A 196,075-nucleotide genomic window follows, 5' to 3' on the forward strand; every position below is an offset into this window, starting at 1 on the left:
CACGCCTTCGAGCCGGAGCCATCGAGTTTCAGAAGCCACCCCCTGGGGCCCGACTCACCTCGCGTCCAGCCTGCGAGGACGTAGCCGTCCCCGTCGTGTTCTATCCCGTAGAATGCGCCGACGCCGGGCGTTCGTTCGTTCTGCGTCGAACCATCTCGACCCAGTTCGAGCACCCATCCCCTCGCCTGTCCGTCCCGGTCGGTTCGCCCGGCGACCACGTACCCATCGTCGGTCGTGACGACCGAGTACAGCCTGTCGGTTCCTTGCCCAGTGATGGATCGCTCCCACTCCGTTTCGCCATCTGCACCGATCTTCACGACCCAGGCGTCGATTCCGGTGCCGGAACGTTCCGTCTCCCCGGCGAGGACGTAGCCACCGTCGTCGGTTCGGGCGATGTCGGCGAAGATATCGTCACCGGAACCGCCGTAGGTTCGGTTCCAACGCTCGGTCGGTTCCGGGTCTGCTTGTGCGTCTATCGCGCCGGTGGGCAAGGTCACGACCCCCGCACAGGCAGTGAGGAGGACGAAGAACACGAGTGTCGCGGTGCGTGCCATAGCGCGGTGGTCGGGAACGACCGAGTTTGTTATGCCGCGACTACGCATCGGGTAGGCCGTGTCTGCGCGCCGGTAGCCGCCATCTGTAATCCCGTTGCTGTGGTCAACTTGGCCGGAATCAAAATCCATTCTTCCGTGCGGTGTCTCTCCCTACGCATGGTTCGGACTGCCGTGTTCTTCGCGCTGATCGGAATGGTCTCGTGGGGTGCGTGGGCGCTGTTCGCCGACGCTTCGACCCGCACACTCGCACCGGAGGTGTCGATGGCCGTCTCCTACGCAGTCGGCGTCGGCGTCGCGGTCGCGTACATCGCCAACCAGTCAGGGTCGGTGTCGCTGGCCGGGTCGGGCGTCGCGTTCGCGATCGCTGGCGGGTTGTTCTCCGGAATCGGCTCCATCAGCTACTACGTCGCGCTCCAGCGCGGCAACACCGCAATCGCAACCACGGTCACCGGTCTCTACTTCGTCGTCGCCGCCATCTTGGGTGTCGTCTTCCTCGGCGAGACGGTCGATCTGCGCGACGTGGCGGGAATCGGACTGGCGATCTGTGCGGTCGGGCTGCTGGCGACGTGAGGCGGATCTGACTTTGTAAATCGCATATCGCTATATACTTCCCGACTCACTCGTCAACGGTTCTTCCTACTTCGTTCCGTACAGCAGCTCACTCCCCGATTCCCTTCTGCAGGTACCGGAGCGCGTGATGCCAGGCGTCAGCCGAAGCGTGCGCGTTGGCCTCGTTCGTTCCACCGAACCGATGTTCGCCGTCAGACGAATCATCCTCGCCGAACCGGTAGGGGACACGGACCGTATGGCCTGCGTCAGGGTATTCACGGTGCTCGAATGACCAGGGATGGTCGTGTCGCTCCAGTCGGTCGATGACGCGGTTCGAAAGCTCGGTCGATGGCCACACCGTGTCCCGTCCGCCGGGAACGAGCAACACCGGCCCATCGATATTTTCGACTTCGATCGTCGCCCGCTCCTTCTCTTCCGCCGTCGAGCGCTCTAACGCTAGTGTCGATGGATTCGGTGGCTTTTCGCCCAGCGACTCTTCGATCCCATCTTCCTCGTAGACGTATTTATCGACCGGGAGGAACGCGACCGGTTCACCGTTTAGCGTCCACGATGCACATCCTTCGTCGACGCCGTCCATCCACGACGGTGCAGGGAATGCGTAGCAGCTCGGAACGTACGAGATGACGACACCGATGGAGTCGAAATGTGTTCCGACGAGCAGGGACGCCTCCCCACCTCTAGAGAAGCCGAGCGCACCGACTCGATCACCGGCAACTTCCGGTTGGTCGAGTAGCCATTCGGCAGCGTCTCCGAAGTAGGAGAGTGGAATCTCGTGGAGAACGTCGGACACGCCGGGAGCGGCGAAGTATTCGACGCAGAGTGCTGTGTACCCGTGCTCGGCCAGTCGTGCAGCGTACGCTCGTTCGTATCCACCAGCACCCCCGCCACCGTGGAGCACCAGGACACCGGGATGCGGCCCCGAACCGAGCCCAGGGTACAGCCGACCAGTCAGATCATCGGTGCGGATCGGGCGACCCGACACGAACTCGTCGTACATATCTCTACGTGTCAACCGGTGGGTGATAAACGATGCTTTCGCCGCTTACGATACTAGGGTGGGATAGAGAGGGTCGCAGTTTATCATGTCCCTGGAGAATTTTCTTTCACTCGCCGATCGAATTTTCGAAGTGGGCGAGCGGTTCGAGTTTTGTCAACTCGTCGGTGAGTGTCCGCTCCATCACTCGCGTGTGTTCGGCATCGATGGGGTACTCTGACTCTTCGACGGCCTCTTTTGCGTGATTCATATCTGCCGCTTCCATGTAGTAGTAGATGTAATCGACGTCAGCCGTTGACTCGAAGAAGACCGATTCCGTGTATACGCCTTCGTTCGCCAGCGTTTCGAGCACCTCGTCCTCGCGCTGGGTGAGTTCGTCGAACCATTCTCGAAGTTCCTGTGTCTTTCCCGGTCGTATCTCACGGCGGACGAGGACGATATCGTTCATCGGTGGCGATTCGAGAACGACCGATATCAGAATTACTTTCCAGTGACATGTCTTCTCGGTCGGGGTGATCGATCACCACGAAAAGGGGTCCGAGTCCACCACGACCGGTGTCATTTCCGAAGAAGGTGAGACCGCGCTACGATTCGTCGTCCGTCTCGTCGTCTCGCATCTCGCTGAGCCGACCGATGAGTTCGTCGCTCGACGCGCCGCTATCGAACTCGATATCGCCGTCGTGAGTGTTCTCGTGAACGTTGACCGCGCTCGATTCGTCCATGTTCGAATCTTGCTCACGGTTCTGCTGCTCGGATTCATCGTAGCTTCCAAAACCCATGAACTGCAGTTTCGACCGCACTCACTAAAGTAGTGTGATGTGCTGATTCGTGAAGTTCGGTTTCATAACCGTTCTGCGGCCGTCGAACAGCGGAAACGGTGGGGTGTCGGATGCGGACGCTGGTCTCTCCAGCCGAGTTTTATCGAACCAGTGGCGCGACTTCGTCGCCGAGGCGTTCGACACATTCGACCATCGCGTCGGTGCCGATGCCGGGGTGGTACGTGCGGAAGATGAAGTGGATATCGTCGCCCAGCGTGTCGCGGTAATCCTGTAGCTCCTCGGCGACCTGTTTGGGCGTGCCGAAGATGGCCTGCTCTTTCAGTTCTGCTTTGCGCTCGGCGTCGAGTTCGTCCACCGACTCGCCGGAGAAGATCTCGGCGTACCGGCGTTGGATGTAGAAGTAGCCGGGTTTCATCGCTTTCCACGCCTCCTCGCGAGAGTCGGCGACGAACCCGTGCTGGAGGACGTACACCTCGAAGTCACCCTCGATGCCTTCGTTCTCTCGAACGCGCTCGATGTCCTCCTTGCGCTTTCGGACGCCCTCGATGGAGAGCGACGAGGGAGCACACCACGCGTCCGCGACGCGGGCCGCCCGCCGGACTGCAGGTTTGACCGCTCCGCCGAACATGATGGGAACCTTCGATTCGGGTTTCGGCGTCACGCTCACGTCGGGCGATACGTCGTGGAAGTCGGCGTCGTAGTCGAGCGAACCGTCGGACCACGACGCGCGCAGGAGGTTCGTCGTGTCGGTCAGTCGCTCGACGCGCTCCTCTCGGGGGACGCCGAACGACTCGAACTCGCGGGGATTCGAGCCGATGGCCAGACCGAGAGTGAGTCGTCCGTCGGAGAGCAGGGAGACGGTCGCAGCGTCTTCGGCGAGTCGAACGCCGTCGTACAGGGGTGCGAGCGCGATGCAAGTGCCGAGTTCGACGTTCTCGGTTCGGGCGGCCAGCGCCCCCAGAGACGGCATCGTCGCCGGGAGGTAGCCGTCGTCGGCGAAGTGGTGTTCCGATACCCACGCACTGTCGAGTCCCGCGGCGTCGATCGCTTCGCCGAGTTCCAGCATTTCGTCGTAGATCTCGGTCATCGAGCGGTCGTCGTCGGGGCGTCGCTGGCAGGTGAACAACCCTGTCCCGAGTTTCATACTCGGAAATCGAAGGGCGGCGTCTTAATCGTTTATAAAGACTGATGGGTAACATCTGTCTCCGGATTCTGACAATTTATACACAAGACATATATCGATGGTCGATGGGGTCGAAAGTATGGATGGACCGCTGACGAGTTCCGGCCCGAAGAAGCCCGAGAGTTCGATCCTCGATGCGTTCAAACCAGTGGCGGTGTTGCTCCTCTTGCTGGTGTTGCTCTTCGCCGCGTTGTACTTCCTCGGCTGACTTCGGCTACGGCTATCTGGATTCGGTCGTCTCCACCTGATTCTCACCCGTTCGTCTTCGGCCTTTTAGCTCACTTCGATCAGCCAGATAATCCTTTTCCGGTTATGTCTCGAAGTGAACCCATGGCTCACCGTAGACGAATCGCCGACCATTCCTTCCCGCTTCCGGCGTGGACACGAACCCCGTTCGTCGTCGTCGGGCTCGCGATACTCGCGCTCGGGTGGCGATACCTCGACGGTCTGCTCGCGGTGCAGTTCGAGTCGCAGGGTCGGCTCTCGCTCACGGCGATCTTCCTCTTCGTGGTCGTCGCCGTCACGACGCTCGTGGGCGTGGCCTTCGTCTCGACCGGGTTGGTGATTCCGGGTGCGTCGCGGTTTCCGGGCGTCCCCGCATTCGGTTTCTCCCGCCGTCAGCGGCGGTTCGTCGCCCGTGGTGCGTTACTGTCAGTGATCGGCCCGTTCGTTGGCGTCGTCGTCAGTCTCCTCTTCAGCCCGCTTCCGGGGGATTCGGTGTTCTCCCCGCTCGTGACGTTTCCGGTGATGCTCGGCTGGACGCTCGTCTGCTTCGGCCTTCTCGGGCATCTCGCCCAGGAACTCTATCTCCATCGGCTGGTTCCTCCCGCCTTCGCCGAATCGCTCGCGTCGATCTCGGGCGCGGTCGGTTCAAATCGCACGGCGACGGTTCGAACCCTCCTCGTGGTCGGCGGTGCTCCCGTCGTGCTCGCCGGGATGGTTCCCGTATTCATCGAGTGGCGGTCACCCATCGCCATCGGTTCGGTCGAGTTCGCGGTCGCCAGTGCTGTCTTCCACCTCGGACTGGTGCTCCCCGACTCGGGGCCGCGATACGCTGCGCTCTCACTGGTTCGGTCGCCGTCCCAGGACGACCTGACGTTTCTCGGCGGCCTCATTGCCGCCGCGAGTCCGCTCTTACTCTCGGCTCTGGTGGCACTCGTTCCGGTCTCGGCGCTCGTCTTCGCCCGGTCGGAGTTCGTCCTCCTCGGCTGGGCATTGGTGTTGCTCGGCTCGAACGAGCGATTTGGGGAGTCGCTGGACGTCGTCCGAGTGAAATCCGGTAGCTGACAGGGATTTTCGTTCGACTCGACTCTATTCTGTAGGGATAGCCAGGGTTTCCGAACCTTCTGACGAGCCCTCGTGAGCGATGCGAACGAGGACACCAGGACGAGGAACGGACGGGCTAGCGCGTTCATATGACTGACTGGTGTGGACTCAGCAGCCTGTCGGCCATGCGTGCGGTGGCGCGTGAAGGCACGCCCTGTGGGCGTGCCCGTGCGAGGGAAGAGCGACCGGGGCTTTCGACAATCCCGTCGCTGCGGAGACTCACCGACCAGAACAAGATCGATCTCGAGTCGAATGGTCGGGTTTCTTTGTTCGTGCAGTAAATTTCAGTACAAAAATCGATTCCAAATTCACCCTCGTCAACACCGCCGAACTCTTACTCGCGGTCACGGAGGTAGTGCACCATCACGAACACGACCATTCCTGCGATTACCCCTGCCGGAATGCCGACGATCAGGGAGGGCCAGATTCGCTCACGGAGCACTTCCGTGACGAGTGTGCCGACCACGAGAAACGAGAGCACTGCGATTCCGACTTCGACGAGGACATCTCGGACGTTCACGAGCGTGGCCACTCACCGGGAGGGGGTAAGATTTCCGGCGCACGCGAAGAAAATAGTCGAACGAACTGAACGTCGTCGACCGATCATCTGCCGACTATTCGACTATCCAGCTGATCGATTGCTCGACTACCCGATTACAAGACCATCCGGAGGCCTTTCTGGCCGTCGTCTTGCTGCTGGTCGTCGGTGTTGGTCGCGTTCGATTCGGCGACCTGCACGTTCTCGTTGACCTGCTCTGCGTTGGCGGTTCCGCCGTTCTCGGCGTACGCGACCGCGCTGTACTGTTCGTTGACGTTCAACTGCTGGACGTACTGTACCTGCGTGATGTCGGCGGCGGCGTGCTGTTCGTTGACCTGCTCGTCACCGTCGTCGTAGCTGACCGCCCACGAACTGTCACCCTTCACGTCCGTTCCGTCCATCACTGCAGTGGCTTTGTAGCTACCATCTTCGACGTTCACGGCGTTCGCCTCCGCGACCTGTGCGTTGAAGTTCGCCTGGTAGCTGACCTGCGTGGCCGTCGCTTCGCTGCAATCGACTGCGATGGCGACTGCCGGTTCTGCATGTTGATGTTCTGCTGGCTGACGTTCTGGAACTGGTTGACGTTCGCCGACGCACTCTGTGAGTTCGACTGTGCGCCGTCGCTGTTCGTTCGCTTCACGTCCGAGTCCGAGAAGTCACCCTGCATGTCGGCGGACGCCGTGACCTCCTCGACCGACTGCGGGTCGAAGTTGATCGCGGTGGCCTTGCCGACCTGGCGGTTCACGCTGTACTGACAGCTGATCTGCCACGCTTTGGCGACGCTGCCTTCACCGACCGCGATGGCGACTGCGACGCCCTGTTCGTTGACGTTCAACTGGGAGACGTTCTGGTACTGCCAGACGCTCGAATCGGCGTTCTGGGAATCGCCATCGCCGACGTTCGCTGCGGTAGCTTCGCCGTGCTGGATGTTCTGGTTCGACTGATAGCTACGCTGGTAGGCCCGAGCGTAGCTCCCGCCTTCCGCGATGGCGATCGCCGTACTCTGGCTGTTGTAGTTCAGCTGGTCGACGTCCTGATACTGGTCGACGTGCGCGTCAGCGGACTGCTCGCTCTCGTGGGAGTCGTCGCTGACGACCCAGCCGGAGAATTCACGCGAACTGGTCTCGCCCGCGAAGATGACGTAGACGTTCTTCACGTCTTTGAACGTCTTCTTCTTCGTCGCTTTCTTCGCGTTCACGGATTGGGCAACACCCGTCTGGGTGTTCGTGTTATCCTGGTAGGTGCGCTGGATCGCCTCAGCCTTCCCTCCGTCGATGGAGATGGCGACTGCGCTCCCCTGCTGGTTGATGTTCAACTGCTGGACGTCCTGGTACTGTATCACCTGTGAAGACGATTCTTGCGAGCTCGTCCCCACTTGATTCTGGTACTCATCGACCCACGTTTCGAGGTCGGTCGAGGACGTATCGGCACCGAAGACGACGTACACGTCGTCGCCGTTCGCGTGAACGACGCTGTCGTCTTGCCCTGCTGACGCGTCTCCGAGGGCGGCTACGTTTACCATCCCGATACTCATCGTCGAAACGACGAGCAACACTGCGAGTATCACACTGCGTCTCGTCTTTGATTTCCATACCATTCTTTCACCGGGTTCGTACCTTCGTTACGTTCTGGATCATCGTTTGATACTCAGGCATATCGCCGCAACTTGGTCTAAACCCGGTATTTACCTTTTTTATTGACAGTTTGAAAAACGGTAGACTGGGGCTATCAAGATGGTAGACGTCGTCTACCCATCGAATGACTGTCAACCCCGTTGAACGAGGGATATCACACTAGACGTTCTCAAACCGTAGACCATCGCCATCTGATGAACTGACTCCTGTGAAAAGTATGCTTCCGGATAGTTCTGCCCTGGCTTAGTAAAGTTTACTGATATGTTGGTAGAGACACGTCGAACGAGGAATACTAGCTTAACTGGGGGTTCTGTGACGGATTATTGATAAAATAGCCGAAAAGGGGAGCGAGAGGGGCGGTGTGTGCTGATACGACCGTAGCGACTCCGACCACCGGCATCGACTGTCTCCCGACAGTCACCGCGGATCGAAAGCTGGCGAACGACGACTCGCTGGGCACAACCCCCGATGGAAAGCCGAGACGTGGATGTACAACCGAATCCCGGATGTGTCGCCGAAAACGGTTGAATTACGACAGTGGCCGAAGTGAAAACAGTGGTCGTGTTACGACGACGGTGCGAACGTCCGAGTGGAACGACAACGCTGGTCGGTTACAGCGGTGCCCACGGTGGCTCACCGATCTGGTCGATTTGCTCACCTTCCGGATAGCGGATGAACTTCTCTTGACATCCTGTCCCGTATCGTTCGATGTGCCAGACGAGGGCATCGCCTGTGTCCGGCGTGCAGTCGGTCGCCGCGACACCGACGGCGGTGCCTGCCGACGTTCCCAAGAGCAGTCCCGAGACCGCTCCGACTGATACCGAAACCAGCAGGAGCGCCACGGCGACCCGATTCTCGTATCGTTTGGTTCCTCTTTTCCCCGACCCGCTTTCTCTGTCTCCCGATCTGTCGCCTCTATCTCCCGGTCGGTCGTCTTCCCCCATCATGGTCGCTCGAAACGAGTGATGCGCCACTCGACCTTTGTTATTCGGCGGTCGGTCGAGTCGTAATCGCTATTACCGATTCCGACCCGAAGATTCGCCGTGGGAACTCGCCAACTTCCGAAACGCCGTTCCGGTATGTCGTCATTACGAGTCGCTAGTGGGTGTGCAGATCGATGCTATGGTCGTTACGAGACCGTCAGTGACGGTCGCTTCCTCGGTGACGGACACCGTCTCATCTCTTGATGTGGAACAGTATCTCGAAGGGCAGTGGAACGACCTCAGTCGAGAAGCGCCACGAGGTCGGCGACGTCATGCTGTTCGAGTTGGAGCACCGTTTCGACGATCTCCGCCCGTCGTCTCTCGTCGTATCGGTCTTCGGCTATCCGATGGAACTTCGCTTCGATCTGTTCCCAGGACATCGAGTTGTTCGGATGTCCCTCGAAATCGTCTTTCTCGACGTGGTACGTCGTCCCGTCGGCCATCGTCACGTCGATGCTGGCAGGCATCTCACCCGACTCGAAGCGGTCGGTCAACGCCTCGTCTTCTTCCACTTCGACGGTTCGGAGGAGTTCCTGCACGTCGTCCCGCCGGATTCGCTCGGGCTCGTACTGTGCGTTTGTCATCTCCCGGTCGATGAGCGCGGCGGCGAGCATGTACGGCAGGGAGTGGTCGGCTTGTGCCTTCGTCTCGACTTCGTAGCGCGACCCCTCGCCGCCGCCGATGATGAGTTTCGCTCCTGCGAACGTGTCGAGATGGATCGACTCCACGTCGTCGGGGTCGATATCCTCGCGCTCCGCCAACTCGATGATCCCCTCAACCGCGGATTGGGCGTACGTCTCCGCGACGAACTTCTTCGTCATCACGTCGTGGACGTGCTCGCCCGGCGAGTAGTCCACGTCGAACTCGCCGGAGACGATGTGTTTCCACCCTTTCTGTCCCTCGAAGAGGTTCGTCGGGCCTTCGACGCCGTTCTTCGCCAACATCGCTGAGTAGACCGCGTTCCGGGCCGCGTTCGCGGACGCCAACCCCTTCCACTCAGAGATTCCCTCGGTTCGGGTCACACGGAGGGCATTGTGCGCGGTACCAGCGATTCCGACCGCCGACCGCGTGGCTTCGTGCTCCAGACCGAGCATCTTCGCGGCTCCCGCAGCCGACGAGACGATGGTGTGCGTGACGTGATCCCACCCTCTGTCGCGAACCGGCGCGTTCCACGCGAGTTCTCCCTGAACTTCGTACGCGATTCCGACGCCAGCCAGCAGGTCTTCCCCGGAGCGGTCGGCGTACTCCCCACACGCGATCACCGCCGCGATGTTGTCGCTCGGGTGCGGCGTCTCACCGGGTGCGAGAAACGAGTCCATGTAGTCGAGGTACCGGACGTATGCCGTGTTCAGCATCGTCGCGTCCGGTGGCGTAGCGGTTCCGGTCCCCCAGAGTGTGCAGTCACCCTCGCCCAGTTCTTCGACCGTCGCGCGAACGTCTTCGACCGGCTTCTCACCCATCGCACCGATAGCGATCCCCAGCGAGTCGAGGATTCGCTTTTTCAGTTCGTCTACAGTGTCCGCGGAAAATTCGTCGAACTCCGTCTCCGTGACGAAATCGGCTATCTCGGTCGTGGTCGTCATGCAACCGCATGCAACGTGGACGACCAAAAGCACCGACGGGCGTTCATCGGGTTCCGGCTGGGAAACTCCGCCTTACCAGCAGACCGGAGATCACCCCGGCGACCAGAGTATCTCGGCTTCGCCCCATCCGTTCTCGGTCCCGTGGCCTCCTTCTTCGTCGCTTCCATCCTCGTGGTCGTCCAGCCACGCGAACGCGAACAGGCGTCGCGCAGGGAGGCGCGTCAGCTCGCGTCCGTCATCGCTTTCGCCTCTCGCACCGTGCCAGCGAGTTCCGCCGCCTTCGAAATACGACCCTTCGACGTGTTCGAACTCGAACCCCGGATTCTCGAAGGCGTGGATTCCCTCTGCAGTGAAGACCGCGACGTCCGTCTCGCCGACCGTCGCCGTGACGACCTTTCCGGCATCCTCGACGCGAGCGAGTGGAAAGCCGAGCACGTCTCCGTCGGATTCGAGTCCGAGGACGACCGCCTTGGGGTCGATGTCCTCACGATGCCATTCGCGGGAGCCACCGCCACGGTGGGCGGACAGGCCGAACCCGTCGCGCTCGAAGTACGCCTGATACGGTTCGTCGTCGTAGTCTATCGGTTCCGGCTCGTCACCCGGCCCACTCGCCTCGCTATCGCCGCCTAGCGGCTGAAGGACGACACCGTCCGGATGGCGTTCGCGGAACTGCTCCCACGGAAGGAGTGCGCCGGGCAGTACGTCGAGCGATTCGCCGCGAAGTTCGCCCGAAATCGCTTCGCCACTCGATTGTTTCCACTCGGTTTCGGTCTCGCGGTCGTACATCACGAGGTCGTCGTCTGCGAGTTTACCCGACACACCGAAGGTGAGGGTGTTCCCACCGACTTCGCGCGAGTAGACGACTGCACTGCCACAGAGCGGACACCACGTCACTGCGATGGGTTCGTCCACCTCGTCGTTCACGATCTCGTGGTAGTGTAGAAAGCGAATCGGATAGGCCCGCGCAGCCCCTGTCTCGGTTTCGAATGCGACGACGCGGTCGTCGGGGTCGCCATCGTATCCGTCCCCGAATTCGGGGTCGTCTACGCTCGGGATAGCGTCAGGTGGAATGACCTGTCTGACGTTCATCATCGGTTCTTTCGCGTGAACGGATAAAAAATCGAGGGAGACGAGGGTTTCGGGCGGTTATCTCACAGTCGACATCGAGGTGGATATCTCACTTCGGATATCGAACGTACGGGCCGGGGAGCAACGCACGGAGCGAGAACGACCGACGCACTGGCTCGTCGTCTTGGCACATCTCGTCGGTACGTGCCGTCTCGGGTGTGGTCGCCTCTTCCGTTTTCGTTCCTGTGCCTATCATACCACGAATAAAACATCTAGACTTCCATTATTATGAGCCAGATAACACGACGACAAGGGAGGCATGAACTGAAATAGCGAGATGACTAATCGGTTAGCATGAACGTGCGAGAAGGGTATCGGCGGTTGGCAGTCGTCGCCGCGCTCTTCGCTATCATCGGTGTTGGAGTTCGTCGGCTTCGAGGAGTAGCCACGCGCACACGCGAAATTCCACTCAGTCCCCTCGTCGCACGAGGGCGCGTCGGTGCCGATTATCTTCGACGACACGACATTACGCAAGGGCAACTCCTGCCGGGTGAGATGGACGACATGGAGGAGTACGCTCGACCGGACTTCGACCCGGCAACGATCCATCCCGCAGTCCGGCGGTTCTACGAACACACTGCCGACTACGACCTCTCCTATTGCGTGAGGTGGCATCGTGGATTCCGATTGGGTGCTGCCCTCGCCGCCCGACTGACGAGTCGAATCGAACAGCTCAACCTCCCTGGGCCGTGGGAGTCTGCGACAGGGACGCTAACGAGTCGAATCGTCGCCATCGATGCGGACGACGACCCCCGCGACGGAGCGCGTGCGTGGATTCGAACCGACGAGTCGGGAACCGCCGTCTTCGTCGCCATCTACGCCAGCCACCTCAGGAACGGTTCGCGGTACGTCAACATCGCGGCTCCCCTTCCGTGGTCGAACCTGAGTACGGTGTTGTCCGTCCGGCCTCTCGACCGCGGTGACGGCCCGGCAGGGATCGAACTGACGACGAAGACGGCGACGAGCGACGAAGGGCTGTACTTCGTCACACTGCTCGGTGCCATCGCTCTCCCACTTCAGCAGACGTTTCGCGTGTGGGTCGACGACGAAGACGGAATTCGAGCACGTCACGAGATGTGGGTATTCGGCACGCGGTTCCTCACCGTCGATTACGAGGCTTCCGACCCATCCACCAACACGTATATTTAAATCGGGTAAGATTTTCGGATATGAAATTCAGCGACGCGAGTTCGTCGGTTCGGTCGGTACTCCTCGCCCGACCGGCCACGGTATTGCCGATGTTCCTCGCTGGAACAAGCGTCGGATTGGTGGCCCAGACGATCCCCATCGTCGGTGTCGCGCTCGCCTTCGCACTCCTTTTCGGAACGGGACGAATCGAAACCGCCGTCACCACGATAGAACAGATAGACGTCACCGGGTCGGAACTGACCGCGACGGAGATCGACAGACTCGGTGGGGTGATAGAGGGATTGTTCACGCTCGAAACAGTCGTCATCCTCCTCGTCTCCGTGGCTCTCGGAGTTGTCGTCCTGTTCGTCGCCCGTGCAATCGTCGGTGCAGCACAGGTTAATACGGTGACGGCGGCGCTCCGAGAAGTGCCTGCTATCCCGTCCGGCGTCGTCGGTGCGACCGAGGACTGGTGGACGTTCCTCGTGTTGGGTATCGTCCGCGCCCTCTCGTTTCTGCTGATATCTGCCCCGGTCGTCGTGTTCGGTGGTATCGCCGCGACCGAGAATCCCGTCGCCGTCCTCCTGGTCGTTCTCGCGGTTCTCGTCTGGTTCCCGTTGGCGTTCGTCGTCTATCTCCTCTTCTTGTTCGTCCCGCAGGCTATCGTCATCGACGGCGTCGGGGTGTGGGGTGGAATTCGTCGAAGTGGCGGGTTCATCCGACGGAATCCGTTCAGAGTCGCCGCCTACTTCGTCGTCGTCATCGGTCTCGTGGGGTTGTTCGGCTTCGTAACCGTCGTGTTCTCGCAGCTCGGAATCAGTCGCCTTCTCGGCATCGTCGTCGCGTTCGGTCTCACGCCGACGCTCGGCGTACTGAAGACGGCGCTGTATCTCGACGAACCGCCGGTCGAGTCCCGCAGTCGAGGATCGGTTCGGGGCGCATTCGGTCGTGGCCTCCGCGAACTCCGCTCGTTCGTCGTCTCGCTTCCAGGTTTCGTCGTCGTCGCGTTCAATCTGTTCCTCGTCGGGAGTTTGGTTGGCTGGTACGCTACTCGTTCGTTCGCCATCGACGGTGGGAGTTCGGGCATCTCGGAAAACATGTTCGGAGCGATTCCGCTCGACGTGTTCGTCACGCTGACGGCCAACAACTGGCTGGTCGCCATCTCGGCCGCTTATGCAGGACTTGGATTCGGCATTCCTACCGTCGTCGCCCTCCTGTTCAACGGTGTCATCGGTGGCGGTGTCGTCGGTCTGTTACCCGATACGACCCTCGCTCTCGCGCTCATCGTTCCACACGGAATAATCGAGATTCCTGCGCTGGCCATCGCAGGTGCACTCGGGCTTCATCTCGGTCGTACTGCGTGGTCGTTCGTCCGTGGCAGTGCCTCGGTAGACGACCTCGCGGTGGAACTTGTCAGGGCGTACTACGTCCTGCTCGGTCTCCTGCCGGTATTCGTCCTCGCAGCGTTCATCGAGGCGTTCGTGACGTGGTGGGTGGCCTCGCTTCTGATCTGAGTGCTCGTACACCGAACCGTCACTGGGCAATCTCTGCGAACTCGTTCGTATCCTCGTCGGTTCCGGCGATGACGAGTTGGTCGTCCCTCTGAATCACGAAGTCCGGGCCGAGGTCGGTGATGACCTCACCGTTCCGCTCGACTGCGATGACGGTACAGCCGGTTCGTGACCGAACGTCGGCATCTTCCAGGGTCTGTCCCGTGAGCTGTGGGGCGGTCGTCCGGACGATCTCTATCTGCTTGTCCGGCGAGATGATCTCTTCGCCTTCGAGGATGGTGGACGCGAGCATCCGTCCACTGACCGTTTCCAGTGCGAGCACGTAGTCCGCGCCTGCACTGTATAGCTTCCCGATGTTGTCGGTCTCGTTCGCTCGGGCGACGATCTCGACTCCCGGTGCGAGTTCACGGGCGACCAGCGTGGCGAAGATGGTCGTCGTGTCATCCGCGAGTGCGAGGATGAGTGCGTTCGCGTGTTCGATGCCAGCATCCCGTAAGGTGGTTTCGTCGGTCACGTCACCGACGACATCGATGTTCGGTTTGTCTTCGATATCGACGACGACGGTTCGCATCGCGGTCGATTGCATCGTCTCTTGAACCGTCGAGCCGACTTCCCCGTATCCGGCGACGATAACCGTCCCACGAGTCGGCGCTCGGTCACCTGAGAGCGTCATCTCCTTCAGTCGTTCGAGCTGGGTCTCCTGTCCAGCGACGACGAGGATGGTGCTCTCGTCCAACTCCGTATCGGGGGCCGGTGAACTCTGGAACTCGCCACGTCGCCACAGGCCGATGATGCTCGCGCCGGTTCGCTCGCGAATGTTGCTCTCCGCGAGTTTCGTCCCGCACACTTCACTCCCGTCCTGGATCGATAGCTCCACGATCTCGAAATCTTCGCCGATGATGACCGTCTCGCCGAGGTCGGTCGTCACCGACGCGGTCACCTTCTCCGCGAGGCTTTGCCCGAGGAGATGGCGCGGGGAGAACACCTGGTCTGCTCCGGCGTAGTGCAGATAGTTGGTCAGGTCGGGGTTCTCCACGAGGCTGATGACGCGCACTTCGTCGGAGACCTCCCGCACCGCGAGTGCGATACTGGCGTTCTGTTCGTCGGACGCATCCGCGATGACTGTATCTGCCTGCTCGACGTGTGCCCTCCTGAGCACTTCCGCGGATTCCGGGTCACCGTGGACGATGGAGATGTTCTGCTCGTACAGGTCGAGGGCTTCGTCGCGGTCTCTGACGATGACGACGAACTCCCGATCCCACGACCGAAGTTCGTCGATGAGCGTCTCCGCACGCGGCGAGTATCCACAGATGACGATGTGGCCTTCCAGTTTGTCGATGGTAGTCGGCGGACTCACGCGAAGCGCCTCCTGGATCCACGGCGCAACGAACAGCGGCAGGGCCATGAAGATGAGGAACACGCCCGTCATCTGCATCATGACCATCAGCAGCGTCATCCCGACCGAATCCCATTTGGCGGCGTCTTCACCGTATCCCGTCGTCGTGAACGTCTCGATGACGATGCTAAACGATTGGAGGAGGCTCCTGTCGATGCCCTCGAAGACCGCCATCCCCCACGAGTAGGCAAACGAGTACGCGACGAGTACCGTCATGAACGCACCAACATAGAGGAATACTCGTCGTCGCCGCTGTCGGTTCATTCTCGTCTTCGCAGTGTCATCGGGGAGACTTTACTCTGCCGTCCGACATCGACTTATCCGTCCCGCCCCGAGCATCTCTCATGTACACCGGGAAGACGGAACAGCCGTGCTGTCTCTGTGACGACCCGGACGCCCCCGTTCGAATCGACCTCCCACCGAGTGCAGTACCGGAGATGAAATACGGCGACCCCATCGCGTGGCGCGACATCGTCGGTGAGGTATCGATCCACTTCTGTGAGAGCGACTGGAACGTCGTTCGTGACCTCGTGTTAGATCTCGAGATGAGTCCTCTTCCCCGGTGTAACGTCGCCCGTGCATCGTTCGACCTCCGTGAGGACTTCGAAGCCTTGCTCGACAGCACCCGCGACGAACCAGACCAGAGTCGTGTCGAATCACGACTTCGAGAGAAGAGCGAGCGCGTCGTCGCGGAGTTCGGCGACGACTCCCTCCACAGCGACCGCGACCTCGTAGAAGCGCGGATCGTCCTGGGGACACTCGACGAGAAACGGGCGTAGATTCATATATTAGAACGGAACCAGACTCGGCGAGATGTCCCGCTGCGCAGTCACGTTTGTGATACTCGTCGCCTTGCATCCGTTCAGTTCAGTTCGTCTAGTCGGGAACTTGAACATCCTCGGGTGCATCATACCGCCTGATGACTTCCTATCGAGGCGCGGTTCTGGACGTAGATGGAACGCTCGTTCGCGGGAACGACCCCTTGCCGGGTGTGAGGGAGGGTGTAACCACCTTGCGCGAGGCAGGGATCGACCTCCTCCTCTTCTCGAACAATCCGACACAGCCACCCGAGCACTACGTCGACCGGCTCGGTACTCACAACGTCGCTATCGACGCCAACCAGGTGCTCACTTCGGCACTCGTCACGGCGGAGTTCCTCGAAACCGAACACGCCGAATGCGACCTGTTCGTCGTCGGCGAGACGTATCTCTGTGATCTCCTCAAGGAGCGTGGCTTCACTCTTCGGAACACCCCCGACGCCGCCGACGTCGTCGTCGCCTCGATCGACCGCGAGTTCGACTACGAGACGCTCACCGAGGCGTTCTGGGCGCTGGAAGACGGTGCCACGTTCGTCGGGACCGACCCGGACGTGACGATCCCCGCGTCGAAGCGGTTCGTCCCCGGAACGGGTGCCATCCTCAACGCTATCTCGGGAGTCGCAGATCGGGAGCCTGACCACGTGCTCGGAAAACCCTCCCGCGAAGCAGGAGCAGCAGCACTCGACCATCTCGGCATCCCAGCGGAGGACTGCCTCCTCGTCGGCGACCGACTCGACACCGACATCGCGCTCGGTGACCGCCTCGGAATGACGACGGTGCTCGTCCACTCGGGAGTGACGTCCTCGGACGACCTCGCGGGCGCAGGGGTGCAGCCGGACTACGTCATCGATTCCTTCGGGGAGATCGACGAGGTGCTCGGTGACCGGGCGTAGCAATCGGCTCTGAAGAAACGATTCCGTAGCAAATGACTCCCCGTCTCGAAGTCTTAGAGATCACCCTCTCTCGCCTGCTCTCGAATCTCCGATGCACGGTCGCGCATCGCTTCAACCTCGTTTTCTTCTTTCCCGTCGAGGTTGCTGTACACGAGCGCCATCCGGTAGTTGTCGCGGAGGTCGTCTTCGTTCGCGGCGAGAAAGTCCCAGTACAGTGCGTTGAAGGGGCAAGCGTCTTTGCCTTCCGTCTCCCCGACATCGTATCGACAGTGACGACAGAAATCGCTCATCCGGTCGATATACCGACCGCTTGCGGCGTATGGTTTGGTCGCTACTGCGTCCGTGCCGAAGACGCCCATCCCGACCACGTTCGGTGTCGTCACCCAGTGGTAGGCGTCGACGAATCCGAAGTGGAACCACCGATCGAGCTCCTGCGGGGTGACCGCGTAGAGAAGTGCGAAGTTCGAAAGCACCATCAGTCGCTCGATGTGGTGGCCGTAGCCGCGCTCCCGCACACGCTCGACCGCGTGATGGAGACAGTTCATCTCTGTCTCGCCAGTGTAATACAGCTCTGGCAGCCCTCTCCTCGCATCGAGCCGATTCGCGGACGCCATCTCGGGCATCCGCCTACGGTAGACGTGCCGCATGAACTCGCGCCACCCGAGCACCTGACGGACGAACCCCTCGACGCTGTTGATGGGTGCGCTGTCGGCGACCCCAGCTTCGGAAGCGTCGATCGCCGCCTCGATGACTTCACGCGGATGGAGGAGTCCGATATTGAGCGACGAGGAGAGCAGGGAGTGGTTCAGCGCCCACTCGGAATCGAGCATCGCGTCTTGATACGGCCCGAAGTCGGCGAGGTGGTACTGGAGGAAATGGTCGAGCGCGTCGAGCGCCTGCCCGCGCGTGACGGGCCACCGAAATCCATCGGGATTGCCCCACGTCTCGAACTCCCGTTCGACCCACGCCTGCACCTCGCGGGTCGTCTCGTCCGGTTCGAACGATGGTGTGTCTGGAAACTCGTGATCCGACGGTGGTGTCTCACGATTCTGCTCGTCGTAGTTCCACTTACCGCCGACAGGGTCGCCATCGTCCATCAGATAACCTGTCTGCTTTCGCGCCCAGCGATAGAACTGCTCGTGGCGAATCCGTTCGCTGTCGCCCGCCCAGTCGTCGAACTCCGCCAGTGAGACCAGAAACAGGTCGTTGGCCACGAGTTCGAGCTGTCCACCTGCGTCGGAGACCAGTTCCGCGAGTCGTTCGCCAGCACCGTGACTCGCGGGGGTCATCATCCGCAGTTCGTCGTCGGGAAACTCCTCGAAATGTGCTTCCAGTGCCTCGGAAAACGTCTCGGCCTGCCGGTAGACGACCTCTCGACCGACTTCTCGAAGCTCATCTCGAAAGTGACGCATCGCGCTATAGACCAGCATCAATTTCTGGGGATGGTACGGCATCCGGCGGGCGAAGTCGTGTGCCTCCACCAGCAGAACCCGTTCGTCCGCCCGGTCTGTAATCGGGCCGACCTGCGTGGTCAACTGGTCGCCAAGTACCCACACGGTCATAGGTCGGAGACGACTTCGAGTAGCAAAAGCGTACACCCCGACCAGCCGTGTCTCGTCCCTATTCGGTCACTTCGGGGGATTCCTCTGATACGATTGTACTGGACTGTACTGAAATATACTGAGCACCGTGACGAGCAGTCCGCCACGAGTCGGTCACACCCGATAGTTAACTCCGCTCCCGCCGTCCCTTTCTCCATGACTCTCTACGAGGCGGTCACCGACCTTCCGGTCGAGATCGAGACCTGTGAGTTCGAAACCCACGAACGCGAGACTTCCAGTGAGTTCACGCGCGTCACGACCGAGATCGTCCTTCGCGGTGGCGGTGAGACGGGTCGCGGCGAGGACGTAACCTACGAGGAAGACGACCAGCGCGCACTGGCCAACGCCTCGTTCGATGGGTCGGGCGAGCAAGGAGTCGATGTCACGGGTGGGTACACTTTCGACGAGTTCTCGACGCGACTGGCCGACCTCGATCTGTTCCCCCGCGGCCCGTCGCGTGCGGATTTCCGGCACTACCGACGGTGGGCATTCGAGAGCGCGGCGCTGGATTTGGCGCTCCGACAGGCAGATACCGACCTCCCGACCGTCCTCGATCGCACCGCGTTACCGATTCGGTTCGTCGTGAGCACGCGCCTGGGTGACCCACCGAGTGCGGAGCGCGTACGGCGGTGGCTCGACATCGACCCCGGACTCGCGTTCAAACTCGACGCCACGCCGGAGTGGTCTGCCGAACTCGTCTCGGAACTGGCGGAGACGGGCCGGATTCGAATCGTGGATCTGAAAGCACAGTACGAAGACACCGAAGTCGGCCAGTCGCCCGACCCCGACCTCTATCGTCGTGTGCGGGACGGACTGCCCGACGTGGTCATCGAGGACCCGGCGTACACCGACGAGACCGCGTCTATCCTCGACGCCGCCCGCGATAGGATTTCCTGGGATGTGCCGATTACGGGCGTCGAGAGCGTGGAATCGCTCTCGTTCGAACCGCACTGGCTGAACATCAAACCCTCGCGGTTCGGAAGCGTCGAATCGCTGTTCGCCACGCTCGAACGCTGTGAACGGCACGATATCCGGCTGTACGGCGGGGGCCAGTTCGAGTTGAGCATCGGGCGGGGTCAGATCCAACTGCTGGCGTCGCTGTTCTACCCGGACGCACCGAACGATGTCGCTCCGCGTGGTTACAACGACCCCGACCCCACCGCCGGCCTTCCGTCGAGTCCGCTCGAATCCCCGACCATCGAAGGATTCCGGTCGGTGTAGTCACTCCCGACGGATCTCGAAACAGGCTCCTCCATCGCGACCCTCACAGACCGAGACGGACCAACCGTGTGCCTCTGCGATTCCGTCCACGATCGACAGTCCCAATCCAGACCCGTTCTTTGCTGTCGTGTGTCCGTATTCGAACACCGATTCGCGCTCTTCCGGTGGGATTCCGGGACCGTCGTCCTCGACGTAGAAACCACTGACGAACTCGTCCGTCGAGCCGTTCATCTCCTTGTTTCCGGATGCGTCGTCGAGTTTCCCGACGTGAACTGTCGTCGTACTCCCTGCATGTTCGATGGCGTTTCGAAAGAGGTTCTCGAACAGTTCCTGGAGTCTTCCTCTGTCGGCCCTCACCGTTCCAAGCGAATCCACGATCAGGGTGCTCTCCTGTGTATCGGCGTTCGTCCACGCCTGTCGAACTACCGTCGTCAGTTCGACCGGCTCCGTATCGCTGACGACCAACCCTTGTCGTGCGAGCGTCAACAGGTCGCCGATGAGACTTCCCATCCGTCCGAGGGCGTTCCTCGTCTTGTCGAAGTGGTGTTCGTCGCCCCGCTCTCTGGCGAGTTCGAGGTGGCCCTGTGCGACGTTGAGTGGGTTACGAAGGTCGTGTGAGACGACGCTGGCGAACTCTTCGAGGCGCTCGTTCTGCCGTTTGAGTTCCTGTTTTCGCTGTTTTCGCTCCGTCACGTCACGCGCAGAGCCGAGTTGTGCCATCTCGCCCTCGTAGCTGATGATACGCACGTTGAACTCCACGTGTCGAACGTCACCACCCTTCGTCACGACACGCGCTTCGTAGTGTGGCGAGTCGCCGTTACGCATTCGTTCACTTGCGATCTCCTTGACCCGTTCTCGGTCGTCGGGGTGCAAGAGCTCCCATATCTTCATCTCCCCGAGCTCGTCTCGGGAGTACCCGCTGAGGTCACACACGCGCTGGTTGACGAACACGAACTGATCGTCTCGATAGATGTAGATCGCGTCGTGACTCTGTTCGACCAACGTTCGATATTTCTCTTCACTTTCGCGGAGGGCGGTCTGTGAATGGATGCGCCGAAGTGCTTCGGACGTATGTGAGAGGAGTAACTCTGCCAGCTCGGCGTCCTCCTGGTCGAATGCGCCGACCTCCCGTGACCCGGCCTGGAATATCCCTTCCTCGCCGATCGGGGCACTCAGAAGTGACCGATATTCGTCCTGTGCTGGAACGGCGTCCGCAACTCCGTGCAGGTCGTCGAAGATGAGCGTCTCGTGGTTCTGGTACGTCTGTCCGGCGATCCCCTCGTCGACGCGAAGCTGGTTGTACCCGTCGTCGGTCATCCCCGTCGAGATGGCTTTCGGGATGAAGTAGCCATCTTCGACGAGGTCGACGCCACTGATGTCGAATTCGAGGATGCTCTCTGCGGCGTCGATGGTCAACTCGCATATCTCATCCGCCGTCTGACAGGCCTCCATCTCCGAGGCGACTTCGTGGAGTTCTTCGATCTTCTGTTTCTCGTTGCGGAGTGCCGCCTTGATGCGCTCGTGCTCTGCGATGCTCCTCAGCACGCCGACGGTTCCGAGAAACTCGTCGCCGTGTGTGAGCAGGCCGATACGAGTTTCACACGGGACTGATCGCCCATCTTCCGTGTGGAGTGTCATCTGGAGCTTCCCGACGTCCTTTTTCCCCTGAAGGAGGTCACGGATGACTCGGTCGCCTCTAGCCACGTCGGTATCGTCCAACAGGATGGAAACGTGTTCTCCGACGAGCGTGTCCCGGTCGTATCCGGATATCTCCGTCAGGGTGTCGTTGACTGCGGTTATCTCACCCTCCGTATCCAGGGTGTAGACGCCGTCACCCATCGCCTGTACGATGGATTTGTACCGATCGGATCGCTCTTTCGCCCGACGGGCGTCTGTGACCGCTCGTTCGACCGCGTCGACGAGTACGGCGACTCGTGTCTCGTCCGTTTCGGCGGGGACGTACTCTGAAACGCCTGCCATGATGGCCTTCCACGCGACACCTTCGTCGCCGGTCGTCGTACAGAGCACGAAGGGGAAATTCGGGTTTCGGTCACGAACTTGCTCTAACAGGGAGATGCCGTTTCCCGCTGGAAGCTCGTACCCACTGACGATGCAGTCGACACTTTCGTCCGATACAGCATCGAGGATCGCTTGCTCGTCGTCTGCAGTGTGAAATGATAGCTCTGATGAACTTTCTAATTCACCTACTTGTATACCTGTGTCGGCGGTGGGACCGAGGTACAGCACCCGAATATCGGTTTGCATACTATTGTTTCTTAGTCAGACATAGAACTACTCCCCTGAAAATCAATACTATTTTCAGACGTCATTATTAGCTAATCAAATCGAATTGTTTGAATCTCTCTATAACCGTCCGATAAGGTTCTCTTTGCAAATGGCCATCCTGTGAGGTGTGGTCATTGTATGTTAAGTAAATAATGATTTTGGCTATAATCCTTTTACTTATATATTTAATAACAAACTTTACTGTTACGCAGGTTGAGTTTTCAACGTTACTCAATGAAGTCCATCTCATACTTAGAATCAAGAGACGAGACCCGATTATATGTCTTCTAGGTGTTTTACAATCCTCTCTTCGAGTTCATAATCGGCTCTATTGACCGGTAGTTGTCCCCATAAGAATCTAAAAACAGACCTAGGAACCCCCGCCATACACAGCCTCACCAATTCCCGAACCGACCGAATCCAACGAGTAAACGCGCAGTAGAGACCATCCTTCTCTGTCTTTCCTGTGATGAAATGGCGTCCACCGTCACAACGAAACTCTTCATAATCGGCTCTCGTCTATCGATTTTGTCCAGTTATGAAATCCGACGAGCCGCATACCTTCCAGAATAAATATCACTAGCCGTCGCGATGAAGACTAACCCGACACGTTCTGTTGACGAGGCCCTCTTCGTTCTCTCCCCCACTGTCTACTCATCGTTGAAATTCGACCCGCGTCATACCTCCCCTTTGCGGGAGAGACGGTCGATAATGAACAACAGAGGGATGGCACTCCTTCCACGAGCAAGGGAGTCGACTCCTGTCCCCACGAAATCGATCATGAATCGTGGCCGTCGAGTCGATCGCGCAACCACCCAACTGGATATATGGCTGTCATTCCTGGCGTGTCGATACGGAACTGCTGGGGCGGCGTCGTCTCCGCATACGTCTTTTCGACACGTGGCGTTCCCTCGAGCGGGTCGTTCAACGCCGCAAGCACCTTGTGGCCAGCAGCCTGTTTTGGCACGACCCAAATTGCCTCCTCGACATCGCTGTCAGCCATTTTATCGAAATCCTCGGGAACAGCCCGTCGGATGTCATGGTTAACGCGCTCAACTTCACCTGCAACGACGATTTCACCATCGGCATCGAGGCCAGCAACGTCGAGACGACGCTGCTCGTCGATCTCATAGTAGGGGACGACGTCGACGACAGCTGACTTCGCGTTCTGTACATATTCGTGGTCGAGATACTGCCGCAGGACTTCAACTGCAAAGACGTGCTCGGTGGATTCTTCGAGGTCACCGCGCCCATGGCCATAATCAACATCTTGCCGATAACTCTCACCAATCACGGCTCGCCCATCGGACGTGACCGTATACAACCGGTGTGGGTGATCGGTATCGTGCCTCAGCAGATCAGCATCGAGCAGTGCTCGCACCGCATCAGAGCCGATACCAACGTACTCCTGCAGACGGAGCATCGAATCTGTGAGTAGATCGTACTCCAACGGGTCGTAGCGCAACTGCTGGGCATTATACACCGCCTGTAAGAACAATAACTGTTTCACCGACCACTCTGAAGCGTCGATTTCTACAGGTGCCAGCTTGAGATTGAACTCACAGATAGGAATGTCGTCGCGGTCGACGGTATCGAGTGAGTGACAGCACTCGATGGCACGGAGCATTCCTTCGGTCGATGGATCATACCGGTTCTCACATCGGAGACATCGAAGGGAGTGTGTATCCTCGTCGTAGGCCACACACGTCGGAATCCGCTCCGTATGTGGAAAGAGAGTATCGACTCGGACAGTCGACTGCGTGGCCGATTCGTCAGTCGCATCCGAATCCGCGTCTGTGTCGGTCTCACCCATCTCCCCCCTGTTCGTCATTGCCTCAACCTGCGCGAGCCCTGCGTCCAGGAAGGTCTGTGATTTGAGCCGGTAGAACGCAGCCTCGAACAATAGTTTATCAGTCCCTGAAAGCGGTTGGTCACTCGCAGGATGGCCCGGCAGTGCGGGCAGCGATTTCGCGAGAAACGGCCGCACCGTGGGGGTATCGAACCCAGACCCCGGACGGACGAGCCACTCACCACTCGGCATCGCAGCGAGCCGACGCTTGAGCGCGTGTGGCGGCATGTCGGGCGTGGCCAAGGCCTCTGCAAGCTGCTCTGCAAGAGAGACGTTGCCAGCGACGACCGTCGCGATCTCGTTGAGTGCTTCTTCGTACGTGTTACTGTCTGGATCAGCGGAGTCAAGTTGGGCAGGAAACTGCACCCCAAGTGCGATAGAGAGACCGAACGACCGCCCCTGTGAAAGCAGTGTGTCCATCAGCTTCGTGTCGGCCACATCAGCCGCTTCGTCGAAATAACAATTCACTTGGGGCGAATTCGCTGCTGCCTGTAGATTTTCGGCACGGGCTTTGAGTGCCGTCCAGAGATTTGAGAGCAAGACAAGGGTGAGCGTGCGCTTGACGCTGGCTTCCATCCCCCCGAAATCGAAGACGATGACCGTGTCCTCGTCGATCTCCTCTGAGAAATCGAAGTGTGGGTCGTGACCCCCCGATTCTTCACCGCCGATGTGCTCGCTCCGCTCATGGGCTGCAACGTGGTCGAACAGCGGGGCAAGCCGTCCATCCGTGGCGACCGTCTCGACACGGCCGGTCGCCCCACCCATGATACCTTTGAACATATCGCGGTCACGCTCGCCAAGTCCGGTAAAGTAGCGTGCGAGCGCGTCTTCGGAGACCGAGGGCAGTGTCTCTTGCTTTTCGATGGCCTGGAGTTCTCTATAGAGGTCGGCATGCGCGAAGGCATCAGCACCGTGAATCGGGTCGAATAACGCCCGAATGGTATTTCGAATCGCCTTCCGTGACTCGGGTGCGCGACTGTACTGTTTGCCACCCATGACGCCCGCGAGAATTTCTTCGTAATGGCCCGCCTTGCGCGAGCGTGCTTCCTCGCGTGACACGCCAGCTTCGAGAAGCGGTCTGATATCGAAAAACGAGAGCGCTGGCAGCACCTCCGTCAGGTCGAAATACAGGATCTCTCGCTCGTCGTCCAACCGACCGTACGTTCCATGATACATCTGGAGTAACTCCGTCGCCGTCCCTGCTTTATGAAAGAAGAAGATATCGGGCCCATCGGTCGCGTCGAGATTCGTCAGCGCGGCCATCATCATCAGGATGCTTTTGCCACTGCCGGTATCACCGACGATGAACGCGTGCCGACGTTGGTCTTCGGGACGGATACAGAGGGCATGACCGTATGGATGGCGGTCGTGGGTGAGAGGCATTCCGATTGCTTGCCCGGGCGGGACATATCGTGCCAGCTCCTGTGGCGAGGGGAGGACCAGTCCCGTGCGTTCTGCATACCGTGTTGCTAACGCGCGCTTGCCACTCGGCGTGAGTGCGCCACCGTCGAGGAGACAGAAACCCGGTAGTTCGGCCGGCGTGACGATCAATCCCGTGCTCGTATTGCTGGTGAATGGAAACGCACTTTTCGTCGTTTCGTAGGTTGGGTCGTCGACTGTCCGTTCACAGAGGGCATCGTAAATCTGTGTTCCCTCCGGTGTCTCACCGTACGTCCGCCCCGCACTGTCTGTCGCGACACGTCCCGTAATCGTATGGTCACTACCACCGAGATGGCCGAGTGTGCTTGCGAGACGACGAGCGACCTGGTCGGCCTGATCCGGGGTGTGACGCGTGAGTGCAACAGCACATGCCGAGACGGTGAGCGTTCGCCGCAGGTCTCGGTCTCTGATGGCTTCCAGTCGGTCGCGGTACATCTGCGGTGGGTCGGCGTCGTCGGATGCAGCTTCGGGAAATAGTTCGTTCCAGATTCGGTCGCCGATGGTGACCGTTCCTTGTTCGAGATTCGTGCAGTGAACCTCGGCCGACGTGTGGTCGTCGCCACGCAATCGACAGACGACTTGATAGACGACGGGTACCTCAGCAGTGCTGATTGCTTCGATGAGCGTCGCTAATGGAATCCGTGCAGACTGGGTCTGTACATTCGATCGCTTCGTTCGAGATGTGGTTGTGTGATTCCTTTTTGCGCTCATTGTCCCCTGTGTTCGCTCATAGAGCGCGGTGAGTGGCAACTGCCAATCCTGGCGCATCGTGGCATTGCCTTCGTATTCCACACCGGCGGCGTATGGCTTGGCTAATCGGTGAGGATCGACGGTTTGCGTGTCGGTCGTCTCTGTTGTTTCACGTGCTGTTGCTGAAGTCGTCGGTGTGCTATGGCCATCCTGTGCGACGAGCGGAAGGTGGTCTTCGACGAATCGGGGGTGGAACTCCACCTCGCTGAATTCGTAGGTCTGTGGAAAACATGTTCGGAGGACGCCCTCGAGGTCAACGAGCAGCTCATCGTCAGTACTGCCGACGAGATAGCGAACGCTTGAATCTGGCCGGCCATCGGCGACGAGCAACCACTCGATGCGAGGAACGTGTGTCGAACGGGTGAGTGCGTGTCGAAGTCCCGTCTTCGTACGCTCATTCAAGAGGGAGTACAACACGTCCATCGCTTGGACGACGTCGGTCGGATTGAGCTGGGTTTCCGTGGGACGGATTTCAAGATACGTGCGCGGTGTGGGTGGGTCTGGTGCTGGTGGGAGGTCGTCTGGTTCGATATCAACCGGGACTGGCAGTGGGTCTGTCGTTAGGGTGTCGAGCGAGTCGGTGGTGTCGGTGGCAGGTGTGGTTTCATCGAGTGCCATAACTGTGCGGGCTGTGGGCTGGTGCGGCTGACTGGTGTGTTCGTGCGTCAGCGGGTGTGACAATCGATGACGCGCACGCCGTATTCTTAAATTCCTATTCTGACGGTGTGAACTGTTCGTTTCGGAGATGAGTGTTTGGTGTTCGGAAAGAGTGATCGGGACTGTCACCGTCCAGCGTGCTCGTCGGTGTCGTCAGTCATCGCAAGGGGATAGGCGTATCCTGACCATCCTCTTTTGCCAGCGATCCTCACCCGACAAACTTCTCCGGGTGTGACATCCGCAACTTCCAGTGTTCGTCCGTCAGCCGTCTCTGCTTTCTGAAGGTCGCTCTTGTTTGGCGGCTCGGAACGAACGGTAACTTGATGCACTTCACCTGGCGAGAAGACGTTCGGACTGCGTCGCTTCCACACATTCTTTCCCATCAGGACGAGTTCGATACCGAGATTATGGCCGGCATTGACGGCAACTGCGAGTAATCCCAGACCGTGGATCCAGAGGTAGACCGCCATGAGTCCGCTGATGAAATGCCCTAGCATATGATGATTTCGCTCGATTCGTCGGAATCCGGTCGTCCGAACAGATACAATAACCAAGCAACGATTACTGACGAGCGATACGCACGGGGGTCTGGAAGCGCGTCTATAGGATGCTGCATATCGGGTCGCTTGGATTGTCGAGTCGCTTTCGGTTGATGTGGACACGTCGCATAATTCTTTCATGAACCGTCCCAACGAGGTCATTCGCTTCAAGGATATTGATGGCTTCGCGTGTCGCTCGCTAAGCGGAACGACCTTCGAGAGTTGCCGGATATGGACGTTGCTGTCGTGGTTATCGCTTAAGAATTTGAGGATACACGTTGTGACTCCATGCTCAAAGCGTTCAGAATCTCGAACGGGATGAGCAAGTCCAATACCTCTCCCGTGCGATGGGTCGGTGTCATTGTTCAGTTTTTCTCCCACACTATTATGCCGTATGCGGCATCACAGTGCGACCTTTTGTTTATACTTTTTATACTTCCTCTCAGACTGGATAGACCGCGCATTCACGTCATCACCCCTACTCGTCAGCCAAGTTCTACCTAACTACAAGATTCCGTTCTTTGAACATGCAGAGATGAAGACGACCACGGAATTTCCAGTGGATCAACTCATTCGAACTGCGTAAAGTTGGTTAGTTTCCGTAGCCTAGGTAAATGCTGGCGAGTATTTCCATCCATGGGCAGTCAACGTATCCAGAACGGCGCATCACTTGATTTGCCGATTCTTTTGCCTTCCATTGGCTCTTTTCAGCCACAAATGCACCGGTGATATTCTTGCTTTACTTGTCGAAAATCCGCATACGGCATTTGGAATTCGGGATTTGCGTCGGGCGACGAACCACCCTCACAGAAGTATCTCGTCGGCGATCAGAATCAGCGAAATCGTTATGTGTGGTGTAAACAATTACATCTAGTGTAACGATATGCGCGTCGAACTACGACTCCCGCTCCCGAACGAACAAATATTCCGGTACGAGGCAATGGATGATATCCTCGAAATTACGGCACAGAACCCGACAGATGAGTTCTCGAATCGTCACCTGCAGACCCTCACCGGATTCGGCGGTCCGAGTGTCTCGAACGCCCTCTCGCTCCTCACAGAATTAGGACTTGTCATCCGACGCGACGTCGGTCGAAAGACCCTCTACCGCATCAACGAGGGCAGACTCAGCGAGGCCGGCGATCCCTTGCTTGAGATCCCGCAACCAGAGTTCCGAAAGCCTCTACGTGCGTTTATCGATACTGTTACTGATGAGCTATCGGTTATCGGCGGAATCGTCTGTTTCGGCAGCGTGGCACGTGGCGAGGCCGACCGTGCAAGTGACATCGATATTTTCGTCCTCGTCGATGAGAACGACGAATTAGTGCAATCGAGGCGAACCATCGCGGACATCAAGCGAGACCTTGAAGACCAGACATTCGATGGGCAGCGATACGAATTCGAGCTATTCACTGAGTCTGTTGAAAGTGCCTGCAAACGCGGTGATGATCTTCGACCGATCTTCCAAGAAGGAATTATACTACACTCCACCCAGGCACTCGCCCAAGTGAAGCAGTCTGTGTTTGGCGGTGAAACGGAATGACTTCGAACGACATGGAAGCGGCGCTTGAGAGTGCAGAGGATGCATTCCAGCGCACACCTGAAAATCCGGAGATTGGGCTCGAACACGTTACTGACTCCTCGATTCTCCAATTGCGGAAGGCATGTCGTCTCATCGACGCTGCACGCTTTCTCCTCGAACGAAATGGACACTATACGGTGATTATCGAAGCCTCGTTCGTCGCGATCGAACGCTCGATCCAATTTTATGTCGAGGAGAAAGGGTACGATGTGGCTGGGCAGCGACATACTGAAGTGTACGAGTTAGGTGTCCGAGCAGGGCTGTTCTCTCAGGACACCGCTGAGCGACTTGAAGAACTCTGGCGTGAAAATCGATCAGAGTCCTACTATCGAACGGGGATTGCCGGAGAGTATCGTGCGAGGACACTCTCTCGCCTTGCTGTCACCCTCCACACGGAAATCGTTCAGTTAACTCGTAGCCAAGACTGTCTTTGTAAATGAAAACTGAGCTGGGTGCGACCGATAATCGTCATGCAAACGATACACCTAAGAAATTTGTACTGAAAGCCCTCGGCGGCTCGACTCCCGCGCCTCGCTGCGCGCTTTGCTCCCGCTGGTCGCTCCAGTGCTTATCGAGCGAGAGCGTTGCTCTCGCTGACTCTCGTTCACGTTCGTTCACGAGAACGTCGTCGGGGTTCGTCGAGCCGCCGACCCCTTTCAACCCCACCCTGTAGATTGTGGCGGTTGCTACTGGTGTTAGTTGGTGTTCGCTACCGGTTCGTCCGCTCGCCGTCCCCCTCGGCCGGGCCTTGGTTCGCACCTTCCCGGAACGCCAGCGGGTTAGTCGGTCGGTTCCTGCACAGCGGATCACGGACAGATACACCGACCTCACCGTCTGAAGCGTGTCGGGCGGAGTAGTTTACGGCGGATTCTCAACTTCATTAATCTCTTCGAACGTTTCGCGGTCGTACGCTCGCCGCCACAACGCGTGAACTCCTCGCGCAACGAGTTCGACCTCGGTGACTCCGATGCAAGATTCTGCCACGTTCTGTGGGTCGTTCGAGGCGGTCGGCGGTGGATGGAAATGCCGGTCATCCGCTGGCCGCGGATAGTCGTGTGGATGAATATCCCACCTGAGGTTGCGACCTGCTGAATCGGTATAATGAATATTGTAGTCGTTGCGTGTCGTCCACTTCACGTCCAGTCGGGCGTCGGTGGCCGTGCCGACACCATCGGTCAGCGTTAGGTGCAGTACCATCGGATTCACGACATCATCTGGGGCACCCGTTGCCAACGGCTCTAGTCGCTCGAATTCATCTCGAAAATCGAAGAGACTGGGTCCATCGATCGGCCCACGCGTTGCACGTGACTCCTCGGCTGTGTCGAGACTGCCGTCTGATGTCGGCATCACGGCACCTGCGTCGACTGGAGGTCTTGTTCTGCAGTACTCACGGCGAGCGCGACTTTAGCGAAGCCAAGGTTTCGACGCGCTGTTTGCCATTCTTGAAGTGTTGCACGGTCGATCTCGGCATCCGATACCACCGCATCTGCAGGCGAGTCCGAGTCATACTCCTCGCGGTACGACCGCACCGTCTCTTGCATCTCCGCGACGCGAGTGACCAGCGTAGAAGAATCGACCTCGGACAGAATGCGATTTGCCTGGTCGAGGACGAGCGACTCGTTTGACCGCTTGTACAGTGCCCCACTGGTCTCGGGGGCTGCGGTTTCGACCACGTATCCATCCTCTGCGAGGTGGCGCAGGTGCTTGCGCGCCGTGTTCTCGCTCGTTCGGGCACGTTCAGCGATTGTCCGTACGGGTTGTGGGTCATAGGTTCGTTTCATCACACTCCGCACGCGCTCAAATGGTGTCGTCTCGTCAACCCATTCAGCTTCCACCTGCTCGTTTACGTCAGGCGGGATATCGTCGGTCATCGTTTGTTCATTAGGTAGCGAAATATATTACGCTTTGGGAACCTATATTGACCCGCCTGTTTACACGGCTCGCTCTGCAGGACTCCCGCGTGTGCCTCTCTCGCCGTTCGGTATGCGATGCATCTTGACTTGAGGGGAACCGAGACGCTAGCATCACTCACTCTCGGCCCGTGGTGTGTGAACTGAGACAGCAGTCTGCTCAACTGATGTTCGACGGCCCGACCGCTCGCCGCGTGCCGCCCTCCGCATCGCTCGCGACCGACCAGTCCGGGCGTGCGGCCTGCGGCCGTTCCGGGCATCTGGTTTCGACGCCAGCACCAAGCGCACTTTCGGTTGCGTCTCCCGCTGGTCGACGGACACGAAACCGGCTTGTATGCTGGCCGCTCGCGTCGGCCGGTCAGCGCGCGGACTGGTTTGTGTGACTGCCGATCGCGCGCGCTCGCTTCGCGCCTTCGCGAGCGCCCCTGGGCGCGAGCGAGCGCGCGCAGGAGATGGCCAGTCGTGATAGCGATTGTTGGCGGCGTTAGATGACAAGTTGGATGCGCGGACTGTGTTGGCATTCGCACGGCTGGGTGAGCACCTTCTCGAGGTGGCCGACACGGTACCAGTCGGGCCAGGGACGTCACGAGTCGCCATTGCGGGTGCGGCCGTCTACGCGGCGGATCGAATAACGGACGGCAAGACGGTGACTCAAGCGCAAGTTGCGGAGGCAGTGAGCGGGATGTGTCCACCGTCGAAAAGCGTGATCGCACGCTACTCTCAAGCGTTGTACGACGCCTACGAAGAGCGGCACGGACGGGCTGAGCCGCACATCGTGTTAACAAGTGAGCGCGAGGTGAGAAGGGTCGGATAGCGAAACGGGCGGGTCGTTCTTTTTTCGATTCCAGCCACCCACGCCCACCGCCCCACCCACCGCTCCCGGCCTTCGGCCGGCAGCCACGACCGAGATGCAAAGTAAAAAACGAATCAGTTCCCTTTGTCTGCTGGTTGTTGAGCGAAGATATCGATAGTATTCACCATCCACTTATTCTGGTGTACTCAATAATTCGTTCTCTGTCGGCGACAGTACACGCTCCGCGTCGACTCACGATGTTCCGAATGGGTTCCGAGGATGATTTTAACTCTTCTAGCGTCGAGTCCCTGGCGCACCGTCGTAGATCCAGATGACGAAGACGAAACCAAAGATGAGCAGTTCGGTTTTCGCCACGCCCGAGAGTTCGAACGCCAAAAGGTGGGCGAGGATGCCTGGTTCGAATCCATAGTCCGGTGCGGGAACGACCGGCCAGAGCAGGAATGCGAGGTACTCATACTCACCCGAGACGAACGGGGCCAGCCCATCAGCGGGTAGGTGCAAGAGATATCCGATAGCGAACGCCTGCCCCAACAGCGGTCTGCCGACACGCCGCGAAACGCTGCGTACCACCGCGATGACGAGTATCATCGTGAAAAGCGAATGGGCGAACGAACGTCCGGACGGGAGGATATTCCACGTCCACGCGAGCGGTTTGTCGATGAGATCGGGAAACTGGGTGCCGATGGCGAGGAGAAGCGTTTCGGAACCGGTCGGGGCGCGACGGTGGCGGACGTGGATGTAGAGCGAATACGCGAGATACCCCACCGCGAGATGTCCCCATGGCCACATCGATATCTCTGTCGTGTGCCTGCTGTTTACCGGCTTTGGCCCGCCATAGTGACCGGTTTCGTTCGGCTCAGTGAACTTCTCAGTCCCAGGTCAGCCCTTCGTAGGTCAGCCCTGTCCGGCGTTCGACGACGTGTCGCCCATCGACGACGACCGGTTTGGCCATCACGTCGAACTCTTCGTCGAGGTCGGCGAACTCGGCCCAATCCGTCATCACGAGTGTGCCGGAAGCCCCGTCAAGTGCGTCCACGGCGGAGTCTGCGAACGTGATCTCGGGTTCGCGCGTGCGCATCTGCTCGACCGCGACCGGGTCGTACGCGATGACTTCCGCATCACGGTTCCGGAGTCCTTCGATGACGGGAGTCGCCCGAGAATTACGAACGTCGTCGGTGCCCGATTTGAATGCCAGTCCAAGAACTGCCACGCGCTTTCCAGCGATATCGACGTGGTCTTCGAGCAAGTCGAGCATCCGTCGTGGTTGTGCGTCGTTGACGCGCACTGCGGCCGACAGGAGCTCTGGCTCGTAGTCGCGCTCACGAGCGGCAGCGATGAGCGCGGCTATATCCTTCGGAAAGCAGGAGCCACCCTATCCGACACCGCTTCCGAGAAATCGCGAGCCGATACGGTCGTCCAATCCGATGGCGTCTGCAACCTCGTAGGCATCCACATCGTACGCTTTACAGATGTTCCCGATCTCGTTGATGAGACTCACCTTCGCGGCGAGAAACGCGTTGTTCGCGTACTTGATCATCTCGGCTTCCCGAAGTCCCGTTTCGACGATGGGGGTGTCAGTTCGCTCGACCAGTGGTTCGAATACGGACTTCACCGTCTCTCGCGCGGTCTGCGTTCGTGCGCCGAACACCACTTTGTCGGGGTCGAGAAAATCCGATACCGCGCTCCCCTCGCGGAGGAACTCCGGGTTCACGGCGACGTGGAGCTCTTCGTCCGGCGATTTTCCGGACGCCGCGACGACCTGTGGCTCGATCACTTCCTCGGTCGTTCCGGGGACGACGGTGCTTTTCGTCACGATCACATGCGACCCATCTTTCGTCGCTAGTTCTTCTCCCACTTGCTCAGCCCCAGCCTCCACGTACGAGGTGTCGATGCTCCCGTCGTCGTTCGATGGCGTCGGGAGAGCGAGAAACGTAACGTCGGTGTCTCGGACAGCACCGTAATCGGTCGTGGCGGCGAGTCGATCGCCCGCATGTGTTGCGACGAGTTCGTCGAGACCGGGTTCGTAGATCGGTGGCGTCCCCTCGTTGATGGCATCGACGACATCGGTGTCGATATCGACGTTCGTCACGGAATGACCCAACTCGGCAAGACAGGCGGCGATCGTCGTGCCGACGTAGCCGCTTCCGACGATACTGATGTTCATCGTTCGATCATCGACGTCTACCCCTTTCAGGTTATGTGGCCGTCGTGCTTTTCTGGGAACTACGAAGGTATCCGGCGAAGAATAGGAAACGTCTCACGGAGTGGAAAAATGGATCACGTCACCGATGTTTATTCTCCGCTATTGATTCGGTATTTTGACCGTTACAGCCGCAGTACTATTGGTTACCGTCGTCGCTCTTCGACACTTTATCTTGCAAGAAGTGGATAACAAAGTAACTGCTCGGTGCGTGGTGTTGCTGGAGGAAAGACGATGAAACAGACACGACGACAGTTCATCCGAGCTGGCGCAGCAGCAGGCGGTATCGTTGGTATGAGCGGGATGTCGCTTGCCGGGTGTAAGGACCACGACTGCAACAAATTCGGGTCGAGAGAGGAACAACCCGGCCAAAATATAGGTGAAGCGAAGGGCCACGATAAGGACGAAAACGACCCCGGTGGAGACGCCCACGACAAAGACGAGGAAATGCCGGAGAAACCGGGCGAGCGTGTCGGCCACTGCAAATACGATTAAGCAATTTCTATTTGCGACCGTGAGCGATCCATCCGTCTTCAGTTGAGTACTCGCCGAATTCGTTTTCGTCAGTCCTTCGCTTCGATTACCGATAGTATTACGATAGTTCGTCAACGGCCTGTAACCGGCTGAACCCCAACAGTTAGAATCGTTAACGGAGTTTTTCACAAATGGAAAGTCACCACCTAGACGACCGACAGTCAGAGATTCCGAAACCTGTACTAACTCACGATGGAAGTACTGCACGTCACTAAGTTCTCCTCCCTATTAATTTCTAGTTTGAGCTCGTTCGAACCTCTGAACCGAGACTCGGGTGTCGTCCACGCCTTCACGCCGACCCTTCGGAAAACGTGGGGAACGCCGTTGATGACTCATTCCCATCACTGGGACGACCCACAGACCATCAGAGAAAGACTGTGCTTACCGACGACGAATCTCCTGTAGAAACGTGCCTATGCGAATTCGAATCGCGTCATCGCAGTCTCGGACTTCGCTGCAAACGACATCGTTGACCGAGGAGTCGAGTGCGAGTAGACGAGATCGGTCTACAACGGCGCCGATGTCGACGTATTCAATCCGGGATACGATATCCACAAACTGGATTGGAGCTACGAGAACACCATCCTCTTCGTCGGGACGGTCAGTTCGTGGTTCAACTGTCGTCTCGCCTTGCTGCTGTTGATTCGCTTCACGTCGGTGGTCATCTCCTCTTTCTCCTCGTATGTGACCAGCGAACCGTCCATGTCGAGGTGATCCAGGATCAGATCCGATAGCTCCCGGATGTCGATCTCCCGGTCGGGATTCCCACCGAGATTGTACACCTCTCCCGAATAAAAGTTATCCACGATGTTCGCCAGTGTTGTCGCAGTATCGCCTACGTAATCGAATATTCGTCAGTGGCCTTGATAGACAGTGTTTGGTTCTTCGTCCAGGGCCTTCCAGATGAAGATCGGCACGACACTTTGGTATTCGCTGTAGTGTTCGTGCGGCCCGTAGCAGTCGACCGGTCGGACGATGACCGACACGTGTCTCACGAGATGGTTTTCACGCTCCCGGGATGGAGCCTCTCAGTATTGCCATATCTACCAATCTTTAAGTTCGCCACATAAAAATTGGAAAAAGGAAAATATATCCACGATTGACATATAAATATACGTTCTAAGAATCATCGAATGTAGTGTTTATCTGTTATTCTATCCAATATATTGTATTTGTAGGGGGTTTAGAACTGTTATTCCTGAATAAAATAGCGATATAATTTCTTATTCGAACTTTATCTATATTTGAAAATTCTAAACTTTTGGAAGCGAAATATACTTCCCGATCTTCAGTAATTGATAAGCACGCGGTGCGCTTTAATAGTGCGTCGACAGTACTGGCCAACCGTTCATCTCATCCCTGTCTAAAGGACTCGTGTATGATTTTTGTCAATCGAGATGACCATCCCAATATCCGGGATACGATCGTTTTCTTTCCAGTTCAGGCATCATTGGCTTTCTCGCCGGACTCCGTTTTCAGCGGACACACGGCGATAACATATATAATATTTATTATACTAAGCAGGTCTCATTGGCCGCGGGCGTCCTTAAAAGCAGTGGTGACAGAGTCAAGTGATACTGCCTTCCATTACAAGCCTATATCTGTAATCATCTGCCCATCTAGATTTTGATAACTAGGATGATGTATTGGCTTGTTACTCGAAACGACAGAGTTTCAACTAGATATTACCGATCGAGCGTGAGCGATTAGAAAGTGGTATCCGTAACTTACCGGATTATTACCGTTTCCTCCGGGGAACAGAGCAACGTTAAGCCTCTTTGAACCGAGTGGAGAAGGACAGTTGGTCGCCTCTACACCCGCAATAGAAGGATATCCAAATGGCCGAACTATGGCCGAATGTTGCCCTCGCTGTGTAGTACCCGACGCTCAAGATTGGTTGCTGATTTACCAGTGATCGTATCCTCATCGGTATCTTCGATAGGTGGTTCGAGGAGTGTTCGCGTTTCACAAGAGGGCCGTTTCACGGTGGGGAGTCAGGTAGGGGAGAAGTCGGTTGTGTCTTCCTTCGACGACTCATCCTCCTCCCGATTGAGCGACTTTGCGATGCTGACGGCTTCTGTCGCCTCGTCTTTGGGAACCGATTCTGCCGCGAACGCGGCTCGTTCGTACGTTTTGGTCAGTCGTTTAACTCGCTCGAGTTGCTCGTCTGAAAGGTCGCCATTTCGATAATCCGCGAAAAGTTCCCAGTGTGTGGGATGAGTTCCTGAATCCCCATGGTAGAGTCGGCGACGAATTGCTGCATACGCAGTCACAACAGCAGCGTCGAACTGTTCGTTGGAGAGGAACGCAGTCGCCGAATTGAGTAGGGTGTCGTATGGGCGACCGGACGTGTCGGTGATATCGCTCGCCGACCGCGTCTTATCGTCATCGTTATCCGAGCTTTCGAGCGATTCGTCGCTCGCAAATAACCGCCAGACGAATGTGCCGAGCACTGCGACGCCGAGTGCACCAGCGATGCCACGTTGAACTCGTTCGGGGAAGAACTTCGTGTCGCCCGACGAGAACGTCAGGGCTGCATCCGACCGTGCAGATTCGAGATTCCCCTTGGACGAGTGCGCTGCGACGATATGAACGGTCGAGTCACTGTTCTGGAGTCCTGGTGGGACGGCCACGATCGTGGCGTATCCTCCAGTCTCGTTCGTCGTTGTACTCCCGACGACCGTTCCATTGATCCGAAGTTGGATCGTCTGATTCGCCAACGGTACCCCATCGCCTGTCGTGAGCCGACCGGAAACGAACGCAGTTTCGTTGAACACCCTCGTATCTGATATCGACACCGAGGTTTGGGTCGCTTCGACGCGGACTCGTGTCGAAGCGTTCGTTGATCCGAGCGCTCGGTCTGACAGTGCCACACGTACACGGACACGCTGGGGGCCATTCGAGACGTTCGCGGGGAACCGTGTCGCTAATCCGAACGACCCATTCGACCCGGTCTTCGTTCGACCGACTGGTTTTCCATCGACCGTTACAGTGAGTGGAATGTTCGATGCACCGACTCCATCAGCCCCGACGGTTCCATTGACAACGAGCGTCTCATTGTATCCCACGTGCGCGGTTCGGTTTGTTATCGTTACGTTCGGAGTTGCCTGCTGAACTGTGAATCCGACGGTCGCATTCGCACTCGAATAGACCGACGTGTTCGCAGGCTGAAATTGGATTGAACCGTGATGTTTGCCGACCGAAAGAAGCGTCGGACGGTATTCAACATTGAACTCCCCATAGAAATCGGTTCTCGTCCGGAGAGTCTGGTTGTTGATTCGCAACGTTACGTTCCGATGCGAGATGGCCATGCCATTGTCGGTTTCCAATCGACCGCCGAGCTGTACGGGTTCGGTGAACGACCCGTTCGACCCAACGGTCCAAACCGTCAGCGAAGTCGGGACGAATGTACGGTTCCTGACGGTCGATTGGGTTTCGATGACGTTGGCTCGCATCTGGCCGATGTCTCGCGTAGAATTGTCCAATTTTGCCTGTTCCGCTGACGAGAGGTTCGTGTAACTATCGTTGAATCGGACTGCAGTCCGATTGATTTCGTCTGCATGACGTTCGAGTTCGTGCCCATATCGTCGAGCTTGTAGCGTCGCGTTCCGATTCCGCGCGTGGCGATACTTTCGAAGCGTTTGTCGATACTGTTGCACGTCGGCGAAGAATTTCTGCTGGAGTTCCCCAACGGCTAAAAGCCGATCCGATGGTTGATTCTCGCTATCGTTACCGGTTTCGATGGCGTCTGCGGTGTACAGATCGGCAAGTTCCGCGTACTTAGGGTTGTTATCGAGAAATCTCCGCGCGAGTTCACGGTCCGACTGACTCACGTTGACGCGCTTCGAATATCTCCCGGCGGCCTCTCTGGCGAGCCACACTTGCCACTCGCTCAGTTCCTCCTCCTTTCGAATCTCGTTCGGGTTCTTGTGACGAACTGTCGTGTTGTTTTGGGATGGGAGCGATTCGGCAACCTCGTCGTTGGCACTTCGATCGTCGACCGTACCGTCGAGGCCTGATGCGTCGACGACCACCGACGTACTCGCCGTCACCGTGAGTATGATAACGACGACTACCAGTGTACCGCCCCCCGTTCCCCCATTCACACAACGTGATACTCTTGCCTCCGTAATACGTCTGATGGATGCGTGAGTTCGATGTTTGGAGCCACCAATAGCTTGAACTATCGAAGCACCGTTTCCCTCCCTATGGAGGTAACGCGACGCTATTGGGGAGAGACCGGACTCCTCGTGACCCTGACCGGACTTGCCGTCTTCTTCTCCCGCCCGTTCTTGCTGATTGGGGCCGCTGGAATCGGCGGTTGGCTGGTCGCCCGCCAGTACGCTTTCGTTCGGTCGGTCTCGGGCGTCTCCGCTGATCTCTCGATAGTCCAGTCGCCGGATCGAGATGTAGTTCACGTCGAAGACGATGTGAAAATCGTCCTGACGGTCGAGTTACCACGCGCGTCTCCCGTGGCACTCGACATACGGGCGAAACCACCGGTCGGTGTCAAAACGGAGGGGAGTCGACGAGTCTCGTTGGGTGTCGGCGACCGCACTGCGAGTGAAACCTTCACGGTTCGGTGTCCGCTGGCTGGCGAGTTCGAATTCGACTCATCGACGGTGATCGCGACCGACGAGACGGGGCGCTTTCGAACGACGTTTTCTATCGGTTCGGAAACAAGCATAACCGTGAACCCACGGGGGCTGAGGAACATCCACGTGGGTGGTGAGCCATTGGTCACGGCCTATAGCGATCATGTCGTCGACGAGCGCGGTTCCGGTATCGATTTGGCGGATATTCGTCCGTACATCCCCGGCGACCCAGTGCGTCGAATCGACTGGAACGCGACCGCGCGATTCGACCAACCACACGTCCGGGAGTTCGAGACCCAAACAGATCACCGAACCGTCCTCCTCCTGGATTGTCGTCCCTCGATGGCGGTCGGATCCAGCGGTGAAACGATGTTCGACTACGCGCGACATGTCGCACTCGACGTCGTCCGACACATCCGAAATCGGGGTGAACCCATCGGCGTTTACACGGTAGGTGAAGAAGGCCTTCTCCTCCACCAACCACTCGCTGCCAGCGACGACGTATACGAATCGATTGAGCGTCGAATCCGGGAGCTATCCGTGCAAGATGCCCGAGAGGGCGACGAGACGTTCGAGACCGCACGCTCGCCTGCGGACGTTCGAAGACACTCACGCCGTCTTCGTGACGATGGCTCGGCTTTCGCCACCCGACTGCACCCGTTCTTGGCACAAGCCGACCCGTACGTCGAACAAATCACCGGCGACCCGCTTTACGGCGTCGTCCGGTCGTACCTCAGCCAGTTAGGCGGTGTGGAAACGACCGTGGTGATCACCGACGACACGAACCCTACCAAGACCCGTGAGACGGTGAAATTCGCGCGACAGTACGCCGATCACGTACTGGTGTTTCTGACGCCAACGGCCTTGTTCGAGCTCGACGCGACCGACTTCGACGTCGCCTACGAGCGGTACACCGAATTCGAGCGATTCCGACGCGAGCTCGCACGTATCGACCGCGTCTCGGCAATAGCGATCGAACCGGGCGACCGACTAGAGGCGGTGCTATCGACAAACAGTGCCCAACGAGAGGCGGAGGAGGCGGGTTAATGTGATTGCGACGAACGATTCTGAGGTGAAGCGGGCCGTCGACGCTGCTCCAGAGCGCACCCGACTCGGCGGAGTAGAAACACTGCTTGCGTCTGGTGCACTCATCGCATTTGCGGGCGCACCCGGAATCGTCGCGGCTGCCCTCATCGTAACCGCGTGGTACATGCTCTCGTCGACGTACGCATTCGCACTCGGGCAGGTAGCACTCGTCGCGTTGTTGTCTGGTGCCGACCTCGTTCAAATCGCCGTGGTCGAGGCCAGTTTGGTGGGCGTCCTGTTCGCCCCCGTAATCGCGTACGACAATCCCGTGAACCCGATACCAGTTACCCTCGGAGGGATACTCTTCGGCAGCTCGATCGCGTGGATGAGTGGCAGTTCGATTCTCGGATTTCAGACGACAGCGACGCGAATCGGACTTCCAACTGCCGCCGTTCTGTTGATCGTCACGTTCGTGATCATCGCCTACGGCTTGCATCGCTACCAACTCGTTACACTCGAACTCGGAAGCGACGTCCGTAAACGGGGTGATGGCACGTGAGCCGTGATGGCGTCGAGCGGACAGACATTTCCCGAGCCACTGAGACGAGTCGGAAGGAAGCTTCGAATACGATGGCCAATGCGGATCTCGCCGCGCAGATAGAACTGCTCGCCGAGGAGAACCGCCGACTCCGCGAGGAGTACGTCCGCGCCCGACAGACCACCCATCGTCGAACCGCGATCGGGCTGCTCGCGGTCGGCGTTTTGGCTGTACTTGGTGCGTTCGCACTTCCCGGTTCTCGAACCGTCCTCCTCGCTCTCGGCGGTACCGGCTTGTTCGGTGGCATCCTGACTTTTTACCTCACCCCCGAACGGTATGTGTCTGCGGGGACTGGCGAGCGAATTTACGCTGCCTTCGCAGAGACTGGAGACCGACTTGTCTCCGATCTCGGCCTCCAGGACGATCGCGTATACGCCCCGGCGCAGACGACCGACGATGCGTCCTCGGGCGTCCGCCTATTCGTTCCCCAGCACTCGGAGTACGTCGTGCCCAATCCCAAACGGTTAGCTGCCCTGTTCGTCGTCGCCGAAAACGAGTTCGAGCGCGGCGTCTCCCTACCGCCGACCGGTGACGGCCTTCACCGAGAATTCGAAGCTTCGATGGTTGACGAAGTCGCCGAGCATCCGGCCGTTCTCGCGACGCAGTTGGCCGACGCGCTCGTCGAAAGCTTCGAACTCGCCGAAAGCGCGACGACGGACGCCGACCCGGACGGCGGGCGCGTTACGGTTGCCGTCGCGGGGAGCGTCTACGGATCGGTCGACCGTTTCGATCACCCGATTGTGTCGTTCCTCGCGGTTGGAATGGCGGCGGAACTCGATTCCCCCGTAACGACCGAGGTGACGACGGATTCCGATGATCGTGCCGATGTGTTAGTCACCTGCGAGTGGGATTCGGACGCGACCGAAGAAACCGAGGACTAACTGTACTTCGGAGGGACTATCTGCGATTTAGAGGGGTTGGCTGTGGTTTGCGGGTTACGTCCGTCACTCACTGGTCACGTCTTTCACCGTCGTCTCGTCTCCCTCCTCCCGAGCCACCGCATCAATTCCATCCGGCAGCTCCACGTCGTCGAGGATTTCGTCCACCACGTTACCGGCGGTCACGTCACTCAATCCGGCCTCGGTACTCGTGACCAACCGATGGGTGAGAACCGGCCGGGCTAACTCCTTCAAGTCGTCGGGAATTACGTACTCCCGACCTCGAATCGCTGCGCGAGCTTTGGTCGCTTCTAAAAACGATAGCATTGCCCGGGGCGACCCACCGTGTTCGACGTTGGAATTGTTCCGCGTCGCATTCACGATCTCCCAGAGGTACTGCTTTACTTCCCGGTCGACGTGGACGTCCTCAACGACCTCCCGTGCGGCGAAGATCTCCTCTCTGGTAACGACCTGCGAGACGTGTTCGGAGCCGATCGTGGGTCGGTCGTCGAAGCGATCAATCAGAGCTAGCTCATCGTCCTTTTTGGGCGTATTGACGGTGAGTTTAAACTGAAATCGGTCGCGTTGCGCGATGGGAAGTTTGTACGTTCCTTCCATCTCTAACGGGTTCTGGGTCGCCACGACGATGAAGGGGGTCGGGAGCGAGAGGGTTTCACCCTCGATGGTGACGGTTTTCTCCTGCATTGCCTCCAGCAGCGCCGATTGGGTCTTCGGGGTGGCTCGATTGATTTCGTCGGCGAGGACCAAGTTGGCGAACACCGGGCCGCGCTGGAGTTCGAACTCGCCGGTCTGTTCTCGATAAACGTGGGTGCCCGTGATGTCGGCCGGGAGGACGTCGGGCGTCATCTGGATTCGATTCGCGTCTAACCCCGTCGCCTCGGCGAACAACCGGGCGATGGTGGTCTTTGCGACGCCCGGAACGCCCTCCATGAGGACGTGTCCTCTCGTCAACAGAGCAATCGTAAGGATTTCGACGACATCCTCGTTTCCGACCAAGACGGTCTGTATCTCCTCACGAAGGTCGTTGTAGATAGCAGCCGGTTCAGTCATCGTCGACTGTGACCACCCGAAGCCGGTTAACTCGAATGGTTAGTTCCGCGGAGTTCATTTGGATTACTTCGGGGCTACAGCTATCGTTGGCGGCGCTTGACAGCCGAAACGACCCGATCGATTCGCTCGTCGTCCCAGTCGGGATGGCGCCGTTTAAGATACGCGGTTAATTCCGCCTTGGATGCGCGGACGTTTGATGGAGAATCGTCCCCACGGAACCGCTGAAGTAGCGATTCGCGGGCCTTGGGAATGAGGTTGGAAGGACGCGACCACTGCCCGAGGATGGCGATAGCCAGCACACCGAGTCCAAGCTGGAGGAGGCCTGACTCCCGAACGACGAGTACGGCGAACACCAGCGGTGGGAGTCCGGCGGCGTGCGAGAAGTCGAGGAGAAGCGTGTCATGGGGGGCGAGGAGGGCTCGGGTGAATTGGCGGTTCCCCTCACGTTCCAGCATCGTGTTGATGAATACGCTCGGATCGCTAACGACGATGACCTGTCCGTCGCCGATGGATTCTACGGTCGCAACGGAGCGCTCTCCGAGTGATTCGTTACCACTGAGTTGGCCGTTTCGATCCGTGTCGAGGTAAGCGTTTTCCGAGGTGTTCACGAGTACTGCAGCCTCGTGCGGTTCGACTGCAGTCCCGTAGTTGAGCGTGAGCGAATCAACCCCGGCGACGAGCGACCGATTTGCGACGTCGTTCGCGACCGGCAATGCCGATGATCGGTAGTTCGATTGGACGTCGCGTAGAGGGTGGCCGTTTATGCGGGCCGAGACGTCCAGTGTGCCCAGCAACTCGTTGGAGGGTGTCGGTGATTGGGTGGCAACGACGAGCGTGCCACCCTTTCGGACGAACTCGGTGAGACGAGCGAAGTCCGTCGAACCGTACGCCGAGTCAGGCGAGAGGACGAACGCAACGGTTTTTTCGGGCGAGTGGTTGCTGTATCCGGCCGTATCGTGGATGGTCGTCGTCCGTACATCACTTCCACCGCCGATGACACGGAGGTCGCTCGTTCCGTCCCAATCGGTATTGTACGCGCTGAACGCGTGCGATGACGTGCTCCCAGCGATGACTATCGTGACGACGAGGAGGATCACCATGGTAGCGAACGCCAGTTCCGGAATCGCCTCGGGCAGTCGCTTCATCGCCACACCGACCCCGACGGAGTCGTCCTCGGGCGCTCCCCGCAGGCTCCGGGATCCGAATGCGAGGCCGTGAACGATTTCGGAACGCTCCCTCCACGTGGATATCGACGGGTCAACCCTCCCATGCTGACCCTCCTACACCGCTCAGCACATAGAACGTTGGCGTTGGCTCGCGGGCGGAGTTGCGATAGATTTTCGCGCTCGGAATTGGAATTACGGTTCTACAGCCGATAGCTACTACAGTGGGAGCCTCGAATGGGAAAGAGATGACGACCCGGGGACAGGCGCGCTTCGTCCGTGCACAGGTAGTGTGGATGCTCGCAGTAGCCTACACGCTCGCACTGCTCGGTGCACTGTCGATGCAGCTATTCTTCGCGGCGTCGTTTCTCGGGTTCCTCGTCTTGGTCGAACTGACGGCACCGGTCAACGTCGCTCCACGGTGGCGCAGACGCCTGAAGTGGGTCCTCCTATTGGGGGTTGTCGTCACCGTCTACTTCGTCAGTCGACGAGTCCTCGAAATCCTCCCTGAAGGTGCGTTCTGAGAGGCTCGAACTGCGACCGTTCGGCGTTCAATTATCGGGGAGAGCTATCAGAGTTGTTCTATACATACACCTTTTTTACCAAGAACGGAATATGATTGGTCGTCATGGATCTGCGAACGGTCTGGTCGATGCTGCCACGCTCCGTCCGCCGTTTCCCCCCTGATTTGGCGATGATACTGGGAGTCGTGGCGCTGACCGTCCTCCTCAGAGCAGTCCCAGTCGTGCCCGAGACGCCGCTCCGGGTCGTCCTCGGCACGCTTTTCGTCCTCTTCGCTCCCGGTTACACGTTCGTCGCTGCCCTCTTTCCGGAGAACGCGGCCACGAGCGAAGGCGTGATCGAGGAGCAAAGTGAGAGCGGAACTGGCAACTTCGATGGGAGGAGCATCGACGGCGTTGAACGAGTCGCACTCTCCGTGGCGTTGAGCGTCGTTCTCGTCGCACTCGTCGGCCTGTTCCTCAATTTCACGTTCGGGGTTCGTTTCGCCACCGTCGTTACCGTGACGAGCGTCCTGACAGTCACACTGGCCGTCTTCGCGGCAGTTCGACGACAGCGACTCCCACCGTCCGAGCGATTTCGGGTGCCCTACGAGCGGTGGTTCGTCTCGGCCCGTTCGGGTCTCTCGAATCCCGGCAGTCGAAAGAAGAAGCTACTGAACGTCCTCCTCATCGTCTCTGTGCTCGCCGCGACTGCGAGCGTCGTCTACGCGCTATCCGTCCCGAAGCAGGATCCGGCATTCACGGAGTTCTACCTGCTGTCGAGGGGCGACTCCGGCGAACTTCTCGCGGACGACTATCCGACGGAGTATGTGAGTGGCGAAGGCAAGAACCTGACGGTCGGAATCGGCAACTATGAACAGCGACGGACGGCCTACACGGTGGTCGTCCGACTGCGGCAAGTGGAGACGGCGAACGGTTCCACTCGAGTGCTCGACCAGCGAACCCTCCATCGGTTTCGACCGGTGCTCGAACACGGGGAGACGTGGCACCGTAGCCACAGAATAGTCCCGACGACAACGGGCGAGAACCTCCAACTGCAATATCTTCTCTTTCGAGGTGACCCGCCACAGAACATCAGTGCAGAAAGTGCGTACAGAGAGACGCATCTCTGGGTAAACGTCTCTGCACCCAATCGGTGAGGCGACGATTGCCAAAACGCGCGAACCTCGGACGACGCCAGTAGGCCACAGATTGACCGATAGTAACGGAGTATGACGGGATTCAATCGAGCGTATCGAGTGAACCCCAACTTGAACGATAGCCGTAGTTTAAATACTGGATAGCGAATTGCAGGCAGGGTTGGTGAGGTCATCGTGGGAAATGCAATCCGAGCGTCCAACAGTGAGCACGACACATCACCAGAACGAAGCAACGCGGAGGAAACGGCTGTCGCGGTGATTCCGGCGTACAACGAGGGGGAATACGTCGACATGGTCGTGACTGACATCTTCGAGACAAACCTCGTCGAATGCGTCGTCGTCGTGGACGACGCATCGGAAGACGATACCGCAGAACGTGCCAAGGCTGCGGGTGCGTTGATCCTGCAGAACGACGAGACCCAGCAGAGCGGCGGAGCCATCAAACGAGGGTACACGAAAGCTATCGAACTCGGTGCCGATATCGTTTATCGACTCGACGCCGACGGACAGCACAGTCCGGAATACCTCGGGAAGTTCCGCGACGCTCTCATCGAGTCGAACTCCCAGTACGTCATCGGCAACCGGTTCGCCGACCCCAATTACCGCAACGTGATGCCACTCGACAGGCATTTCGGCAACCGAGTCGTCTCGCTGGCGATTAGTCTCAGAACGCGAAATTGGATCTCCGACCCAACGTGTGGATTCAGAGCCGTGGACACCTCGTTACTCCGAAAATTACCGTTCACGCAGTTCTCGGACGACTTCTGTATGGACATCGAGGAGATACTGTTTGCTCAGAAGTTCGGCGCGGCACCGACACAAGTTCCGGTCGATTGCATTTACGGCGACGAGGATTCGTCGTTAAGCTACGTCGATGGACTGCGGGTGCTGTTGTCTACGTTGAACGACGTGGGATGGTCGCGTATTGAGGCGATGACGGAATGGGACGAATGAGCGAACGGACAGCGGGTCACGTCGGTTCGGAATCCAGCCACGTACTCGGACTCACCAACATGCGCGTTGAGGAGATGAAAGCTCCCTTCAACGCGATGGGGTCGCGCGGAACTTTGCTGACCGTCGACCCGAGTGAGGGGGTTCGGGCCTACCTCACCGCCTTCGTCCGAGGTAGACGACTACTCTCGAAACGAGACTCCGACGCCGTTCTCGTCTACAGTGGAGCGGGACTGCTCGGAGTGCTCGGCGTTCTGCTGAGTCAATGGGCCGACGTCCCCCTCCTCGTGCGACAGAATGGCGACGTCGTCAGGCAACACGACGAGTCGCTCCGGGAGTACTGGTACGACCGGGACTGGTGGTCGCTGGTAGTGCAGGCACTGTTCGCGTCTCTTACCCGGATTACATTTCGGCTCGCAGATGGGTATGTCCCCGTCTCGGCGGCACTCGCGGCCGTCGTCCAGCGCCAGACCGAGACACCGTCAGAGCGAATCGTTCCCGTCCCGAACCCGGTGGAGGTAGACGAGTACGACGGACCAGAGCGTGGGATTCCGTTCGAACGGACGACGAACGGAGACCTGCTCCTGACGGTCACTAATCTCGACTTCCATGGCAAGTACGAGGGCGTCACCGAAATCGTCGCCGCGATGCTCCCGATTCTCAGACAGCGGCCCGACGTGGAGTACATCGTCGCTGGCGACGGGCGGTACTACGAACCGCTAAAGCGGTTCCTCGACGAGCACATCAGCGACCCGACCGTCAGACGACGCGTCCACGCGCCGGGCTTCGTGGACGACATCGCCGCGGCGTACGCCGCCGCCGACCTATTTCTGTATGCGTCGTACATCGACGGGTACCCAAACGTCGTCTTAGAAGCGCAAGCGGCGGGACTCCCCATCGTGACGAATCCTGCGTACGGGATCGTTGAACAGATAGATGACGGCGAGTCCGGACTGCTCGTCAAAGCGCGCGACGGCGAGGCGTTCGCACGTCGGGTTAGGTCCCTACTGGACGACCCCGAAGAACGAGCGCGGCTCGGACGGAACGCCCAGCGACGAGTGCAGGTCGAGAACTCCGCGAAAGCAATCGGTGAACAGTTGAGTGACGCCGTCGAGGCAATAGTCGCGATACAGACGGACGGAAACGACCGCAGTCGCCCTCCGAGCGAGTTGCGTAGTCGAGGTGATGTCGGAGAATGAGATACGACCCAAACATCCTCCACCTCTACCGACGGTCCTTGCATCCACCGTCGGACGGTGGGCAGAACCGAACGTGGGAGACGGCGAAGAAACTAACGGAGTTCGGAACCGTTTGGCTCGCACACCCCTGTTCGACCGAGTACGAGTCTCCAGCGAACCTCAGAACCGTCCCGCTCGAAAACCCGTTCATGGAGTCCAAACTAGGCCGAACCTACGCGTGGTACAGCCTCCTCGGACTGTCCGAAGACAACCCAGTGGAGTTGCTACAGACGCGCCTGACTACCAAGTTCGTCGAACGCCTTGGCGTCGAGTTCGACCTTATCTGCTGTGAGTCGCCGCAGTTGCTCCGTGCGAGCCATCAATTGACCGAGTGCTTCGACGCGAGGTTGCTCCTCAACGTGCACAATGCGACGTTTGACCTATTGGATCAACAGCTCGGGGGGAGACCGATTCCCGAATCGATTCGCGAGCGCGCTGTCGCAAATCTGAAACGGTTCGAGCAGCGGTGGATATCGGAAGCGGACGCCGTCGTGTTCCAGTCCGAGCAGGACTGCTCGAAGTTCGAACAGCCAGCCGATACCATCGTCGAGACGATTCCGAACGGAACCCACTATGAGCAGTACTCCGACGAAGGAGACTCCGAACGTCTGCGAAATAAACTTGGACTCCGCGAGGATGCGACGGTCTGTCTGTTCGTCGGGGCGTACGACTACGAACCGAACGCGGACGCTGCCGAGAAAATCGTCCGCGAACTCGCGCCGGCGTTGCCGGACATAGAGTTCCTCCTCGTCGGTCGGAATCCGCCGAACAACGACCGAGCGAACGTTCACACGCCCGGGTTCGTTGAACACCTACCGGACGCACTCTCGCTCGCGGACGTTGCCATCTGTCCGCTCACCCTCGGATCCGGGACGAAATTGAAGATGATGGATTATCTCGCGGCAGGCCTGCCAATCGTCACGACACACGTCGGAGCACAGGGAATCAAACTGGAAGACAGCGAGTCGGCATTGATACGCGACTCTCGGTCGGGGTTCGTCGACGGGATACAGACGCTTAGAGACGACCCAGCACTTCGCCGTTCGTTGGGCGAGAACGCGCAGGAACTCGGTCGAAAGTACGATTGGAGCGTCCTAATGGATGGGTACGAACCAATCGTTGAAACGCTGTTGGGCGAGCGCTAATCGAGTTTCGCTTCCAATCGCTCGCTCAGACGCATCGCAATCACGGCACGCTCGTAGTTGTCGAGGACGAATCGTCGTCCGTTCTCGCCCATCCGACCTCGTCTCTCTCGGTCAGATAGCAGTCGCTCCATCGCCGTCGCGATTCGATCCGGGTCGCTCTCGACTGCGACGCCACTCCCCGTCTCATCAAGAATCCGCTCTACCTCACCGGTACCAGTCACTAACACCGGCAATTCGCAGGCCATGTACTCGTACACCTTGGTCGGAATAGCGTAGCTGAGCGCGTCGTCGTCCTTCAGCGGCGCGATACCGATAGCAGCGCGGTCGAGGAGTTTCGGAACTTCCTCGCGGTCGACCAATCCGCGGAACGTGACCACATCTTCGACGCCGAGACGCTCTGTGAGACGCTGTAGCTCTGCTTTTGCGTCGCCGTCGCCGACGATTAGCAGTTCGACGTCGTCACGGTCAAGTCTGGTCATGGCCCGGAGGCATGCGTGGATGTCCTGTGCGTGCCCTACGTTGCCAGTGTACAGTATCAACGGATCGTCGCTGTCGCTCGACGGCGAGAACATCTCGGCGTCCACCCCGTTCGGGACGAGGGTCATCTTCTCGTGAGGGACGTCGTATCGGCCCGCGAGTCGGTCTGCCAGCGTCTCCGTAGTGACAGTCACCTCATCGGCGACAGTGACGACGAGTCGCTCGAAGAGACGACTCGCGCGCTCGGCGACCGATCCCGAAGCGAGGAACCCCAAACTGACCGAGGCGTCTATCCAGAGATCCCGAACGTCCACGACCCACGGGACGCGATGGACAAGTCGTGTGACAAGTCCACATAGTCCGGTAAAAATCGGCGGTGAAGAGGTGAACGCCATGTCGTATCGGCCACCGTGAACGAGCAACCACAGGGCCGCGTGGAGGGCAAATCCAAGATAGTAGCCGAGGCGGCTGGCGAAGCCAGGGTCGTCGGTCGTCGGCGTCCACGCCCACAGTTCGTGGACGGTGACTTCGTCGCGCTCGGTGGTTCGCTTCCGGGTCTTCGACCGGTCGAATCGACCGTGCGGGAACGCTGGGTGTGGCGTGAGGACGGTCACGTCCCATCCCTCGGTGACGAGGTTCTTCGCGGTGTCCGCCATCCGCGAGGCGTTACCGGAGTTGTCTGGCGGATAGTGTTGTGTCACTATCAGTAGCTCGGACGCCGACCCCTCTGGGATCCGCTCTGTCGCTCCATCTGCGCCTGTTCTCTCGTCTGCGGACTGCTCCGGCGCGTCTGCCGAGGAGTGGGCTAACCCGGTCATAGTCGAATGAGTTCGAATCCCGCACGTTCCCACGACGTCGGGTCGAGGATACTCTTCGTGTCGAGAACAAACGGGCGACGGACGAGCGATCGAACCTCCGCTGGGTCGAGACGGGCGTACTCGTCGTGGTCTGTCGCGAGTACCGTCGCGTCGGCGTCGGCGAGCGTCCGGTCGAGCGACTGGAGTTCGACCTGGTTCATCTCGACATATGGGTCGTGACAGAGAACGTCGATTGGCGCGGACCCCGTCCCCGACGAGTCGTCGGCCGCCCGCCGTTGGAGCGTCTCGCGTAATCGCAATCCCGGACTGTTCCGCACGTCCGTGACGTTGCCCTTGTACGCGACGCCGAGGATGGCGATTCGAGCGTTTGCGAGACCGTCGAGGTCGGTTTCTAGTAGTTCGGCCACATACTCGACCATCGACTGATTGACGCTCCTCGCATGGGCGACGAGATCGAGATGCTCGGATTCCTGACCGAGGAACCACGGATCAACCGGTAGACAGTGACCTCCGACGCCGAGCCCCGGTTGATGCAATTCCACGCGGGGATGCTCGTTCGCCAACGCGATGGCTCGCCGCGAGTCGATGCCGTAATCGCGAGCGAGTTTCGAGATTTCGTTCGCCAATGCGATGTTGGTGTCACGATACGTGTTCTGAATCAGTTTGACGAACTCGGCGGTCGTTGTGTCGGTGACCGTGCGTATCTCACCAGTCGGAATAGAGCGGTAGAGATCTCGGGCCGCAGCGACGGACGATTCGTCGATGCCACCGATGACCCTGTCGTTCCGACGGAGTTCTGCGACGACGGCCCCCGGCAGGATGGTCTCGGGACAGTAGGCCAATTGGAACCAGGGTCTCTCAGGGTGCGTTGCCGCCTCCAGTATTGGACGCACGACGTTCTCGGTAGTTCCCGGCGGAATGGTTGATTCGACGACGACGGTGTCACCGGGGCGGAGCGCGTCGCCGACGGTTTCGGACGCCCGCCGTACGTAGGTCAGGTCCGCTCGCTTGTTCGTCTCGTCGAACGGTGTCGGTACCGCGACGACGTGGTAGTCCGCAGTCGTGACGGTGGAACTGAGTTTGAGTGCGCCCGACTCACGTGCATCCCTGAACAGTCGCCGGAGTTCTGGTTCGTCCATCGACAGCACGCCCTGCTCGAGTTCTTCCAGATACTGTTCGTTCGTGTCGTAGCCGATGACGCGGTGTCCGGCGTTGGCGAACATGACCGCCATCGGCAGTCCGACGTAGCCGAGACCGTGGAGACAGATGGTACTCACGCGACTACCTCTCTCGGGTCGGTCACGACGTCGTATATTTGTTCGGCGGCCGTGCCGTCTCCGAAGGGATTCTCCCACGCGTTCGGTCGCCGTAGCATGGTCTCTACGCCCTCAGAGATAGCCTCCGCCGAGACGCCCGCGAGGTAGTTCGCCCCGACCGTCAGCGTCTCTGGTCGCTCCGTGTGTTCTCGCATCGTCACACAGGGGACGCCCAAAACGCACGCTTCCTCCTGAACGCCACCGGAGTCGGTGAGGATGATTTCGGCGTGGCGCTCTAACTGCAGGAAGTCCAAGTAGTCGAGTGGGTCCATGAGTCGGACTTCCGGCGGCAGTTCGACCGCCATCCGCTCGTACTGCTTTTCGGCGCGCGGGTGAATCGGATAGAGAACCGGTAGCCCGAACTCGTCCGCGACTCGGACCGCCCCATCGAGTAGTTTGGCGAACCGGTCGGGGTCGTCCACGTTTTCGGCCCGGTGGGCAGTCATGACCGCGTACCCCGTGTCCGTAACGTCTAAGTCTGCCAGGACGGTGCTCTTTTCTGCTGCTATCTCGATGTGCTGGCGAATCCCGTCTACGACGGTGTTGCCGGTCACGAAGATTCGGTCCTCGGGAACGCCCTCACGCCTGAGGTTCTGTTTCGCCCGAGTCGTCGGTGCGAACAGATAGTCGGCGACGTGGTCTGTCACACGCCGATTGGTCTCTTCGGGGATGTCCTCGTAGCTCCGTAGGCCCGCTTCAACGTGCCCAAGTTCCACGTCGAGTTTACTCGTCGCGATGGCACTGCCGAGGACTGAGTTCGTGTCTCCTTGGACGAGGACTAGGTCTGGAGCGCGGCTCACAAGGAGGTCCTCGATATTAGCGAGTATATCTGCGGTCTGTTGGCCGTGTGAATTCGATCCAACGCGGAGATTGTGGTCAGGACGAGGTATGTCTAGTTGGTTGAAGAAGACATCGTTCATCTCGTCCGAATAGTGCTGTCCGGTGTGGACGACTTCGTACAGTACGTCACTTTCGTCGAACCTTCGAATGACGGAGGAGAGTTTGATTATCTCTGGCCGGGTGCCCAAAACTATCATTACTTCCATCATAATTAGTCATTGAGCCTCCGAAAGTCGTGTCGCCGACCGGCGTCTCCGAAACATGATCCCTCAGACCGACGCTTCCTCTCCAGAGCTATCGCCACTCGTCTCGTAGCGCGTGTCTTTCCCCTCAAATTTCCCCCTCCGATTATTCACGCGGTGACACAGCACGGATTTCGCCTTTGTTATTTGCAGGTTTCTTACAAGCACAGACTAATTCTCCACTTCCACGGCGTGTTTCCGGGCGTACAGACCTGCTAAGTCAGCTGTAACTGGTTCGAACTCACTATGGGAAAATTCGCGATCACAACATTCGATTTGACCGGCGAACATGATCTCGCGGTCACGTTAGGGTTCGGTCGCTGCTTCGGCGAACATGACCTGATGTACGTTCATCGGCCAAACTTCCAGTGGATCTTTCGACCCCTGCTCGGTAAACGGTTCTTCGAAGAGTCGGTGACGTTCGACCGCTTCGAAGCCGCGTTCAGAGAGCATCTCCGGTATGCGTGGCCGGGGATACAGTCCGTCGTAGTCATCCAAGAGGTCCCGCACGTAGACGCCTTTCGCGGTGACGCGACTCACTTCGTCGAGGATCGCTTCGACAGCCTCCTCGTCAAGGATTTCCAGCAGACCGGTCATCACCGTGTAGTCGAAGAAGTCGTCGCCGAACCGCAACTGTTCGGTCGCGTCACCTTGTTCGAAGGCGAGAGTAATCTTCTCGTGGGGCGACTCGGCGAGTTTGCGTGCGTTTCGGACTCTTGACTCGTTGAGGTCCACGCCTACGAGTTCCATCGGTGACCCGTCGTGTCCGGCCTGCGTCCAGCGCCCGGCGACGAACTCCGCGACGCGCTCGAGCACGTCGCCGTCACCACACCCGAGATCGAGGATGCGAGCGGTCTCCGGGGCCGCGAACCGATTCCAACCGACCGGCGGGTGAAACCACGCTTTTCTCCGCTTCAGAAACTCCCACTTCCGGCGGTCGATAGGTCGGTCGAGCGACCGGTAGTACGACTGTGAGTCCCCGACGAACGCTGGAGGCGTATGCTCGATAGTCTCCCGATGTACCCGACAGTGACGAACGTTCTTCCACCGACGCTGTTCTCGCTCGGCTGAGTAGTCTTCGATAGCCTCAAAAGGATTCTCGACCAGCCCCCACGTTTCGAGTTCCGCGAAGTCCTCCATCGTCGGTAGACGCATGGCATGCAGTTCGATCTGCACCTGTTTCTAGGTTGGGGGCCGAGCACATCTAGTAGCGCTTACCCCTCAGAAATTAGACTATTGGCCAAGAGATTATACACGGAAACGGCGAACAGTAGTCACCATGGGTACCTTTCGAGACGCTGTCGCCGATCCCGAGTCGGTGTACTTTGTCGCGGAGGCGGGTGTAAACCACAACGGAGACGTCGAAATCGCAGAGCGACTAATCGATGTCGCCGCAGCGAGCGGTGCCGACGCCGTAAAGTTCCAGACCTTCGCCACCGACAGACTCGTGACCGAAGGCGCACCGAAGACCAAGTATCAGGAGGAGACGACCGGAGACGACTCGCAGTACGAGATGTTGCAAAACTACGAGTTGTCGCGGGCGAACCACGAGCGTCTGCAAGCGTACTGCGACGAGCGAGGTATCACGTTCCTCTCGACACCCTTCGACACTCAGAGTGCTGATCTCCTCGTAGAACTCGGCGTCCCGGTCGTCAAAATCGGATCCGGAGAACTCGACAACGTTCCGCTTCTCGAACACATCGCTGCACTCAATACGCCAATGATAGTAAGCACAGGGATGGCGACGATGGCGGAAGTTCATACTGCGTTTGACGCGATCCGGTCCGCGAATCCGGACGTGCCGCTCGTGTTTCTCCACTGCACGTCGGCGTACCCGACCAAGTTGGCGGACGCGAACCTCCGGGCAATGCAGACGATGGCCGACGAATTGCCCGTGCCTATCGGCTACTCGGATCACACTACCGCCCCCGAGATGCCCGGGTTTGCCGTCGCCGCAGGGGCCACGGTCGTCGAGAAGCACTTCACGTTGAGCAATCGCCTACCTGGGCCGGACCACCGCGCCTCGCTTGAATCCGACGAGCTACAAACGGCCGTCCGTGTCGCTCGTGACGCCGCCACCGCGCTCGGAAGCCCTGAGAAGCGACCGACCAAGGAGGAGCGTGAAAATCGAGCGGTCGTCCGCAAGAGCCTCCACGCGACCGAACGCCTCGAAGCGGGCGAGAGGCTGACCGAAGCGAACGTCGCCGTCACTCGGCCAGCGGACGGTCTCTCGCCCAAGAATTACGAGACGGCACTCGGTGCGCGAGTCACCGAACCGCTCGACTGTGGCGACGCGGTTACGAGCGGAGATCTGGATGCCGAGGTGGAAGAGTAGATGAGTTCGAATCGCACCGTACTCGCCGTCGCCGCCCACCCCGATGACGAAGTACTCGGCGCTGGCGGAACCCTATCGAAACACGCCGAGGCGGGCGACGAAGTCCATGTCCTCATCGTGACCGAAGGCGCGACACAACAGTACGATGACCTGGAGCTAATCGAGCAGAAGCGCCGAGAAGCCGAGGCATGTGCCCGGCGACTGGGCGTCTCCGACGTTCGTTTTGGTGACTTCCCGGACATGCGACTCGACGACGCTCCACACGTCGAAATAAATGCGGTTCTCGAAGACTCCGTCGAGGAGTTGCGGCCAGACATCGTCTACACCCACTCAGACCACGAGGTCAATGAAGACCACCGTGCGCTGTACGACTCGACGCTCGTTGCGACGCGTCCTGGTTCGGGCGTGGAACGAGTTCTCGCATACGAGGTTCCCTCTTCGACCGATTGGATTGGGGGCGACCAAATGCAGTTCACGCCGAACGTCTACGTGGACATCGCGGATCAGTTGGAGACCAAAGTTCAAGCGTTCGCCGAGTACGATTCTGAGACTCGCGAGTTCCCGCACCCACGCTCTGCGGAGAGTCTGCGCGCTCGCGCCAAGACGCGCGGTGCAGCTGCGGGAGTGCACGCTGCGGAGGCATTCAGCCTCGTCAGGGAGGTTCGGAAGACGCTATGAGCGACGGTGATCGCAGTTCGGAGGCCGACGATAAGCGAGTCGTCGCCGTCATCACCGGTACGCGAGCGGAGTACGGACTTCTGAAGTCTTCGATGGAGGAGATTCGCCGTACGCCGGGGCTGGCATTGCGAACCATCGCAACGGGTATGCACCTTTCGCCAGAGCACGGCAACACGGTCGAGGACATCCGAGCGGACGGATTTGACGTGACCGAGACGGTCCACATGCTCGTCGCTGGCGACAGCGGCCTCTCGATGGCGAAGTCACTCGGACTCGGCACTGAAGGAATCGCGGAGTCGCTACAGAGCATCGCCCCCGACATCGTTCTCGTCCTCGGCGACCGGGATGAGGCGCTGGCGGGCGGACTCGCGGCGGCGCACATGAACATTCCCGTCGCGCACGTCCACGGCGGCGATTCAATGCACGGCGCGATAATCGACGACAGCATCAGACACGCGCTGACGAAGTTCTCCCACCTTCACTTTCCGGTGTCGGCGCGCAGTGCCGAACGAGTCCGAAAACTCGGAGAAGAGGAGTGGCGAATCACCACCGTCGGTGCACCCGGACTCGACGCCGTGCTCGACGGGGCGTACGCCGAACCTACGGAAGTCGTCTCGAAGTACGACCTCGACGGGCCGGGTTCACTCGCTCTGGTCGTCCAGCACCCGGTGACGACGAGACCCGACGCGGCGGGCGAGCAGATGCGGGCGACCTTGGACGCCGTTCTCGACGCGGACGTTCGACCGGTCGTCGTCTATCCGAACTCGGACGCTGGCGGGAGACGGATGATACGCGTCATCGACGAATATGCTACTGATGGCCTCGTGGAGACGTTCGACAGTCTCCCGCGTGCCGAGTACCTTGGTCTGCTGGACGCCGCCGCCGTGATGGTCGGCAACTCTAGCAGTGGCATCATTGAAGCGCCCTCGTTCGACCTCCCGGTCGTGGACGTGGGTTCACGACAAGAGGGCCGGGAGCGGGCCGAAAATACGCTCTCGGTGACCCACGAGCGCTACGAAATTGGCGACGCAATAGAGCGTGCGTTGGAGGACGACGCCGTCCGGCGGCGGGCCAGCGAGTGCGAGAACCCCTACGACTACGGGGGTGCCGGTCGCCGCATCGCCGAGCGACTGACTTCTGTCGAACTGGATTCGGATCTCCTTCGAAAGCGACTGACGTACTGAATCCACGGGACATCTGACCAACTTCGGCCAGTGCGAGTCGGGTCAGCGAAAGAGAGCATACTAATCGGGTAGCAGTAAGTGTCTCCCTGTCAAAAAGTGGAGACAACCAGCACGTTTTTACGGGAGTTCGTAGAAGTCAGAATATTCCGCCCAGAGCTCTCAAACACACTGTGTGGTATCGAGTTTCGGAGGGTTTTGGGTGGGCAATGTACACCGAAGGGGGGGATCTAATGAGTAACTTACGACAGAATGCAACTCGACTGGTAGAGATAGCGAACGAGGACGGAATCGGCGAAATACCGCCCGCAGTAAGCCGGTGGTGGACGGAACACGCTTACCCGGAACTGCGCGATAAGCTGCACTACGAATATGTAAAGCTAAAATCAGATTCGAACTACGTCGTCCGCGAATTCGACGGGTATCAGATGTACCTCTCGCTCGGCGACCCCGGTCTCTCGAAGCAACTAATACTCGACGGCAGTCGAGAAGAAACGGCGATGGCCCTGTTCAAGTCCGAACTAAAAGAGGGGATGACCGTCGTAGACGTGGGAGCGAATCTGGGCTACTACGCGCTGATGGAGGCCGCCACAGTCGGTTCTTCGGGGGCAGTCTACGCTTTCGAACCAGTTCCCAGAAACGTCGAAATACTCCGCGGGAGCACCGAACTGAACGGATTCGACAACCTCGAAGTGTTCGAGACGGCCGTCTCCGATAGCTCCGGGGTTGCGACGATGTCGATAACGAATGAATCGAACTGGGGGAGTCTCACCGACGACGAACCGAAGCGAAAGCTCTCGGATTACTATCGGAACCGACGCGAAAAGATCACCGTCGGAACGCAGGACGTGAGCACGATTCGACTCGACGACTTCTTGCCGGAGCGAGGCGTCACCGATATCGACGCGGTTCGCATGGACGTCGAGGGGCACGAAATCGAGGTACTTGACGGAATGGCGGAGTTACTGCAGAAGGCGTCGTCTCCGTGTAAGGTGATGGTCGAGTTCCACAACATCATCTTTGACGACGCAAAAGCGACGATAGGGAACAGCGTACAAGACCTTCTGGATCTTGGGTTCGAACCAATGGCGCTGATCGATGGCGGTGAACACGTTCCGTTCGATCGAGAAGAGTTCGTAGAGACGCTCTGTTCGTACGATTCCTGCCCGCACGTGCTGATAAAAAAATGACCAGTTCGGGAAGCGAGGTGTCCACACGGGTGGTGTTCGTCACGCACAACGACCTCGGGCGGGCCTGCTTGGAGGAACTCGACGCGCTCGGTGCTGACATTCGCGCCATCTTCACCCGACCGAAGCGCGACGACATCGCCGACCAGGCGGAGTTAGAGTCGTTCGCAGTCGCTCGAGACGTGCCACTCCACGAGACCGAGTCGGTCAACGACGACACTGTTCGAGCACAGATTGCGGACTACGACCCGGACCTTTTGTTCGTCGTGGGGTGGTCGCGCCTCGTGACGCAGGAGGTCCTCGACATTCCCGAGGTGGCCGCGCTCGGGATGCATCCAGCGCCGCTCCCTCGGGGTCGCGGGCGAGCACCCATCGCATGGGGCCTCATCAAAGGGCTGGACGAGACGGCGCTCTCATTATTCCACCTGGTCGAGGAAGCCGATGCTGGAGATTTAGTTGGGCAACGTTCCATCGACATCGAGCGGACAGATGACGCGGCGTCACTGTACCAGAAGGTCGTAGAAGCTGGACGCGATCTGATTCGGACCCACTATCCGCGATTCGCGGACGGACAAGTCCCCCGAACGCCCCAAGACGACAATGCGGCGACGTGGTGGCCCAAGCGAACGCCGAATCATGGGGTCGTAGACTGGATCCAGTCTCCTGAAGCAGTGTACGACTGGATACGGGGACAGAGTCACCCGTACCCCGGAGCCTTCTCGTTCGTGAACGGGCATCGGGTCACGTTCTGGGCCGCGAATCCGCCGTCCGGCGACCAGCGTTTCTGCCGACCGGGCGAGATTCTGTACCGGGACGGGGACGCCCTCGGCGTCGGCGCGTGGGAAGGAAGCCTCGAACTCACCCGCGTTCAGGTCGCGGACGGCGAGGAGACTCCGGCGGGAGAGTTAGTCGAGCGATTCGACGTGGAAGTCGGCGACCGCTTCGAGAACGCCCGCGACCGACTCGTGGACTAACCGCTCCGTTCGCTGCTCAGTAGGACGACAGTGTCCCAAAATCGCTCTCCTCGTCGGTGTCGTCCTCGTGTCGCACGTCCACATCCACGAAGTACGTCTCGCCATCGACTTCGATGTGGGCGTTGTCGAACGGCGGAAACGTCAGCGCGCGGAGTACGTCAAGGAGTTCTTTTACTGTGTACTCCTCGTCGGCGTCGATTTCACAGAGTTCTATGAAGTCTTGTTTTCGGTGGGTCGTCGCCGCTGTGTCGTCCTGTGGTACTGCTTGGACGCTCCCGGTCTCTACGTCTGGCCACGTCTCGATGAACAACTCGAAACACGCTTCCTCTAGACGCTCGTAGAGGTCCCGACCGGTGTCGTCGAATCGCGTCTCGACGCACTTTCGCGCGATCACGTCGCCGGTATCGACGCCGTCGTCCATGTAGTGGAGCGTCGCCCCGGCAGGGTGGCCCTCCACGATGCTCCAGACGTTCGGGTTGAACCCTCGCGTCTCCGGCAACAGACCAGGATGGAGGTTGAGACACCCCTGCTCGGGAATCTCGAGAATTTCTGACGGCACGATGTGACGAAAGCCCACTGCGACCACGACATCGGGGTTGAGGTCGGCAATAAGCGATAACTGGTCGGCCTCCGTTAGCATCGCCCGAACCACAACGGACTCGCGGTTGCAGAGCCAGTCGTACACCCTGCGACCGACGTTATTCGTCCCGAGGAAGACCACCTCCGTGACCGTCTCGTCGGCTTCAGCGTCGAACTCTGTTTCGGTTGAGTCGGTGGTCATACGTCGAATTCGTCCAGTAAGACGCGTCTGTATTCGCTGTGGGCAACTTTCCCCGCAACGAGGGTTCGAATCACGTCCAGCGTCTTCTCGGGAGCGAGTGCCGGTTCGCCCGTTCGAATCGACCGGACGAATCGCCAGAGCGTCCGCCGAAACGCCGTGAAGTTGTCCCGGAGGTCGTAGCGACAGGTTTGGTCAGTTCCGTAGAGGTCCACCGAGAACGTCATCGGAACGTCGCCAAGCGTATCGACCTGTACGAGCGTCCCGCCGTCCATCCGAACCGCAACTGAAGTGTGGTCGGCGTCGTTCGTCTCAACGGCGACCGGTCGCTGGTCGAGGACGCCGAATATCGCGTCGAGCATGTGGGCACCGTACTTCGGCCAGTCTTTGATGACCGTCCCCCGAACGAGTTTCACCTCGCCGAACTGCTCCTTGTGCGCTCGCGGTTCGTCAAGTGCCTGCGCAAATCGCATTCCGGAACAGGACATCAGTTGGCCGTCTTCGAGGTATGGTTCGAACGCCGCCAACTCGTCGAGGTCCATAGTCAGCGGTTTGTCGAGGAACACCGGCAGTCCCCGTTCCAAGAACGGCACGGCAATCTCGGCGTGTGTCTCGTAGTCGTCACGAGCGATTATTACTGCGTCTACTGCGTCGGCTAATGCCCCATGGTCGTCCACCGCGTTCGGAATCCGGGCGGCCTCACACAGTCGCTCGGTCTCTGTTGGGTCTTGAGTCCATGCGTGGGTGACGCTGACGCCTTCGAAACCGAACTCCGAGGGATCTTTCTCGCGGAGGTAGTCATGGATGACATCCCAGTCTGCTCGTTCGAAACCCGCGTCCGAGTAGCCGTTGATTATGGACGCGAACGAGTAGGGATGGCCGTTGCCCGGACTGACGCCGATGATTCCAAAGTCGATGTTTTCTACTGCACGATCAACTTCCTCTACCACACCGTCCACCCCCCGTCGAGAACGACGTTCTGGCCGGTCATCCACTTGCTCGCGTCGGAGGCGAGGTAGACGACGATACCCTTCATGTCGGTGTCGTCGCCCATGCGACCGAGTGGCGTCCGATGCTCGTAGTTCGGGACGAAAACCTCCTCGTAGTCCTCCACGTCCTCCATCTCCTCGCTGTAGAAGCCACCGGGACTGATAGAGTTGACCCGAATCCCTTCATCCGCGAGGTAGGAGGCGAGCCAGCGACTGAACTGGATCACTCCGGCCTTCGCCGACCCGTACGTGGGCGGATTGTTGATGTTGCTGTCGCCGTAGACGCGATGGTCCGGCGCGATGACGCCGTAATGGCTCCCGATGTTGATTATCGTGCCTGCGTCGCTTTCGCGGATGGCCGGGAGTGCCGCCTGTGAGCAAAAGAACGTCTGCGTGAGGACCCCTTCCAGGGTCTCTTCCCATTCATCTCTGGTCAATTCCTCGAACGGGACGCCATACCCGCTTGCGTTGTACGCATTGTTGACGAGTACATCGACTTTGCCGAAGCGATCCACGACCTCGTCGACCATCCTCTCGACGGCATCCTCATTGGTCACATCAACCGACACTGCCATTGCCTCGTTGTATCGATCCGAGAGGTCGTCAGCCTTCTCCTGGCAGTCCTCGTAGGTTCGCGAGGCGACGACGACGTTCGCGCCCGCCTCCGCCAGCGCGTCGCACATCTGCGAACCGAGTTTCCCCGGACCACCCGTTACCACTGCGACCCGTCCAGTCAGGTCGAACAACTCCCAAACCGTCGTGCGTTCAGATTCGATCATGGATTCCCTCCTCGATGAGAAGTTCCGCGAGTTCGAAGTCGAACTCCGTGTCGATGTCTACGGCGCGCTCTCTTGGCATCGTGACCGCGCCCGACTCGCCGAACAGCAGCGATGTTCCCTCGGCGGGGAGACTGTCGAGTTCGAACGCGTACACCGCGCCCGTCAGTTCGTAGGCGTCCGGTTGTGCCTGTCGTGGGAGCCACGGATTCGCCCCCTCAACGTACGGTTCCGGTCGCCCGTCTTCGACGCTCCAGAGTCGATGCGGACTCGGTTCCGTCTCCGCGAACGTCGCCACGGAGTCGTAGTCCTCGTCCGGGTCCGCGAGCAGTTCCAAACAGTTCCGCACGTCCTCGCCAGTTCGGAGCGGGCACGTCGGTTCCAACATCACCAAATAATCGGCATCCTCGCCCTCCTCACGAAGTTCGGAGCGGAGGTGGCGGAGCGCATCGATGACCAACGAGTCGTTTGCGGCCAGCGACTCGGGTCGCTCGACGACTTCGGCTCCCCAGTCGCGCGCCGCCGCCGCTATCGACTCACTGTCGGTTGTCACTATCGTTCGGTCTATCTCCGGTGTCTCCGCCGCGACGACGATTGGCCACGCGACGAGCGGCTTCCCGGCGAGCTGTCGGAGATTCTTGTTCGGTACTGTCTTGCTTCCCCCACGTGCGGGGACTGCTGCGACTACCCGCTTGTCGGCTATCATCTGACCCCCGCTCTCCTTTCAATAGCGTTTCGTATAACTGTTCAGGCTGGTCAATTGGCCTCTGAGTAGCGTATTCATCGTGGAGAAGTATTAAGGAGGGTCAGAATCACCCGCTTTCCGTTGTCGGGATCTATCTCGGTTCGACTACGACGTCTAATGGAGCGACGAACAGGAATTATAACTGCCCATTCCTTGCTTTTACCCGCTATTATATGACATACGGCAAAATACTTAAACTACTTCCCATGTTCCTATCGGACTCGATGCAAGCATCAATACAAAAACACGACCACCTAATTGAACTCGTCCGCGACGAGGGTCTCGACACGTACAAATACTCTGACAGATTGAACCAGTTTACCGAACTCCTCCCCGACGACGTTTCAGAAGATTGGACCGTTCTCGAAGTCGGAACCGGAACTGGGTACTTTAGTATCTACCTCTTACTAGAACACGGCTGCGACACGTACGGCGTGGACCTTCCCAACGACGAGTCACTGGAAAACCAAAACGCACAACAGCGGTGGATTGCACGCATGGAAGACGTGGGCATCGAGTTCCAGTATTGTGATATCGTAAACGAACCACTTCCGTTCGACGACGATACATTCGACCTGCTCGTATTCACAGAAGTCCTCGAACACCTCGTCACTGCTCACCCACCGGTTGAGGTGTTCGAGGAGTTCCACCGCGTGCTAACAGATTCTGGAACCTTGATTCTCTCGACTCCAAATCTCGCATCCATTGACAAGCGAATCAAACTGCTTCTAGGCTACCCACCCATTACAATCGGATTCGGGAAAGAAGAGACGTATCAACGACACCAACGAGAGTACACTCGTCGCGAACTAGAACGGATGCTGGATTGGGCGGGGTTCACGAACGAGACGTTCCTGTTCGGTGAACAGCGTCCTGAACCGGAGCTGTTCTTCGACCCGAATAGCGTGTTAGATTACGTCTCGCTTAAAATTGCAGGCTTCTACCCGCCGTTCCGGAACACGGTTCACGTAAAAGCAACGGCGTGAATGCGAGTATCTCTCCTCGTGCTCGAACGGTCGAATTACTTGTAATCGAATCCTGTCAAACGCCGGTCAGAGACAGTTCGGACATCAACAGATGGTCCAGCCCCCATCGATCACGAGGTTCTGACCGGTGACGTAGCGCGATGCATCAGATGCGAGATAGACGACTGCTCCCTGAAAGTCCTCAGGCGTCGCCATGCGGTTTAGTGGGGTTCGCTCTTCGTATCGCTCGACGAACTGCGGATGCTGGTCATCGAAGACGCCGCCGGGGCTGACGGCGTTGACCCGGACGCCTCGTTCGCCAAGATACGACGCCATGTAGCGCGTTAGATTGAGGATACCGCCTTTAATCGCGGAGTACTCGACCGGACTCGTCATTTCGATCCCTTCGTACACGGAGAAGTCGGGTGCCTGTACACCGTACGTCGAGCCGAAGTTGATGATGCTGCCACCCTGCTCTTGCTCCATCATCACCTCCGAAATCGTGTGTGCCGCCACGAAGTAACTGTTGAGGTGCATATCGATGTTCTCGCGCCAGTCCTCAATTGTCACGTCCTCGTACTGGCGACCGTAGTTCTCGTTGCGCGGGTACGAGCAGTTGACGAATGCATCGATTCGGCTATGCCGGTCGAGGATGGTCTCGACCAGTTGCTCTATCGACTGCTCATCGGTCACATCCACTTGAAGGAACTCCGAGTCGTCTCCGAGTTCCGTCGCGAGTCGTTCCCCCCGTTCCTTCGCTGCGTCGGCCGCGACGACAGTCGCCGACTGTTCGGCGAGGCCCTCGCACAGCGCAGTTCCGATGAGTCCCGCTCCCCCGGCGACCACTACGATTCGGTCCGTTAAGTCGAACAGTCCACCCATGGTCGGTTCTCACCGTATCTTTCCAAAATAGTTCGGGCAGACAGACTCGTCGATGCGCTGTCACGAAAGCGTCACTGACGCGCTGCCACCGACACCATGTAGTCGCTCTCGGCGTCGTCGTCGACGACCTGTTGGAACTCCGTGAGATTCTCCATGAGATACGAGTAGAGGTCCGACTGCTGGAACCCATCTATCTCCAGACAGAGTTGCGTGAGGAGTTCGTAGAAGTCGAGACCGAAGTACCACATCGATCGCCCCGAGAAACCCGCGCGTTCGAACGCGGTTTCGAGCGACTCTCTCGTGAACTGGTTGAGGCCGACGGGCGGAATCGAGTGACGAAGCGCGCGGTTCGGAATCGCGCGGTGGACGCGCGAGGATAGCGAGTCGGCGTTCATCACACCGACTCCGAGGTGACCGTCCGGGTCGAGCACGTCGTGGGCCAACTGGAGGTCGCGCATCGGGTGTGAAACCATCTCGAGGTACCCGAAGAATGTCACCACGTCGAACGTCTTGTTCGGGTTCTTTTTGACGTACTCATCGATGGGCGTCGGTTCGAGTTCGATCCCGAACACATCATGGGCGACGGAGACGCACTCGTCGCTTATTTCGAGACCGACAGCGTCCCAGCCCTCCGATTGAAGATACTCGATTGACGCTCCGACCCCGCAACCGACGTCTAACCACCGACCTGCGTCATTGTCGATGTGATTCAGCACGAAATCAATCTTCGGTTTGGTAATGTTCTTTAATCGGTACTGAAGTTGTTCCTCGTCGGTGTAGATGCTGGCGAAGTCCGAGTCCGTCTGGTAGTACTCGTTGAGAACGTCGCGTGGAAGTCTTCGCGCTTGGTAGACGTGGTTACAACGGTTGCATCGCTTGTACTCGTAGCCGAACATTTCGCGCGTCGTGTCGGCGTCGGTGGACCCACAAACGTAGCACTCCTCGACTTCGATGTCGGCCTGTGGTCGGAACTCGCGAGCCCGCTGGCGCTTCTTCTCGACTCGTCCCTGCAAATCCGAGAGGTCTCGATGCTTGAACTCGGCCGGGTCGATTGGCTTCCCGTGGAACGTCTTCACTCGAAACTCCCCCGCTGACCTGTTGCAGTCTGAATTCGTCCGGAAGGAATGCGATTCATCGACATCGAAGACACGACGAGGACATACTTATAAACGGGAGTCAATTTGAGTATTCTCGACAAAACCCCGCGAACCCCCCTCATGGGTCCAGATCGAACGTCGCTCCGCCGTGCGGAAATTCATTGCAATCAATTCGCGGGAGCGCCAACCGTTTGTTTCGAAATTGGTTCTCCGAGACGAGACCGGAGACCGTCGTGAACGCCGCGTCGTAGCCAAGCGAATCGAGGTGAGCTTTCGTTTCGTCGGTGAACGTCTGCTCGCTTCCGTACGGGTAAGCGAACAGTTTGGCCGGGCGTTCGCCGACAATATCGGTCACGGTCTCGGTCGATTCGGTAATCTGCACTCGCTGTTCGGACGAGGAGAGTCGCGAGAGGTCGGGATGTGAGACCGTGTGCGTTCCGATCACCATGCCAGCGTCGTGCAGTTCTCGAAGCTCATCCTGCGAGAGGTAGTACTCGCTGGCGCGAGGTGAACTCCTGAACTTCGATTCGAGGGCTGTTAGCACGTCGTCGAGGTATTCGTACGGGACTGCGAAGTTGAGCACCCGTTTGAATGTCCTGAGTGCGTCGTCAGTCTGCCGGTCTGCGTAGGGGTCGTCAACTGCGTTTCCATCCGACTCGGCGAACTCGTACCGCTCAAGTTCGCCGAAAAGCGCGTCATGGAGAGCCGTCGAACTGTACTGTCCTGCGAGCGAGTGGACGCGATGAACCGGGAGGACGCCGTCGCTGACCAACGGTTCCGTCGGCACGAAGAACACGCCGAATAGATTCCGAGACCTGAGTTCCGGCAGTACCCACTTGTAATGGTCGGCCAGTCCGTCGTCAAAGGTCAGTAAGACCGCGTCGTCGGGGGGTGAGTGGTCTTTTTCTATCCACCGCAGAAGCGCCGACCTGTCCAGAACTTCGTACTCCGATTCGAGGTGGTCCAACTGTCGCCGGAAGTCCCCGACGTCGAGGTGATAGTAGCCGAACGGCGGTCGCTCGACCGACGGGCGGACGTAGTGATACGTGACGACCCGCATCGTCAGTTCGTCACCATGGACTGGTACGTCGCCGTCTCCTCTATCATGTCGATGAGTTCGGCCTTCGAGAGCGGTTCGACGTCCGCAGACGTGTACTCGGCTTCCAGCGAGTTTCGATGATCGTAGTCAGGGGGGTCGGACTCACAGTCAGCCACGAGAGACCTGATGACGAACATCTCGTCGAGTTCCACCGCCTGTCGGATCTCGTCTTTGGAGATGAGTTTCTCGTGGATTCGCTCCCCGGGGCGTCTACCGATTTGCTGGATCTCAATCGCAGAGGGTTCGTATCCAAATTTGGGCGCGAACTCGGTTCGCATCGCCTCGGCGAGGTCGATGAGTCTGAACACCGGCATCTTGAGGACGAACGTCTCGCCGCCCTCCAAGCGTTCATACGCGTTCAGCACCAACGCGATGGCCTCCTCTATTGGCATTATGAACCGCGTCATCTCCACATTGGTGACGGTCATCGGTCCCCCCTCGCGTATCTGGTCGAGGAACAGCGGCACGACCGATCCACTGGACCCGAAGACGTTGCCGAAGCGGACGCAACCGAACTTGGTCTTCTGCTCTCCCTTGTACGTGTTCGCCGCGATTGTCAGTCGTTCTGAGAGCAGTTTCGTCGCACCCATCACGGAGGTCGGATTAGACGCCTTGTCGGTGCTTATTGTGACGAACGCTTCGACGTTCTCTTCAATTGCGGTTCGAATGAGATTCTGTGTCCCCAACGCGTTCGTCTGGACGGTCTCGAACGGATTGTACTCGTTCAAGCCGACGTGTTTGAGTGCAGCAGCGTGGAAAACCACGTCGATGTCCTCCAGGGCCATCTTCAAGCGGCTACGGTCGCGGACGTCACCCAGTAGGAAGCGCACTCGTTCGTTAGACTCGAGCTCGGTTTTCAATTCGTACAGGCCCCCCTCGTCATTATCGAAGACGCGTAGGACCGCCGGCTCCTCGTGGTCGAGTATCCGCGCGACCAGCTCGGAACCTATCGACCCGCACCCCCCGGTTACGAGTACTTGTTTGTTCTCTAAGGCCGTCATCGGCACCGTTGTACAACAAAGTATATAATAAATTGCAGGGGGGGTTCGGAGCCGTCACGACCGATTTCTTTACGTTATCGTTCGCTGACTGCGTCCTCAACAGCACCGACGATACGGTCGGTTTCCTCCCGAGTTAGCAATGGGTGCATCGGGAGTGAGAGGACGCGAGCGGAAACGGCTTCGGTGACTGGTAGCTCCGACCCCTGTTCGTCGCCCGCGTTGCACTGGCGATAATACGCGGTCTGGTGAACGGGCGGGTCCCAGTAAACCTTAGATGCGATATTGCGGTCGGCTAAATGCTCGATTACCGCGTCCCGGTCGATAGACTGTCCGAGCGTAACCGTGTACAGTTGATAGACGTGCTCGTTGCCGTCGGTCAGAGTCGAGTGTGGTTCCACGCCGTCCACGTCCTCGAACCCGTCGTCGAGTCGTCGCGCTGCCTGCTGTCTCCCCTCGATGAGTTTCCCGACTTTGTCCAGTTGCGCACAACCGATGGCCGCGACCAAGTCCGACATGCGGTAGTTCGTCCCCACGGAGACGTATCGACCGCTGTCCGACGAACCGAAGTAGTCGCTCGAAGCACGTCCGTGCGAGCGGTACAGTCGGATCGTCTCCGCGAAGTCGTCGTCGTCGGTCACGACGGCACCGCCTTCGCCCGTCGCGACGACTTTGTTTTGACAGAAGCTCAGTGCCGCGATATCCCCGAACGAACCGAGCATCCGACCGTCGGCGTGCGCGCCGAAGGTTTCCGCTGCGTCCTCGACAACGGCGATGTTCTCGCTCCGAGCGACGTCGCAGATGGCCCCGATGTCGCACGCAGTGCCGTACGGATGGACTGGTACGACGGCTTTCGTCGCCGGAGAGATGGCTTCGTGGACGGCGTCGGGGTCGAGACCGTACGTTTCGGATTCGATATCCGCGAACACGGGTGTCCCACCGACGAGTTCGACCGCGTTCGCCGTCGCGATGAACGTGAACGATGGGATGACGACTTCGTCACCAGAACCGACGCCACAGGCTTTCAGTGCGCAGACGAGTGCCGTCGTCCCAGAATTAACCGTGATGACGTGTTCGACTCCGAGGAACTCCTCGATTCGTTCCTCGAACTCGGAGATGTACGGTCCCTTGGCCCAGTGACTCCCGCGCGTGATAGACGAAACCACGTTGCCGACCTCGCGTCCGTCCCACGGAACTTCGAAGAGTGGTATCTCCCCCATCATCGAACCAACGGAGTAACGACGCACGTGCGTTTAATTGTTTGCGGCGACAGACTTCAGAGCGTTCGGCGGGAAGAGACGCACTACCCCACTACTTTTATGAAATTCGCTGTAGTATTGGCCTCAGTTCGCTCCGCAACAGTATGAGATCCGATACAGTCGTCTTTCTCTCCAGCAAATCGCAGGCGCGCCGACTCGAAGACCGACAACCATCGTCCATCGGAAACGTAGTCGCGTTGGAAGAGACAGTCGTCCAGTACTGCAACGCGTCGTCTGATATGGACGAGCTGGACGTCACGCCGTACTGGAACCTCGTCGACACGAGCGGCCTCTGGAAAGAGTGTCTACGAGACGCCCACGAGCTTTTCGAGTCGGTTCACGATACCGAAATCGACGGTGAGCGCGTCTTCTACGAGACGCTCGGCTACGAGGGAACGTCGCTGTGTCGACTCGATGGGCTTCGATATTTGTCGTCCCACTCGCACGTGCTCGCAGACACGCTGCAGAAGATAGCGATACTGGATGCAGTTCGTGATCGAATCGCGTTCGACACCGCCGAACTGTTGTCTCCGCAGACAGCGTGGGAACGTGCCGCGAAGGAAGTCTTCGCGGGTTCGAGTGTCGATTTGGAATCCGACGAATCGATTCGACAGCGTCTCGATTCAACGCTCAACGACCGGTGTCTACAGTTCGAGCAGAACGCGCTCGGGTTCTCGATTCCACTCGCCGTACCGTACAGGGTCGTGCCAGCGATGAAAAGAGGTTTGAACTACTCGAACGCGGATATGTCGTACCGACGCTTCGTGTTCGACGACACGCCGGGGAGTGCCCTCGATTCGCCAGTGAGTTTCGGCGGTTTGCACTCGAGTGCAGTCGAAGACTATCGACATGAGATACTGTACTTCCTGTTGAATTCGAAGTATCTTGATGTGGTGGTGCCGCTCTACGACGCCATCCGGAGCGAGGGTCGATTCCGACAACTCGTCTTGGTTCCCAGAGAGTTCGACGGCGTGGAATCACTCGACAAGCGTGGCGTGCGATACGACTTCGTAGACAACTACGTGACTCACGAAATCGTGCAGACGGCGAACCGACGCTACGCCGAGGTCGTCGACGGATTCAGAGAACTGAGCGACGACCCGAACTTTCGGCGCGCGTTCACCTACCGAGGTGTGAACCTGTACGAAATCCTCTTAAATCTGCTTCGCCAGACTATCTTCGTCTCGTCCATCGCCAGTATCATGAACGCCCTCACGATGAAGCGACTCCTTCAGTCGAGCGGGACAGAAATACTGGTGGCGCCCCACATCAGCCAAAGCGAAGTCAAGTCGTTCTCGCACGCGTGTGAGGAGGTGGGCGTTCCCCACGTCGGAATCTACAGAGGCTTCGAAATCTTCGACCCAGAACTCAGTTTGTTCGACGGAACACACCTGCTCGTCGGGGGCGAGAAGACGAAATCGGCATTCGTCGAGTGGGGAGTAGACGAACGACGAATTTCCGTCACGGGACTCCCGATATTCGACGAGTTGCTCGATAGAATGAACACGCCACAGCGAGCGCCGTCGGAGGACGAACAGTGGTTGGAGAATGAACAGTGGCCAGAAAACGAGGACGACAGACCCGTCGTCACCTATCTTACGCAGAGTCAGTCGCCTCGATTCGGCATCGAAGAAAAGAAAGAAGAGATACGGACGGTGTTCGAGACAGTCGCAGAGATGGACGATGTCCGCCTCGTCGTAAAGTTGCATCCGACCGAAACGGAGACAGACGTGTACGAGACGATTGCCGAGCGAGTCCGCGTTGGAGCGTATCGAATCGTTCGAAATCAGCAGTCGTTGGAAGATATCCTGTTGGCCTCCGACGTGGCGATAACGAAGAACTCGATAACGGGGTTCGACACGCTGATAGCGGGATGTCAGTTGCTCACCGTGGACTTCAATCGAAAGGAGTTTCATAACAATCCGTTCGCAGACGCAGGCGTTGCTCGGACCGCAACGACCAAGACGGAGTTCCGGAACGCGCTCGAAGAAGCACTTGCAACCGCAGGCGAACAGCAGACCCCACGGCCGCAGAAAATAACGGAGTTCGTTCGAGAACACTACGACGTTCTGGACGGAGCAGCCACCCACCGGATGAAACGGGAGGTGTACGCGGCAATGCGCTGAACGAGTGGCGATGGTCGGAACGGGCAGCGGTCAGAGCGAGCGACAGTCGAAACGAACTGGTAGTAATCCTAAAGTAACTCCCCGTCTCATCAAACGAAGAATGTGGGGAACACTCGGCCGTTCGGGGGCGGGGGAGATCGATGAGTAACCGACCGTCGCAGTTGACCTTCTGTAAGAAGGTTGCTAGACGCGGTTTGTCGATGAAGTCCGAGTACGTGGCGCATCCAGTTCGATTCCTGCGGGACGTAAACAGAGCGTACCATCTCGTACGGAATCGAACGGCGTTCAATGACGCCGGAATGGACGTCGCCGGCGCGGACTGGGACCACCTTCTCGTCCTCGACGCGTGTCGGTTCGACATGTTCCGAGAGTGCTCCGAACTCGAAGGAGATCTACAGGCGAGACAGTCGCGCGCATCAATGACAGAAGAATGGTTGGAGGCGAACTTCGATGGTCGCGACCTGACGGACACGGTGTACGTCACCGCGAATCCGATGTACACGCGGACGCGAGACGAGGTCCGATTCGAGTTCCACGACATCGTCGATGTGTGGTCCGACAGTTGGGACGAAGTCGGAACCGTTCGGCCGGAACGGGTGAGAGATGCCGCCATAGACGCAGCCGAGCAGTACCCGGACAAACGGTTGTTGGTTCACTTCCTCCAACCCCACTACCCGTTCCTCACGACGGATACCACGTTCGACAAGAACCGGTTCGACGATTCGGGCAGCGACCCGTGGACGGACGTGTTACTGGGCACCGTAGACGTCTCGCAAGAGGAACTCTGGAACGGTTATCGGGAGAATCTCGAAGTCGTCCTCCCGGAGGTCGAAGTGCTGTGTGAGAAACTGGACGGGAGAAAGGTCGTGACCGCCGACCACGGCAACATGGTCGGCGAGCGGTCAAGGCCGATTCCGCACATCGAGTACGGTCATCCACGAGGACTGTACACGTCACAGTTGGTGACCGTTCCGTGGTTGGTCGTCGACGGCGAAGCGAGGAAACAGGTACGGAAGTCAGGAAATCCAGTGGACACGACCGCGAACTCCGAAGAGACGGAGGCACGACTGCGGGACTTGGGCTATCTCGCATAATCGGCGCGCCTATCGAACGTCTAGTATCCCGGTTCACGTTGGATCAGCTGAACTACTCGGCGTCGTACTACTCGTTATTGCCAAAATACTCAAGAGAGTTTGGAGTGAACACTTGCTATCCGCTTTCGGGAGAGAGCACGGCGTGGGGAATCGGCGTGTCGTCGTTTCGGAGATGCATCTATCGATCCCCGGCCGCGTACGATGAGTTCAAAAGATGACTACGGAAACTTCGAACAGTGAGAAAGTACAGGCCCTTTGGGTCGTTGCGACGTACCGCCCAGTGCTTACTGCGGGCGTGATCACGCTGAGTCTCGTCGCTGCGATACTCGAAGGCGTCGGTCTCAGTTTCATCGTCCCGATTATCGAACAGACGAAGTCGGGAGGACCGCCAGCCTCGGAGGCTGATGGATTGCTGGGCCTGTTCGCCCGAAGTTACGAGTTCCTCGGCGTCCCCTTCGAACTGGAGTACGTCCTGCTCGGCGTCATCGCTGTGATGACGATCAGGTTCACGGCCAGTTTCACCGTCGCGTTTCTCCGTTCTGTGTTGCAAACGGACTACATTCGGCACCTTCAGACCCGACTGTTCGAGAACTCACTCGACGCTCGCATCGGCTACTTCGACCGGCGAGGATCCGACGAGATACTCAACGCCATCGTCACCCAGACTACCTACGCAGGCAACTCAATATCTATCATCGTCAAAATCGTCCAAGAAGGACTGATAAGCTTAGTGTACTTTTCGGTCGCGATGTACCTCGCGCCGGTCCTCACCGTAGTGAGTGGGGTGGTTCTGGGCGGTGCGGTCTACTTGATTCGTGGTGGCTTGGAATCCGGCTACGACGTCGGTGACCGCGTCGCAGAGGCCAATCAGCGAGTGCAGGAGATAGTCCAGTCGGGCGTGCAGGGCATAAGAGACGTGAAGCTGTTCGGACTCGACGAGGAACTCACCGATGACTTCAGAGACGCAGTCGATATGTACGCCGACTCGACCATCACGCTCAGGCGCAATGAGGCCGCCATCAGTAATTTCTATCAGTTGATCATCGCAGTGACCGTGTTCTCGCTCATCTACTTCGCGGTCAGTTTCGCCTCGCTCTCGCTCGGCGGACTGGGTGTGTTCCTCTTCGCGATGTTTCGGTTGGGACCGCGACTGAGTACGCTCAACGACTACTTCTACAGCGCCGAAGGGAAACTCCCCCATCTGGTTCGAACCCAAGAGTACATAGCGGAACTCGAAGCGAACGAAGAGCCCGATTCATCGGCTGAGACGCTTCCCGAAACGGTGGACTGCGTTCGATTCGACGACGTCGATTTCACCTACCAGCAGGGCGAGCAGGTCATCGACGGCCTCTCGTTTTCGGTCGAACGCGGCGAGTTCATCGCGTTCGTCGGGCCCTCTGGTGTCGGTAAGTCGACAATCGTCTCGCTGCTGACGCGGATGTACGACCCCGAATCGGGAAGAATAACCGCCGACCGCGTTCCCATCTCACAGGTAGCCATCGGTGAGTGGCGTTCGCGCGTCTCTGTCGTTCGGCAGAACCCATACATATTTGACGACACCCTCCGATACAACGTCACGATAGGGAATCGAAACGTCTCCGAGGCGGAACTCAAACGCGCTTGTGAGATAGCACAGGTAAGCGAGTTCTTGGACAAACTCCCAAAGGGGTACGACACGGAGTTGGGGGACGACGGCGTCAGACTCTCCGGCGGGCAGCGACAGCGAATCGCCATCGCGCGCGCACTCGTCGAGGACGCCGACCTGATCGTGTTGGACGAAGCGACGAGCGACCTTGACACGACCCTCGAAGAGCGAGTCCACGCCGGCATCGAGGGAATGGAACGCGACTACGCGATGATAGTCATCGCCCACCGTCTCTCGACGGTGACGAATGCCAACCGGATATACACGATGGAGAAGGGGCAAGTCGTCGAACGAGGAACCCACGAACAGCTACTCGAAAACGACGGCCATTACGCGTCTCTCTACGCGGTCCAGACGTAGCGTCGGTCTCGGCGGTAGCGACGCGTTTCACGCGAGACCGTCCCATACCCCTCCCAAACGCGAACTCTCGCCGAGAGCGCCGTAATCTTCTTAACTGAATCGGTAGTCCTGTGGCTATCGTGGCCTCGAAGAGTACGTTGAAGGCAGTCTGCAGCTGCCAGTTATTCGCTCTCGCGGCGGCTGCCCTCACGATTGGGAGTTCTCAGCCGCCAACCGGATACGAGCTGTCGCTGTACGCGGCCTATCCGTGGCACGTGTGGGTACTGCTCGGTGGCGTGGTCGTGGCTGCGGGGGTCGTCTCGGTGATGGCGGAGTTCGAAGACGGATCCAAACACAACTGGTTGTACGTCTGGGCACCGGCACTCTTGGCGATGCTACTCGTGTTTTGGTTGCCGCTCCTCCGTGGCTATCAGGCATACGGTCGAGGCGACACACTCACACACATAGGATACGCTAGAGACGTGCTCCTGACCGGGCACGTCGATGAGTCGAACGGCTATCCCGCACTGCATCTTCTGGCCGTAGTCTACTACATGGCGACGGGGCTTAAGCTACCCACCGTGATGATGGTTCTTCCGGGAATCTTCGCGTTGCTGTACGTGATTTGGGTCCAGCGGCTCGCGGCGGAGGTATTCCGTTCGAAACCCCCGATGCTGTTTGCGACCATCCTCGCCCTAATGTTCACGTTCGAACGTGTACAGCAGTTCTCGCCGTTCAACGGCTCTATCTTCGTCCCACCGCTTTTCTTGGTGCTGTACTATAGGTCACGTAACGACCTATCGCTCGCCTACTCGATAGTGTTCGTCGTTCTCGTCGTCGCCCTCCCGACCGTACACATCTTCGTCATCTCTGCACTCATCATCTTGCTCGGTTGCTTAGTCGTCGCGGACAGAGCCTACCGGGCAGCGGTCAAAGGGCGGTATGAGAGTATCTCGAGCGTCCACGAGCGGAAGACGTTTCTACCGGCGATACTGCTAATGGCAGTCTTGACAGCGTTCTGGGGGATAGAACGATATGACGCTCGTGTCAGTTGGTCTATCTTCTCGGTGGTCTCACTGCTCGTCGAGACTGGCGTCAAAAGCCCGTTCAGGGAGGGACCAAGCATCCTCTTGGCCGTGACCTCCACGCTGGGGAAAGCGAACCTCTCGGCGTTCGAATACACCTACCTCTTGTGGTTTCGAAGTCGATGGCTCTACTTTTTCGTATCTCCCATGTTTCTGGTTCCAGCGGTTCTACTACTCCACCGGTTCGGACACCTGTCGCTCAGCGAGCGGACGAGGAGACGGTCGGTTCAGTTCCTGCTGGTGTACCTCGTGTTCGCGTTCCTCTCGGCGGTCAGCTTGCTATCCAGTTTCATCTTCAGTTACGGTCGGATACTTCGGTACGCCGTACTCGCCTCCATCATCATCAACTGTTTAGCGTTCTGGAAGTTGCGCGAGTACGTCGATCTCAAAGGGGGGGATACCGCCCGACGGGCATTCTCGATGGCCGTCTCGTTGTTCGTAGTCGTCATGCTTATCTCGTCGCTCTTCACTATCCACTGGTCGCCGATTAGTCTCACGCGGAACAGTCAAGTCACACCACAGGAGTTCGAGAGTAGCGAGTGGTGGTACGAGTATCACTCGCCGGTCGAACAGCGGTTCGGTCTCGTGGCGAGTCTCTACAGTCCCCGTCGATTGGATCACGCACGAACGGGGACGATTCGGCGAGTTCCAACGGATACATACCAAAATGCTCCGATACCTGATGCGTTCGGGTACGAAGGCAACGAGACGATTCGCGCGTCGATCCCGAACACGGAGCGGACGGGCCCTCACGCGTACATGATTTTCTCTGAGGTCGATAGACTCTCTTACCAGAGACTCTTCAAAAGTGTCTGGCCGGTCGCCCACAGGTGGCAAACGAGATACGTAGAGCGGTTACACGCCGACCCGACGGCGAATAAGGTGTACACGAACGAGGAGGTAACAGTCTGGCTGATACCGCTGAACGCCACCGCGAACAAGTCGTCGAACTCGATACACAAGCGCGAGTTCCTGCGCACCGACAGGGCCAGAAAGCATTAGTGACAAATCGGTGTTCATCTCTTCAATCATGAACGTACTCGTCTTCACGCCGAACTGTCCCGTCCCTTTAGAGGACGGGAGTGCGGTACACATCTATAACGTTTGTGACTTCTTGACGAAGCGAGGCCACGATGTCTATCTAGCTCACTTCGACCAACAGTCCGAGCGAGATGAGCAGGATGCGGAGCGAATAGCCCAAGCGATACGCAAACGAGTAGCGATAGACCACCCCGATAGATACAGTAACCACGTTAGAAGGATGAATCGAGTCGCCACTGCGGCAGGTATCGTCTCTCGATGGAAACTCGCGTGGTCGGGACTCCGACGCGTGCGGAATGAAGTGGAGCGGTTCGCCATCCGCAACGACGTCGACGTATTGCACGTCCATTCTCCGAAAGCGTCGGCACTCTCGATGCTGCAATCCGACGTTGCACCTAAAGTGCTGGACTTGACTGATTCGTTCAGTCTTTACTACGCACGCGAAGCCGCTCGTGAAGAGAAGTTGCTCGACAGCCTGAAAAACCGGGTCAACAGCCACTTCTATCGTGGATTAGAGCGGACACTTCTCCAACATTACGACGTAACGACCGTGGTATCGGAGGCGGATCGGAACGCACTTCGTTCGATACAAAGCGACGCGAGAGTCGAGGTCGTGACCAACGGCGTCGACACCGAGTACTTTTCGAAGCGAGGCGAACCCTCGGCCGACGAACCGACGCTTGTCTTCCACGGAACGATGGATTTCTCGCCGAATGTTCGAACCGCGCGATACATTGCCGAATCCGTGTTTCCGAAGGTTCGAATGCAGTTCCCCAACTCGTCGCTCTGGTTGGTCGGGAAGAACCCCGCCGAAGCGGTCAAGGAACTCGATGAGCAGAAGGGAGTCCACGTCACGGGGTACGTAGACGACGTTCGAGAGTATCTCGAGCGAGCGAGCGTGTATCTGGCACCTATGCAGTCCGGAAGCGGTCTCAAGAACAAGATACTCGAAGCTATGGCGATGGGGAAACCGGTGGTGACGAACTCACTTGGTGCCGAAGCGTTCGGCGAGACGATCACCACAACGCTCGAAATCGCCGAAGACCCGGAAGCGCTGGCTGCGGCCACGCTCTCGTTGCTCGACGACGAGGAAGAACGAGCGCAGCGCGGGGGCCTGTCCAGAAGGGCAGTCGTCCGGGAACATTCGTGGGAGAGCGTGGCCGCGTCGTACGCCGACGTGTACGAGAGCCTCCTGACTGAGCAGGCTCTGAGACGACCGGTCTCGTCGTAGTGGTTGGATTGCTAGCTCGAAAAGGGTCGTTTCGATCGAGTATTTCGGGTCATGAACACGAACGAGTCGTTGAACTCTCGCTCAAAGGCGTTCGGGGCGACTGACCCAGGATCAACGACGAACGTTATGGTTTCGAAACAATACAGCGGAATTTCGGTGTGCATAAAGACGACCGAGATAGTGACAGTCGTCATATGACATAATTTTATATTCAATTCATAGGGTAAACTATTTAGAGACTTTAAACTAATATATTGAAACATAATATATGGCATCTTTATAAATTATATGTCACATTACCAAAGGCTAAACCGGAGGGTACTTAAACCTGTTATACTGCATTGAAGACTGCATGGCACGCAATGAAAAGGCACGCGATTCCAAATGCGAGACGTATAAATTTAGCCGCCGGAGCTATCTTCGGCTTGCTGGAAGCGCTGCGGCGACGGTCATTGGCGTCGCAGGTAGTAGCACGGCAAGTTCGAACAATGGTCTCTTATTGGAAGAGAACTTCGAGGATAACGACTACCAACAGATATTCACCGATACCTCATATCGAAACGCGGACAACGAGAGTCTTGTGTCGTCGGTCGCAAAAAATGGGTCGAATAGTCTCAAAGTCGATATCGAAGAAAACACTCATCAGGGGACATGGGCGAAGTACGACCCCGTAGAAGCTGGCGACTCCAGCGAGGAACTCACCGAGATGTACCTGAGCTACTGGGTAATGTTTCCGTCCGACTTCCAAGCGGGACGCGGTGGGAAGCTACCGGGAATCGTCCACATTGGGCCAAACGGAGGAGGCGTCGGTGGAGATCCCGCGATGGGGACGAACGGCTGGTCATGTCGTATCACCTACGAGGGAGCGGGAGGCGACGAAATAAAAATTGGCCCCTACGTATATCACATGGATCAGTCGGGAACGTACGGAGACCCACATAGGAACACCGTCATCCAACGCGGCAAGTGGGTGAAGATTACAGAGTACGTCAAACTCAACACGGTCAGCGGCGGGAGTGCGAACAACGACGGCGAACTGAAGATGTGGGTCGATGGGAATCTAGAGTACGAGCGAACTAACTTCAGGTTCGTCACAGATCGCTCGCTCGGCTGTAACTGCCTCTGGCAGATATACTTCGGTGGCAACTGGACCTCGCCGAAAGATCAGGCCGTCTTCATCGACAGTTTAGCTATCAGCGAGAGTACAAAACCAAAAAAACTCGCCGGGTGATGGCTCAGAGGGGTTTCCGACGACCCGTCGGGGACGGTCCTCGAACTCGTCTCCGGAGACGACACGTCGGGCGTCACGTACGAGTTCACGGTCGATGGGTCAGTGAGCAAGCGGACGAGCGCCGAAGACAACTCCGCCGAGGGCAACGACAGCGTCACGAACAGCGGTGACGGAACGACGACCGTCTCCGGACTCGCTGGCAATGGCTACGGCGACTCTTATCTCGTCGATGGTACCTTCACGTCGATGACGCTCGACGAGAGCAAGTGGACGCTCCGCTACGGCGGGAAGGAAGTGACGGTCGCAGACCTCACGGGAGAGAGTGATTCCCCATCGAAGACCATCGTCATCGACGGTGAGTCCGCGTCCAAACTTCGGGAGTAGCAACTCCTTCACCTATTCCGGAGCGATTACATATCTTACCATCAAGGGGCAATAGGACTGTCAAGGTCGATGGCGGGTCCTCAGGCGACGGGTCGCTGTCGAAGTCCCTCGTCGTGGACGGCAGCGAGTATCCCAGTGCATCCACGGACTATGTGATTAGCGTCAGCGGTGACGTCAAGAAAGCGACAAACGCAACTCGATTCAGTCGAGCGAAACGGTCGACGCTGGCGACCTGACCGGTGTGGTCTGGGGTGGCAAGGACGGGTCCTGCTACTCCGGGGCACTAACCAGTATGACGCTCAACGGTCCGGCGACCGTCCGCATCAAGAAAGACTCGTAAGCGCACAAGTCTTCGCCGAGACCTCTCAGCGCAGATATGACTTCAAGAGCAGTTCTATCCAGTCAATCGCGGTATCGAGATGGGAACCCTCCGTCCCGGAATCAACGCTCGTGTCGTTCGTCTCGGCGGCGACGTGACCTGCCCTCGGCGTCGTCGCAGTGAGGTTTGCCCACTCGGGGTCGGCGAAGTTGCGTAGGTCGAGCACCCAGACGAGTCGCTCGTCGTCGTCCTCCGGTTGCCATTCGACGGTGAACGTGTGCGTTCCGGGATAGAACTCGCGGGGCGGAGACCGATTCGTGCGGTCCGCGATAGACGTGCGAGTGGTCGAGCAGTTATCGTCGTATCGGGATTCGAAGAACGATAGCGCCTTGACTTGGAACGGTGGGGCCGCAGTGAGCGTGAAGTCATTCGGATTCTCGTAGCCGAACGTCACATGGTACGTGTCTTTAGAGACGGCCCTCACGTCGACGAGAGTGACGTTTATTTTCTCCGGAAGGAACGCTTGATGGCACCGTTCTTTGAACGGGTTGACGTAGACTTTCTTCCCGCCGTCTTCATCGATTACTTTCAACAACGTCACATACCCGCGTTCGGTTCCAACGAGTTCGTCCGAATGTTCGGCGTCCTCTGCCTCGGTGGGTGGTCGAAGTATCGTGGACTCGTTTACCGAACGTTCGACGATGCCGTAATTGTGACCGTACTGGAAGAAGCCGACCCATCGCATCCGAATCGTGGCGGTGCCCTCGACTCTCACCGCAGTGCAGTTGAGGAACTCGACCGTTGGCTCGTCGCCCGCAGTCATCCGGCGGTCGGTGAGAGCAGTATCTCTCTTCCCATCGACGCTCTGATCGACCTCTGCACCGATATCTGTACCGACTCCCGCACCAACAGTCGTCGGAATGCCAAGGAGAACCACTCCCAACAGGACGACTACGTTCAACAAGTGGGTCGCGTACGACCGGCGAGAGACTAATCGCCAACGACGACTCTCAGCGTCGCTTCCGACGGAGTCTCCGCTGGCCCGGCACTGACGACTGCCACACCATTGATGAGCATCCTCGTCCGTCGCTGTCGAACGGTTCTCCGAATCGTCTCCTTCTGCGTCGGTATCGAGCGGCACAGTTTCCCCCGCTATTATTCGACCCGCGGGATAATGAGCGTACCCGCTAGTCCAGTTAGCGACAGTTCGCTTCGATTGTCAAGGTTCGATTCTAATTTCTCCGTGCGGAGTACTATAATCTCATCTGCGCGTCATCCTTCGATGTACGGTAACGCCACCACGAGGTGACACAATTGTTCAAATAGGAGAACGCAGTAGTAGAGTCTCACGTTTGCTCATTGCCCGCTGGTACATAACCGACGGCGAGAATGCTGACGAAGCGGCATCGGACGTCTGTAAGCGTGCCGGACTGACACCGTCTGGGTCGGAGTCGGGACGCGAGTACTCGATCCAAGCCTACGAGAAGTGAGTGATCCCCACGACGAATTTCGTCCTGGTCGATGCTGATGATTGAATCTGTTCTGCGGGCACCGTGATTGCCGCTGGCGAGTTGGGAGCACCTGTCCTCCGGCGTCTCTATCAGGAGTTCACGGACCGTGACAATGACGCGGCCAGAGCGAGCGTCATCGGCCACTACGCCGTTGCAGTGAAACACGGGGAGACCGTCACCGTGTTCACGGTTCCGCAGGGGGGCGCTCAGTCTCTACTACACCGACGGGGATTCGCCGTACGTCGTCTCGAACTCACTTCAGGTCGTCGCAGAATGTCTTTCGGATCCGGTCGTCGGAGCCATCGACGTAGTCGCGACTTCCCTCCAGTTCCACACGCCGGGCGAGCAGACCTTCTACCGGAATGTCAAACGTTTATTCGGGTCGCAGGCGATAGAAATCGACCTCTCGAGCGGCGAGCAATCCGTCGTAGACCTCCCGAGTTCGATATGCACGCTCTCGTCGGACGCTTCGATAGGCGACGCAGTTCGGGAGTATCGAACCCGGGTGCCCGAAGTTTTCGACCACCTACCGGGAATCGACTCAGTCACGCTCAACGTCATCGGTGGTCTCGACTCTCGTACCGTACTCGTTGGGTTGTTAGATCGGGGGGTGACGCCGCAACTGCTTTACGGCGTCGACAACAACCCGCTGGTCTGCACCGGTAGTTCCGACCGCGAAATCGTCCGCCAGTTGGCCGAGGCGTTTGACCTCTCCTTCTCGCAGATGGACTGGTCGGGCGACCATCCCCATGACAGCGAGACGCTCGAAAAATCGTTCGAACGCTACGGGTTTCTGTTCACGCTTCACGGGGAGGTCGACTCGTATCCCGACGCACTCGACGGTGGCATCACGCTGTTTCCGACGCTACAACTCGGCGGCTACTCCTCGGTTTTCTCGAACTCGAAGATATGGGAGCAACCGGACGAGGAGTACTCGTTCGACGACTTGATGGACCACTACGTGGACGACTTCGTCGGCAATCGAGCGTTCGACTGCGAGCGAACGTACCGCGACCACGTCGGAGCGCACATAGAGAGCGCGCTCCAGCAGTCGCCGCTCGACTACGACCGGTCGGGCAAATCACTGAGTACCTTCGTGCAAGCGCAATTTCTATTGGATATTCGATCATCGGCGACGATAGCGAATCTGATGAACGAGTTCTCTCACTACGTCTCGCCGTTCGGCCTGAAGTGTCTCCACAACCCCTTGCTGACGGTTCCGATGGAGTACAGACGGAATGACGAGTTCTAGATTCGAGTAATCGATAGTCTTGCGCCCGAAATGTTCGACGTGCCGTTCCACTCCGGGACCAAACGACGGCAATCGACTTGAACACGTTCCGGATGCGACGCCCACTCGAATACCGGATTCGAAATAGACTGAAAGTGACCCCCGGCGAGATGCAATCGGAGTTCGTGAAGCCAACGGCACGAAGCGTTCATGAGCGAGTCACGGCCGATACGTCCGACGACCTCACAATGGGGAATCGCACTCGGCGAGATACCGGTATGCACGTCACGAACGACTCGTTGACCGCCGACTGCATCAGTTCGACGCTCGATGAAGATAGTCTTCCAGCGGCTACGCTGGTGCGGTTTAATCTATCAAACGGTATGTATCAAAAATTGATACGATTGGGTACAACGCGGCGTAGTCACGTAGAGTACCCCCCGAGTCAGTGAGTCGGTACTCTCGGTATCGCTACCCGACTATCGGTACCCTAATGACTTCAGTCGATCCATCACTTCCGTGGAGTTCTCCGACCGTTCGACGCCGCTACTCCCTCGCGTGTCGGTTCCGTCCAGCAGTTCGGCGACGACGAACTGGACATACTCCTCGACCGACTCGAAGTTGGTTCCCTTGATGCGCCGTTCGCACTCTTCCCAGAGATCCGCCGGAAGTCGAACGCTGGCTTCCTCAGTCATGCAGCAGGGGTACGACGTTCTGTCTGATGAACGTACTGGCAAACGAGACAGCGATTCGTGGCGACCGAAATGACGTTCAGCGAGTTTCCAGCGCCAGCAACGCGTCCGCGAAGAACTTCGCTGCCCAGTTCGGATACCGGAACCGGAGATAGCGACCCCAGACTGGATCCGAACCGGCGAGCGCACCCCGTAATGGGAGCGGCCCGGTCGGACGATGTCTCGATTTGAGATAGTCGAGTTCGTGAACGGCTGCGGAGCGATATTGCGGGTCCCCTGTCAGTTCTGCGAGTCGAAGCCAGACGAGCGTGGTCTGTGCGTTACCGGTGAGACAGCAGTACGAACTGCCGTTCCACGACGAATCGTACTCGCCTCGCAACACGCCGTCTCGGTTCTTCACTTCGAGCAACCGGTCGGCCGAGTCCTGTGCCGCGTCGAAGAGGGCGTCGTCGTCGAGTAGCACCGCACCTTCGAGCAAGCCGCGTATTGTGTACGCGATGGTGTGCAGGAACGGGGGCTGCCCTCGCTCGAAACTCGCTTTCTCGAACCAGCCGTTGGCGAGGCGTTGCTCGGCGACCCAGTCGAGGTTCCGCTTGGCGGCATCCCGGAACGCGTCGCTGCCGGTACTCTTTGCGGCGACGATGAGCGACCAGCCGACGCGCGAACTGTAGCTGTGTACGGTGTCCTTGTAGACGTAGGTGTCCCAGTAACCGTCCTCGTGTTGCACCGACAGCAACCAACTCGCGGCCCGTCGGGCAGCCTCTTGGAACACTTCCTCACCTGTCTCTCGGTAGGCCCGAATCAGTCCGAAGATAATCTGCCCGGTGTTGAACACGCTCGGTGAACTCTCAGAGTTGGGGTCGGCACCCGCTGGAAAGCCGCCGTGTTCTCGCTGGGTGGTCAGTAGCCACTCGGCCATGCGATAGGCGCGCCGACGTGCTTCTCGCGCGTCGGCGTAGCCCGCGTAGTCATAGAGCGTCGGGACGATGTATCCGGTCGTCTCCGGATACGGATCCGCCCACCCTAAAAAGAGGTTGTACGTGGCTGCCGACCCGCCACACCCAGTCACGTCTTGGCTCCGGAACAACCATCGAATCGCCGCCTCGAGATGAACTCGGCTCGGTGCGGGCATCGTCTCCGTTCCGGCAACTTCCGCTCGTAATTCGTGGACAATCGGTATCGGGTTTAGTGTCATAGCTTGCCTGCTCGTTCGAGTTCGGCGAGACGGGTTCGGATGTGCCGTCGTTCGTCGATAGTTCGGTTCTGCCGTTCGATGCCGTCGCGGTGAGTCTGGATTTCCGCGAGGAGTCGTTCGACTGTCTCTGGTTCCTCTACAGCGCGGTCGTCACGTTCGTCCGGGTCGGATTCGAGGTCGTACAGTTCGACCGTCTGGTGTTCCCGGTTCCAGACGAGTTTCCACGGCCAATCGTAACACGCAAGCAACAGGCCGTTGTCCACGTACTGGTCTGAGACCGGGTCGTACTCGTAGACGACCTCCGAGAAGACCGGGTCGTCGTTCGAGTCGTAGATGCTACTCCCTTCGAAGGTAGTCATGGTCTGGTCTAGCACGTCAGCACCGCTCTCCGTGAGGAGTGTGGTCGGAACGTCTACGAGCGACGTTGGCCTCCGTATTGTCGTCTCGTCGATGCCCGGCCCTGAGAGCAACACCGGCACCCGAACGACTTCGTCGTAGAGTGCTCTGGGTCCATGACTGAAACTGCCGTGGTCGTACAGTTGTGTTCCGTGGTCGCCGGCCACTGCGAACAGCGTCTCCTCGTAATAGTCCAGTGAGTGAAGCGTCTCTATTAATCGACCGACCGCTTCGTCCGTGCGTCTGACTTCCGCGTCGTAGAGGTCGTCTATCTGCGTTCGTTCCACGAGTGAGACGCCAGTTCGGGCGTCCGTTTCCCCGTTGTGGTACGATACCTTGTGCCAGATTCGACCCTTCTCGAAATCCGAAATTGGTCGCAATCCGAGTCGCCGCAGATCCTCGCCCCGGGGCACCCAGGGGTAGTGCGGGTCCATGTAGTGGATCCACAGGAAGAACGGTTGCTCCGAGCCGGCGTAGTGTTCGAGCCACTTCTTTACCACGTCCGTGACCCGTTCTGCGGGTTCGAGCGGCGTTCGCCCCGTCACGGCGAGAGCCATCCGGGCCAGCGAGCCGAGTTTGTCCCGCAGGAGTTCGTTGCCGGTCAGTAACGACTGCGCCGTCCCCAATAGATCCGAGACTTCCGACGATTCGTCGTCGGTCAGAAAGTCCCGGAACACCTCGAACCCCCTGTCGTAGCCGTAGTTCCGAGTCAGCCATGGGTTTCCGGCGTTGAATCCCGCTGTCGCGTAGCCCGCCTCGTCGAACGCCTCCGCCAGGCTCTTGGTCTCGTCGGGGAGTCCTGCACCGCGAGCATGACTCAGTGAGTGCAGTCCGCCGAGCAACGACTTGAACGAGTAGTATGTCGGGATGCCGTCGGCAATAGCAGTCGTGCAGACGGTTCCACCGTCGGCGAGTCCGTCCAAGTTAGGAGTCGTCGGTCGCTCATAGCCGAGAAATCCCACCCGGTCGGCCCGTATCGAATCGATAGTGACGTAGACGATGTTCGCCGGTTTCTCTCTCATGAGATCTGCAAGCGCACCTCCGAGACGGAATCGTGAACCACCGAACGATGTTTTCGTGTATTGTAATTGCGTCGTTACCCGTCACGAACCGGTCGGGAACGACGCGTTTCCAATGGTATAAGAGTGGTTTGCTCGACTGTACCGCCAACTCCTCGACTAACTCGCGTGCCTCTCGAATCCGACACTGGATGCCCATCCGCGCAGTGTAGTTCGTCGCCAGCCGAACGCCGTCGGGTAGATCCACCCGCTCGACTGCGTACCACGAGGTGTCGTACGCCGGAAATCCGTGCCGGAGTCGGTCCACAGCGGCGACTTGGGCGTCCGCGCCCGTCACCGACTCGAATTCCGTCGTCGCTATCTCCCCGATTCGGTGGTCGCTCTCCTCGAAGTTTTCGGGGTCGTACCTCCCACCGAAGAAACAAGTGTAAATGCCGTCGCTTCACTCGCTCGGATTTCCCGCTCGATCATACTGACGTTCCTCGAGACACCGAGAGTTCGTAGTTTCTCGCCGTAGCCGACCTGATAGCCGAGCGCAGCAGGGTATACGTCACCTCTAAAATCGGTTCGTACGGAGATAGACTTACACGAGTGGGTGATAATTGAGTTCTCGCATTGCGTCCGCAGAATCCGGCGCGAGGCTGGCCACGAGGTCCCTGCTGAGGTCGGCGGGCGTAGTGAGAACCTACTCGTCGAACTCGGTGGTTCCGTCGGGCGTCTCGACTTCGTAATTTCCGTTCAGTTCTCGAACGCCTATTACAGGGGTGTCGAGGTGTACGCGCTCGGCGTGTGCTTCGGGAAGTCACTGGAATCCGTCTCGAACGAAATCGCGGTCGGCGTGTCCCGACCACCAGCAGTTCGCTTGATGGCGGCCTTGAGAAGACTGCCATCACGCGGTTCGAGTGATGGTTCCGTCCGGTCATCAAGCAGGAGCGCGTCTGCGAACAGAGCGTGGTAGTGTGGAAGTTGTACAGGAGACCGTTCTCTGCAAGACGGTCGATGTTTATCGATGAGGCCACCGTAACACCACCACTGTCCGAATCCGGCGTCGTAAAAGACGACCATGAGAACGTCCGGGGCGTCTTCCGGTGCTCGGGTCTGTCCGGGCCACTAATTTTCATATTCTGCATACGTGCGACCGATGTGGCTGTGGAATTTTTGTTCTGGCATTTGGTGATAGTTGCTGTTGTTCGGTGGTTTATGACTCGCGTCGCATCGTCGTTTGAAATCCCTGAGTATCGGACGAACTCACCAGCTTTGCCATCGCGACGTTCCGTCCGGCCGGGGGTATCCGAATCGCAATCCAAATACGTAGTATGGTTTATAACTCGTCGGTATCATGAGGGACGTCCATACGTTGTTCGAACGGAACTGGCACGCAAAGGGTAGTAACGGGATGTAAACGCTCGTAGACGACCGACACGCCCCGCAAAACGAGGAGGGAGGTCGATGAGCGACCTTCTGTTGTCGGTGCAGGATCTCCACATTCGCTCGGAAGACCACGACGATCTCGTCTGAGCGGTCGACGGCGTCAGCTTCGACGTGAATCGCGGTGAGACGGTTTGTCTGGTCGGCGAGTCCGGGTTCGGAAAAACGGTTACCTGCGAGCCGGTCACCGTTTTGGTGGAGGCCGCGGAGACGACCGGAGAGATGCGATACGAGGGCCGGAATATCGTCGGATTGCCCGAGTCCGACCTGCGGTCAGTACGGGGCGACCGTATCGCCCACGTCTTTCAGAACCCGCAGAACGCGCTCGACCCCGTCTAAACCGTCGGCCCGCGACTGGTTGAGACGAATCGATTCGGCCGAGACTGTTCGAAGGGAGCGACCCGATACGTTTCGAGTAATTCGACAACGAAGGGAGAGGATTTCCACCACGACGGTACACTTATTGACTTCCCTCTGGTTACGAGTGTCATGTCTCTCCGTGACAAGTTTCGAGTCCTCTTGGAGGACACCAATGCCGTCCCTAGGAAGCTACTTCGGACGTGGTACTTACGTGGCGGCAGGAGCTTCAACCGGAGTGGAATCGACATCTTCGCCGAAGATTGGGACAACCTCGTCGTGTTGGACGCGTGCCGATTCGACGCGTTCCGTCACGTCTGTGCCTTCGAGGGGACCCTCCGGAAGGTAGAATCTCGGGGTGCGACGAGCGAGGAGTTCATTCGAGGGAACTTCACAGAGCGAACCGCCTACGACACTGTTTACGTCTCCGCGAACGGCTACTTCGATCTGCTCAGCGAGGAGATAGACGCCGAGGTTCACGACTTCGTTCCCCTCTATCAAGACGAGTACCGAGACGCGGCAGGCGGCCTGACGACCCATCCGGAGACGGTGACGAAACGCGCCCTCGAAGCAGACAAAGAGTATCCACACAAACGACTGATGGTCCACTATCTCCAACCGCACCAGCCATATCTCGGTTCGTTCGCTTGCAAGCATATAGACCATGGTCACGGCCTGAACATCGTCACGACCCGAAATCAGAACAGAGATCTAACCGACGCCGACCTATGGCGGGCGTATCTGGAGAATTTGGAACTCGTGCTGGGAGAAGTGGCGCGTCTCCTCGGCGTGTTCGAGGGCAAGACCGTGATTACGGCAGACCACGGCGAGTTACTCGGAGAGCGTCTGCCCCTCGTTCCAGTCAAGGACTACGACCATTGGTACGGCATTCACGTGCCAGAACTACTGGACGTTCCCTGGTTCGAATTCGATGGCGGGCAGCGTAAGGAGATACGGGCAGAACAACCGGACGAGCGAAACGCGGCGGAGACCGAGGAAGTCGAACGACATCTCGCTGACCTCGGTTATCGGATCTGAGCGGAGACAGTGGACGGTTTCAGTCGCGTTAGGGTACGCGCACCCTGACTCCGCGCTTGGAGTCGAGAAGTTCGTAGCCGTAGTAGGGAATCAAAATGATTACTTAATCAACTATTACAATGACGAGTATGACGGGAGTCCGATTACGTACACTCACCAGCGTGAGGAAAAAGGCCTTGCTCACACGTTACTGACTGTTGAACCCCACATCGAAAACGACTTCATGCTGATGTTAGGTGATAATATCTTCGACGCCAATCTCGGAGATGTAATCAAACGACAACAAGAGGATCGAGCTGACGCCGCGTTCCTCATCGAAAAAGTTCCCTACCAGGAAGCAGATCGATACGGTGTGTGATACCAACGATTATGACGAGATCACCAACGTAATCGAGAAACCCGAAGAGCCACCTTCGAATTTGGTGATGACCGGATTTTACACCTTTGCGCCCGCTATCTTCCGTGCCTGCCATCTCGTGCAGCAGTCGAACCGCGGCGAGTATGAGATCAGTGAGGCCATCGACCTTCTGATTCAGAGTGGCCGAACCATCGATGCCATTCGAATGGATGGTTGGCGAGTAGACGTTGGCTACCCTGAGGATCGCCAGCAAGTAGAGAGACTTCTCCGCGGCGAAGATTCTAACATGAGCGTCGAAGGGAGGTCTACCGATAAAAAGGCAGAAACGTAACACAAAGCTGATTCCGGTGTGGGGGATGGGGTCATCGAGGTAATTTCATAGCTTCTAACAAAATCAAAACTAATACAGAGAAGGCACCATCTAATTAGGCCAGTTTGAGAAGCGAGCAGTTCAGTGGTTTCGGTGTTCATGCTTAACCAAGAACTGCTCAGTGAAACGTTTGAGACGGCGAATCTTAAATGTCGGGAGCGTTCGCCGTCCGGCTCCACGCGACGGGGTGTTCACTTAAGGAGCCACGAGCAATTCTTCGCCTCTTCGGCGTAGAACGCTCACATCAAGCGATCTTTCAATGGGTTCATCGAGTTGCTGACAACGTTTCCGACCCGCCGTCGGCGCAGCTGACGCGGGTCGCAGTTGACGATACGCTGCCAAAATAAACGGCGAGTGGTCTTGACTGTATACTGCAATAGAGACCGACGCAAAACTGCTGCTTGGCGTTGCTGTGTTTGATCAGCATGGCACCGATTCGACGGCTGAATTTCTCTCTGAACTAGCCGAAAAACACGATCTCTCGGACGCAACGTTCCTCGTCGATGGTAACGGCTATCGGGCTGCCCTCTTTCGAATTGGATTGAGCGGTCAGCTTAAATATACAGAGCGAAACCGATTGGAAAGTGGTTTCACACGCCCAAACTGCGGATCGGCTGCTTCCACAACTCCCGGGTAGGAAGTCGGCGAAGCGTCCAATAGTTTCTTGCACAGTTTATGCAGTACTGCAACTATATGAGTCCATACCAATCGATCAACGAATATTTTTGAGGAGAAGCTAAACTAGACAGTGCCACAGAGAAGATACCATTTAATAGTAGAATAGGAATTTTTACTGAGGTTTAATTACCATCCAAGGGAGGAATCCTCGGCAGTAGTAAATGAAGTTGAGAGAACTGAGCTCGGAAATTTTCATTATAGTGCTGCTCACTAACAGAGGAAATCAAAAGTCGAAATCACCATGAACAACAGCCACTCAAAGCCAGACCGACCCCACATAATAATCTACATTCAAGATACTTTCTACTCGCGACATCTATCCTCCTAACCTGTGTCTGAATCCTCTCGTTGTTTGAATCTCACACAGCGCCGACGAACTTCTAGCACGTTAGCGCATCAGTTGGTCGATACCAACGATGCGGAGCGTCCGCCACCCCGTAATCGCGGCTGCGAGCGTCCCGATTACCAGTGCGATCGCTCCGCCGAGCAACAGCACTTCCGTCGGTGCTCGCACGAGGTCCTCGAAGCCGACGAGTCGCTCGGCGAGGTAGTTCAACGCGACCACGAACGGCGGCGTTGCGGCGACACCGAGGAGGCCACCGGCCACACCGAGGAGAACACCCTGTGCAGTTACCATACCGACGAGCGTCCGTGAGGATATCCCGAGCGCTGAGAGTGCGGCGAGTTCCCTGCTCTGCTGGAAGACGACTATCGAGAGGACGTCGAGCGTCAGGGCAAACCCCGCGACGACTGCGAGGACGACCAGTGCCCCACCGACTGCGATGATGATCGTGTTGTGCTGGAGAACAGACCGCATCTGCTCGTCGTTCGTTCGAACTGTGTACTCCGGATACTCCTGCTGGAGTTCTTGTTCCACCTCGTTTCGGTCTGCTCCGTCGGCCAGCGAGATAGTGATGAACGTCGCCTTGTCCGTCCCGGTCGTCCCCGTGACCTCCTGTAGCTCGCTCAGGTGCGTCGTCACGGTCGGCGCACCCAGAAAACTGGAGAAGGTCGACGAGATGCCGACGACCTCGAACGTGTTATCCCGCGCGCTCTCGACCGAGCCGCCGATGTGGAGCGTGTCGCCGACGTCCACGTCGAACATCTCTGCGGTTCGGGAGTCGATGATGACCGTCCCCGTCATCGGTCCCTCGTAGGTTCCATCGTCGTAGTGGACGTCCGACTGCTGGAATCCCGACCCCGCTTCGATGTCCACGAACGGCCCTCCGCCGGGGACGCCGACGCCGACCAGCGTTCGCGTCTTCCCGGAGCCGTTCCCGACGTAGACCGCCTGAAACGCCATCGGGACGGCTGACGTAACGTCGTCGCGGGATTCGATGTCTCGGGCCAGTTCGTGGGAGTCCAGGATGGACGGGCCGTATCCTGCTGGTCCGTTCGAGAGCGATCCCCCCGTGATCCAGAGGTCTCGACCCGACGCATCGAACTTCTGCTGGCCGGTCTCGAAGACACCGACACCGAGGCTAGCGAGGAGGGTGGTCGAGAGCACTGCGATGGCGATGCCGATGACTGCTAGTATCGTCCGTGACCTGTCGTGACGGAGTTGGGCGGTGGCGACTGCCACAGCTACTCGAATCCGGCTCATCGCATCACCTCCGTCACACCTTCGCTCCGGCGTTCCATCGCGAGCAGGTACGGCGCGACCAGGATTCCGATGAGGGCGGCGACGCCGAATCCGTAACCGACCAACAGGGGATGGAAGGTAGCGATGGGAACCGGCCCAACGACCCGAGTCGCTACGTAGTTCATCACCTGTGTCGTGACGTAAGCTAATGCGATACCGAGTGTGCCCCCGACGAGGGTCAACGCGAGGGCTTGTACCACGAGAAGGGCTGCCCGCGCCCGTCGAGAGAATCCGATCGCGGTCAGCGTTGCCAACTGTTCGCTGTCGGCTTCGACCTGCAAGCCCTGCGTGGTGGCGACGAATAGGGAACCAACGACGATCGCGATGATTAGCGCAGCTAACGCCATCGCCAGCGATAGATCGGAGTCGACGGCGTTACTGGCCGTGAACCCCGTCCGCGTCACGACGGTCGTACCGGGGAATCGGTCTTCCAGTTCGGGTTTCAGCCCGCCGGTGGTGGACTTCACGAGTATCTGGTCGGCCTGATCCGTAGATTTTGCTCCCGTGATCGCTTGCAACTCGCTCAGGTGGACGACCATCACCGGCAAACCGGACAAGCCGGACTCGACTGCTGCCGGTTCGACGGCGGTTGCTTCCAGGTTCTGTCCCCCTCCCCCCGAGAGGGCACTGCTGACCGTGAGATTCGCATCGGTCGAGACGTTCAAGCGGTCGGCCGCACCTTCCGAGAGGACTGCTTCGCCGGTCCACTCCCCGTCGTAACTGCCGTTAGTGAAGTACTGATCGCCAGGAGAGAGTGGCGCAGTCGGGAGACCTGCCACACGGTCGAGGCGGGACGACGGAATCACGCCGATGCCGAGGACGTACTCGCTTTTCCCCCCGGATTCGACCTGTACCACCGAAACGAGGATCGGTGTGGCGTATTCGATACGATCCTGCCGGGTGAGCGTGGCACTCTTTCGATGTACGTCGCCGAGCTGCGGCTCACCGGCGGAGACGACCATCGTGGACACGTCCGCCGATTGGGGAACGACCCAGTAGTCGACGGCATCGCTCCGGACGGTCGTTTCCTGCACGAGACCGAGTCCGAGGGCGGTCACGACCAGCAGGAGGGCAACGGCGACCGCAACCCCCGCGACACTGACGGCGGTCTGTCGCGGAGCGGTGCGGGTTGCTTTCGTCATCGTTCGGCGAAGAGCCACCCCGACTAACCCGCCCCACCGCGAAAGCCAGCTACCCATCTTCGACCCGTCCGTCGATGAGCCGTATCACACGATCAGTTCGGTCGAGTGCTCGTTCGTCGTGGGACGCCAGCAGCACCGCCCGGTCTGTCGCCACGTCTTCTAGCAGGTCGAGGATGATCGCCCCACTGTCGGTGTCGAGTTCGCCCGTTGGTTCGTCTGCGAACACGATGAGGGGGTCGCCCACGAGTGCGCGTGCGACCGCGACCCGTTGTTGTTCGCCACCGGACAGTTCGTTCGGTCGGTGGGTCTGCCGGTCACCCAGTCCAACTCGTTCAAGCAGGTCGGCTGCTCGCTCGCGGCGCTTCCGCTTGGGGACGCCGCGTTCGACGAGCGGGAGTGCGACGTTCGCACGCGCGGACAGCGACGGTAACAGGTGGAACCGTTGGAAGACGATACCGACCTGCTCCAGTCGCAGGCGGGTCAACTCCCGACGAGAGAGCGACGACACGTTCTTTCCCGCGAGCGTCACCGTCCCACTGGTCGGCGTATCGAGACCTGCGAGCAGGTGGACGAGCGTGGACTTTCCGCTTCCACTGGGCCCTGCGAGGCCGACGAAGTCGCCGCGCTCGATCGTCATCGAAACGTCAGAGAGTGCCGTCACTGTCGGACGGTTACGGCGCTCGTTACCGAACCGAAGCCACGATCCGCCGTCGCGTTGGTACGTCCGCCAGACGTTCGAACACGTCACGACCTCGTCTCTCGCACTCGATACTCTGGTCGCTGTCTGTGCATCGTCGTTCATCGACCCCCCCATACGAACTAGTATTCCGACGATATGGACACACTTAGCGTTTCAGGCCCCTGGCTGTCTGCCCTTTACCCTAATCTGTGGATATCCAAGGGCGTGTCTCGTTGTAGTTGTCTAGATAGCTGTTCGGATAGGTCCTCAGATAGCTTCCCAGAAATCTATCCGCAACTCCCCATCTTTTTGCTCTCGGCACGAGATTCCCGCGATATGGAGTATACGACACTCGGCGACACCGGCATGGAGGTCAGCAAGATCTGTCTCGGCTGTATGAGCTTCGGGTCGAGCGACTGGCGCGAGTGGGTGCTGGACGAAGACGAGAGTATGCCGATCATCGAGCGTGCCATCGACCTGGGTATCAACTTCTTCGACACCGCGAACATGTACTCGCGCGGCGAGAGCGAGCGCATCCTCGGGAAAGCCTTGGAGGGCCGGCGCGAAGAAAGTGTCGTCGCCACGAAATGTTACTTTCAGATGAACGACGACGACCCGAACTCGGGCGGTCTCTCGCGGAAGGCCATCGAACAGGAACTCGACAACTCGCGCGATCGCCTCGGGATGGACACCATCGACCTCTATCAGATCCACCGCTGGGACGACGACACACCTATCGAGACGACGATGCGGGCGCTCTCCGACGCGGTTCGGCGCGAGAAGGTGCGCTACCTCGGCGCGAGCTCGATGTGGGCACATCAGTTCGCGGACGCCCTCCACACCAGCGACCGCCTCGGACTCGACCGGTTCGTGACGATGCAGAACCACTACAACCTCATCTACCGCGAGGAAGAGCGAGAGATGCTTCCGCTCTGTGACCGCGAGAGGGTTGGCGTCATCCCGTGGAGTCCCCTCGCTCGGGGATTCCTCACGCGACCGCACGAGGAGTTCGAGGACACGACTCGCGGCAAGACCGACGACTACGCGCACCAACACCCCTACGGTGAGGGCGGTGGTGTCGAAGTAAACGAGCGCGTGCAGGAACTCGCCGCCGAGAAGGGGGTCACGATGGCCCAGATCGGATTGGCGTGGCTCTTCCACAAGGAGTGGGTGGATGCCCCCATCGTCGGCACGACCAGCATCGAACACTTAGAGGACGCTGTCGAAGCCCTCGATATCGACCTCTCGCGGAGCGATATGGCGTATCTCGAAGAGCCGTACGAACCGGTTCGCGTGTCCGGGCACGAATAACGCCTTCGTGTTCAGGGCACGAGTAAGCGGACATCGACTACGAGAGGTTCTTCCCGGTGTCGACGTTCCGATGCTCGTGTGCGCCGGCGCAGACGATAAGTGGCGATCAGTTCCGGTGGTCGAGCGAACCGCCAGCTTCGTGCCCGAGGCTCGGTTCGAGCTATTCGAGGAAAGTGGACACTATCTTACCGTCGAAGAACTGAAACAATTCAATCAGGTGGTGGGCGATTTCGTCGAAGGCCGCTGATGAATGTGTGCCCTCCATTCAGCACGACCGCTACAACCAATCGATGGACGAGTTTTGAAAAGGCCACAGGAGTAAAACTGTTGCGGAACGATGACGTGCTGTGGGGGTTACCATGGGTCAGCTATCCGACCACGTATCACGGCGACACGTTCTCGCGTCCGGGGGAGTTCTTCTCACCGGAACGATCGGCTTGAGCATCGCACGGCAGACTTCGAGTTCTCGATCCTCGAACGGAAGCCGTCTCCTCGTGGAGAATCCGACGAATCGTCCACACCTGTTCTCGCTCTCGGTGTCGAATCGACCGATCTCGGCGTACCGCGTGACGAACGAGCACGGGGAAACGAAGTCCGTCGAAAGCGGTGGTGACGGGTTCGGATTTCCGTTCACGATGCGGGCGACGCGAATCGAGCCAGAAACGAACACGATCTTCGACCGCGAGTACACCGTCGAGGCGGACTCCGCGCTCTCGCTTCTGTTGAAGGGGATGCCGGAACGAGGAGAACTCCTCTACACGCTCAAGCCGAAGTTGGCACACGAGACGACGTTCGTCTCGACGTGGGGAACGATGGGTTGCAGTTCTCGCTTCGATATCCATCTCAGTCCCACGGAGACACGGAGTTCGTGTGGCAGCCGACTTTCGGATTTCGACCGGTTCGACGCCGGGAAAGAGTACACGATAACCCTCTAGTCTTAGAAACCTGTACTTGCTCGACCCTGAGTTCGGCTCTGTTAGCCGGAAGGGTAGAAAGTGGCAGGCCTCTACTAGCACGCAGGCGAGACGAGCAGCGGGGAATCCAAGGTGCAGATGTCGTCCGAACCGAGGTGCGTCTCCATGCAACTCACGCAGGTAATAAAACAGATAGAGCACGCGTTCGCGCCAGTTCGAGAAGTGATGAAACCGATCCTGTCCAATCCGACGGTACTCGGCCTGTGGGCGGTGTTCGTCCTCGCGTCTGTCGGCGTCCTCTGGTGGGACATTCGAAAGCGCAATCAGGCCCTGCCGTCGCTGATGAAGTTCGTCTGGGCGCTGGTCGTGTTGTACTCCGGTCCGTTCGGGTTGGCCATCTACTGGTACTCGGGTCGAACGCAGATATCACACGATTCGCTGTGGCGACGTAGCTTTCGTTCGACCGCCCACTGTTACTCCGGGTGTGGCGGTGGAGAAGTCGTCGGGCTGACGGCGCTGGTCGGCGTGCTGGCGGTCACAAGCATACTGTGGCAGGCCGCCGGTACGTTCACGCTGGCGTACCTCTTCGGGTACGCGCTGACCGTCGGCCCGCTGATGCAGGAAGGTGTCGGGTTCAAAACGGCGGTCATGGACGCCTTCTACAGCGAGACGCCGTCGATAACGATCATGGAGATAACGGCCATCGGAACCGACCTCCTGATCGCAGGCGGTGCGGAGTTCGGGTCGCTCCTGTTCTGGGGCGCGCTCGCCTTCTCGCTCTCGGTCGGTTTCGTCTTCGCGTTCCCGGTGAACGTCGTGCTCATCCGACTCGGCGTCAAAGAAGGGATGATGAACCCCGCTGAGATGGGACAGGGGAACCGCGGGAACGCACAGGCCGCGGATTGAACAGCAGTTGTCGGCGCTATTCTTCCCGTTGGAGTCGTTCGCGCCGTTTCTCGAACTCCTCTTCGGAGATGTCGCCGCGAGCGTAGGCCATCCGTAGTTCTTCGAGCGCGCGGTCACCCCCGCCGATACCTCCGTTGCCACCCCCACCCGCGAGCATGCGGTACGCGAGGTAGCTGAATCCAACGACGACGAGGAGCGGAACGAGCATCATGAGCCATCCCAACAACGGCACCTGTCCGCGGAACCCCGGTCCCACCATCGACCCACCCATCACACCCATCAATGGAGCCACGAACGCCAACAGCAGTAACGGGACTAACAGCAGGACGGCGAGAACGACGAGGAAGATTCGGAGCAACGAATCACCGTCATCTGTCGTAGCCATGGTTCGTACTTCGACCGTGACACGAATAACGGTTTCCTCGGTACCGATTCGGAGGATTTCCCCACCACCGTTAACTCCGCACCGGACGAATTTGGCTCGACGCATGTCCTTCGATTCCGACCGAGTCACGACCGTCACGTTCGACTCCTACAGCACGCTAGTCGATGTCGACGCGGCAGAGAAAGCACTGGCCGAGCGCGTCGAGAACCCGGAACCCGTCTCGAAGCTCTGGCGCGCCCGGTCGCTCGAATACACCTTCGTCGCCAACCATATCGACGCCTACCAGCCGTTCTACGAGATGAACCGGGACGCGCTCCAGTACGCCCTCTCTGCCAACGACGCCGATATCTCCGAAGACGAGCGCGACGAGATACTCGCCGTCTACCACGAACTCGACGTGTTCGACGACGTGCGCGATGGCATCCGTCGCCTCCGCGATGGGGGCTACGACTGCTACGTCCTCTCCAACGGCAACCCAGAGATGCTAGATTCGATGGTCGAACACGCCGATATCGGTGACCTCCTCGTGGACACCATCAGCGCCGACGAGATAGAGACGTTCAAGCCCGACGCGGAGCTGTACCGCCACGGCGCTGACCGGACGGGAACGCCTATCGACGAGATTGCCCACGTCACCGCCGGATGGTTCGACGTGCAGGGCGCTCAGCACGCCGGGATGCAGGGTGTCTGGGTAGACCGCAAAGGAAAACCGTGGGAACCGTTCGATGGCGAACCGGACTCGACCATCGAATCGTTCTTCGAACTCGCCGAGGAACTGGGTGTGTAGCGACTCGGTGGAAAGGCGTGTACTGATCACACTATTTTGTACTGACTGTACTGGAATGTACTGAAATATACTGGTCTACTCACGCCTTCGATTAGTCGGTCACTCGTGGCTTCGCCACTCGTTCCCGCCTTCACACCCCTCGCTACTGCTTTGCCCACTCGCCCCCACTTTCGCTTGCCTGCTGCTTATCGACCACCGGATCGTGGACGGGCGTGCCATAGCACGCCCGTCCGCCCATCTCGACCTTTGATTGCCACCGTTTTTGATGGCCTCCATTTGAATCAACGGACGGCCTTCGCCCTTCTTGCTAGTATCCAAAGTAGAGTGCCACTGGTCCCTTAGAAAACAAACTCTACCGTGGGTCACACCGGATCGAAGATGCGCCTTCTGTTCCGAACGCCGTTCGAAACAGAATCGTCGTCGCGCTCCCCGTCGTGAACTGACGCACGACCACGCTCTCCCCCACGTTCAGACTTCGTCCGAACCTCGCTCCGTCTCCGTACACTCGCAGAACTCCCTAGTTCTGTTAACCACAACCGAAGAAAAAGTGGCGTCCCTATAGGTACACATGAACGTCGTCCAGAGTCTCATGGAGGCCGCGAAGTTCTTCGGCGAGATGACGTGGAAGACGTGGTGGGCGCTGGTGCTCGGGTTCACCATCGCGGGGGCCGTGCAGGCGTTCGTGAGCGAAGAGCGGATGACGGACGTGTTGGGCGGTCGGGGGCTGAAGGAACTCGGTCTGGGGGGCTTCTTCGGCTTCCTCTCGTCGAGTTGTTCGTTCGGAGCCGTGGCGACGACGAAATCGCTGTTCAAGAAGGGGGCGTCCCCGGAAGCCTCGTTCGCCGCGTTCCAGTTCTCCAGTACGAACCTCGTCATCGAGATCGGACTGGTGATGTGGATCCTGCTCGGCTGGCAGTTCGTCGCCGCCGACGTGTTCGGCGGTATCCTGATGATACTCCTGCTGGCGGCCATCACGAAGTACGTCATCCCCGACTCGTGGTTCGAAGCCGCCCGCGACCACGTCCGTGCAGGCGACGAGGAGAGCGGAACCGTCCGCGACCCGGTCTGCGGGATGGACGTCGACCCCGATTCCGACGACACGCTCAGCGTGGAGACGGACGGTGGAACCGAGTACTTCTGCTCGGAGTCGTGCAAGCAGACCTACGTGAACCAGCAGGAAGACGCGACGTGGAAGGACAAACTGACCACCGTCTCGGGGTGGAAGAACGCCTTCCGCAACGCCATCGGCGAGTGGGAGATGCTCTGGGACGACCTCGTCATCGGGTTCATTGTCGCCTCACTACTCGCGGCATTCGTCCCGCGGTCGTGGTGGACGCAGTTGTTCACCCTCGCACCGCAGGGCACCGTCGCGTGGGTCGTCCTCGGCTCCGCGATCGGCGTCTTCGTCGGGGTCATCACGTTCGTCTGTTCGGTTGCGAACGTCCCCTTCGCACTCGTGCTGTGGACCTCGGGCATCCCGTTCGGTGGTGTGATGAGCTTCATCTACGCCGACCTCATCGTCCCGCACATCGTGGACATGTACCGCAAATACTACGGCAAACGGTTGGCTGCGGTGCTGTTCGTCTCCATCTTCGTCGTGGCGACCGTGTCGGGTATCGTCACCCACTACGCGTGGGCCGCGGTCAACCTGATTCCGAAGCAAGGTTCGACCAGCGGGTCGGTGCCACATACCTACACGACGGTTCTCGACGTGGTCTTCACCGCCGTCTTCCTCGCACAGGTGTACGTGACGTACTTCGAGTCGAGCGGTGAGCACGAAGAGATGGCTGCCCACGCCGACTGAATAGCTTTGCAGCTGCTTACGACCAGCTCACAATCTACGCACTAGTTCTTTCAGTTTTCGTCCGAGTTTCCGACCCAACCAGACGTAATCGTCGACTGGCGAGGAGTCACAGTTCGGCCCCTCGTCGATGTCGCAGGCGTCGTTCGATTCGCTCACGAGTCGATGTTGGCCACCTGACTACTTGTATTGTATCCCTACCACAAGACGAATTCGAGAATCAATTTAGACGTGGTCTACTGATACGGATGTATCGCCACGACCTGACGAGAGGATTGTACGAATCGACCTCAACTACTAACTATCTTCACTCTGTACTACTCGGTGATGTCCTACTACGACCAGCAACACGTAGCCGGAACGTTCGACGAAGTGGTCGAGCAAACGACGGACGCCCTCGCAGAGGAAGGATTCGGAATCCTGAGCGACATCGACGTGAGCGATGCGTTCGAACAGAAACTCGACATCGATGACTATCCGGAATATCGAATCCTCGGTGCGTGTAATCCGCCACTGGCAAAGCAGGGGATGGATGCAGAGCAGAACCTCGGTGTCCTCCTCCCCTGTAACGTCGTGGTCTACCAGTCCGACGACGGCGTCGTCGTGAGTATGGTCGACCCCGAAGCGATGCTTTCGATCGTCGACAACCCCGAGATGGACGACATCGCAGCGGAGGTTCGTGCGCGGTTCGACCGCGTTCTCGATACCCTCGCTGCCGAGTAAGGCGATCCGATCGCTACGACCCATCCTCTGCGAGAAGAGGACATGTTCCCTAATATGACAATATTACTTCCTTAAATACTTGCGAGTTCTACAGGGAATTGCGGTCGAATATGGCAACGAGTGACAAGATAGACACAGTCGGTTCAGAGAAGGACGCCGGGGGCGTCTTTTCAGATGAATCACGCCGTTCGTTCATGAAGAAGGGGGCGCTCACGGCGAGTGCACTCGCGCTCGGTCTCGGTGGCGTCGGTACCGCTGCCGCCCAAGATTCCGAAAACGTGCTCGTGTACACCTACGCATACCACCCGAACGTCCCGTTCCGCGTCACGAACGCGCTCGAACAGTCCACGGTCGTTCGCCTACTCCGCCGTCCCGGTGGGGGTGACGTGCCTGAGATCAGCCAACCCGACGACTACAACGGATGGGTCATCCGGTACGACCTCGGTGGTCCAGATGCTGCGATCACGGCGCTGATGTTCTCGCGAGACGCCACCTTCAGTCGCGGTGATCGACGGCGGCTCTCCGGAGACGCCACCGTCTTCAGTAGCGAACTCAACTTGCTGAGCACCACGACTCGGAGTAGCAGCGACTAGGAAGACACAGAAACAATATTTATGGGAGTGGCCTTCTCTCCTGTCGGTTTTCGTCGCTGAACGTGGAATCTAGCCCCTCCTCGAACTGGTTCGTCACAGTGACCGAGCGAACGCACTGGCGAACCCTTCGACTTCGTCCCAGTCGGTGTACTCGTAATCCCTGGAGGTGTCCGTCCCGCCGCCCGTTTGCTTGGCGATCTGTTTCATCACGAATCGTTTGAGCACCCCGTACTCACTGTATTTGAGCGCACCCGGCACGACCGCCGTGGCGTCCGGGTTCCACCCCGTCTCGTCCAGAAACTCCTCGACGTACTCCTTCGCTCGCTCCCACGCTTCCTCGCTCCCTTCGGCAGCGGTCAAACTCACCGAGAAGAACGCTGATGGTAGCTGGTTCAACTCCTCGGCGTGCTTCCGGACGAACCGGGTCACGTACTTCTGGTGTTTGCCCATGTGTATCGACGCGCCGACGACGACCGCGTCGTACTCCGGGAGGCTGAACCCTTCGGGCCGGTGTCTCACGTGAACGACCGCCGGATCGTGGCCCGATTCTTCGAGGACGCCAGCGATTCGCTCCGCGATGGTCGCCGACTGCCCTTCGGTCGAACCGTAGAGGACGAGCACGCTCGCCATCACCGCCACCCCCCTGCCTGTGTCGTCGTCTTCATCATCAGAGCTGACTTCACGCTTCGAGCCGAGACCACAGCTCCGCTGTTCGGTATCATCTCACCGTCCTTCGTGCTCCATCGGCTAAAACGTGTGGTGACCCTACTGGTAGCCAAGCGCCTTCAACTGGTTCGTGACCGCAGAGGGTGGTTCTGCCGACTCGCCATCGTCGTCCGCCTCGATGTCTTCGATGCGATCTTCGACCGCTTCGTGGAGGAAGCTGGCGACGTCGGAGCCGGCGAGGTCGTCCCACAGGTTCTCCTGTTCGTCCGGGTCACGGTTTCTGTCGTACAATTCCCGCTCTTCCGACTCGGTGTGGTAGATGTACGACCAGTCGCTCGTCCGGGCGCTCACGAGCAGTTCGCCGTCGTTCAGTCGCCGCGGAATCGGTTGTTGCGTGACGTGGTCGCCTCGAACCGCTACCGAGGTGACCGGCACTGGGTCAGGGTCACTCTGGAGGAGATTCTGTCCCGCGAAGTCGTGTTCGACCCCCATCGCATCACAGATAGTCGGCGGGATCAAGTCGAGACCGACCGCTCGTTCGACTCGCTCGCCGTCGGCGTCGGGATGATCGACGACCAGTGGAACGTGTATCAGCTCCTCGTAGAGCTTCGGATAGTGGGCGAGGTGGCCGTGCTCCATGAACTCCTCGCCGTGGTCGCCCGCGAGGACGACGCAGGCGTCGTCACGGAATCCTCTGTCCTCGAGTGACGAGAGTATCCGACCGACACTCTCGTCCACCTGCCGAATCGCCGCTCGGTAAAGCGTCTGGAGTTCCGAGAGCGTCGATTCACCCACCTCACGACCCAACCCTGCTCGCGCGTGCGCTCGAAGCATCCTGAGTGAGCCGACGCTCGCACCTGTCTCGTCCCGGACGAACTTCGGTGCGGGAACGTAGGGAGTGTGAACGTCCATGTAGTGAACCCAGAGGAAGAACGGTGGTTCCGCCTTCTCCACGAAATCGATGGCGCGTCGTTCCACGTCGAGCATCCGTGAGACGTTCCGCGCGCCGCCTTCCTGACCGAACAGTTGTCGAATGGGCGAGGCGGCAACCTGCAGCCACGCCTGCACGGTCGGATGAGCGGTGAGATACTTGCTGTAGAGGCTGTCGCCGGTTCCAGATGTGAACGTCTCGAACTCCTCGAACCCACGGTCGTACCCCCAGTGTTCGGTCAGGAAACCGTTCGCCCCGTTGAAACCAGCCGTGCCGATTCCGTCCTCGCGCAGTGACTCGGCCAGCGTCGGGTCTTCGGAGACACCGATACTTCGAGAGTCGCTGAACACGTGATTCGCTCCGAGGATGGACGGAAACGAGAATGGTGTCCAGTTTCCGTGGGCGAAGGCGTTCTCGAAGCGGGTGCCTCGCTCTCCGAGGGTGGCGACGACACCGTCCTCCGGAAGCGCGTCGGCTCGGAGTGAATCGACGGTGAACAGTACGGTCACGGGTATGTCGTTTGCACTCATTCTGTCGGTCGCGGCGAAACTCCGCTATTCGATGGTTCGTCACAGGGGTCAAATACCTTGCGAGCGAGCGTCACGGTATTCATCGGTTGCCTCTATCGTCCTCGTATCCATCCGGGTGGTAACCCCGGTTTCTCCTATCTTTTCGCCCGGTGGGACAGTATACCTTCTCGTTTACGCGACCGGCTCCAGCTTCGCACTGAAGTGGCGCAGTTCCTTCATTTCCGGTTCCTCGACGACTTCGAGACCGGTGAGTTCGGTTCGCTTCTCCGAGACCTTCTCGAACGTCTCAACGATGTGTTCCAGGTGGTCACGGAAGTACGAACGACGGGGGAGACAGAGTCGAACCAGCTGCGGGCGGTCTTCGCCCGGGAACGCGAACTCGCCGAGCTCGACGCCACGAACCCCACCTTCGCGGTAGAGTTCGCCGACGAGTACCTGTCCGGGGAACTCCTCGCGTGGAATCTCCGGGAGATACGCCTCGGCGTCCACGTACACCGCGTGTCCACCGGTCGGGGTGTAGATCGGCACGCCAGCGTACTGCAGGAGTTCGCCGAGTTCACGCACCTGCTCGACGCGCGATTCGATGTACTCCTGCGTGACGGCTTCTCGAAGCCCGACCGCCATCGCTTCGATGTCGCGACCAGTCAGCCCACCGTAGGTGGAGAACCCTTCGTAGAGGATTCCGCGCTGTCTGGCCTGCTCGAACAGCTTCTCGTCGCGCACGCCGACGAAACCGCCGATGTTGGAGAGGGCATCTTTCTTCCCGCTCATCACGATGGCGTCTGCGTACGAGAGCTCCTCGCGCGCGATGGCAGCGACGCTCGAATCCGCGAATTCATCTTCGCGTTGTTGAACGAAGTAGGCGTTTTCGGCGAATCGGCAGGCGTCGATGACGAACGTGGCGTCGAGTTCGTCGGCGACGTCGCGTGCCTCGCGGATGTTCTCGACGCTCACCGGCTGTCCCGCCATCGAGTTGTTCGTGATGGTGACGACGATCGCGGGGATGTTCTCGGCTCCGACATCGTCCGCCAGATCACGGACTTTCTCGGGGTCGAGATTCCCTTTGAAGGGGTCGTCTTCGTCGGCGTCCATCGGACAATCGACGGGGTCACCGCCGTTGTTCACGATGTGTGCCCGCGTCGTGTCGAAGTGGGTGTTGTTCGGTACGTAATCGCCATCGGAGACGAGGACCCCGTAGAGAACGTTCTCCGCCCCGCGTCCCTGGTGAGCCGGTACGACGTTCTCGAATCCCATCACGTCGGTGACGCTCTCTTCCAGCCGTTTGAAGCTGTCACTGCCCGCGTACGCCTCGTCGCCCCGCATCATCGCGGCCCACTGATCTTGACTCATCGTCCCCGTTCCGCTGTCGGTCAACAGGTCGATGAACACGTCGTCGGCATCGAGATTGAAGACGTTGTACCCCGCTTCTTCGAGATTGGCGACCCGTTCCTCGCGATCGGGAAGATGGATCGGCTCGACGACTTTGGCTCGATATGCTCTCATGGCCGAAGATGTGTAACCGGAGTCCTTAATCCTGCTGAGATAGCTTCGAACAAAGACGCGCGAAACCGGGGGTCACTCCCCGAATCTGGCCATCGATAGCTGATATTGTGGCTGCTAGTTCCACTCACTCGCTGTTCGAGGAAAACCTGAGAATCCCGGAGTTCGAACAGTGGAGTACGAATCTCGGCGTGGAGAACGAATATGAGCGACTCGAACACACGTGATCCCCTCGAAGAAAAACACGAACGCGACCGTCAGCAACGCATCGCTGGCATCAAACGTTGGATCGAGTACATCAAGACCCATTCTCCGGACGAGTGGGGCGAACAACAGAACCGACTCGTCAACTCGCAACTCGAATCTGCTCGCCAATCCGACATCGACGCCGAACACCGACAGCGCGTAGGGAACGCTGGTCGAGGCCATTCTCGGTAGTTTCCAGCGACGAAAGACGCTACTCTGAGGAGTTCGTCGAACAGCGGTGCATCTCGTTTTCCGTAGGACGAGCCAGACCGGTCAGTACGGGTAGTCCATCTGTGTCGCAATCGCGTCGCGCGTCTCCTCGTCCTCCAGTTCCTCGACGAGTGACAGGCCGAGGTCGATACCAGACGTGACGCCGCCCGCTGTCACGACTCGTCCATCCCGAACCACGCGCTCTTCGACCACCTCGCAATACTCGCCGAGTTGGTCGTAAGCGTCGGGATGGGTAGTCGCTCGCTTCCCCTCGAGGAAGCCCGCCGCACCGAGTAAGAGCGATCCCGTGCAGACCGAGACGACCCACTCAGCATCAGCACTCGCCAGCCACGAAACGAACGCTTCGTCTTTGGCGAGTTCGCGCGCAATGAATCCACCCGGCACGACCAGCATATCGTACCCCGAAAGCGGTTCGGCCACCACGTCGGGAACGATTTCGAGTCCGGCGTTCGCGGTGACACCCTCCGTCCGGGCACAGACGTCCCACGATACGTCGTCGCGGAATCCCATCGTATCGAGTCGGGTCAGTGGGTCGTAGATGCCGACGAAATCGAGCGCGGTCATGCCGTCGTAGGCGACGAAGGCGATGTGCATACGGATTCGTTCGGAGTCCGACTGCTTGGGTGTTGTCGTGGGTGTGATTCTCCACCCACTTCGATCACTCGTAGCGGAGTGCGTCGATGGGATCGACCCGTGCCGCACTCCACGCCGGGTAGAGTCCCGTCACCACACCGACGACCAGCCCAACTGCGATGGCGACCGGAACCACCTCGACCGCGAACACGAGGGGGAGGCCGACGTAGTCCGTGGCGAGGTATCCACCCATTGCACCGAGAATCACGCCGAATATCGACCCGATGATGCCGAGTAAGATCGCCTGCGTGAGGAACAACTGGAGGACGTCGCGTTTCTGTGCACCGACGGCTTTCATGATACCGATCTCCTTCGTGCGCTCGGTGACACTGACGAGCATGATGTTGGCGATGCCGAGCGCGGCGACGACCAACGAGACGACCGCGATGCTCGTGACGAACGTCGTCAGCGTCGTGAGCAGATCTTTCACCCGGTTGACGAGGTCGCGGTCGGTCTGCACGCGGACGGCGTACTCGTCCGGTGCGAGTCGGGTCGCGTCGGAGTTCGAATCGAGATATGACTGCACCGCCGCCTTGGTTTCGGGAATCGTCCCGTGATTCTCGGCGACGACCGTGAGAAGGGGATAGACGTGCTGTTCGGTGCCTTGCGTCGGACTCTCAACGGTCGAACTGTAGAACGGACGCGTCGGGACGTATATCCGTGGCCGTGCTGACCCTCCCTCGAACTGGTCGGTTCCATCCGAACTGTTGAGTACGCCAGCGACACGCGCGTCCACGGTCGTTCCATCGACCATCCGTATCGAGACCCGGTCGCCGACCGTCGCCGTGTCGTTGAACAACCGTGCGGCGAGGGGGTTCAAGACGACCTCCCGCTTTCCTTGCTCGAACGCCCCGCCGACGGCGAACTGCTGGTCGTCGAACTGTGCTGGCGTCGTGGCGACGACGTTGTTCTGACTCACCGTCTCTCCCTGATGGGCGAGCGCGACGACCGGGACGATACCCTGTGGGACGACGCTCGCTACGCCGTCGATCCGTCGAAGTCGCGCGATGTCGTGCTGGGTGAACACCGACTGTGCGCCAGCACCGGGTTGCCCGCCGGATGGCCCGACCCAGACGTACATGTTCGGTGTCTGGTCGCCCGCGACCTGACTGAGAATCTCGGCCCGAAGGCTCGTTCCGAGCGTGACGAGCGTGATGACTGCGGCGACACCGATGACGACACCGAACGCGGAGAGCGACGAGCGAACTCGATGGCCTCGAATCGCCCGCAGACTCATTCGAAGCGTCTCGCCGAACTCCATCACCGTGCCTCGCCGACCCGGCGTGGCGCGTCGATCTCCTCGATGCGCTCGACCGTGCCGTCGAGGATGTGAACCACGCGCTCTGCATGTTCGGCGATGTCGCGTTCGTGTGTCACCATCAGGATGGTGTGGCCGTCGTCGTTGAGCTCCTCGAAGAGCGCCATTATCTGTTGGCCCGTCTCGGTGTCGAGGTTACCCGTCGGCTCGTCGGCGAGGATGATGGCGGGGTCGTTCGCCAGTGCTCGGGCGATGGCGACGCGCTGTCGTTGTCCTCCCGACAGTTCGTTCGGACGATGGTCTTCCCGACCACGCAGTCCGACCCGATAGAGCAGTTCGTCGGCACGCTCCTGCCGTTCAGCGCGAGAGATGCCCTGAAAGACGAGCGGGAGCGAAACGTTCTCGCGGGCAGTCAGTCGCGGCATCAGGTTGAACGTCTGGAAGACGAACCCGATATCCTGTCCACGAACAGTCGTTCGTTCGCTGTCGGACAGGTCGGTCACTTCTCGACCGTTGATGTGTATCGTCCCATCTGTCGGGGTGTCGAGACAGCCGATGAGATTGAGGAGGGTGCTCTTGCCCGATCCACTCGGCCCCATCACAGCAGTGTACGAACCACGTGGAATCGACAATGTCACACCATCGAGCGCATGAACTGGCTCGCCGAGGAAGTACGTTCTCCGAACGTCGGTCAGTGTCACTGAATCGCTCGGCCCCCCATCGGATTCCGTCGCCGAGTGGCTGGCGGCCATATCCACTGTTACCATCCCGATTGCCTAAACCCTGGCCCATCTCACGCCATCTAGTCTGCGGAAAATAACCCGCTCGTATCAGTTGGATTCGGTCACGAAGATTGTATGTTCCCCCCACGCTCAAGCCGGGGGGGAACGACACTGATTTCGACGGGGGTGGTGGCCGTGGCTCACCAGTGACCAGTGCAGTCAGCCCTCGCCGGAGTCGATAGATATGACACACGTACCGAACGCCAGCTTCGATATCGTCGCACAGCTTCCTATTCCAGAGGCGCGGATCTTGCTCTCGACGTTCCTCCTCGTCGTGCTCGTGTTCATCGTCTGGGTTCTCTGGAAGACGGCACCACGGTTGAAACAGGAGGTCAACCCACGAATCGTGGACGTCGGCCTCCTCACCGTTACCGGACTCGTCGCGGTTCTCATCGGGCAGTACGCCCTCTCGCTCTGGGCGGGAACCGACCCAACCGTCCAGCAAGTCGATATCTTCTCTCAAATCACGTCGACCGGACTTCGGATCGCTATCACGTTCGGCGTCATCGCGGCGGCGTACATCGGCTCGGGGATGTTGATACGAGTCGTCGAACGGTTCACCACTCGAACCCGAGAGATATCGAGTCACCAGACCGAGGTCATCGCTCGGATCACGGAGGTCGGGGTGTACATCTTCGCCAGTTTGCTTCTTTTGAGCGTCTGGAACGTCGACGTTCGGTCGCTCCTCATCGGGGCTGGATTCCTCGGTATCATCATCGGTCTCGCCGCGAACGAGCCGTTGAGTGCCCTTATCGCTGGATTCACACTCATGTTCTCGCGTCCCTTCGAGATCGGAGACTGGGTGCAGATCGCTGAAGACGAAGGAATCGTCACCGACATCACGCTGTTCATGACCCGGATCGAGACGTTCTCCGGGAAGTTCGTCGTGATTCCGAACGACGTCGTCAGTTCGAACACCATCACCAACTACGGGCGGAAAGGACGCCTTCGACTCGAAGTCGAAGTCGGCGTCGACTACTCCGCCGACCTCCAGCAGGCTATCACCGTCGCAGAACGAGCGATGGTCGACCAGACCAGCGTCCTGGAGGTGCCTCGCCCCTCCGCTGTTCTCACTGAGTTCGGCGAGTCGGCGATCCTCCTCGAACTGCGGTTCTGGATCGACCGACCGAGTAGTCGTCGGCAGTGGCGCGCCATAACGGCGGTCATCGCAGCAGTGAAGACGACCTACGACCGCGAAGGCATCAAGATCCCGTTCCCACAGAGGGAGGTTGCGACACGGGAAGAGACCGGCGGATTCCGAGTCGTCGATGGACGAGTCGATAGCCCGGCCCAGTGACCATCGTTCCGGTCGATATCGACCATGTGTACCCTTCTGTTGATATCAACCGCGTGTACCGTTTCGGTCGATACTCACCCGAGTTTCTGCAGGCATTCGTGACAGTAGTTCGCGTAGGTGGGATTCAGCTCGTCACATCGAGGACAGTGAACCAGTTCGACGGTTCTGCGAGTCGTCGGTGATCGCTCTCGTCCGACTGCGTCGCTTCCGAACATGATCGCCGAGATGGGAGAATCCGGGATCGTTCCGAACTCCCCGTTCATCGTCCGATTGACCAGATCGTCGTCACGGAGCGCCATCAGTCCTCTCCACAGCCCGAGAAATAGAATCGTCGGCGCGACGGTGAGCACTGCCCCGACGAGCACGCGAAAGGCGAGTCCCACATCCATGCCATACGTTAGCGTGGGTCGATAATCAGGTTTTCGTCGTATCGTCTTTCGTCGAACTGCTCTTTATCACACCGCCGTTCGTCGAGCGACGTGCTCTCGTCACTCCTCTTGATACGGTACCGGATTACGCGTCTCGCACCGTGGGCACCGATTTCGGTATCTCTGGAGGTTTTCACCGCAGTACCTGCATGTGTAGGCCCCCTCTTCGTTACCGTCCGTTTCGGTCGTGGAACCGCGATTCAACAGTGTTTCCCCATTCAGCAATCTGTCCCGGAGGATGTACAGTCCCCCGATGACGACGACTGCGACGACGAGCGTCACGAAGAGGGTCGTGTTGTCCACGCCAGGGATGGACAGCGCACCACCTGTCGAACCCCCTCGGAAGAACCGTCTCCCCATCGAGAGAACGGCAAACAGTATCAAGAGCCGAATCAGACGCCTGCCTCCTAGCATCCTACTCGACACCGTGTCTCCCCGTTTTCATATGTTATCTCGGGAGTGAGTACGGATAAAGACTCGGTGAATCGAGGAATTCGTCTCGTCAGCACTCTCGATGGTTCGGAGGACCTGTCCCGTCGGTACTCCTGTGTCCTCGTCGAACCGGTCGATAGCGTCAGAAGGAGACCTGCTCGTCGAGTCGCTGTTCACCCAGCACGGGTGGTGTTCTGTCACTGTAGTATTTCCGACCGATGGCCAACTCTCCCACCATCAGGAAGATGTCTTGGCGAACCTCTCCCGGTGACTGGTACTTCTCGTCCCGCAGTGGGTCGAGGATCTCCCCGACTGATTCGGTTCCCGAAGCGAGGTCGAGTTCGTACTCTCCAAACGAGGCGACGAGTTCGGCGGCAGTGGTTGGATAGGAGATCGTATCTAGCTGGACGCCGAACTCGCCGAACTCGATCCCCAGGGCTCGCTGGTGTCTCGATGGTGACTCTTCCGTCATGGTTTCCCCCATCGAGACAGTGCACCCCCGAGCGGTAAACTGGTTGTGGCGAGGAATTCGACCGTGTCTGAAAGACCAATCGCTCTCGGACGTTAGTTCATGCGAACGCCTCGGTACACGTGGAATCTTCGACCATGATCGGGATGTGACTCGGCTTTACGAGCGGTGGACTGAAACCCATCGCACCCCTAGTTGCTCTACACCATGCCCGACCCCGCAACCGGCACCAAGGAGTGTCCCGTGTGTGGTATGGAGTACGACCGCCAGCTCATCGTGGAACGAGGCGACCAGTGGAACGACCTATTTCCGGGAACGCCCCTCGATTTCTTCTCTCGCTACCAGCGACGGTGTGCCGGTCGATACGACGAACAGAGGGATACCACGGTGCCAGAACGCAAACGAGCGGTGTACTTCCACGAGGGTGAGAAATCATCTCCGTTCGGTCGATGAAGCTTCCGTTCACGGAATACTCCACCTGCTGTGGCCGAAACGTTCCAACAACTGGGATGTAGCGGTACGTATCGTCCGTAACCGGACGAAGTAGGCACGTCCTATACAACCGATGCCTCTCTTTACGCCTGCAGAAAGGAGGGTCTATCGTTCTACAGGGGGATGATAACAATATTAACTAATAACTGTTTTGTTAGTAATGAGTGCGGAAATACTCGACACTAATCGTTTTGGCAGCAAATTCATGGCTGCTAGGTCGAATAATTTTTCCGTGAAACCGAACGACCACATCTGGTGGGATGAATCTCTTCCAACGAGTGGGGATTCACGGTCGTTACGAACCCACGGTAGCATCGCTGAAATCGAAGCTACCCCCGTGCAGGTGGCAGCGTGCTCTCGGAAGGGTTTCTGAATGGTCGGATTGTTCGGAGCCTTCGGAGACCGAAGGCACGGCTTAGAGACGCTTCCGAATATGCAGTGGTCTGAGAGAGAACACCCCTCTGCTTTCTCCGACGACCACGTTGCAGTGTCCAGTTCGTTCCATCCACTGCTGGTCGACGACCAGCCCGTGCAAACGACGGACGAAGACGTATCGATCTGGGTGCAGGGCGATATCTACGGCTTCGAGCATGATGGAACGTACACACAACGACCATCCTCACTGGACGTGCCGACGTATTGTACGAACCTGTACGAGGCATATGGTCTCGACTTCGTGGCCGGTCTCAACGGCGAGTTCGTTTGTGTCGTCTACGACCGGGAGGCGAGAAATGTGCATCTCGTCACCGACCGGCTCGGGTCATATCCGCTCTTTCATACGCAAAGCGAATCCGGAACGGTAGTGTGTTCGACCGACATCCAGAAACTTCCCACGTTTCCCGGTATCGACCCATCTTTCGACATCGATTATCTTACAGAATATCTTGCCCTCAAGCGTTCGTTCGGGGTGACGACTCCGTTGGCGGATGTGGAGAAACTCCCGCCAGGCACGGTGACTACCATCGACCTCGACACGATGGCTACCCACTCTGACCGTTACTGGCGACCCGAGTACACCCCGGTCGATGCACCGTTTCGATTCTTCGTCGACCGGTTCATCGAGCTCTTCCAGCAGATACTCGACGAGTGGGTGCGCGACGACCTCGACTACGGCGTGTTGCTGAGCGGTGGGAGCGATTCACGGCTCATCATGGCCGCGATGGAGAACTCCGTCGTCGGATTCCACATGAACGACTGGCCGAATCGGGAGTCGAGAACTGCGAGACGAGTGGCGAATGCCGCCGGGAACGAGTTCGTCTTCCTCCACCGCGACGATAGCTACCGCGCTCGGGCACTCGAACGAAATCCGCCCCTCTCCAACTTCGATGGCTGGTTCACGCAGGGGTATCCCACGGGATTCGAGGACGAGATCACCGATTCCGTGGACGTTCTGCTGTCCGGCCTGTACTCCGACACGCTGTTCAAAGGTCACTCAATCTCGTCGCCACGAGTATCGCTTGGCCGACTCGGGAAGGTGACACTCCCCATCGAAGATCGAATCGAGTCGGTCGACGAGTTCATCGACAACCTCGCAGTCGAGACGCCCCCGTATCTCGACCACGACCTCGAATCGGTGCTCCGCGAGAACATTTCGACGGACGGCGAGACCATCGACCACCACGGCGTTCAGTATCGGTCGCTTCGGGAACTCGTCCTCTGTAGCGACTACTATCCGCTGACGAACGACACGGAACTCATCTACACGAACAGTCTTCGCCAGCTTCGGCCCTATCGAACCCCCTACCTCGACAATCGCCTCATCGACCTGCACCTCTCGATGCCGGTTCGATATCGTCTCCGTCGGAACATCATCCACCGAGCCATCGAACGGCTCGACCACAGACTCGCGGCCATCCCTCACTCTGAGACGGGTGTTCCGGTCGAATACTCGTTCCCGGTCGAGTACGTCGGCAAACATCTGAACGCGCTCTGGTGGAATTTCTTCGACACCGAGGAACCGCCGGAACCGTGGTTCACGAACGGTCCGTGGTCGAACGACGCTGAACTCATCAGACAGCACAACTTCGTCGAAGAGGTACTCACAGGGCACCGCAAAACCATCGATGAACTGCCGTTTCTCGACTCAGAAGGTGTACAGCGATGCTACGACCAGCATCTAGACGGGCAGGATAACACCGTCGAGCTTTACACTCTGTTGACATTATTGCAGATGCCGGTTACGAGTTGCATATGCGATACGGACGTTCCCGTCGAGGAACCGATGGACAGTTCTCGTCACACAGAGTTACCATCTGTCGTCGCCACCGGCCATCGGAGTGATGCTCGATGAGCGACACCGACGGTCTTCGGACGTTGGTTATCGGTCTCGACGGTGCCTGTCTCCCCGTCCTCGAACGGTTCTTCGATACGGGCGTACTTCCGAACCTCGAACGACTGTTCGACTCGGGCGTCTCCGGACCACTGGAATCTCAGATCCCGCCCTGGACGCCGAGCGCGTGGCCCTCGCTGTTCACCGGTGTCAATCCCGGCAAGCACGGCGTCTTCAGCTTCCTCGACTACGACGGCTACGACTGGGACGTGGTCAACGGAAGCCACGTACAAGCGAAGACGCTCTGGGAACACCTCTCAGAGGAGGGATTTTCGAGCGTCGTCGTCAACGTCCCCGTGACCCACCCGCCCCGTGAGTTCGACGGCGCACTCGTGCCGGGCTACATGGCTCCTGAGTCCCCTGCCTGTCATCCTTCGGGCCTCCTCGACGAACTCCGAGACGAGATCGGCGACTATCGCATCTATCCGAACTCCGACGGCGTGAGCGACACGGCTGCCATCTCGGAATATCGCTCCGTCACCGAGATGCGCGGTGATGCGTTCCGGTATCTCGCAGACAGATTCGACCCGGATTTCGGATTCGTCGAGTTCCAGCAGACCGACACGGTCTTCCACGAACACCCCGGCGAAACCGATATCGTTCGAACGGTGTACGAGGCCGTCGACGAACAGGTCGGTCGAATCCTCGACGAGTGTGACCCGGACACCGTCCTCGTCGTCAGCGACCACGGAATCGGCGAGTACACCGGCTACGGGTTCTACGTCAACGAGTTCCTCGCGGAGCACGGCTACACGGCGACCAGACAGGGTGGCGATGGGATGCCTTCGTGGGTTCCCATCCGAGAGGGGCGACTCCGAGACGGTGACGAATCGAGTGACTCGTCGAACGACGAGCGCGATCTACTGAAGGAACTGACCGCGCTCGCCGCACGATATGGTCTCACGACTCACCGGGCGGGCAAACTGCTGGAGACGGTCGGACTCCGCGATTTCGCCGCGCGGTTCGTCCCCGACGAAGCGATCCGGGCGAGCAGCAAACAGGTCGATTTCGCCGCCTCACAGGCGTACATGCGAGCCAGGATCGAATGTGGCGTCCGCATCAATCTCGAAGGGCGGGAGCCGGAGGGCGTCGTCCCGCAGGAACGATACGAGTCCCTTCGGACGGAACTCGTCGAACTCCTCCGGAGTGCTGAAACGCCCGACGGCGACCCCGTGTTCGAGGAGGTCGCCCCCCGTGAGGCGTACTTCGACGGCCCGAAAGCGGACAAGGCGGTCGATATCGTCACGGTCCCCGCCGATTTCGACCATTTCCTCTCCGCCGAACTCACCGGACAGACGTTCGCTCCTCCTGGTCAACCGTGGAATCACAAACGTGACGGCGTGGTCGCCATGGCGGGTGAAGGCGTCCAGGGATCGCTCGATGACGCCCACCTCTTCGACGTGACGCCGACCGTTCTCGCGCTGTTCGGTCTCCCTGCGAGTACGGAGATGGACGGCAGTGTACTGTCGTGTGCCGAAGCGAGCGGTGAGCGAGCGTACTCGACGCGCCGGGAGCTAACGCAACGAGAGACCGACGACGAATCGATAGAAGACCGACTGACTGCGATGGGTTATCTTGAGAACTAATGACGATCGAGATACGCGAAGCGACTGGCGAATCGTTAGACGAATGGAACTCGTACGTGGAGCGCTCGGCGCACACGACGCCATTTCACCGGGGTGAGGCGTTAGCACTCCTCGCACGGACGGCGAACGCCAGATTGCGCCCCCTCGTCGGCTACAAGGGACAGGAACCGGTCGGCATCTTTCCAGTGTTCGAGACCACGACCGGTCCGTTTCGGATGGTCTACTCACCGCCACCGCACCTGGAGGTGTACTTTCTCGGCCCGGCCCTGCTCAACTTCGAGAAGCTCAAACAGCGGAAGACCGAGCGTAGACACCGGGATTTCATCGAAGGCTGTCTCGACTGGATCGACGAGGAACTCGACCCGGATTACATCGACGTTCGAACGGTGGACGGCTACACCGACCTCCGACCCTTCACGTGGAACGGGTTCGACGTGTCGCCGTCGTACACGTACATCCTCGACCTCACCGGGGACGACCTGTTGATGCAGTTCAGTCGGGACGCCCGGAGCAACATCCGAAGTCGGGACGAGGGTGACTGGACGATTCGAGAGGGTGGCGTCGAGGGCATCGAGACCATCATCACGCAGATCCAGAACCGCCACGAAGCGCAGGAAAAAGAGTACCGGATCGACCCTGCCTTCGTAACCGAGTTGTACGAACGACTCCCGAAGGGGCAAGTCAGACCCTACGTCTGCGAACGCGACGGCGACATCGTCGGTGGTATCGTCACGCTCGAAAACGACGACACGATCTATCGGTGGCAAGGTGGTGCGAAACCTGACGTCGACTTCCCCATCAACGACGTGCTAGACTGGCACATCATCCAGGATGCCAAATCGCGCGGACTGTCACGCTACGACCTCGTCGGTGCGAATCTCCCCCGTCTCTGCCGATATAAATCGAAGTTCGGTCCGGAGCCGGTGGCCTACTACACTGCCCAGCGAAAGACACAGCGGATGCAGGCGGTGACCGGTGTCTACCGCCGACTTCCGAATTCGCTCAAAGCGTTCTCGGAATGACCTTCAGTTCGTTCGATATCTGACCATCCTCCTATCGAAACAGATGATCAAGAAACCTGTCTCCATTGAAGGAAGCATGCATCGACGATCGTACCTCCTCGGAACTGCTGGCGTCCTCGGCGCGCTCGGCAGTGTCTCCGCTGCACTCGCAGCCGACGACGAGAATCCTCCCGACGACTTCGAGCAGGGTGACATCCACCAATCGGGATTCGTTCTCGAACAGGGCGACACTTGCGTTCCCCTGGCCATCGTCACGTCGAACGAGGACCTCAGCGTTGAGGAGTTCTACGACTATCGCTCGTCCGACACCGACCCGACCGGCTGGTACAGCGCCTACGGCCCGGCAACGGCTCTCGAACAGCCCGGAAACACGATCCTCTATCTGTACGACGGCCCGCAGGGAACGAGTCTGGTGGTCATGCACAGTAAACGCGGTGCCGAAAGCGGCGGTGCGGTGACGTTCAACTTCACGGGTCTCCCTGATGACGGCGAGTGGGCGGTCACGGACGACCAGTACAACGCTTCCACCAACTACGACAACTTCGAACGATCGAACGGTGACTGGTCTATCGACTGGACGTGGGCCACAGATCCGAACCACGGTGGCGGTGCCGACGGCGGTGCCTACCGAGGCGTGACGACCGACACCGAGTTTCGAATCGACCCGGCGTTCAACGAGGAGGCGGAACTGTACGGAGACCACTACGAAGGTGAGGTAAAGCAGTGGAACGCCCTCGCCGCCACCCCCGAAGAGTACGGGTGGGTGTCGCTGGACATGAGCCAACCGGTCGTTATTCGAACGGGCGAGTGCGACCAGTCGGGGCTTCCACCGACGGTCACCACGACGGAGACGACAAGGACGACGAGGGAAACGACGAGAACGACGACGGAATCGACGGAAACGACGAGAACGACGACAGAGACGACAAGAGCGACGACGGAAACGACGGAAACGACGAGAACGACGACCGAGACGACAAGGACGCCGACCGAAACTACGCTCACGTCGACCGAGACGACGAGTACGACGAACGCACCGTCGTCCCACTCGACGACCACCGACGGTAAGGCCGCCGGGCCGGACGGGTCGAAGACGACCACTTCGCCCGGACAGGACGGTCTCGGCGTGATCGCCGCACTCGGTAGCGTACTCGGTCTCGGCCTCCGAGAACTGGTTCGCCGTGAGGAGTGAGGCTGAGAGGACCTTGAGTCATCTCTCGTCTCCAAGAGGGCACTCACCGCAAAGGACAGCGGCGGGTGCTCCCGTCTCCGCTCCGCTGTGACGACTCACTCGGTGACGATCGGCCCGTCGTACTGCCGGGCGTCCCACGCGACGAAGGCCCGGGCGAACCGAGCGAGAGCGGTGAACACGCGTTCGACGCGGTCGTTCGCCGCCACAGCCTCGTCGAACGCGTCTAGCCAGCCGAGATTCTCTATCACGGACTGCTGAAGGCCACGGAGGTCAGCAGCGGACACGTCGGCATCCGGTGCGTCTGTGTACAGGGTTGCTTCGCGCGTTGCGAGTGCGCTCAGGAACTCGAACTGTGCCGCGAGATGGTCGGGTATCCCGTCGCCACGCTCCGGGACGAACCCCGTTCGGGCGTACTGGTGTGCGATTCGAGCGGCCGGGTCGCCGAGGAGTTCGCCCGCCGTCCCGACGTCGTGGTAGCGTGAGTCCGACTCGAACGACTCGCTCGGACTCTCGACGTACGCCGACGCGAACGGTGGAACGTAGTAGCTCCCGGGGACGACGAACAGGTTGTCGTACCCTACTGCGAGCGCCTCACGCTCGAAATCGGCGGCAGACAGCGGTTCGACGTCGATGTCCACCGGGAACTGCTCGGCGAGTCGGGCGAACACGTCTTCTTCCATCGCACTGGTCAACACGTCCATCTCGCCGTCGAACACCGCCGCAAGCAGTGCGTACGTCTGGGCTCTTGCACGAGCGAACTCGGCTGCCTCGCTCGCATCGCCGTTCTCGACGACCGTCGACGTCATTCGAGGCCCTCCACTTCGACGTACGCGTCGTACTGTGCGTTACTCCCCCCGACCAGGTCGCTCAGACCGATATCTCCGAGGGTGCTGTCGAGCGGTTGTAAGAGGTTGACGGCGAAGCCGGCGTCGCGTCCCTTCGCCAATCCCGGGTCTTCGCGCATCGGCTCGTCGAACCGGTAAGGAGTGTGTCCGTCCGGTTCGACCGAGTTCATCGTCTCGCCGTCGACCGTCTGTTCGGTCGCGCCGTCACCGGTACGGCCCCAGCCCCACATCGTCCCGACGACGCCCGGACGGATGCCGTTCGTGACCATGGCGATACCTTCGACGCTTCGCGTTTCGGCCTCGATTCGGATGCGATCTCCGTTCTCGATGCTGCGTTCGTCCGCGTCGACAGAGTTGATCCACAGTGGGTTCTCGGGGCGGAGCTCGCGAAGCCACGCCGCGTTGGTGGTACGATGTGACCCCTGTGTCCGCGGCTTCCAGTTGATGAGCCTGAGGGGACGCTTGGGCTCCTGCGTGCTCGTCACGGGCGACTGCACGTCACCGTTGTAATGGACGACGTCCTCGACCCGAGGCAACGGGTCGAATCGCTCGCCGGTGTAGGAGTGTTTCCCCTTCCCGGTGACCTCGCTGTAGAAGTCGACCCGCGAGCCCAGTCGATATCGCATGTGCTCTCCCTCGTATCCGTTCGAACGGTCGCCCGACCGCCCGACGTAGTCGTAGTCGTGGCCTCGCTCGGCGAACGCCGCGGCGTATCCCGCGGCGGGTTCTTCGAACCGGCCGCCGCGGTTGAGCACGGTGACGACCTTCCGCCACTCTCCGGGTTTAACCGCTTTCCGCCACGTCTCGATGTCGAACCGTTCGCCCAGTCCTTTCTCGTGTGACGCGCGGAACACCCGGAGTTCGTCGTCACTCGCGTCTGCGACCGGGTCGCGGTCGTAGGCGATGTTCGCGGTCAGTTTCACGTAGAAGTCTTCGGCCCGATGTAATGGCCAATCGTTTCCGTCGGCATCGGTGATAGCTCCCTCACCGACGCCGGGGAGGTCGAGTTCCTTCCAGATGTCGATGAGAACGTCTTCGGCGGGACGGGCATCGGGAACGACGCTCACCGCTGGCTGGCTGATCTTCTCGACGGCGAGCCGGCGGTTCGGGTACGTCCCGAAGTTCTCCCACCGCTCCAGGTACGTCGGCTCCGGGAGGATGTAGTCGGCGTACTGGCTCGTGTCGCCGATGACCGTGTCGAACGCGACCACCAGGGGAATGGTATCCTCGTCCTGCAGGACGCCCGGTACCTTATCGCCACCTCCGATAGCCATCACGTGGTTGTTCGAGTATGGTCTGATGAACAGTGCGTTCACCCCGTAAGGATAGCGGTCGTTCGCACTCCCGTACAGTTCCTGTGTCGCGTACGGCGGTGCAACCGGGAACCACGGCCGCTTGGCGGGATAGCCGCCGTCGCGCTCGAACAGCGACGTGTCCTCGTAGTTGATGCCACCGCGGAGGATCGGGATTCCCCACGGTTTGTGACCGGCCGGAACCGTTTCGAGATCGTACCGACCGCTCGTCGTGTTGAAGCCTGCGTAGGGCGTCATCTGACCGCCTTTCCAGTCGTAGTTGCCGATGAGGTGCTGGAGGATGGCGATCGCGCGGGTATTGTAGAATCCATTCGAGTGCTTCGCGGGACCGCGATAGGCCATGATCGCGGCCTTCTTCCCGTGGCTCGTAAACTCGTCGGCGAGCTCTTCGATATCCGCGACGCGGACCCCTGCCATCTCGGCGTACTCCTCGAGACCGTACTCGAAGACCCGTTCTCGGTACAGCGTCCAGACGCTCTTCACCCGGTTCCCGTCGATGGTAGCGTCCACCTCGAGCACGCCGCTCGTGGCCTCGCCCGCGGGTGCTGGCTGGCCGGTGTCGGCGTCGAGGACGACGAAGTCGTCGGCACTGTCATCCGACTCGAGACCGAGGTCGCTGGCACGAGCTTTCGGCCCCCCATCCTCGTCGACGAGGACGAGGTGTGTCGCGTCGCTCCACGTGGGTTCGTCGTCCGCGTTCGCCGCCTTTTGATTCGGGTTCCGGAGGTAGGTCTCGTCGTAGCGTTCGTGCTCGATTATCCAGCGAGCCATCCCGTGCGCGAGTGCGCCGTCCGCACCCGGCTCGACGGGCACCCACTTCTCCGCTTTCTCGCCCGTCTTCGAGAGGCGGGGATCTATGACGTCCATCCGCATGCCGTCCTGGATCGCGTTCGTCAGCTTCGGTGCGAGCCAGGTTGGGCCCTTGTTGGCGACCATCGGGTTCGTTCCCCAGGCGATGATGTATTCTGCCTCGTCGATGTCTGGGTACTGACGTTTCTTCTTGGCGGCGTACGACCGGACGTTCCCCATGACGCTCGAAAGCCCACAGGTGCCCGCGTGGTGGATACTGTTGACCGACCCCAGTCCCTGACTCCAGAGTCGAGCGCGGATGAAGTTGCGTCGGAACCCACCGACGTCGACGATCTGGTTGGCCTTCGGCCCGAGATCGGGATGGTCGGTGTCGATGAGCACGCCGTCGTACTTCTCGTCGAACGCCTTTTTCGAGATGTCGCCTGCCTGGACGGCCTCCCAATCGGCCATGACTTCGTCCTTGGGTGCGTACCCCCACAACTCCTCGAGTCCGGGATGGCCGAGTTCGTCGTCACCGCCGACGATGTCGCTGATCGCCTGCTTCCAGGTGACGGTCTTCCACTCGCCGCTCCCGCGTTCGCCGACGCGCTTCATCGGTTTTCGAACGCGGTAGGTGTCGAACGCGGTCTGGATGCCCGCCTGGCCTTTCAGACACATCCGACCGCCGGAGAGCGACCAGCGGTTCGTCTTCACGTCGCCGGTTCCGTCCAACGCACCCATCACGACGTCCTCGGGGTCGCTCTCGTAGGGCACCTGGGAGAACGGCTGGGTGTTCAAGAACGAATACGGGTTCCCGGCCAACTTGCGGACGAGCGAACTGTACTGGCCAGTCCCGCTGTCGTCGGCGATTCGCACCTTGATGGGACAGAACGTGTTACACTGCCCGCAGGTGGTGTGGATAACGTCCGCGGCGTCGTACTCTTCGTAGTCGGTGCCGACGTAGTGTTCGTTCTCGTCGGCCCAGAGGTCGCCGACTTCGAGGTTCGCGCTCAGACCGCCGAGCAACGAGACGGCACCGAGACCGCCGGCCACCTTCACGAAGTCGCGGCGGGTCGTCGCGGTGTCGGACGTAGACTGGTCGTCAGGTGTATCGTTCGAACTCATTCGTGGTCACCTCCGTCGAGGGGAGTCAGTGGTAGTAGTTCCGCACCGATCGTGTACAGCAGCAGTCCGACGGCGATCATTCCCGCGCTCGTCGCCCATTCGACTCCCGTCGGGAAGTACGACCCGTGTGGGAGCCCCTCCATGACGGGGATGATCTGTGGCGGAACGACGATGTTGAATCGCACGCCGATGATGCCGACGACGACGCTGAGGCCGGCGACGACCATCATCCACGGCGTCCGGCGGGACGAGCGTCGTGCGAGCAGTCCGAGCGGGAACACCCAGCCCAGTCCGACCATCACCAACCAGAACGACCACGACATTTCGCCGAACAGCACCGTCTGCCACGTTTCGACGTCCGCCGGGTGGAGACTGGTCAGTGCGATGAGCGCGTCGATGGCCGTGAACGCCACGTCAACCAGGATGAACACGCCCAGCATCTTCGCGAGCCGGTCCAACAACGCGAGGTCGATGGCGTCGTCGGTGAGCAGTCGGATTCGGAGCACGTACAGCATCATCACGAGCGCCGTACCGGAGACCACAGCGGAGACGATGAATATCACCGGGAAGAGGCCGCTGTTCCAGTAGGGGCGAGCTTTCGCCACCGCGAACAGCACGCCCGTCCCCCCGTGGACGAAGAAGATGGCGAGCGGAATCCCGAGGATACCGACGCGTTTTATCCACGTCCGGTCGGTCACCCGACTCGCATCGTCCGTACCAGTCCGGCCGAGCGTGAGCAGACCGGCGAGCCTCGCACGGAATCCCGACGTTTCGGCGGCGATTCGCGCCAGGTCGATGCGCATCGAGAGATACAGTTCGGTCATCAGGACGAGGATGTACGCGACGTACGCGTGAACCTCCCAGGACAGGGGTGAGGTAAGCTGCCGGTAGAGGAACGGGTGATACATCCTGTCCATCCGACCGAGATCCGTCCAGACGAACAGCATCGCCACCACCATACTGATTATCGCCGCGAACAGCGCGTCACGGTCGATCTTGTGCATGCCGGAGACCTCGAACACGTTCGCCATCGTGCTCACGAGGAAGGCTCCAGCCGACAGCCCCACGAAGTAGATGTAGAATGCGACCCACGCACCCCACGGCGTGACGCTCGTGAGGTTGGTCGCGGCCATTCCACGGTCGATTCGAAGCCACATCGCGTACCCACCGATAGCGAGTACGACGGCGAGCAGCCCATACCAGGCGAGCCGAATCCGACCATCGTTGAAGCCGGATTCGAACTCGAATCGGGTCGATGTTTCTGTTGCCATTGTTCTATTTCAAGTAGTAGACGTTCGGGTCGGTGCCCTCTTCTTCTTTCAACTGGAACGCACGTGAGGAGTTCGCCATCTGTGCGACTTCGCTGTCCTGGTCGTTCAGGTCGCCCATGTTGCGGGCATCACCGACACAGGTCTCGATGCACGCCGGTTCCTCGCCGCGACCGAGGCGGTGGTAGCAGAAGGTACACTTTCGGACGTTGCCGATGGGGGATTTCTTCCCCTCGCGTGACCCCCGGTCGACCCCGTACTCGGGACTGGTAATCTCGCCGTCTTCCATGAACTCGTCGCCGTAGTCCTCGCCGAAGTCGAAGTAACGCGCGCCGTACGGGCACGCGATGGAGCAGTAGCGACAGCCGATACACCGGTCGTAGTCGATGTTGACGATACCGTCGTCCATCTTGTACGTCGCGCTGACGGGACAGACCTGGACGCAGGGCGGATTCTCACACTGCATGCACGGTCGCGGCAGGTTCGTCCGCGTGACGTTCGGGAACTCGCCGTGTTCTTCTTCCACGACGACGTTGTACGAGACGCCTGGCGGTGTTCGATTCTCCGCTTTGCAGGCGACCGTACACGAATCACAGCCGACGCACTTCTTGAGATCGATGACCATCCCCCACTTCGTGTCGTCGCCCTCGCCGACGCTCTCGATCTCTGCGGCGACGGTGTCCATCGACCCGACGGTACACTGGAGGTTCTCGGCCACTTCGGGGGAGACGGTCTGGCCGTCGGCTTGCCGGTCGATGGCTGGATTTGGCGTCTCGTGATAGACGTTGCCGAACTCTGCGGCCGCCGCCTCGTCGTACTTCTCCCAGTACTCGTCGCCGGTCATCTCACCGCGACTGACGCGCTTTGCGTCCTCGGCCATCGACAACCCGAGCTCGGTGCTGTACTCGGTCTTCTCGAGTTCTTCGACGGGGTCTACCGTCTCCGTGTCGACCATCTCGTCCAAGTGTCCCACGTCGGGGACGCGCGGAAGTGGTTGACTCACCGCGACCACCCGTCCACGACTTCGAATCGTTCTCTCATACAGGTAAACGTAGGTTGGGAAGCACGGTGAGTGTACTACCGATATGGCGGGGTATCGAAATTCGGCACCCGAACAGGGAAAGCCACCGTACCAATACACATTGGAAGGGGGAGCCGATGCGGGACTGACCGTTCGCTTTCCGTCATCGACCGGAGGTGGATCGACGTTCGAAATCGACCGATTTCGATATCGATTGGGAACAATTCTCCGCTTTTTCAGACCATGAGAATGGGCAACAGCATGACCTTCTCGGGGTGGTTAGTCTCGACTACACGCAGAGTGCTCGTCGGCAGCGCACCCGTCGACCGAACCAATCCCAGGCCTCACCTACCATGCCAGACCCAATCATCACGACGTCGATCCTCCTTCGTCTCCTCGGCGTCGGCTACTCCATGATCTTGCTGTATCGTGTTCGAGATGCACGGTTCGGATTTCTAACGGCGATGCTGTCGTTGATGGCGATGCGCCAGTTTTTAACCCTTCAGTCGGGAGGGGCAGGTCTCCAGGAGTTACCCGGCCTCGCCGTGAGCGTCTTCGGTCTGCTCACCGTCTACTACCTCTCGCAGTACGTCGAACAAGAAGGATGTACCAAACGAGAGATCCAGACGAAAAACGAACAGCTTCGCGGGTTCCGCAAGGCTATCGAGCACGCCGGACACGCTATCTTCATCACGGATACCGACGGGACTATCACGTACGCTAACCCCGCCGTCGAGTCGATAACCGGATACTCTCGGGACGAAGTGCTCGGCAGTACGCCCGCGATGTGGAACTCGGGTGAACACGACGAGACGTTCTATACCGACATGTGGGACACCATCCTCGACGGCGAGGTGTGGGACGGTGAGATTATCAACGAACGAAAGAACGGTGAGCTGTGCTGGGTGGATATGACCATCGCTCCTATCACGGACGAAACGGGCACAATCGAGCGATTCGTCGCGGTCGACACGGACGTCACCGATCGGAAAGAGCGTGAGTTACACATCCAGCAGCAACACGAGCGTTTAGCGATCCTCAACGATACGAACGAGATCATCCGCGACGTCAATCAGGATCTGGTTCGGGCGACGAATCGAGAGGAGATCGAACGAACGGTCTGCGACCGATTCGCGACCGCAGATCCGTACGCGTTCGCGTGGGTCGGCGACCGGAATATGGTGAACGAATCTATCGCTCCCCGAACGTGGGTCGGAATCGACGGTGAGACGTTGCACTCGTTCGTCGATTCGATCAACGACGATGACGGTACGCTCATCTCCAGGGCGATAGAGACAGGTGAGGTACAGGTCGCGACCGACCTTGCTGACGGCTGTGATAGATCGTCATGTTCGTGGCGACGGGCGGCCAACGAGAATGGAAGTGTATCCGCAGCCGCAGTACCGCTCGTGTACGACGAGACCTTGTATGGGATACTCGAGATTCATGCGACTACGACGGACGTATTCGACGCCATCGGTCGCGACGTGTTCGCCGAACTCGGTGAAACTATCGCTCATGCGATCAATGCTGCCGAAAGCAAGGCGGCACTCGTCAGCGACAGCGTCGTCGAACTCGAATTCTCGCTCACCGACTCCGCGTGTCCGTTCGTCGACCTCTCCACGCGTGTTTCCGGTCGACTCACGCTCGAACGAACGATCTCGAACGAGGACGGACTCGTACATCAGTACTTCTCTGTCACGGACGTCGACCCGGCAAAGGCACTCGAGCAGGTGTGCGAGGCACCGAGTGTCGACCACGCGAACCTCGTCTGTGAGTCGGACGACGACTGTTTGGTTCGAATCGAAACGAGCCGACGAACGGTCGTCACCGAACTCGCGGACCACGGCGCACTCGTTACCTCGGTCACGGCGAAAGACGGGGAGGGACGTCTCACGGTCGAACTTCCCAGGACGGCGAACGTTCGGGGAGTGGTCGAGGCCCTTCAAAACGCCCATCCGAGAACCGACCTCCTCGCGTATCGGGAGCGTGAGCGACCGGTCGAGACGAAACAGGGGTTCCGGGCGACGCTTGAGGATTCACTTACCGACCGTCAGCTGGAAACGCTCGAAACCGCGTACATAAATGGTTTCTTCAAGTGGCCTCGCCAGAATACCGGTGAGGAGATCGCCGACGTGATGGGGATATCGCAATCGACGTTTCTCCAACACCTCCGCGCTGCGAACCGAAAATTACTCGATACTATTCTCGACGACGAGCCGGTTCCCTCGTCTCGACGGTCATCACACCGGTGATGTCTTCCTGCTCCTGAAACACGTAGACCGTCGGACTCACGAGAATCGGACTCCGATAACCGGTTCGGCGAGAGGAGTACGTTCAGCAGGGTCTATCGAAACCGAACGTATCCGGCCCAAATCCCGAGGTCACTCGAGCTAAACCTGATCCGTCTCTGCGGATCGCTCCGAGTTCCGAAGGGCGGCGAGCTGTTCCAACACCACGTCGGTGGACAGTGTCGTGTCTTCGTAAGGGTCGGTCACAGCTTCGAACGGTGCCGAGCCGTCAAGTGCGGCTGTTCGTTCGACTGCGCGAGCGAACCGGGAGGAGAATATCTCTTCCAGTCGTTCGGCGGCCGTCTCGGGTGAGACCCATTCGTAATCGTCGTGTTCGTCGTTCAATTCGACCTCCCTGTCGTCCGTCTCACACCGATAGACGAGCGTCACCAGTGGATTTCCAGTCTCACTGTCGATCCATCCGCCATACGCCGCCTCGACAGGTGGCCCGACCCTGGCGTCGACGCCGAGTTCTTCCCGAAGTTCGCGCTGCAGTCCGCCGACGAGCGTTTCTCCAAACTCGAACTTCCCACCCGGCGGTTCCCAGTGGTCGTCGACCTTCGTCACCAGCACCTCTCCTTCTGGTCCGAAGAGGATGGCTTTCTGCGTGATCTTCCCGACGTACGGCTCGCGGTTCTCGGACATCCGTCTGATATCAAATCAGGAGAGATAGTTCAATCCGTTGGTCTTTCAACCCTACTATCGAGTTGCCCTCTATCGAAAGCTACGGACGCAGACGCCGAAGAACCGACAGCAGCCGATACACGACCGAGTTCCGTTCGTAGTGTCGCCAACCGCGAATCCCGCCGGAGAGGGTCTTCACGTCGTAGTTTTGCTCGTCGAGATAGTTCGTGGCTCGGCGTGCGACGATTCCCGCCTTACAGACGGTCACGACCTCTCTCTCCCCTGGAATCTCGTCCAGATGGGCGTCGAGAGAGTCGGTGTTGCCCTGCCGCAGGTCGTGATAGACGGGGGCGTTGTAGCTTCCGTCGATACGACCCGATTCGTAGTCGCTCTCCGGTCGAATGTCGAGGATGAACGGCTCGTCGCCCTGCTCCAATCTCTCACCGAGGGCCGCCGGACGAATCTTTCCCATCAGGTTCGAGGTGGGACGGGAGCACTTAACGCGTGTCGGTTTTCGGCGTAGCTCGGTTATCGTTACTGTTCACGGTGATGTCGTTCGGACTGCTCGGGCAGTTCCAGAAAAAGTCCCCCGAAATCGGTACGCCGATCACCCGAATCGGAGCGAGACACCGGAGCCGTTCTCCGGGTACTCCCAGCTGACGTTGTTGTACGGGCAGGCGAACCGACAGGAGCCACACTCCAGGCAGTTCTCGTAGGCGATGACCGGGAGACCGTCCTCGCCTTTTCGCCAGACGTCCGCCGGACAGACCGTCGTACACTCGTAGGTGTCACATCGCTTGTCGCAGATGCCCTCGACCTTCACGTCGAGGTGAGACTCGCCGGGGTCTTCGTACTTGACCGTGTAGAGTCGGTCTTCCATCGACTTGTTCTCGATATTCGGGACCCCGGGACTGCTCTGGGATTGGCTCTTGCTCATGATAACATCCTCCGGTATTTCCACGCACGTTTCGCCGCTCCGCGCCACCCGCCGGCAGCGTCGAGCAGGGTGTCTTTCGCACGCTCGGTGTGCGTCTCCTTCTCCGTCCGGTCGACCTTGAAGTACTCTGCCTCGGCACTCGCCAGGGCTTCCGGCAAGTCCTTGAACAGGAACTGCCTGTCCTCGGCGAGCATGGTCTGGAACCAGTCGTACCGCTCCAGATTCTTCACGACGAAGGAGTTCCCGAGATACGTCTCGTATGGCTGGAGCACACTCGCGTCCGACCGGCCCTTCGCCGCCGCCTGGACGATAGCGCGGCCTGCGTGATACCCGCTTTCGACAGCCATGTTCGTCCCTTCGAGATGGACGCCGTTGTTGAACACGAGGCCAGCGGCGTCACCGACGATGACACAGCCGTCGTGTACGAGGTCGGGCATCGCGTCTGCACCGCCTTCCGGGATGGTGTGTGCCGAGTACTCGACCAGTCGGCCATCCCGGACGAGGGGTGCGACTGCCGGGTGGGATTTGAACTCGTTCAGCGTCTCCTCGGGAGTCTGTCCGACTGCCGCGTCCGCGATGCTGTAGGCGATCCCGATGCTGACGGTTCGCTTGTTCGTGTAGATGAAGCCCCCACCGACCGCGCCACCGACCGCGCCTTCGCCGAAGTAGTTGTACGCCACTCCGGCGTCGTCGGTGAGTCGGAACCGCTCTTCGATGGTATCCCGGTCGAATTTGAGCACCTCTTTCACCGCCACAGCAACGTCTTCGCGCTGAGGTCTTCGTTTCAGCCCGGCTTTCTCGCTCACGAGCGAGTTCGCGCCTTCGGCCAGCACCACGACCGGTGCGAGTAGCCTTCCATCCGGACGATCCGTCTCGACGCCGATTATCTTCCCTCGTTCGCGACCCGTCGCGTCGGTCTGGTTCGCGCCGCTGTCTCGAACGAGACCGGTGACGGTCGTCTCGGTGATGAGCGTCGCACCGGCTTCGACCGCCTGCTCGGCGAACCATTCGTCGAAGTCGGCGCGAAGCACGGTGTAGGAGTCGTTGTGTGGCTCCTCGCGCCACTCCCCCGGTCGCATCGACAGGGCGGTTTCGTCCGACTCGCTCAGCATACTGTATCGCTTTTCTGCGACGTATCGTTCGAGGGGTGCGCTGTCGAGGTCGGCCAGGTCACGGATGGTGGGCGTGTATAGTACGCCACCGAACATGTTCTTCGTGCCGGGCGACGACCCGCGTTCCAGCATGATAACGTCGAGTCCTTCACGGGCCATCGTCAGCGCGGCGGCGCTCCCTGCGAGGCCAGCACCGACGATGATGGCGTCGAATTCGTTGTCGTAGCTCGGTGTGTCGGTCATGGCAGTACCTCCGGTTTCGGAGCGAGTTCGTCTTTCACGAGTTCGGTCAGTTTCGGACAGACCTCGAAGAGGTCGCCGACGATACCGTAGTCTGCGTGGTCGAAGATGGGCGCGTTCGGGTCGTCGTTGATCGCGACGACGATCTCGCTATCGTTCATCCCTTCGAGATGCTGTATCGCGCCACTGATGCCGCAGGCGACGTACAGCGTCGGGCGCACCGTCTTGCCGGTCTGACCGACCTGTCGTGCCGGTTCGACCCAGCCTTCGTCGACGGCTTCGCGGCTCGCGGCGACTTCGCCACCCAGTGCATCTGCAAGGTCCTGGATCGGCCCGAAGTCACCTTCCGCACCCGCACCGCCAGCGACGATGATGTCTGCGTCCGTGATGTCGGTCACGTCGCCGACGACGCGCTCGATGACGCGAGAAAGCGTATCGTCTTCACCGACGACGCACTCGACGTGTTCGATGTCGCCGGTTCGACTCTCGTCGCTGGCGGCGGCGTCGAACACGCCGGGACGAATCGTCGCCATCTGCGGGCGGTGGTTTTCACACTTGATCGTCGCCATGGCGTCACCGCCGAAGGTCGGTCGCCTGGCCAGCAGGAGACCCTCTTCGTCCACGTCGAGCTCCGTGCAGTCGGCCGTCAGCCCGGCGTGGGCCGGAACCGCGACCCGCCCGGCGAAGTCTCGTCCGGTGTGCGAGCCACCGATGAGCACGATGTCGGGTTTCCGTGTCTCGACCAGCGAACGGAACTGGGTACCGTAAGGGTCTGCTCGGTACGGTTCGAAGACGGGGTCGTCGGCCACGAGCACCTTGTCCGCGCCGCGAGCGATGGCCTCTTCTGCCACCGAATCGACGTTCTCACCCATGACGAGCGCGACGAGGTCGTATTCGTTCTCATCTGCCAGTCGGCGGCCTTCGCCGAGCAGTTCCCACGACACTTTCGCGGCTTCGCCGCCGTGTTGTTCGACGAATACCCAGACGTCTGCGTACTCTTCGACGTCGATATCGACCATTCAGACCACCTCCTGGATGTGGCCGAACAGTTCTTCGGGCGAGTCGACGATCTTCTGTTCGCGCTCGACCGGGGATGCGGTGTCCATGCCACCGACCTGCGTCGGGGAGGCAGCGAGACCGACCTCGTCTTCGACCCCGATGTCGCTTGCAGACCACTGCTGCGGTTCGAACTCGGATTCGGCGTAGATCTTCCGGTGTAATCCGGCGGTTCGTGGCTGGTTCTCACCGAACTCGTAAGCGACCACGACGGGGAGTGTGGCCGCGACGCGCTCGTACCCACCTTCGACGTCGCGCGTGGCGATGAGTTCGCCATCTTCCGGTCGCGGTTCGAGACCTTCGGCGTAGGTGAGCTGTGCCCACTCGTTGTGTGCCGCGATGCCCGGCGGCACCTGTCCGGTCGAGGAGTCGGTACTCTCCTCGCCGCAGATGACCACGTCTGCTTCGAGTTTGGCTGCAGCGCGTGCGAGCGCGAGGCTGGTCGGCCACGTATCGCTTCCTGCGAACGCTTTGTCGGTCAACAAGACGGCGTCGTCACAGCCGAGTGCGACCGCGGTCTTGAGGATGTCTTCGGCCCACGGCGGACCCATCGTGAGTGCCGTTACTTTGCCGCCGACTTCGTCACGAAGCGCGAGCGCCGCTTCGAGTGCGTTCCAGTCGGGTTTGTTGAGTACGGCCGCTGCGTCGGCACGATTGAGGGTCCCCGTGTCGGGGTCGATCGAAACGTCGTCCGCGTCAGGTACCTGCTTGACGGGGACGACTATATTCCATGTCTGAGTCATTTGTATCGATGTGGGTCGGTGATTTCGCTACTACGTACTGGGAATCATCGCTAACAGATAGTAAACGCCGAAGCCAATTCTCAAACGGCGGGAATCCCCGATACAGTACTGCGATGCGGTTGTTTGGTGTCTTCAGGAACGAGATGGTTACGCACTCCCTATGAGCCGGTGGACTCGATACACGCACGTCATACTCTTCGTGCCGTGAGCCGTTTCGTTATCGAATCAGATGCCCATCCAGAACACAAGTGAGGAGAACGAGTCTTCCTCGGGCGACCACCCCACCTGCAATCGCTGTGAAGAACGTGCGACGGTCGAAGTGACCTGCACCCCTATCGAACGCGCCGCTGGCAAACCGATCGATTCGACGGCAACGTTCACTGGCCTCTGCCGGGGCTGTCTGAACCAGTTTCGCACCGACCTCGACCTCTCGTTCGGGATGCTCTTCGAACGCTCGTCCGACACCGGCCAACGCCGTATCACGGTGAAACGACTGTAGCAACGGTTCTCGAACCGATTCTCGCGCCGATTTTAGAATCGATTCAGCGGTGCAGGACTCTGCACCTCTCTCGTTTCGGCTCGACCTCGACCGACATCACCGAACTCGAACATGTTCGTGGAATCATTTCTGTGGCGCAGGCCACTACAGACGAGTAGGAGTTCCGATGCAACCGAAAACGAAACTCACACGCCGGAACGTACTTCAAACGACTGCTGTCGCTGGTGGAAGTCTTCTCCTCGCTGGCTGTCTCGGCAGTAGCGGCGCGAACGAACCCACCGATAGCGAATCGGGTGGCGACCAGACAGACGACACGACGGAGAAGTCGTCCGACGATTCGTCGGATAAATCATCCGACGGCTCGTCCGCGTTCGGTGACTGGTTCGAAGACGTACCGAACTACGACAGTGTCTCCGACGAAACCGGCACGGACAAAGTCACGGTGACGGTCGGTGCGGACGCGAACAACGGATTCACCTTCGCACCACCTGCGATCAAAGTATCGACCGGAACGACCGTCGTCTGGGAGTGGTCCGGGAAAGGTGGTTCACACAACGTCGTCGATCAGGACGGCGCATTCGAGAGTAAGATGGTCGGGGAGAAGGGGCACACGTTCGAACACACCTTCAGTGAGGCCGGGACGTACAAGTATTATTGTGAACCGCACAAAGCGATGGGGATGAAAGGCGGTATCCTCGTCGAATAACTTACTGTAGCATACTCTCTACGAACCAATCCACGATCCGTCCCTCGGCTCGATGGAGGATATCGCTCGCCGTGGCTTTCGTGATATCCATCGATTCTGCGACGTTCGTCAACGTCGCCCGCCGAGGCGTTTCGTAATATCCCTGTTCGACAGCTGCGAGTAACACTTGTTGCTGTCTATCTGTCAGGATTGAGTCGCTTTCGTTGTCACCGATGCTTCGAACGTAGTCGATATCGAACTGGATTCCCGATTCCTCCAGCCGTGTTCCGAGTGCGGAGAGTCGACTCGTCGACGTCGTCAGCTCCCAACTCGCAGACCCCTCGACGACCTCGAACGGTGTCTGTAACGGCACGCCGACCTCCCAGACTGGATCTAACAGCACGGGATTCGTCGTCTCGACCTGTAACAGTGCTTCGTCTTCGTCCTTCCAGAGCAGTTCGAGCGACGCGATATCTTCGTCGCGCTCTATGTCGGCGATCATCGGAACGGGATTTTTCGCCGACAGTTCGAGAAGCGCGACGCTCGAATCGACCCCCGACAGAACGGTGATGACTTTGAAGACACAGTCCGGGTGGGCTTTCGAGACCTGAGATATCCACGTCTCGTCTGGAATGGTGATGGTGAATTTGGCTCGTGGCACTCGTTTCCTCCGTCAGTAGCGCGTAGGGGTCACACGTGCAAAGGGGCGATTCCTAACATGTTCGTACGCCACCGACTCGTTCGCACGAACCGTTACCCGTCGTCCGTGACAAGGAACGTACACGAGAGGTACACAAACAGTATGCAATTACGAAACAACCCGTTCTTCGTCATGGCGGCACTGTATCTGACGGTCGGACTACTGGCCGTCGTCGGTAAACTCGCCGTCGGAGTCGATTTCGTCGAACCACTCACGAGACTTCGCTGGGTGATGATACATCTGGTCACTATCGGTGCGTTGACACAGGCGTTGTTCGGGGCGCTGCCCCATCTCATCGGAAGTGTTGGAGAATCGACTACTCGTCTCTCGCCCCGACTCCGCTGGGCGCAGTGGATCTCCCTGAACGTTGGCTATCCACTCATCCTGTACGGGATGACGACCGGTTCGAATCTCGTGGCGGTCACGGGTGCGACCATCGTGCTATTCGCGTTGGCGCTCCTGATGGTCACGGTGTACCGGGTCAGTGCGGGTTCGCGTAGCGAAGGGCTGATTCGATATTACCGCGTCGCCCCGTGGTTTCTCGTCACCGGCATCCTCGCCGCCTTCGGAATGTTGCTCAACCTCCACGGTCCGGGTGGCTACTTCGGTTCGATAGAAGCACACGTTCACGCGAACGTCTGGGGATTCCTCGCGCTCGTCGTCGCTGCGACACTCCTTCACCTCGTTCCGGTACTGGCGGGAACGGAACTCCGTTATCCTCGTCTGAAGCGCGTCACGTTCTGGGGCATCACCATCGGCGCGGTCGGTCTCGTCTCGGGCCCGTGGCTGGCGATGCACGTGTTCACCTTCACGGGACTCGCGATCTACGTGGTCGGGACGATCGCACTGTTGGCGAACATCGTCGGAACGAAGCGAGCGAGCGGCTGTACGAGAGACTCCCGAGTCGCGCATATCATGGGTGCATACCTGTGGCTCGTCTTCCCGGTTCCGTGGGCGCCTCTCGTGCTTCTGTTCCCGAGCGCAGTCCCCGGTCAAGCCATCGAAACGGCGGCCATCAACGGGCTGGTCTTCGGCTGGATGCTCCAGTTGGCGATGGCGTTCCTGCCGATCGTCGTTGGCGCATTCGAAGATGCGGACGGATTCGTGAACCTGAAGAGTGCGGTCGAGTCGAGTACCTACGCTCCATCGTGGGCGGGCGTCGTCAGCATCAATCTCGGGATGCTCGCTCTCTGGGCGACGGCGTTCCCAGCGCTTTCGACCGTCGCGGAGATGCTCAGCGTGGCTGGCTTCGCGCTCATCGCCCTTCCGTGGGCGCTGTTCGTCGTTCGACTGTGGCAGGCCCTCATCGCCGAGACCCCACGCAGTCGGCGTGGAGAACCGACTGATGCGTCGGCATCGCTCGGTGACTGAACACTGCTGAACGTCCATTCGTTCGAACCGACGTTTCACTTCCGAACCGTTTCGAGTTCGCCACTCGATTCGATCCCCTCTTCGAGGCGGCGAAGGTCGTCGACGGTGTTGACGTCGGTGAACGTCGCAGAACCCACATTTTCCGGAAACTTCTCGACTGGAACGACGACGGAGTCCAGCGGTTCGACGACCGAGAGCAGTCGGTAGTTCTCCTCCCGAAGCGCGGTTCGACACGCGGAGGCGAGTCGAGCCGTCCGATACACTGCTTGCGTGGGTTTCAACCAGCCCCCACGACCGCGTGGAATGGCCGCATCGTGACCCACAGCGCGTTCGAAGAGATGGTCGAGGAGTTCGGGCGAGACGAGCGGATTGTCACACGCGACGACGGCGACGTACTCTGACCGAACGTCTCGCGTTCCGGCGGCGATACCGGCTGTCGGCCCGAGGTCTGGGACGGGGTCGATGGCCAAACTGTACTCTTCAGTGCGACCGGTCAAAGCGTCGGTGAACGATGCTACCTGGTCTGCTCGGCAGTTGACGACGAGCCGATCGACGACGCGGTCGAGTCGTTCTACGACGTGTTCGAGAAGCGGTCGTCCGTCGAGTTCGGCGAGTGCCTTGTCGCCACCGTCGAATCGCGTGGCGTAGCCCCCCGCGAGGACGACTCCAACTCGTTCGTCGGTCATCGATTCGTCGGATACTGCGTCCGGAGTATCCACGTCTTCGGATTCGGCCGCGCGACCTCGAACGTCTCGAACGCTTCGCGTGGATCAGAAACCTCGGCGAGTTCTGCCAGATAGCTCCGAACCGGCGCGGGGTCGCGGTCACTGACCAGAACGAACTCCTCACCGGGTTGGCGTTCCGTGAACGCCGTCTCGACTCGTTCGTGGCGTTCGTTCGGTGGTACGTCTCGCAGATCGACCGCATCGTCTGGTATCGAGACGTTCCAGATCTCGTCCAGCCGTGACTCGACGCGGTCGCCGAGCGAGCGCATCTCGTCCCCGACGGCTCCGGGTTTCGGTGTGGATTGGAGGTCGCTGCTGAAGGGCAGTCGCGTGAGGACGGGCGTGTCGAGGGAATCGAGTGGTGACTGGTCGGGGAAGAGCGAATGTTCGTCGCCGCAACTCGGGCAGGTGAACGTCTCCATGTTCACGACCGTTCCGAGCACCGGAACGTCGTTCTCCTGGAAGAGCGCGATACTTCGTTCTGTGTCGGTGACTGCGGCGTGGAACGGCGTGGTCACGAAGACGACGCCATCGACGGGTACCTCCTGAAGCGTCGTCAGCACGATATCGCCCGTGCCCGGCGGGAGGTCGATGACGAGCGTATCGCGGTCTTTCCAGGCCGTCTCCTCGAACAGTTCGGTGAGGGCGTCGTGGGCCATCGCACCGCGCCACGCCAGCGGTGCACCCTCTTCCATGAGTCCGACGCTCATGACTTCGAGGCCGTCCGCCGCTATCGGCAGCGGGTTGCCGTCGTCGTCGGAGTACACCGGCCCGCTAACGTCGAGGAACGAGGGGACGTTCGGGCCGTGGATGTCGGCGTCGAAGAGACCGACGTTCTGTGTCTCGGCGAGCGCACACGCGAGATTGACGGCGACCGTGGACTTTCCGACGCCACCTTTGGCACTGGCGACGGCGATGATGGTGTCCACGTCTGCGACGCCGGATGACCGCCCCTCGGTCGAAGGTGCAGCGTGTTCGACGTGTGCGCTTTCGACGCCATCGACCGTGGAGACGGCGCGAAGAACGGTCGAGATGAGGGCGTCACTTTCCTGTGGCTGGAAGTCGGAGAGGTCGGCTTCAACGGTCACGTTTCCGTCCTCGACGTCGATGTTCTCGACGATTCCGGCATCGAACACGTCGATGTCGAGGTTCGGGTCTCTGACCTTGCGTAACTCTGCTTCGATTCGATCCGTGAGGTTCGATTGGTCCTGGGGCATCAGTTGCTCGTCGTCATGCGTTCGGTCGTCGGTTCGTCATCATGTGTTTGGTCGCCGATTCGTCATCTGTTCGGTCGTCGGTACGCGACCACGAGTTCGATTGTCGATACGCGGTCACAGATTCGGCTGTCGGTTCAGCACGTCTTCACCGGGAAGCCCGGTCGTCATCTCGTCCAGTGGGCCGCCGAACTGTCGTCGGAACGTCCCCGGATCGACCGTGAGTGCTCGTGCGGCAGTGTTCCGGACGATCTCTGGTGCCTCGTCGTCGTTCGCTAGCTTCTCCAGCGCGTCCTCTGCTCGCTCGTCGTCGATCCCACCCAGCATGTGTGCGACCCACTCTCGAACCCGCTCGCTTGGGTCGTCGACGAGTCCGAGGAGGTGTTCGAGCGAATCTTTGCCACGAAGTTTGAACAGCGATATCGCTGCATTGCGGCGGACGGCGTGGTGGCCGTCCTCGAGTCCCTCTTCGATCCGGTCGGCGTAGGAATCGCTGTCGAGTCGGTCGAGTGCGACGAACGCCTCCGCGCGAACCCACGGGTCTTCGTCGTAGCTGATCGCGATCGCACCCTCTTCCGCCCGTTCACCGCCGAGTTTCGCAAGGGCTTCGACGGCAAACTGCCGGACATCGGCGTCCTCGTCGAGTCTCCCGGCCTGTAACAGCGTGTCCACGACGATCTCCGAGCGGGACGCCTCTGCGAGTGCGAGAGCGGCACGGCGCCGTTCGACTGCATCGCCGTTCGTGAGTATCTCCAGCTTCGTTGCCACCGATTCGTCCACCAGTGGCGTGATGTCGCTCGCGGCGAGTTCGCGCTTCGACGCTTCGCCGATGGTGATGTCACGACTCACTTCGATGTCGGACAAACCTTCGGGATGCTGACCGAATCCGGGACTCTGCTCGGGATGTACTTGCGGGTCTGTCGGCCCGTCCGTCGCCTCCTCGGGGTCTCTCACGTCGAGTCACCTCCCGAGGGTCGGACGAGGAGTGCCAATCCGAGTACGACCGCGATGGCTCGGGGAATCGTCGCCGGGACGCCTGCGACGAGCATCAGTCCGGCACCCAGACCGGTCGCGGTGTGTTCCGAGCGCAGCCCACTCAGCAAGGTGACCGTCCCGCCTGCGACCCCGAGAACGATCACTACGAGTGCGGTGCCGACGGCGGCGAGACCGACGAGCGTGGCGGCTCCAGTCACGAACGGGACTTCGAGCCCCACCTTCAAGAGTAGACCGCCGACCGCTCCGCCAACTGCCCAGTCGAGCCAGCCCGGTCGAACGAAAACCGGCGTGAAGGCGAGACTGAACAGCGCGAGTGTCGAACCTGTCGGTCGAAAGTGGGCAGGCAGCACGCCCATCGCACTTCCGAGCGAGAGGACGGCGGCGAGAAGCACCCCCAGTGCGACCACCGAACGGCGAATCGCTCGATATCCTCGGGGGCGTCCAAGTCGTGCGCCCACAACGAGCGCACCGCCGCCGACGATGGCGACCAGTGCGGGAATCGCCACTGCTGGCGTGATGGCCGCCAGCGCACCGAACACCGCAAGGAACAGGAATCCCGTCCGTTCGATCTCGTTCTCGGAGCTCACTGCGAGCAGGAATCCGGCGAGTACCGGTCCGAGAAGTGCCATCGTCTCGATGGTCGGCGTCACGTCGGAGACGACCGCAGGCATCGAGAGGGGTGCGTTGCGACCGATTCGAATGGCGCTCGCAGACCCCACTGTGGCGAGTGCGAGTACGCCAGCAGCTACCTCAGACGAAACCGGAGTCCGGTCGCCGACGGCTTTCGAGAGGCCAGCGATCGGTCGTAGCAACGATTCCACCCCGCTACGTTCGGTTCGACCGCTCATCCACCGCCTCCGTCGAGCCGTTCCGCCAGGTCCTCGGTGTCGGCTTCGGTGAATCGTTGGAGGAGCGTGGCGAGCGACCCGTAGAATCCGGTTCCCGGCTCGTCGGCCAGTCTGTCTGCGACGCCGTTCACGACGACGCGGAGGTGTCTGTCGAGGAAATCGAGTCGGGCACGAGCAACGTCGCTATCAACCGCGGCCTCGCGGCGGCACAGATACCCCATGAACTCCAGTTCGAACCTGATGTGGTCGTGGTTGTCCCTGTCGGAGTTGTCCACGCCGAGGCCGAAGTACTCGTACGCTCGTGCGAGGTCGAGGTTGACGTCGTTCCACGAGACCTCCGAGCGATACGTGGATTCGTACAGCGGAACGGGCGGTTCTTGTGACGACATCGTCCCATCGGTCGGGTCGAGAACTTCCGAGAAGCCGATTACGAACAGGTCGTTGTATCGCGCGGCGAGCGTGTCGTGGTCGTCGTCGGTCGTCAACGATGGCGCATCGATCGAGAGACCACTCGCATCGAGCAACGACTGGAGTTGTGCGTCGAGACTCCCGTCTTCGAGGGCGGCGTAGAACTCGTCATCCGGATCGATGAACGACCGCGCGAGGAGTGCGTACACGCCGCCACGGGCCGCCGCACTCGTCTCGATGGTCTCGTCTCGATTCCAGTCTGCGACCGTGCCGCTACCCTGCAGTTGCTCGCTGCCTCCGCGAATCGATTCGTCGGTGGTTTCGGTGGTATCGGTAGTGTCGGTCATGCTATCACGTCCTCCGGACGGCAGACACGGTGACGAGCGCGACCACGACGATGGCGAGTCCGGCGATGGTCCAGAGTATCGTCTCGAATGGTGCACCGGACGGTTCCGGGCCGAGCGCGAGGTGGTGCCACTCGCTGACGCCCTTCCGACCCGACCGTTCCATGTTCGACCCGTTCCAGACGCCGAACGCCACGTCGACGTTCTCCCGAGTCGTGAACTCGGTTCGGTTCACCTGGTTGGTACGGAGGTCTCGTTCGAGGACGAGCGTCCAACTCCCGTTCTGATACGTCTTCGCAGTCTCGACGGACGTATTGTCGAAGCTCGTCGTCGTACTCGGCCCACCTGCGAATAGTTCCTGGGTTCCGACGTTCGCACCCCAGTACCAGACGTTCACCTGATTTCGCGTGCTCCCCATCGAGATGGCCGGGCGCTCGGAGGTGTTGACCGGGAACTGGACTGCTGCGGCGTCAGCGAACCGGCGTGGCCCGAGCGTGTCCGAGTCGTTCGTTCCATCCTTCCACGTCAGTCGGAGATACAGCTTCGCGTCCGTGCGTGCGGCCTGTACCTGCATCTCGTCGACGGAGGTGTCGTTCGCGTTCGGCACTGAACTCGGCGCGTTCGACAGCGGCACCGTCACCTGCGGCACTTCGTCCCAGTTATCGGCGGTCGGGTTCGAGAGCGAGTCGCCCTGTACCTTCTCGACCGGAATCTGGTTGGCCGGGCGTCCCTGGATGAGCGTCGGGACGGTCGCCGAGACGAGCACGAGACAGATGGCCAGGACGCTGACCACTGTGGCGGTTCGATTACGCATCGTCGAACACCTCCAATCGGTACTGTTTGGCCGGGTTCTTGGTCGTCAACATGTCCATCAGTTCGCTCGACCCGCCACGTCGAACCTTGTCGCGCTCCTTCTCGATGGTGTCGAGCGCCTGATGAACCTTGTCGCCGAACAGCTCTTCGAGATACTCGCGCGGGATGCGGTCGGCATCGACGCTCTCGCCGTCTTCGGAGTGTTGCGGTGGTGCGAACGGCGGGATGTAGTAGACGTTCGGTTCGGTGCGGTACTCGGGGTGGAGACGGAGCGCGACGCCCCACTCGTTCACCAGCTTGTGGATCGGTCCCTTCTGGTCGTCCAGGAAACCGACGAGCCGAAGCTGTGGCGGACAGTCCGCGGCACAGGAGGGCGGTCGCACCTCGTCGTCCGGGCCGTCACCCTTGATGCGTGGGTAACAGAAGATACACTTCTCCGAGGTCTTCGAAACCGCATTGTAGTACACCTTCTTGTACGGACAGCCCTCGACGCAGTACCGGTAGCCGCGACATCGTTCCTGGTCGATGAGGACGATCCCGTCTTCTTTTCGCTTGTAGATGGCTTTCCGTGGACACGCCTCCACACACGAGGGGTGCGTGCAGTGGTTGCAGATACGCGGGAGGTAGAAGTAGTAGGAGTTAGGGAACTCCCCTGCCCCCTGGTCTTCGTCCCAGTTCGGTCCCCACTCGGGGTTTTTCCCCTGTGGGCGAAGCGGCTCGTCGCTTCCTTCGAACATCACTGCGGTGTGGTTGAACTCCCATGCGCGACCGTAGTCTTCCTGTGAAGGAAGCTCACCGTCTTTGTACTTCCCGTGGGCCTCGTCGTGGGCTTGCTCGCGGGACTCGAACCCGCCGCCTTTCTCTTCCCAGTTGCGGGGGTAGCCTTTGCCGGGTTTCGTCTCGACGTTGTTCCAGTACATGTAATCGCGCCCGCCGCCTTCCGTCCAGTTCGTTTTACAGGCGACGGTACACGTCTGGCAGCCGATACATTTGTTCAGATCCATCACCATCGCTACCTGATGGTCGACGCCGTCTGCGAGATGGACGTGGTGGTCGCCTTCGCCGCTCTGTGTGGTGGTTCCGTCGGAGCTCATCCGCCATCACCTCCGTCTTTCTTCTCCACTTCAACGCGAACGTCGCTGTTCACCCCGGTCGGTCCCCAGTAGTTCGGGAAGAAGTGCAGATGTTCGCCACTGTCCTCCGGATATCTGACGAGCTGTGTCGGTTTCATATACATCGGTACGAGCGAGTTGAAGTTGCTCCGTCCTGGGAACTGGAACTTCTCCCACGCGAAGTACATCCGGGCGGTTCCCGGCTCTCCGCTCGGATAGATCTTCGCCTGTATCTCGACCGAATCGAGTTCGTTGTACACCGTCACGGTATCGCCGTCCTCGATGCCACGTTCTTTCGCATCGTCGGGGTTGAGATACAGCGTCGGTTCACCGCGCTGGAGTCGGAGCAGTTTCTCCACGTCACGCCACGTCGAGTGAATCGACCAGCGTCCGTGGGGCGTGTTGTAGCGCAGGGGGTACTTCTCCGGGTCTTGCTCGTTCTCCGGACGCTTGTGTGTCGGCAGTTCCTCACCGAGTTCGAGGAACCAGTCGTGGTCGATGTAGTACTGTTGGCGACCGGTGAACGTCGGCCACGGCTCTTTGCCCTGGACGAACCGCTTCCACGGCGTGTAGGCTTTGCCATCCTCCACGTCCGAGGTCCAGTGGTCGCCAGCGGTCAGGAACCGTTTCGGCTGGTCGTCGATCCCGTCGAAGGTGATCTGTTCGTCGCTACCCTCGGGGTTCGTCTCCTCCGAATGTTCGAGGATGTACTCGCAAGCGGCTTTGTCCTCGGTCAGCGCACCCGCCTCGTCGTTCGACCAGTCTCTGACGTAATCGTCGTGGATCGACTGGAGGTCGATCTTTCGGTCGAACTTCCGGTCTGGAATCGGCTCGACTCCCTGTTTCGTGGCGAGTTCCTGAATCTTCTGGGCGAGTTCGCGGAATATCTGCCAGTCGGATTTGGCCTCACCGAGCGGTTCGACGGCGGGCGTGAACGGATGCACGTACGTGTGCATGTCCGTCATCGAGAGGTCGTACTTCTCGTAGTGGCTCGCCGTCGGCAGGACGATGTCGCTGTAGAGGGCGCTCGAATCCATCCGGAAGTTGATGTCCACGACGAGGTCGAGTTTCGGCCAGAGTTTCTCCTCGACGGCGACGTTCCCCTTCGCCTGGTTGAAGTAGTTCCCCCGCCAGATGAACATCATCTTCGGGTCTGGCCGACTGCCGTCCTCGCGCTCTTCGGGATAGAGTGGCATCCACTCCTTGTCGATGGCCTCCCTGATGCGGGCGGCCGTATCCTCGTCTGTGTTGTTCAGGATGCCCGCGTGGTAGTACGTCCAGAGCGTTGTCGGGACGCCTCTAACGCTTCCGGTGGGGAACGACAGCGTCTTCCAGCCGTGAACCGTCCAGATCTTCTCCTGGCCGACGTAGTGGTCGAGACCGGTTCCCTGTCTGCCGAGGTTCCCCGTCAGCGTCACCAGTAGCTGGATGGCGCGGTTGCCGAGGTCGTTGTGATACCAGTCGTTCACACCCTTGCCGTGGATGATCTTCGCGCGGTCGACTTCAGCGAATTCGCGGGCGATCTGCTGGTACGTCTCCGTGCCGACGCTTGTCTCCTCGTTGACGAACTCCGGCGTGTACTTCGAGAGTTCCTCACGGAGTCGGAGCCACACTGACCGAACTCGAACGTCGCCATCGTTGGTCGAGACCGTTCGGTCGACTTCCAGTTGCGGGTCGAAATCGACTTCGATGCTCGAATCCGGATCGTACTCACCGGCCCGGTTACCGAGCGACCCCGGCGCTTTATGCAGGCTGCCGTTCGCATCCTGCATGACGAACTCTTTCTTGTTTCCACTGCCGATGTCGGACGCCCGAAGGAACTTCCCGGTATCCTCGCGAACCAGCAGTGGCATGTCGGTCTGTTCTTTCAGGTGTGCTTCGTCGTACAACCCTTCGTCGACGATGGTCTGAGCCATCCCGAGCGCCAGCGCCGTGTCAGTCCCCGGTTCGGGCGCGATCCACTCGTCACAGTGGATGGCCGTCTGCGAGTAGTCGGTGAAGACACCGACGCGCTTCGTGCCTTCGTAGGCAGCTTCGAGGAAGTACTTCGCGTCGGGGATACGAGTGACGTTGACGTTCGACCCCCACGCGATGATGTAGTCGGCGTTGTACCAGTCGGCACTTTCGGCGTTGTCCGTCTGTACACCCCACGTGAGTGGTTGCCCCGGTGGCAGGTCCGAGTACCAGTCGTAGAACGAGTGGCTCACTCCGCCGAGCAGGTTGACGAGTCGTGAGCCGCCAGCGAAGGAGACGGGACTCATGGCCGGAATCGGCGTGAACCCGCTGATCGCGTCGTAGTTCTCGGCTTTCACCTCTTCGATGACCTTTTCGGCGATCTCGGTGAGTGCTTCGTCCCACGAGATGCGTTTCCACTTCCCTTCGCCACGAGCGCCGACGCGCTTGAGTGGGTATTTGATGCGCTGTTCTGCGTTCACGTAGTCGGAGTAGCACGCACCCTTCTGACAGCCGCGTGGGTTCGGGTCGGGGATCGATTCGTCGAATCGGGGGTAGTCTCCCGCCTGCTCCTCTCGCCAGACCTGCCCGTTTCGCACGAACACTTCCCACGAACAACTGCCCGTGCAGTTCACGCTGTGTGTGCTTCTGGCGGTCGAATCCCAGTCCCACTTCTCGCGGTAGAGGTCTTCCCAGTCGCGGTACGGATAGTCCCCGACAGGGTCGTCGACGACCTCCAGTCCGTCCATGCTGAGGAAGTCGTCTGCGAGACCCGCGCCGGTCGCGCCGGTCACCGTCGCCAGCCCGATTCCTTTCATGAAATCACGCCGAGCGACGCTTCCGTCGCTCCTGTCTGTCGAATGTTGCTCTCGTGTGATGTCGTTTTCTCCGCTCATTGTTCGTAGTCGATGAAAATCGTCAGCAGTGCGATACAGACGCCGAGTGCGCCGAAAGCGATACCTGCGAGCGTACTCCCACCCATGTCGAGACCGATCGCCACGAGTACGACGCCGAGCAGTTTGGTTAACTGGTCTAACCGACGGTACTGGTGTTTCGAGAGCGTCAGTGTTCGTCCACTCATTTGCTCTCACCGCCCGTCTGCGTTTTCGTCTGTGATTTCGTTTCGGAACCTGTCGAGTCGCCACCATCGTCGGCTATACTGCGGTTTCTGCCAGACGATTCGTCGTCGGAGAGGCCGCCGAGCGTCACGTAGGTGATGGCACCAGCGACGAGCGGCCCGACGATCATGGCGATCAGGAGGCCGGTCGTGGTCGCGTCGGTCGTGGTTCCGATGAGTTCTGCGAGGATGTTGTTCATCCCGGCGATGGACGCGATCATGACGAAGACCACGGCAGCGATTCCGACGGCGGTCTGCCACGGTCGGTGGAGTGGATTCGCCGTGAAGTGTGTCGGTCGCTTCTGCCGGTCGATGAACGGCCAGAGGAACACGGCAGCGAACACTAGTCCGGGCAGGAAGATGCCCCCGATGAACTCCGTGTTGACGTGGATTCCGAAGATGGTGAATCCGAGCCAGCCGGGGATCACCTTCAGGAAGCCGTAGAGCCACATCAGGAACCAGTCGGGCATGATGAGGCCGGGCGTCGTGGCCGGATTGTTCGGCCCATACTCCGCGATGTTGTGAACCGGCAGGAACCCGGCGAGCAAGGACAGCGTAGCGAGCGTCAGGAAGAACACCACGGCGCTCACTGCGGCCTGGTTCGGAAACGCCGGGAGTCCGATGACGACGCTGTCGTCGTCTTTCGCCACTGGCTTGGCTCCGGGCACGTCAGATTCACGCGCCTTTTCGGTGTGTTTCTGCCGGACGAGGATGGTCATGTGTACCGCGATCAACACCGCGATGACGGCTGGTAGGAGGAAGACGTGGAGGAAGAAGAATCGCGGAATCGTCGCACTAGACGGGAACTGTCCGCCGAACACGAGCTTCGCTAACGTCCCCCCGATTATGGGCACCGATAGTGCTAGATTGTATCCGATGCCGGTCGCGGTGCTGGCGAACTCGTCGAACGGGAGTGCGTATCCGGTGTACGCCGCGAACATCGAGGTCAGCGCGAGACCGGTTCCGACGACCCAGTTCGGCTCGCGCGGGTTGCGGTACGCTCCGGTGAAGAAGACGCGCAGCATGTGCAGCGCCATCGAGGCGATGAACAGGTGTGCGGCCCAGTGGTGCATCCGTCGCAGGAGCATCCCGAACGGTACGTCGTACGTGATATGCAGGACGCTCACGAACGACTCTGGTAGCTCCTGTCCCTGGTACTGTTTGACGCTCCCCTCGTAGACGACGTCGCTCGTACTGGGTTCGAAGAAGAACCCGAGGAACGTGCCAGTCAGCACCAGCACGAAGAAGCAGAACAGCGCGACCTCGCCGAGGAGAAACGAGTCCTCTGCGGGGAACGCCTTTCCGAGGAACGACTGGGCAGGGCCGAGGTCGAACCGGGTGTCGAACCAGTCGTAGACGGAATCGAGTCGACTCATCACTCTCCCCCCGGCCCGACCGGTTCGATGAAGTCGCCCGTGGCGATGAGATTGCCTTCACTCGACAGCGTGAGTGGCAGTTGCGGCAGCGGTCGCGGCGGTGGCCCTCCCACGACCTTCGCCCCTTCTTTGAGTGCGAACTTTCCGAAGTGGCACGGACAGACGGCAGCTTCCCCTTCGTGCTCCGATACCATACAGCCCGCGTGCGTACAGACCTTCGAGTAGGCGGCGTAGCCGCTCACCGTGAATTCCATCTTCGTGTCGCCGCCGTACTGGCCCTCCGGGTATCGAACGAGCAGGGTCGGTGCCTTCTCGATTCCGGGTCGCGGCTCGGGAAAGACGGTCATGAACTCGCCGTTCTTGAGTTTATTCTCGGTGATGTATTCGCCCTCTTCGTCGATGAGCGCGACTCCATCCGAGTAGATCGGGCCAGTGTACTTCCGTTCGAAGACCTTCGTCAGTCCGGCCAGTGGCGCGGCCAGACTTCCCATCGCGGTGAGTCCACCGATGGTTGCGAGCACTTTCGCGTAGTCACGTCGAACGAGTTCACCCCGGTCGTCTGTGAAGATGCTCGGTCGCTTGGCTCCGCCATCCCCACAGCCGTTGCAGGCTGAACAGTCGTCTTTCGAACCTCCCATCTCAGTGCCCCCTCCGTTCTGCGACCTCGACGTGCGGCATGAACCATGCGTAGTACGCGACGGTCAGGGCCGCAAGTGAGAGGAACATCCCCGCGGCGTACACTCCGAAGTACTGTGTCCGAGCGAGCGTCAGGTACTCGCCAGAGAAGAGTGCAGCGAACGCGATCGCCAGGACGGTCAACGCTCCCATCACGACGATTCCCTCCATCGCGTCCGTCGCGTCGTGGTATTCGACCACCCATCGTGAGTCCGAGTGGAACCATGGAAGACCGAACTGCCCTCCGTCCGTCACGATCGCGTCGTCCTTGTCGTCCGGACGGACTGCATCGTTCATGAACCGGTGAGTCGCAGTCAACATACCGATGAGGGCGAACAGCGCCACCCAGACGATGACCCCCACCTGACTCGGGGAGAGTTTGTTCGGCGTGTCGAGGAACCCGGCCAATGGCCGCATCTCCGTGACACTCTGGTCTATCTCTATCTCTTCAGCCGGTGGCTCTCCGTGCAGTGCGATGTACCACATTGGGAGCAACACGGCCAACAAGAGGATCAGTATGACGAGTACCTGTTTTTTCATTGTGTTATCTTGTCCCACGTCTTAAATTTACTCGGTTGCCTATACCTTCCCAGTGCAGAATCTTCTGCTTCGATAGCGGTTGTCAACCCTTATCTCACTTCCAAATCGCACTACGGTCTGCGGACTAGGGTAAATCTCACTAGAAGAGAATCATTGCCCTGTAGGCTAGGTACCCTTCCCAAAAAATTAAGGGTGTTTTTAACATGCTCTCGATTAACGCTCATATATATATACATCGAGAAAATAGTAAGAAGGAGAAGGGTTATGAATGTGAACGAAGTGAGTAAACGGTATGCCTGGCGGGATACACGCACAACTTAGCATCGGTGATCCGACGGCCTGCCCGCTCACCGCTATCAGCGAAGAGTCGACGGTTACCTCCGTCACCCGGAGCACTGGCGATTCAGACGCCACCGATACGACGGTCGAGTTCACGCTGGAGCATGATTGCGACGACTCCGGTGCGACGCCTCCCGACGATATGACCGCCGTCTTCGAATACGAGAAGGAGACGGTCTATCGGTTCTCCCGTGATTCCGACGAGGAGTGCCCGTGTGACCACGTGGAGCGAAACGGCTGTCCGATTCGTGACGCCCACGCCGACAGGGGTCGAGTCATGCTGTCGTTCATCTCCCCGGACGTAGCGACACTCCAGTCTATCATCGGGGAACTCAAATCGAACTACGACTCGGTCACGGTTCAGCAACTCGCACAGACGACGCCTCGAAACGATTCCTCCTCGCTCTTTTTCTTCGACAAGGGTAAGTTCACCGACCGCCAGTACGAGGTGTTACAAACCGCCCACGAACTGGGTTATTTTGCACACCCCAAGCGGGCGAACGCTGGCGACGTCGCCGACGAACTCGGCATCACCACGCCCACGTTCGTCGAGCATCTTTCGGCCGCGCAGTCGAAACTCCTGAAGCAGTTACTGAACGAGTGTTGACGACCACCGCCTCCCGACGAATACCGGGGAAATGGACCGCCTTGGCGAATCCTTTTGGAGTCACCGTCCTTCGACCGCAGTATGTATTCCGTCTCACGGTATCTGAGCATCGACGCCGCCGAATCACCGACCATCACGGTCGACGGCGACCTCGTCTTCCTCGTCAATACCACTGGTACCCCGCAAGTCTGGTCGCTCGACTCGCCGAATGCGTGGCCCGACCGTCTCACCGGGCACGAAGAGCGCGTCTCGTTCGTCTCGGCGTCACCGACTCGTCAGGAAGTCATCTTCGGGATGGACGAAGGGAGTAACGAACGCGACCAGTTCTACCGGTACGACCTGACCGACGGCACCGAAACCCCCCTCACCGACGACCCCGAGCTGATCCACCTCTGGGGCGCGTGGAGTCCAGACGGCGACCGAATCGCGTTCGCCGCGAATCGCAGGGAACGAGACACGTTCGACGTGTACGTCCAAGATCGCGACGCGACCGACGCGACGCTCGTTCACGAGGGGGAAGGTGGATTCCTCAACGTCGAAACGTGGGCCGAGCCCGGTATCGTCCTCTCGAAGGCGAACGCCAGCTTCGACCAGAACCTCTACTTCCTCGACCCCGAGACGGGCGACCACCACCGGATAACCGACGACACGGAAACCCGATACGCGGACGTTCAGTTCGGTCCCGACGGCGACCTTTACTGCGTGACCAACCACGGGACCGACACCGCCTACGTCGGTCGAATCGACATCGACGATGGAACTCACAGCGTCGTCCAGGAGGGCGGCGAGTGGAACGTCGACCGACTGACCCTTCACGGCGGGACAGGTCGCATCGTCTGGAGTCGGAACGTCGACGGCTACTCCGAGGTCGCCGCCGGACATCTCACGAACGATGGCGACGACATCGAATCGTTCCCTGACCCGACCCTTTCAGACGGCGTCGTTTCCGAAGTCGCGTTCGGTCCCGATGGAGAGCGATGTGCCCTCTCGCTGAGTCGGAGCGACGATCCGAAGAGTGCCTACGTCCTCGACCCCGAGACGGGGGCGGTGGAGCGGTGGACCGACTCCGGAACGGTCGGTATCCCTCGCAGTTCCTTCCGCGAACCAGAGGTCGTTCGGTACGAGTCGTTCGACGGTCGGGAGATCCCCGCGTACTGGACGCTTCCACCGAACGCATCGCCGGGTGAAACACCCGTCATCGTGGACATCCACGGCGGCCCCGAACACCAGCGCAGGCCGTGGTTCTATCCGATGAAGCAGTACTATCTCCAGCGAGGCTACGCCGTCTTCGAGCCGAACGTCCGCGGGTCGTCGGGCTACGGTGCGGCGTACGCCAACCTGGACGACGTTGAAAAGCGTATGGATTCGGTGCGCGACATCGCCGAGGCGGTCGAGTGGCTCGAAGAGCAGGAGGCCGTCGATTCCGACCGCATCGTCGCCTACGGTCGCTCCTATGGCGGGTTCATGGTGCTCGCTGCCATCACGGAATATCCCGACCTCTGGGCCGCTGCTGTCGATTTCGTCGGTATCGCCGACTTCGTCACGTTCCTCGAAAACACCGGGGAGTGGCGTCGCTCGCACCGCGAGCGCGAGTACGGTTCGTTGACGGACGACCGTGCCACCCTCGAAGAGATCAGTCCCATCCACGAGGCCGATCAGATCGCTTGCCCGCTATTCATCCAGCATGGAGCAAACGACCCACGCGTCCCGGTCGAGGAGGCGAAACAGATCGCCGAAAAGGTTCGTGAGCAGGGTGTGCCGGTCGAGACGTGTATCTTCGAGGACGAAGGCCATCACACCACTTCGCGGTCGAACCTCATCGAGGAGTTCGAGCAGATCTCGGCGTTCCTGGACGAGCACGTATAAGCGATCTCGAAAGTTCGTTTCACCGAGTAGTCGACCATCGTTTATGCCCTCGCCAGTCCTACGATGATGTGACTCTCCAGATGTCTCGTGGAACGACGCGAGTGCTACTCGTCCTGTTGGTGCTTTCCGCCGGTTGCTCGTCGCTCGCACCCCTGCCGGGTGAGCAGACCACTACAACCACGAACACTACCACCACCACATCAACGGCGATCCAGAAGACCGAATATCGAGTGACTGTCGTGGGAGTCGTAGATGGCGATACGTACAAGGTTCGGTTCCGGAGCGGTGCGGTCGAGAACGTTCGATTGCTCGGAATCGACACGCCCGAGGTTCACGTCGAGAACGACCCCGAGGAGTTCGAAGGCATCCCGACCACCGACGACGGTCGAGCGTGGCTCCGCGATTGGGGTCACAAATCGAGCGAGTTCGCCCGCACGAAGGTCGCCGGAAAGACGGTGACGATACGCACCGACCCGCAAGCCGACCGACGCGGGAGCTACGGCCGGCTGCTGGTGTACGTCTACGTCTCCGATGGGAAATCCGTCAACGAACTTCTCGTCGAACAGGGCTACGCGCGTCTCTACGAGAGCCAGTTCAGCCAGCGTGCGGCGTTCGCCAGTGACGAGCGATACGCACAGGAACAGAGGATCGGACTCTGGAACTACGACGGGCCGGGCGCTACGGGCAGCACCGTCAGTAGCTCGACAGGATTGGTCGTCTCTGCTGTCCACGCCGACGCCAGTGGCAACGACCACGAGAATCTGGGAGACGAGTACGTCACGTTCCGGAATACGGGGGCTGCTGCCATCGACATGACGGGCTGGCAGATTCGAGACGACACCGGTCACACGTACACCGTTCCCTCGTTCACGCTCGGCCCAGGCGACTCTGTGACGCTGTACACCGGTCGTGGAACGGACACGGCGACGAAGCTCTACTGGAACCGCGATCGTGCCGCCTGGAACAACGGTGGCGACCGAATCGTCGTCACGAATTCGAACGGTGAGACAGTTCTTCGCCACGAGTACGGGGGCTGACAACTCTTCAGCAGCACACACCCCTCCTCACCCACCGACATCTTCTCGAAACACTTCTCCGGCAGCGAGGACCGCCACTCCGATCATCCGCACGTCGCACGGTTATCTCGGTACGACTGAATCTGGGCGGCTACGCGAGATTGGTGTTGGTGTCGATATCCCGCTCGGGGCTGGGGCAGGTTGAACGGCGGCGATTCTCACGGAAACCGACCTCGCACTCAGTGCCGGTGTCGGTGCGAGTGGCGGTCTCGTCGTCGGTGGATCCGTCGGCCAGTTCGCGGAACAGGTCGCCGAAGGAAACCGGTGGGTAGCCCGTGGGGTCGCGTTCGCACTACTCGTCACGGCTGCTCGCAGGTCGCAGCGAGGCGAACCAGCGCCGAGTTGAGCCTGACCGCAGTTTTATCGACTACCACGACCTACGGTAGCACATGACGGGCGAGGATGAGTTTCCAGAAGCCGACGTTCCGGTCGAATCGCTCGACCCCGAGCACCTGAGAGAGACCATCGACCGAGGTGAACCAGTGACAGTTCTCGATGTTCGTGTCGAGTCGGAGTACGACGAGTGGCACATCGAGGGTGCGAACGTCGATATCGAGAACATCCCCTACTACGAGTTCATCGAGGACATCGACGACGAACTGCTGGCGCGAGTTCCGGACGCAGACCGACTGGTGGTGGTCTGCGCGAAAGGCGGAGCCAGCGAGTACGTCGCGGGTTTGCTCGAACGGGAAGGGCGTGACGCGGTCAATCTCGCAGACGGGATGAACGGTTGGGCGAACATCTACGAAGCTCACGAGGTCACGAAGTACGAGGGCTCGGGTACCGTTCTTCAGTATCAGCGCCCGTCGAGTGGCTGTCTGGGATACCTCGTCTACCACGAGGGGAAGGCAGCCGTCGTCGATCCATTGCGGGCGTTCGCGGAACGATATCTGGCCGACGCAGACGAACTCGGCGTCGAACTCGAATACGCAATCGATACGCACATCCACGCCGACCACGTCAGCGGTGTCCGCGGACTCGCCGCGGAAGGGGTCGAAGGAGTCCTCCCGAAACAGGCCGTCGAACGAGGTGTCCAGGACGAAAACGAGTTCATGACCATCGAAGATGGCGACACGCTCTCCGTCGGTGGTGTCGAGATCGACGTTCTGCACACGCCGGGCCATACGACGGGGATGACATCGTATCTGGTCGATGGAAGCATGCTTCTGACGGGTGACAGTCTGTTCACGGAGAGCGTCGCTCGCCCCGACCTGGAGGAGGGCGCAGCGGGCGCACCCCACGCCGCCCGCGAACTTCACCGGACCCTCCACGAACGAATCTTCTCGCTACCGGACGAGACGATCATCGCACCCGGTCACTTCGGGCCTGTGGCGACTCCCGCAGACGACGGAACGTACACGGCGCGACTCGGGATGCTTCGGGAGTCGATGGCCGCACTCTCGATGGAGCGCGACGAGTTCGTAGAGTTCATCCTCTCTGACATGCCGCCCCAACCGGGGAACTTCGAAGACATCATCGCCGTCAATCTCGGCCAGCGGGACGTGGACGACGAGCGAGCGTTCGAGTTGGAACTCGGCCCGAACAACTGTGCCGCGACAGCCGATGCCGCCACAGGTGACTGAGGCTTTATCGAAATCCTCGAAAATTGAAAATTTCCAATGTGAGCGTTGAACACGGGGCGCGAATCTGTCACGTGGCTTTACGACCGGAGAATCACGTACAGGTGAACCTCGTAGTAGTTTGCTAATTCTGAACGCCGGTGCGTTCTGACTCCTGAATCCAGCCGATTCTCCTTCGGAGACGCGCCCATCCCCGTTTCCAGACGAGCCAGTATCCGGGAATAGCGCCTATCACGAACAGAGCGACGTAGTACTGTAACTCGACTACAGGAGGGTAGATACCAGTCGCAATCACGTTGCTGAATCGGAGAGCAAACCAGAGTTGTACCGCTACGAGATGGCCGATTACGAAGGTGCCGATGCTTCGCTCCCGTACCCCGGCGATTTCTGTTCGCCCTCCGATTTCACTCCGGTAAAGCAGATACCCGATAACGAGAGGCTGAAAGGCAGTACATCCGATAGCCCACAGAAGATTCGCATTACTTCCCCGTTCGGTGGCGTCGAGGTAAATCCAATAACCAACGAGAACCGAGAAGGCTGCGTGAAAAAAGAAGAAAGGTGAACCGAGGATGTTCGTGAGAATCTGGCTCATGGCGACTAATGATTTCTAGACGGCTTAATACCACTGTTATACCGGACGAATCTAGGGAAACTCGTTCAAATCGTAGATCTAGTTCACACGTGATTCGGAGACTTTTCGCTAAAACAAACGCTTGTGTTGTACTGCCTACAACCTCTCTATTCAGCACGAGGTTTGTGACAGATAGTCGGCAACTCGGTGGGCCGCTGTAAGATACAGGGCGCGTATCTTCCATACCACACTTACTGGCTGTTGCGTTCGTGGTGCGTATCTCTCCCCTGAACCCACCGTACAGTGCCATAGCGATTCCGACCCAAATGATGAGGACAAAGGGGAGAACGATCTCGGTGAAACTCTGTGTTGTCGCTATTGAACCAGCAACAGTTCCAACTGTTATGATGAGAACCCCGACGGATTCAAGCCGGTTCATGTTCATCTGTAGTTGATGTCGTGGCTTTTAAATACACCCTCTGTATGCAGCACGCAAATTCTATCAGTTGCTGAGGATTTCAACAGACCCGTGACTGACACTGTTCAGGTGCTGCTTTTCGGAAAACGATGAGTTCGGGGTTGCGGTGTTCAGCCGAAACTGAACACGTGCGCGGCATCTGCAGTGACGCTGAGGAAGTCGGCAGCGCCAGCGAACCGCGTCGTCACGTCGTCGTCCATCCCTTCTTTTTCCCAGCCGAGCATATCGAGCGTCGTCGTGCACGCAACGGTCGTCACATCGTCGCCACCGCTCTCGACGAAATCGCCGAGCATATCGTAGGGGTTGGGCACGCCCGCATCGAGGAGGTGCTGGAAGCTCGAAAGGTCTTTCTCGCCTTCCATCAGGTGGGTCAGTCCATCGAACGTGAAGTAGACGATGACCTCGGTGTCCATCGCCAGCGCGACGTGTCCGAGGTTCATCGCCATGGCCAGACTCTTCGGGTCGTCGCTGTAGACGATGATGCCGATCTTGTTCACGTCGGCCACGTCAAGTCACCTTCCTGACGTGGTGTTTGTACACGGTCTCGTCGCCGTCCTCGTCTTCGAACTGATCGACGAGTTCGACACCGTCGGTGGCGTTCGCCCATCCTTCGATGTCTGGCATGCTTCCGGGGTCTGTCGCCTGTACTTCGAGCACCGCATCCGCGTCGAGTGCGTCGATGGCTTGTTTCGTCTTCACGACGGGGAGCGGGCAGTTCAGCCCCTTTACGTCGAGTGTCTCTGTGATTTCGTACTCTGTCGCCATGCAGGTTCACCAACTGCTTGTATAGTGTGTACAATATCATAGTACAAAAGTATGCTGTAGATTACCACGTCAGTCTGTGTCACATTTGTAGACATTCGATGGGGAACAGGGGGATTGCTAGGTGAATATCAGTGATATGATGGGATATACTGTTACACGATACGTCGGTTCGAACAGAGACGACCGAGTCAGAATACGATCACTGTTGTGGAATAATGTGGAATATCCACACAAGACTTAAGTGTTGTCGAACCACACGCTAACTATTAACAACCCAGCTAACAGAGGTGGGGAGACATAACAAAGTACGGATTCGTCATCGACAACCGCAGATGTATCGGCTGCCACGCTTGCACGGTAGCGTGTAAGACCGAGCACGACGACCCGATCGGTGTCAACAAGACGTGGGTGAAGTACATCGAGAAAGGCGAGTTTCCGGACACGAATCGCAACTTCTCGGTGATGCGATGTAACCACTGTGATGATTCGCCCTGTACCGACGTCTGTCCGGTCACGGCCCTCTGGGAACGCGAAGACGGTATCGTGGATTTCGACACCGAACGCTGTATCGGCTGTAAGGCCTGTATGCAGGGCTGTCCCTACGACGCCCTCTACATCGATCCGAACACCGAGACGGCGGCGAAATGCAACTACTGCTCACACCGCGTGGACACGGGACGCGAACCGGCGTGCGTGACCGTCTGCCCGGAAGACGCCATCCTCGCAGGCGACATGAAGAACCCGGAGACAGAGATCTCCCGGACGATCTCAGACCAGGAGGTGCAGGCCAGAAAGCCCGAGAAAGGTACCGAACCGAAGCTCTTCTACGTCGACGGTGACGAAGGGTCGCTCACGCCGGGTTCGACCGGGCGCGAGGAACATTACATGTGGTCGGACGCCCCGAATCAGGTCGAAACCCACGGTGCGGCCCGCGAGGACTTCGACCTCCAGAAAGCCGCGGAATCGCTCGCCGAGTCCGACGTATCGTTGTCGACCGGAAGCAGTGAGGAGGTTCGAAGCGACGGTAGCGGAAACGGTGGCGGTGGTTGTGGCTGTGGCGGCGACTGTTCGTGCGGCGGTGACTGTTCGTGTGGCAAGGGTAACGTCGCCTCCGACGGCGGTTACGACACGAAAGCGACGACCGGGAGTTCCACCGAGAAGAAGGCACGAACGTCGAAGGCGTACGAACTCCTCCACGAGGAGGCTCGTCGGGTGTACGACATCGGCGAGAGCCACTACGAATCGTGGGGATGGGAGGTCTACTCCTACACGATGACGAAGTCGATCTCGGCTGGCGTCTTCTTGCTTCCCGCACTGCTGATGTTGTTCGGTGTCATCGAGCCGGACACCACGCTGATAGGCGTCAGTTCGCTCGTCAGTGGCGTGTTCCTCGCACTCACCGGCCTCCTGCTCGTCCTCGACCTCGAACAGCCCACTCGGTTCCACTGGGTGCTCTTGCGCCCCAACTGGCGGTCGTGGCTGGTGAAGGGTGCCTACATCATCACCGCGTTCGGCGGCTTCCTGTCGCTCTCGGTGCTCGGATGGCTCCTCGGCGTCGAGGCCATCGTGAATCCCGTCGTGTTGGCGGTCGGCTCGGTGTTGGCGGCCGCGACCGCCGTCTACACGGCGTTCCTGTTCAGCCAATCGAAGGGCCGCGACCTCTGGCAGAGTCCGGCGATGCCGCTCCACATGCTCACGCAGTCATTCGTCGCTGGTGCGGGCGCGACGGCCGTTCTCGGTCTCCTCGGTTTCGAGGAACTCGTCGGCCCATCGTGGCTGGTTCTGGTCGGGGCTCTCGTCGTTCACCTGTCACTGGTCGCCTCGGAACTCTTCACACCGCACCAGACCGAAGACGCGGAGGAGGCCGCAGCACGTATCGTTCGCGGTCGGTTCAAGACCGCGTTCTGGGTCGGTGGCATGGTCGTCGGCATCGCGGTACCACTCGTCGCACTCGCGCTGTCCGGGAGCGCAGCGGTGGTCGCGCTCGCTGGCGTCCTCGCCATCGCCGGGCTGTTCGCCTTCGAGTACTGTTGGATAACCGCACCGCAGACCATCTCACTCGCATAACATGGGACACGAATTCGATCCGAGTTCGGTCGAGAAGTGGGCGCAGAAACTCGGGCTCATCTCGAATCGAACCGACGACACGAAGAAACAACGACAGCGCCTTCGAACGGACGGCGTCGAACGAATTGCCCCGGACGGACGACTCACCAGCTATCCGGATCCAGCCGACTGGCACGATTGGGTTGAATACGAGTCCAGTGGCGAACCCCGCGAGTACTCCGTCGTGCCGACCGCCTGCTTCAACTGTGAAGCTGGTTGTGGACTGCTCACGTACATCGACAAGGAATCCGGCGAGATACGGAAGATAGAGGGAAATCCTGAACACCCCGGTAGCCGGGGTCGTAACTGTGCGAAGGGACCTGCGACGGTCAACCAGATAAACGACCCACAACGTATCCGCTATCCACTGAAACGGGATGGCCCGCGAGGAAGCGGGCAGTGGAAACGAACCAGTTGGGACGACGCACTGGACGACATCGCGGGCCAGATGCGCGAAGCCATCGAAGACGACTGCGAGAACGAGATAACCTACCACGTCGGTCGCCCCGGCCACGAAGAGTACATGGATCGGGTCATCAACGCGTGGGGGCTGGACGGACACAACTCTCACACCAACATCTGCTCGGCTGGCGCACGAGCGGGGTACGCCTTCTGGCACAAGTACGACCGTCCGAGCGCGGATTTCGCCAACGCCGAGTTCATCCTGCTGTTGTCGGCACATCTCGAATCGGGTCACTACTTCAATCCGCACGCCCAGCGCATCATGGAAGGCGTCATGGAGGGCGGACAACTCGCCGTGATGGATCCACGGCTGTCGAACACGGCGGCGATGTCGAATTTCTGGTTGCCGACCCAACCCGGAAGCGAGGCCGCCGTCTTGCTCGCCATGGCTTCGGTCATCATCGACGAGGAACTGTACGACGCGGAGTTCGTGCGACGGTGGGTGAACTGGGAGCAGTTCTTGGACGAAGAACATCCGGGCCGATCGAGAACGTTCGAAGAGTACGTGCAGGTGCTTCGAGAGACGTACGCCCAGTTCACGCCGGAGTACGCGGCGGCAGAGAGTGGCGTCGATGCCGAGAAGATCGTGAAGGTAGCTCGGAAGATCGGCACCGCAGGCGACCGGTTCGCCTCGCACATCTGGCGGTCGGCGGCGTCCGGAAACTCGGGCGGGTGGCAGGTCAGTCGGACGCTCCACTTCCTGTCGGTGTTGACCGGGAGCGTCGGGACGAAAGGCGGCACGTCGCCCAATTCGTGGCACAAGTTCGATCCGCACCTACCGCGAGAGCCGCCACGCCAGAAGCTCTGGGACGAACTTCAGCTCCCCGTGGAGTGGCCCTTCGCCCACTACGAGATGAGCCAGTTGCTTCCGTACTTCCTCAAGGAAGGCCGAGGGAAACTCTCGGTCTACTTCACTCGCGTCTTCAATCCCGTCTACACCTACCCGGACGGCTTCTCGTGGGTCGAAGCACTCACCGACGAGGACAAGGTCGGTCTCCACGTCGCGTTGACGCCGACGTGGAACGAGACGGCCTACTTCGCCGACTACGTGCTCCCGATGGGGCACAGTCCGGAGCGCCACGACATCCAGAGTCAGGAGACCCACGCCGCGACGTGGGTGACGTATCGTCAGCCGGTGCTTCGGGAGTACGCCGAACGCGAGGGCGAAGATGTCGACCGAACCCACGAGGCCAACCCCGGCGAAGTCTGGGAGGAAGATGAGTTCTGGATGGATCTCTCGTGGAAACTCGACGAGGACGGCGAACTCGGCATCCGACAGTACTTCGAGAGTCCCAGCGAGGACGGTGAGTCGGACGATCGGGCTGACAGTGAAGGAGGCGATGTTGGTGGCAGCGAAGGTGACGACGAACCGTCCCAGATGACCATCGACGAGTACTACCAGTACGTCTTCGAGCACGAAGAGAATCTCGTGGAGGCGGCGGCTGAGAAGGGAATGGAGCCGCTGGAGTACATGAAACACCACGGCGCGTTCGAAGCGTCCACCAACGAGTACGAACTCTACGAAGACGACCTCGACCCCGCGATTCTGACCGAAGACGGCGTGTTCGTGGACGACTACGGTACCATCCATCGCCTGCCAGACGGTGCCGACGTCGGAGCGGAGGGCGTCGAAACCGTGACCGACGCCGACCTCGGTTACGAGTACGATACCGTGGCGAACGAGTCGGTCGCTGACCTCGATACAGAGGTCGTGGGCGTGTTAGTTGATGGCGTGCCGAAACGAGGCTTCCCGACGCCGACCGGCAAACAGCAGTTCTACTCGAAGACGCTCGCCGACTGGGGGTGGGACGACGAGCAGTACACCCTGCCACACTACATCAAATCCCACGTCCACCCGGAGAACATCGACTACGACGACGGCGAGATGGTGCTCGTCCCGACGTTCAGGCTGCCGACAGCCATCCACTCTCGCTCCTCTAACTCGAAGTGGCTCGAAGAGATATCCCACAACAACCCGGTCTGGGTTCACACGAAGGACGCCGACCGGTTGGACGTCGAGACGGGCGACCTCGTCCGCGTCGAGACCGAGATCGGCTACTTCGTCAACGAAGTGTGGGTGACCGAAAGCATCAAGCCAGGCATCGTGGCGATGAGCCACCACATGGGCCAGTGGAAGATCAACCGAGAGGAAAACGGTGAGGGAGAGATCGAAGAGGGCGGTGACCCCTACGGGAAGGTGACCGTCGACCTCGACAACGACGCGAGTATGTGGGGGATGCGACAGGCGAAGGGTATCACCCCCTTCGAGAGCGACGACCCCGACTCGGAGCGCGTCTGGTGGACGGACGGCGGTGTCGCTCAGAACCTCACGCACGCTCCACATCCCGACCCTATCTCGGGGATGCACTGCTGGCACCAGAAAGTGCGCGTTCGCCCGGCAGAGGCCGACGACTACTACGGCGATATCTTCGTCGACACCGACCGCGCGATGGAGATCTACCGCGAATGGGTTTCGAAAACCAAGCCCGCCCCGGGCCCGGACGGTCTCCGGCGACCGAAGTGGCTCAAACGCCCGGTCGCGCCACCGACCGACCCCGGCGAGGACGACGCCTGGTACGTCGACGGACCGATCGGACGACAAGAGCGATGGGATTCCGAATCGCAGACCGCCGTCGAGGACGACGATGGAGCGTGAGACGACTGCCACGACCGACCGGGAGCGAGCAGTGTTCGAAGCCATCCGGGGAGCGAACGTCGGCGAGGAGGAACTGTACGTCGGGCTGGCCGATATCGACGGACTCGGCCAGATCTCGCTCGAAGGACGGCGAGCAACGGTTTCCGTAACGCTGCCGATTCCTTCGGAAGAGGTCCGGTCGAGTCTCGAAGATGGGATTCGAACGGCTGTGCTCCAGTTGGACGACATCTCCGAGTTGGTAGTCGAGTGGCGGCCAGAAGTCACCGATTCCGGTGCTCGCATCGACGTGCTCCCCGACGTAAAGAACGTCATCGCGGTATCGAGCGGAAAGGGTGGCGTCGGAAAGAGTACGGTCGCCGTGAACCTCGCGGCAGCACTGGCAGATGCCGGAGCTTCGGTGGGGTTGCTCGACGCGGATATCTACGGGCCGAACGCACCGGTGATGCTCGGCTGTTCGGATACGACGCCTGCGACCACGACGGGCGACGATATCGTTCCTCGTGAAGCCCACGGCGTCAAGGTGATGAGTATGGATTTCGTGGTCGGCGAGAACGACCCGATCATCTGGCGCGGCCCGATGGTAGACGACGTCATCAAGCAGCTGGTCGCCGACGTGGCGTGGGGCACGCTCGACTATCTCATCGTCGATCTTCCACCCGGAACCGGCGACGCACAGCTCACGCTCGTCCAACATCTCCCGGTGTCCGGCGCAGTCATCGTGACGACACCCCAGACGGTCGCCGTCGACGATGCCCGACGCGGACTCGAACAGTTCGCTCGCTACGACGTTCCTATCCTCGGCATCGTCGAGAACATGAGTTACTTCCGCTGCCCGGACTCCGGCAGTACACACGAGATTTTCGGCGCGGGTGGCGGCGACCAACTGGAAGACGAGTTCGACGTTCCGGTGCTCGGTCACGTCCCTATCGACCCGACGGTCGGGATGGTGCCGGAGGACGATTCGAAAGACGACGACTCCTCGGGCATCTCGATTCCGCTCGTCGGTCGGTTGGCCCTCCCGCGAACGAGGGAGGAGCGAGAAGGAACCGGGGCCGTTCCTGCGGTCGTCCAGGACTCTCGGCAGGAGAGCGGCATCGTCCTCCGGAACGTGGCGACTCGTGCGGCCGCTCGTGTTGTACACTTCCATACAGCGTTCGACGACCACGATCACGACGTCAGCCACGGTCACGACCACCAGCACGACCACGACGACTGATCGCTCCGCGGGGGTGACTGGCGTCGGTTTTGTTCCCGGTCGTCTCTGCGTTGGAAGCAGGTACCTCACGACCAACGATAAAATAAGTGATATTATGGGGCTGGGCGATAAATACCGTGGTGACAATCCTTATGTGTGTTCCGAGACAATATCCGATATGGACGATATTTTTGTCGGCAGGCTCATGACGTCTGACCCGTACACAGTCTCGCCGGACACGCTCGTCGAAGATGCGGCACAGTTGATGCTCGACCACGAGATCGGTTCGGTTCTTGTCGTCAATGACGAGAACGAACTCGAAGGGATCCTGACGACGACCGATTTCGTCACCATCGTCTCGAAGAGCCATCCGAAGGCGGAAACGTCGGTCTCCGCCTACATGACGACGGACGTCATCACTGCGACAGCCCAGGATTCGATCCGCGATATTGCAGATGCGATGGTCGAACACGGGTTCCACCACATGCCAGTTCTGGACGACACGGAAGGCGTCGTCGGCATCGTCTCGACGACCGATTTGACCGCCTATCTGTCGCACGTACAGACGTCGAGTCCGTAGCGACCGAATCCGGAATCGAACCATTGCAACTCGATAGGGCGGTCGTCTCGGTGCCGAGTGAGTTACCTCTATCTGATAGATGCCAAAAGCAATATCGACGTAACGAGAGGTGCCACGTACATGGATCGTGCTCCCGAACGCTCACCGGTTCGACTCATCACGACCGTTTTCGCGTTCATCGGTTGGGCGGGAATCGTACTGTTCCTGCCCCAGTTCTGGCAACTGTTCTGGACTCGGCTGGGAACGATGCAACACTCCCTCGCGTCACAACTCTTTCTCGTCATCGGTGGTGGCACCCTTCTGAGCGCGATCATCGCGATCCCGGTCTTGGCGATGTGCCTCCCGATCTTCTGGTGGCTGAAGCTAGAGACGGAGTCGCTGGCCGGGTGAACGACCTCTCGCCCCGCCAGTTGACGATCAGAACGAATTTCGGTCCAAATTGACGTTCTCGCGGACGAATCGTTCGAAAGCAGATGGTACGAAATCGAAAGGCAATTCTGTCACAGAAAGGTTGAAGTGTGAGTATCAATGACACACATCACATGGGGGTCATCATGACACTACCCGACGTGTTCGAGTTCGTTCGTTGGCTCGACGGGACGATTCCCTTCTTCGCAGTGTTACCTGCGTTCATCGGCGTCATCGTCCTTCTGCGGTTTTTCGCCTCCGAGTTCCGTCTCGACCGACCGACTCCGACCCAACACGACAGCGAGTTCCGATTCGATCCGGACGATTTCGACTGAGAACCAGCGAGACGGGAGCTGAAACCCACCGTTTGGTCGGCTCGGTTCGACTCGGGGAGCCGAGTGGACTGCTTTGGCGGGATGAGGAGACTGTGGCTTGGGAGTTCCCTGTCGGGCAAAAGGCCTGTCCGTCCCGCGCGAGTAGGACGAACCGATGGAAGAGTTCGTTCGTTCTCGCCACGGGTTCATCCCGTTCTATCGGCGGTACACGAAGACGTGGATACACGCGCTGGCGACGGCAGGATTGACGGCGTTCGGGATGATGACGTTTCTGCATCGCGGATTCGCGGTCGTCGCTGTCGCCGTCTACGTCCTACCCCCGATCCTTCTCTATCTCTTCGGAGCTGATTCGGTCGGACGACGCTCCACCGAAGAAACGCCATCGTCTGCTCCAGACTCTCACTCGACTCCTACAGATTCACCCTCGCCTGCTCCAGAATCTCCCTCGAAAGCGACAGCCACCACCGACTCCGCGACCGACTCGGATGACACAGCCCAAGAAATCGACGAAGACGTCCCGACGGGGTGGCTGAGGGCCGACACCCCGACCAACGCGACGCTGTTCGATGCTGTCGTCACCGCAGACGGTGCATACGCCGTCGGCGAAGATGGCGTCGTTCTCGCGGACAGTTCCGACGAATCAGACGAAAGCGGTGCCAGCGAAACGGACGGCAACAGTGCCGACGAAATGGATGACACTGGTGTGCGTCCGTGGCGCGTCGCACTCCCGGACGGCCCACGTGCGGAGGCGCGCGACCTGCAAGGCGCGGATGCGACCGACGACGGGGCAGTGTGGTTCGCCGGAGACGGTGGTTCACTGGGTCGGCTGAATCCGGAATCCGGTCGTCACACCGACTACTCCGCGCCGACCGGCATCACTGACAACTGGACTGCTATCGCCGTCGCGGGGCCGACCGATGGTGAGACGATACTCCTCGCGAACGGTTCTGGACAGGTGTTGTGCGGTCAGAACCGGGATGGCGACATCGCGTGGGATACCCCGGTGAAACCTGGAAGTGGGTCGAGTCTCTGTGCAGCAACGCTCGTCGATCCGTCGGTCGGCTATCTCTGTGATACGAGCGACGGCGTGTTCGAGACGACCGACGGCGGTGAGTCGTTTCGGCGGGTCGGTATCGACGGTGCGAATGGCACGCTCACCGATATCGCGGCGACTGCTCGTGACGACTGCGCCGTCACTGCCGACGACGGTGTTCTCCATCGATACGACGGAAACTGGACGCCGACGCGACTCGGTGACGAATCCCTATGGTCGCTCGCGTGGGGTGGCGGTCGGGCAGTCGCGGCCGGTGACACCGGAATCATCTACGAGCGTGCGGGCGAGACGACCGACTGGGAACGGTTCACGACACCCGTAACGGGGTCGCTTCGAGGGGCCGCGGTCGGCTCTCGTCGAGCGGTCGCCGTGGGAGAAGGTGGCGCGGTCGTCGTTCGAGACCGGTGACATCCGGAGAGTGTTTATCATCTGTCGGCAACGATTCGAGGTTATGGTTCCCGAACACTCCCGACGAGCAGCCCTCACCGTCCTCGGTGCCACGCTCGTCGGTTCCTCCCTTCTCGCTGACCAGTCAGGGCTCAGTGTCGCGGATACGGACGAAAACGACGCATCGGTCGATTGGCCGATGGAACGCTACGACCCGGCTGGAACCGGGTACAATCCGGCAGCCTCCGGGCCGAAAGACGGCTATCGGGTTCGGTGGCGTCGTGAGCCGGATAGATTTTCGGGCGGCGTCGTCTCACCCATCCTCCTCGGTGATACACTCTACGCGACGGGCAGGAGTGTGATCGCCCTCGACACCGTGACGGGTTCGACGCGCTTCTCCCACGAAGGGTCGTATCGGTCGAGTCCAGCGCGGGCGAAAGCGAACGCGTACGAGACGGATACGCTGGCCGTGACCGCACCGACCGGCGTCTACGGCCTCAATGCAGGTGGTGGTGTCCGTCTCTTCGACTACGAGTTCGGCGTCGAACGATGGCACACCCCCCGTCCCGAACCGGAATTCGGCGTCTTCGGCCCACCGACTGCGATACCGCCCGTCACGGTCGGGAGCACGGTCTACGCCGCCATTCCCGGGAGTGGCGACACCGCCCACATCGTCGCACTCGACGCGAACAGTGGCCGAGAGCGGTGGCGTCACTCCTCCGGCGACGAACTCCGTCGCTTCGCGGTTCACGACGGAACGCTGTACGCCGCAAACTGGCCGTCTCGTGTCAGTGCATACGACGCGAAGACCGGTAATCGGCTCTGGTGGCGCGAACTCGACGAGCAGATGGTGCTCGCGCCGACCGCGACGGATGATGCGGTCGTCGTTCCCTATCGAACGGGCGTCGTCGCTCTCGACCCCCGCGATGGGAGTACCCGCTGGCAGTTTCGGCACGACGGGAACGCGACCGAAGGGGCTGCTGCGGTCGCCGAGGGTCGCGTGTTCGTCCTGCCAGCGGGCACCGAATCACTACTCTCGCTCGACCTCACCACTGGCGAGAAACGCTGGTCTGCCCCTGTCTCGGGTGAGGGAACGCCGGTCGTCGCAGACGGTGTCGTCTACGCAACCTCGTTCTACACGAACGAGTTGGTCGCACTCGATGCAGCAACCGGAGCCGTTCTATGGAAGTTCGAAACGCGCTTTCCGCTGTCGGCACCCGCTATCGGCGACGGAGTGCTGTACGTCGTTTCACACGACCGAATCGTCGCATTGGAGGCGGGTCGATGAGTGACGCCGCGCGGTTTTCCGTAGATGACCCCCACGCTGGCGCACATCGAACCACGACCGGACTCCTCCGCGAGGCGGTCGGTCGTCTCGGTCGTGACCCGACACTCCTTGTTCCGTTCTTCGTCGCAGGCGTCGTTCTCGGTATCGTCGACTGGTTACGGCGAATCGATCCGATTCCAACGACTGTCTCTGACAGCCTCCGGGAGTCAGGGGTGACGGTGACGTTCTTGCTCTACCCGACCGGGACTGAGACGACGGGACTTCGACTCGCAGCACTCGTCGATCTGAAGTTCCGATATCTCCTCTGGGCGGTCGGTCTCGAACTGCTCGCGTTACTCGCGGTCGGCATCGCTGGCTGGCTCACGTTCACGCGAGCAATGGACGCGGAACGGACGATGGACCTGACGAGGAACGGTTTGGCCTCCTATCTCGGATTCATCGTCGTCATCCAGTCGTCGTTCCGCCTTCTCGGACTGTTCGATGGACTGGGATGGGTCACGCTCGTCGTACTCGTCGGTCTCTTGGCGGCGTTCGTTCGGTTGTTCGTCGCTCCGGCGCTCGTCGCCACTGGAGTGGGGATTCGAACCGCAGTCACACGGAGTGCGAGACTCACCACAGGCGAGGGTGTGACGGTGTTCGGTCTCGTCCTCGCCATCGGTTTCTCGGCATGGATTTTGGGGAGTATCCCCGTCGTCGGTGCGTTCGTAAGTGCTCTGCTGGTCGCTCCTGTTCACGCCATCTCCATCGTCGTCTTCCTCGAATCCCGCCCAAACGCTTGATTAGCTCCAGACCGTACCCTTCTCTATGAGCGTAGACTGGCGCGAGACCCTCCGAACTCGTCGGACACAGAAAGACGAGTACTTCGCGGAGCATCCCCACTCACCGATCCCGTCCGACGAACGAGAGTCGTTCGAAGGACTCGCGTACTATCCGCTGGACGACGACTATCGATTCGAACTCTCGCTTCACGAACACGACGAGAAAGAACAGATCACCGTCGCCACGAGTACCGAGGGTGAACGGGAGTACCTTCGCTGGGGTGAGTTCCGGTTCACGGTCGATGGTGAGGAGGCGACGCTGCAAGCGTACAAATCCGACCGGGACGACGACCGACTCTGGGTTCCGTTTCGTGACGCGACCAGCGGCGACGAAACGTACGGTGCGGGCCGCTATCTCGACCTCGAACGGGAGTCACACCGAACGTCGGACGGCGAATGGCTTCTCGATTTCAACGAGGCGTACAATCCGACCTGCGCTTACTCCGAGCAGTACGACTGCCCACTCCCGCCGACGGAGAGCTGGCTGGACGTACCTATCGAAGCCGGGGAGAAACAGTACCACTGACTCGGCGGATGACGTGATGCAGTACGGAGCATGACGTGGTGCAGTGAAAATCACGACGTGATGCAGTACGAAGCTCCGAGTGACAGGCTGCAGTAACACTGACACTGGATGCGGGCGAAGGTTCTCGTATGGATGGATTACTCGACGATAAGACGACAGTCGTAACTGGTGGGGCCAGCGGAATCGGACGAGCGATCGCGCGACGGTTCGCCGAGGAAGGTGCCGATATCGTCGTCGCGGATATCAGAGAAGAACCGCGTGAAGGGGGAACCCCGACCCACACGCTCGTCGAAGAAGAAACCGACGCAAGTGCCGTATTCGCCGAGTGTGACGTGAGTGACCCTGCCGACGTGAGTGCTGTGGTCGATACCGCCGTCGAGGAGTTCGGAAGTCTGGACGTGATGGTGAACAACGCAGGAATCGTCGGGCCGGAAGGGCCAATAACCGAGATCGACCCCGAGGAGTACCAACAACTCCTCGACATCAACCTGAACGGTGCCTTCTTCGGCTCACGGGCGGCGGCGATTCGGATGCGCGAGACCGGCGGCGGCGGCAGTATCGTGAACGTCTCCAGTGTCGCCGGGATTCGGGGCTACGGCAATCTCTCGCCGTACTGCACCTCGAAGGGTGGCGTCCGCTTGTTGACCTACTCGCTCGCGTCGGAACTCGGCCCGGACGGGATTCGAGTGAACGTCATCCATCCCGGCGTCATCGAGACGGCGATGACGACTGACGACGTTCCGATGGTCGGGACGGAGACCGGTGAGCAGATGAAAGAGACGATTCCGCTCCGTCGGTTCGGCACGCCCGACGATGTCGCCAAGACCGCCCTCTATCTGGCGAGCGACCTTGCCAGCTACGTGACCGGCGAATCCATCATCGTTGATGGTGGTTCGGTGAATACGTCGTAGGCTATCGAATCGTACTTTCGATCATCTTCAAAAACCGCCATGGGAGCCACGCGACAGGTGTGTGGCCTATTTTTTCGGGAACTGGGCGACGAACTTGTTCGCACTTTCGTGTTCTACACTGTAGTTGTCGGCGTCGAACGCATCCACTTCCGCCTGCATCTCGTAGAACAGCGGTTTCGGGTCGTGGTCGTTGATGAGTTCGAGTGCGTCACCGGAATCGAGTGACTCGAATGTAGATCGGATAAGTGGATGCCGTTCAGGTGGGGGTATCTCTCGGACGTCGAGTGTCGTCATGCGAATGAGGCTAATCAGCGGAGGGCTATCGTGATTGTCCCGAACGTGTTCGCATCTTCTACAGGTCACTCCTTCCGCGCCGAGGCGGTCGGTTGGTCGGGGATGCGAAGCGAGTACGTGAGCACTGCGAACCCGAGCACGGTGAACAAACTCTGGATGCTGAGACTGAGATCGATATCGGCTCCGACGACGCGGTCGAGTCCGCCACCGAGCGCCGAACCGACCGTGACGAGACCGAACCCGAGCGTCATCAATTGCAGGGACCTGGCCGTCGTTCGTCGGTACGCGCGATACGAGTAGAGCGTGATCAGCGCACCCAGGACGAGCGTTACCACTCGAATAGCGAACAGAAACGTCGAACTCATGAAGGTGGGCGGGGTCATGACACACTGTTCGCGCCGAATCACATTATAGACAGCCGAGGATTTTCAAAAGTCGGGAACGGTCGAGAAGATGACTGCAATTTCCGATGATGTCGGTGAGAGAGCCCGTCGTCTGACTGTGGTGGCAGAGTGAACATGTTCGTAACTGATTACTGTGAGTAAAACACTGATTCAGAGAAGACGATGGCAACTGCGAAACTATCGATCACGCTTCCCAAAGGGACGTGGATCGGTGACATATCGACGGAGTATCCCGATGCACAGTTCCGGGTGTTGGCAGCCTTGCCCGCCGACGACACCGGGGTCGGTTTGCTCGAACTCACGACCACCGAACTCCCGACGGTCATCCGTGAGATCGAAAACCACGACAACATCGTTCGACTCGAACTGCTTCAGGCCTCCGACGACACGAGCCTCATCGAGTTCGAGACGACCGAGCCGCTTCTCCTGCTATCGGTGCAGGAGTCCGCGATTCCACTGGAACTCCCGCTGACCATCAGCGATGGCGATGCGTCGTTCGAAGTCACCGCCTCGCGGGAGCGACTCTCCACCCTCGGTACGCAACTCGACCTGTTCGGCATCTCTTACGACGTGGAGTACGTCCGCGAGATGGTCACCTCCGAGAGTCTACTGACCGACCGCCAGCGACGATTACTGACGACCGCGGTCGATTGTGGCTACTACGATTCGCCCCGGACGTGTACGCTCACGCAACTCGCGGAGAAGACGGATATCGCCAAATCGACTGCCAGCGAGACGCTTCACCGAGCCGAAGGGAAGGTCATCAAACAGTACCTGAACGAGGAAGACGAGTAAGTATCAATACGGCCGAAGTCGTACTCAGTGGAGAGATTGCCTCGAATCTCCCGCCTACTCATCTACTGCTGTGACACCGGACGAATCGGCGTACTCGGTTCGGTCGAAATCCTGAAAAGAATTACTGGTCTGCGATATTCTCGGTCGTTTCTATCTCTTCGACCTCGAAGTCGTCACCGCGTCCGCCACGGAATCGACGGAACACCAGCGAACCGAGGGCCGAGATGACTACCATGGCACCGACCACGGCGAACATCGTTCGGCTTCGAGTAGGCGCCGACTCTGCCGATTCTGAATCGTCTACTGTCTCTTCTTCCATCACTTCTTTCATCTTTTCTTCTTTCTCCTCGCCGAACGAGGGGCCGAAGTGTGCGCCATCGAAGTGTAGTTCGAACATAGTGATCTTGCGAGCCATACCTTTAGCTACGACGTTCGAATACTTATAGCAATAGTGACACGTGGTGCCAACGAGGTCGCTCCAACGGTTCTGAAATCTCGGCTGCCGAAACCGGTCCCCCGGGTCGTGACTATCCGATACTCATCGACGTCGTCGGTCGATGGCCCACACGATACCGAAGACGGGAACGCAGATCCACGCCACCAGACCGGCTGCGAGCACCGGAACCGACAGTCCGGTTTCGGCAGCGATCGCACCCCAGCCACCGCCGACAGCGTCGAGCTGGAGCAACACCAGCACGCGGAAGACGTCGGCAGGATTGGCGATCACGAGTGCCGACAACGACGCGCCGCCCAGTTCGAACTCGGTGACGGCACCGAGTGCGAGGAGGTCGTGACCGAGCGCGAACCACGTCCAGACGAGGAGTACGGCTCCCAACGCCCGTGTTCGCTCGCTCGCCAGCGCGGAGATGAACACGCCGATTCCAAGGAACGCACAGGCCGTGCCGACCGCCGCGAGCACGAACGCGAAGTACGGCCCGAGCGCGGAGGGGCCTGCGGCCATCACCAGTGTCGCACCACCGATGCCAAAACCGACGACCATCGCCGCACTCAGCGTCGCTGCTCGACCGAGGTAGGTTCCGACCGCGATGCTCGACCGGGACGCCGGAAGCGCCAGCACGAGTTCGAGCCAGCCTCGTTCTGCTGCGCCGACGATCGCGTCGTAACTGAACGCGAGTGCGACGAGGGGAACGAGATACGTTCCAAGTTCGGTCAGACTTACGACCAGCGCAGTCACGCTCGTCGGGCCGACGTTCGATCCCGCGAACGCGACCATCCCGACCGAGAAGAGGGCGAACAACCCAGTCAGCGCCGGAACCCACCGATTGCGGAACGCGAGTCGGTACTCCAGTCCGGCGACGGTCAGTGCCTGTCGGAGCCACCCTTTCGACGTTCCCGAAATCTCCGTCACGTCCACTTCGTGAGTCGTCTGGGTGACGTGTGTCTGTGCGCCCCCCGTCTCGTTTTCGGTCATGACTGAACCTCCGCGTATCGCTGGTTGGAATCGAGAACCGACCGGAACGTCTTCCCGAGGCCGGGTTCGGCGACTTCGACGCCGTCGAGCGCGACGGCGTCGTCCAAATCGTCCAGTAGTTCTCGAACGTCCGACGGTGAACACGCCGCCGTCACCGACGAACCGCCGGATTTCACGAGCTTCCCGTGTCGGCGGACGACCGTCGTGGCGGTTTCGACCTCGCTCGCGTCGGCGAGGCGTGCAGACACCGTCACCGACTCACCGGATTCGCGTCGGAGGTCGGCGATGGAACCTGCCGTGAGGACGCGGCCACCGTGCAAGATCGCGGCGTCGTCACAGAGTTGTTCGACCTCGTCCAGGACGTGCGACGAGAGGACGACCGTGAGGTCGTCTTCTTCACCGAGTCGGTGGACGACTGCGTGTAAGGCATCCACGCCACGGGGGTCGAGTCCGGCGGTCGGTTCGTCGAGGAGGAGTACCTGCGGGCGTGCGAGGAGCGCCGTCCCGAGTGCGAGTCGACGGCACATCCCGTTCGAGTAGCCATCGACGGCGCGGTCTGCGGCGTCGGTAAGACCGACGATGTCGAGGACGTGATCGATGCGCTTCGTCTTCCCGAGATTTCGCATCCGCGCGTGGAACGAGAGCACTTCCCGTCCGGTGAGTGCGGGCGGAAATCCGGCACGTTCGGGGACGTAGCCGACTCGTTTTCGCACTCTCGCGTCGCTCGCGTCCGTGCCCGCGACCGTGACACTGCCACTGTCGGGTCGGAGGTGGCCGACGAGGAGTTTGAACAACGTGGTCTTTCCGGCACCGTTCGTCCCGAGGAGGCCGAACGTCGTCCCGGTCTCGACGGACAGCGACAACCCATCGAGGGCCATCACGTCGCCGTAGGATTTCGTTACGTCAGTGAGTTCGATTGCGTGCATAGTATCGTTTCCATGAATGGTGTGGGGGTTCCGTGAGTGGGTGGTGGTCGACGACGCCGGGAGATTCGATGAGTGGCACCGAGTTCTCGGCGAGTCGGATGGCGTCGAATGCTGGGCTGTGAGCGAAGACGCCCGCCTGTGGATTCTCCCAGACGAGACGTTCGACCAGTCCGGCGGGGCGGTGGCGCACGTCGCTCACGGCGTCTCCATCGACGTCGATGATACGTGCGTCACTCCAGTAGTTGCCCGAGGCGGTGGCGTTCCACTCGACCTGTTCGGCGATATCGACCCTGACGGGTTCGGCATTGCGGATGAAGCTGTTCCCGTAGACGCTTTCGCGGACGCTGCCTGCCGAGAGATGGACACCGATTTCGTTCTCCAGTACGAGATTATCGACGATCTCGTTCTCCAGCGAGTTGTAGACGAACAGTCCACGGACGTTGCCAACGAACGAGTTGTTTCGAATCTTCGTCTCGTCGACGCTCTTGACGAGCAGGCCGTGACCGCTCCCGCCCGAGTTGTTGAACGCCGTGTTGTTCTCGATGGTCAATCGCTGGGACACCATCAGCGCGTAGCCGACGTCGTTGTCGAATGCCGTGTTGTTTCGGAGCGTGGAGTCGTCGGTATACATGTAGTGGACGCCATACCGCAGGTCCCACATGGTGTTTCGTTCCGCGAGCACCTCGGACGACCACGAGTAGTAGAGGCCGTCACGAACGTCCGTGATGCGGTTGTCCGAGACGACGGTATTCGACGTCTTCCAGATCTGGACGCCGTTTCCACGGTAGGAGAGCGGGCGAACCGACTCCCGACCGACGATGGTGTTGTTCAGGACGCGGATGCCATCGACGCCGTCGATCCAGACACCGAACGTCGTCTCGGTCACGCGACTGTCGACGACACTGGTGTTCGTGCCGTTCACCCAGACGCCTGCATCGTTGCTCGCCGCGTCGAATCCGGAGTTCCGAACCCAGACGCGCTGCACCGTAACGTCGTCACCGTTCACCGTAAGCACGTTTCCGTGGCCGCCGCCGTCGATGACCGCGAACGACCCCGGCGTACTGGTGAGTGTGACGTTCGGCGTGTCGACGACGACCGACTCTTCGAACCGTCCCGTGAGTGTGACGGTGTCTCCGGGATCGGCTGCGTTCACGGCTTTCTGTGCGGATTCGAACTGCCGACCGTCGACGGTCGCTATCGGTCGTTCGTCCGTGGGCGTGAACGAGTATTCGTCGGGGACTGGTGCGTCGAACGCGAGTGCGTTCGATCTTCCGGCATCCGCCGCGCCCGTACCGACGACCGCGACGACGGAGACGAGCAGTGTAACGATGGCAACGAGTGCGAAACCTCGTTCGAAGGTCGTCGCCATCGAACTATCGCCCCCGCTCCGACTGTGCCGACGGACTATCGGATTTCGTTCCGCGATCCGTGAGACGCCGAATCGCGTCGGACAGCAGTTCGGGTGCGTCGGAGACCGTCGCATTCGAATCGCGCAGTCGGTAGGCGACGACGAGGAGGCCGATGGCGACCATCGCCATGTAGGCCCCCGTGCCGAACTCCGAGTAGCTCGTGAGATTGGCGACCTCGTACTTTCCCCACAGCGGCGGGGTGAACGGGTCGACGCCGATCATCGGCGCGTCGGGGTCGAGCGTGTGACCGGCCTGATACAGCCGGTACTGGATATCGATCAGCATGACGCCGAACACCGTGACGGAGCCGACGACGAGCCACTTGAGACCCCGTCCGAGCTTCTTCGTGTTCGGTGCAGCCGAGACGACGAGCGTGGCGATTGCGACGCCGACGAACGCCAGTGGTCCAAGCGACCATTCGGGGACGTCGATAGCGCGCTCGTGCACCTCGAAGTTGGGCGTCCAGTACACCGGGTCGGGGAAGTAGAACCCGATGTACTGGTTCAGCTCCGCCATCTCCCAGTAGTCGCCCGCGATACGGGGATAGGCGTACAGATGCAGGTAGAGCGGTTCATTCGGATACTGCACCGCGTGAACCGTGATCGACCACATGGGGAACGCGAGTGCGGCGACGAGCATCGTTGCCGCGATCACTGGCAGTGCTCGTCGAAGCTCCTGAAATTCCTTGAGTTTGAGACGTGTCATCCTAAATACCTCTGGAGTGGGTGGAAGGGGGTTAGTCCCGTGGTTCGACGATCATCCGCGAGCGCATCTCCAGGTGGAGCGCGCTACAGAAGTACGTACAGTAGACCCAGTAGACACCGGGCTTTTCTGCGACGAACGTCGCCTCTCTGGTGTCCTGTGGTGCGACCGCGAGATGGACGTTGTACTCGGGGATGGCGACACCGTGGACGAGGTCGCGGATTCCCTCGATGTTGGTCGTCGTCATCTTCACCGTATCTCCCTCTTTGACGGTGAAGTCCCGAAGACCGAACTCGCTCCTTTTTATCGACATCTTGACATGGACTGTCTCGTCGTTGATGCGTTCGATACTGGAGTCTTTCTCACCGATGTACTCTTTCTCGCCCTCGTAGTCTGCCTTCTCGTAGGTCACGGACGGGTCGAGCGTGTCGCGGTGAACCATGATGGCGTCGTGCGGCTCGGGATACACCGGTTCGTCTTTCACCAGTTCCATCCCTGCCTCGTCGTCACCGATGTAGATGAGCTGGTCGTTGTCCGGGTGGATCGGTCCGACCGGGAGGAACCGATCTTTCGAGAGCTTGTTCAACACGACCAGCCAGTCGCCGGTCGGTTCGGTGGACATCGCCTGCACTGCCTGGATGTGACCGGGGTTGTAGTGAACGTCGATCTTCTCGATGATCGCTTCCTCGGAGCCTTTGGGCGAGTTGACTGCTTTCTCGATGTCCCACTTGACGACCTGCGAGTCGATGAAGAGGGAGGTGTAGCCGTGGCCACGACCGTCGTAGGTCGTGTGGAGTGGTCCCAATCCGACCTTCGGTTGACCGACGATGACCTTCGCCGGGTCTTTCTCGGTCGCTAGCTTCTCGATGTCGATGATCGACACCGTCGGCGAGAGCTTTCCGGCCACGATGGCGTACTTACCGTCCGGCGTCACTTCGACACAGTGGGGACTCTTCGGCGTCGGGATGTACCGAACGAGTGGGTTCGACCCCTTGTTGAGGGGGCTATCTTTGCGCCCATCGACGACCGGCACGCCGTTTATCTTCTTGAACTTCCCAGCGTCGACGGCTTTCTGGATGGCGGGGACGTCGAACGCTTTCACGTAGTCGCGGTCGTCGTGTGTCATCTCCTCGACTTCGACACCTTCTTCGTCGTTGTACGCGCTCGCTATCGCCCACCGACCGTCTTTGTCGGTATCGAGGATGTCGAGGTTCCCGTCCACTCGAACCTGCCAGAGCACTTCCATGCTCTCGGGGTCGAGCGCGGAGAATACCGAGCCGTACTTCTCCGGTTTCTTCGCGTCGCGCCCGTCGTTGGGGAGCGGGATACGGAACTCGCTGTTTCCGAACACGTAGTCAGTGTTCGGGCTCTGGATACAGCAACCGTGGATGGCCTGGACGTTCGGGACGTTCGTGATGGCGTCCGTCTCGAAGTATTTCAGGTTGATACGCGCGATACGGCCGTTCGCCTTGTCGTTGATGTAGATGTACTTCCCGTCGTACTTGCCGTCCGTCTCGGAGAGGTTCGGGTGGTGGGAGTCACCCCAGTCGTAGCCACCCGACTCTTCCAGCATCTTGTCCGTCTCGTCGTCGAACCCGTATCCGCGTGCGGATTCCCGGTTGAAGACGGGGATACGCATCAGTTCGCGCATCGACGGAACACCGACGACGCGCACTTCGCCGGAGTGTCCTGCGCTCCAGAATCCGTAGTACTCGTCGTGTTCGCCCGGTGCGACGTGTGCGTCGGCTCCGGCGGATTTCTTCTTCGAAGCCTTCGATTTCCTGTTGACGATGCCGGAACATCCGGCGAGCGAGGTCGCGGCCCCGACGGCTATCCCCGCTTTCATGAAGTCGCGGCGTTCCAGCGAGAGACCGGGGAGGTCGAGTTTCAACCCTTTCTCGGGAGCTGGTTCGTCGACCTTCGCGAGCACGGCGTTGAGCTGTTGTTCGTACTGGTCGATGACCTTCTCCGGGTCGCCCTCGGTGCCGATGATGTTCTCGGATGTCGATTCGCTGTCGATGCCGTCGGAGGGGGAACTCATCTAGACGACCTCCACGTAGCCGACCATCCCATTCATCTCGTGGGGGATACAGTAGTACTTGTACGTCCCTTTGGTCTCGAAGGTGTGTTCGTAGCTTCCGTCTTTCGTCACGTTTCCTTTGTCGGGGTAGCCGTCTTTGGCCGCCGACTCCGAATCGAAGCCGCCCGACGCGAAGTACTTCGCGCCATCTGGAATCTCGTCCTCGTATGCGGTGACCGTGTGACCGACTGCACCGACGGTCTTCCACGTCACCGTGGTGCCTGCTTCGACCTCGATACGTTCGGGGGCGAATTTGAGTTCGTCGTTCATATCGACGACGTTGGTCTTCGTTCCGCCGCTGTCGTCGTCATTTCCGGACGAGTCTTTCGACGTATCGTCCGTCTTCTTCGAGCCGTCGTTTCCGGTCGAACCCGAACAGCCTGCCAAAGATGCGATTCCGATAGTGCCTACCGCGCGAAGTACGTTTCGTCGTTTCATCGGGGATGTCATGTTCGATTTCCAGTTAGGCGTCCGAAGATACACTACATAAAACGAGAACGCTATTCTCACCGCGCGAGAGGATAACCGAACATCTTCTCGAACCCTATATAAACTACTTTCAAACAAATGAAAAATAATATGAAATAAGGGACGACACGCCAACGAAAGCATAAACTACCGTTATAGATTGGGTCAGAGCTAAATAATCGATGCTCGTGCGCGCTTGCAACGTTGGCTTTCGAACCGACGAAAGAGATCGCCCCGACAAAAAAGAGATGGTCAGCATCCGACATCAGCAGTGAGATTCGATAACGATCCTCAGCCGTGGCGTTCGGACAGTCGTTCCGCGAGCTGTCGCGCATTCCGTACTCGACCCGGAATACCGGCACGCGAGGTGTAGTTGGTACAGAGGTGAGCCGATTCGGGAAGCGCGATATCGTCGATGGCTGTCCAACTACGGTCGTAGGCGGGCATCCCTCGCTGGAGTCGATACACCGACAACGGGCGGGCGCTGTCGCCCGTCACCGCTTCGAACTCCTCGGCGGCGACTCGTCCGAGACGGTCGTCCGACCAGTCCACGAGGGACGGATTCTTCGCACCGCCGAGATAGCACGTGTACACGCCATCACGGTTCAACAGACTGTCGTTCGCCGTGACGCCGAGTGTTCGAAACGACTCGTCGTACTGGATCTGATACCCCGCGCTGTCGAGTTTGCAGTCCGAATGGAGGTGGACGATGGCCATGGGGTTGTAGGTGAGTCGTCGAAGGGCGTCGCCCGTCTCGGCTGCAAAGGGTTTGACGAGGTCGGCTGTCACGTCTGCAGGTGTCGTGAAGACGAGTTCGTCCACGAATTGCGTGCCAGCTGACGTTTCCAGTTCGTAGCCCGATCCGTCCTGTCGAACCTCCTCGACGGGCGTTTCGAGCGAGATGCTGTCGGCATGTGCGTCGAACAACGCCCTCGGGAACGTCTGGAGTCCGTCGTCGAACGAGATAACGTCCGGCGGGTCTCGCCCCCGCAACACCGACCGGAGGACGAATTTGAGCACACTCCCGTCGATTCCCGCGTTCTTGAGCGCTCTCGCGAGGGTGTAGCGCATGTACATCTCTTCGGGATGGGAGCCGTAGAGACCGCCGTACAGTGGCCCGAAGTAGTATTCGGCGACTTCCGAACCGAACGCTCGCGTCAGGTAGGCTTCGACCGTCTCGTCTGCTCGCGGCCCGTCGGTGAACGGTTCGAGCAGGACGCGGAGCTTCGCAGGCAGCGAGATGAGATCGGTGGTAAGCGCGTCGCGCACTGACTGTGGGACGAGTCTGAGCTTCTCGTGGTGATAGATGTACAGCGGAACTTCGGCCGCGCGTCGAACGCTTCCCTCCAGTCCGAGGTCGGAGACGAGTTCTGTGATGGACGGCGTCGTGCGCGTTCGCTGTGGGCCGAAATCGAGCACTCGCCCTTCGACTCGTCGGCTTCGAATCACGCCGCCGGGTTCGTCGCTTCCCTCGAACACGACGCTATCGACGCCAGCTTGTTGGAGATAGTGGTGGAGCGTGAGTCCTCCGAGGCCACCTCCGACGATTCCGATGGTCATGGCTCGATGGTCACTCCACTACCGGGCTTTCCATGGGTGTTTGTTCGGGAAGTGGACCGTCGTAGCCCTCTGGAACGTACTGGCAAAGCGGGTCGCTTTCGAGCGGGTCGCCCGTATACGCGAACGCGCGCGAACGACTGCCACCACAGACGTTTCGGAATGGGCACGCACCGCACTTGCCCTTGAGTGCATCTGGGTTACGGAGCCGTCTGAACGCCTCGGAATCGCGATAGAGTTCGACGAGCGAATCGTCTCTGACGTTACCCGCTGACTCGGGGAGAAATCCGGACGGGTACACGTCCCCGAGGTGGCTCACGAAGGTGAACCCGTTTCCGGCCCGGATTCCGGTACGGCGACCGATGTCGTCCGTCGCGGGTGTCGCGGTGCCCGCATCTGCGCGCTTGCGTTCGAGCGCGACCCGCCGGTAGTGGGGCGCTTCGGTCGTCTTTACACCGAAAGGTGCGGTCTCGCTCACGTCGAGGAGCCACTCCATCACCCGTTCTGCTCGCTCTGGGGAGATGGGGTCGAGCACCGTCCCTCGACCCACCGGAACGAGGAAGAAGACAGACCAGAGGACGGCCCCGAGTTCGGTGACGAGGTCGCGGAGCGCGGGCAGTTCGTCCACCGTCTCGGCACAGACCGTGGTGTTGATCTGTAATGGAATCCCGGCGTCTCGAATCGCTCTGGCCGCTCGAACCGTCGATTCGAAGCTCTCATCTTCGCCCCGGAATTCGTCGTGTGCTTCCGGGGTACTGCCGTCGATGCTGAGCGCGACGCGGCGCAACCCCGCGTCGGCCAACCCTTCGATTCGGTCGCTCGTCAACGACGTCGTTCCGCTGGGTGTGAGCGTCATCCCGAGTCCCTGCTCAGCACCGTAGGCGACGAGTTCTTCGACGTCGTCGCGCATCAGGGGGTCACCGCCGGAGAGGACGACGAGTTGGCCATCACCGAATCGGCGAGCCTCGTCCAGGAGTTCCTTTCCCTCGGCGGTCGTGAGTTCGTCGGGGTGTCGCTGTGCCTGGGCGTCGGCCCGGCAGTGTTTACACGCGAGTTCACACGCCTGCGTGAGTTCCCAGACGAGGACGAACGGTCGCTGGTCGGTGTCGATGGCCTCCGGTCTCATCGTCCCCGTCCAGAACCGCATCTGATCTGTGCCGATACCCATCCCTGGAGGTCGCAAACTGACGGTCGTTTCATGGTCGAAGTTCGATGTCGAACCGTCAAAACCGTTTCCCGAACATGTTCTCTTTTCGGCACCGCGAAAATCTTCTCGCTGAACGAAACGTCGATACACGAACATGGTCGGGAGAAACCATACCCGACAACTCCACGTTGGAACTGTTGATGACCACTGAGGTTCACGAACTCGACGTGAGACAGATAGAACAGCCCTTCGACGATATCATGAGCGCAGTCACTGGGTTAAAGGGCGAGCAGACGCTCGTGCTCATCAACAGCTTCGAGCCACAACCGCTCTACAGCGTCCTCGAAAAACAGGGATTCCAGTGCGAAGCAGAAAAGATCGACGCCGACGAATGGCATATCAGCGTCACGCGAACGTAAGAAGCGTCGTCAGAACGGTGCACGCGTGCCATCGAAGGGGACGTCCGCCGTCCCGGTACCGTCTCCCTCTTTTCCATCCATCTCGCCCGCTTTCTCGTCTATCTCGTCCTGTCCCGAATCGGCGTACCGTTCAACGAGTCCATCGAGCTTCTCGTTTATCGCGTCGCTCTCGTGGTGCATCTCGTTCAGATGCACCGTGACGAGGTCGTAACCGTGTTCGTCGGGTTCACCGTTCCACGCCCGGAACGAGCCGATGGTCAGCGACGTACCCTGGGGACAGAACGGGGTCGTCGGCGTGAACTCGGCGTGGAGGACGGTCGGATCGTCGGCATCGACCGCGTATCGGAATCCGGCTCCCGTGTGGCGAACGTCGAGATTCAGCCGTGCGAGGTTGTAGCCGAACGTCGCGTCGTAGACGCCGCGACGTTCGAACACGTCGCGGGTTATCTCGTGGAATTCGACGTGGTCGTCGCCGGTGAGAACGTCGTGGTCATCGAGCACCGGCCCCGGTTCGGGGATGTGTTCCGGAACGTACTCGTCGTAGTCGTCGAACAGTGCCTCGCTATCGGTGACAGCGGAGAACGGAGAGTCGAACATACCCATAGAAGGAGAGACGGCACCGACGACACTGACTCCAACCCCGAACGTGTTCGTCTCGTTACGGGACGCTCACAGGTTGACGTCCGATTCCCGCGTCGATTCCGACACGTCGGATGTCGACCCGAGTACGAGGCGGTGAACCGGCACTGGTCCGTGTCGATGGATGACCAGCCAGATGTTCACGGCGAACAGTACGAACCCGACGAGCAACAGCGACCAGCCGATCGCTTCGATCACCACTGGAAGGTCGACGACACTCGTCAGGGCGATGGTGATGCCGCCGACGAACGTCGTGATGCCGTCGACGCGAGCGATGCGAGCGTCGTAGAGGTCGTCGACCATCGGCACCGGTTCGAATCCGAGCAGGTCGCTGTACCGTTCCATCCAGATGATGAACGGAACGATGTGATAGAGGGTTCCGAGCACGACGAAACCGACGATACCGAACAGTAGGACGGTCGTGGTCCACGACGACCCGAGGACAGATGCCCGCGAGAGTGGGTCACGGAGCCAGGCGGGAAGCGTGGCGACCGCCCAGAGAGCGAGCGACACCGCGACGATGGCGTACCGTGAGAGCATCGGCGTGCGAGGCACCTGCGTCTCGACCAGCCGCCGGGCGAGGACGATGGCGAACGAGAGCATCCCGAGCGCGATCAGCACCGCTCCGACGCGAGCGAGCGATGACTGACCGAACAGCCGTCCACCGGCGAGCGCGACGACGCCAACTGGGTAGCTTACCTCCTCGATACGCGCCAGGTAGGTGTCGATACCGTGGAGTCGAGTCTGTGTGAACATCGTCGAGAGCTGGTAGAGCGCCCCGAGGACGGTCGTCATCACCCCACCGAAGACGGCCAGTGTCGCGTGCGATCCAACGACGTTCTGGCGGGTGAGTCCGAGATCGGCGATGAACGGTGTCGTGAAATCGAGCGCGAGCAAGACACCCAGCACCGGAACGATGGCGAAGTAGCCGAGTGCGAGTGCGAAGTGACGCTCGGTCACGTCGAGCGACTGCGCCGAGAGGAGTGTCCGACCGACGTTGTAGATGAACGTCCAGAATCCGACGAGGATGACGGTTCCGAACGCGTGAAGCCAGACGAGATCGGCGGTCGCGAGGGAGGCCAGAAATCCGGCGAGGCCGCCGGCGACGAGCCAGAGTTGTAGCGACGCGAGCCGCCGCGAGTGGAGCGGTCGGCCACTCCAGACGGGAACGAACTGGGTCATCGCGCCGAGGATGGTGAGACTGATCCACCCGATGAGGAGACCGTGAACGACGATGAGATCTGCGAGACCGGGTGCGAAGTCGAGGGCTGCCGCGACGCCGGTTCCGGCGGCGACGAGGAGGAAGACCAGTGCGACGAGGAAGTGCCCGAGCGGGAGTGCCATCGGTGGTCCTCGGTCGGCGTCGATACCAGCAGGAATCGTGCTCATGGAAATTCGTTCGCGTCGCCGACCCATCGACCTGTACCCGAAGATGTTCGCCCGACGGTCAGTGTTTCAGTACTGCCGAGAGTAGCTTGGTCTGTGCCGCCGAGAGATGTTCTGCGAACGTCGACCGTGAGATGTCGAGTGCTTCGGCGACGTCACCCGCATTCGCACCTTTTGGATGGCTGAAATAGCCGAGTTCGTACGCCGTCTCGATGACCTCTCGTTGTCGGGCGGTGAGGCTCGCCCGGTCGACGAGCACGAGGTCGCCGTCCGTGTCTGCCCCAGAGTGACTCAGATGGGAGATAGAGACGGCACCGAACCGTTCTCGAAGCTCCTGGACGATTGCTTTCACTCGTCCCACTTCCGGGACGTAGAACGTGAGTACGAGCGACCCGTTCTTCGCTCGAACATCGGAGATGGGAAGCCCGAACGACTCGACGGATTCACAGACACACGGCGTAGTTTTGTCGCGTTTGAATCGGTATCGACGTTCGCCCCCCGTTCGGAACAGTTCTCGAACGTCGGTATCGGGTAGCTCTCCGGGCAGTTCATCATCGACGGTGAAATCCTCGATCACGGCACCGTCTTCCGTGGGATGTGACCGTTCGATCGTCGAGATCGACGTGTCCATCGCAGCCGACGACCGTGCGACGGGGCAGTTACCCGGTGTTGCGACGGTCAACACGGCCCGGATACTCCGATCGATCTCGGCGTCGGTGTTGGTTGCCATACCCAGAGCACTGTTTCGAAGATGCAAATACGGTCGCCGCGATTCCCGTGGGCTGAGAACGAGTGCCGTCTCCATGGTCGTCGATTTCGTGAATGCCGATGGTGCCCGGCGGCGAGAACCGCCGGGCACCATCGGCCCAGTCACCATCCAAGAAAAGCAAACTGGTTCACACTGTGCGACGAGACCGTCGAATCATCGCACTTCGAACACGAAACTTGTCTGCAAGTTGCTCCGATGGCCGGTTGGCGCACCCCACCGGGTTACCGGTGTATAGGGTTCCGTCCATCTCAGCATGCCAGTGTTACCACCGTTCCGTGTTTGCCAGTCGACTCCTCGAACGAGGAGATACTGCGATCTTGTCCGTAGGCGCGGCCCCGCGCACCTACGGTTAGACAGTGGTGCGTGTTCTCCTTCGTCTTTCTCCCGACAAATTCGGGGCATTTATCAAGGGTTTACTATCCTGACCGACGCGCGCCGATACCGACGAGCAATCGAGTGACCAGATACGCATAGCCGACTGCGCCGAGGAGTGTGAGCCCGACCCCTGCTGTGACGACCGTCGCAACACCGAAGCCGCGTCCGATGACCTCGACCGCGAGTCCACTGGCGAGTGCGGCGACGACACTCGCTGCGCCCCGCCTGCTCGCACCCGGAAACTGACCCGCCGTCGGTGGATAGAACTGGAACGCGAGGCCGACGATGATGAGACCGAGGAACCCGAGTAGATTCAACTGGCGGTGAACGGCGAGCAGTGCAGGGGTTACCTCCCCGAACGCGAACGCGACGCCAAGTGCGACGGCGATAGCTCCGGCGAAACTGCCGATGACGACCCCGTACAGGCCGATGCGGCGTCGCTCCGAGCGAACGAAACAGTAGACGGTGAGCGTCGTGAATCCGAGCATCGCCGTCGCCTCGGCGAGTGCACCGATGCGGAACCAGATATCCCCCCAGAGATGGGTCGCTATGAGGATCGGGCCGAGTGCGCCCGTCGGCAAGACGATGAAGACGAGCGGTGTCGGCGGACTCACGTCGAAGAATCGGGGTAAGAGGCGGACACCGAGCGCGAACACGAGTACGCCCGCCGCACCTGCCGCAAAAAGGTGGGTGAGTCGGGGCGGGTAGCTGCCGAGCATCGAGGGCAGGGAGGCGGAACGTGCGAGCAGTTCGTACGACCCGAGAGCGAGATACGCGAACGCGACGGGTAGGAACAGGTTTGCAAACCTGTCGGTTTGCTCGAACCCGATCCGCAACGAGGCAGTTCCCGTCTTTCGTCCGAGTGGATTGCCACGAACCGACCAGCCGAGACTGCCGAGGAAGACGACGATACCGAGTCCCCACGCACCGGCTCCGAGCAGCGGAACTCTGGACGGTACTGACCCCATCGCATCGAACGTCAGCAGCACTGTGCCGACCGTCGCCAGCAGGAAATGGACCGGCGAAGCACGTGGCACAGCCAGCACTCGCTCGAAGTAAGACGGAACGAGAAGGTACGCTTTCCCAAAGATCATGTGGAAGACGAACCCGAACACCGCGAGTGTCATCGCTGCCCGATGTGGGATGTCGACGAGCACGCCGACCTGCCACGCGACGAGATAGAATGCGCTAGCGATCGTGAATCGTCGAGACCACCGACTCGTCGTTCCGCGTGTCATATCGTTCGAGACGAGTAGCTGCTCGTTCGTCGAACTATCGATCTCGAAAACAGTCGGCGAGGCAGTAACCGGCGAGCATGGCGAGGGTCGCCGGAATCGATAGCCTCGGTCGACGTGAAGATTCCGTCCATGGAATCGGAGACGAACCAGCCGGGGGTGTACGCACCCCCGAACGTGTTCGACTTCAGTTACGGCGTTCCCAGTGGATGACAGGGTGAAGAGCGTTTATGGCGTCTACGCGGTGGCGGGGATCAGGCTGGGTCGGGGTCGAAGATTTCGGGGTTGGCAGGCCCATCGGCGTGGATGACAGCCATGCAGCCCTTTCGTGCGACCCTGCTCAGCGAGTGGTCGACCAGTTTGAAGTCACCCGGCACCGGGAACGACATCGTGGCGACGGCGGTGCTTCCGGGGAGAACCGGGGTCGTCTGGATGTGTGTCTGTGGTTCCGTCGACAGGGATCCCTGGGGCCAGAGTTCCTCCCAGACGCTTCCGATGGGGTGGAAACTGCTCATCAGGTTGGGTCCGCCAGTGACGAAGTAGACTCGGGCAGTTTCTCCGGTCTTCACGTTCATCGGGCCGTGGCGGTTCCCGGTCAGTGCGTAGGCTTCACCGTTCATCAACACGTGGCTGGCGTCTTCGCGGGCCATTGACGACATGTCGAAGGAGTAATGGCCGTTGTCGCCGCCTTTCGTGTAGACTTCGTGCTGCCCGATGTAGAACTCGTGGTCGACCTCCGGGAGTCCCCCTTTGGGTTCGACGAGGATGATACCGAACATCCCAGCGCTGATGTGCATGTCGAGGTTCGGCACTGCACAGTGGTAGATATATGCACCGGGGTAGGTCACCTTGAACTTGAGCTTCGTGGTCTCACCGGGGTTCGTCATCGTCGCTTCCGCACCGCCACCGGGTCCGGCGACAGCGTGGAAGTCGACGTTGTGCGGCATCACGTTCTCTTCCGGGTTCTTGAATGTGAGGTTCACCGTATCGCCCACTCGGGTGCGGATGAGTGGTCCCGGAATCTGACCGTTGTATGTCATGAAATCGAACGTCTTTCCGTCTTCGATTTCTGCGCGCACTTCTTTCGGCTCCAGAGTCACGTCGATTTCCGCTGGTTTCTTCCGGGTGATGGGGTCTGGAATATCCGTTGGATCGGCTGCAACTCGATTGATGATAGGCTTCTTCGTCTGTTCTACCGCTTTTCGGTCGCGCGCCGTCGTCTTGACGTCGTCCTGTGCCATCGGAGCATTACAGCCTGCGATCGCCGCAACACCACCAGCACCAACACCTTGTAACATACGCCGTCTCGTGGGTTCGAACATTAGTGATTACCTCTACAGATAATCTTCAAGCTCCTATGGATATCAATAGCAGTACAGATTCTCAGATGGGAAGAACGGTTCTCAAGAAGGGAGAATACAGGCGAACTTGTTCGAATCTCATTTATATATGTATCCGCTGGTGACACTGACACTTCTAGTATTTTACGATCTACCACTTAGCAACAGTAGATGAAGGGGTACATGAGCGAAACCCGGTCGCCGTCTTCGAGTCGCGTGTCAAGCCCGTCGATATGTTCGTTGAAGGTTCCATTGATGGATACCCGCGCGTACGCGCGAGTCTGTTCCCCCGTGGGATTCTTCCGCCACGTTCCGGGGAGTTCGGTCGGCGTCTTCGCCCAACCGCGCGTCGTCGCGTCTGCCTCCGTCTCTGCGATGAGCATATCTTCGACATCGTAGTCGTCGAAGAACGCCGCCAGAAATTCGCGGAGTGTCGCCCCCGCGAAGGTGTACGTGAGGTGCGGTCGTCCTACCGCGTTCCGAACGTGGCCGGTGCATCGAACTTCGACGGTCGTCTGTTCGTCGTTCGAGTGGTTCGTTTCGCCCGTCACCTGTGCGTCCGACTGGGTATCCATGTCTCGTTACACGGCCACGAGAACCGAGAACCCTCGTTCGAACATGTTCGGCGAACCGTTCTCCCGGACACGCGCTGTCTGTTCGGATATGACTTCCATCTCCCACGACGAGGTCGAACCGGTGACCGACCACACTCACCACAATTCGTGGTCGGCGAATCTCGAAAAGCCGCCGCACGCGGCGGATAGAGACCTCGTCGTCGCACAGGCTATCGATGCGGTTCGGAAGACTGCGGCGGGGTATCACGTAAATCTGGTCACACACGGCGAACATGGGCACCCGTCGACGTATCTGTTCGACACGCTGGCCGAGGCGTTCGGTGACGCTGTCGAGTGGCAGTACGTCGAACAGTGTGGTTGTGGAGGGCACGTCACTCGAGTGCTCGTCGAATAGGTTAGAAAGCTGAACGAAAGGCGAATACTTTTAAGAACTACCTCCATCAATAAATTAGATTAGAACGGTGGGAGTATGACTGATATCGGTCATTCGTTCGAATCATCACACTCCGTCGGTAGTCCCGACTATCTGTCGAGCGATGACTCGTTTTTCCATCAACTCGTCGTCGATACGTCGGATTCGATCATCACCGCCGACAGCGACGGCACTATCGTCTTTGCGAACCCTGCTGTCGAGTCACTGTTCGGGTACAGCCAGTCCGAGTTGGTTGGAAAACTACTCACGATACTGGTTCCCGATCGGTACCACGAGCAACACGAAAGCGGATACGAGGAGTACGTCGCCCAGAACAACGCCGAAACAGAGGCGGAATCGGTCGACATCTGGGGTGTCGACTCGGAAGGGGAAGAGATTCCGCTCTCGGTCACGTTCCACGACCACACGTACGACGGAAGACAGCTCTTTACGGCGATCATCCGTGACATCTCCGAACAGGAACAGACTGAACGCTCGTTGCGCGAGGAGCGAGAACTCGTCCAGCAGGTTTTCGAGACGAGTCCTATCGCGCTCGCCGTCCAATCGACGGATGGTGAGGTGTTGCGCGCCAACAGTCGGGCGCTGGAGATGCTCGGTCTCGAAGACGACGACCAATTCTCGCCCCTGGACGAACGTGCGGACTGGCAGGTGTACGGCCCTGACGGCGAACCGCTTTCGCCCGACGAGTACGTGACGAGTCGGGTCATCCAGACCGAGGAACCGGTGTACAACTTCGAGATCGCCATCGAACGACCGTCCATCGGGCGGCGGTGGTTCACGGTCAACGGTGCCCCGCTATTCGACGAAGACGGCGAGTTAGAGCAGGTCGTCCTGACTGGCGAAGATATAACTGAACTGAAAGACCAACAACGCGAACTGGAACAGCGACGGAAAGCGTTGGAGACGGAACTCGAAGAGATATTCAATCGGGTGACTGACGCCTTCTTCGCCATCGACAAAAATAGTCGGTTCACCTACGTCAACTCCCATGCAGAGAGCGTGTTCGGACGCCGACGTGCGGATCTCGTGGGGAAGAACCTCTGGGAGGCGTTTCCGGAGATGGAGTCGTACCGGGAGCAGTACGAGGAGGCACTGGAGACGCAAGAACCGGTGTTCTTCGAAGCGTACTCCGACCCGTTGTCGACGTGGTTCGACGTGCGACTGTATCCTTCGGAGACGGGACTGTCGGTGTACTTCCGCGATATCTCCGCGAGAAAGGAGCGAGAACACGAGTTAGAACAGGCGGAGACGATGTTGGAGACGGTCGAGGACGGTGTCTACGTCCTTGACGAGGAGCTTCGATTGGTCGCGGTCAACGACGCACTCGCCTCGATCACTGGCTACTCGGAGGATACCCTCCTCGGTGCGAGTGCATCGTTACTGACCGACGAAGAATCGCTCGAAGTCGGGAGGGAGATGCAAGAAGAACTCAGGGAGGGCGAGCGTGATGCGGCGACGATAGAGACGGAGTTCAAGTGTTCGGACGGAAGTCAGGTTCCGGTGGAGGTACGGTTCGCACCGTTGGCCATCGAGGACGAGTTCCGAGGAACCGTGGGAGTGGTGCGCGACATCACCGAACGAAAGGAGCGCGAGGAGGCGTTACAACAGCAAAACGAACGACTGGACACGTTCGCGAGCGCGCTCGCACACGAACTTCGTAATCCCCTGTCGATCGCGCAGGGCTACCTCGACATCGCGTGGAGTAACCAGGACGACGTGGCGTTCGAGGAGGTCGATATGGCACTCGACCGGATCGAGAACGTGCTCGACTCCCTTCTCTTCATCTCCCGAGGGGGCGGGAGCGTCGATACGACTACCAGTATCGACCTGCGAGAAACGGCGGAAGAGGCGTGGAGTGCGGTTGATACGGCAAATGCCGCGTTGAACATCGAGAGTACGCGAGAGGTCACCGCCGATCGAGATCATCTCGGTCTCTTGTTCGAGAACCTGTTTCGCAACTCGGTCGAACACGGTGGCGACGACGTGACGGTGCGCGTGGGCGTCCTGCCGGACGGGTTCTACGTCGAAGACGACGGGCCGGGGATATCGAAAGAGACGCGAAAACACGTGTTCGAACCCGGTTACTCCACCAGCAAGGTCGGGATGGGTGTCGGTCTGACGTTGACACGACAGCTTTCGAAGGCCTACGGATGGGAGTGTACAGCCACCGAAGGACGCGATGGTGGGGCACGATTCGAATTCACCGACGTGCTGTAACGCCGTTCCGTCGTGCTCGTAATGGTGGTTCAGCGTGCTGGCTGGTTCAGCGTGCTGTAGCGCCACTTCGTTTCCGTAGTCGATCAGTTTCTGGCTGCAAAATGGAGGTTTCGAGACGACCGATTGCGTTAGTCGTCGTCCGACAGCACTCGACTCGGCACCTGCTGTTCCTCCGGAGTGGGCGTTGGAGTCGTCACTTCGCGCTGGACGAACTGTTTCTCGATGACGTCGTAGGCGAACACGAGCGTCCCGAGGATCAGCATCGTGTCACCGGGCATCCGCGCCCAGAACAGGAGCTGTATCAGGTCGCCGTTGTAGAACGCGAGACTGCGGGCGGCGGCGTAACTACCGCTGAACGCAGCTTCCAGCTGGAGGAAGCCGACCGGGAGCACGGAGACGAACACCATCACCGCGAGGCCGACGTTCCAGAGCCAGAACGCCCAGTGGAGTCGGCGCTCGTTCCACGCTTCGGGTTTCGTCGTGATCTGGAGCATGTAGACTGCCATCCCGAGCGCGAGGAAGCCGAACGCGCCGAACATGGCTGCGTGGGCGTGACCGACCGTGAGGTAGGTTCCGTGTTCGTAGTAGTTGACCAGCGGAAGGTTGATGAAGAACCCGAGCACGCCTGCGCCGACGAAGTTCCAGACGCCGCTGGCGATGATGAACATGAACGGCAGCGTGTAGGAGAACGACTCGTCGCTCGTCGCCAGGGTTCGATACTGGCCGAGCGCCTCGAAGAGGATGAACACCAGCGGCAGGAGTTCGAGCGTCGAGAAGACGGAGCCGAGTGGCACCCACACGTCGGGCTGACCGATCCACCAGTAGTGGTGTGAGACGCCGATGACACCGGTTCCCATCACCAACAGTGCCTGGAACATCACCGCTTTCTCGGCGGAGCGCTTGCGGAGGAGGTTCATCGAGACGAGGGTGAGACCGACGATGGCGACGATGAAGAACTCGAACGCCCCTTCGACCCACATGTGGACGACCCACCAGCGCCAGAACTCGGTCACGACGATGTTCGTGTCCGGCGTGTAGAACATCCCTGCCGTGAACAGCAGGGCGATAGAGCCGCCTGCGTACAGGATCATGTGTGCGAGACCGAACGGCTCTTCCTCGTCGAGGATGGGCTTGAATCCGCGAGCGACGAGAACCGCCCAGAGGAGGAACCCGACGAGGAGGCCGAATTGCCAGAGACGACCGACTTCCAGGTACTCCAGTCCCTCGTTGCCGATGATCCACCAGAGTTCGCCGTCGATGTAGCCGTTGGCACCCAGCCAGATTCCGCCGAGACCACCGACCGTAACGACGAGTAGCGCACCGAGGAGGACGTTGACGTACGTGCTCTGCTTCTGGCGTTCACGGCCCGTGAGCAGCGGGGGCAAGAACAGTCCAGCGCCGAGCCACAACGTCGCTATCCAGAGGATAGCCATATCGATGTGCCACGTCTTTGCGATGGAGAATGGAAGGAGGCTGACGAAATCGATACCGAGGAGCGAACCGAGACCGAAGAAGCCGTCCCGCTCGATGTAGTAGTGTGCGAGGAGTCCCCCGAGCAACACCTGTCCAACGAACAGGAGCGCCGCGACAGGAACGAATCGCATCGCCGCCTTCTGACTCGGGAAGAGGACGATGTCCTTGGGCGACGGCACCGTGATTCCCTTCGTCTCCGGTTCCGGGAGGTCGATGGAGGTGTAGAGCCAGACGCCTGCCCCGGCTGCCGCGACGAGCAAGACCATGGCGATGACGCTCCACGTCATCGACGCTGTCGGCGGCGTGTTTCCTGCGGCGGGTTCGTACGGCCAGTCGTTGGTATACGTGTGGTCACTGCCCGGACGTTGGGTGTGTGAGATCCACGCAGTCCACATGGCGAAGTCGGCGAACCGACGAGCCTCTTCTTCGGACTCGATGGTTTCGGCGGGGATGCCGCGTTCGAGTTCACCATCGTGATAGCGTTCGACGTACTCCTGTCGCAACTGCTTGTGCGCGTACAGCTCTGCAGCGGAGTACTGAACCTGGTCACCGGGTTCACTCGCTTCGAGTTCCGTTCTGACGGTCGCCTTGACGACCGCCTGCCGTTCCTCGGAGAGCGCACCGAACGCTTTGCCGTAGCGCTCTTTCGCGTAGTACTCGTGCATGTACTTGGTCTTCATCGACAGCGCGTCGGCGGTGTAATCGACGCCGAAGTACGCGCCGTTGCCGAGTATCGAGCCGTGGTTCATCAGCCCATCAGCCTGGAAGACACGTTTGCCTTCCTGCACCTGCGCTTTCGTTACGACCGTATCCCCGTCCGGACCGACGACGGTCTGGGGGATTGGAGGGGTATTCTCGTACGAATACCATGCGCCGACGCCCATCACCGCGAGGTTCAGGACGAAGACGATGGCGAGGAGTTTCGCCAGGGATTTTCGCGTTACTTTCATACAGAACCGGGTTTTGCCTCCCTCTACTTTTAAAGCAGGTGTCGTTCTCGTCGGCATGGAACTACCCCGAATATGTTCGGCAGAAAAGTCTGGTAGATAGCTTTCGACCTTCATTCTATGGTCACTTATGAGACTACTTCTCGATGGCTTCGTTCGTTCCAGGACGACGCAGTTCCCTCCAACCGCCCGCACGAACTGCTGGACGTTCGCGACATGGGCCCTCCCCATCCGTTGAAAGAGACCCTCGAAACACTCACTGAACTGGACGAGAGCGTCGTGCTCGTTCAACTCAACGACCGACCACCACAACACCTCTATCCGAAACTGGGTGACCGTGACTACGAGTACGCCACGGTCGAAACGGACGAGGCGGTCGTCACCGCCATCTGGTGTCCCAACTGACGAGCACGACCGTCTCAACCGCTAAGTGAAATCGATCGGATAGGAGTTTTCCTCGAAAATTCCGTCGTTTCGGCCCCCACGACATGTCTCCACGGCAACCGACCATAATTTTTGGCCAATACTGTTTTACGTTCGTTCTACAATCAGGTTAGCAATGGCTCCCGCTGACGATGACACCACGTCGAGACGTCGAAACGTCCTCGTCGTGTGTCTCGACACTGTTCGTGCGGACTTCTTCTCCGACTACGCGAAGCGCCTCCAGAACATCGCAGACGTGTCGTTCACGCAATGTCGTGCTGCCAGTTCGTGGACCGTCCCGAGCCATGCCAGCATGTTCACCGGGGAGTTACCGTCGCGCCACGGTGTTCACACCCACAACCGACGGTTCGACACCATCGACCGCGACGCGACGTTTCTCGCCGATCTTCCCGAGTACAGCACGTTCGGTGTCAGTGCGAACGCGTTCGTCAGTCCGGAGTACGGGTTCGATTCGTGGTTCGACGAGTTCGAAGCCGTCGAACCCAAGCATCGCTATCCAGAAGCGACGAGTCTCCGGGAGGTGAGCCGTCACACCGACTCCAGTGGCCCGGAGAAGTATCTCGAATATCTTCGTGCGGCGCTGACACACGACTATCCTATCCCGAGTTTGAAGAACACCGCTTTCGGTACCCTCCACGACCTCACGAAGATCGGACCGGTGCCGAAACTGGTCGACGATGGGGCATCGGCGGTGCTTCGCTCTGCTCGACGGCAGATCGACCGGAGCGACGGCCCGTACTTCGGCTTCCTCAATCTCATGGACGCGCACACACCGCTTCAACCCTGCCGGGCGTTCGACGATTCGCTCCAGCGCGTTCCGAACTCGTGGACGTCCAGTCAACACGACGTCTGGGAACTGATGCACGAACCGGAGAAACACGCCGAGTACTGGCGTCTCCGGAAGCAGGTGTACGGGGCCACCATCGACTACCTCGACCGAGTTATCGCCGAGTTCGTGACGGACATCCTCGAACGCTCGACCCGAGAAACGACGATCGTCGTCACCGCAGACCACGGCGAGAACCACGGCGAGGAGTCGGACGACTATCTCGCGAATCACAAGAGCAGTCTCTCCGAGGGACTGCTTCACGTCCCACTCTACGTCATCAATCCGCCGGATGGCTACGACGACCACGAGGACGAACTCGTCTCTCACCTCGAACTCGCTGATCTGGTCACTGGGTTGGCCGACGGTCGGACGCCCGACGTGTTCCGCGACCGAACCCCGGCAGAGCTGGTCGGGATGAGTGCCGGGCCGGAACCGCCGTCCAACTACGAATACTGGGATCGCATGATCCGATGTGTGTACGATGGGACGACCAAGACGGTGTGGGATTCGCTCGGGACGTGTATCGACTACGAACTCGACCCCAGCAGGCCGTCGTGGCAACGGCGAGTCGAGACGACCGAGGGGACGCCAGCCGTCGAATCGGAGTTCTTCGACGACTCCATCGAGGAGGCGAAAGCGGCAGCGAAGGTTAGCACCACCACCTCGGATGATGAGATCGATGCAGCGACGGAATCACGCCTGGAGGAACTTGGCTATCTGTGAGCATCTAGCGCACGATGTGGAAACGGAACAATAATCAGCGGTAGCCCAATACCGTCTTCCTACGCCAATGGCAGACCAATCGTCGGATTCGTATTCGCCACTTCAGTCGCTCTCTCGTGGTGCGTCGTTCTTCATGGCCGGAAAGGGTCTCGACAACGGCCTTCGATTCCTGCTCAATCTGATACTGGCACGCGGACTCGGAGAAGTGCTGTTCAGTGTCTACACTTTCGGGTTCGTTATCTTGAAATTCGTCGAGGTGCTGACCAACCTCGGCACCGACCAGTCCATCCTGAAGTTCGTCCCCCAGTACGAAGATGAGCCCCGGAAACGGCGTCGGATGCTCGGACTCGCCTATCTGACGTCGCTGGTCGCGGGTGCCATCATCGCCGTCGTACTCTACTTCGCTGCACCCCTGCTCGTCCGGTTCACACCCGACGAGTACCATCAGTATTTCGTCGGAGTCATCCGCATCCTCGCTATTACCCTTCCGTTCAACACGCTCACGAACTGTATCAAGAGCGTCTTCAAGGGTCTCGAACTGCCGGAGTATCAGGTTCTCATCATGAACATCCTGATTCCGGTCACTCGAATCTCTTTCATCGGTATCGCGCTTCTTCTGGGCTACGAACTCTACGGGGCCGTCGCCGCGACGGTCGTCGCTACCGTTTTCGTGTTCGTTGCGGCAGTATGGCTGGTACTTACGAAGACCGACCTTCGACCATCCTTCCGTGCATCGCGGGAGGAGGCGATCGAATTCTACGACTTCTCGCTTCCACTGACGCTGAACCAGGCCGGGTACGTCCTCTCGAACCGCGTCGATATCCTGATGGTCGGTTTCTTCGTCGCCGCAGGGAACGCCGTCGGCATCTACAGGGTCGCGACCGTTCTGGCTGGCTTGCTCATCCTTCCTCTCAGTGCGTTCAGTCAACTGTTCCCGCCTATCGCCTCGCGGCTGTACAACAACGATCAGATGGGCGACCTCGAATCGCTCTACCGGCGCGTCACCCGCTGGTCGTTCACGCTGGCACTGTTTCCGGCGGTCGGTGCTATCGTCTACGCGTCCGAACTTCTCACGCTCTTCGGCGAGGGCTTCACTGAAGGCGAAGCAGTACTGCTGTTGTTCGTCGTCGCCCAGCTCGCGAACGCGAGTGTCGGCCCTAGTGGCTACGTCCTGATGATGACCGACCACCACTATCTGACGCTCGTCAACCAATGGGTGCTCGGCGTGTTCAACGTCGTTCTCAACTATCTGTTCATCCAGGAGTTCGGTCTGATCGGGGCCGCATACGCCACTGCGACCGTCATCTCCGTCGTGAACACATTGCGCGTCGTCGAGGTGTGGTATCTGGTAGGGTTGTTCCCCTACTCCAGAAAGTACGTCAAACCAGCCTTCGCCGGTATCGTGTCGGCCCTCGTGATGTACGGGAGCAAGTACTTCATCACCAGCTATGCGTCACTTCCCGTCTCTGGTGCGATCGCCGCGCTCGTGCAAGGTGCAGTCGGCGGTATCCTCGGCATCGTCGCGTTCGCTGGTATGCTGTACGGTCTCGGCATCGAACAAGAAGATCGGGAGTTCGTCGCGGATTACATTCCCAGTTGAACCGGAAGAACATCACATCCTCGACAAACCGGAAACACCACCGCGTCGGGTACCATCGTCTCAAGCGTTGTTCATTCGGCTGGCGGTCGTCTCCCCGCAGCGCTCGCAGGTCGTGACGCGGTACGGTTCGCGCGAGAACTCGGCGTTTTTGCTCTCGTCGCTTTCGGTTCGGATCTCGATATCGACCTGATGTGGAGTGTCGATTCCACACGTATCGCAGGTTTCGACGAAGTCGGCGTCGACCCCGTCTCTCGATCTTGTGGCTGTCATGGGTATGTTGGGTGGGTGTTCGGTGACGGAACTATCGGTAGACGCTCGCGTCTATTTTCGTCGTTTCTGTTTTCGTTCCACGAGAGCACGTAGTCGAGCGATTCGTGGGGTTCGGCGTTGACCACGACGTCGATCTCGTGCTGTGGCGTACCGTAGAGCGTTTGCTCACGTGCTATCGTCCGTGCCGAATGCTGTGGCGGGCCGTATCGCGTCTCTTCTACTGGCTGCTCTGTCGCGTTCCCGCCACGGCGCAGTGTGTGTGGCATGTGATGTCCACTCCATGGGCTGGTGGCCGACCGACTCGACCTATCTCGTACGAACGTCGCTACTCAAAAAGGAATTCTGACCACATCGTCAAAACAGTGAATCGGGCACACCGTCGTTCGACGAGAGACGGGTCATTCCAGCCCGAACCATCGCGTCGTGTAGCTGGATTCGTTGAGGTGCCATCGCTGTTCGATGCCCTGTTCTCCGTTCCGGAGTTCGATCACACCGTCGAAGAGTGGTCTGAGCTGTCGGGCGATGTCGGAGCCGGGGCTCGCTCGCAGTACGTAGTGGCCGATTCCATCGACAGCCGTCACTGCAGCGGCCGCTGCTATCAGTGTCGATTCTACCTGCTCGGGCGCTCGTCGTTCGACGAGCGTTTCGACGTCGTCGAAGTACAGACGGGGGGTTTCTTCGGTGTCGATTCGCTCCTCGAACTCGGCTTCGAGATTCGAATCCGGCAGCACATCGACCGGTCGTGCGTCCTGCGAGCGCCCGGAATCGTCCCCGGATCGTTCGTTCCTGAATCGTTCCGAATCTGATCTCGGTTCGGGGAGCTTCGACTTCATATCACAGACGACCGTGTTCGTCTCCGCCAGTTGCAATTGTGCCACCCAGTCACGAGCAGTTGCCGGTGATGCTCCATAAAAGACGAGCAGTGGATTTCGTGCTTCGAACGGGGGTTCGAAGAAGATCGAACCTGCTGCCGTGAACGCCCGGTCGTGGACGTCTCCGACGAGGAGGAAGTTCCCACCCGATTCGATGAGTCGGCTAAACACGGACCGGACGGCGATGGTTCCATCGCTGTGTACGGTGACGTCACAGCCGTCGAAGACGAACGAGAGCTCTCCATCTGGTTCGCTCGATCGGTCGCTTTTCACGTCGAAGAGCGTGTTCAGGGCGTCCGGTTCGACGATGTCGTAGAGCTGTTGTCGGAGTTTGATGGGGCTGACACCCTTTGCAGTTGCGACTGCTGCGATGACGGCTTGACTTACCGTCTCTTCTGGCTCGGTCGTGGTGCTGATACGGGGCGGTTCCTGTGTCTCCGGTTCGGCGCGCTTCTCCTCTGGTTTCACAGCCGGTTTATCGTGATCACTTATCCCGTGGTGGATGTATATCTCTCCGCTACTGACGACCGTCACGAGACAGTTTTCGTACCTGAACGAGACGTGTCCGCCGGTTCGTTCGGAGCCGTCGTACTTCGGCTCGAACAGTCTGTCGAGGGCCGTTGGATCGATCCAGTCGGATAACGGGGTACTCGGGCCTCGTACACCCTGGTTATCCACCTCGGTCACAGCCTCGGTTATCACCTCGCTAGGCCGCTGACTGAGCACGGAATCGTCTTTCCCCGCCTCGAACTCTTTGGTTTGGATCATGGGTGACTCGTTTTCGAACTTCCGTTCAGTCTGCAGCCAGAAGAGACTGCAATCCGAACGCAATGTGCCGCGGTGACGGTTCCCTTTGTCGATTAGGACACGATAGGAATGAACCTGTGGCCGAGCTAGCTTAGCTGTTTATATGCGCAACGTTTCTTGTCGAACTATTCATCCGGCTGCGTCGTCATCAGTGTGTTCGCAACCAGCGACTGGAGTCCACGTTGCAGGCGTCCAGACACGGCACCGGACGTTATGTCGAGTCGGTCGGCGAGTTCGCGCTGGGAACTCTCTCGGGGTTGGTCGAAATAGCCCGATTCGAATGCGGTTCTGAGGGCTTCTTTCTGTTGGGGTGTGAGTCCGTAGTTGCTCTGGCCCTGGAGTTCGCGCAGTGAGTGGAGCCGGTCGAGCGTGGGCTCGATGTCGTTTTCCTGTAATCGTCGTCGGAACGTGCTCAGGGCGTTCTGGTCGGGAAACCGGAATCTGAAGTACCACTCTTCGTTCGTTCCTCGCCCCTGTAGCAGCGTCGCGTTCGTCTCGGCGAAGATACGGAGGAGATTCGACGGCTGTCGGTTCCATTCGACTCGGTAGAGTACTCTCCCTTCGACCTCGTCGAGTCTGGTGAGCGATCGGATGGCTCGCTCGCTCCGAGCGGCTTTTTCGAACGAATCGTAATCGATCCCATTCCACGCGACGAAGTAGGGAAGGACTCGTTCCTCGGTTGGAACGGTTCGTTCTAGCTCGATGGTCATTGCTCTGTCGGCGTGTAACGCCCGACCGAGCGCGAACGAATCCGGAGAAACCGTAAACTCGGCGCTGAAACTCATGGTTTCGCTTTCATCAGCCGCTCGGTGGGGAGTATCTCCGTCCTTTGCACACGTGTCCCGTGCTATGAGAGCAGTCACTCGTCACTTGTAAGGTTTCTCGCCCTTCGGTTACATGAATTCCCACGTGAAAACATGATTCCACGCCACGTGAATTCCTGCTTGCGCACACGCACGTGAAGGACAATAAAATGAAAGCGACGATAAATCTTGTACCCACGGTGTGTGAATTGTCGAACCGTATCAATGCGACTTTGATTCGACGTACTTAAATGTAACCGGCTACTCGGATAGAATGTCGAAGTCGCCTCGTGTTTCGGTTCACCTCGGTTCAGGTGGATTCGAAGCCCTTATATGCTGGCGACAACTTCGCAGTAATGTGAAGGACGGTGGCGGTCATCTCCGCCACGGTCAACAGGAAATGAGGATTCCACCCCTGCGGTCTTCCGTAAATGATGGGATCTGATGTTAGCCTTGGTAGTTCGGTGACACCTTGTCGGAATACCGATGTGGTGTCTCGAACGATGTGATATGTGATACACTCTCTTCGAGAGTGTCTCCGCCTACATGCTGGACAATACGTCCAGCGGCATTCTGGTTGATCCTGCCAGAGGCCATTGCTATTGGAGTTCGATTTAGCCATGCTAGTTGCACGAGTTTAGACTCGTAGCGGATAGCTCAGTAACACGTGGTCAAACTACCCTATAGACCAGAATAACCTCGGGAAACTGAGGCTAATACTGGATAATGCTCTCACGTTTGAATACGGAGAGCTGGAAACGCTCCGGCGCTATAGGATGTGGCTGCGGCCGATTAGGTAGACGGTGGGGTAACGGCCCACCGTGCCGATAATCGGTACGGGTTGTGAGAGCAAGAGCCCGGAGATGGATTCTGAGACAAGAATCCAGGCCCTACGGGGCGCAGCAGGCGCGAAAACTTTACACTGCACGACAGTGCGATAAGGGAACTCCAAGTGCGAGGGCATAAAGTCCTCGCTTTTGTGTATCGTAAGGTGGTACACGAATAAGAGCTGGGCAAGACCGGTGCCAGCCGCCGCGGTAATACCGGCAGCTCAAGTGATGGCCGTTTTTATTGGGCCTAAAGCGTCCGTAGCCTGCCAGACAGGTCCGTCGGGAAATCTGCTCGCTCAACGAGCAGGCGTCCGGCGGAAACCAGCTGGCTTGGGGCCGGAAGACCCAAGGGGTACGTCTGGGGTAGGAGTGAAATCCTGTAATCCTGGACGGACCACCAATCGCGAAAGCACCTTGGGAGGACGGACCCGACGGTGAGGGACGAAAGCTAGGGTCACGAACCGGATTAGATACCCGGGTAGTCCTAGCTGTAAACGATGCTCGCTAGGTGTGGCACAGGCTACGAGCCTGTGCTGTGCCACAGTGAAGACGTAAGCGAGCCGCCTGGGAAGTACGTCCGCAAGGATGAAACTTAAAGGAATTGGCGGGGGAGCACTACAACCGGAGGAGCCTGCGGTTTAATTGGACTCAACGCCGGACATCTCACCAGCACCGACAATAGCTGTGAACGTCAGTTTGATGAGCTTACGAGAGCTTTTGAGAGGAGGTGCATGGCCGCCGTCAGCTCGTACCGTGAGGCATCCTGTTAAGTCAGGCAACGAGCGAGATCCGCGTCCGTAATTGCCAGCAGCACCCTTGTGGTGGCTGGGTACATTACGGAGACTGCCGCTGCTAAAGCGGAGGAAGGAACGGGCAACGGTAGGTCAGCATGCCCCGAATGTGCTGGGCTACACGCGGGCTACAATGGCCGAGACAATGGGTTACTACCTCGAAAGAGGACGTTAATCTCTTAAACTCGGTCGTAGTTCGGATTGAGGGCTGAAACTCGCCCTCATGAAGCTGGATTCGGTAGTAATCGCGCTTCAGAAGAGCGCGGTGAATACGTCCCTGCTCCTTGCACACACCGCCC

At 59.5% G+C, this 196,075-nt stretch carries 180 protein-coding genes, 1 rRNA gene and 4 pseudogenes (1 of these 185 running past the window's edge); 81 read left to right on the top strand and 104 right to left on the bottom strand.

The window, feature by feature from the left end:
* Positions 1-683 carry the beginning of a hypothetical protein gene (locus tag ACR3FE_RS13515; protein ID WP_458207677.1) on the bottom strand. It extends 814 nt beyond the left edge of the window, so 683 of the gene's 1,497 nt are visible here — the first part of the coding sequence; it begins with the start codon at positions 681-683; its stop codon lies off the left edge, out of view.
* Between the two features lie 27 nt (positions 684-710).
* On the opposite strand from ACR3FE_RS13515, the gene ACR3FE_RS13520 reads away from it, so the two are divergent.
* Complete coding sequence (locus ACR3FE_RS13520) at positions 711-1,124, top strand: EamA family transporter (protein WP_458207678.1); 414 nt, start codon at positions 711-713, stop codon at positions 1,122-1,124.
* Positions 1,125-1,212: 88 nt separating this feature from the next.
* Here the strand turns inward: ACR3FE_RS13520 and ACR3FE_RS13525 are convergent, their stop codons facing one another.
* The 4 genes from ACR3FE_RS13525 to ACR3FE_RS13540 form a co-directional block, all read right to left on the bottom strand.
* The gene (locus tag ACR3FE_RS13525) at positions 1,213-2,121 is read right to left on the bottom strand and encodes an acyl-CoA thioester hydrolase/BAAT C-terminal domain-containing protein (protein ID WP_458207679.1); all 909 of its coding nucleotides are present in this window, start codon (positions 2,119-2,121) and stop codon (positions 1,213-1,215) included.
* 106 nt (positions 2,122-2,227) lie between these two features.
* The gene (locus tag ACR3FE_RS13530) at positions 2,228-2,566 is read right to left on the bottom strand and encodes a DUF6176 family protein (protein ID WP_458207680.1); all 339 of its coding nucleotides are present in this window, start codon (positions 2,564-2,566) and stop codon (positions 2,228-2,230) included.
* A 136-nt stretch (positions 2,567-2,702) separates the two neighbouring features.
* On the bottom strand, positions 2,703-2,897 hold the full coding sequence (locus tag ACR3FE_RS13535; RefSeq protein ID WP_458207681.1) for a DUF5786 family protein: 195 nt from the start codon (positions 2,895-2,897) through the stop codon (positions 2,703-2,705).
* A 139-nt stretch (positions 2,898-3,036) separates the two neighbouring features.
* Positions 3,037-4,041, bottom strand: coding sequence for an LLM class flavin-dependent oxidoreductase (locus tag ACR3FE_RS13540; RefSeq protein WP_458207682.1), 1,005 nt, complete (start codon positions 4,039-4,041; stop codon positions 3,037-3,039).
* A 118-nt stretch (positions 4,042-4,159) separates the two neighbouring features.
* On the opposite strand from ACR3FE_RS13540, the gene ACR3FE_RS13545 reads away from it, so the two are divergent.
* Together ACR3FE_RS13545 and ACR3FE_RS13550 are read left to right on the top strand one after the other, a co-directional pair.
* Entirely contained in the window at positions 4,160-4,288 is a 129-nt protein-coding gene (locus tag ACR3FE_RS13545) for a hypothetical protein (protein WP_458207683.1), read from the top strand.
* Between the two features lie 122 nt (positions 4,289-4,410).
* On the top strand, positions 4,411-5,367 hold the full coding sequence (locus tag ACR3FE_RS13550; RefSeq protein WP_458207684.1) for a hypothetical protein: 957 nt from the start codon (positions 4,411-4,413) through the stop codon (positions 5,365-5,367).
* A 373-nt stretch (positions 5,368-5,740) separates the two neighbouring features.
* Here ACR3FE_RS13550 and ACR3FE_RS13555 read toward each other — a convergent pair whose 3' ends face one another.
* From ACR3FE_RS13555 to ACR3FE_RS13585, 7 genes are all read right to left on the bottom strand, one after another.
* Positions 5,741-5,926 carry a DUF8147 domain-containing protein gene (locus ACR3FE_RS13555; RefSeq protein ID WP_458207685.1) on the bottom strand — a complete coding sequence of 62 codons (186 nt, stop codon included), beginning with the start codon at positions 5,924-5,926 and terminating at the stop codon, positions 5,741-5,743.
* A 134-nt stretch (positions 5,927-6,060) separates the two neighbouring features.
* The gene (locus ACR3FE_RS13560; protein WP_458207686.1) at positions 6,061-6,384 is read right to left on the bottom strand and encodes a hypothetical protein; all 324 of its coding nucleotides are present in this window, start codon (positions 6,382-6,384) and stop codon (positions 6,061-6,063) included.
* Positions 6,381-7,511, bottom strand: coding sequence for a hypothetical protein (locus ACR3FE_RS13565; RefSeq protein WP_458207687.1), 1,131 nt, complete (start codon positions 7,509-7,511; stop codon positions 6,381-6,383). The genes ACR3FE_RS13560 and ACR3FE_RS13565 overlap by 4 nt, the downstream gene beginning before the upstream one ends.
* A gap of 678 nt (positions 7,512-8,189) precedes the next feature.
* Positions 8,190-8,525, bottom strand: a complete 336-nt coding sequence (locus ACR3FE_RS13570) for a hypothetical protein (protein ID WP_458207688.1) — start codon at positions 8,523-8,525, stop codon at positions 8,190-8,192.
* Positions 8,526-8,800: 275 nt separating this feature from the next.
* Complete coding sequence (locus ACR3FE_RS13575) at positions 8,801-10,144, bottom strand: MmgE/PrpD family protein (RefSeq protein ID WP_458207689.1); 1,344 nt, start codon at positions 10,142-10,144, stop codon at positions 8,801-8,803.
* 90 nt (positions 10,145-10,234) lie between these two features.
* The gene (locus ACR3FE_RS13580; protein ID WP_458207690.1) at positions 10,235-11,233 is read right to left on the bottom strand and encodes a DUF3179 domain-containing protein; all 999 of its coding nucleotides are present in this window, start codon (positions 11,231-11,233) and stop codon (positions 10,235-10,237) included.
* 88 nt (positions 11,234-11,321) lie between these two features.
* A complete protein-coding gene (locus ACR3FE_RS13585) occupies positions 11,322-11,468 on the bottom strand; it encodes a hypothetical protein (protein ID WP_458207691.1) in 147 nt (48 codons plus the stop codon).
* 98 nt (positions 11,469-11,566) lie between these two features.
* Here ACR3FE_RS13585 and ACR3FE_RS13590 point away from each other — a divergent pair, with 98 nt between their 5' ends.
* The gene (locus ACR3FE_RS13590) at positions 11,567-12,421 is read left to right on the top strand and encodes a hypothetical protein (RefSeq protein ID WP_458207692.1); all 855 of its coding nucleotides are present in this window, start codon (positions 11,567-11,569) and stop codon (positions 12,419-12,421) included.
* Positions 12,422-12,441: 20 nt separating this feature from the next.
* The gene (locus tag ACR3FE_RS13595; protein WP_458207693.1) at positions 12,442-13,914 is read left to right on the top strand and encodes a stage II sporulation protein M; all 1,473 of its coding nucleotides are present in this window, start codon (positions 12,442-12,444) and stop codon (positions 13,912-13,914) included.
* Between the two features lie 19 nt (positions 13,915-13,933).
* Here ACR3FE_RS13595 and ACR3FE_RS13600 read toward each other — a convergent pair whose 3' ends face one another.
* Positions 13,934-15,571, bottom strand: a complete 1,638-nt coding sequence (locus tag ACR3FE_RS13600; protein WP_458207694.1) for a potassium channel family protein — start codon at positions 15,569-15,571, stop codon at positions 13,934-13,936.
* Between the two features lie 80 nt (positions 15,572-15,651).
* On the opposite strand from ACR3FE_RS13600, the gene ACR3FE_RS13605 reads away from it, so the two are divergent.
* Both ACR3FE_RS13605 and ACR3FE_RS13610 read left to right on the top strand, forming a co-directional pair.
* Positions 15,652-16,086 (top strand): DUF7960 family protein, encoded by a 435-nt coding sequence (locus ACR3FE_RS13605; protein ID WP_458207695.1) that lies wholly within the window; start codon positions 15,652-15,654, stop codon positions 16,084-16,086.
* A gap of 140 nt (positions 16,087-16,226) precedes the next feature.
* Positions 16,227-17,018: an HAD-IIA family hydrolase gene (locus ACR3FE_RS13610; protein ID WP_458207696.1), complete on the top strand. Its 792-nt coding sequence runs from the start codon at positions 16,227-16,229 to the stop codon at positions 17,016-17,018.
* A 53-nt stretch (positions 17,019-17,071) separates the two neighbouring features.
* Here ACR3FE_RS13610 and ACR3FE_RS13615 read toward each other — a convergent pair whose 3' ends face one another.
* Positions 17,072-18,580, bottom strand: a complete 1,509-nt coding sequence (locus ACR3FE_RS13615) for a cryptochrome/photolyase family protein (RefSeq protein ID WP_458207697.1) — start codon at positions 18,578-18,580, stop codon at positions 17,072-17,074.
* 195 nt (positions 18,581-18,775) lie between these two features.
* Between ACR3FE_RS13615 and ACR3FE_RS13620 the strand changes: the two genes are divergently transcribed.
* A complete protein-coding gene (locus ACR3FE_RS13620; protein ID WP_458207698.1) occupies positions 18,776-19,840 on the top strand; it encodes a hypothetical protein in 1,065 nt (354 codons plus the stop codon).
* Here ACR3FE_RS13620 and ACR3FE_RS13625 read toward each other — a convergent pair whose 3' ends face one another.
* The 3 genes from ACR3FE_RS13625 to ACR3FE_RS13635 form a co-directional block, all read right to left on the bottom strand.
* Positions 19,841-22,105 (bottom strand): PAS domain S-box protein, encoded by a 2,265-nt coding sequence (locus ACR3FE_RS13625; protein ID WP_458207699.1) that lies wholly within the window; start codon positions 22,103-22,105, stop codon positions 19,841-19,843.
* Between the two features lie 799 nt (positions 22,106-22,904).
* Positions 22,905-26,783, bottom strand: coding sequence for a type IV secretory system conjugative DNA transfer family protein (locus ACR3FE_RS13630; protein WP_458207700.1), 3,879 nt, complete (start codon positions 26,781-26,783; stop codon positions 22,905-22,907).
* 164 nt (positions 26,784-26,947) lie between these two features.
* Positions 26,948-27,319, bottom strand: coding sequence for a hypothetical protein (locus tag ACR3FE_RS13635; RefSeq protein WP_458207701.1), 372 nt, complete (start codon positions 27,317-27,319; stop codon positions 26,948-26,950).
* Between the two features lie 925 nt (positions 27,320-28,244).
* On the opposite strand from ACR3FE_RS13635, the gene ACR3FE_RS13640 reads away from it, so the two are divergent.
* Positions 28,245-28,904, top strand: a complete 660-nt coding sequence (locus ACR3FE_RS13640; RefSeq protein ID WP_458207702.1) for a nucleotidyltransferase domain-containing protein — start codon at positions 28,245-28,247, stop codon at positions 28,902-28,904.
* Positions 28,901-29,383, top strand: a complete 483-nt coding sequence (locus ACR3FE_RS13645; RefSeq protein ID WP_458207703.1) for a DUF8154 family protein — start codon at positions 28,901-28,903, stop codon at positions 29,381-29,383. Before ACR3FE_RS13640 ends, ACR3FE_RS13645 begins: the two co-directional genes overlap by 4 nt.
* A gap of 418 nt (positions 29,384-29,801) precedes the next feature.
* Here ACR3FE_RS13645 and ACR3FE_RS13650 read toward each other — a convergent pair whose 3' ends face one another.
* Together ACR3FE_RS13650 and ACR3FE_RS13655 are read right to left on the bottom strand one after the other, a co-directional pair.
* Complete coding sequence (locus ACR3FE_RS13650; protein WP_458207704.1) at positions 29,802-30,290, bottom strand: toxin-antitoxin system TumE family protein; 489 nt, start codon at positions 30,288-30,290, stop codon at positions 29,802-29,804.
* Complete coding sequence (locus tag ACR3FE_RS13655) at positions 30,290-30,814, bottom strand: DUF7342 family protein (RefSeq protein ID WP_458207705.1); 525 nt, start codon at positions 30,812-30,814, stop codon at positions 30,290-30,292. Before ACR3FE_RS13655 ends, ACR3FE_RS13650 begins: the two co-directional genes overlap by 1 nt.
* Positions 30,815-31,367: 553 nt before the next feature.
* On the opposite strand from ACR3FE_RS13655, the gene ACR3FE_RS13660 reads away from it, so the two are divergent.
* The gene (locus ACR3FE_RS13660) at positions 31,368-31,667 is read left to right on the top strand and encodes a hypothetical protein (RefSeq protein WP_458207706.1); all 300 of its coding nucleotides are present in this window, start codon (positions 31,368-31,370) and stop codon (positions 31,665-31,667) included.
* Positions 31,668-31,940: 273 nt separating this feature from the next.
* Here ACR3FE_RS13660 and ACR3FE_RS13665 read toward each other — a convergent pair whose 3' ends face one another.
* Both ACR3FE_RS13665 and aglM read right to left on the bottom strand, forming a co-directional pair.
* Positions 31,941-32,456, bottom strand: coding sequence for a metal-dependent hydrolase (locus tag ACR3FE_RS13665; RefSeq protein ID WP_458207707.1), 516 nt, complete (start codon positions 32,454-32,456; stop codon positions 31,941-31,943).
* Positions 32,457-32,535: 79 nt separating this feature from the next.
* Positions 32,536-33,831: pseudogene (aglM, locus tag ACR3FE_RS13670) on the bottom strand (UDP-glucose 6-dehydrogenase AglM).
* Positions 33,832-34,101: 270 nt separating this feature from the next.
* Here aglM and ACR3FE_RS13675 point away from each other — a divergent pair.
* The gene (locus ACR3FE_RS13675) at positions 34,102-34,362 is read left to right on the top strand and encodes a hypothetical protein (protein WP_458207708.1); all 261 of its coding nucleotides are present in this window, start codon (positions 34,102-34,104) and stop codon (positions 34,360-34,362) included.
* 608 nt (positions 34,363-34,970) lie between these two features.
* Here ACR3FE_RS13675 and ACR3FE_RS13680 read toward each other — a convergent pair.
* Both ACR3FE_RS13680 and ACR3FE_RS13685 read right to left on the bottom strand, forming a co-directional pair.
* Positions 34,971-35,207, bottom strand: a complete 237-nt coding sequence (locus tag ACR3FE_RS13680; RefSeq protein WP_458207709.1) for a hypothetical protein — start codon at positions 35,205-35,207, stop codon at positions 34,971-34,973.
* 1,188 nt (positions 35,208-36,395) lie between these two features.
* Entirely contained in the window at positions 36,396-38,507 is a 2,112-nt protein-coding gene (locus ACR3FE_RS13685; protein WP_458207710.1) for a carboxypeptidase-like regulatory domain-containing protein, read from the bottom strand.
* Between the two features lie 102 nt (positions 38,508-38,609).
* Between ACR3FE_RS13685 and ACR3FE_RS13690 the strand changes: the two genes are divergently transcribed.
* From ACR3FE_RS13690 to ACR3FE_RS13700, 3 genes are all read left to right on the top strand, one after another.
* The gene (locus ACR3FE_RS13690; RefSeq protein WP_458207711.1) at positions 38,610-40,043 is read left to right on the top strand and encodes a DUF58 domain-containing protein; all 1,434 of its coding nucleotides are present in this window, start codon (positions 38,610-38,612) and stop codon (positions 40,041-40,043) included.
* Position 40,044: 1 nt separating this feature from the next.
* Positions 40,045-40,581, top strand: a complete 537-nt coding sequence (locus ACR3FE_RS13695) for a DUF8163 family membrane protein (RefSeq protein WP_458207712.1) — start codon at positions 40,045-40,047, stop codon at positions 40,579-40,581.
* Between the two features lie 71 nt (positions 40,582-40,652).
* Positions 40,653-41,501, top strand: a complete 849-nt coding sequence (locus ACR3FE_RS13700; protein ID WP_458207713.1) for a DUF7982 domain-containing protein — start codon at positions 40,653-40,655, stop codon at positions 41,499-41,501.
* A 63-nt stretch (positions 41,502-41,564) separates the two neighbouring features.
* On the opposite strand, the gene ACR3FE_RS13705 is transcribed toward ACR3FE_RS13700, so the two are convergent.
* The gene (locus tag ACR3FE_RS13705) at positions 41,565-42,569 is read right to left on the bottom strand and encodes an AAA family ATPase (RefSeq protein WP_458207714.1); all 1,005 of its coding nucleotides are present in this window, start codon (positions 42,567-42,569) and stop codon (positions 41,565-41,567) included.
* A gap of 80 nt (positions 42,570-42,649) precedes the next feature.
* Positions 42,650-43,714 (bottom strand): DUF4350 domain-containing protein, encoded by a 1,065-nt coding sequence (locus ACR3FE_RS13710; RefSeq protein ID WP_458207715.1) that lies wholly within the window; start codon positions 43,712-43,714, stop codon positions 42,650-42,652.
* A 266-nt stretch (positions 43,715-43,980) separates the two neighbouring features.
* On the opposite strand from ACR3FE_RS13710, the gene ACR3FE_RS13715 reads away from it, so the two are divergent.
* The 5 genes from ACR3FE_RS13715 to ACR3FE_RS13735 all read left to right on the top strand — a co-directional run bounded on the left by ACR3FE_RS13715 (position 43,981) and on the right by ACR3FE_RS13735 (position 48,726).
* On the top strand, positions 43,981-44,256 hold the full coding sequence (locus ACR3FE_RS13715) for a DUF8044 family membrane protein (RefSeq protein WP_458207716.1): 276 nt from the start codon (positions 43,981-43,983) through the stop codon (positions 44,254-44,256).
* 104 nt (positions 44,257-44,360) lie between these two features.
* On the top strand, positions 44,361-45,392 hold the full coding sequence (locus tag ACR3FE_RS13720; protein WP_458207717.1) for a DUF1616 domain-containing protein: 1,032 nt from the start codon (positions 44,361-44,363) through the stop codon (positions 45,390-45,392).
* Positions 45,393-45,566: 174 nt separating this feature from the next.
* Positions 45,567-46,346 carry a glycosyltransferase family 2 protein gene (locus tag ACR3FE_RS13725; protein ID WP_458207718.1) on the top strand — a complete coding sequence of 260 codons (780 nt, stop codon included), beginning with the start codon at positions 45,567-45,569 and terminating at the stop codon, positions 46,344-46,346.
* Positions 46,343-47,542: a glycosyltransferase family 4 protein gene (locus tag ACR3FE_RS13730; RefSeq protein WP_458207719.1), complete on the top strand. Its 1,200-nt coding sequence runs from the start codon at positions 46,343-46,345 to the stop codon at positions 47,540-47,542. The genes ACR3FE_RS13725 and ACR3FE_RS13730 overlap by 4 nt, the downstream gene beginning before the upstream one ends.
* A complete protein-coding gene (locus ACR3FE_RS13735) occupies positions 47,539-48,726 on the top strand; it encodes a glycosyltransferase family 4 protein (RefSeq protein ID WP_458207720.1) in 1,188 nt (395 codons plus the stop codon). Before ACR3FE_RS13730 ends, ACR3FE_RS13735 begins: the two co-directional genes overlap by 4 nt.
* Here the strand turns inward: ACR3FE_RS13735 and ACR3FE_RS13740 are convergent.
* The 4 genes from ACR3FE_RS13740 to ACR3FE_RS13755 form a co-directional block, all read right to left on the bottom strand.
* Positions 48,723-50,021, bottom strand: a complete 1,299-nt coding sequence (locus ACR3FE_RS13740) for a glycosyltransferase family 4 protein (RefSeq protein ID WP_458207721.1) — start codon at positions 50,019-50,021, stop codon at positions 48,723-48,725. The two genes, ACR3FE_RS13735 and ACR3FE_RS13740, sit on opposite strands and share 4 nt — an antisense overlap.
* Positions 50,018-51,298: a nucleotide sugar dehydrogenase gene (locus ACR3FE_RS13745; RefSeq protein WP_458207722.1), complete on the bottom strand. Its 1,281-nt coding sequence runs from the start codon at positions 51,296-51,298 to the stop codon at positions 50,018-50,020. Before ACR3FE_RS13745 ends, ACR3FE_RS13740 begins: the two co-directional genes overlap by 4 nt.
* The gene (wecB, locus tag ACR3FE_RS13750; protein WP_458207723.1) at positions 51,295-52,374 is read right to left on the bottom strand and encodes a non-hydrolyzing UDP-N-acetylglucosamine 2-epimerase; all 1,080 of its coding nucleotides are present in this window, start codon (positions 52,372-52,374) and stop codon (positions 51,295-51,297) included. The genes ACR3FE_RS13745 and wecB overlap by 4 nt, the downstream gene beginning before the upstream one ends.
* A gap of 351 nt (positions 52,375-52,725) precedes the next feature.
* Positions 52,726-53,574, bottom strand: coding sequence for a class I SAM-dependent methyltransferase (locus ACR3FE_RS13755; protein WP_458207724.1), 849 nt, complete (start codon positions 53,572-53,574; stop codon positions 52,726-52,728).
* Between the two features lie 124 nt (positions 53,575-53,698).
* Here ACR3FE_RS13755 and neuB point away from each other — a divergent pair, with 124 nt between their 5' ends.
* The 5 genes from neuB to ACR3FE_RS13780 all read left to right on the top strand — a co-directional run bounded on the left by neuB (position 53,699) and on the right by ACR3FE_RS13780 (position 58,774).
* The gene (gene neuB / locus ACR3FE_RS13760; protein ID WP_458207725.1) at positions 53,699-54,754 is read left to right on the top strand and encodes an N-acetylneuraminate synthase; all 1,056 of its coding nucleotides are present in this window, start codon (positions 53,699-53,701) and stop codon (positions 54,752-54,754) included.
* Positions 54,755-55,432, top strand: coding sequence for a PIG-L deacetylase family protein (locus tag ACR3FE_RS13765; RefSeq protein WP_458207726.1), 678 nt, complete (start codon positions 54,755-54,757; stop codon positions 55,430-55,432). It begins immediately after the preceding gene.
* The gene (gene neuC, locus ACR3FE_RS13770; RefSeq protein WP_458207727.1) at positions 55,429-56,616 is read left to right on the top strand and encodes a UDP-N-acetylglucosamine 2-epimerase; all 1,188 of its coding nucleotides are present in this window, start codon (positions 55,429-55,431) and stop codon (positions 56,614-56,616) included. The genes ACR3FE_RS13765 and neuC overlap by 4 nt, the downstream gene beginning before the upstream one ends.
* 230 nt (positions 56,617-56,846) lie before the next feature.
* Complete coding sequence (locus ACR3FE_RS13775; RefSeq protein WP_458207728.1) at positions 56,847-57,803, top strand: FkbM family methyltransferase; 957 nt, start codon at positions 56,847-56,849, stop codon at positions 57,801-57,803.
* Positions 57,800-58,774, top strand: a complete 975-nt coding sequence (locus tag ACR3FE_RS13780; protein ID WP_458207729.1) for a methionyl-tRNA formyltransferase — start codon at positions 57,800-57,802, stop codon at positions 58,772-58,774. The genes ACR3FE_RS13775 and ACR3FE_RS13780 overlap by 4 nt, the downstream gene beginning before the upstream one ends.
* A gap of 16 nt (positions 58,775-58,790) precedes the next feature.
* Here the strand turns inward: ACR3FE_RS13780 and ACR3FE_RS13785 are convergent, their stop codons facing one another.
* Genes ACR3FE_RS13785 through ACR3FE_RS13800 form a run of 4 tightly spaced genes read right to left on the bottom strand, consistent with a single transcriptional unit; the run spans position 58,791 to position 62,023 of the window.
* Entirely contained in the window at positions 58,791-59,555 is a 765-nt protein-coding gene (locus ACR3FE_RS13785) for a methionyl-tRNA formyltransferase (RefSeq protein ID WP_458207730.1), read from the bottom strand.
* Positions 59,552-60,502, bottom strand: a complete 951-nt coding sequence (locus ACR3FE_RS13790) for a Gfo/Idh/MocA family protein (RefSeq protein WP_458207731.1) — start codon at positions 60,500-60,502, stop codon at positions 59,552-59,554. Before ACR3FE_RS13790 ends, ACR3FE_RS13785 begins: the two co-directional genes overlap by 4 nt.
* On the bottom strand, positions 60,496-61,320 hold the full coding sequence (locus ACR3FE_RS13795) for an SDR family oxidoreductase (RefSeq protein ID WP_458207732.1): 825 nt from the start codon (positions 61,318-61,320) through the stop codon (positions 60,496-60,498). The genes ACR3FE_RS13790 and ACR3FE_RS13795 overlap by 7 nt, the downstream gene beginning before the upstream one ends.
* On the bottom strand, positions 61,307-62,023 hold the full coding sequence (locus tag ACR3FE_RS13800; protein WP_458207733.1) for an acylneuraminate cytidylyltransferase family protein: 717 nt from the start codon (positions 62,021-62,023) through the stop codon (positions 61,307-61,309). The genes ACR3FE_RS13795 and ACR3FE_RS13800 overlap by 14 nt, the downstream gene beginning before the upstream one ends.
* 263 nt (positions 62,024-62,286) lie before the next feature.
* Here ACR3FE_RS13800 and ACR3FE_RS13805 point away from each other — a divergent pair, with 263 nt between their 5' ends.
* Entirely contained in the window at positions 62,287-63,048 is a 762-nt protein-coding gene (locus ACR3FE_RS13805) for a class I SAM-dependent methyltransferase (RefSeq protein WP_458207734.1), read from the top strand.
* Between the two features lie 84 nt (positions 63,049-63,132).
* On the opposite strand, the gene ACR3FE_RS13810 is transcribed toward ACR3FE_RS13805, so the two are convergent.
* The 5 genes from ACR3FE_RS13810 to ACR3FE_RS13830 all read right to left on the bottom strand — a co-directional run bounded on the left by ACR3FE_RS13810 (position 63,133) and on the right by ACR3FE_RS13830 (position 68,326).
* The gene (locus ACR3FE_RS13810) at positions 63,133-63,909 is read right to left on the bottom strand and encodes an oxidoreductase (protein ID WP_458207735.1); all 777 of its coding nucleotides are present in this window, start codon (positions 63,907-63,909) and stop codon (positions 63,133-63,135) included.
* Between the two features lie 71 nt (positions 63,910-63,980).
* Positions 63,981-64,985 carry a class I SAM-dependent methyltransferase gene (locus tag ACR3FE_RS13815; protein WP_458207736.1) on the bottom strand — a complete coding sequence of 335 codons (1,005 nt, stop codon included), beginning with the start codon at positions 64,983-64,985 and terminating at the stop codon, positions 63,981-63,983.
* A 139-nt stretch (positions 64,986-65,124) separates the two neighbouring features.
* The gene (locus tag ACR3FE_RS13820) at positions 65,125-66,066 is read right to left on the bottom strand and encodes a polysaccharide deacetylase family protein (RefSeq protein ID WP_458207737.1); all 942 of its coding nucleotides are present in this window, start codon (positions 66,064-66,066) and stop codon (positions 65,125-65,127) included.
* A 2-nt stretch (positions 66,067-66,068) separates the two neighbouring features.
* Positions 66,069-67,106 carry an SDR family NAD(P)-dependent oxidoreductase gene (locus ACR3FE_RS13825; protein ID WP_458207738.1) on the bottom strand — a complete coding sequence of 346 codons (1,038 nt, stop codon included), beginning with the start codon at positions 67,104-67,106 and terminating at the stop codon, positions 66,069-66,071.
* A gap of 74 nt (positions 67,107-67,180) precedes the next feature.
* Positions 67,181-68,326, bottom strand: coding sequence for a DegT/DnrJ/EryC1/StrS family aminotransferase (locus tag ACR3FE_RS13830; protein WP_458207739.1), 1,146 nt, complete (start codon positions 68,324-68,326; stop codon positions 67,181-67,183).
* A gap of 140 nt (positions 68,327-68,466) precedes the next feature.
* Here ACR3FE_RS13830 and ACR3FE_RS13835 point away from each other — a divergent pair, with 140 nt between their 5' ends.
* The 7 genes from ACR3FE_RS13835 to ACR3FE_RS13865 all read left to right on the top strand — a co-directional run bounded on the left by ACR3FE_RS13835 (position 68,467) and on the right by ACR3FE_RS13865 (position 78,538).
* A complete protein-coding gene (locus ACR3FE_RS13835) occupies positions 68,467-70,488 on the top strand; it encodes a hypothetical protein (RefSeq protein WP_458207740.1) in 2,022 nt (673 codons plus the stop codon).
* A 140-nt stretch (positions 70,489-70,628) separates the two neighbouring features.
* On the top strand, positions 70,629-71,582 hold the full coding sequence (locus ACR3FE_RS13840) for an alkaline phosphatase family protein (protein WP_458207741.1): 954 nt from the start codon (positions 70,629-70,631) through the stop codon (positions 71,580-71,582).
* A gap of 214 nt (positions 71,583-71,796) precedes the next feature.
* Entirely contained in the window at positions 71,797-73,587 is a 1,791-nt protein-coding gene (locus ACR3FE_RS13845; RefSeq protein ID WP_458207742.1) for an ABC transporter ATP-binding protein, read from the top strand.
* 119 nt (positions 73,588-73,706) lie between these two features.
* Positions 73,707-75,653 carry a hypothetical protein gene (locus tag ACR3FE_RS13850; protein WP_458207743.1) on the top strand — a complete coding sequence of 649 codons (1,947 nt, stop codon included), beginning with the start codon at positions 73,707-73,709 and terminating at the stop codon, positions 75,651-75,653.
* A gap of 28 nt (positions 75,654-75,681) precedes the next feature.
* Positions 75,682-76,923: a glycosyltransferase family 4 protein gene (locus ACR3FE_RS13855; protein ID WP_458207744.1), complete on the top strand. Its 1,242-nt coding sequence runs from the start codon at positions 75,682-75,684 to the stop codon at positions 76,921-76,923.
* A 352-nt stretch (positions 76,924-77,275) separates the two neighbouring features.
* Positions 77,276-78,154, top strand: a complete 879-nt coding sequence (locus tag ACR3FE_RS13860) for a polysaccharide lyase (protein WP_458207745.1) — start codon at positions 77,276-77,278, stop codon at positions 78,152-78,154.
* Positions 78,155-78,256: 102 nt separating this feature from the next.
* Positions 78,257-78,538, top strand: a complete 282-nt coding sequence (locus ACR3FE_RS13865; protein ID WP_458207746.1) for a hypothetical protein — start codon at positions 78,257-78,259, stop codon at positions 78,536-78,538.
* Positions 78,539-78,903: 365 nt separating this feature from the next.
* On the opposite strand, the gene ACR3FE_RS13870 is transcribed toward ACR3FE_RS13865, so the two are convergent.
* A complete protein-coding gene (locus ACR3FE_RS13870; RefSeq protein WP_458207747.1) occupies positions 78,904-79,998 on the bottom strand; it encodes a hypothetical protein in 1,095 nt (364 codons plus the stop codon).
* A gap of 211 nt (positions 79,999-80,209) precedes the next feature.
* Here ACR3FE_RS13870 and ACR3FE_RS13875 point away from each other — a divergent pair, with 211 nt between their 5' ends.
* Together ACR3FE_RS13875 and ACR3FE_RS13880 are read left to right on the top strand one after the other, a co-directional pair.
* A complete protein-coding gene (locus ACR3FE_RS13875; RefSeq protein ID WP_458207748.1) occupies positions 80,210-80,347 on the top strand; it encodes a hypothetical protein in 138 nt (45 codons plus the stop codon).
* A 526-nt stretch (positions 80,348-80,873) separates the two neighbouring features.
* A complete protein-coding gene (locus ACR3FE_RS13880) occupies positions 80,874-81,620 on the top strand; it encodes a hypothetical protein (RefSeq protein WP_458207749.1) in 747 nt (248 codons plus the stop codon).
* 458 nt (positions 81,621-82,078) lie between these two features.
* Here the strand turns inward: ACR3FE_RS13880 and ACR3FE_RS13885 are convergent, their stop codons facing one another.
* The 4 genes from ACR3FE_RS13885 to ACR3FE_RS13900 form a co-directional block, all read right to left on the bottom strand.
* A complete protein-coding gene (locus tag ACR3FE_RS13885; protein WP_458207750.1) occupies positions 82,079-82,294 on the bottom strand; it encodes a hypothetical protein in 216 nt (71 codons plus the stop codon).
* Positions 82,295-82,370: 76 nt separating this feature from the next.
* The gene (locus ACR3FE_RS13890; protein ID WP_458207751.1) at positions 82,371-83,486 is read right to left on the bottom strand and encodes a prenyltransferase/squalene oxidase repeat-containing protein; all 1,116 of its coding nucleotides are present in this window, start codon (positions 83,484-83,486) and stop codon (positions 82,371-82,373) included.
* Positions 83,483-84,904: a sulfatase gene (locus ACR3FE_RS13895; RefSeq protein ID WP_458207752.1), complete on the bottom strand. Its 1,422-nt coding sequence runs from the start codon at positions 84,902-84,904 to the stop codon at positions 83,483-83,485. The genes ACR3FE_RS13890 and ACR3FE_RS13895 overlap by 4 nt, the downstream gene beginning before the upstream one ends.
* Before the next feature lie 753 nt (positions 84,905-85,657).
* Positions 85,658-85,966 (bottom strand): hypothetical protein, encoded by a 309-nt coding sequence (locus ACR3FE_RS13900; protein ID WP_458207753.1) that lies wholly within the window; start codon positions 85,964-85,966, stop codon positions 85,658-85,660.
* Between the two features lie 471 nt (positions 85,967-86,437).
* On the opposite strand from ACR3FE_RS13900, the pseudogene ACR3FE_RS13905 reads away from it, so the two are divergent.
* The 4 genes and pseudogenes from ACR3FE_RS13905 to ACR3FE_RS13920 form a co-directional block, all read left to right on the top strand.
* Positions 86,438-86,668: pseudogene (locus tag ACR3FE_RS13905) on the top strand (ATP-binding cassette domain-containing protein); the annotation flags it as partial.
* A 150-nt stretch (positions 86,669-86,818) separates the two neighbouring features.
* Entirely contained in the window at positions 86,819-87,724 is a 906-nt protein-coding gene (locus tag ACR3FE_RS13910; protein WP_458207754.1) for an alkaline phosphatase family protein, read from the top strand.
* Positions 87,725-87,779: 55 nt separating this feature from the next.
* Positions 87,780-88,413: pseudogene (locus ACR3FE_RS13915) on the top strand (sugar phosphate nucleotidyltransferase); the annotation flags it as partial.
* A 138-nt stretch (positions 88,414-88,551) separates the two neighbouring features.
* Positions 88,552-89,181, top strand: a pseudogene (locus tag ACR3FE_RS13920) (IS6 family transposase).
* Between the two features lie 337 nt (positions 89,182-89,518).
* Here the strand turns inward: ACR3FE_RS13920 and ACR3FE_RS13925 are convergent.
* From ACR3FE_RS13925 to ACR3FE_RS13935, 3 genes are read right to left on the bottom strand one after another with little or no spacing between them, the layout of a single operon-like run.
* Complete coding sequence (locus ACR3FE_RS13925; protein ID WP_458207755.1) at positions 89,519-90,733, bottom strand: ABC transporter permease; 1,215 nt, start codon at positions 90,731-90,733, stop codon at positions 89,519-89,521.
* Positions 90,730-91,914: an ABC transporter permease gene (locus ACR3FE_RS13930; protein ID WP_458207756.1), complete on the bottom strand. Its 1,185-nt coding sequence runs from the start codon at positions 91,912-91,914 to the stop codon at positions 90,730-90,732. The genes ACR3FE_RS13925 and ACR3FE_RS13930 overlap by 4 nt, the downstream gene beginning before the upstream one ends.
* Before the next feature lie 49 nt (positions 91,915-91,963).
* Positions 91,964-92,716, bottom strand: coding sequence for an ABC transporter ATP-binding protein (locus ACR3FE_RS13935; protein WP_458207757.1), 753 nt, complete (start codon positions 92,714-92,716; stop codon positions 91,964-91,966).
* Between the two features lie 213 nt (positions 92,717-92,929).
* Between ACR3FE_RS13935 and ACR3FE_RS13940 the strand changes: the two genes are divergently transcribed.
* The 4 genes from ACR3FE_RS13940 (at position 92,930) to ACR3FE_RS13955 (ending at position 95,724) form a co-directional block, all read left to right on the top strand.
* Entirely contained in the window at positions 92,930-93,904 is a 975-nt protein-coding gene (locus tag ACR3FE_RS13940; protein WP_458207758.1) for an aldo/keto reductase, read from the top strand.
* A 70-nt stretch (positions 93,905-93,974) separates the two neighbouring features.
* On the top strand, positions 93,975-94,151 hold the full coding sequence (locus ACR3FE_RS13945) for an alpha/beta fold hydrolase (RefSeq protein ID WP_458207759.1): 177 nt from the start codon (positions 93,975-93,977) through the stop codon (positions 94,149-94,151).
* Positions 94,152-94,263: 112 nt separating this feature from the next.
* Positions 94,264-94,839: a hypothetical protein gene (locus ACR3FE_RS13950; RefSeq protein WP_458207760.1), complete on the top strand. Its 576-nt coding sequence runs from the start codon at positions 94,264-94,266 to the stop codon at positions 94,837-94,839.
* 144 nt (positions 94,840-94,983) lie between these two features.
* Positions 94,984-95,724 (top strand): DUF4396 domain-containing protein, encoded by a 741-nt coding sequence (locus ACR3FE_RS13955; protein ID WP_458207761.1) that lies wholly within the window; start codon positions 94,984-94,986, stop codon positions 95,722-95,724.
* Positions 95,725-95,740: 16 nt separating this feature from the next.
* On the opposite strand, the gene ACR3FE_RS13960 is transcribed toward ACR3FE_RS13955, so the two are convergent.
* Positions 95,741-96,109: an SHOCT domain-containing protein gene (locus ACR3FE_RS13960; RefSeq protein WP_458207762.1), complete on the bottom strand. Its 369-nt coding sequence runs from the start codon at positions 96,107-96,109 to the stop codon at positions 95,741-95,743.
* 103 nt (positions 96,110-96,212) lie between these two features.
* Between ACR3FE_RS13960 and ACR3FE_RS13965 the strand changes: the two genes are divergently transcribed.
* Together ACR3FE_RS13965 and ACR3FE_RS13970 are read left to right on the top strand one after the other, a co-directional pair.
* A complete protein-coding gene (locus ACR3FE_RS13965; RefSeq protein WP_458207763.1) occupies positions 96,213-96,896 on the top strand; it encodes a haloacid dehalogenase type II in 684 nt (227 codons plus the stop codon).
* A 568-nt stretch (positions 96,897-97,464) separates the two neighbouring features.
* Positions 97,465-98,700: a permease gene (locus tag ACR3FE_RS13970; RefSeq protein ID WP_458207764.1), complete on the top strand. Its 1,236-nt coding sequence runs from the start codon at positions 97,465-97,467 to the stop codon at positions 98,698-98,700.
* 27 nt (positions 98,701-98,727) lie between these two features.
* Here ACR3FE_RS13970 and ACR3FE_RS13975 read toward each other — a convergent pair whose 3' ends face one another.
* A complete protein-coding gene (locus ACR3FE_RS13975) occupies positions 98,728-98,856 on the bottom strand; it encodes a hypothetical protein (protein ID WP_458207765.1) in 129 nt (42 codons plus the stop codon).
* Between the two features lie 168 nt (positions 98,857-99,024).
* Between ACR3FE_RS13975 and ACR3FE_RS13980 the strand changes: the two genes are divergently transcribed.
* Complete coding sequence (locus ACR3FE_RS13980; RefSeq protein ID WP_458207766.1) at positions 99,025-99,420, top strand: DUF302 domain-containing protein; 396 nt, start codon at positions 99,025-99,027, stop codon at positions 99,418-99,420.
* Positions 99,421-99,530: 110 nt separating this feature from the next.
* Positions 99,531-100,013, top strand: coding sequence for a twin-arginine translocation signal domain-containing protein (locus ACR3FE_RS13985; protein ID WP_458207767.1), 483 nt, complete (start codon positions 99,531-99,533; stop codon positions 100,011-100,013).
* Between the two features lie 93 nt (positions 100,014-100,106).
* Here ACR3FE_RS13985 and hemG (ACR3FE_RS13990) read toward each other — a convergent pair whose 3' ends face one another.
* From hemG (ACR3FE_RS13990) to ACR3FE_RS14000, 3 genes are all read right to left on the bottom strand, one after another.
* Positions 100,107-100,643 (bottom strand): menaquinone-dependent protoporphyrinogen IX dehydrogenase, encoded by a 537-nt coding sequence (hemG, locus tag ACR3FE_RS13990; RefSeq protein WP_458207768.1) that lies wholly within the window; start codon positions 100,641-100,643, stop codon positions 100,107-100,109.
* 135 nt (positions 100,644-100,778) lie between these two features.
* A complete protein-coding gene (locus ACR3FE_RS13995) occupies positions 100,779-102,140 on the bottom strand; it encodes a sulfatase-like hydrolase/transferase (protein WP_458207769.1) in 1,362 nt (453 codons plus the stop codon).
* 171 nt (positions 102,141-102,311) lie between these two features.
* Positions 102,312-103,643 carry a tryptophanase gene (locus ACR3FE_RS14000; protein WP_458207770.1) on the bottom strand — a complete coding sequence of 444 codons (1,332 nt, stop codon included), beginning with the start codon at positions 103,641-103,643 and terminating at the stop codon, positions 102,312-102,314.
* A 201-nt stretch (positions 103,644-103,844) separates the two neighbouring features.
* Here ACR3FE_RS14000 and ACR3FE_RS14005 point away from each other — a divergent pair, with 201 nt between their 5' ends.
* Positions 103,845-104,078, top strand: coding sequence for a DUF8150 family protein (locus ACR3FE_RS14005; RefSeq protein WP_458207771.1), 234 nt, complete (start codon positions 103,845-103,847; stop codon positions 104,076-104,078).
* Between the two features lie 81 nt (positions 104,079-104,159).
* Here the strand turns inward: ACR3FE_RS14005 and ACR3FE_RS14010 are convergent, their stop codons facing one another.
* The 3 genes from ACR3FE_RS14010 to ACR3FE_RS14020 all read right to left on the bottom strand — a co-directional run bounded on the left by ACR3FE_RS14010 (position 104,160) and on the right by ACR3FE_RS14020 (position 106,760).
* A complete protein-coding gene (locus ACR3FE_RS14010; RefSeq protein ID WP_458207772.1) occupies positions 104,160-104,711 on the bottom strand; it encodes a DJ-1/PfpI family protein in 552 nt (183 codons plus the stop codon).
* Positions 104,712-104,775: 64 nt separating this feature from the next.
* The gene (locus tag ACR3FE_RS14015; RefSeq protein WP_458207773.1) at positions 104,776-106,011 is read right to left on the bottom strand and encodes an ABC transporter permease; all 1,236 of its coding nucleotides are present in this window, start codon (positions 106,009-106,011) and stop codon (positions 104,776-104,778) included.
* Positions 106,011-106,760, bottom strand: coding sequence for an ABC transporter ATP-binding protein (locus ACR3FE_RS14020; RefSeq protein ID WP_458207774.1), 750 nt, complete (start codon positions 106,758-106,760; stop codon positions 106,011-106,013). Before ACR3FE_RS14020 ends, ACR3FE_RS14015 begins: the two co-directional genes overlap by 1 nt.
* A 214-nt stretch (positions 106,761-106,974) precedes the next feature.
* Between ACR3FE_RS14020 and ACR3FE_RS14025 the strand changes: the two genes are divergently transcribed.
* Entirely contained in the window at positions 106,975-108,087 is a 1,113-nt protein-coding gene (locus ACR3FE_RS14025) for a mechanosensitive ion channel family protein (protein WP_458207775.1), read from the top strand.
* Positions 108,088-108,161: 74 nt separating this feature from the next.
* Here the strand turns inward: ACR3FE_RS14025 and ACR3FE_RS14030 are convergent, their stop codons facing one another.
* The 3 genes from ACR3FE_RS14030 to ACR3FE_RS14040 form a co-directional block, all read right to left on the bottom strand.
* Positions 108,162-108,476, bottom strand: a complete 315-nt coding sequence (locus ACR3FE_RS14030) for a hypothetical protein (protein WP_458207776.1) — start codon at positions 108,474-108,476, stop codon at positions 108,162-108,164.
* A 99-nt stretch (positions 108,477-108,575) separates the two neighbouring features.
* Positions 108,576-108,929, bottom strand: coding sequence for a hypothetical protein (locus ACR3FE_RS14035; RefSeq protein ID WP_458207777.1), 354 nt, complete (start codon positions 108,927-108,929; stop codon positions 108,576-108,578).
* 160 nt (positions 108,930-109,089) lie between these two features.
* Complete coding sequence (locus ACR3FE_RS14040) at positions 109,090-109,431, bottom strand: DUF5789 family protein (protein ID WP_458207778.1); 342 nt, start codon at positions 109,429-109,431, stop codon at positions 109,090-109,092.
* A 192-nt stretch (positions 109,432-109,623) separates the two neighbouring features.
* Between ACR3FE_RS14040 and ACR3FE_RS14045 the strand changes: the two genes are divergently transcribed.
* From ACR3FE_RS14045 to ACR3FE_RS14065, 5 genes are all read left to right on the top strand, one after another.
* Positions 109,624-109,869 (top strand): hypothetical protein, encoded by a 246-nt coding sequence (locus tag ACR3FE_RS14045; protein WP_458207779.1) that lies wholly within the window; start codon positions 109,624-109,626, stop codon positions 109,867-109,869.
* Between the two features lie 472 nt (positions 109,870-110,341).
* The gene (locus ACR3FE_RS14050; RefSeq protein WP_458207780.1) at positions 110,342-112,198 is read left to right on the top strand and encodes an asparagine synthase-related protein; all 1,857 of its coding nucleotides are present in this window, start codon (positions 110,342-110,344) and stop codon (positions 112,196-112,198) included.
* Positions 112,195-113,823 carry an alkaline phosphatase family protein gene (locus tag ACR3FE_RS14055; protein ID WP_458207781.1) on the top strand — a complete coding sequence of 543 codons (1,629 nt, stop codon included), beginning with the start codon at positions 112,195-112,197 and terminating at the stop codon, positions 113,821-113,823. The genes ACR3FE_RS14050 and ACR3FE_RS14055 overlap by 4 nt, the downstream gene beginning before the upstream one ends.
* Positions 113,823-114,845 (top strand): lipid II:glycine glycyltransferase FemX, encoded by a 1,023-nt coding sequence (locus ACR3FE_RS14060; protein WP_458207782.1) that lies wholly within the window; start codon positions 113,823-113,825, stop codon positions 114,843-114,845. The genes ACR3FE_RS14055 and ACR3FE_RS14060 overlap by 1 nt, the downstream gene beginning before the upstream one ends.
* 76 nt (positions 114,846-114,921) lie before the next feature.
* A complete protein-coding gene (locus tag ACR3FE_RS14065) occupies positions 114,922-116,037 on the top strand; it encodes a hypothetical protein (RefSeq protein ID WP_458207783.1) in 1,116 nt (371 codons plus the stop codon).
* Positions 116,038-116,132: 95 nt separating this feature from the next.
* Here ACR3FE_RS14065 and ACR3FE_RS14070 read toward each other — a convergent pair whose 3' ends face one another.
* From ACR3FE_RS14070 to ACR3FE_RS14085, 4 genes are read right to left on the bottom strand one after another with little or no spacing between them, the layout of a single operon-like run.
* Positions 116,133-116,843, bottom strand: a complete 711-nt coding sequence (locus tag ACR3FE_RS14070; protein WP_458207784.1) for a TorD/DmsD family molecular chaperone — start codon at positions 116,841-116,843, stop codon at positions 116,133-116,135.
* On the bottom strand, positions 116,840-120,109 hold the full coding sequence (locus ACR3FE_RS14075) for a molybdopterin-dependent oxidoreductase (protein ID WP_458207785.1): 3,270 nt from the start codon (positions 120,107-120,109) through the stop codon (positions 116,840-116,842). Before ACR3FE_RS14075 ends, ACR3FE_RS14070 begins: the two co-directional genes overlap by 4 nt.
* On the bottom strand, positions 120,106-121,380 hold the full coding sequence (gene nrfD / locus ACR3FE_RS14080) for an NrfD/PsrC family molybdoenzyme membrane anchor subunit (RefSeq protein ID WP_458207786.1): 1,275 nt from the start codon (positions 121,378-121,380) through the stop codon (positions 120,106-120,108). Before nrfD ends, ACR3FE_RS14075 begins: the two co-directional genes overlap by 4 nt.
* A 4-nt stretch (positions 121,381-121,384) precedes the next feature.
* Complete coding sequence (locus ACR3FE_RS14085) at positions 121,385-122,389, bottom strand: 4Fe-4S dicluster domain-containing protein (protein ID WP_458207787.1); 1,005 nt, start codon at positions 122,387-122,389, stop codon at positions 121,385-121,387.
* A 362-nt stretch (positions 122,390-122,751) separates the two neighbouring features.
* Here ACR3FE_RS14085 and ACR3FE_RS14090 point away from each other — a divergent pair, with 362 nt between their 5' ends.
* Positions 122,752-124,653: a bacterio-opsin activator domain-containing protein gene (locus tag ACR3FE_RS14090; protein WP_458207788.1), complete on the top strand. Its 1,902-nt coding sequence runs from the start codon at positions 122,752-122,754 to the stop codon at positions 124,651-124,653.
* 138 nt (positions 124,654-124,791) lie between these two features.
* Here the strand turns inward: ACR3FE_RS14090 and ACR3FE_RS14095 are convergent, their stop codons facing one another.
* The 6 genes from ACR3FE_RS14095 to ACR3FE_RS14120 all read right to left on the bottom strand — a co-directional run bounded on the left by ACR3FE_RS14095 (position 124,792) and on the right by ACR3FE_RS14120 (position 129,401).
* Complete coding sequence (locus tag ACR3FE_RS14095; RefSeq protein ID WP_458207789.1) at positions 124,792-125,334, bottom strand: NUDIX domain-containing protein; 543 nt, start codon at positions 125,332-125,334, stop codon at positions 124,792-124,794.
* A gap of 79 nt (positions 125,335-125,413) precedes the next feature.
* A complete protein-coding gene (locus ACR3FE_RS14100) occupies positions 125,414-125,785 on the bottom strand; it encodes a rhodanese-like domain-containing protein (RefSeq protein WP_458207790.1) in 372 nt (123 codons plus the stop codon).
* Positions 125,786-125,920: 135 nt separating this feature from the next.
* On the bottom strand, positions 125,921-126,250 hold the full coding sequence (locus tag ACR3FE_RS14105; RefSeq protein WP_458207791.1) for a ferredoxin family protein: 330 nt from the start codon (positions 126,248-126,250) through the stop codon (positions 125,921-125,923).
* The gene (locus ACR3FE_RS14110; protein WP_458207792.1) at positions 126,247-127,605 is read right to left on the bottom strand and encodes an FAD-dependent oxidoreductase; all 1,359 of its coding nucleotides are present in this window, start codon (positions 127,603-127,605) and stop codon (positions 126,247-126,249) included. The genes ACR3FE_RS14105 and ACR3FE_RS14110 overlap by 4 nt, the downstream gene beginning before the upstream one ends.
* Positions 127,602-128,621 carry an electron transfer flavoprotein subunit alpha/FixB family protein gene (locus ACR3FE_RS14115; protein WP_458207793.1) on the bottom strand — a complete coding sequence of 340 codons (1,020 nt, stop codon included), beginning with the start codon at positions 128,619-128,621 and terminating at the stop codon, positions 127,602-127,604. The genes ACR3FE_RS14110 and ACR3FE_RS14115 overlap by 4 nt, the downstream gene beginning before the upstream one ends.
* On the bottom strand, positions 128,622-129,401 hold the full coding sequence (locus tag ACR3FE_RS14120) for an electron transfer flavoprotein subunit beta/FixA family protein (protein WP_458207794.1): 780 nt from the start codon (positions 129,399-129,401) through the stop codon (positions 128,622-128,624). It abuts the gene before it with no gap.
* Between the two features lie 229 nt (positions 129,402-129,630).
* On the opposite strand from ACR3FE_RS14120, the gene ACR3FE_RS14125 reads away from it, so the two are divergent.
* Together ACR3FE_RS14125 and ACR3FE_RS14130 are read left to right on the top strand one after the other, a co-directional pair.
* Positions 129,631-129,900, top strand: coding sequence for a hypothetical protein (locus ACR3FE_RS14125; protein WP_458207795.1), 270 nt, complete (start codon positions 129,631-129,633; stop codon positions 129,898-129,900).
* Positions 129,901-130,066: 166 nt separating this feature from the next.
* On the top strand, positions 130,067-130,606 hold the full coding sequence (locus tag ACR3FE_RS14130; RefSeq protein ID WP_458207796.1) for a halocyanin domain-containing protein: 540 nt from the start codon (positions 130,067-130,069) through the stop codon (positions 130,604-130,606).
* A 1-nt stretch (position 130,607) separates the two neighbouring features.
* On the opposite strand, the gene ACR3FE_RS14135 is transcribed toward ACR3FE_RS14130, so the two are convergent.
* Positions 130,608-131,246 carry a helix-turn-helix domain-containing protein gene (locus ACR3FE_RS14135; RefSeq protein WP_458207797.1) on the bottom strand — a complete coding sequence of 213 codons (639 nt, stop codon included), beginning with the start codon at positions 131,244-131,246 and terminating at the stop codon, positions 130,608-130,610.
* Between the two features lie 141 nt (positions 131,247-131,387).
* Here ACR3FE_RS14135 and ACR3FE_RS14140 point away from each other — a divergent pair, with 141 nt between their 5' ends.
* On the top strand, positions 131,388-132,656 hold the full coding sequence (locus ACR3FE_RS14140; RefSeq protein ID WP_458207798.1) for a hypothetical protein: 1,269 nt from the start codon (positions 131,388-131,390) through the stop codon (positions 132,654-132,656).
* Between the two features lie 35 nt (positions 132,657-132,691).
* Here the strand turns inward: ACR3FE_RS14140 and mobA are convergent, their stop codons facing one another.
* The 12 genes from mobA to ACR3FE_RS14200 all read right to left on the bottom strand — a co-directional run bounded on the left by mobA (position 132,692) and on the right by ACR3FE_RS14200 (position 144,777).
* The gene (gene mobA, locus ACR3FE_RS14145; protein WP_458207799.1) at positions 132,692-133,342 is read right to left on the bottom strand and encodes a molybdenum cofactor guanylyltransferase; all 651 of its coding nucleotides are present in this window, start codon (positions 133,340-133,342) and stop codon (positions 132,692-132,694) included.
* Positions 133,339-134,598, bottom strand: coding sequence for a P-loop NTPase (locus ACR3FE_RS14150; RefSeq protein WP_458207800.1), 1,260 nt, complete (start codon positions 134,596-134,598; stop codon positions 133,339-133,341). The genes mobA and ACR3FE_RS14150 overlap by 4 nt, the downstream gene beginning before the upstream one ends.
* A 114-nt stretch (positions 134,599-134,712) precedes the next feature.
* Positions 134,713-135,549, bottom strand: a complete 837-nt coding sequence (locus ACR3FE_RS14155) for a HEAT repeat domain-containing protein (protein WP_458207801.1) — start codon at positions 135,547-135,549, stop codon at positions 134,713-134,715.
* On the bottom strand, positions 135,546-136,439 hold the full coding sequence (locus ACR3FE_RS14160; RefSeq protein ID WP_458207802.1) for a DUF8068 family protein: 894 nt from the start codon (positions 136,437-136,439) through the stop codon (positions 135,546-135,548). The genes ACR3FE_RS14155 and ACR3FE_RS14160 overlap by 4 nt, the downstream gene beginning before the upstream one ends.
* Entirely contained in the window at positions 136,436-137,194 is a 759-nt protein-coding gene (locus ACR3FE_RS14165; RefSeq protein ID WP_458207803.1) for a molecular chaperone TorD family protein, read from the bottom strand. The genes ACR3FE_RS14160 and ACR3FE_RS14165 overlap by 4 nt, the downstream gene beginning before the upstream one ends.
* A 4-nt stretch (positions 137,195-137,198) precedes the next feature.
* Complete coding sequence (locus ACR3FE_RS14170) at positions 137,199-138,005, bottom strand: ethylbenzene dehydrogenase-related protein (RefSeq protein WP_458207804.1); 807 nt, start codon at positions 138,003-138,005, stop codon at positions 137,199-137,201.
* Positions 137,998-139,098, bottom strand: a complete 1,101-nt coding sequence (gene narH / locus ACR3FE_RS14175) for a nitrate reductase subunit beta (protein WP_458207805.1) — start codon at positions 139,096-139,098, stop codon at positions 137,998-138,000. The genes ACR3FE_RS14170 and narH overlap by 8 nt, the downstream gene beginning before the upstream one ends.
* Positions 139,095-141,965 (bottom strand): nitrate reductase subunit alpha, encoded by a 2,871-nt coding sequence (narG, locus tag ACR3FE_RS14180; protein ID WP_458207806.1) that lies wholly within the window; start codon positions 141,963-141,965, stop codon positions 139,095-139,097. Before narG ends, narH begins: the two co-directional genes overlap by 4 nt.
* Positions 141,962-142,150, bottom strand: a complete 189-nt coding sequence (locus tag ACR3FE_RS14185) for a DUF8120 family protein (RefSeq protein ID WP_458207807.1) — start codon at positions 142,148-142,150, stop codon at positions 141,962-141,964. The genes narG and ACR3FE_RS14185 overlap by 4 nt, the downstream gene beginning before the upstream one ends.
* Positions 142,147-143,562, bottom strand: coding sequence for a cytochrome b (locus ACR3FE_RS14190; protein WP_458207808.1), 1,416 nt, complete (start codon positions 143,560-143,562; stop codon positions 142,147-142,149). Before ACR3FE_RS14190 ends, ACR3FE_RS14185 begins: the two co-directional genes overlap by 4 nt.
* The gene (locus ACR3FE_RS14195) at positions 143,562-144,200 is read right to left on the bottom strand and encodes a Rieske (2Fe-2S) protein (protein WP_458207809.1); all 639 of its coding nucleotides are present in this window, start codon (positions 144,198-144,200) and stop codon (positions 143,562-143,564) included. Before ACR3FE_RS14195 ends, ACR3FE_RS14190 begins: the two co-directional genes overlap by 1 nt.
* A gap of 1 nt (position 144,201) precedes the next feature.
* Positions 144,202-144,777, bottom strand: coding sequence for a hypothetical protein (locus ACR3FE_RS14200; RefSeq protein WP_458207810.1), 576 nt, complete (start codon positions 144,775-144,777; stop codon positions 144,202-144,204).
* Between the two features lie 292 nt (positions 144,778-145,069).
* On the opposite strand from ACR3FE_RS14200, the gene ACR3FE_RS14205 reads away from it, so the two are divergent.
* From ACR3FE_RS14205 to ACR3FE_RS14220, 4 genes are all read left to right on the top strand, one after another.
* Positions 145,070-145,723: a helix-turn-helix domain-containing protein gene (locus ACR3FE_RS14205; RefSeq protein WP_458207811.1), complete on the top strand. Its 654-nt coding sequence runs from the start codon at positions 145,070-145,072 to the stop codon at positions 145,721-145,723.
* Between the two features lie 81 nt (positions 145,724-145,804).
* Positions 145,805-147,589: a S9 family peptidase gene (locus tag ACR3FE_RS14210; protein WP_458207812.1), complete on the top strand. Its 1,785-nt coding sequence runs from the start codon at positions 145,805-145,807 to the stop codon at positions 147,587-147,589.
* Between the two features lie 68 nt (positions 147,590-147,657).
* Complete coding sequence (locus ACR3FE_RS14215) at positions 147,658-148,626, top strand: lamin tail domain-containing protein (RefSeq protein WP_458207813.1); 969 nt, start codon at positions 147,658-147,660, stop codon at positions 148,624-148,626.
* A gap of 428 nt (positions 148,627-149,054) precedes the next feature.
* On the top strand, positions 149,055-150,248 hold the full coding sequence (locus tag ACR3FE_RS14220; RefSeq protein ID WP_458207814.1) for an MBL fold metallo-hydrolase: 1,194 nt from the start codon (positions 149,055-149,057) through the stop codon (positions 150,246-150,248).
* 1,156 nt (positions 150,249-151,404) lie between these two features.
* Here the strand turns inward: ACR3FE_RS14220 and ACR3FE_RS14225 are convergent.
* Entirely contained in the window at positions 151,405-151,800 is a 396-nt protein-coding gene (locus ACR3FE_RS14225) for a DsrE family protein (protein ID WP_458207815.1), read from the bottom strand.
* A gap of 1 nt (position 151,801) precedes the next feature.
* The gene (locus tag ACR3FE_RS14230) at positions 151,802-152,059 is read right to left on the bottom strand and encodes a sulfurtransferase TusA family protein (protein WP_458207816.1); all 258 of its coding nucleotides are present in this window, start codon (positions 152,057-152,059) and stop codon (positions 151,802-151,804) included.
* Positions 152,060-152,395: 336 nt separating this feature from the next.
* On the opposite strand from ACR3FE_RS14230, the gene ACR3FE_RS14235 reads away from it, so the two are divergent.
* The 11 genes from ACR3FE_RS14235 to ACR3FE_RS14285 all read left to right on the top strand — a co-directional run bounded on the left by ACR3FE_RS14235 (position 152,396) and on the right by ACR3FE_RS14285 (position 164,785).
* Positions 152,396-154,126 carry a 4Fe-4S dicluster domain-containing protein gene (locus ACR3FE_RS14235; RefSeq protein WP_458207858.1) on the top strand — a complete coding sequence of 577 codons (1,731 nt, stop codon included), beginning with the start codon at positions 152,396-152,398 and terminating at the stop codon, positions 154,124-154,126.
* A 1-nt stretch (position 154,127) separates the two neighbouring features.
* The gene (locus tag ACR3FE_RS14240) at positions 154,128-157,283 is read left to right on the top strand and encodes a molybdopterin-dependent oxidoreductase (RefSeq protein ID WP_458207817.1); all 3,156 of its coding nucleotides are present in this window, start codon (positions 154,128-154,130) and stop codon (positions 157,281-157,283) included.
* Complete coding sequence (locus ACR3FE_RS14245) at positions 157,273-158,499, top strand: Mrp/NBP35 family ATP-binding protein (protein WP_458207818.1); 1,227 nt, start codon at positions 157,273-157,275, stop codon at positions 158,497-158,499. Before ACR3FE_RS14240 ends, ACR3FE_RS14245 begins: the two co-directional genes overlap by 11 nt.
* A 157-nt stretch (positions 158,500-158,656) precedes the next feature.
* A complete protein-coding gene (locus tag ACR3FE_RS14250; RefSeq protein ID WP_458207819.1) occupies positions 158,657-159,058 on the top strand; it encodes a CBS domain-containing protein in 402 nt (133 codons plus the stop codon).
* Between the two features lie 120 nt (positions 159,059-159,178).
* Positions 159,179-159,448, top strand: a complete 270-nt coding sequence (locus ACR3FE_RS14255) for a hypothetical protein (RefSeq protein WP_458207820.1) — start codon at positions 159,179-159,181, stop codon at positions 159,446-159,448.
* 152 nt (positions 159,449-159,600) lie between these two features.
* A complete protein-coding gene (locus ACR3FE_RS14260; protein WP_458207821.1) occupies positions 159,601-159,801 on the top strand; it encodes a hypothetical protein in 201 nt (66 codons plus the stop codon).
* A gap of 154 nt (positions 159,802-159,955) precedes the next feature.
* On the top strand, positions 159,956-161,263 hold the full coding sequence (locus ACR3FE_RS14265) for a WD40/YVTN/BNR-like repeat-containing protein (RefSeq protein ID WP_458207822.1): 1,308 nt from the start codon (positions 159,956-159,958) through the stop codon (positions 161,261-161,263).
* 43 nt (positions 161,264-161,306) lie between these two features.
* Positions 161,307-162,530, top strand: a complete 1,224-nt coding sequence (locus ACR3FE_RS14270; RefSeq protein WP_458207823.1) for a PQQ-binding-like beta-propeller repeat protein — start codon at positions 161,307-161,309, stop codon at positions 162,528-162,530.
* Entirely contained in the window at positions 162,527-163,309 is a 783-nt protein-coding gene (locus tag ACR3FE_RS14275; RefSeq protein ID WP_458207824.1) for a hypothetical protein, read from the top strand. Before ACR3FE_RS14270 ends, ACR3FE_RS14275 begins: the two co-directional genes overlap by 4 nt.
* 25 nt (positions 163,310-163,334) lie before the next feature.
* Entirely contained in the window at positions 163,335-163,874 is a 540-nt protein-coding gene (locus ACR3FE_RS14280; protein ID WP_458207825.1) for a DUF1684 domain-containing protein, read from the top strand.
* Between the two features lie 128 nt (positions 163,875-164,002).
* Complete coding sequence (locus ACR3FE_RS14285) at positions 164,003-164,785, top strand: SDR family oxidoreductase (RefSeq protein ID WP_458207826.1); 783 nt, start codon at positions 164,003-164,005, stop codon at positions 164,783-164,785.
* Between the two features lie 66 nt (positions 164,786-164,851).
* On the opposite strand, the gene ACR3FE_RS14290 is transcribed toward ACR3FE_RS14285, so the two are convergent.
* Together ACR3FE_RS14290 and ACR3FE_RS14295 are read right to left on the bottom strand one after the other, a co-directional pair.
* Positions 164,852-165,085 (bottom strand): DUF2249 domain-containing protein, encoded by a 234-nt coding sequence (locus ACR3FE_RS14290; RefSeq protein ID WP_458207859.1) that lies wholly within the window; start codon positions 165,083-165,085, stop codon positions 164,852-164,854.
* A 59-nt stretch (positions 165,086-165,144) separates the two neighbouring features.
* Positions 165,145-165,462: a DUF7521 family protein gene (locus ACR3FE_RS14295; RefSeq protein WP_458207827.1), complete on the bottom strand. Its 318-nt coding sequence runs from the start codon at positions 165,460-165,462 to the stop codon at positions 165,145-165,147.
* Positions 165,463-165,645: 183 nt separating this feature from the next.
* On the opposite strand from ACR3FE_RS14295, the gene ACR3FE_RS14300 reads away from it, so the two are divergent.
* A complete protein-coding gene (locus tag ACR3FE_RS14300; RefSeq protein WP_458207828.1) occupies positions 165,646-166,278 on the top strand; it encodes a helix-turn-helix domain-containing protein in 633 nt (210 codons plus the stop codon).
* 121 nt (positions 166,279-166,399) lie between these two features.
* Here the strand turns inward: ACR3FE_RS14300 and ACR3FE_RS14305 are convergent, their stop codons facing one another.
* The 9 genes from ACR3FE_RS14305 to ACR3FE_RS14345 form a co-directional block, all read right to left on the bottom strand.
* Positions 166,400-166,693, bottom strand: coding sequence for a hypothetical protein (locus tag ACR3FE_RS14305; protein WP_458207829.1), 294 nt, complete (start codon positions 166,691-166,693; stop codon positions 166,400-166,402).
* A gap of 123 nt (positions 166,694-166,816) precedes the next feature.
* On the bottom strand, positions 166,817-167,710 hold the full coding sequence (locus ACR3FE_RS14310) for an ABC transporter permease (RefSeq protein ID WP_458207830.1): 894 nt from the start codon (positions 167,708-167,710) through the stop codon (positions 166,817-166,819).
* Positions 167,707-168,636, bottom strand: a complete 930-nt coding sequence (locus ACR3FE_RS14315; protein WP_458207831.1) for an ABC transporter ATP-binding protein — start codon at positions 168,634-168,636, stop codon at positions 167,707-167,709. The genes ACR3FE_RS14310 and ACR3FE_RS14315 overlap by 4 nt, the downstream gene beginning before the upstream one ends.
* Positions 168,614-170,005, bottom strand: coding sequence for a nitrous oxide reductase family maturation protein NosD (gene nosD, locus ACR3FE_RS14320; RefSeq protein WP_458207832.1), 1,392 nt, complete (start codon positions 170,003-170,005; stop codon positions 168,614-168,616). Before nosD ends, ACR3FE_RS14315 begins: the two co-directional genes overlap by 23 nt.
* A 4-nt stretch (positions 170,006-170,009) precedes the next feature.
* Positions 170,010-170,750, bottom strand: a complete 741-nt coding sequence (locus tag ACR3FE_RS14325) for a hypothetical protein (RefSeq protein ID WP_458207833.1) — start codon at positions 170,748-170,750, stop codon at positions 170,010-170,012.
* 31 nt (positions 170,751-170,781) lie between these two features.
* Positions 170,782-172,788 (bottom strand): TAT-dependent nitrous-oxide reductase, encoded by a 2,007-nt coding sequence (gene nosZ / locus ACR3FE_RS14330; RefSeq protein ID WP_458207834.1) that lies wholly within the window; start codon positions 172,786-172,788, stop codon positions 170,782-170,784.
* Positions 172,789-173,265 (bottom strand): plastocyanin/azurin family copper-binding protein, encoded by a 477-nt coding sequence (locus ACR3FE_RS14335; protein ID WP_458207835.1) that lies wholly within the window; start codon positions 173,263-173,265, stop codon positions 172,789-172,791.
* A 321-nt stretch (positions 173,266-173,586) separates the two neighbouring features.
* The gene (gene hemG / locus ACR3FE_RS14340; protein ID WP_458207836.1) at positions 173,587-174,855 is read right to left on the bottom strand and encodes a protoporphyrinogen oxidase; all 1,269 of its coding nucleotides are present in this window, start codon (positions 174,853-174,855) and stop codon (positions 173,587-173,589) included.
* Between the two features lie 10 nt (positions 174,856-174,865).
* Positions 174,866-175,978, bottom strand: a complete 1,113-nt coding sequence (locus ACR3FE_RS14345; protein WP_458207860.1) for a TIGR04053 family radical SAM/SPASM domain-containing protein — start codon at positions 175,976-175,978, stop codon at positions 174,866-174,868.
* A 221-nt stretch (positions 175,979-176,199) separates the two neighbouring features.
* Between ACR3FE_RS14345 and ACR3FE_RS14350 the strand changes: the two genes are divergently transcribed.
* Complete coding sequence (locus ACR3FE_RS14350; protein ID WP_458207837.1) at positions 176,200-176,418, top strand: DUF2249 domain-containing protein; 219 nt, start codon at positions 176,200-176,202, stop codon at positions 176,416-176,418.
* Between the two features lie 9 nt (positions 176,419-176,427).
* Here the strand turns inward: ACR3FE_RS14350 and ACR3FE_RS14355 are convergent, their stop codons facing one another.
* The 6 genes from ACR3FE_RS14355 to ACR3FE_RS14380 form a co-directional block, all read right to left on the bottom strand.
* Positions 176,428-177,021: a DUF7998 family protein gene (locus tag ACR3FE_RS14355; RefSeq protein WP_458207838.1), complete on the bottom strand. Its 594-nt coding sequence runs from the start codon at positions 177,019-177,021 to the stop codon at positions 176,428-176,430.
* Between the two features lie 66 nt (positions 177,022-177,087).
* Positions 177,088-178,446: a hypothetical protein gene (locus ACR3FE_RS14360; RefSeq protein ID WP_458207839.1), complete on the bottom strand. Its 1,359-nt coding sequence runs from the start codon at positions 178,444-178,446 to the stop codon at positions 177,088-177,090.
* A gap of 58 nt (positions 178,447-178,504) precedes the next feature.
* A complete protein-coding gene (locus ACR3FE_RS14365; protein WP_458207840.1) occupies positions 178,505-179,173 on the bottom strand; it encodes a helix-turn-helix domain-containing protein in 669 nt (222 codons plus the stop codon).
* Between the two features lie 455 nt (positions 179,174-179,628).
* Positions 179,629-180,825, bottom strand: coding sequence for a hypothetical protein (locus tag ACR3FE_RS14370; protein WP_458207841.1), 1,197 nt, complete (start codon positions 180,823-180,825; stop codon positions 179,629-179,631).
* 251 nt (positions 180,826-181,076) lie between these two features.
* Positions 181,077-182,144: a copper-containing nitrite reductase gene (nirK, locus tag ACR3FE_RS14375; protein WP_458207842.1), complete on the bottom strand. Its 1,068-nt coding sequence runs from the start codon at positions 182,142-182,144 to the stop codon at positions 181,077-181,079.
* A 176-nt stretch (positions 182,145-182,320) separates the two neighbouring features.
* Positions 182,321-182,737, bottom strand: a complete 417-nt coding sequence (locus ACR3FE_RS14380; protein ID WP_458207843.1) for a pterin cluster protein — start codon at positions 182,735-182,737, stop codon at positions 182,321-182,323.
* A gap of 88 nt (positions 182,738-182,825) precedes the next feature.
* On the opposite strand from ACR3FE_RS14380, the gene ACR3FE_RS14385 reads away from it, so the two are divergent.
* Complete coding sequence (locus tag ACR3FE_RS14385; RefSeq protein WP_458207844.1) at positions 182,826-183,131, top strand: CGCGG family putative rSAM-modified RiPP protein; 306 nt, start codon at positions 182,826-182,828, stop codon at positions 183,129-183,131.
* Positions 183,132-183,206: 75 nt separating this feature from the next.
* Entirely contained in the window at positions 183,207-185,387 is a 2,181-nt protein-coding gene (locus tag ACR3FE_RS14390; RefSeq protein ID WP_458207845.1) for a PAS domain-containing protein, read from the top strand.
* Between the two features lie 128 nt (positions 185,388-185,515).
* Here ACR3FE_RS14390 and ACR3FE_RS14395 read toward each other — a convergent pair whose 3' ends face one another.
* Complete coding sequence (locus ACR3FE_RS14395) at positions 185,516-187,810, bottom strand: nitric-oxide reductase large subunit (RefSeq protein ID WP_458207846.1); 2,295 nt, start codon at positions 187,808-187,810, stop codon at positions 185,516-185,518.
* A gap of 117 nt (positions 187,811-187,927) precedes the next feature.
* On the opposite strand from ACR3FE_RS14395, the gene ACR3FE_RS14400 reads away from it, so the two are divergent.
* The 3 genes from ACR3FE_RS14400 to ACR3FE_RS14410 all read left to right on the top strand — a co-directional run bounded on the left by ACR3FE_RS14400 (position 187,928) and on the right by ACR3FE_RS14410 (position 191,403).
* Entirely contained in the window at positions 187,928-188,212 is a 285-nt protein-coding gene (locus ACR3FE_RS14400) for a DUF2249 domain-containing protein (RefSeq protein WP_458207847.1), read from the top strand.
* Between the two features lie 154 nt (positions 188,213-188,366).
* Positions 188,367-189,803 carry a sulfatase-like hydrolase/transferase gene (locus tag ACR3FE_RS14405; protein WP_458207848.1) on the top strand — a complete coding sequence of 479 codons (1,437 nt, stop codon included), beginning with the start codon at positions 188,367-188,369 and terminating at the stop codon, positions 189,801-189,803.
* Positions 189,804-189,870: 67 nt separating this feature from the next.
* The gene (locus ACR3FE_RS14410) at positions 189,871-191,403 is read left to right on the top strand and encodes an oligosaccharide flippase family protein (RefSeq protein ID WP_458207849.1); all 1,533 of its coding nucleotides are present in this window, start codon (positions 189,871-189,873) and stop codon (positions 191,401-191,403) included.
* Positions 191,404-191,463: 60 nt separating this feature from the next.
* On the opposite strand, the gene ACR3FE_RS14415 is transcribed toward ACR3FE_RS14410, so the two are convergent.
* From ACR3FE_RS14415 to ACR3FE_RS14430, 4 genes are all read right to left on the bottom strand, one after another.
* Complete coding sequence (locus ACR3FE_RS14415; protein WP_458207850.1) at positions 191,464-191,673, bottom strand: DUF7835 family putative zinc beta-ribbon protein; 210 nt, start codon at positions 191,671-191,673, stop codon at positions 191,464-191,466.
* Positions 191,670-191,939 carry a hypothetical protein gene (locus ACR3FE_RS14420; protein ID WP_458207851.1) on the bottom strand — a complete coding sequence of 90 codons (270 nt, stop codon included), beginning with the start codon at positions 191,937-191,939 and terminating at the stop codon, positions 191,670-191,672. Before ACR3FE_RS14420 ends, ACR3FE_RS14415 begins: the two co-directional genes overlap by 4 nt.
* Positions 191,940-192,071: 132 nt before the next feature.
* Complete coding sequence (locus ACR3FE_RS14425) at positions 192,072-193,313, bottom strand: DUF7504 family protein (RefSeq protein WP_458207852.1); 1,242 nt, start codon at positions 193,311-193,313, stop codon at positions 192,072-192,074.
* Between the two features lie 164 nt (positions 193,314-193,477).
* The gene (locus ACR3FE_RS14430) at positions 193,478-194,137 is read right to left on the bottom strand and encodes a helix-turn-helix domain-containing protein (protein WP_458207853.1); all 660 of its coding nucleotides are present in this window, start codon (positions 194,135-194,137) and stop codon (positions 193,478-193,480) included.
* Positions 194,138-194,725: 588 nt separating this feature from the next.
* Here ACR3FE_RS14430 and ACR3FE_RS14435 point away from each other — a divergent pair.
* Positions 194,726-196,075: ribosomal RNA gene (locus tag ACR3FE_RS14435) — 16S ribosomal RNA — on the top strand; the annotation flags it as partial.

The sequence above is a fragment of the Haladaptatus rarus genome, assembly GCF_054177585.1.

Excerpts from the sequence above, each read along its gene's own strand:
- ACR3FE_RS13945 (WP_458207759.1), top strand. The coding sequence starts at position 93,975 with ATGCTCGTGTGCGCCGGCGCAGACGATAAGTGGCGATCAGTTCCGGTG.
- ACR3FE_RS14365 (WP_458207840.1), bottom strand. The coding sequence starts at position 179,173 with ATGGCAACCAACACCGACGCCGAGATCGATCGGAGTATCCGGGCCGTG.
- ACR3FE_RS14430 (WP_458207853.1), bottom strand. The coding sequence starts at position 194,137 with ATGAGTTTCAGCGCCGAGTTTACGGTTTCTCCGGATTCGTTCGCGCTC.
- ACR3FE_RS14310 (WP_458207830.1), bottom strand. The coding sequence starts at position 167,710 with ATGACCGAAAACGAGACGGGGGGCGCACAGACACACGTCACCCAGACG.
- ACR3FE_RS14370 (WP_458207841.1), bottom strand. The coding sequence starts at position 180,825 with ATGACACGCGGAACGACGAGTCGGTGGTCTCGACGATTCACGATCGCT.
- ACR3FE_RS14075 (WP_458207785.1), bottom strand. The coding sequence starts at position 120,109 with ATGAGTTCGAACGATACACCTGACGACCAGTCTACGTCCGACACCGCG.
- ACR3FE_RS14165 (WP_458207803.1), bottom strand. The coding sequence starts at position 137,194 with ATGACCGACACTACCGATACCACCGAAACCACCGACGAATCGATTCGC.
- narH (WP_458207805.1), bottom strand. The coding sequence starts at position 139,098 with ATGAGCTCCGACGGAACCACCACACAGAGCGGCGAAGGCGACCACCAC.
- ACR3FE_RS14270 (WP_458207823.1), top strand. The coding sequence starts at position 161,307 with ATGGTTCCCGAACACTCCCGACGAGCAGCCCTCACCGTCCTCGGTGCC.
- ACR3FE_RS14295 (WP_458207827.1), bottom strand. The coding sequence starts at position 165,462 with ATGACCCCGCCCACCTTCATGAGTTCGACGTTTCTGTTCGCTATTCGA.
- ACR3FE_RS14305 (WP_458207829.1), bottom strand. The coding sequence starts at position 166,693 with ATGGCTCGCAAGATCACTATGTTCGAACTACACTTCGATGGCGCACAC.
- ACR3FE_RS14140 (WP_458207798.1), top strand. The coding sequence starts at position 131,388 with ATGCAATTACGAAACAACCCGTTCTTCGTCATGGCGGCACTGTATCTG.
- ACR3FE_RS13795 (WP_458207732.1), bottom strand. The coding sequence starts at position 61,320 with ATGATCGAATCTGAACGCACGACGGTTTGGGAGTTGTTCGACCTGACT.
- ACR3FE_RS13780 (WP_458207729.1), top strand. The coding sequence starts at position 57,800 with ATGACCAGTTCGGGAAGCGAGGTGTCCACACGGGTGGTGTTCGTCACG.
- ACR3FE_RS13995 (WP_458207769.1), bottom strand. The coding sequence starts at position 102,140 with ATGAGTGCAAACGACATACCCGTGACCGTACTGTTCACCGTCGATTCA.
- ACR3FE_RS13720 (WP_458207717.1), top strand. The coding sequence starts at position 44,361 with ATGGATCTGCGAACGGTCTGGTCGATGCTGCCACGCTCCGTCCGCCGT.
- ACR3FE_RS13575 (WP_458207689.1), bottom strand. The coding sequence starts at position 10,144 with ATGACGACCACGACCGAGATAGCCGATTTCGTCACGGAGACGGAGTTC.
- ACR3FE_RS14280 (WP_458207825.1), top strand. The coding sequence starts at position 163,335 with ATGAGCGTAGACTGGCGCGAGACCCTCCGAACTCGTCGGACACAGAAA.
- ACR3FE_RS14040 (WP_458207778.1), bottom strand. The coding sequence starts at position 109,431 with ATGGGGGAAACCATGACGGAAGAGTCACCATCGAGACACCAGCGAGCC.
- ACR3FE_RS14000 (WP_458207770.1), bottom strand. The coding sequence starts at position 103,643 with ATGAGAGCATATCGAGCCAAAGTCGTCGAGCCGATCCATCTTCCCGAT.
- ACR3FE_RS13895 (WP_458207752.1), bottom strand. The coding sequence starts at position 84,904 with ATGAGAGAGAAACCGGCGAACATCGTCTACGTCACTATCGATTCGATA.
- ACR3FE_RS13520 (WP_458207678.1), top strand. The coding sequence starts at position 711 with ATGGTTCGGACTGCCGTGTTCTTCGCGCTGATCGGAATGGTCTCGTGG.
- ACR3FE_RS14420 (WP_458207851.1), bottom strand. The coding sequence starts at position 191,939 with ATGCCACACACACTGCGCCGTGGCGGGAACGCGACAGAGCAGCCAGTA.
- ACR3FE_RS14360 (WP_458207839.1), bottom strand. The coding sequence starts at position 178,446 with ATGAGCACGATTCCTGCTGGTATCGACGCCGACCGAGGACCACCGATG.
- ACR3FE_RS14005 (WP_458207771.1), top strand. The coding sequence starts at position 103,845 with ATGAGCGACTCGAACACACGTGATCCCCTCGAAGAAAAACACGAACGC.
- ACR3FE_RS13950 (WP_458207760.1), top strand. The coding sequence starts at position 94,264 with ATGGGTCAGCTATCCGACCACGTATCACGGCGACACGTTCTCGCGTCC.
- ACR3FE_RS13830 (WP_458207739.1), bottom strand. The coding sequence starts at position 68,326 with ATGATGGGGGAGATACCACTCTTCGAAGTTCCGTGGGACGGACGCGAG.
- ACR3FE_RS13805 (WP_458207734.1), top strand. The coding sequence starts at position 62,287 with ATGCAAGCATCAATACAAAAACACGACCACCTAATTGAACTCGTCCGC.
- hemG (WP_458207768.1), bottom strand. The coding sequence starts at position 100,643 with ATGGCGAGCGTGCTCGTCCTCTACGGTTCGACCGAAGGGCAGTCGGCG.
- ACR3FE_RS13645 (WP_458207703.1), top strand. The coding sequence starts at position 28,901 with ATGACTTCGAACGACATGGAAGCGGCGCTTGAGAGTGCAGAGGATGCA.
- ACR3FE_RS13840 (WP_458207741.1), top strand. The coding sequence starts at position 70,629 with ATGAGTAACCGACCGTCGCAGTTGACCTTCTGTAAGAAGGTTGCTAGA.
- ACR3FE_RS13885 (WP_458207750.1), bottom strand. The coding sequence starts at position 82,294 with ATGACTGAGGAAGCCAGCGTTCGACTTCCGGCGGATCTCTGGGAAGAG.
- ACR3FE_RS14120 (WP_458207794.1), bottom strand. The coding sequence starts at position 129,401 with ATGACTCAGACATGGAATATAGTCGTCCCCGTCAAGCAGGTACCTGAC.
- ACR3FE_RS13675 (WP_458207708.1), top strand. The coding sequence starts at position 34,102 with ATGAAACAGACACGACGACAGTTCATCCGAGCTGGCGCAGCAGCAGGC.
- ACR3FE_RS14115 (WP_458207793.1), bottom strand. The coding sequence starts at position 128,621 with ATGGTCGATATCGACGTCGAAGAGTACGCAGACGTCTGGGTATTCGTC.
- ACR3FE_RS14020 (WP_458207774.1), bottom strand. The coding sequence starts at position 106,760 with ATGGCCGCCAGCCACTCGGCGACGGAATCCGATGGGGGGCCGAGCGAT.
- ACR3FE_RS13630 (WP_458207700.1), bottom strand. The coding sequence starts at position 26,783 with ATGGCACTCGATGAAACCACACCTGCCACCGACACCACCGACTCGCTC.
- ACR3FE_RS13800 (WP_458207733.1), bottom strand. The coding sequence starts at position 62,023 with ATGATAGCCGACAAGCGGGTAGTCGCAGCAGTCCCCGCACGTGGGGGA.
- ACR3FE_RS13585 (WP_458207691.1), bottom strand. The coding sequence starts at position 11,468 with ATGATAGGCACAGGAACGAAAACGGAAGAGGCGACCACACCCGAGACG.
- mobA (WP_458207799.1), bottom strand. The coding sequence starts at position 133,342 with ATGACCGACGAACGAGTTGGAGTCGTCCTCGCGGGGGGCTACGCCACG.
- ACR3FE_RS13890 (WP_458207751.1), bottom strand. The coding sequence starts at position 83,486 with ATGACACTAAACCCGATACCGATTGTCCACGAATTACGAGCGGAAGTT.
- ACR3FE_RS13755 (WP_458207724.1), bottom strand. The coding sequence starts at position 53,574 with ATGCGTCTACCGACGATGGAGGACTTCGCGGAACTCGAAACGTGGGGG.
- ACR3FE_RS14050 (WP_458207780.1), top strand. The coding sequence starts at position 110,342 with ATGCAGTGGTCTGAGAGAGAACACCCCTCTGCTTTCTCCGACGACCAC.
- ACR3FE_RS14230 (WP_458207816.1), bottom strand. The coding sequence starts at position 152,059 with ATGGCGACAGAGTACGAAATCACAGAGACACTCGACGTAAAGGGGCTG.
- ACR3FE_RS13535 (WP_458207681.1), bottom strand. The coding sequence starts at position 2,897 with ATGGGTTTTGGAAGCTACGATGAATCCGAGCAGCAGAACCGTGAGCAA.
- ACR3FE_RS13960 (WP_458207762.1), bottom strand. The coding sequence starts at position 96,109 with ATGGCTACGACAGATGACGGTGATTCGTTGCTCCGAATCTTCCTCGTC.
- ACR3FE_RS14185 (WP_458207807.1), bottom strand. The coding sequence starts at position 142,150 with ATGAGTGGACGAACACTGACGCTCTCGAAACACCAGTACCGTCGGTTA.
- ACR3FE_RS14100 (WP_458207790.1), bottom strand. The coding sequence starts at position 125,785 with ATGGGAAAGATTCGTCCGGCGGCCCTCGGTGAGAGATTGGAGCAGGGC.
- ACR3FE_RS13545 (WP_458207683.1), top strand. The coding sequence starts at position 4,160 with ATGGATGGACCGCTGACGAGTTCCGGCCCGAAGAAGCCCGAGAGTTCG.
- ACR3FE_RS14045 (WP_458207779.1), top strand. The coding sequence starts at position 109,624 with ATGCCCGACCCCGCAACCGGCACCAAGGAGTGTCCCGTGTGTGGTATG.
- ACR3FE_RS14335 (WP_458207835.1), bottom strand. The coding sequence starts at position 173,265 with ATGAAACGACGAAACGTACTTCGCGCGGTAGGCACTATCGGAATCGCA.
- ACR3FE_RS14205 (WP_458207811.1), top strand. The coding sequence starts at position 145,070 with ATGCCTGGCGGGATACACGCACAACTTAGCATCGGTGATCCGACGGCC.
- ACR3FE_RS13605 (WP_458207695.1), top strand. The coding sequence starts at position 15,652 with ATGTACACCGGGAAGACGGAACAGCCGTGCTGTCTCTGTGACGACCCG.
- ACR3FE_RS14130 (WP_458207796.1), top strand. The coding sequence starts at position 130,067 with ATGCAACCGAAAACGAAACTCACACGCCGGAACGTACTTCAAACGACT.
- ACR3FE_RS13785 (WP_458207730.1), bottom strand. The coding sequence starts at position 59,555 with ATGACCACCGACTCAACCGAAACAGAGTTCGACGCTGAAGCCGACGAG.
- ACR3FE_RS13640 (WP_458207702.1), top strand. The coding sequence starts at position 28,245 with ATGCGCGTCGAACTACGACTCCCGCTCCCGAACGAACAAATATTCCGG.
- neuC (WP_458207727.1), top strand. The coding sequence starts at position 55,429 with ATGAGCGACGGTGATCGCAGTTCGGAGGCCGACGATAAGCGAGTCGTC.
- ACR3FE_RS14325 (WP_458207833.1), bottom strand. The coding sequence starts at position 170,750 with ATGACACGTCTCAAACTCAAGGAATTTCAGGAGCTTCGACGAGCACTG.
- ACR3FE_RS13550 (WP_458207684.1), top strand. The coding sequence starts at position 4,411 with ATGGCTCACCGTAGACGAATCGCCGACCATTCCTTCCCGCTTCCGGCG.
- ACR3FE_RS14070 (WP_458207784.1), bottom strand. The coding sequence starts at position 116,843 with ATGACGTCGACGGTCGTCGAGAACGGCGATGCGAGCGAGGCAGCCGAG.
- ACR3FE_RS14060 (WP_458207782.1), top strand. The coding sequence starts at position 113,823 with ATGACGATCGAGATACGCGAAGCGACTGGCGAATCGTTAGACGAATGG.
- ACR3FE_RS14395 (WP_458207846.1), bottom strand. The coding sequence starts at position 187,810 with ATGAAAGTAACGCGAAAATCCCTGGCGAAACTCCTCGCCATCGTCTTC.
- ACR3FE_RS13710 (WP_458207715.1), bottom strand. The coding sequence starts at position 43,714 with ATGAAGCGACTGCCCGAGGCGATTCCGGAACTGGCGTTCGCTACCATG.
- ACR3FE_RS13705 (WP_458207714.1), bottom strand. The coding sequence starts at position 42,569 with ATGACTGAACCGGCTGCTATCTACAACGACCTTCGTGAGGAGATACAG.
- ACR3FE_RS14355 (WP_458207838.1), bottom strand. The coding sequence starts at position 177,021 with ATGGGTATGTTCGACTCTCCGTTCTCCGCTGTCACCGATAGCGAGGCA.
- ACR3FE_RS14090 (WP_458207788.1), top strand. The coding sequence starts at position 122,752 with ATGCCAGACCCAATCATCACGACGTCGATCCTCCTTCGTCTCCTCGGC.
- ACR3FE_RS13530 (WP_458207680.1), bottom strand. The coding sequence starts at position 2,566 with ATGAACGATATCGTCCTCGTCCGCCGTGAGATACGACCGGGAAAGACA.
- ACR3FE_RS13810 (WP_458207735.1), bottom strand. The coding sequence starts at position 63,909 with ATGGGTGGACTGTTCGACTTAACGGACCGAATCGTAGTGGTCGCCGGG.
- ACR3FE_RS13690 (WP_458207711.1), top strand. The coding sequence starts at position 38,610 with ATGGAGGTAACGCGACGCTATTGGGGAGAGACCGGACTCCTCGTGACC.
- ACR3FE_RS14265 (WP_458207822.1), top strand. The coding sequence starts at position 159,956 with ATGGAAGAGTTCGTTCGTTCTCGCCACGGGTTCATCCCGTTCTATCGG.
- ACR3FE_RS13595 (WP_458207693.1), top strand. The coding sequence starts at position 12,442 with ATGAAATTCAGCGACGCGAGTTCGTCGGTTCGGTCGGTACTCCTCGCC.
- ACR3FE_RS13955 (WP_458207761.1), top strand. The coding sequence starts at position 94,984 with ATGCAACTCACGCAGGTAATAAAACAGATAGAGCACGCGTTCGCGCCA.
- ACR3FE_RS14385 (WP_458207844.1), top strand. The coding sequence starts at position 182,826 with ATGACTTCCATCTCCCACGACGAGGTCGAACCGGTGACCGACCACACT.
- ACR3FE_RS14300 (WP_458207828.1), top strand. The coding sequence starts at position 165,646 with ATGGCAACTGCGAAACTATCGATCACGCTTCCCAAAGGGACGTGGATC.
- ACR3FE_RS14010 (WP_458207772.1), bottom strand. The coding sequence starts at position 104,711 with ATGCACATCGCCTTCGTCGCCTACGACGGCATGACCGCGCTCGATTTC.
- ACR3FE_RS13825 (WP_458207738.1), bottom strand. The coding sequence starts at position 67,106 with ATGACGGCCTTAGAGAACAAACAAGTACTCGTAACCGGGGGGTGCGGG.
- narG (WP_458207806.1), bottom strand. The coding sequence starts at position 141,965 with ATGAGCGGAGAAAACGACATCACACGAGAGCAACATTCGACAGACAGG.
- ACR3FE_RS13610 (WP_458207696.1), top strand. The coding sequence starts at position 16,227 with ATGACTTCCTATCGAGGCGCGGTTCTGGACGTAGATGGAACGCTCGTT.
- ACR3FE_RS14220 (WP_458207814.1), top strand. The coding sequence starts at position 149,055 with ATGACGGGCGAGGATGAGTTTCCAGAAGCCGACGTTCCGGTCGAATCG.
- ACR3FE_RS13860 (WP_458207745.1), top strand. The coding sequence starts at position 77,276 with ATGGCACGCAATGAAAAGGCACGCGATTCCAAATGCGAGACGTATAAA.
- ACR3FE_RS14065 (WP_458207783.1), top strand. The coding sequence starts at position 114,922 with ATGCATCGACGATCGTACCTCCTCGGAACTGCTGGCGTCCTCGGCGCG.
- ACR3FE_RS14255 (WP_458207820.1), top strand. The coding sequence starts at position 159,179 with ATGGATCGTGCTCCCGAACGCTCACCGGTTCGACTCATCACGACCGTT.
- ACR3FE_RS14150 (WP_458207800.1), bottom strand. The coding sequence starts at position 134,598 with ATGCCCCAGGACCAATCGAACCTCACGGATCGAATCGAAGCAGAGTTA.
- ACR3FE_RS14025 (WP_458207775.1), top strand. The coding sequence starts at position 106,975 with ATGACACACGTACCGAACGCCAGCTTCGATATCGTCGCACAGCTTCCT.
- ACR3FE_RS13910 (WP_458207754.1), top strand. The coding sequence starts at position 86,819 with ATGTCTCTCCGTGACAAGTTTCGAGTCCTCTTGGAGGACACCAATGCC.
- ACR3FE_RS13740 (WP_458207721.1), bottom strand. The coding sequence starts at position 50,021 with ATGACCGGGTTAGCCCACTCCTCGGCAGACGCGCCGGAGCAGTCCGCA.
- ACR3FE_RS14400 (WP_458207847.1), top strand. The coding sequence starts at position 187,928 with ATGGTCACTTATGAGACTACTTCTCGATGGCTTCGTTCGTTCCAGGAC.
- ACR3FE_RS14380 (WP_458207843.1), bottom strand. The coding sequence starts at position 182,737 with ATGGATACCCAGTCGGACGCACAGGTGACGGGCGAAACGAACCACTCG.
- ACR3FE_RS13580 (WP_458207690.1), bottom strand. The coding sequence starts at position 11,233 with ATGAACGTCAGACAGGTCATTCCACCTGACGCTATCCCGAGCGTAGAC.
- ACR3FE_RS14105 (WP_458207791.1), bottom strand. The coding sequence starts at position 126,250 with ATGAGCAAGAGCCAATCCCAGAGCAGTCCCGGGGTCCCGAATATCGAG.
- ACR3FE_RS14425 (WP_458207852.1), bottom strand. The coding sequence starts at position 193,313 with ATGATCCAAACCAAAGAGTTCGAGGCGGGGAAAGACGATTCCGTGCTC.
- neuB (WP_458207725.1), top strand. The coding sequence starts at position 53,699 with ATGGGTACCTTTCGAGACGCTGTCGCCGATCCCGAGTCGGTGTACTTT.
- hemG (WP_458207836.1), bottom strand. The coding sequence starts at position 174,855 with ATGACCATCGGAATCGTCGGAGGTGGCCTCGGAGGACTCACGCTCCAC.
- ACR3FE_RS13980 (WP_458207766.1), top strand. The coding sequence starts at position 99,025 with ATGTCCTACTACGACCAGCAACACGTAGCCGGAACGTTCGACGAAGTG.
- ACR3FE_RS13625 (WP_458207699.1), bottom strand. The coding sequence starts at position 22,105 with ATGCAAACCGATATTCGGGTGCTGTACCTCGGTCCCACCGCCGACACA.
- ACR3FE_RS14190 (WP_458207808.1), bottom strand. The coding sequence starts at position 143,562 with ATGAGTCGACTCGATTCCGTCTACGACTGGTTCGACACCCGGTTCGAC.
- ACR3FE_RS13525 (WP_458207679.1), bottom strand. The coding sequence starts at position 2,121 with ATGTACGACGAGTTCGTGTCGGGTCGCCCGATCCGCACCGATGATCTG.
- ACR3FE_RS13820 (WP_458207737.1), bottom strand. The coding sequence starts at position 66,066 with ATGCGGGTCGTCACGTATCACTACGTCCGCCCGTCGGTCGAGCGACCG.
- ACR3FE_RS13970 (WP_458207764.1), top strand. The coding sequence starts at position 97,465 with ATGAACGTCGTCCAGAGTCTCATGGAGGCCGCGAAGTTCTTCGGCGAG.
- ACR3FE_RS14125 (WP_458207795.1), top strand. The coding sequence starts at position 129,631 with ATGCCCATCCAGAACACAAGTGAGGAGAACGAGTCTTCCTCGGGCGAC.
- ACR3FE_RS14345 (WP_458207860.1), bottom strand. The coding sequence starts at position 175,978 with ATGAGACCGGAGGCCATCGACACCGACCAGCGACCGTTCGTCCTCGTC.
- nosD (WP_458207832.1), bottom strand. The coding sequence starts at position 170,005 with ATGGCGACGACCTTCGAACGAGGTTTCGCACTCGTTGCCATCGTTACA.
- ACR3FE_RS14405 (WP_458207848.1), top strand. The coding sequence starts at position 188,367 with ATGGCTCCCGCTGACGATGACACCACGTCGAGACGTCGAAACGTCCTC.
- ACR3FE_RS13765 (WP_458207726.1), top strand. The coding sequence starts at position 54,755 with ATGAGTTCGAATCGCACCGTACTCGCCGTCGCCGCCCACCCCGATGAC.
- ACR3FE_RS14250 (WP_458207819.1), top strand. The coding sequence starts at position 158,657 with ATGGACGATATTTTTGTCGGCAGGCTCATGACGTCTGACCCGTACACA.
- ACR3FE_RS13540 (WP_458207682.1), bottom strand. The coding sequence starts at position 4,041 with ATGAAACTCGGGACAGGGTTGTTCACCTGCCAGCGACGCCCCGACGAC.
- wecB (WP_458207723.1), bottom strand. The coding sequence starts at position 52,374 with ATGATAGTTTTGGGCACCCGGCCAGAGATAATCAAACTCTCCTCCGTC.
- ACR3FE_RS13590 (WP_458207692.1), top strand. The coding sequence starts at position 11,567 with ATGAACGTGCGAGAAGGGTATCGGCGGTTGGCAGTCGTCGCCGCGCTC.
- ACR3FE_RS13735 (WP_458207720.1), top strand. The coding sequence starts at position 47,539 with ATGAGATACGACCCAAACATCCTCCACCTCTACCGACGGTCCTTGCAT.
- ACR3FE_RS14390 (WP_458207845.1), top strand. The coding sequence starts at position 183,207 with ATGACTGATATCGGTCATTCGTTCGAATCATCACACTCCGTCGGTAGT.
- ACR3FE_RS14410 (WP_458207849.1), top strand. The coding sequence starts at position 189,871 with ATGGCAGACCAATCGTCGGATTCGTATTCGCCACTTCAGTCGCTCTCT.
- ACR3FE_RS13845 (WP_458207742.1), top strand. The coding sequence starts at position 71,797 with ATGACTACGGAAACTTCGAACAGTGAGAAAGTACAGGCCCTTTGGGTC.
- ACR3FE_RS13900 (WP_458207753.1), bottom strand. The coding sequence starts at position 85,966 with ATGGTCGTCTTTTACGACGCCGGATTCGGACAGTGGTGGTGTTACGGT.
- ACR3FE_RS14315 (WP_458207831.1), bottom strand. The coding sequence starts at position 168,636 with ATGCACGCAATCGAACTCACTGACGTAACGAAATCCTACGGCGACGTG.
- ACR3FE_RS13775 (WP_458207728.1), top strand. The coding sequence starts at position 56,847 with ATGAGTAACTTACGACAGAATGCAACTCGACTGGTAGAGATAGCGAAC.
- nirK (WP_458207842.1), bottom strand. The coding sequence starts at position 182,144 with ATGTTCGAACCCACGAGACGGCGTATGTTACAAGGTGTTGGTGCTGGT.
- ACR3FE_RS13600 (WP_458207694.1), bottom strand. The coding sequence starts at position 15,571 with ATGAACCGACAGCGGCGACGACGAGTATTCCTCTATGTTGGTGCGTTC.
- ACR3FE_RS14195 (WP_458207809.1), bottom strand. The coding sequence starts at position 144,200 with ATGGGAGGTTCGAAAGACGACTGTTCAGCCTGCAACGGCTGTGGGGAT.
- ACR3FE_RS14260 (WP_458207821.1), top strand. The coding sequence starts at position 159,601 with ATGGGGGTCATCATGACACTACCCGACGTGTTCGAGTTCGTTCGTTGG.
- ACR3FE_RS13635 (WP_458207701.1), bottom strand. The coding sequence starts at position 27,319 with ATGCTAGGGCATTTCATCAGCGGACTCATGGCGGTCTACCTCTGGATC.
- ACR3FE_RS13940 (WP_458207758.1), top strand. The coding sequence starts at position 92,930 with ATGGAGTATACGACACTCGGCGACACCGGCATGGAGGTCAGCAAGATC.
- ACR3FE_RS14210 (WP_458207812.1), top strand. The coding sequence starts at position 145,805 with ATGTATTCCGTCTCACGGTATCTGAGCATCGACGCCGCCGAATCACCG.
- ACR3FE_RS13715 (WP_458207716.1), top strand. The coding sequence starts at position 43,981 with ATGACGACCCGGGGACAGGCGCGCTTCGTCCGTGCACAGGTAGTGTGG.
- ACR3FE_RS13655 (WP_458207705.1), bottom strand. The coding sequence starts at position 30,814 with ATGACCGACGATATCCCGCCTGACGTAAACGAGCAGGTGGAAGCTGAA.
- ACR3FE_RS13925 (WP_458207755.1), bottom strand. The coding sequence starts at position 90,733 with ATGAGCCGGATTCGAGTAGCTGTGGCAGTCGCCACCGCCCAACTCCGT.
- ACR3FE_RS13700 (WP_458207713.1), top strand. The coding sequence starts at position 40,653 with ATGGCCAATGCGGATCTCGCCGCGCAGATAGAACTGCTCGCCGAGGAG.
- ACR3FE_RS14170 (WP_458207804.1), bottom strand. The coding sequence starts at position 138,005 with ATGCGTAATCGAACCGCCACAGTGGTCAGCGTCCTGGCCATCTGTCTC.
- ACR3FE_RS14160 (WP_458207802.1), bottom strand. The coding sequence starts at position 136,439 with ATGAGCGGTCGAACCGAACGTAGCGGGGTGGAATCGTTGCTACGACCG.
- ACR3FE_RS14240 (WP_458207817.1), top strand. The coding sequence starts at position 154,128 with ATGGGACACGAATTCGATCCGAGTTCGGTCGAGAAGTGGGCGCAGAAA.
- ACR3FE_RS14415 (WP_458207850.1), bottom strand. The coding sequence starts at position 191,673 with ATGACAGCCACAAGATCGAGAGACGGGGTCGACGCCGACTTCGTCGAA.
- nosZ (WP_458207834.1), bottom strand. The coding sequence starts at position 172,788 with ATGAGTTCCCCCTCCGACGGCATCGACAGCGAATCGACATCCGAGAAC.
- ACR3FE_RS14035 (WP_458207777.1), bottom strand. The coding sequence starts at position 108,929 with ATGCTAGGAGGCAGGCGTCTGATTCGGCTCTTGATACTGTTTGCCGTT.
- ACR3FE_RS14015 (WP_458207773.1), bottom strand. The coding sequence starts at position 106,011 with ATGGAGTTCGGCGAGACGCTTCGAATGAGTCTGCGGGCGATTCGAGGC.
- ACR3FE_RS13985 (WP_458207767.1), top strand. The coding sequence starts at position 99,531 with ATGGCAACGAGTGACAAGATAGACACAGTCGGTTCAGAGAAGGACGCC.
- ACR3FE_RS13855 (WP_458207744.1), top strand. The coding sequence starts at position 75,682 with ATGAACGTACTCGTCTTCACGCCGAACTGTCCCGTCCCTTTAGAGGAC.
- ACR3FE_RS13930 (WP_458207756.1), bottom strand. The coding sequence starts at position 91,914 with ATGACGAAAGCAACCCGCACCGCTCCGCGACAGACCGCCGTCAGTGTC.
- ACR3FE_RS14200 (WP_458207810.1), bottom strand. The coding sequence starts at position 144,777 with ATGAAAAAACAGGTACTCGTCATACTGATCCTCTTGTTGGCCGTGTTG.
- ACR3FE_RS14350 (WP_458207837.1), top strand. The coding sequence starts at position 176,200 with ATGACCACTGAGGTTCACGAACTCGACGTGAGACAGATAGAACAGCCC.
- ACR3FE_RS13620 (WP_458207698.1), top strand. The coding sequence starts at position 18,776 with ATGACTCTCTACGAGGCGGTCACCGACCTTCCGGTCGAGATCGAGACC.
- ACR3FE_RS14055 (WP_458207781.1), top strand. The coding sequence starts at position 112,195 with ATGAGCGACACCGACGGTCTTCGGACGTTGGTTATCGGTCTCGACGGT.
- nrfD (WP_458207786.1), bottom strand. The coding sequence starts at position 121,380 with ATGGCAACAGAAACATCGACCCGATTCGAGTTCGAATCCGGCTTCAAC.
- ACR3FE_RS13835 (WP_458207740.1), top strand. The coding sequence starts at position 68,467 with ATGAGATCCGATACAGTCGTCTTTCTCTCCAGCAAATCGCAGGCGCGC.
- ACR3FE_RS14030 (WP_458207776.1), bottom strand. The coding sequence starts at position 108,476 with ATGGATGTGGGACTCGCCTTTCGCGTGCTCGTCGGGGCAGTGCTCACC.
- ACR3FE_RS14095 (WP_458207789.1), bottom strand. The coding sequence starts at position 125,334 with ATGTCCGAGAACCGCGAGCCGTACGTCGGGAAGATCACGCAGAAAGCC.
- ACR3FE_RS13935 (WP_458207757.1), bottom strand. The coding sequence starts at position 92,716 with ATGAACGACGATGCACAGACAGCGACCAGAGTATCGAGTGCGAGAGAC.
- ACR3FE_RS13570 (WP_458207688.1), bottom strand. The coding sequence starts at position 8,525 with ATGATGGGGGAAGACGACCGACCGGGAGATAGAGGCGACAGATCGGGA.
- ACR3FE_RS13665 (WP_458207707.1), bottom strand. The coding sequence starts at position 32,456 with ATGTGGCCATGGGGACATCTCGCGGTGGGGTATCTCGCGTATTCGCTC.
- ACR3FE_RS14285 (WP_458207826.1), top strand. The coding sequence starts at position 164,003 with ATGGATGGATTACTCGACGATAAGACGACAGTCGTAACTGGTGGGGCC.
- ACR3FE_RS14110 (WP_458207792.1), bottom strand. The coding sequence starts at position 127,605 with ATGACCGACACACCGAGCTACGACAACGAATTCGACGCCATCATCGTC.
- ACR3FE_RS13730 (WP_458207719.1), top strand. The coding sequence starts at position 46,343 with ATGAGCGAACGGACAGCGGGTCACGTCGGTTCGGAATCCAGCCACGTA.
- ACR3FE_RS14275 (WP_458207824.1), top strand. The coding sequence starts at position 162,527 with ATGAGTGACGCCGCGCGGTTTTCCGTAGATGACCCCCACGCTGGCGCA.
- ACR3FE_RS14245 (WP_458207818.1), top strand. The coding sequence starts at position 157,273 with ATGGAGCGTGAGACGACTGCCACGACCGACCGGGAGCGAGCAGTGTTC.
- ACR3FE_RS13615 (WP_458207697.1), bottom strand. The coding sequence starts at position 18,580 with ATGACCGTGTGGGTACTTGGCGACCAGTTGACCACGCAGGTCGGCCCG.
- ACR3FE_RS13650 (WP_458207704.1), bottom strand. The coding sequence starts at position 30,290 with ATGCCGACATCAGACGGCAGTCTCGACACAGCCGAGGAGTCACGTGCA.
- ACR3FE_RS13965 (WP_458207763.1), top strand. The coding sequence starts at position 96,213 with ATGTCCTTCGATTCCGACCGAGTCACGACCGTCACGTTCGACTCCTAC.